The organism is Pantoea sp. MHSD4, assembly GCF_021043305.1.
Classification (GTDB): domain Bacteria; phylum Pseudomonadota; class Gammaproteobacteria; order Enterobacterales; family Enterobacteriaceae; genus Pantoea; species Pantoea eucalypti.
In genome coordinates this window covers 1-227,257 of record NZ_JAJNDH010000007.1, presented here as the reverse complement: position 1 = coordinate 227,257, position 227,257 = coordinate 1, and the positions used below count along the sequence as shown (strand labels likewise).

196 protein-coding genes, 5 tRNA genes, 4 other RNA genes and 4 pseudogenes are annotated in these 227,257 nt (G+C 55.5%); 63 read left to right on the top strand and 146 right to left on the bottom strand.

Annotation, left to right across the window (positions count from 1 at the left end; translation table 11 throughout):
* Nucleotides 1-76: 76 nt before the first annotated feature.
* Genes hemG through pepQ form a run of 4 tightly spaced genes read right to left on the bottom strand, consistent with a single transcriptional unit; the run spans nucleotide 77 to nucleotide 4,060 of the window.
* The gene (gene hemG, locus LQK91_RS19415) at nucleotides 77-610 is read right to left on the bottom strand and encodes a menaquinone-dependent protoporphyrinogen IX dehydrogenase (protein ID WP_039658599.1); all 534 of its coding nucleotides are present in this window, start codon (nucleotides 608-610) and stop codon (nucleotides 77-79) included.
* Nucleotides 611-627: 17 nt separating this feature from the next.
* A complete protein-coding gene (trkH, locus tag LQK91_RS19410; protein WP_004571219.1) occupies nucleotides 628-2,079 on the bottom strand; it encodes a Trk system potassium transporter TrkH in 1,452 nt (483 codons plus the stop codon).
* 32 nt (nucleotides 2,080-2,111) lie between these two features.
* Complete coding sequence (locus LQK91_RS19405; protein ID WP_008926464.1) at nucleotides 2,112-2,729, bottom strand: IMPACT family protein; 618 nt, start codon at nucleotides 2,727-2,729, stop codon at nucleotides 2,112-2,114.
* Nucleotides 2,729-4,060, bottom strand: coding sequence for a Xaa-Pro dipeptidase (gene pepQ / locus LQK91_RS19400; RefSeq protein ID WP_105100017.1), 1,332 nt, complete (start codon nucleotides 4,058-4,060; stop codon nucleotides 2,729-2,731). Before pepQ ends, LQK91_RS19405 begins: the two co-directional genes overlap by 1 nt.
* A 187-nt stretch (nucleotides 4,061-4,247) precedes the next feature.
* Between pepQ and fadB the strand changes: the two genes are divergently transcribed.
* Complete coding sequence (fadB, locus tag LQK91_RS19395) at nucleotides 4,248-6,431, top strand: fatty acid oxidation complex subunit alpha FadB (protein WP_008926463.1); 2,184 nt, start codon at nucleotides 4,248-4,250, stop codon at nucleotides 6,429-6,431.
* 10 nt (nucleotides 6,432-6,441) lie between these two features.
* Nucleotides 6,442-7,605, top strand: coding sequence for an acetyl-CoA C-acyltransferase FadA (gene fadA, locus LQK91_RS19390; protein WP_008926462.1), 1,164 nt, complete (start codon nucleotides 6,442-6,444; stop codon nucleotides 7,603-7,605).
* A gap of 80 nt (nucleotides 7,606-7,685) precedes the next feature.
* Here fadA and fre read toward each other — a convergent pair whose 3' ends face one another.
* The gene (gene fre / locus LQK91_RS19385) at nucleotides 7,686-8,387 is read right to left on the bottom strand and encodes an NAD(P)H-flavin reductase (RefSeq protein WP_008926461.1); all 702 of its coding nucleotides are present in this window, start codon (nucleotides 8,385-8,387) and stop codon (nucleotides 7,686-7,688) included.
* Between the two features lie 41 nt (nucleotides 8,388-8,428).
* Entirely contained in the window at nucleotides 8,429-9,913 is a 1,485-nt protein-coding gene (gene ubiD / locus LQK91_RS19380; protein ID WP_008926460.1) for a 4-hydroxy-3-polyprenylbenzoate decarboxylase, read from the bottom strand.
* 240 nt (nucleotides 9,914-10,153) lie between these two features.
* On the opposite strand from ubiD, the gene rfaH reads away from it, so the two are divergent.
* Nucleotides 10,154-10,642 carry a transcription/translation regulatory transformer protein RfaH gene (gene rfaH, locus LQK91_RS19375; protein WP_008926459.1) on the top strand — a complete coding sequence of 163 codons (489 nt, stop codon included), beginning with the start codon at nucleotides 10,154-10,156 and terminating at the stop codon, nucleotides 10,640-10,642.
* Here rfaH and tatD read toward each other — a convergent pair.
* From tatD to udp, 10 genes are all read right to left on the bottom strand, one after another.
* The gene (gene tatD, locus LQK91_RS19370; RefSeq protein WP_039658603.1) at nucleotides 10,639-11,421 is read right to left on the bottom strand and encodes a 3'-5' ssDNA/RNA exonuclease TatD; all 783 of its coding nucleotides are present in this window, start codon (nucleotides 11,419-11,421) and stop codon (nucleotides 10,639-10,641) included. The genes rfaH and tatD overlap by 4 nt on opposite strands.
* Nucleotides 11,422-11,515: 94 nt before the next feature.
* Nucleotides 11,516-12,274, bottom strand: a complete 759-nt coding sequence (tatC, locus tag LQK91_RS19365) for a Sec-independent protein translocase subunit TatC (protein WP_008926457.1) — start codon at nucleotides 12,272-12,274, stop codon at nucleotides 11,516-11,518.
* Entirely contained in the window at nucleotides 12,274-12,975 is a 702-nt protein-coding gene (gene tatB, locus LQK91_RS19360; RefSeq protein ID WP_078805033.1) for a Sec-independent protein translocase protein TatB, read from the bottom strand. The genes tatC and tatB overlap by 1 nt, the downstream gene beginning before the upstream one ends.
* Nucleotides 12,976-12,978: 3 nt before the next feature.
* Nucleotides 12,979-13,233 carry a twin-arginine translocase TatA/TatE family subunit gene (tatA, locus tag LQK91_RS19355; RefSeq protein ID WP_008926455.1) on the bottom strand — a complete coding sequence of 85 codons (255 nt, stop codon included), beginning with the start codon at nucleotides 13,231-13,233 and terminating at the stop codon, nucleotides 12,979-12,981.
* A gap of 109 nt (nucleotides 13,234-13,342) precedes the next feature.
* Complete coding sequence (gene ubiB, locus LQK91_RS19350; protein ID WP_008926454.1) at nucleotides 13,343-14,980, bottom strand: ubiquinone biosynthesis regulatory protein kinase UbiB; 1,638 nt, start codon at nucleotides 14,978-14,980, stop codon at nucleotides 13,343-13,345.
* Nucleotides 14,977-15,582 carry a ubiquinone biosynthesis protein UbiJ gene (ubiJ, locus tag LQK91_RS19345; RefSeq protein WP_008926453.1) on the bottom strand — a complete coding sequence of 202 codons (606 nt, stop codon included), beginning with the start codon at nucleotides 15,580-15,582 and terminating at the stop codon, nucleotides 14,977-14,979. Before ubiJ ends, ubiB begins: the two co-directional genes overlap by 4 nt.
* Nucleotides 15,583-15,593: 11 nt before the next feature.
* Entirely contained in the window at nucleotides 15,594-16,352 is a 759-nt protein-coding gene (ubiE, locus tag LQK91_RS19340; RefSeq protein WP_008926452.1) for a bifunctional demethylmenaquinone methyltransferase/2-methoxy-6-polyprenyl-1,4-benzoquinol methylase UbiE, read from the bottom strand.
* 75 nt (nucleotides 16,353-16,427) lie between these two features.
* Nucleotides 16,428-17,927 (bottom strand): DNA recombination protein RmuC, encoded by a 1,500-nt coding sequence (gene rmuC, locus LQK91_RS19335; RefSeq protein WP_105100016.1) that lies wholly within the window; start codon nucleotides 17,925-17,927, stop codon nucleotides 16,428-16,430.
* A gap of 85 nt (nucleotides 17,928-18,012) precedes the next feature.
* The gene (locus LQK91_RS19330) at nucleotides 18,013-19,281 is read right to left on the bottom strand and encodes a tetratricopeptide repeat protein (RefSeq protein WP_105100015.1); all 1,269 of its coding nucleotides are present in this window, start codon (nucleotides 19,279-19,281) and stop codon (nucleotides 18,013-18,015) included.
* An 89-nt stretch (nucleotides 19,282-19,370) separates the two neighbouring features.
* The gene (udp, locus tag LQK91_RS19325; protein WP_008926449.1) at nucleotides 19,371-20,132 is read right to left on the bottom strand and encodes a uridine phosphorylase; all 762 of its coding nucleotides are present in this window, start codon (nucleotides 20,130-20,132) and stop codon (nucleotides 19,371-19,373) included.
* A 304-nt stretch (nucleotides 20,133-20,436) separates the two neighbouring features.
* Here udp and LQK91_RS19320 point away from each other — a divergent pair, with 304 nt between their 5' ends.
* Entirely contained in the window at nucleotides 20,437-21,270 is an 834-nt protein-coding gene (locus tag LQK91_RS19320) for a dienelactone hydrolase family protein (protein ID WP_008926448.1), read from the top strand.
* 50 nt (nucleotides 21,271-21,320) lie between these two features.
* Here the strand turns inward: LQK91_RS19320 and metE are convergent, their stop codons facing one another.
* Nucleotides 21,321-23,591, bottom strand: coding sequence for a 5-methyltetrahydropteroyltriglutamate--homocysteine S-methyltransferase (gene metE / locus LQK91_RS19315; RefSeq protein WP_105100014.1), 2,271 nt, complete (start codon nucleotides 23,589-23,591; stop codon nucleotides 21,321-21,323).
* A gap of 144 nt (nucleotides 23,592-23,735) precedes the next feature.
* Here metE and metR point away from each other — a divergent pair, with 144 nt between their 5' ends.
* Nucleotides 23,736-24,662 carry an HTH-type transcriptional regulator MetR gene (metR, locus tag LQK91_RS19310; protein ID WP_003854400.1) on the top strand — a complete coding sequence of 309 codons (927 nt, stop codon included), beginning with the start codon at nucleotides 23,736-23,738 and terminating at the stop codon, nucleotides 24,660-24,662.
* 83 nt (nucleotides 24,663-24,745) lie between these two features.
* The gene (locus LQK91_RS19305; RefSeq protein WP_003854397.1) at nucleotides 24,746-25,225 is read left to right on the top strand and encodes a DUF1456 family protein; all 480 of its coding nucleotides are present in this window, start codon (nucleotides 24,746-24,748) and stop codon (nucleotides 25,223-25,225) included.
* A gap of 321 nt (nucleotides 25,226-25,546) precedes the next feature.
* Here LQK91_RS19305 and LQK91_RS19300 read toward each other — a convergent pair whose 3' ends face one another.
* On the bottom strand, nucleotides 25,547-26,407 hold the full coding sequence (locus LQK91_RS19300) for a carboxylate/amino acid/amine transporter (RefSeq protein ID WP_003854395.1): 861 nt from the start codon (nucleotides 26,405-26,407) through the stop codon (nucleotides 25,547-25,549).
* Between the two features lie 375 nt (nucleotides 26,408-26,782).
* Between LQK91_RS19300 and glpT the strand changes: the two genes are divergently transcribed.
* Nucleotides 26,783-28,123 (top strand): glycerol-3-phosphate transporter, encoded by a 1,341-nt coding sequence (glpT, locus tag LQK91_RS19295; RefSeq protein ID WP_003854394.1) that lies wholly within the window; start codon nucleotides 26,783-26,785, stop codon nucleotides 28,121-28,123.
* A gap of 49 nt (nucleotides 28,124-28,172) precedes the next feature.
* Here glpT and yigL read toward each other — a convergent pair whose 3' ends face one another.
* Nucleotides 28,173-28,973: a sugar/pyridoxal phosphate phosphatase YigL gene (gene yigL / locus LQK91_RS19290; RefSeq protein WP_003854392.1), complete on the bottom strand. Its 801-nt coding sequence runs from the start codon at nucleotides 28,971-28,973 to the stop codon at nucleotides 28,173-28,175.
* Nucleotides 28,974-29,024: 51 nt separating this feature from the next.
* Nucleotides 29,025-30,017 (bottom strand): lysophospholipase L2, encoded by a 993-nt coding sequence (gene pldB, locus LQK91_RS19285; RefSeq protein ID WP_105100013.1) that lies wholly within the window; start codon nucleotides 30,015-30,017, stop codon nucleotides 29,025-29,027.
* 112 nt (nucleotides 30,018-30,129) lie between these two features.
* On the opposite strand from pldB, the gene rhtB reads away from it, so the two are divergent.
* On the top strand, nucleotides 30,130-30,753 hold the full coding sequence (gene rhtB / locus LQK91_RS19280; RefSeq protein ID WP_003854387.1) for a homoserine/homoserine lactone efflux protein: 624 nt from the start codon (nucleotides 30,130-30,132) through the stop codon (nucleotides 30,751-30,753).
* Nucleotides 30,754-30,823: 70 nt separating this feature from the next.
* Here rhtB and LQK91_RS19275 read toward each other — a convergent pair whose 3' ends face one another.
* From LQK91_RS19275 to pldA, 4 genes are all read right to left on the bottom strand, one after another.
* Nucleotides 30,824-31,633, bottom strand: a complete 810-nt coding sequence (locus LQK91_RS19275; RefSeq protein WP_105100012.1) for a DUF1460 domain-containing protein — start codon at nucleotides 31,631-31,633, stop codon at nucleotides 30,824-30,826.
* 221 nt (nucleotides 31,634-31,854) lie between these two features.
* A complete protein-coding gene (rhtC, locus tag LQK91_RS19270) occupies nucleotides 31,855-32,478 on the bottom strand; it encodes a threonine export protein RhtC (RefSeq protein ID WP_008926442.1) in 624 nt (207 codons plus the stop codon).
* A gap of 12 nt (nucleotides 32,479-32,490) precedes the next feature.
* The gene (recQ, locus tag LQK91_RS19265) at nucleotides 32,491-34,320 is read right to left on the bottom strand and encodes an ATP-dependent DNA helicase RecQ (protein ID WP_003854379.1); all 1,830 of its coding nucleotides are present in this window, start codon (nucleotides 34,318-34,320) and stop codon (nucleotides 32,491-32,493) included.
* A gap of 24 nt (nucleotides 34,321-34,344) precedes the next feature.
* Complete coding sequence (gene pldA, locus LQK91_RS19260) at nucleotides 34,345-35,223, bottom strand: phospholipase A (RefSeq protein ID WP_105100011.1); 879 nt, start codon at nucleotides 35,221-35,223, stop codon at nucleotides 34,345-34,347.
* A gap of 194 nt (nucleotides 35,224-35,417) precedes the next feature.
* On the opposite strand from pldA, the gene LQK91_RS19255 reads away from it, so the two are divergent.
* Together LQK91_RS19255 and rarD are read left to right on the top strand one after the other, a co-directional pair.
* Complete coding sequence (locus LQK91_RS19255; RefSeq protein WP_008926441.1) at nucleotides 35,418-35,888, top strand: thioesterase family protein; 471 nt, start codon at nucleotides 35,418-35,420, stop codon at nucleotides 35,886-35,888.
* A gap of 23 nt (nucleotides 35,889-35,911) precedes the next feature.
* Nucleotides 35,912-36,817 (top strand): EamA family transporter RarD, encoded by a 906-nt coding sequence (gene rarD, locus LQK91_RS19250; RefSeq protein WP_003854374.1) that lies wholly within the window; start codon nucleotides 35,912-35,914, stop codon nucleotides 36,815-36,817.
* Here the strand turns inward: rarD and LQK91_RS19245 are convergent.
* From LQK91_RS19245 to LQK91_RS19205, 10 genes are all read right to left on the bottom strand, one after another.
* Nucleotides 36,782-37,840 carry an AbrB family transcriptional regulator gene (locus tag LQK91_RS19245; RefSeq protein WP_105100010.1) on the bottom strand — a complete coding sequence of 353 codons (1,059 nt, stop codon included), beginning with the start codon at nucleotides 37,838-37,840 and terminating at the stop codon, nucleotides 36,782-36,784. The two genes, rarD and LQK91_RS19245, sit on opposite strands and share 36 nt — an antisense overlap.
* 97 nt (nucleotides 37,841-37,937) lie before the next feature.
* A complete protein-coding gene (corA, locus tag LQK91_RS19240) occupies nucleotides 37,938-38,891 on the bottom strand; it encodes a magnesium/cobalt transporter CorA (RefSeq protein ID WP_003854370.1) in 954 nt (317 codons plus the stop codon).
* A 178-nt stretch (nucleotides 38,892-39,069) separates the two neighbouring features.
* Nucleotides 39,070-39,126, bottom strand: a complete 57-nt coding sequence (ysgD, locus tag LQK91_RS22125) for a YsgD/CorL family protein (RefSeq protein ID WP_370581311.1) — start codon at nucleotides 39,124-39,126, stop codon at nucleotides 39,070-39,072.
* A gap of 67 nt (nucleotides 39,127-39,193) precedes the next feature.
* A complete protein-coding gene (uvrD, locus tag LQK91_RS19235) occupies nucleotides 39,194-41,356 on the bottom strand; it encodes a DNA helicase II (protein WP_003854368.1) in 2,163 nt (720 codons plus the stop codon).
* 154 nt (nucleotides 41,357-41,510) lie between these two features.
* Entirely contained in the window at nucleotides 41,511-42,227 is a 717-nt protein-coding gene (gene yigB, locus LQK91_RS19230) for a 5-amino-6-(5-phospho-D-ribitylamino)uracil phosphatase YigB (RefSeq protein WP_008926440.1), read from the bottom strand.
* Nucleotides 42,224-43,129 (bottom strand): tyrosine recombinase XerC, encoded by a 906-nt coding sequence (gene xerC / locus LQK91_RS19225; protein ID WP_008926439.1) that lies wholly within the window; start codon nucleotides 43,127-43,129, stop codon nucleotides 42,224-42,226. The genes yigB and xerC overlap by 4 nt, the downstream gene beginning before the upstream one ends.
* Complete coding sequence (locus tag LQK91_RS19220) at nucleotides 43,126-43,830, bottom strand: DUF484 domain-containing protein (RefSeq protein WP_003854361.1); 705 nt, start codon at nucleotides 43,828-43,830, stop codon at nucleotides 43,126-43,128. Before LQK91_RS19220 ends, xerC begins: the two co-directional genes overlap by 4 nt.
* Nucleotides 43,827-44,651, bottom strand: a complete 825-nt coding sequence (gene dapF, locus LQK91_RS19215; protein WP_008926438.1) for a diaminopimelate epimerase — start codon at nucleotides 44,649-44,651, stop codon at nucleotides 43,827-43,829. The genes LQK91_RS19220 and dapF overlap by 4 nt, the downstream gene beginning before the upstream one ends.
* A gap of 28 nt (nucleotides 44,652-44,679) precedes the next feature.
* Nucleotides 44,680-44,880: an LPS translocon maturation chaperone LptM gene (gene lptM, locus LQK91_RS19210; protein ID WP_008926437.1), complete on the bottom strand. Its 201-nt coding sequence runs from the start codon at nucleotides 44,878-44,880 to the stop codon at nucleotides 44,680-44,682.
* A gap of 147 nt (nucleotides 44,881-45,027) precedes the next feature.
* Complete coding sequence (locus LQK91_RS19205) at nucleotides 45,028-47,586, bottom strand: class I adenylate cyclase (protein ID WP_105100009.1); 2,559 nt, start codon at nucleotides 47,584-47,586, stop codon at nucleotides 45,028-45,030.
* A 316-nt stretch (nucleotides 47,587-47,902) separates the two neighbouring features.
* Between LQK91_RS19205 and hemC the strand changes: the two genes are divergently transcribed.
* Genes hemC through hemY form a run of 4 tightly spaced genes read left to right on the top strand, consistent with a single transcriptional unit; the run spans nucleotide 47,903 to nucleotide 51,927 of the window.
* Nucleotides 47,903-48,844: a hydroxymethylbilane synthase gene (hemC, locus tag LQK91_RS19200; RefSeq protein WP_033743361.1), complete on the top strand. Its 942-nt coding sequence runs from the start codon at nucleotides 47,903-47,905 to the stop codon at nucleotides 48,842-48,844.
* On the top strand, nucleotides 48,841-49,569 hold the full coding sequence (gene hemD, locus LQK91_RS19195; RefSeq protein ID WP_003854352.1) for a uroporphyrinogen-III synthase: 729 nt from the start codon (nucleotides 48,841-48,843) through the stop codon (nucleotides 49,567-49,569). The genes hemC and hemD overlap by 4 nt, the downstream gene beginning before the upstream one ends.
* Before the next feature lie 25 nt (nucleotides 49,570-49,594).
* Entirely contained in the window at nucleotides 49,595-50,728 is a 1,134-nt protein-coding gene (gene hemX, locus LQK91_RS19190) for a uroporphyrinogen-III C-methyltransferase (RefSeq protein ID WP_003854351.1), read from the top strand.
* 2 nt (nucleotides 50,729-50,730) lie between these two features.
* Nucleotides 50,731-51,927 carry a protoheme IX biogenesis protein HemY gene (gene hemY / locus LQK91_RS19185; RefSeq protein WP_008926434.1) on the top strand — a complete coding sequence of 399 codons (1,197 nt, stop codon included), beginning with the start codon at nucleotides 50,731-50,733 and terminating at the stop codon, nucleotides 51,925-51,927.
* A gap of 1,102 nt (nucleotides 51,928-53,029) precedes the next feature.
* Here hemY and LQK91_RS19180 read toward each other — a convergent pair.
* The 19 genes and pseudogenes from LQK91_RS19180 to trxA all read right to left on the bottom strand — a co-directional run bounded on the left by LQK91_RS19180 (nucleotide 53,030) and on the right by trxA (nucleotide 67,168).
* Nucleotides 53,030-53,159, bottom strand: a non-coding RNA gene (locus LQK91_RS19180) — RtT sRNA.
* Nucleotides 53,160-53,191: 32 nt separating this feature from the next.
* Nucleotides 53,192-53,321, bottom strand: a non-coding RNA gene (locus LQK91_RS19175) — RtT sRNA.
* A gap of 32 nt (nucleotides 53,322-53,353) precedes the next feature.
* A tRNA-Pro gene (locus tag LQK91_RS19170) sits at nucleotides 53,354-53,430 on the bottom strand.
* Nucleotides 53,431-53,450: 20 nt separating this feature from the next.
* A tRNA-Leu gene (locus tag LQK91_RS19165) sits at nucleotides 53,451-53,537 on the bottom strand.
* Between the two features lie 16 nt (nucleotides 53,538-53,553).
* Nucleotides 53,554-53,629 (bottom strand) — tRNA-His (locus LQK91_RS19160).
* Between the two features lie 98 nt (nucleotides 53,630-53,727).
* Nucleotides 53,728-53,804, bottom strand: a tRNA-Arg gene (locus LQK91_RS19155).
* Between the two features lie 158 nt (nucleotides 53,805-53,962).
* Nucleotides 53,963-54,703 (bottom strand): lipopolysaccharide N-acetylmannosaminouronosyltransferase, encoded by a 741-nt coding sequence (wecG, locus tag LQK91_RS19150; RefSeq protein WP_008926433.1) that lies wholly within the window; start codon nucleotides 54,701-54,703, stop codon nucleotides 53,963-53,965.
* Nucleotides 54,704-54,728: 25 nt separating this feature from the next.
* The gene (gene wzyE / locus LQK91_RS19145; protein WP_078805041.1) at nucleotides 54,729-56,072 is read right to left on the bottom strand and encodes an ECA oligosaccharide polymerase; all 1,344 of its coding nucleotides are present in this window, start codon (nucleotides 56,070-56,072) and stop codon (nucleotides 54,729-54,731) included.
* Nucleotides 56,069-57,136, bottom strand: a complete 1,068-nt coding sequence (locus LQK91_RS19140; protein ID WP_105100008.1) for a TDP-N-acetylfucosamine:lipid II N-acetylfucosaminyltransferase — start codon at nucleotides 57,134-57,136, stop codon at nucleotides 56,069-56,071. Before LQK91_RS19140 ends, wzyE begins: the two co-directional genes overlap by 4 nt.
* Nucleotides 57,133-58,383, bottom strand: coding sequence for a lipid III flippase WzxE (gene wzxE / locus LQK91_RS19135; protein WP_105100007.1), 1,251 nt, complete (start codon nucleotides 58,381-58,383; stop codon nucleotides 57,133-57,135). Before wzxE ends, LQK91_RS19140 begins: the two co-directional genes overlap by 4 nt.
* Nucleotides 58,383-59,513 (bottom strand): dTDP-4-amino-4,6-dideoxygalactose transaminase, encoded by a 1,131-nt coding sequence (rffA, locus tag LQK91_RS19130; RefSeq protein WP_039658617.1) that lies wholly within the window; start codon nucleotides 59,511-59,513, stop codon nucleotides 58,383-58,385. The genes wzxE and rffA overlap by 1 nt, the downstream gene beginning before the upstream one ends.
* Nucleotides 59,500-60,207: a dTDP-4-amino-4,6-dideoxy-D-galactose acyltransferase gene (gene rffC, locus LQK91_RS19125; RefSeq protein WP_003851951.1), complete on the bottom strand. Its 708-nt coding sequence runs from the start codon at nucleotides 60,205-60,207 to the stop codon at nucleotides 59,500-59,502. The genes rffA and rffC overlap by 14 nt, the downstream gene beginning before the upstream one ends.
* Nucleotides 60,185-60,301 (bottom strand): annotated as a pseudogene (locus tag LQK91_RS19120) (glucose-1-phosphate thymidylyltransferase 2 RmlA2); the annotation flags it as partial. The gene rffC and the pseudogene LQK91_RS19120, both read right to left, overlap by 23 nt.
* An 86-nt stretch (nucleotides 60,302-60,387) precedes the next feature.
* Nucleotides 60,388-61,647, bottom strand: coding sequence for a UDP-N-acetyl-D-mannosamine dehydrogenase (gene wecC, locus LQK91_RS19115; RefSeq protein WP_105100006.1), 1,260 nt, complete (start codon nucleotides 61,645-61,647; stop codon nucleotides 60,388-60,390).
* Nucleotides 61,644-62,774, bottom strand: a complete 1,131-nt coding sequence (wecB, locus tag LQK91_RS19110; protein ID WP_008926425.1) for a non-hydrolyzing UDP-N-acetylglucosamine 2-epimerase — start codon at nucleotides 62,772-62,774, stop codon at nucleotides 61,644-61,646. The genes wecC and wecB overlap by 4 nt, the downstream gene beginning before the upstream one ends.
* A gap of 10 nt (nucleotides 62,775-62,784) precedes the next feature.
* Nucleotides 62,785-63,834: an ECA polysaccharide chain length modulation protein gene (gene wzzE, locus LQK91_RS19105; RefSeq protein ID WP_003851956.1), complete on the bottom strand. Its 1,050-nt coding sequence runs from the start codon at nucleotides 63,832-63,834 to the stop codon at nucleotides 62,785-62,787.
* Nucleotides 63,835-63,864: 30 nt separating this feature from the next.
* Nucleotides 63,865-64,944, bottom strand: coding sequence for a UDP-N-acetylglucosamine--undecaprenyl-phosphate N-acetylglucosaminephosphotransferase (gene wecA, locus LQK91_RS19100; RefSeq protein ID WP_003851958.1), 1,080 nt, complete (start codon nucleotides 64,942-64,944; stop codon nucleotides 63,865-63,867).
* A gap of 280 nt (nucleotides 64,945-65,224) precedes the next feature.
* Nucleotides 65,225-66,484 carry a transcription termination factor Rho gene (gene rho, locus LQK91_RS19095; protein ID WP_003851960.1) on the bottom strand — a complete coding sequence of 420 codons (1,260 nt, stop codon included), beginning with the start codon at nucleotides 66,482-66,484 and terminating at the stop codon, nucleotides 65,225-65,227.
* Nucleotides 66,485-66,835: 351 nt separating this feature from the next.
* A complete protein-coding gene (gene trxA, locus LQK91_RS19090) occupies nucleotides 66,836-67,168 on the bottom strand; it encodes a thioredoxin TrxA (protein ID WP_003851963.1) in 333 nt (110 codons plus the stop codon).
* Nucleotides 67,169-67,285: 117 nt separating this feature from the next.
* On the opposite strand from trxA, the gene rhlB reads away from it, so the two are divergent.
* Together rhlB and gppA are read left to right on the top strand one after the other, a co-directional pair.
* Nucleotides 67,286-68,578, top strand: a complete 1,293-nt coding sequence (rhlB, locus tag LQK91_RS19085; RefSeq protein ID WP_003851965.1) for an ATP-dependent RNA helicase RhlB — start codon at nucleotides 67,286-67,288, stop codon at nucleotides 68,576-68,578.
* 6 nt (nucleotides 68,579-68,584) lie between these two features.
* Nucleotides 68,585-70,069 (top strand): guanosine-5'-triphosphate,3'-diphosphate diphosphatase, encoded by a 1,485-nt coding sequence (gppA, locus tag LQK91_RS19080; RefSeq protein ID WP_003851967.1) that lies wholly within the window; start codon nucleotides 68,585-68,587, stop codon nucleotides 70,067-70,069.
* A gap of 43 nt (nucleotides 70,070-70,112) precedes the next feature.
* Here the strand turns inward: gppA and rep are convergent, their stop codons facing one another.
* Nucleotides 70,113-72,134, bottom strand: coding sequence for a DNA helicase Rep (gene rep, locus LQK91_RS19075; RefSeq protein WP_003851968.1), 2,022 nt, complete (start codon nucleotides 72,132-72,134; stop codon nucleotides 70,113-70,115).
* A gap of 75 nt (nucleotides 72,135-72,209) precedes the next feature.
* On the opposite strand from rep, the gene ppiC reads away from it, so the two are divergent.
* Nucleotides 72,210-72,491: a peptidylprolyl isomerase PpiC gene (ppiC, locus tag LQK91_RS19070; RefSeq protein ID WP_008926423.1), complete on the top strand. Its 282-nt coding sequence runs from the start codon at nucleotides 72,210-72,212 to the stop codon at nucleotides 72,489-72,491.
* Here the strand turns inward: ppiC and LQK91_RS19065 are convergent, their stop codons facing one another.
* On the bottom strand, nucleotides 72,492-74,552 hold the full coding sequence (locus LQK91_RS19065; RefSeq protein WP_003851971.1) for an AsmA family protein: 2,061 nt from the start codon (nucleotides 74,550-74,552) through the stop codon (nucleotides 72,492-72,494). It lies immediately after the preceding gene.
* 63 nt (nucleotides 74,553-74,615) lie between these two features.
* Nucleotides 74,616-75,389, bottom strand: coding sequence for a cyclic-guanylate-specific phosphodiesterase (pdeH, locus tag LQK91_RS19060; protein ID WP_003851972.1), 774 nt, complete (start codon nucleotides 75,387-75,389; stop codon nucleotides 74,616-74,618).
* 279 nt (nucleotides 75,390-75,668) lie between these two features.
* On the opposite strand from pdeH, the gene LQK91_RS19055 reads away from it, so the two are divergent.
* Nucleotides 75,669-76,601, top strand: coding sequence for a sugar kinase (locus LQK91_RS19055; RefSeq protein WP_003851975.1), 933 nt, complete (start codon nucleotides 75,669-75,671; stop codon nucleotides 76,599-76,601).
* Nucleotides 76,602-76,698: 97 nt separating this feature from the next.
* Here the strand turns inward: LQK91_RS19055 and msbA are convergent, their stop codons facing one another.
* Nucleotides 76,699-78,456, bottom strand: a complete 1,758-nt coding sequence (gene msbA, locus LQK91_RS19050) for a lipid A ABC transporter ATP-binding protein/permease MsbA (RefSeq protein ID WP_008926421.1) — start codon at nucleotides 78,454-78,456, stop codon at nucleotides 76,699-76,701.
* 482 nt (nucleotides 78,457-78,938) lie between these two features.
* Between msbA and LQK91_RS19045 the strand changes: the two genes are divergently transcribed.
* Nucleotides 78,939-79,811 (top strand): alpha/beta hydrolase, encoded by an 873-nt coding sequence (locus tag LQK91_RS19045; RefSeq protein WP_003851978.1) that lies wholly within the window; start codon nucleotides 78,939-78,941, stop codon nucleotides 79,809-79,811.
* A 2-nt stretch (nucleotides 79,812-79,813) separates the two neighbouring features.
* Here LQK91_RS19045 and LQK91_RS19040 read toward each other — a convergent pair whose 3' ends face one another.
* From LQK91_RS19040 to LQK91_RS18940, 21 genes are all read right to left on the bottom strand, one after another.
* On the bottom strand, nucleotides 79,814-81,304 hold the full coding sequence (locus LQK91_RS19040; protein WP_008926420.1) for a M16 family metallopeptidase: 1,491 nt from the start codon (nucleotides 81,302-81,304) through the stop codon (nucleotides 79,814-79,816).
* Between the two features lie 246 nt (nucleotides 81,305-81,550).
* Nucleotides 81,551-82,840: a dicarboxylate/amino acid:cation symporter gene (locus LQK91_RS19035; RefSeq protein WP_003851983.1), complete on the bottom strand. Its 1,290-nt coding sequence runs from the start codon at nucleotides 82,838-82,840 to the stop codon at nucleotides 81,551-81,553.
* A 225-nt stretch (nucleotides 82,841-83,065) separates the two neighbouring features.
* Nucleotides 83,066-85,072, bottom strand: a complete 2,007-nt coding sequence (gene hmsP / locus LQK91_RS19030) for a biofilm formation regulator HmsP (RefSeq protein ID WP_003851984.1) — start codon at nucleotides 85,070-85,072, stop codon at nucleotides 83,066-83,068.
* A gap of 219 nt (nucleotides 85,073-85,291) precedes the next feature.
* A complete protein-coding gene (locus LQK91_RS19025) occupies nucleotides 85,292-86,299 on the bottom strand; it encodes a glycosyl hydrolase family 8 (RefSeq protein ID WP_003851988.1) in 1,008 nt (335 codons plus the stop codon).
* 8 nt (nucleotides 86,300-86,307) lie between these two features.
* On the bottom strand, nucleotides 86,308-86,751 hold the full coding sequence (gene bcsD, locus LQK91_RS19020; protein WP_008926419.1) for a cellulose biosynthesis protein BcsD: 444 nt from the start codon (nucleotides 86,749-86,751) through the stop codon (nucleotides 86,308-86,310).
* Nucleotides 86,751-90,566, bottom strand: a complete 3,816-nt coding sequence (locus LQK91_RS19015; RefSeq protein WP_105100005.1) for a cellulose biosynthesis protein BcsC — start codon at nucleotides 90,564-90,566, stop codon at nucleotides 86,751-86,753. The genes bcsD and LQK91_RS19015 overlap by 1 nt, the downstream gene beginning before the upstream one ends.
* A gap of 8 nt (nucleotides 90,567-90,574) precedes the next feature.
* Entirely contained in the window at nucleotides 90,575-93,481 is a 2,907-nt protein-coding gene (bcsB, locus tag LQK91_RS19010) for a cellulose biosynthesis cyclic di-GMP-binding regulatory protein BcsB (protein ID WP_105100004.1), read from the bottom strand.
* A complete protein-coding gene (bcsA, locus tag LQK91_RS19005; RefSeq protein WP_003851993.1) occupies nucleotides 93,478-95,589 on the bottom strand; it encodes a UDP-forming cellulose synthase catalytic subunit in 2,112 nt (703 codons plus the stop codon). Before bcsA ends, bcsB begins: the two co-directional genes overlap by 4 nt.
* A gap of 48 nt (nucleotides 95,590-95,637) precedes the next feature.
* Nucleotides 95,638-96,441: a cellulose biosynthesis protein BcsQ gene (bcsQ, locus tag LQK91_RS19000; protein WP_008926417.1), complete on the bottom strand. Its 804-nt coding sequence runs from the start codon at nucleotides 96,439-96,441 to the stop codon at nucleotides 95,638-95,640.
* The gene (gene bcsO / locus LQK91_RS18995) at nucleotides 96,432-97,013 is read right to left on the bottom strand and encodes a cellulose biosynthesis protein BcsO (protein ID WP_008926416.1); all 582 of its coding nucleotides are present in this window, start codon (nucleotides 97,011-97,013) and stop codon (nucleotides 96,432-96,434) included. The genes bcsQ and bcsO overlap by 10 nt, the downstream gene beginning before the upstream one ends.
* Before the next feature lie 519 nt (nucleotides 97,014-97,532).
* Complete coding sequence (dppF, locus tag LQK91_RS18990; RefSeq protein ID WP_105100003.1) at nucleotides 97,533-98,555, bottom strand: dipeptide ABC transporter ATP-binding subunit DppF; 1,023 nt, start codon at nucleotides 98,553-98,555, stop codon at nucleotides 97,533-97,535.
* Nucleotides 98,545-99,531, bottom strand: coding sequence for a dipeptide ABC transporter ATP-binding protein (gene dppD / locus LQK91_RS18985; RefSeq protein ID WP_003851998.1), 987 nt, complete (start codon nucleotides 99,529-99,531; stop codon nucleotides 98,545-98,547). Before dppD ends, dppF begins: the two co-directional genes overlap by 11 nt.
* Before the next feature lie 12 nt (nucleotides 99,532-99,543).
* Nucleotides 99,544-100,446: a dipeptide ABC transporter permease DppC gene (gene dppC / locus LQK91_RS18980; RefSeq protein ID WP_003851999.1), complete on the bottom strand. Its 903-nt coding sequence runs from the start codon at nucleotides 100,444-100,446 to the stop codon at nucleotides 99,544-99,546.
* A gap of 9 nt (nucleotides 100,447-100,455) precedes the next feature.
* A complete protein-coding gene (gene dppB / locus LQK91_RS18975; RefSeq protein ID WP_003852000.1) occupies nucleotides 100,456-101,475 on the bottom strand; it encodes a dipeptide ABC transporter permease DppB in 1,020 nt (339 codons plus the stop codon).
* 171 nt (nucleotides 101,476-101,646) lie between these two features.
* Nucleotides 101,647-103,257 (bottom strand): dipeptide ABC transporter periplasmic-binding protein DppA, encoded by a 1,611-nt coding sequence (dppA, locus tag LQK91_RS18970; RefSeq protein ID WP_105100002.1) that lies wholly within the window; start codon nucleotides 103,255-103,257, stop codon nucleotides 101,647-101,649.
* Between the two features lie 1,002 nt (nucleotides 103,258-104,259).
* Nucleotides 104,260-104,389: non-coding RNA, RtT sRNA (locus tag LQK91_RS18965), on the bottom strand.
* A gap of 35 nt (nucleotides 104,390-104,424) precedes the next feature.
* A non-coding RNA gene (locus tag LQK91_RS18960) (RtT sRNA) lies at nucleotides 104,425-104,554 on the bottom strand.
* A gap of 35 nt (nucleotides 104,555-104,589) precedes the next feature.
* Nucleotides 104,590-104,666 (bottom strand) — tRNA-Pro (locus LQK91_RS18955).
* A 125-nt stretch (nucleotides 104,667-104,791) separates the two neighbouring features.
* Nucleotides 104,792-106,483 carry a kdo(2)-lipid A phosphoethanolamine 7''-transferase gene (eptB, locus tag LQK91_RS18950; RefSeq protein ID WP_008926413.1) on the bottom strand — a complete coding sequence of 564 codons (1,692 nt, stop codon included), beginning with the start codon at nucleotides 106,481-106,483 and terminating at the stop codon, nucleotides 104,792-104,794.
* Nucleotides 106,484-106,801: 318 nt separating this feature from the next.
* On the bottom strand, nucleotides 106,802-107,230 hold the full coding sequence (locus tag LQK91_RS18945; RefSeq protein WP_003848051.1) for an organic hydroperoxide resistance protein: 429 nt from the start codon (nucleotides 107,228-107,230) through the stop codon (nucleotides 106,802-106,804).
* A 95-nt stretch (nucleotides 107,231-107,325) separates the two neighbouring features.
* On the bottom strand, nucleotides 107,326-107,790 hold the full coding sequence (locus LQK91_RS18940; protein WP_003848049.1) for a MarR family winged helix-turn-helix transcriptional regulator: 465 nt from the start codon (nucleotides 107,788-107,790) through the stop codon (nucleotides 107,326-107,328).
* 62 nt (nucleotides 107,791-107,852) lie between these two features.
* Here LQK91_RS18940 and LQK91_RS18935 point away from each other — a divergent pair, with 62 nt between their 5' ends.
* Nucleotides 107,853-108,449 carry an HD domain-containing protein gene (locus tag LQK91_RS18935; RefSeq protein ID WP_008926412.1) on the top strand — a complete coding sequence of 199 codons (597 nt, stop codon included), beginning with the start codon at nucleotides 107,853-107,855 and terminating at the stop codon, nucleotides 108,447-108,449.
* A gap of 38 nt (nucleotides 108,450-108,487) precedes the next feature.
* Here the strand turns inward: LQK91_RS18935 and LQK91_RS18930 are convergent, their stop codons facing one another.
* A complete protein-coding gene (locus tag LQK91_RS18930) occupies nucleotides 108,488-108,784 on the bottom strand; it encodes an HTH-type transcriptional regulator (protein ID WP_003848045.1) in 297 nt (98 codons plus the stop codon).
* 736 nt (nucleotides 108,785-109,520) lie between these two features.
* Between LQK91_RS18930 and LQK91_RS18925 the strand changes: the two genes are divergently transcribed.
* From LQK91_RS18925 to LQK91_RS18900, 6 genes are all read left to right on the top strand, one after another.
* Nucleotides 109,521-111,119 (top strand): gamma-glutamyltransferase family protein, encoded by a 1,599-nt coding sequence (locus tag LQK91_RS18925; RefSeq protein WP_105100000.1) that lies wholly within the window; start codon nucleotides 109,521-109,523, stop codon nucleotides 111,117-111,119.
* A gap of 226 nt (nucleotides 111,120-111,345) precedes the next feature.
* Nucleotides 111,346-112,062, top strand: a complete 717-nt coding sequence (locus tag LQK91_RS18920) for a DUF3053 domain-containing protein (RefSeq protein ID WP_008926411.1) — start codon at nucleotides 111,346-111,348, stop codon at nucleotides 112,060-112,062.
* Nucleotides 112,063-112,494: 432 nt separating this feature from the next.
* Nucleotides 112,495-114,429 carry a PTS mannitol transporter subunit IICBA gene (locus tag LQK91_RS18915; RefSeq protein WP_003848039.1) on the top strand — a complete coding sequence of 645 codons (1,935 nt, stop codon included), beginning with the start codon at nucleotides 112,495-112,497 and terminating at the stop codon, nucleotides 114,427-114,429.
* 95 nt (nucleotides 114,430-114,524) lie between these two features.
* Nucleotides 114,525-115,673, top strand: a complete 1,149-nt coding sequence (mtlD, locus tag LQK91_RS18910; RefSeq protein WP_003848038.1) for a mannitol-1-phosphate 5-dehydrogenase — start codon at nucleotides 114,525-114,527, stop codon at nucleotides 115,671-115,673.
* A gap of 64 nt (nucleotides 115,674-115,737) precedes the next feature.
* On the top strand, nucleotides 115,738-116,283 hold the full coding sequence (gene mtlR, locus LQK91_RS18905) for a mannitol operon repressor MtlR (protein ID WP_181162247.1): 546 nt from the start codon (nucleotides 115,738-115,740) through the stop codon (nucleotides 116,281-116,283).
* A 103-nt stretch (nucleotides 116,284-116,386) separates the two neighbouring features.
* The gene (locus LQK91_RS18900) at nucleotides 116,387-116,749 is read left to right on the top strand and encodes a YibL family ribosome-associated protein (protein ID WP_003848030.1); all 363 of its coding nucleotides are present in this window, start codon (nucleotides 116,387-116,389) and stop codon (nucleotides 116,747-116,749) included.
* A gap of 9 nt (nucleotides 116,750-116,758) precedes the next feature.
* On the opposite strand, the gene LQK91_RS18895 is transcribed toward LQK91_RS18900, so the two are convergent.
* From LQK91_RS18895 to LQK91_RS18885, 3 genes are all read right to left on the bottom strand, one after another.
* Complete coding sequence (locus LQK91_RS18895; RefSeq protein WP_008926408.1) at nucleotides 116,759-117,727, bottom strand: VirK/YbjX family protein; 969 nt, start codon at nucleotides 117,725-117,727, stop codon at nucleotides 116,759-116,761.
* Between the two features lie 201 nt (nucleotides 117,728-117,928).
* The gene (gene sodA / locus LQK91_RS18890) at nucleotides 117,929-118,546 is read right to left on the bottom strand and encodes a superoxide dismutase [Mn] (protein WP_008926407.1); all 618 of its coding nucleotides are present in this window, start codon (nucleotides 118,544-118,546) and stop codon (nucleotides 117,929-117,931) included.
* Between the two features lie 282 nt (nucleotides 118,547-118,828).
* Entirely contained in the window at nucleotides 118,829-120,169 is a 1,341-nt protein-coding gene (locus LQK91_RS18885; RefSeq protein WP_003849706.1) for an aspartate aminotransferase family protein, read from the bottom strand.
* A gap of 207 nt (nucleotides 120,170-120,376) precedes the next feature.
* On the opposite strand from LQK91_RS18885, the gene LQK91_RS18880 reads away from it, so the two are divergent.
* A complete protein-coding gene (locus tag LQK91_RS18880; protein ID WP_003849703.1) occupies nucleotides 120,377-121,153 on the top strand; it encodes a DeoR/GlpR family DNA-binding transcription regulator in 777 nt (258 codons plus the stop codon).
* Here LQK91_RS18880 and fdhD read toward each other — a convergent pair.
* Nucleotides 121,150-121,974, bottom strand: a complete 825-nt coding sequence (gene fdhD / locus LQK91_RS18875) for a formate dehydrogenase accessory sulfurtransferase FdhD (RefSeq protein WP_039658642.1) — start codon at nucleotides 121,972-121,974, stop codon at nucleotides 121,150-121,152. The genes LQK91_RS18880 and fdhD overlap by 4 nt on opposite strands.
* A gap of 227 nt (nucleotides 121,975-122,201) precedes the next feature.
* Between fdhD and LQK91_RS18870 the strand changes: the two are divergent.
* The 3 genes and pseudogenes from LQK91_RS18870 to LQK91_RS18860 all read left to right on the top strand — a co-directional run bounded on the left by LQK91_RS18870 (nucleotide 122,202) and on the right by LQK91_RS18860 (nucleotide 124,192).
* Nucleotides 122,202-122,636: pseudogene (locus LQK91_RS18870) on the top strand (hypothetical protein).
* Complete coding sequence (fdhE, locus tag LQK91_RS18865; protein WP_003849696.1) at nucleotides 122,636-123,559, top strand: formate dehydrogenase accessory protein FdhE; 924 nt, start codon at nucleotides 122,636-122,638, stop codon at nucleotides 123,557-123,559. Before LQK91_RS18870 ends, fdhE begins: the two are co-directional and overlap by 1 nt.
* Before the next feature lie 21 nt (nucleotides 123,560-123,580).
* Entirely contained in the window at nucleotides 123,581-124,192 is a 612-nt protein-coding gene (locus tag LQK91_RS18860; RefSeq protein WP_003849694.1) for a glutathione S-transferase, read from the top strand.
* Nucleotides 124,193-124,328: 136 nt separating this feature from the next.
* Here the strand turns inward: LQK91_RS18860 and LQK91_RS18855 are convergent, their stop codons facing one another.
* Nucleotides 124,329-124,628 (bottom strand): type II toxin-antitoxin system RelE/ParE family toxin, encoded by a 300-nt coding sequence (locus tag LQK91_RS18855; RefSeq protein ID WP_003849691.1) that lies wholly within the window; start codon nucleotides 124,626-124,628, stop codon nucleotides 124,329-124,331.
* On the bottom strand, nucleotides 124,625-124,909 hold the full coding sequence (locus tag LQK91_RS18850) for a damage-inducible protein J (RefSeq protein WP_033743358.1): 285 nt from the start codon (nucleotides 124,907-124,909) through the stop codon (nucleotides 124,625-124,627). The genes LQK91_RS18855 and LQK91_RS18850 overlap by 4 nt, the downstream gene beginning before the upstream one ends.
* 384 nt (nucleotides 124,910-125,293) lie before the next feature.
* Between LQK91_RS18850 and LQK91_RS18845 the strand changes: the two genes are divergently transcribed.
* Nucleotides 125,294-125,503 carry a SymE family type I addiction module toxin gene (locus tag LQK91_RS18845; RefSeq protein ID WP_003849685.1) on the top strand — a complete coding sequence of 70 codons (210 nt, stop codon included), beginning with the start codon at nucleotides 125,294-125,296 and terminating at the stop codon, nucleotides 125,501-125,503.
* A gap of 585 nt (nucleotides 125,504-126,088) precedes the next feature.
* Here the strand turns inward: LQK91_RS18845 and LQK91_RS22120 are convergent.
* From LQK91_RS22120 to glyQ, 5 genes and pseudogenes are all read right to left on the bottom strand, one after another.
* A pseudogene (locus LQK91_RS22120) lies at nucleotides 126,089-126,210 on the bottom strand (VENN motif pre-toxin domain-containing protein); the annotation flags it as partial.
* A 28-nt stretch (nucleotides 126,211-126,238) separates the two neighbouring features.
* Complete coding sequence (locus LQK91_RS18840; protein ID WP_105099999.1) at nucleotides 126,239-126,700, bottom strand: hypothetical protein; 462 nt, start codon at nucleotides 126,698-126,700, stop codon at nucleotides 126,239-126,241.
* Nucleotides 126,687-127,395, bottom strand: a pseudogene (locus LQK91_RS18835) (polymorphic toxin type 25 domain-containing protein); the annotation flags it as partial. The pseudogene LQK91_RS18835 and the gene LQK91_RS18840, both read right to left, overlap by 14 nt.
* A 99-nt stretch (nucleotides 127,396-127,494) precedes the next feature.
* The gene (gene glyS / locus LQK91_RS18830) at nucleotides 127,495-129,564 is read right to left on the bottom strand and encodes a glycine--tRNA ligase subunit beta (protein WP_003849682.1); all 2,070 of its coding nucleotides are present in this window, start codon (nucleotides 129,562-129,564) and stop codon (nucleotides 127,495-127,497) included.
* A gap of 9 nt (nucleotides 129,565-129,573) precedes the next feature.
* Nucleotides 129,574-130,485, bottom strand: a complete 912-nt coding sequence (gene glyQ / locus LQK91_RS18825; protein ID WP_003849680.1) for a glycine--tRNA ligase subunit alpha — start codon at nucleotides 130,483-130,485, stop codon at nucleotides 129,574-129,576.
* A gap of 220 nt (nucleotides 130,486-130,705) precedes the next feature.
* Between glyQ and LQK91_RS18820 the strand changes: the two genes are divergently transcribed.
* Nucleotides 130,706-131,701: an acyltransferase gene (locus tag LQK91_RS18820; RefSeq protein WP_003849679.1), complete on the top strand. Its 996-nt coding sequence runs from the start codon at nucleotides 130,706-130,708 to the stop codon at nucleotides 131,699-131,701.
* Here LQK91_RS18820 and LQK91_RS18815 read toward each other — a convergent pair.
* Nucleotides 131,686-132,618 (bottom strand): GlxA family transcriptional regulator, encoded by a 933-nt coding sequence (locus LQK91_RS18815; RefSeq protein ID WP_105099998.1) that lies wholly within the window; start codon nucleotides 132,616-132,618, stop codon nucleotides 131,686-131,688. The two genes, LQK91_RS18820 and LQK91_RS18815, sit on opposite strands and share 16 nt — an antisense overlap.
* A 13-nt stretch (nucleotides 132,619-132,631) precedes the next feature.
* The gene (gene yieH / locus LQK91_RS18810; RefSeq protein WP_039658648.1) at nucleotides 132,632-133,291 is read right to left on the bottom strand and encodes a 6-phosphogluconate phosphatase; all 660 of its coding nucleotides are present in this window, start codon (nucleotides 133,289-133,291) and stop codon (nucleotides 132,632-132,634) included.
* 151 nt (nucleotides 133,292-133,442) lie between these two features.
* Here yieH and LQK91_RS18805 point away from each other — a divergent pair, with 151 nt between their 5' ends.
* Entirely contained in the window at nucleotides 133,443-134,756 is a 1,314-nt protein-coding gene (locus LQK91_RS18805; protein WP_008926398.1) for an NCS2 family permease, read from the top strand.
* A gap of 37 nt (nucleotides 134,757-134,793) precedes the next feature.
* On the opposite strand, the gene LQK91_RS18800 is transcribed toward LQK91_RS18805, so the two are convergent.
* Entirely contained in the window at nucleotides 134,794-135,543 is a 750-nt protein-coding gene (locus tag LQK91_RS18800) for a 4'-phosphopantetheinyl transferase family protein (RefSeq protein WP_003849671.1), read from the bottom strand.
* A gap of 332 nt (nucleotides 135,544-135,875) precedes the next feature.
* Here LQK91_RS18800 and LQK91_RS18795 point away from each other — a divergent pair, with 332 nt between their 5' ends.
* On the top strand, nucleotides 135,876-136,343 hold the full coding sequence (locus LQK91_RS18795) for a helix-turn-helix domain-containing protein (protein WP_039658651.1): 468 nt from the start codon (nucleotides 135,876-135,878) through the stop codon (nucleotides 136,341-136,343).
* 43 nt (nucleotides 136,344-136,386) lie between these two features.
* Here LQK91_RS18795 and LQK91_RS18790 read toward each other — a convergent pair whose 3' ends face one another.
* The 6 genes from LQK91_RS18790 to rpmH form a co-directional block, all read right to left on the bottom strand.
* Nucleotides 136,387-136,977: a malonic semialdehyde reductase gene (locus LQK91_RS18790; RefSeq protein ID WP_003849667.1), complete on the bottom strand. Its 591-nt coding sequence runs from the start codon at nucleotides 136,975-136,977 to the stop codon at nucleotides 136,387-136,389.
* Nucleotides 136,978-137,242: 265 nt separating this feature from the next.
* Nucleotides 137,243-138,607: a tRNA uridine-5-carboxymethylaminomethyl(34) synthesis GTPase MnmE gene (gene mnmE / locus LQK91_RS18785; RefSeq protein ID WP_039658654.1), complete on the bottom strand. Its 1,365-nt coding sequence runs from the start codon at nucleotides 138,605-138,607 to the stop codon at nucleotides 137,243-137,245.
* 92 nt (nucleotides 138,608-138,699) lie between these two features.
* The gene (gene yidC, locus LQK91_RS18780; RefSeq protein ID WP_003849663.1) at nucleotides 138,700-140,346 is read right to left on the bottom strand and encodes a membrane protein insertase YidC; all 1,647 of its coding nucleotides are present in this window, start codon (nucleotides 140,344-140,346) and stop codon (nucleotides 138,700-138,702) included.
* A 2-nt stretch (nucleotides 140,347-140,348) separates the two neighbouring features.
* Complete coding sequence (yidD, locus tag LQK91_RS18775) at nucleotides 140,349-140,606, bottom strand: membrane protein insertion efficiency factor YidD (RefSeq protein ID WP_008926397.1); 258 nt, start codon at nucleotides 140,604-140,606, stop codon at nucleotides 140,349-140,351.
* On the bottom strand, nucleotides 140,570-140,929 hold the full coding sequence (gene rnpA / locus LQK91_RS18770; protein ID WP_008926396.1) for a ribonuclease P protein component: 360 nt from the start codon (nucleotides 140,927-140,929) through the stop codon (nucleotides 140,570-140,572). The genes yidD and rnpA overlap by 37 nt, the downstream gene beginning before the upstream one ends.
* 14 nt (nucleotides 140,930-140,943) lie before the next feature.
* Nucleotides 140,944-141,084: a 50S ribosomal protein L34 gene (rpmH, locus tag LQK91_RS18765; RefSeq protein ID WP_003849659.1), complete on the bottom strand. Its 141-nt coding sequence runs from the start codon at nucleotides 141,082-141,084 to the stop codon at nucleotides 140,944-140,946.
* Between the two features lie 597 nt (nucleotides 141,085-141,681).
* Here rpmH and dnaA point away from each other — a divergent pair.
* The 11 genes from dnaA (at nucleotide 141,682) to LQK91_RS18710 (ending at nucleotide 155,462) form a co-directional block, all read left to right on the top strand.
* Entirely contained in the window at nucleotides 141,682-143,097 is a 1,416-nt protein-coding gene (gene dnaA / locus LQK91_RS18760; protein ID WP_003849649.1) for a chromosomal replication initiator protein DnaA, read from the top strand.
* Nucleotides 143,098-143,101: 4 nt separating this feature from the next.
* Nucleotides 143,102-144,202 carry a DNA polymerase III subunit beta gene (dnaN, locus tag LQK91_RS18755; protein ID WP_003849646.1) on the top strand — a complete coding sequence of 367 codons (1,101 nt, stop codon included), beginning with the start codon at nucleotides 143,102-143,104 and terminating at the stop codon, nucleotides 144,200-144,202.
* 220 nt (nucleotides 144,203-144,422) lie between these two features.
* The gene (gene recF, locus LQK91_RS18750; RefSeq protein ID WP_003849644.1) at nucleotides 144,423-145,508 is read left to right on the top strand and encodes a DNA replication/repair protein RecF; all 1,086 of its coding nucleotides are present in this window, start codon (nucleotides 144,423-144,425) and stop codon (nucleotides 145,506-145,508) included.
* 18 nt (nucleotides 145,509-145,526) lie between these two features.
* A complete protein-coding gene (gyrB, locus tag LQK91_RS18745; protein WP_039658656.1) occupies nucleotides 145,527-147,935 on the top strand; it encodes a DNA topoisomerase (ATP-hydrolyzing) subunit B in 2,409 nt (802 codons plus the stop codon).
* Nucleotides 147,936-148,193: 258 nt separating this feature from the next.
* Nucleotides 148,194-149,003 carry a sugar-phosphatase gene (yidA, locus tag LQK91_RS18740; RefSeq protein ID WP_078805069.1) on the top strand — a complete coding sequence of 270 codons (810 nt, stop codon included), beginning with the start codon at nucleotides 148,194-148,196 and terminating at the stop codon, nucleotides 149,001-149,003.
* A gap of 212 nt (nucleotides 149,004-149,215) precedes the next feature.
* Complete coding sequence (locus LQK91_RS18735; protein ID WP_105099997.1) at nucleotides 149,216-149,914, top strand: FadR/GntR family transcriptional regulator; 699 nt, start codon at nucleotides 149,216-149,218, stop codon at nucleotides 149,912-149,914.
* Nucleotides 149,911-150,792, top strand: coding sequence for a 2-dehydro-3-deoxygalactonokinase (locus LQK91_RS18730; RefSeq protein ID WP_008926393.1), 882 nt, complete (start codon nucleotides 149,911-149,913; stop codon nucleotides 150,790-150,792). The genes LQK91_RS18735 and LQK91_RS18730 overlap by 4 nt, the downstream gene beginning before the upstream one ends.
* Nucleotides 150,776-151,393: a 2-dehydro-3-deoxy-6-phosphogalactonate aldolase gene (locus tag LQK91_RS18725; RefSeq protein WP_003849633.1), complete on the top strand. Its 618-nt coding sequence runs from the start codon at nucleotides 150,776-150,778 to the stop codon at nucleotides 151,391-151,393. Before LQK91_RS18730 ends, LQK91_RS18725 begins: the two co-directional genes overlap by 17 nt.
* Complete coding sequence (gene dgoD, locus LQK91_RS18720; protein ID WP_003849631.1) at nucleotides 151,390-152,538, top strand: galactonate dehydratase; 1,149 nt, start codon at nucleotides 151,390-151,392, stop codon at nucleotides 152,536-152,538. Before LQK91_RS18725 ends, dgoD begins: the two co-directional genes overlap by 4 nt.
* A gap of 236 nt (nucleotides 152,539-152,774) precedes the next feature.
* A complete protein-coding gene (locus LQK91_RS18715) occupies nucleotides 152,775-154,067 on the top strand; it encodes an MFS transporter (RefSeq protein WP_105099996.1) in 1,293 nt (430 codons plus the stop codon).
* 126 nt (nucleotides 154,068-154,193) lie between these two features.
* A complete protein-coding gene (locus LQK91_RS18710) occupies nucleotides 154,194-155,462 on the top strand; it encodes a DUF3748 domain-containing protein (RefSeq protein ID WP_105100018.1) in 1,269 nt (422 codons plus the stop codon).
* Here the strand turns inward: LQK91_RS18710 and LQK91_RS18705 are convergent.
* Nucleotides 155,428-155,796, bottom strand: coding sequence for a YceK/YidQ family lipoprotein (locus LQK91_RS18705; RefSeq protein ID WP_283543753.1), 369 nt, complete (start codon nucleotides 155,794-155,796; stop codon nucleotides 155,428-155,430). The genes LQK91_RS18710 and LQK91_RS18705 overlap by 35 nt on opposite strands.
* A 287-nt stretch (nucleotides 155,797-156,083) precedes the next feature.
* Here LQK91_RS18705 and ibpA point away from each other — a divergent pair, with 287 nt between their 5' ends.
* Nucleotides 156,084-156,500 carry a small heat shock chaperone IbpA gene (gene ibpA / locus LQK91_RS18700; protein ID WP_003849623.1) on the top strand — a complete coding sequence of 139 codons (417 nt, stop codon included), beginning with the start codon at nucleotides 156,084-156,086 and terminating at the stop codon, nucleotides 156,498-156,500.
* A 431-nt stretch (nucleotides 156,501-156,931) separates the two neighbouring features.
* Here ibpA and LQK91_RS18695 read toward each other — a convergent pair whose 3' ends face one another.
* The 6 genes from LQK91_RS18695 to LQK91_RS18670 are packed head-to-tail and all read right to left on the bottom strand — an operon-like array spanning nucleotide 156,932 to nucleotide 162,667.
* Nucleotides 156,932-157,843 (bottom strand): O-acetylserine/cysteine exporter, encoded by a 912-nt coding sequence (locus tag LQK91_RS18695; protein ID WP_003849621.1) that lies wholly within the window; start codon nucleotides 157,841-157,843, stop codon nucleotides 156,932-156,934.
* Nucleotides 157,844-157,864: 21 nt separating this feature from the next.
* Nucleotides 157,865-158,365 (bottom strand): YbaK/EbsC family protein, encoded by a 501-nt coding sequence (locus tag LQK91_RS18690; protein ID WP_003849620.1) that lies wholly within the window; start codon nucleotides 158,363-158,365, stop codon nucleotides 157,865-157,867.
* A 42-nt stretch (nucleotides 158,366-158,407) separates the two neighbouring features.
* The gene (locus LQK91_RS18685) at nucleotides 158,408-159,208 is read right to left on the bottom strand and encodes a hypothetical protein (protein WP_008926390.1); all 801 of its coding nucleotides are present in this window, start codon (nucleotides 159,206-159,208) and stop codon (nucleotides 158,408-158,410) included.
* Nucleotides 159,209-159,213: 5 nt separating this feature from the next.
* On the bottom strand, nucleotides 159,214-159,921 hold the full coding sequence (locus LQK91_RS18680) for a class II glutamine amidotransferase (RefSeq protein WP_003849615.1): 708 nt from the start codon (nucleotides 159,919-159,921) through the stop codon (nucleotides 159,214-159,216).
* Nucleotides 159,909-161,183: an ATP-grasp domain-containing protein gene (locus LQK91_RS18675; RefSeq protein WP_039658662.1), complete on the bottom strand. Its 1,275-nt coding sequence runs from the start codon at nucleotides 161,181-161,183 to the stop codon at nucleotides 159,909-159,911. Before LQK91_RS18675 ends, LQK91_RS18680 begins: the two co-directional genes overlap by 13 nt.
* Nucleotides 161,184-161,200: 17 nt before the next feature.
* Nucleotides 161,201-162,667 carry a hypothetical protein gene (locus tag LQK91_RS18670; protein ID WP_105099995.1) on the bottom strand — a complete coding sequence of 489 codons (1,467 nt, stop codon included), beginning with the start codon at nucleotides 162,665-162,667 and terminating at the stop codon, nucleotides 161,201-161,203.
* Nucleotides 162,668-162,835: 168 nt separating this feature from the next.
* On the opposite strand from LQK91_RS18670, the gene LQK91_RS18665 reads away from it, so the two are divergent.
* Nucleotides 162,836-164,296, top strand: coding sequence for a PLP-dependent aminotransferase family protein (locus tag LQK91_RS18665; RefSeq protein WP_003849608.1), 1,461 nt, complete (start codon nucleotides 162,836-162,838; stop codon nucleotides 164,294-164,296).
* On the opposite strand, the gene LQK91_RS18660 is transcribed toward LQK91_RS18665, so the two are convergent.
* From LQK91_RS18660 to LQK91_RS18620, 9 genes are all read right to left on the bottom strand, one after another.
* Nucleotides 164,293-165,543 (bottom strand): valine--pyruvate transaminase, encoded by a 1,251-nt coding sequence (locus LQK91_RS18660; RefSeq protein ID WP_078805074.1) that lies wholly within the window; start codon nucleotides 165,541-165,543, stop codon nucleotides 164,293-164,295. The two genes, LQK91_RS18665 and LQK91_RS18660, sit on opposite strands and share 4 nt — an antisense overlap.
* A gap of 81 nt (nucleotides 165,544-165,624) precedes the next feature.
* Entirely contained in the window at nucleotides 165,625-166,599 is a 975-nt protein-coding gene (ghrB, locus tag LQK91_RS18655) for a glyoxylate/hydroxypyruvate reductase GhrB (RefSeq protein WP_105099994.1), read from the bottom strand.
* Nucleotides 166,600-166,673: 74 nt separating this feature from the next.
* On the bottom strand, nucleotides 166,674-167,954 hold the full coding sequence (locus LQK91_RS18650; RefSeq protein WP_003849602.1) for an MFS transporter: 1,281 nt from the start codon (nucleotides 167,952-167,954) through the stop codon (nucleotides 166,674-166,676).
* A 32-nt stretch (nucleotides 167,955-167,986) separates the two neighbouring features.
* Nucleotides 167,987-168,946, bottom strand: a complete 960-nt coding sequence (locus LQK91_RS18645) for a sugar kinase (RefSeq protein WP_003849600.1) — start codon at nucleotides 168,944-168,946, stop codon at nucleotides 167,987-167,989.
* Nucleotides 168,947-168,955: 9 nt separating this feature from the next.
* Nucleotides 168,956-169,705 (bottom strand): sugar phosphate isomerase/epimerase family protein, encoded by a 750-nt coding sequence (locus LQK91_RS18640; RefSeq protein WP_003849598.1) that lies wholly within the window; start codon nucleotides 169,703-169,705, stop codon nucleotides 168,956-168,958.
* Between the two features lie 139 nt (nucleotides 169,706-169,844).
* Nucleotides 169,845-170,870 (bottom strand): LacI family DNA-binding transcriptional regulator, encoded by a 1,026-nt coding sequence (locus tag LQK91_RS18635; RefSeq protein ID WP_105099993.1) that lies wholly within the window; start codon nucleotides 170,868-170,870, stop codon nucleotides 169,845-169,847.
* 65 nt (nucleotides 170,871-170,935) lie between these two features.
* Complete coding sequence (locus tag LQK91_RS18630) at nucleotides 170,936-171,916, bottom strand: LacI family DNA-binding transcriptional regulator (RefSeq protein ID WP_003849595.1); 981 nt, start codon at nucleotides 171,914-171,916, stop codon at nucleotides 170,936-170,938.
* A gap of 139 nt (nucleotides 171,917-172,055) precedes the next feature.
* Nucleotides 172,056-172,715, bottom strand: coding sequence for an OmpA family lipoprotein (locus LQK91_RS18625; RefSeq protein ID WP_003849594.1), 660 nt, complete (start codon nucleotides 172,713-172,715; stop codon nucleotides 172,056-172,058).
* Nucleotides 172,716-172,825: 110 nt separating this feature from the next.
* Nucleotides 172,826-173,392, bottom strand: coding sequence for a DNA-3-methyladenine glycosylase I (locus LQK91_RS18620; RefSeq protein ID WP_105099992.1), 567 nt, complete (start codon nucleotides 173,390-173,392; stop codon nucleotides 172,826-172,828).
* 158 nt (nucleotides 173,393-173,550) lie between these two features.
* Between LQK91_RS18620 and LQK91_RS18615 the strand changes: the two genes are divergently transcribed.
* From LQK91_RS18615 to LQK91_RS18595, 5 genes are all read left to right on the top strand, one after another.
* Nucleotides 173,551-174,234 (top strand): autotransporter, encoded by a 684-nt coding sequence (locus LQK91_RS18615; RefSeq protein WP_231001653.1) that lies wholly within the window; start codon nucleotides 173,551-173,553, stop codon nucleotides 174,232-174,234.
* A gap of 74 nt (nucleotides 174,235-174,308) precedes the next feature.
* Nucleotides 174,309-174,989 (top strand): hypothetical protein, encoded by a 681-nt coding sequence (locus LQK91_RS18610; protein WP_105099991.1) that lies wholly within the window; start codon nucleotides 174,309-174,311, stop codon nucleotides 174,987-174,989.
* A gap of 111 nt (nucleotides 174,990-175,100) precedes the next feature.
* On the top strand, nucleotides 175,101-175,637 hold the full coding sequence (gene dnaT / locus LQK91_RS18605) for a primosomal protein DnaT (protein ID WP_105099990.1): 537 nt from the start codon (nucleotides 175,101-175,103) through the stop codon (nucleotides 175,635-175,637).
* Nucleotides 175,637-176,377 carry a DNA replication protein DnaC gene (gene dnaC / locus LQK91_RS18600; protein ID WP_003849584.1) on the top strand — a complete coding sequence of 247 codons (741 nt, stop codon included), beginning with the start codon at nucleotides 175,637-175,639 and terminating at the stop codon, nucleotides 176,375-176,377. The genes dnaT and dnaC overlap by 1 nt, the downstream gene beginning before the upstream one ends.
* 298 nt (nucleotides 176,378-176,675) lie before the next feature.
* A complete protein-coding gene (locus LQK91_RS18595) occupies nucleotides 176,676-177,809 on the top strand; it encodes an ROK family protein (RefSeq protein ID WP_105099989.1) in 1,134 nt (377 codons plus the stop codon).
* Nucleotides 177,810-177,867: 58 nt separating this feature from the next.
* On the opposite strand, the gene xylR is transcribed toward LQK91_RS18595, so the two are convergent.
* From xylR to xylF, 4 genes are all read right to left on the bottom strand, one after another.
* The gene (xylR, locus tag LQK91_RS18590; protein WP_003849577.1) at nucleotides 177,868-179,046 is read right to left on the bottom strand and encodes a D-xylose utilization transcriptional activator XylR; all 1,179 of its coding nucleotides are present in this window, start codon (nucleotides 179,044-179,046) and stop codon (nucleotides 177,868-177,870) included.
* A gap of 93 nt (nucleotides 179,047-179,139) precedes the next feature.
* Nucleotides 179,140-180,324 carry a xylose ABC transporter permease XylH gene (xylH, locus tag LQK91_RS18585; protein ID WP_003849574.1) on the bottom strand — a complete coding sequence of 395 codons (1,185 nt, stop codon included), beginning with the start codon at nucleotides 180,322-180,324 and terminating at the stop codon, nucleotides 179,140-179,142.
* Nucleotides 180,317-181,837: a xylose ABC transporter ATP-binding protein gene (locus LQK91_RS18580; protein ID WP_105099988.1), complete on the bottom strand. Its 1,521-nt coding sequence runs from the start codon at nucleotides 181,835-181,837 to the stop codon at nucleotides 180,317-180,319. The genes xylH and LQK91_RS18580 overlap by 8 nt, the downstream gene beginning before the upstream one ends.
* A 28-nt stretch (nucleotides 181,838-181,865) precedes the next feature.
* The gene (gene xylF / locus LQK91_RS18575) at nucleotides 181,866-182,858 is read right to left on the bottom strand and encodes a D-xylose ABC transporter substrate-binding protein (protein ID WP_003849571.1); all 993 of its coding nucleotides are present in this window, start codon (nucleotides 182,856-182,858) and stop codon (nucleotides 181,866-181,868) included.
* Between the two features lie 344 nt (nucleotides 182,859-183,202).
* Between xylF and xylA the strand changes: the two genes are divergently transcribed.
* The 3 genes from xylA (at nucleotide 183,203) to LQK91_RS18560 (ending at nucleotide 187,010) form a co-directional block, all read left to right on the top strand.
* Nucleotides 183,203-184,525: a xylose isomerase gene (gene xylA, locus LQK91_RS18570; RefSeq protein WP_003849568.1), complete on the top strand. Its 1,323-nt coding sequence runs from the start codon at nucleotides 183,203-183,205 to the stop codon at nucleotides 184,523-184,525.
* Nucleotides 184,526-184,542: 17 nt separating this feature from the next.
* Complete coding sequence (gene xylB / locus LQK91_RS18565) at nucleotides 184,543-185,985, top strand: xylulokinase (RefSeq protein ID WP_003849566.1); 1,443 nt, start codon at nucleotides 184,543-184,545, stop codon at nucleotides 185,983-185,985.
* A gap of 539 nt (nucleotides 185,986-186,524) precedes the next feature.
* Nucleotides 186,525-187,010, top strand: coding sequence for a hypothetical protein (locus LQK91_RS18560; protein WP_008926378.1), 486 nt, complete (start codon nucleotides 186,525-186,527; stop codon nucleotides 187,008-187,010).
* A 1,216-nt stretch (nucleotides 187,011-188,226) separates the two neighbouring features.
* Here the strand turns inward: LQK91_RS18560 and LQK91_RS18555 are convergent.
* The 24 genes from LQK91_RS18555 to ravA form a co-directional block, all read right to left on the bottom strand.
* Entirely contained in the window at nucleotides 188,227-189,468 is a 1,242-nt protein-coding gene (locus LQK91_RS18555; protein WP_003849555.1) for an MFS transporter, read from the bottom strand.
* 104 nt (nucleotides 189,469-189,572) lie between these two features.
* The gene (phoU, locus tag LQK91_RS18550) at nucleotides 189,573-190,307 is read right to left on the bottom strand and encodes a phosphate signaling complex protein PhoU (protein ID WP_003849553.1); all 735 of its coding nucleotides are present in this window, start codon (nucleotides 190,305-190,307) and stop codon (nucleotides 189,573-189,575) included.
* Nucleotides 190,308-190,324: 17 nt separating this feature from the next.
* Complete coding sequence (pstB, locus tag LQK91_RS18545; protein ID WP_003849550.1) at nucleotides 190,325-191,098, bottom strand: phosphate ABC transporter ATP-binding protein PstB; 774 nt, start codon at nucleotides 191,096-191,098, stop codon at nucleotides 190,325-190,327.
* A 44-nt stretch (nucleotides 191,099-191,142) separates the two neighbouring features.
* Entirely contained in the window at nucleotides 191,143-192,033 is an 891-nt protein-coding gene (pstA, locus tag LQK91_RS18540; protein ID WP_003849548.1) for a phosphate ABC transporter permease PstA, read from the bottom strand.
* Nucleotides 192,030-192,992: a phosphate ABC transporter permease PstC gene (gene pstC / locus LQK91_RS18535; RefSeq protein ID WP_003849546.1), complete on the bottom strand. Its 963-nt coding sequence runs from the start codon at nucleotides 192,990-192,992 to the stop codon at nucleotides 192,030-192,032. Before pstC ends, pstA begins: the two co-directional genes overlap by 4 nt.
* A gap of 86 nt (nucleotides 192,993-193,078) precedes the next feature.
* Nucleotides 193,079-194,122 carry a phosphate ABC transporter substrate-binding protein PstS gene (pstS, locus tag LQK91_RS18530; protein ID WP_003849544.1) on the bottom strand — a complete coding sequence of 348 codons (1,044 nt, stop codon included), beginning with the start codon at nucleotides 194,120-194,122 and terminating at the stop codon, nucleotides 193,079-193,081.
* A gap of 165 nt (nucleotides 194,123-194,287) precedes the next feature.
* The gene (glmS, locus tag LQK91_RS18525) at nucleotides 194,288-196,117 is read right to left on the bottom strand and encodes a glutamine--fructose-6-phosphate transaminase (isomerizing) (protein ID WP_003849542.1); all 1,830 of its coding nucleotides are present in this window, start codon (nucleotides 196,115-196,117) and stop codon (nucleotides 194,288-194,290) included.
* Between the two features lie 154 nt (nucleotides 196,118-196,271).
* A complete protein-coding gene (glmU, locus tag LQK91_RS18520; RefSeq protein ID WP_039658676.1) occupies nucleotides 196,272-197,642 on the bottom strand; it encodes a bifunctional UDP-N-acetylglucosamine diphosphorylase/glucosamine-1-phosphate N-acetyltransferase GlmU in 1,371 nt (456 codons plus the stop codon).
* Between the two features lie 160 nt (nucleotides 197,643-197,802).
* Nucleotides 197,803-198,222, bottom strand: coding sequence for a F0F1 ATP synthase subunit epsilon (locus LQK91_RS18515; RefSeq protein WP_008926374.1), 420 nt, complete (start codon nucleotides 198,220-198,222; stop codon nucleotides 197,803-197,805).
* Between the two features lie 24 nt (nucleotides 198,223-198,246).
* A complete protein-coding gene (atpD, locus tag LQK91_RS18510; RefSeq protein ID WP_008926373.1) occupies nucleotides 198,247-199,644 on the bottom strand; it encodes a F0F1 ATP synthase subunit beta in 1,398 nt (465 codons plus the stop codon).
* Nucleotides 199,645-199,674: 30 nt separating this feature from the next.
* Nucleotides 199,675-200,541, bottom strand: coding sequence for a F0F1 ATP synthase subunit gamma (gene atpG / locus LQK91_RS18505; protein WP_003849534.1), 867 nt, complete (start codon nucleotides 200,539-200,541; stop codon nucleotides 199,675-199,677).
* Between the two features lie 52 nt (nucleotides 200,542-200,593).
* Nucleotides 200,594-202,135: a F0F1 ATP synthase subunit alpha gene (gene atpA, locus LQK91_RS18500; protein WP_003849532.1), complete on the bottom strand. Its 1,542-nt coding sequence runs from the start codon at nucleotides 202,133-202,135 to the stop codon at nucleotides 200,594-200,596.
* 14 nt (nucleotides 202,136-202,149) lie between these two features.
* A complete protein-coding gene (atpH, locus tag LQK91_RS18495) occupies nucleotides 202,150-202,683 on the bottom strand; it encodes a F0F1 ATP synthase subunit delta (RefSeq protein ID WP_003849530.1) in 534 nt (177 codons plus the stop codon).
* Between the two features lie 14 nt (nucleotides 202,684-202,697).
* Nucleotides 202,698-203,168, bottom strand: a complete 471-nt coding sequence (gene atpF, locus LQK91_RS18490) for a F0F1 ATP synthase subunit B (RefSeq protein ID WP_003849528.1) — start codon at nucleotides 203,166-203,168, stop codon at nucleotides 202,698-202,700.
* Between the two features lie 107 nt (nucleotides 203,169-203,275).
* On the bottom strand, nucleotides 203,276-203,515 hold the full coding sequence (gene atpE / locus LQK91_RS18485) for a F0F1 ATP synthase subunit C (protein ID WP_003849523.1): 240 nt from the start codon (nucleotides 203,513-203,515) through the stop codon (nucleotides 203,276-203,278).
* Between the two features lie 105 nt (nucleotides 203,516-203,620).
* Nucleotides 203,621-204,439: a F0F1 ATP synthase subunit A gene (gene atpB / locus LQK91_RS18480; protein WP_003849506.1), complete on the bottom strand. Its 819-nt coding sequence runs from the start codon at nucleotides 204,437-204,439 to the stop codon at nucleotides 203,621-203,623.
* A gap of 8 nt (nucleotides 204,440-204,447) precedes the next feature.
* Nucleotides 204,448-204,828 (bottom strand): F0F1 ATP synthase subunit I, encoded by a 381-nt coding sequence (atpI, locus tag LQK91_RS18475; protein ID WP_003849503.1) that lies wholly within the window; start codon nucleotides 204,826-204,828, stop codon nucleotides 204,448-204,450.
* A gap of 690 nt (nucleotides 204,829-205,518) precedes the next feature.
* Nucleotides 205,519-206,136 (bottom strand): 16S rRNA (guanine(527)-N(7))-methyltransferase RsmG, encoded by a 618-nt coding sequence (gene rsmG, locus LQK91_RS18470; protein WP_105099987.1) that lies wholly within the window; start codon nucleotides 206,134-206,136, stop codon nucleotides 205,519-205,521.
* A gap of 47 nt (nucleotides 206,137-206,183) precedes the next feature.
* A complete protein-coding gene (mnmG, locus tag LQK91_RS18465; protein ID WP_003849500.1) occupies nucleotides 206,184-208,073 on the bottom strand; it encodes a tRNA uridine-5-carboxymethylaminomethyl(34) synthesis enzyme MnmG in 1,890 nt (629 codons plus the stop codon).
* A 432-nt stretch (nucleotides 208,074-208,505) separates the two neighbouring features.
* Nucleotides 208,506-208,946, bottom strand: coding sequence for an FMN-binding protein MioC (mioC, locus tag LQK91_RS18460; RefSeq protein ID WP_078805083.1), 441 nt, complete (start codon nucleotides 208,944-208,946; stop codon nucleotides 208,506-208,508).
* A gap of 154 nt (nucleotides 208,947-209,100) precedes the next feature.
* On the bottom strand, nucleotides 209,101-209,562 hold the full coding sequence (gene asnC, locus LQK91_RS18455; protein WP_003849496.1) for a transcriptional regulator AsnC: 462 nt from the start codon (nucleotides 209,560-209,562) through the stop codon (nucleotides 209,101-209,103).
* A gap of 103 nt (nucleotides 209,563-209,665) precedes the next feature.
* On the bottom strand, nucleotides 209,666-211,804 hold the full coding sequence (gene ovoA / locus LQK91_RS18450) for a 5-histidylcysteine sulfoxide synthase (RefSeq protein WP_039658681.1): 2,139 nt from the start codon (nucleotides 211,802-211,804) through the stop codon (nucleotides 209,666-209,668).
* A gap of 71 nt (nucleotides 211,805-211,875) precedes the next feature.
* Nucleotides 211,876-213,336, bottom strand: coding sequence for an ATPase RavA stimulator ViaA (viaA, locus tag LQK91_RS18445; protein ID WP_003849492.1), 1,461 nt, complete (start codon nucleotides 213,334-213,336; stop codon nucleotides 211,876-211,878).
* On the bottom strand, nucleotides 213,333-214,829 hold the full coding sequence (ravA, locus tag LQK91_RS18440; RefSeq protein WP_033743354.1) for an ATPase RavA: 1,497 nt from the start codon (nucleotides 214,827-214,829) through the stop codon (nucleotides 213,333-213,335). Before ravA ends, viaA begins: the two co-directional genes overlap by 4 nt.
* A gap of 291 nt (nucleotides 214,830-215,120) precedes the next feature.
* On the opposite strand from ravA, the gene kup reads away from it, so the two are divergent.
* Complete coding sequence (gene kup, locus LQK91_RS18435; protein WP_003849489.1) at nucleotides 215,121-216,989, top strand: low affinity potassium transporter Kup; 1,869 nt, start codon at nucleotides 215,121-215,123, stop codon at nucleotides 216,987-216,989.
* A 15-nt stretch (nucleotides 216,990-217,004) separates the two neighbouring features.
* On the opposite strand, the gene qseC is transcribed toward kup, so the two are convergent.
* Both qseC and qseB read right to left on the bottom strand, forming a co-directional pair.
* Entirely contained in the window at nucleotides 217,005-218,360 is a 1,356-nt protein-coding gene (qseC, locus tag LQK91_RS18430) for a quorum sensing histidine kinase QseC (RefSeq protein WP_105099986.1), read from the bottom strand.
* Nucleotides 218,348-219,019, bottom strand: a complete 672-nt coding sequence (gene qseB, locus LQK91_RS18425) for a quorum sensing response regulator transcription factor QseB (RefSeq protein ID WP_003849485.1) — start codon at nucleotides 219,017-219,019, stop codon at nucleotides 218,348-218,350. The genes qseC and qseB overlap by 13 nt, the downstream gene beginning before the upstream one ends.
* Before the next feature lie 161 nt (nucleotides 219,020-219,180).
* On the opposite strand from qseB, the gene LQK91_RS18420 reads away from it, so the two are divergent.
* From LQK91_RS18420 to rbsR, 7 genes are all read left to right on the top strand, one after another.
* Nucleotides 219,181-219,588 carry a YgiW/YdeI family stress tolerance OB fold protein gene (locus LQK91_RS18420; RefSeq protein WP_003849484.1) on the top strand — a complete coding sequence of 136 codons (408 nt, stop codon included), beginning with the start codon at nucleotides 219,181-219,183 and terminating at the stop codon, nucleotides 219,586-219,588.
* Between the two features lie 182 nt (nucleotides 219,589-219,770).
* Nucleotides 219,771-220,190: a D-ribose pyranase gene (gene rbsD, locus LQK91_RS18415; RefSeq protein WP_003849483.1), complete on the top strand. Its 420-nt coding sequence runs from the start codon at nucleotides 219,771-219,773 to the stop codon at nucleotides 220,188-220,190.
* 7 nt (nucleotides 220,191-220,197) lie between these two features.
* A complete protein-coding gene (gene rbsA / locus LQK91_RS18410; RefSeq protein ID WP_105099985.1) occupies nucleotides 220,198-221,706 on the top strand; it encodes a ribose ABC transporter ATP-binding protein RbsA in 1,509 nt (502 codons plus the stop codon).
* Nucleotides 221,703-222,674 carry a ribose ABC transporter permease gene (gene rbsC, locus LQK91_RS18405; RefSeq protein ID WP_003849479.1) on the top strand — a complete coding sequence of 324 codons (972 nt, stop codon included), beginning with the start codon at nucleotides 221,703-221,705 and terminating at the stop codon, nucleotides 222,672-222,674. Before rbsA ends, rbsC begins: the two co-directional genes overlap by 4 nt.
* Nucleotides 222,675-222,699: 25 nt before the next feature.
* On the top strand, nucleotides 222,700-223,575 hold the full coding sequence (gene rbsB, locus LQK91_RS18400; RefSeq protein ID WP_105099984.1) for a ribose ABC transporter substrate-binding protein RbsB: 876 nt from the start codon (nucleotides 222,700-222,702) through the stop codon (nucleotides 223,573-223,575).
* 62 nt (nucleotides 223,576-223,637) lie between these two features.
* Nucleotides 223,638-224,567, top strand: a complete 930-nt coding sequence (gene rbsK / locus LQK91_RS18395; protein ID WP_008926365.1) for a ribokinase — start codon at nucleotides 223,638-223,640, stop codon at nucleotides 224,565-224,567.
* Nucleotides 224,568-224,580: 13 nt separating this feature from the next.
* Complete coding sequence (gene rbsR, locus LQK91_RS18390; RefSeq protein WP_105099983.1) at nucleotides 224,581-225,564, top strand: ribose operon transcriptional repressor RbsR; 984 nt, start codon at nucleotides 224,581-224,583, stop codon at nucleotides 225,562-225,564.
* On the opposite strand, the gene mdtD is transcribed toward rbsR, so the two are convergent.
* A complete protein-coding gene (mdtD, locus tag LQK91_RS18385; protein WP_003849472.1) occupies nucleotides 225,561-226,961 on the bottom strand; it encodes a multidrug transporter subunit MdtD in 1,401 nt (466 codons plus the stop codon). The two genes, rbsR and mdtD, sit on opposite strands and share 4 nt — an antisense overlap.
* Nucleotides 226,962-227,257 lie beyond the last annotated feature (296 nt).

Genomic DNA, 227,257 nt, shown 5'->3' with positions numbered 1-227,257 from the left:
GTTCGCGCGGACTGACAAGTGTTTATTGCGAAAAGATTACTGTTCGCAGTAATTTTCATCAAATCGCGCTATTTCGCTACGATTTGCCTGGTAACTGTGCAAAATCATTAGCAAAAGTGCGTACCTGCTGCCAGTCCGTGTACTCCACTTCTTTTGTGGAATCGGTCTCACCGCCAGTCATACGCATAATCAACTGAATCATGACGCGATCAAACCAGCGATAGCGCGGATAATAGAGCGCGCCCGCAAACACGGCACAGCAATCAGGTTGCCACGGCGAGCTGGCCAGGAACTTCTGCGTATAAGCATTCGTTTCAGGAGAACGCTTCTCAGGTTTGCGCGCCGTGAGGTTTACCGAAAAGAAACCACTGGTACGCTGCTGCAATGCAGGGAGGTGAAGCTTTACGAACTTATCGACGACCGGCTGGAAATGACCGTAGCGAATAGAGGCGCCAATCAGCACGCGATCATACTGCGCCCAGTCAGGCAGAGCGGCATCCTGAATATCCAGCACATCGCATGGCTGGTGCTGACGGATCATCTCGGCTATAGAAGAGGCAATCTTCTTTGTTTGTCCGTCGCGGGTGGAATAGAGAATCAGCGCTTTCATATCAGCATCCTTATTAATTATTCACGCCAGAAAGTAGGCGTGAACAGCACCAGCAAGGTAAATACCTCGAGACGCCCGAACAACATGGTGGAGATAAGAATCCATTTCGCCACGTCATTCATTGAAGTGAAGTTATCGGCCACAACCCCTAAACCGGGCCCGAGGTTATTCAGCGTCGCGGCAACGGCAGCAAATGCCGAGAAGTCATCGACACCGGTGGCAATGATCGCCAGCATGCTGACCAGGAACACCAGCGCATAAGCCGAGAAGAATCCCCATACGGCCTCAAGGATACGCTCAGGCAATGCCCGATTCCCCAGCTTAATGGTGTAGACCGCATTCGGGTGAACCAGACGCTTAAGCTCACGGTTACCCTGCTTGCATAATAGCAGGATGCGGATAACCTTCAGGCCACCGCCGGTTGAACCGGCACAGCCGCCGATAAAGGCGGAGCACAACAGCAGCACCGGCAGGAACAAGGGCCAGCGTGCGATGCTGTCGGTCGTGAATCCTGCCGTGGTGGCCATGGAAACGACCTGGAAGAAGGCCTGGTTCAGCGTTTGCCAGCCACTGTCGTAAACATTGTGGAACCAGAGCACCAGCGTGCAGATCAACACCAGCGTCAGCTGAACGCCTATAAACATGCGGAATTCAGGATCGCGCCAGTACACGCGCAGATTGCGCCCGCTTAACATGGCAAAGTGAAGGCCGTAGTTACAGCCTGAGATCAGCAAAAACACCGCCACGATAGTATTGATAGTGCCGCTGTGAAAATAGCCGATGCTGGCATCATGGGTTGAGAAGCCGCCAATCGCGATGGTCGAGAAGCTGTGACCAATAGCATCAAAGGCCGGCATGCCTGCCAGCCACAATGCCAGCGCACAGGCCACCGTCAGCAGAACATAGATCAGCCAGAGTGTTTTCGCTGTTTCGGCAATACGCGGCCGCATTTTATTATCTTTCAGCGGCCCCGGCATTTCAGCGCGATAGAGCTGCATACCTCCGACGCCCAGAATCGGCAATATCGCCACCGCTAACACGATGATTCCCATACCGCCCAGCCACTGCAGCATCTGTCGATAGAAGAGAATAGCCTTGGGCAGCGAGTCCAGCCCCACCAGCGTAGTGGCCCCGGTCGTTGTCAGGCCAGAGAAAGATTCAAAGAACGCATCCGTCACGGAAAGATGGGGCTGTTCGGCAAAGATAAAGGGCATGGCCCCTACGCTGCCCAGCACCGTCCAGAACAGCACGACAATCAGAAACCCTTCCCGCGGTTTGAGTTCGGTTTTCTTTTTGCGATTCGGCCACCACAGCAGCGAGCCGATCACCAGCGCCATCATAAAGGTCTGGCTAAACGCCCGCCCCGCGCCATCGCGATAAATCAATGCGACCAGGCCGGGCAAAATCATCGTCACTGAAAAGAGGATCACCAGCAGACCGACTATGCGGGTAATGGCGCGAAAGTGCATTCAGCCGTTCCTTTAAATAATAGAGATGAACATCAGGGTGTGAGCGGGATCAGCGATAATGCACCCCGACTAAAGTCTGACAGATTTTTTTTAAATCCGTCGATTTGTCCGTAAGGTACAGCCAGCGTCAGCGCAATGCGATCCTGAAACTGACTGTCGGTCACCTTACCGTCAAAACGCTGTACCAGCCGTTCAACATCACTGAGCTGTGGATAGTCACATTGCAGAGTGAACAGCTTCATCGGCACTTTGCGCTGTCGTGGCAGCAGCTTAAGCCCCTGCTGAACGCCACCACCATAGGCTTTCACTAAGCCGCCGGTTCCCAGCATGATGCCGCCGTAGTAACGCACCACCACGGCAGTAATCTCGCCAATATCCGCGCCCATCAGCTGCGCCAGCATCGGTTTCCCTGCTGTACCCGAAGGTTCACCATCATCAGAGAAGCCGAGCTGTTGAGAATCATTCGGCGCGCCCGCGACCCATGCCCAGCAGTGATGCCGGGCAGCCGGATGCTCGTTTTTGACCTGCTGGACAAAGGCGCGCGCCGCCTCTGCCCCCTCGGTGTGCGCCAGCAGCGTAATGAAGCGACTCTTTTTGATCGTCTCCTCACTGCTGCTCACGGGCACCGCGGGAATATCAAAGGCTTCCATCAGGCCAGATGCAGATCGCGGGTCATGTTCTCAACGCGATGCGCATGGATCACCACGTTATCCTCGATACGAATTCCGCCATAAGGCCGAAGTGCATCGATAGCCTGCCAGTTAAAGTGCTGACTGAAACGGCCTGCACGCAGTGGTGCCAGTAATGGGTCAATAATATAGAAGCCTGGCTCGATGGTTAATACCATGCCCGGTTGCAGCACGCGGGTACAGCGAAGATAAGGATATTGCGCAGGCGCGGCCAGATGCGTGCCCTGATCATCCTGCATAAAACCCGCTACGTCATGCACCTGCAGACCCAGTGGGTGCCCCAGCCCATGTGGCATAAACGGCCCGGTCAGATCTTCAGCCACCAGCGCTTCTTCGCTGATGCCCTGCACCAGCTCAAACTTCAGCAACATCTTCGCAATACGCTGATGCATCTGAAGATGATAATCGGTGTAGCGCACGCCCGCTTTCAGCGTGGCGATCAGCGCCAGCTCTTCCGCGTTCATCGCCTCAACCATTCTGGCATAGAGCGAACTGCTCTGCGCCGCATAGCTGCGGGTCAGGTCGGCGGCGTAGCCAAGATACTCAGCGCCCGCATCAATCAAAAAGCTGTGGCGTTTCGCCGGCGGCTGATGATCCAGCCGGGTGTAGTGCAGCACCGCAGCGTGTTCATTCAGCGCAATGATATTGCCGTACGGCACATCGGTATCGCGATGACCGGTCGCGGTCAGATACGCCTGGTTGATATCGAACTCGCTTAAGCCCGCCGAGAACGCCTCTTTCGCTGCGCGATGACCCGCCACTGCCAGCTTCTGCGCCTGGCGCAGACAGGCGAGTTCATAATCTGTTTTGATACTGCGATGGAAATGCAGGAAGTCGATCACCGCTTTAGGATTGATATTGCCGGAGGCGATACCAAGCTGTGCCGCCCGTGCGTTGATCGGGCCGATATAAGCGACATTATCACGCTGTGCAGGCAGCAACTGCGCAATCTCATCCGCATTTTTCAGGCCGATAACCTCGACATCTTCAGTCCAGAAGCTATCCGGCAGAGGTTCAACGTTATGCCAGTAATCCACCGGAGAGTAGAACCACAGTTTCGGTTTGTTCACGCCATCAATCCATAGCCAGCAGTTGGGAACCTGTGTCACCGGCACCCAGGCCTTGAACTGCGGATTCACCTTAAACGGATAAGTGTGGTCATCCAGAAACACCGTCAACAACTCACCGGAATGGATCAACATCGCATCCAGTTTATTGCGTGCCAGCACCTGCTGCGCCCGTTGTTGCAACGTGGCGATGTGCGCGTGATACAAGGTCTTCAGTGAATCCATTGACGTCTCTCCAGTGTCGCGAAATGGCCGCAAGTTTAGCATACCCCTTGCGCAGTTGCTGATGTCGACACGGCTGTGATCTTGTTAGCAAATAAGCAAAGAGCAGTTTGCAAATAATTAACATCCCTCCCACACTCACGATCATCTGGTATGACCAGATCACCTTTCGCGGTTTCAGGAGACGCACATGCTCTACCAAGGCGCTAACCTTACACTTCACTGGCTGGACGATGGTATCGCCGAGCTGGTTTTTGACGCTGCAGGCTCAGTCAACAAGCTTGATACGCAAACTGTCGCCAGTCTGGGCGAGGCAATTGCAGTGCTGGAGCAGCAGCCAGATCTTCGCGGCCTGCTGTTGAGCTCCGCTAAACCTGCTTTTATTGTGGGTGCGGATATCACCGAGTTCCTTTCACTGTTTAATGCACCCACCGAAAAGCTGAGCCAGTGGCTGAGCTATGCCAACAGCATCTTCAATCGTCTGGAAGATTTACCCGTGCCGACCCTGGCCGCCATTGACGGCTATGCGCTGGGTGGCGGATGTGAGTGTGTGCTGGCAACCGATCTGCGTATTGCTACTGCGGACGCCCGCATTGGCCTGCCGGAAACCAAACTTGGCATCATGCCTGGCTTTGGTGGCAGCGTGCGGTTGCCACGCCTGCTGGGTGCCGACAGTGCACTGGAAATTATTGCGGCGGGCAAAGATGTTGATGGCAATGCCGCCCTGAAACTCGGTCTGGTCGATGCCGTGGTCGCTCGCGAAAAACTGCGCGAGGCGGGGATCACCATGCTCAAAGCCGCCGCCACTGATGGCAGCTGGCGCGCGCGCCGGGCACCGAAACTGGCTCCGCTGAAACTCAGCCCGATTGAAGCAGCCATGAGCTTTTCTATTGCGAAAGCGATGGTGCTGCAGACTGCAGGTAAACACTATCCCGCCCCGCTGATGGCAGTGAAAACCATTGAAGCGGCGGCCAGCCTTGGCCGTGACGATGCATTGAAACTTGAAACCGCGGCGTTTGTGCCGCTGGCGCAGTCTGATGAAGCTCGCGCTCTGGTCGGCATCTTCCTTAACGACCAGTACGTCAAAGGCCTGGCGAAAAAGCGTGGCAGCGAAAGCGGCGCCCCCGCTCAGGCGGCAGTACTGGGCGCAGGCATTATGGGTGGCGGCATCAGCTACCAGTCTGCGTGGAAAGGCGTGCCGGTCAGAATGAAAGATATCAACCCACAGGCGCTAACCCTGGGGATGAACGAAGCCAGTAAGTTACTTAATAAGCTGTTAGAACGCGGCAAAATCGACGGCAACAAACTCGCCAGTGTGATCGCCACTATCCAGCCCACACTCGATTATGCCGGTTTTGATCAGGCCGATGTGGTGGTGGAGGCCGTGGTTGAGAACCCGCTGATCAAGGCCAAAGTGCTGGCTGAAACCGAACAGCATCTGCGTGAAGACGCGATTCTGGCCTCCAATACCTCGACCATTCCTATCAGCCAGCTGGCGCAGGCGCTGCAACGCCCGGAAAACTTCTGTGGCATGCACTTCTTCAATCCGGTGCCACGTATGCCGCTGGTTGAAGTGGTTCGTGGCGAGAAAACCAGTGAAGCCACGCTGAGTAAAGTGGTGGCCTGGGCCAGCAAAATGGGCAAAACCCCTATCGTGGTGAATGATTGTCCCGGCTTCTTTGTTAACCGGGTGCTGTTCCCCTACTTCGCCGCTTTCAGCCTGCTGCTCCGCGACGGCGCTGATTTCCGCCAGATTGATAAAGTAATGGAAAAACAGTTCGGCTGGCCGATGGGTCCCTCCTGGCTGCTGGATGTGGTAGGCATCGATACCGCACATCACGCGCAAAGCGTCATGGCGGACGGTTTCCCGGATCGTATGAAGCATGACTATCGTGATGCGATTGACCTGCTGTTTGATGCCGGTCGTTTTGGCCAGAAAAATGGCAAAGGTTTCTGGCGCTGGGAAGAGGATAAAAAAGGCAAGCTGAAGAAAGTGCCCGATGCAGAGGTGGACACACTGCTGCAACAGGTCTGTCAGCCCGCGCGGGTCTTCAGTGACGAAGAGATCCTGAACCGCATGATGCTGCCGATGCTGAATGAAGTGGTGCGCTGCCTTGAAGAGAAGATTATCGCCTCACCCGCTGAAGCAGATATGGCGCTGGTATACGGCCTTGGCTTCCCGCCGTTCCGTGGCGGCGCATTCCGCTATCTCGATACCCTTGGCAACAGTAATGTGGTCGATCAGGCACGCCGCTATAGCGCGCTCGGTGGGCTCTATGCCTTGCCTGCGCTGCTGGTGCAGAAAGCCCATCAGCATGAAAGCTGGTATCCCGCCGCTAAACCGATTGATGAAGCCGCGCTGAAAAGCGCCTGAGGGCAAAAAGATGGAAAATGTGGTGATTGTTGATGCGGTGCGCACGCCAATGGGACGTTCAAAAGGCGGAGCCTTTCGGAACGTGCGCGCTGAAGACCTCTCTGCGCACCTGATGCGCGAAATTCTGAGCCGCAACCCGGCAGTGGATCCGAGTTCGCTCGACGATATCGTCTGGGGCTGCGTACAGCAGACGCTGGAACAGGGATTTAATATCGCGCGTAACGCCGCGCTGCTGGCCGAAATCCCGCACTCTGTACCGGCCACTACCGTTAACCGGCTGTGCGGTTCGTCAATGCAGGCGCTGCACGATGCGGCCCGCACCATTATGGTGGGCGATGCACAGTGCTGCCTGATCGGTGGCGTGGAGCACATGGGGCACGTGCCGATGAATCACGGTGTGGATTTTCATCCCGGCCTGGGACGCACCGTCGCCAAAGCCGCAGGCATGATGGGCTTAACTGCCGAGATGCTGGCACGTATGCATCATATCAGCCGGGAGCAGCAGGATGCGTTTGCCCTGCGTTCGCACCAGCGCGCATGGCAGGCCACCCAGCGCGGCGACTTCGCCACTGAGATTGTCGCCACTTATGGACACGACAGCGACGGCATTCTTAAACGCTATGACTTTGATGAAGTGATCCGCGAGGAGACCAGCGCCGAAGGACTGGCGGCGCTCAAACCCGCCTTCGATCCGGTGAATGGCACCGTCACGGCGGGCACGTCGTCGGCGTTGTCAGATGGTGCAGCCGCCATGCTGGTCATGAGTGAATCACGCGCCCGTGAACTGGGGCTGACGCCACGCGCCCGCATCCGCAGCATGGCAGTGGTCGGCTGTGATCCGTCGATCATGGGCTATGGACCGGTTCCGGCCAGTAAACTGGCATTGAAACGGGCGGGGTTAAGCGTCAGTGATATCGACGTGTTTGAACTGAACGAAGCCTTTGCCGCGCAGACGTTGCCCTGCATCAAGGACTTAGGTTTGCTGGAGCTGATGGATGAAAAGGTGAATCTGAATGGCGGTGCGATTGCTTTAGGCCATCCGCTGGGCTGTTCCGGCGCGCGCATCAGCACCACACTGCTGAATATTATGGAACGACGCGATGCCCGTTTCGGACTCGCTACCATGTGCATCGGACTGGGTCAGGGGATTGCGACCGTATTCGAGCGTCTGTAATACGTTGAGTCTTACTTTGTCAGATTTACCCGCCGTTAACCGGCGGGTTTTTTCTGTCTGCTACAGCCTGCTACCGGGAATCAGATAAAGGCAAACGCATCGCCATACATCTGTGACTCTACGGCGCCACGCTCGGCACAGAAACGATCGCGGGCAATCTTCGCCATCTCAAACCGTCCGGCGATGTAGATCTCATGCTCGCTCAGCGTGCTGAAGTCCTGCATCACGGCTGTCAGGACCGTGCCTGACCGACCCTGCCAGCCCGCTTCGGGCTGCTCGACGACCGGGATCACCTTCAGGTTCGGGTGCTTGACTGCCAGCGCATCCAGCTCGTCCATATCGTACAGATGCTTGAGCTCACGTCCGCCCCAGTAAATGGCGATATCGCGCTCTGGCTGTTCCGCCAGCGCGGTAAGCAGAATTGAACGGGCATAGGAGAAACCGGTGCCGCCCGCAATCAGAATCAGCGGCTTAGTGCTCTCTTCGCGCAACCAGGCGTCGCCGTGCGGCATATCAACCGTGATCTGGCGATCGTTACGGATGCGATCCATAACGGCCATGGCATAGAGGTTCAGATCGGACGCGCCGATATGCAGCTCAATGATATCTTTTTCCATCGGCGTTGAAGCCAGTGAGAACGGACGCTTGTCGCGCTCATCCATCACTACCATCAGATACTGTCCCGCGCGAAAACTGAACTCCGCTTCAGGGATCAGGCGAACGCGATAGACCGTGTCGGTAATCGCCTCAACTGAAGTTACTTTACAGCTTAACGTTGTCATGCGTTCCCTCTGTCGGGTCGTCTTTATGGTTGTGCTCGCCATCAACGCTGTGGCGGCTGATCAAAAATACCTAGCTCATCCCAGATGGCATCAATGCGCGCGGTGACCGCAGGGTCTTTCACAATGGGTGTACCCCATTCGCGCTGCGTTTCACCCGGCCACTTGTTGGTCGCATCCATCCCCATCTTCGATCCCAGCCCGGACACAGGCGAGGCGAAATCGAGATAATCGATCGGGGTATTTTCCACTAATACCGTATCGCGAGCCGGATCCATACGCGTGGTGATCGCCCAGATCACATCGTTCCAGTCACGCGCATTAACGTCATCGTCACACACAATAACAAATTTGGTGTACATGAACTGCCGTAAAAACGACCAGACGCCAAACATGACACGTTTGGCATGCCCTGCGTACTGCTTTTTAATTGTCACAACCGCGAGGCGGTATGAGCAACCCTCTGGCGGCAGATAGAAGTCCACGATCTCCGGGAACTGCTTCACCAGAATCGGCACCAGCACTTCATTCAGCGCCACACCCAGTACCGCAGGTTCATCCGGTGGACGGCCAGTGTAGGTTGAGTGATAGATAGGCTTATGGCGCTGCGTAATATGCGTCACAGTAAACACCGGGAAGCTATCTACTTCATTGTAGTAGCCCGTGTGGTCACCGTAAGGGCCTTCCGGCGCCATATCGCCCGCTTCGATATATCCTTCCAGCACGATTTCAGCGCTGGCAGGCACCTCGAGATTGTTCGAGAGACACTTCACCACTTCTGTTTTATTGCCGCGCAGCAAACCGGCAAACGCATATTCTGACAGCGTATCAGGCACCGGCGTCACGGCACCAAGAATGGTGGCAGGATCGGCACCCAGCGCCACCGACACCGGAAAACGCTCACCCGGATGCGCTTTCGTCCACTCCAGATAATCAAGCGCACCGCCACGGTGCGACAGCCAGCGCATAATCAGACGATTTTTGCCGATCACCTGCTGCCGATAGATACCAAGATTCTGCCGCTCTTTATGGGGACCACGCGTCACAGTCAGGCCCCAGGTAATCAGCGGTGCCGCATCACCGGGCCAGCACTTCATCACCGGAATGCGCGTCAGATCAACGTCATCGCCACTGAACACCACCTCCTGACAGGGTGCATTACGCAGCCGTTTGGTCGGCATGTTCAGAACCTGCTTAAACTGCGGCATTTTATCGAACAGATCGCGGAAGCCTTTTGGCGGCTCCGGTTCTTTCAGGAAGGCCAGCAGTTTACCCACTTCACGCAGTGCGCTGACCTCCTCCTGGCCCATGCCCATTGCCACGCGCTTTGGCGTGCCGAACAGATTGCACAGTACCGGCATGTCGTACCCTTTCGGGTTTTCAAACAGCAAGGCGGGACCACCGGCGCGCAGTGTACGGTCGGCAATTTCGGTCATTTCCAGTTCGGGATCGATCGACTGGGTAATGCGCTTTAGCTCACCGCGCTGTTCGAGCAGCGCGAGAAAGTCTCTTAAATCGTGATATTTCATGCGGCTTTAGCTTTCCGGCCAGAGTGAATCGGCCATTATAGGTCTGATTAAGCGGATATGCTGAGGTTTATAGTGCAGCCTCTTAAGCAGACGTCAATTTTCAGTTACCTTTTCACCTGCCAGCCGGCCTGTTAAGAAAAGTCTCAGTTTATTTTCTTTGCAGGACGCTTTACCCTGCCCCTGCGCTATAACTCTGGCAGCAGGTTTGCTATTCTTAGCGTCCATTCAATGGGAGCAGTTATGGAATCCTGGTACTTACTCTATTGCAAACGTGGACAGCTATTGCGCGCGAAGGAGCATCTGGAGCGGCAGGAAGTGCATTGCCTGAGTCCGATGATCGCTCTGGAAAAGATCGTGCGCGGAAAACGTACCACGGTGAGTGAGCCACTGTTTCCAAATTATCTGTTTATTGAATTCGATCCGGAAGCGATTCACACCACGACCATCAGCAGCACGCGCGGTGTCAGCCACTTTGTGCGCTTCGGCACCACACCTGCGACCGTGCCATCGGCCGTGATTGAAGCGCTGGAGACTGATGTCCCGCAAATCCTGCTTGATCCGGAAACCCCTCAAAGCGGCGACGAAGTGGTTATCACTGAAGGGACCTTTGAGGGGCTGCGCGCCATCTTTGCCGAGCCGGATGGTGAAACACGCTCGATTCTGTTGCTTAATCTGCTGAACAAGCAGGTGATGCGCAGTGTGGATAACAAGCAGTTCCGCAAGCTTTAAGCCAGTCTGAACAACGTCCGCGCATTCTGATCAATGCGGACCGCCAGTTCCTCAGCATTCTCCCCACGCCATGTCGCCACCTGATGCACAATATGCGGTAAAAAGCAGGGTTCGTTCCGGCGTGAAGTCGGGCGCGGACGCATGTCGCGTGGCAGCAGATACGGCGCATCGGTTTCCAGCAGCAGACGATCGGCCGGAATCAGTGGCAGCAGCTCTCGCAGTTCCAGACCACGACGCTCATCGCACACCCAGCCCGTGATCCCCACGGATAATCCCATGGCCAGACAGCCTTCAAGTTCATCACGCGTGCCGGTAAAGCAGTGAATCACCGCACCCGGCAATTTTGGCAGCCAGGGTTCAAGCACCGCGGCGAAACGTGCATGGGCTTCACGGCAGTGAAGGAACACCGGCATGTTGAGTTCCGCCGCCAGTGCCAGCTGTGCATCAAACGCATACTCCTGCTGCTCATGCGCCGACAGGTTGCGATTAAAATCGAGCCCGCACTCACCGATAGCCACCACTTCCGGTTTTTCAGCCAGTCGACGCAGGGTACTGGCAATGTCCGTGGACCATTCGCTGGCATGATGAGGATGAACGCCTGCGGTAGACCAGCAGAAATCGGGTTGCGCTTCAGCCAGCCGCTGAGCCTGCTGGCTCTCCAGCGCATTAGTGCCGGTAATAAGCATGCCGGTGACGCCCGCATCACGCGCGCGTTTAACCACCTTTTGCCGGTCGGAGGCGAATTGCGTGCTGGTCAGGTTTACACCGATATCAAACATAATTTTTCCCACAGTTTATAAACAAAAACCGCCCATCAGGGCGGTTTGGATTGATCGCTTCCCGCCAGTGCGGGTAACGGTAACGCTGTCGGCATCAGGAGTCGATGTTCTCGTCCTCATCCTGTGACCGGCGGCCTTTACCCACGTAGTAACGGGAAAAGAATACGCCGACTTCAAACAGGCAGTACATCGGAATAGCGAGCAAAGTTTGGGAAAAAACATCCGGCGGTGTGAGCAACATCCCGACGACGAAGGCACCCACCAGAATATAAGGACGTTTCTTCTTCAGATCGTCCGGACTGGTGATGCCGGTCCAGCACAGCAACACAATCGCCACCGGCACTTCAAACGCCACGCCAAATGCCATAAACAGCGTCATGACAAAATCGAGGTATTTGGCAATATCTGTCGCAACGGTGACACCGATCGGCGCGGTTTTGGTGAAAAAACCAAATGCCAGCGGAAAGACCACAAAATAGGCAAACGCTACGCCGAAATAGAACAGGAAAGTGCTGGAAAAGAGCAGTGGCATAACCAGCCTGCGCTCATGCCGGTATAGCGCCGGAGCGACAAATGCCCAGACCTGATAGAGGATCACTGGCACCGCAAGAAACACCGACACAATGATAGTCAGCTTAATCGGGGTGAAAAACGGTGAGGCGACATCAGTCGCGATCATGCTCGATCCAACCGGCATCTGGCTAATCAGAGGTGCCGCGACCAGCTGGTAAATATCATTGGCGAAGAAAACCAGCACCAGAAAAATCGCTAATACTGCGATCATGCAATTCAGTAGTCGCTTACGCAGCTCAATCAGATGACTGATGAGCGGTTGAGTATCTTCAACGGCCATTATCGTTCATCACTTGCAGAAGAGGGTGGAGCGGAATGTCGCGCAGTATTGGCCGGTCTGGCGGCTTCAACCGCAGGCGCCTGTGCCGGTGCGCTGGCCACGGCGGCAGGTGCGGCAGAAGATTGCACAGCCGGCGCGGATGAAACGGCTGACGGAGCCTGTGCCGGGGCAGTGGCAACAGCGGAAGGTGCCGCAGCAGGTTGCACAGCCGTGACAGCGTCTGAAACCGGAGCAGGGGCCTGTGCTGGCGCGCTGGCCTGATGTTCTGCGGTAGCCGGTGTCGCCGAAAGTTCCGCCGTGCCAGACTCAGATGCGTCTCCTGCTTCTGAAGCAGGATGAGACACGGGCCTGTGCTGGGCCGAGTGAATGGTGTTTGCCTCGTCTTCCTCTTTTTCAATGTCGATGCTCTGACTGACCGAGCGTTTCATTGAATCCGCCGTTTTACGCAGCTCTTCCATCGACTCTTTCAGCTCAGGTGAGAGCGTGCCGCGGCTCGCTTCTTCCACCTTTTTCAGGCTGTCCTGCAGCTCCTGCAGCTTGAGCTCCTGCGCCAGTTCATGTTGCACATTGGCTGCCAGCGAACGAATCGCCCTGATCCAGCCGACTACGGTTTTCACCGCAACCGGTAAACGTTGCGGGCCGAGTACAATCAGCCCGATAACGAACACTAATACCAGTTCACTAAAACCAATATCGAACACGGTTTACACCTGCTTGTCGTTCTTGGTGTCTTCTTTGGTAGCCGAAGTGTGCTGTTTATCAGCCAGCGTTTTGGCCGCGAAGTCAGCATCCTGCTCTTTCGGTTGATCCTTTTTATCGTCCTCGTCACTCATGGCTTTTTTGAAGCCACGAATCGAAGAACCTAAATCCGAACCCAGATTACGTAATTTGTTGGTACCGAACAGAAGTACAACAATGACGGCAATGATTACCAATTGCCAGATACTGATACCGCCCATGAGATAGCCTCTAATATTCTGTGAAAACGATGAGGTAATGCACCACAGAGTGCCCTTTTCAACCGGGCCTGAGCCAGCGACATTACCTTTTTTTAGACGGACGTGACAATCAGTTTGTCTTACGCCAGCCGATTAACCAGGAGACGATTCCCGCCGCCATTAACACCGCCGGGAAGAAGTCCCAGTCCGGTCGGGTGAGCAGTACAGCCGTTCCGCTTAACAGCAACGTTGCCCCGACGCCAAACAGGTAGCGCGCCTGATGGTGACGAACGCGCTGTGCGTGCATATCACCCACCAATTTATCGACGCTATGCCGTAGCAACTTGTGCTGGCGCAGGCTGTCGTAAAACAGCTCGGGCAGCTCGGGTAACTTTTCAGCCCAGAATGGCGCTTTCTCTTTCACCGCACGGATAATGGCCGGCAGACCGACCTGATCCTTAATCCACTCTTCCAGGAACGGCTTGGCTGTCTTCCACAGATCGAGCTGAGGATAGAGCTGACGGCCAATCCCTTCCACATAAAGCAGCGTTTTTTGCAGCAGGACCAGCTGCGGCTGCACTTCCATGTTAAAGCGGCGTGCGGTGTTAAACAGGTTCAGGAGCACATGTCCGAAGGAGATCTCAGCCAGCGGCTTTTCAAAAATCGGTTCGCAGACCGTACGAATCGCAAACTCGAAATCTTCGACATTGGTATCGGGCGGCACCCAGCCGGAGTCTACGTGCAGTTCCGCGACCTTACGGTAATCACGGTTAAAGAACGCGATAAAGTTTTCCGCCAGATAACGCTTATCTTCTTTGTTCAGTGAACCCACGATACCGCAGTCAATGCCGATATATTGTGGATCTTCCGGATGGTCATAGCTGACAAAGATGTTGCCCGGATGCATATCCGCATGGAAGAAGCTGTCGCGAAAGACCTGGGTGAAAAAGACCTGCACGCCACGTTCAGCCAGCAGCTTCATATTCACGCCATGGCGTTCCAGCGTAGCAACGTCAGAAATCGGAATGCCGTAGATACGCTCCATCACCATCATGGTTTCGCTGCAGTAATCTGAATAGACTTCCGGTACGTAGAGCATGCGGCTGTCTTCAAAATTCCGGCGCAGCTGAATGGCGTTGGCTGCTTCACGTAACAGGTTCAGCTCATCAAGCAGGGTTTTCTCATAATCGCGCACCACCTCGACCGGACGCAGACGGCGGCCATCCGGCAGCAGACGCGGAACCCAGCGGGCCAGGCGATAGATCAGCTTCATGTCCGCTTTGATCACCGGCAAAATATCGGGGCGGATCACTTTGATCACCACTTTCTTGCCGGTCGATTTCAGCGTGGCGGTGTGCACCTGTGCAATGGATGCCGACGCCAGTGGCTTGATATCAAAATCATCAAACCAGGTTTCAATCGGCGCGCCCATTGAGGCTTCAATCTGCGCTTTCGCTTTGACGCCATCGAAGGGCGCTACGCGGTCCTGCAGGATCGCGAGTTGATCGGCGATCAGCGGCGGGAAGAGATCCCGACGGGTCGAGAGCATCTGCCCGAACTTGATCCAGACCGGACCCAGTTGCTCCATCGCCATGCGCATACGTGCGCCGATGGGTTCATGCTGATGCAGATTCGGGATCCAGAAAACAGAGCGACGCCACAGGCGAAACAGGAATGTGAGGCGTGTCTGAGGTATCAGTTCATCAAGGCCATAGGTCAGAAACACCTTCATGATCAGATATAAGCGGCGGATCTCTCCAAAACTCATTTTGCCTCCAGCTGCGCCAGACGCGCATCAAGCGCCTCAAGCGAACGTTCCATCGCGTCGACCTCCTCAGAAAACCAGGCTAATTCCAGCGAGCCAGGCGCAACACGCCACTCTTCGGTGATAGCCTGTCCGAGATAATCCTGGCGACGCTGCACTTCGCCTGTGAAAAAGCGGAATGCCTGTTGCGAGCGCTGACTGATGCCCTGTGCGGCGATATCGCCTACCCAGGGAGCCAGATATTCTGCCGGGTCCAGCTCAGCCAGATCCATCAGCGCGGAGAACTGCTGCACTACCTGCAGGTCGCCATCAACCTGCAGCTCACCGCTGCGAATCAGCGGCGTCAGCTGCTGGCGATCGCGCAGCTTCGTCAGCGTTTTCAGCGAGGTGATCACCGTGCAGTCACTGCTATCCTGCCAGTCCGATAACACGTCCAGTTGCTGTTCACTGAAAACCAGCACCAGCGGATAAGAGAACTCAGTCAGGCGCAGCGTCAGCACTTTGCCATTCAGACGTTGCCGCGCCGGTTTCAGGCCGCGATCGCGATAGAGAATACGGTTCAGCGCCGTTTCCAGGCCCGCGGTAATCAAGGGCATCAGGTTCATTACCATCTCACTCAGAACTTAAATCCACGATGCAGCGCGACAATGCCGCCGGTCATATTGGAGTAAGTGGTATTTTCAAAACCGACATCGTTCATCATCGCTTTCAGGGTCTCCTGATCGGGATGCATACGTATCGATTCGGCCAGATAGCGATAGCTCTCTGCATCCTGCGCCACCAGCTGTCCGATACGCGGCAGAATGTGGAATGAGTAAGCGTCATACGCCTTGCTCAGCGGATCCAGCACCGGCTTAGAGAACTCCAGAACCAGCAGACGTCCGCCCGGCTTAAGGACACGGAACATCGAGGCCAGCGCTTTCTCTTTTTCCGTGACGTTGCGCAGACCAAAGGAGATGGTGATGCAGTCGAAATAGTTATCGGGGAAAGGCAGAGCTTCTGCGTTGGCCTGTACGTAACTCACATTGCCAACCACACCCTGATTGCGCAGCTTTTCGCGGCCCATCTTCAGCATGGAGCTGTTGATATCGGCCAGGACAACCTGACCGGTTTCGCCCACCAGGCGAGAGAATTTTGCGGTCAAATCGCCCGTACCGCCGGCCAAATCTAACACGCGCTGACCGCGACGTACGCCGCTGCTGTCAATGGTAAAACGCTTCCAGATACGATGGACGCCAAACGACATCAAATCGTTCATCAGGTCATATTTTGCCGCTACGGAGTGAAACACGTCCGCGACTTTGTCAGCTTTTTCGCTTTTGGCGACCGTCTGAAAGCCAAAATGGGTGGTTTCCTGCTGTGATTCATCTGCCATCGGTTTTACCTGCTCCACAAACAATACTTCCCGAAGTGTATCAGAGTCACGGAAGTCAGGCACGCTGCGCCCATACTATTCGTGGAGGCGTCTCACACGCGGCTCACTCTCATCCGCATCCCTGTCGTCATCTGCATCCTCATCCGCCCGGTTTTCCGGCATGGCGCGTTCGGCCAGTTGCGGGTTGATGGGCCGTTTGATCTCCACGCCCAGCGCCCGAAATCCCTCTGTCTGCGCAATCAGGTTGCCGCGCCCCTCTGACAGCTTTTTCATCGCCTCGCGATAGCTGTTTTGCGCCTTATCAAGACTGTGACCAATGCCGGTCATGTCATCGACAAACAGCCGCATCTTGTCATAAAGCCGGGTTGCCCGATCGGCAATACGCTGTGCATTGCGGCTCTGATGCTCATAGCGCCAGAGATTATTAATGGTTCGCAACGCCACCAGCAGTGTGGTGGGGCTGACCAGCATGATGTTCTGCTGCAGTGCCTCGCCAATCAGCTCAGGCTGGCGATCAATGGCCAGCAAAAAGGCGGGCTCAACCGGGATAAACATCAACACATAATCCAGCGATCGTAAACCGGGCAACTGTTGATAATCTTTTCGGCCCAGCAGACGGATGTGCGCCCGCATGGCAGCGACATGCTCCTGAATCGCCTGCTCACGTTCAATTTCATCTTCTGCATTGAAGTAGCGCTCATAAGCCACCAGCGTCATCTTGGCATCCACGACGACATCTTTGCCCTGCGGCAGACGCACTATTACATCCGGCTGCATCCTGCCCTGTTGTTCTGACTGAATGCTCACCTGGGTTTCATATTCATAACCTTCACGCAGTCCGGAGGCTTCCAGCACGCGGCCCAATACAACTTCACCCCAGTTACCCTGAATTTTGTTGTCGCCCTTCAGCGCTTTGGTCAGGTTTAATGCCTCCTGCGCCATCTGCGCATTCAGCTGCTGTAACTGCCGGATTTCATGGGTCAGGGTGTGGCGTTCACGCGCCTCTGCGCCAAAGCTCTCATGAACCTGACGACGAAAGCCATCAAGCTGCTCACGCAGCGGGCCAATCAGCCCATCCAGACTCTGGCGGTTTTGTTCATCGACGCGACGGCCGCTGTTTTCGAAAATACGGTTGGCGAGGTTTTCAAACTGGGCGCTGAGGCGTTGTTCGCTGTTGGTCAGCAGGCGCTGTTTCTCTTCAGCTGCGAAGCGGGTCTCTTCCAGGCGGATGGTCACTTCACGCAGTTCTGCTTCCTGCGCGCTGTTAACCTCCAGCTGATTACGCAGTTCACGATTGAGCTGTTCGCTTTCATTGCGCCAGTAATCAAGCTGTTGCAGTCGCTCATTGGCACCGCTTAGTGCGCCGTGAAGCTGACGCAGTTCCTGCTCACGCTGCTGCGTCTGCTGCTGAAGCTGTTCGATTTGCTGCTGCTGGCGCTGTTGCGCCTCTTCCTGCAGACGGCGCTCGGTCTGGAAACTGGCGACCTGATGACCGGCACGTAACTGTGCCAGCATCCAGCCAATCCCTAACCCGGCAAGCGCCAGACAGGCGCTGATGATGATGTGCTGATCCATGATTTCCCCGCGACTCAGGCTGCTGAGGGAAAAGGTAGAGTCGCACTGTATGAATGTCCAGACAATTTTAGCCAGACTCAGCGGCTTACAGAGCCGCCACCGTCAGCTTTCCAGCCTGCCACGCATCAATCAGGAAAAACGGCATCGGCAGCAGCCATTCACCGTTTTTGACCTGCGCCAGATAGTGCCAGGTTGTCTCGCCGGAGGTGATCGCGACGCGCTGCCGGCTACCGTCAGCGGCGCTGGTTTTACCGGTCATACTGGCAAATCCCGCATTACTACCAACGTGAAAATGCGGCGTATTCCAGCGCACAGGCCTATGGTCAGGCCACGGCTGGGCCTGATGGAAATGAAACAACTCATCATGGCTCAGGAGGCTTTCGCGCACAGTTGGCCACAGCGCTACCTTGAGGAAATACTGGTCGGTGAAGCGTTCACTGCCCTGATACTGCGCGATGAAATCACGCATCGCCTGTTCCACACCCCGGAAGACGCCGTGACAGCCGCCCCACATCCCTGCCAGCAGCAGTTCGGTATGAGAGAAGTAGTCACGCATATGGTGGAACCAGTAAGGCGACGCCAGCCAGGCATTAACCGCCGCCGCTTCGCGCTCCGAGAGCAACGAGTCGGCATCGCGCACGATAAAGCGCTTCACCGCGGGATCGTCGAGCACCAGAAAACGCCACAGGGTTGGATACACGATTTTTTCGTGAGACATATCGACCAGCTGGACGTGCGACTGGTCAAGGCGCTGCCAGACATGCTGCGGTACGCTGTCATCAAGATAGATGCGACAGACCCAGCCGGGATAAAACTCAGGCGCGACTTCAACGTTTTTGATTAAGGTTTCGCAGTAACGTGGCTGATCGCCATACAGGCAGAAAGCAATGACATTCTGCTGCGGCTGACGGAGATCAACAGGCTCAGGTTGCGGAGCGGGAAAGGCCATGCGCTGCCCCTGACTGAAACGTGCATCAGAACGCATCAGCGACGCCAGACCGTAACGTGCGACTTCGTCCTTTTTATCCAGCCAGCCACACACTTCGGTCAGGCCATCCAGCCAGGTTTCAGAAGCTGTAGCCTGCACAGCGGGCGGTGACTGATAAATCTTCTGATAGATTTTGTACGCTTTATTGTACTGACCCAGACGCAGCAGACAAAGGGCGTAGTCGCTCAGCACCTGCATCTGGTTGGGCATTGAGCGCAGCACCTCTTCGCAGCACTGGGCTGCCAGCGCATAGTCGCCCTGTTGCATGGCGGCACGGAAACGTTCGGCACTGCGTTCCAGGCGGGCATTGAGTGCGGCAGGATTCGCGCCGGGGAGAGGACGTCGGACAGGAATGGTGTTGCGCATAAACACTCTCAGGTTTCACTGACGTTACGCGCCATTAACGACCGGCAGCAGGTTTTGAGTCTGGACAAAAACCTGCTGCCTGACGCGGCCTACAGCAAGCGACGCGCCGCTTCGACCACAATCTTCACTGCGTCACTTTCTGTCTGTTTCATGGTGACCGCATCCGGGATCTCTTTCTGCGTGCGGTTCACAATCACGCCCGCCACCATGCCGGCTCGCAGACCCTGGCTGGCGCACATGGTTAACAGTGTAGCGGATTCCATCTCATAGTTAAGTACACCCATCTCCTGCCACTCTTTCATCGAACCTTTAAAGCGGCTGACGACGCGGCCTGAAACAGTGTCGTAACGCTCCTGGCCCGGATAGAAGGTGTCAGATGAGGCGGTGATACCGATATGGGTCTTCGCGCCACAGGCTTCTGCGGCAGCAACCAGTGCGGTGGTACAGGCAAAATCTGCCACTGCCGGGAACTCCATCGGCGCAAAATGCAGGCTGGCCCCGTCCAGACGAACCGATGCGGTGGTCACCAGTACATCGCCAACATTGATATGTGGCTGGATCGCGCCAGTGGTCCCGACACGCAGGAAGGTGCGCACGCCGAGCTGTGCCAGCTCTTCCACCGCAATCGACGTTGAAGGACCGCCAATACCGGTTGAGCAGACCACAACGGGTTTACCATCAATTTTTGCCAGCCATGAAGTAAATTCACGGTGTGATGCGAGATGCGTGGCATCTTCCATCAGTCCGGCAATTTTCTTCACACGCTCCGGATCGCCCGGCACAATCGCCAGGGTGGCGCCCTGCAGATCGGCTTTAGTCAGGCCAAGATGGAAAACGTCAGACTGTGTCATTTTTCAGACTCCTGTTAAGGGAAGGTAGCGCGCCACTCTACGCCAGCACGCCCGATAAATATGTGACAGCATTCACTTAAGAAAATGAAAGTTACATTTCCAGCCAGATGAAATGTGATTGATATCACACAATAACATCTTCCTGGTCCCGATAGCTCTTCGCGAGGCTGTGTCCGGGTCAGCGCAATGTTAAAGAGGAGGATGATTTTATTCGCTGCTGATTCTGTTACCCGACACCTGGCGCATATGCTTTGTCGCCAGGCTATAGTTACGTGATTGCGCAAATGCTTGCACGGAGAGAATAATGAAACCCAGTGATAATATGGCACAAAAACCGGCGACGGGCGGCTTTGCCCCTGCCGTGCAGCCCACCGCCTCTACGACCATCATTACCGAAAGCCCGGCCATTCACGCAGGTGAAACCTCGGTTCCCAGCCAGGGCGAAAACATGCCGGCATTTTTTGCAAAGCCTCACTCAGCGGAAGGCCCGTTGCCTGTTGTCCTGGTGGTGCAGGAAATCTTTGGTGTGCATGAACACATCCGGGATATCTGCCGTCGTCTTGCGCTGGAAGGCTATCTGGCGATCGCGCCCGAGCTCTATTTCCGCGAGGGCGATCCTTCTGAATACAATGATATCCCGACGCTATTCAGCGAGCTGGTCAGTAAAGTCCCTGACACTCAGGTGCTGGCTGACCTCGATCATGCCGCTAACTGGGCGGCGCGTAATGGCGGCGATATCCGTCGCATGGGCATCACCGGTTTTTGCTGGGGTGGCCGCATCAGCTGGCTCTACGCCGCGCATAACCCACAGCTGCGCGCCGCGGTTGCCTGGTATGGGCGACTGACCGGTGAGCGCACGCTGAAGCAGCAGAAGCATCCTATTGATATTGCGGTCGACTTGAGTGCCCCGGTGTTAGGTTTGTATGGTGGTCAGGATGACGGCATTCCACTGGAGAGCGTCGAGCAGATGCGTCAGGCGTTGCATGCCGCTAATGCAACCGCCGAGATCATCGTCTATCCCGAAGCGGGACATGCGTTTAATGCTGATTACCGTCCGAGCTACCATGCTGAATCAGCGAATGATGGCTGGCAACGCATGCTGGCCTGGTTCAGGCAGTATGGCGTGGCATCAAAATAAATGAAAAAGGGGCGCTTCTGCGCCCCTGATTTTACCCACCGGCCCCATTCCTACGCCGTCTCACCACGCAGTTTCTTCGCCGCCGTCACCATATTCGCCAGCGCCTGACGCGTCTCCGTCCAGCCACGCGTCTTCAGACCGCAGTCCGGGTTGACCCAAAGACGTGTTTCCGGAATCCGTTTCGCCGCCTTCCGCAACAGTGCTTCTATCCACTCCACGCTGGGAACATTGGGGGAGTGAATATCATAGACGCCGGGCCCGATTTCATTCGGATACTCGAAATCTTCAAACGACTCCAGCAGGTCCATGTCTGAACGCGAAGTTTCGATCGTGATGACATCCGCATCCAGGGCTGCGATGGCGTCCATAATGTCGTTAAACTCGCAGTAACACATATGCGTGTGAATCTGGGTTTCATCCCGCGCCACCGCCGCATTCAGCCGGAACGCTTCAACGGCCCAGTTCAGATAGGTCGCCCACTCAGACTGATGCAGGGGCAGACCTTCACGCAGCGCAGGCTCATCAATCTGAATAATCCCGATGCCCGCCTTCTCCAGATCTTCCACTTCATCACGCAGCGCCAGCGCGATCTGCTTGGCGATGATTTCACGTGACACATCTTCACGCGGGAATGACCAGCAGAGAATCGTCACCGGACCGGTCAGCATCCCTTTTACCGGCTTGTCCGTCAGCGACTGGGCATAGCGGGCCCACTCCACAGTGATCGCCTCCGGGCGACTGATATCGCCAATAATGACAGGCGGTTTCACACAGCGAGAACCGTAGCTCTGCACCCAGCCGTTCTGGGTAAAGACAAAGCCGTCCAGATGCTCGCCGAAGTACTCAACCATATCGTTACGTTCTGCTTCACCATGCACCAGCACATCCAGCCCCAGCCGCTCCTGCTCGGTAATCGCCTGTTTAATGTGCTCCGCGATGCCGGTGCGGTAATGACTGCTGTCAAGACGGCCCTGTTTAAAGTCGAGACGCAGGCCGCGAATTTCAGTGGTCTGTGGAAAAGAGCCAATGGTGGTGGTGGGCCAGGCGGGCAGATTGAAACGCTGACGCTGCAGGACGGCGCGAACCGGGTAAGCACTCTGCCGCTCACTGTGCTGTGGCGTGATGGCCTCCAGACGCTGCCCCACCGCCGCATTATGCACCCGTCGGGAGTGAGCACGGGCCTGCACCGGCGCGCTCCAGGCGTCCAGCGACGCCGCATCATTGTTGTTCAGAGCCTGACTCAGCAGCGAGAGCTCAGCACATTTCTGCAGCGCAAAGGCGAACCAGCTTTTGACTTCGTCATCCAGGCGGGTCTCGACACTCAGGTCGATCGGGCTGTGCAGCAGTGAGCAGGAAGATCCAATCCACAGCTGCTCACGCTCTCTGGTCAGCGGTTGCAGGCGACTGAACCAGCGGCTCAGATCGGCGCGCCAGACGTTACGTCCGTTGATCACGCCCAGCGACAGCAGCCAGCTGGCGGGGAGTTGCTGATTCAGCTGCTTAATATCATCATTGCCATGGACCAGATCGACATGCAGGCCCTGCACCGGCAGCGCACGAATCACATCAATGTTCTGGCCGATGCTGTCAAAATAGGTGGTCAGCAGCAGCTTGCTGTGGCCCTGCAGAGCGTCATACGCCAGCTGAAAGGCGTCGCGCCAGGTCTGCGGCAGCTCCAGCGCCAGGGCGGGTTCATCAATCTGTACCCATTCGATGCCGCGCTTTGCCAGTTCCGCCAGCACCTGCTGATAGACCGGCAAAATCGCCGCCAGCAGCGACAGACGTTCAAAGGGTTCACCTTTGACTTTACCCAGCCACAGATACGTCACCGGCCCGAGCAGCACCGGCTTAATGTTATGGCCCAGCGCCAGCGCCTCATCAACCTCGTCCAGCAGCTGAGTCCAGCTCAGTTTAAATGTCTGGCCCTGAGTAAATTCCGGCACGATGTAGTGATAGTTGGTGTTAAACCATTTGGTCATTTCTGCCGCCGCCGCGGGTTCGCCGGTCGGCGCACGCCCGCGCCCCACGCGAAACAGCGTATCCAGATCAACGGTGCCCTCTGTGTTCTGATGACGTGCAGGCACATTGCCCAGCAGCAGGCTGGTGGTCAGCACATGATCATACCAGGCGAAATCGCCGACCGGCAGCAGATCGACGCCCGCCTCTTTCTGCTGTTGCCAGTGTCGCGCCCGCAGCTCGCGGCCCGTCGCCAGTAGTGCCTGCTGCGTGCTGTCGCCTGCCCAGTAACTCTCCAGTGCTTTTTTCAGTTCACGGCGCAGACCAATGCGGGGAAAGCCGAGGGTATGGTTGAGGATAGTCATGTGCTGTTCTCCAGATAATCTTTCACTTTGGCTAAAATGGGCAGCCAAAGATGTTTAGCCGTCCAGATGTTTACACTGCTATAATCTGCGGGTACTGTATGTCGCTCAAGCGCAATATGTTCATTTTCGATGTGAAGGACTCTCATGATCGAACTCAAGCACCTGCGGACGCTTCAGGCTCTGCGCAATACGGGATCGCTGGCGGCGGCGGCGGCCCAGCTTCATCAGACGCAATCGGCGTTATCTCATCAGTTCAGCGATCTGGAGCAGCGGCTGGGATTCCGCCTGTTCGTGCGTAAAAGTCAGCCGCTACGCTTTACGCCGCAGGGGGATATTCTGCTGCAGCTGGCTGAGCAGGTGCTGCCGCAGATTCAGCAGGCGTTGCAGGCCTGTCATGAGCCGCATCAGACCACGCTGCGGGTGGCGATTGAGTGTCACAGCTGCATTCAGTGGCTGACTCCCGCGCTGGACAAGTTCCGCCAGAGCTGGCCGCAGGTGGTGATGGATTTCAAATCAGGCGTGACCTTTGATCCGCAGCCCGCTCTGCAACAGGGTGAGCTGGATGTGGTGCTGACCTCCGACATTCTGGCGCGCTCGGGCCTGTTCTACTCGCCGATGTTTGATTATGAAGTGCGGCTGGTACTGGCGACGGACCACCCGCTGGCGCAGGTTGAGCAGATTTCGCCAGAAGATTTGGCCGATGAAGTGTTAATGATCTATCCGGTTCAGCGTCAGCGTCTGGATATCTGGCGTCACTTCCTGCAGCCAGCGGGCGTGAGTCCGGCTCTGAAAAGTGTGGATAACACCCTGCTGATGATTCAGATGGTGTCGGCGCGCATGGGGATTGCCGCACTGCCGCACTGGGTGGTGGAGAGTTTTGAGAAGCAGGGTCTGGTCGTTACCCGCACGCTGGGCGATGGCCTCTGGAGCCGTCTTTATGCCGCCGTGCGCGAAGGCGAGCAGCGTCAGCCTGTGCTGGAAGCCTTTATCCGCTTTGCCCGTCAGCACGCCTGCGAGCATCTGCCATTTGTGCGCGACGCCGCGCTGCCCGGTGCAGTATTACAGCGGTAATCCGGCGGGCACAAACCTGCGCGAACGCGGGCGAAATCCCCTATAATGCGCAGCCTGTCGACTGAACATGAGAAGATCTCACCATGACTAACAATGATATTCTGCGCAGCGTGCGCTACATGCTCAATCTGAGCGATGCCAAAATGGTGGAGATTTTTGCGCTGGCGCAATGTGACGTGCCGGTAGCGGATATTCAGGCGTGGCTGAAAAAAGATGACGATGCCGCGTTTCGTCCCTGCCCGGATGTGCTGATGGGTTATTTTCTGAATGGCCTGATCTTTTACCGTCGTGGCAAAAGTGAAGATGCGCCCGCGCCGTCCATAGAACGCAAGATGACTAACAATATCTTCATGAGAAAGCTGCGCATCGCTTTTGATCTGAAAACCACCGACATTCCTGATGTCCTGAAGCGCGTGAATTTTACTGTTTCACAGGCTGAGATTGGCGCGATTTTCCGCAAACCGGATCATAAGAACTATCGCGAGTGTGGCGACCAGATTCTGCGCAACTTCCTGAAAGGGCTGGCGATGATTCAGCGTCCTAAGAGTGAGAAGCCTGCCTGATATGGTGCCATCCAGTCGGAAATGGCGGGTTGCTGCGTAAAGACGGCGTAAATCCATCCCTGGAGCCTCGACCGCCGCATCCCTGCGGCGGACGCTTTACTTCTCAACCCGCCATCCCCTCCTTCATATTCGCTCTGAGTCCTTTGTTCAACTGCGATGATGCTGTTAAGTCTCCCGGGCTGGCGCGTCTGAAGAGCGAAGCGTCCGGGCCAGGGATGGCCCGGACGATCCACAGGGAGGTGAGATTCCTTCGCGATCGGACGCGCCAGCCCGGGAGGCCGCAGTCCGGCTACAGCAACGGTTTGTCCCAGCACCTAATGATTACCGGTCACTACGCCCCACCACCCACCGCTTATGCACCCACAGCGAGGCGAGGATCACCAGCGCGCCCGCAATAAAGCTCGGCCAGTGCGGCTTCTCCTGCCAGATAGCCAGATTTACCAGCAGCCCGGCGGGAACGTGCATGTTATTCATAATGCCCAGCGTACCGGCATCGACCTGCGTCGCACCGTAATTCCACATAAAATAGCCGAGACCGGAAGCTGCCACCCCCAGCCAGACCAGAATGCCCCACTGCAATGAAGTCGTCGGCAACTTCTGCGGGTTACCCCAGGCACACCAGGCGATCACCGCAATCAACACTGCCCCCAGATAGAACCAGGAGAAAGCGGTATGCTGCGGCATGGGTCGGGTCTCCTGCAGACGCTTATAACCTACCATTCCCGCCGCAAAGCAGATGTTTGCCAGCTGCACTAACAGCAGGCCAAACCAGAAATGATCGCTGACTTTGTCATAGCGAATAATGGCCGCGCCTGCCACCGCCAGCAACGCACTGAAGATATAGCCGATGCGCAACGGACGACGGCTGATCAGATCATAAATCAGCGTCACGTAGAGCGGGGTCATCACCGTAAACAGCAGGAACTCCGACACGCTCAGGTAGAGATAGGCTTCGAAGCTCAGCAGATACATCACGCCCAGCTGCAACATCCCCACCAGCATATAAAGCAGCAATGTCGAAGGGCGATGGCCGCGCCAGCGCAGGAAAGGGAGAAACACCAGCGCAGCAAGCGCCAGACGCATGAGCACAGAGAACCAGCTGTCTACCTGACCGGCAAGATACTCGCCAATCAGGCTGAACGAAAAGGCCCACAGAATGGTGGTAATAATCAATAAAAACACGGTGACGATCCCGAAATAAACAGGCCGTCAGTGTAAACAATGTGCAGCCCTCAGGCTGTTAAATCTGGTTGACATCTGATTACTAACCAGGCGATTAAAACGCCCGAAAAATGACTTGTTTACACTTACTGACATAAGCGGTGCCGGAATGGGTTTTATGCCAGATAAAATGCGCGAAATGATCCATCGGATGATCATATTCGCTCTCAAATGTAATAAAACTGTAACAAATGTGTCACTCATCACAGTAACGTTGCGCAACTAACACTATTCTTTGCGCGAAATGGAACATCCTGCGTCCATTTTTTTCTGCTCTTTTCCTGCCCCAACCTGCTGGGAATAAAAAACCATAATGTGCCCTGGAGGGCCTCACTGATGCTGAGCATTTTTAAACCTGCACCACGTCAGCCGCAGGTGGCGGAGGATCATGTCGATCCGCTCTACCGTCGCCTGCGCTGGCAAATTTTCATCGGGATCTTCTTTGGTTACGCGGCCTACTATCTGGTCAGGAAAAACTTCGCACTCGCCATGCCCTATCTGGTGGAGCAGGGTTTTTCACGTGGCGATCTCGGTTTTGCCTTATCCGGCATCTCCATTGCCTACGGCTTTTCAAAATTCATCATGGGCTCGGTCTCTGACCGATCAAACCCGCGCGTCTTCTTACCGGCTGGCCTGATTCTGGCAGCAGCAGTGATGCTGATTATGGGATTTGTCCCCTGGGCGACCTCCAGCATCATGGTGATGTTCGTGCTGCTGTTTGTCTGCGGCTGGTTCCAGGGCATGGGCTGGCCACCCTGTGGACGTACCATGGTTCACTGGTGGTCGCAGAAGGAGCGCGGCAGGATTGTCTCGGTCTGGAACTGTGCGCATAACGTAGGCGGCGGTATTCCGCCTCTGCTGTTCCTGCTCGGTATGGCGTGGTTCAACGACTGGAAAGCAGCACTCTACATGCCGGCGTTTGGCGCGATTGCTATTGCGATTCTGGCCTTTGCGCTGATGCGCGACACCCCACAATCCTGTGGTCTGCCGCCGATTGAAGAGTACAAAAACGACTATCCGCCTGATTACGATGCCAGCCACGAAGAGGAGCTGACGGCAAAACAGATCTTCATGAAGTATGTGCTGCCAAACAAGTTGCTGTGGTACATCGCACTGGCCAACGTCTTTGTTTATCTGCTGCGCTACGGCATTCTCGACTGGTCGCCGACCTATCTGCGCGAAGTAAAACACTTCACGCTGGATAAATCGTCGTGGGCCTACTTCCTGTATGAATATGCGGGGATTCCGGGCACGCTGCTGTGTGGCTGGATGTCGGACAAAGTGTTCCGCGGCAATCGCGGTGCAACCGGGGTGTTCTTTATGACGCTGGTGACCATTGCAACTGTGATCTACTGGCTCAACCCGGCGGGTAATCCTGGCGTCGACATGGCCTGCATGATCGTGATTGGCTTCCTGATCTACGGTCCGGTGATGCTGATTGGTCTGCACGCGCTGGAACTGGCACCGAAAAAAGCGGCGGGCACGGCAGCGGGCTTCACCGGCCTGTTCGGCTATCTGGGCGGATCGGTGGCGGCCAGCGCCATTGTCGGTTACACCGTCGATTATTTCGGCTGGGACGGCGGCTTCATGGTCATGATTGCGGGCTGTGTGCTGGCGGTTATTCTGCTGTTACTGACCATGGTCAGCGAACACAAACACAAAAAGACCCTCGCCTGACGGCCATAAAAACAGGGCCGGTTATCCGGCCCTGTTTTACGCTGACGGCTTAAGCCAGATAGAGCGTGCGAAGCATCTGCGGCACCGCATCATCGGCATTCGACCCAATCACATCCAGCGCTGGCAGCGTATCTTTCAACCGCTGATGGGCGTTCTGCATGATAAAGCCTTTACCCGCCATGCTCAGCATCTCCACATCATTCATGCCGTCGCCAAAAGCGATACAGCTTTTCAGCGTGTGGCCCAGCGTCTTCGCGACCGCCTCCAGCGCATGCCCTTTCGACACGCCACCCGCCATCACTTCCAGACAGGTTGGCAGCGAGAAACTGACATTAACCCGGTCGCCCCAGCGCGCTTCAATCGCCTGCTCCATCGGAATCAGATGCTCAGGATTTTCGCAGGTGAAGAAAACCTTGCTGATGTTATCAGTAGGCAACAGACCCGGCTCATAGACCTGATAGTTGAAGACCGACTCGCGGAAATAGTCCTGCTCCGCCGGGCTTGAACGGCTGACAAACCACTCATCGTCGCGGTAAACGTGCGTCAGAATATCGCTGTGATGATACTGCAGACCAAACAGATCGCTGGCGATGTCCTCATCCAGATTATGACTGAACACCAGTTCGCCCTGTGCGTTGTGCACGCGCGCGCCGTTTGAGGTGATCATATAGGCAGGAATGGCCAGGCTGTCGCGCATCTGTCCGACATCAATATGATGACGGCCAGTGGCGAACACAAAGTGAATATCTTTCGCGACCAGCTGCTGCAGTGTTTCACGCGCAAAAGGGGTCAGACGATGTTCGGGAGAAAGCAGCGTGCCATCCAGATCGGATGCAACGATGTGATACATGAAAACCTCGGGTATCTGGTTCTGCCGGTTTAACCGGTCGGATAAAAAACGTCAGTGGTGCGATGAAAAAAAGTCGACCACTGCATTGAGTGCTTCGGCGCGCATCTCATCCTTTTCAAACAGGATCTCATGACGCGCACCCTCGATCACCCGTGGCTTATTGCCCTCACACGGATGACCCGCCGCGGCCATTGCGGCACAAAACAGATCCTGTGAACGATTGTCGACCACCCGATCGTCGCTGGCCTGTAACAGCAGTAGCGGCGTGGTGATCTTATCGACCTGACTGATAATATTGCGACCGGCATGGATGCCTTCACGCACCCAGTGGTAGGTTGGCCCGCCGACGCGAATCGCCGGATCGTCCGCATAAAATCGCAGGTTTCGCCGGTAACGCTCGGTGCTGTGCGTCAGCCGGTTAATGCCAAACGGGTGCGCGCGCCAGCGTCCGGTGCCGAGCGCATAGCCATCGCGCATAGCCGGACGTTTCTCCGCCCAGTCAAGAAGCCGATGGGCCAGAAATGAGGGCAGCGGCAAGGCAATGCCAAACATCGGCGCCACTAACGCTGCCGCATGAAACGCCTGCGGCTGACGCGCCAGGAACAGCGTTAAGATTGCGCCACCCATCGAGTGAGCCAGCGCATAGCGCTGCTGATAGTGACCGCTGACAATCTCTTTAAGATAGAGCGTTTCAAGATCGTCGACATAATGGGTAAATTCCGCTACGTGACCACGGTGTGTATCTTCCAGCAGGCGATCGGAACGCCCCTGACCGCGATGGTCCAGAATCACCACATCAAATCCGCAGTGAAACAGATCGTACGCCAGCTCAGGATATTTTATGTAACTCTCAATGCGTCCTGGCACAATCAGGATCACACGCTTATGTTGCGGCGATGTGAAGCGGACATAGCGCAGCGTCAGATTTCCTACGCCGGTAAACTCCCGTTCTTCACGACTGTGCCAGAAATCGAGCAGCGGCCCGGTGGCGAAGGCAGCAAAGGCTTTTTCACGTCGCAGCCAACTGGCTTTGTGTTGATTCATTCGCCCTCCTGATGACCGGATACTGAGTCATGAATGCCATGCGCAGGCCGTAGCGTCGCGCTTATTTCTGGCGTATTGTGTCACAATTCCGTTACTAAAGAGAGCCTGACCCATGACCATCGAATGGTGGCTGACCTATCTGCTTACCACCACAATTCTCAGCCTGTCGCCTGGCTCCGGGGCAATCAACACCATGAGTACCGGTATCAGCCATGGCTACCGTGGCACGGTAGCGTCCATCTCCGGTTTGCAGGTCGGCCTGGCACTGCACATCGTGCTGGTCGGTATCGGTCTGGGCGCGTTGTTTTCTCAGTCGCTGCTGGCATTTGAAATTCTGAAATGGGCCGGTGCAGCCTATCTGGTCTGGCTGGGTATTCAGCAATGGCGCTCCGCAGGTGGCATCGATCTGGATGCGGTCGCCAAAGCGATGCCGCGTCGTCGCCTTTTCAAACGCGCCGTACTGGTTAACCTGACCAACCCGAAAAGTATCGTTTTTCTTGCTGCACTCTTTCCGCAATTTATCCAGCCACATCAGCCGCTGTTTATGCAGTATCTGGTGCTGGGTGTCACCACCGTGGTGGTCGATATCATCGTGATGATTGGTTACGCCACATTGGCAACGCGGATTGCTGGCTGGATTAAAGGACCAAAACAGATGAAGTTAATGAACCGCATTTTCGGTGGTCTGTTTATGGCGGTGGGCGCGCTGCTGGCCAGCGCCAGAAAGATCGCGTAAGGCCTTACGCGCCGACACGCTGAGGTCGGCGCGATCCTTCCCTGCATCACATCCCCTCTCCCTGGCGACGCTACGGCGCGGTCAATGGCACCGCACGCAACACAATAATTCCCGGTTTTGATCGCATATACTCCCTGAATGGCGTATCGACCACTTTGCGATGAGCGGCCAGCGAAGAGGCGTTCCTGAACCACAACCGTCCATCATGCCAGACGGCAATCCCAACGTGCGACACATCCAGCCCCTGAGCGTTGGTATAAACGCCAATGTAATCGCCGGTCTGAATCTGCTTCAGTACCTGCGATGTGATCGCGCGAGCTGGGATGTAAGTTATGCGTCGGGGAACCACACCCAGACCGGGCAGCCTTTCTTTTCCGCTGACCTCACGATTCAGTTGCTTCACCACCGTCACCGCATCCGGGCTGAGTGTGCGGGTTATGTCAGTGGCATTACGCGGGCTTTCAGCAAACCAGTCGGAAAAAAAGTGACGCCGTTTCAGGTAGCTGACCTCTCCGCCCGCGTAACGCGTCCGAACCAGGTTAGCCTCAAAGCTGGCGCGATCGTGGCTGCGGCTTAGCGCCTGAACGTAATCAAGCAGCGTGAAACAATCCACTCCGTTGAAATTGATCACCAGCGCTTCTGGTGTTTCGGGCGAGCCGATCAGCGTATCCGCCTGATAAGGCGTACCGAGAAACGCAGCGGAGATCTGGTTAATTCTTTCGCCCTGCTGCTGCTCAGACACCGGAGGCAACTGCGCCAGGATGGCCGATATCCTGTCTCCCTTCACCTGGTCAGGAACGCGATAATGGGCAGCCTCAGGCGCGGCGCAGGCGCTGATGCAGAACGCGATTAACAACACTAACAGGGGTTTTGTGTTCATTATCATCTCCATGAAAACAGAGTCCGTCGATACGACCATACCGGAGGTGAAGATTTCATTAATCAAAGAAGGGTGACGATTTATACGCGGTTGTAACAGTGGGGCGTTAACAGGTGCAGTTTGTGACAGTCGTCACGCACGTGAAGTTCAGAGAGATACCACAGGCAATGAAGTTTTGCCGGATGCGCAATGCGCTCTCCGGCATAAAGGGATTGCAGCGCTTAACGTGAAATAATCAGGTGGATACCAAAACCGGCAAACAGGACGCCTGCCATGCCATCGACCCACTTTGCCAGGCGCTGATATTTAGCGCGGATCCACGGTAGCGCAAAGATAGCCGCGACCAGGGCAAACCAGGCAAAGGTTTCACCAATGATCAACAGGAACAAGCCCCAGCGCTCTGCCGAACCCACATCATCACCGACGAACAGCGAGAAGACGCTACCGAAGTAAATAATCGCTTTAGGATTCGACAGGTTCGTCAGCAGGCCTTTGAGAAAGCTCATTCCGCGTTTCGGCAGCTCAACTACGGGCTCATCCTGCTGCGGCTGTTTGTGTCGCTGACGTGCCGAACACATCAGCTGCCAGCCCATCCACAACAGATAGAGTCCACCACCGACCATGATGATCTGATGCAGCCACGCCATTTTTTCCAGGATCAGGTGCAGTCCCATCAGCGCCACGCCCGCCCAGACAACGATACCCAGCGTAATACCCAGTACCCCCATCATCGCCTCTTTACGCGAGCGGCTGGCGGCGGTTTGCGATACGAAAAAGAAATCAGGGCCGGGGCTCATCAATGCCACCAGATGAACCAGCGCAACCGTTGCGAATAACATCAGCATAATCAGTGTCCTTTATTCTTCATCATCAAGATGCTCTTTGATCATCACCAGGAAAGGTTTGCCAAAGCGCTCCAGTTTGCGGTGGCCCACGCCGTTGACGCTGAGCATCTCCGACGCGCTGACCGGCATCTGTTCTGCCATCTCTATCAGTGTGGCGTCATTGAACACCACATAGGGGGGAATATTCTCTTCGTCGGCGATCGCTTTTCGCAGCTTACGCAGCTTGGCGAACAGCTTGCGGTCGTAATTGCCACCGAGAAACTTCGCCGGACTGCTGCTTTTTGTTTTCGCAGTAATCAATCGCGGCACTGCCAGCATCAAAGGCACTTCACCGCGCAGCACCGGGCGCGCTGCTTCGGTCAACTGTAACGCCGAATGCATAGCGATGTTCTGCGTCACCAGCCCCAGATGGATTAACTGACGTAACACACTGACCCAGTGTTCGTGGCTCTGGTCTTTGCCCAGTCCATAAACCGGCAGTTTGTCATGACCCTGTTCACGAATACGCTGATTATTAGACCCGCGCAGCACCTCAACGATATAGCCCATGCCAAAACGCTGACCAACACGATAGATACCGGAAAGCGCTTTTTGCGCTTCAACCAGACCGTCGTAGCGTTTAGGCGGATCGAGACAGATATCGCAGTTGCCGCATGGCTGCTGGCGACCCTCGCCAAAATAGTTCAGCAGCACCAGACGGCGGCAGGTCTGCGCTTCCGCAAACGCGCCCATCGCATTGAGCTTGTGGCGTTCAATATCCTGCAGCGGCCCTGGCACTTTCTCTTCGAGGCATTTACGCAACCAGGCCATATCGGCCGGATCGTAGAGCATCATCGCTTCGGCGGGCAGACCATCACGTCCGGCCCGGCCGGTTTCCTGATAATAGGACTCAATATTACGCGGAATATCGAAGTGGACGACAAAACGGACGTTGGGTTTGTTGATACCCATGCCAAAGGCCACCGTCGCCACCACGATTTGCAGATCGTCACGTTGAAACGCTTCCTGCACCCGGCCACGCTGTTCGCTGTCGATTCCGGCATGATAGGCGCCCACGCTGAATCCACGGCTTTGCAGACGCGCGGCGGTGTCTTCCACCTTCGCCCGGCTGTTGCAGTAGATAATGCCGCACTTACCGCGCTGATCCTGAACGTAGCGCAGCAGCTGATCGGTGGGTTTAAATTTCTCCACCAGCGTGTAACGGATATTAGGACGGTCAAAGCTGCTGATCTGGATCAGCGGATCCTGCATGTGCAGCAGGTTAACGATGTCATTGCGGGTGGTTTCATCCGCCGTCGCGGTCAGTGCCATCACCGGTAATTCCGGGAAGCGCTGACGCATCTTTCCGAGTGCGCCATATTCCGGACGGAAATCGTGGCCCCACTGGGAAATGCAGTGCGCTTCGTCCACGGCCAGCATCGCGGGCTGCCAGTGCGCCAGACTTTCCAGGAAGTTATCCATCATCAGGCGTTCGGGAGCGATATAAAGTAGCTTAACCCGACCGGTACGGCAGTCTGCCATCACCGTCTGCTGCTGATCGCGCGTCATGGTGGAGTTGAGATACGCCGCCGCCACGCCATTCGCCAGCAGCTGATCGACCTGATCTTTCATCAGAGAGATCAGCGGTGACACCACCAGCGTCAGTCCCTCGCGCACCAGCGCCGGAATCTGATAACAAAGCGATTTCCCTCCGCCAGTGGGCATCACCACCAGGCAATCGCGCCCGCTTAGCGCCTGATGAATGATCGTCTGCTGACCGGGACGAAAATGCTGATAGCCGAAGGTATCCTGCAATACCTGCTGCGCCAGCGCTTCCTGATTGAGAACTGCCGAGGTTGCCACGCGATTCCTGTCTTACGTTTGAGATTAGAACAAGTCGTTAAGCGTTACACCCACACCCAGACGCGTCTGGCGATGGTTGTAATCGATCAGTGATTCACCGTAACCGCTAAATACCTGAGTATAGAAGCGAACGTGTTCAGTGATAGGGTAGCTCCAGCCCATTGTCGCGCCGCCATAACCGCTGTTCCAGTTATAGTTGCCCTCAACGCTGAAAATACTGTCGCCTAGCCGGTAGCCCACTTTGGCACGGTAATAACCCATATATTTGGTGATATCAGGATTATCATCGCTGCTCTCCCCTTCCGGGATGCGATACCAGGGTTTGATTTCCGCCAGGAAGTTACCGTTCTCCGCCATCAGACGCGCATAAACACGGTTCCAGCTGCGTGAAGTCGGATCGCTTCGTCCATTGGACTGATGATTCAGACCCACTTCAACATCCCGTAAGGTCCAGCCCGCCAGTGAATAGTCGGTTGCCCAGCCGAGGAAGATCTGGGGTTCATAGTTGGTTTCGCGGAATGGCGAAGACTCCGCGCTATTCGACAGCTGCCACCAGGAACGCTGTGTATAAGAGGCCGCCAGGACGGAGTTGTCGCCCAGAATACCGCGCCATAACGGAAATGCCAGACTGAGCTGGAATTTCACTTCATCTTTACGGGCATTTTCTCCCCAGTTATAAGATGAGATCGCCTCTTTATTCAGATCGCTGGTATAGGTGTAGAGCAGATAGTTGTTCTCGTAAGGATAGAGAACAAACGGGTTGTCGTGCTTCTCCAGCAGGTTAGCAATAATGCTGCCCTGGACCTGTGGCGCGTCATGAACCTCTTTAATCTGGGCTTCATCCGCCTGCGCCAGCGCAGGAAATATCAACATTGCCGCCAGCAAGGCGCGATGCTTACGCATAGAATTCTCCGGTGAGCAACTGCGTATCAGAATAACTGAAAGGGTGTCGTAAAAAGCAGGCCATTCTACACACAAATGGCAGCGAGCATGAGTGCTGATTTCTTAAACTGGAAACACCCTCGCAGGCGTCATAGAATACACAACTCATTAACGTTCCGCGCCCCTCTGGCCCGATTTTTTCAGGACACATCATCATGTCATCACCCGTGCTGACACAGCAGGACGCTCGTAAGCTGGTCGGCGAAATTTTCGTTTATCACATGCCGTTTAATCAGGCGCTGGGCCTGGAGCTGCTGCGCCTTGACGCAGACTACGCAGAGATCAGTTTCAATAACAAAACCATGCTGGTAGGTAACCAGGCACAGCAGATTCTGCACGGCGGCGTTATCGCCTCGGTACTGGATGTGGCTGCGGGCATGGTGTGCGTCAGTAATGCGCTAACCCGTCAGGAGAGCATCACTGAGGAGGAGCTGCGCCAGCGTCTGTCGCGCATGGGCACCATTGATATGCGTGTCGACTATTTACGTCCCGGACGCGGTGAACGCTTCATCGCCACCAGCAGCCTGCTGCGTGCCGGTAACAAAGTCGGCGTGGCTCGGGTGGAGCTGCACAATCAACAGGGCGACTACATCGCTACGGCGACTGCCACCTATCTTATCGGCTAACCACGCCACTGAATGGATCGCATATGGATACGCAACAAACCCGGCAGGGCGTTGGCTTTGCACTGGGCGCTTACTTTATCTGGGGCATTGCGCCCGCCTATTTCAAGCTGGTGAAACAGGTTCCCGCGACAGAAATCATGACGCATCGCGTGATCTGGTCTGCGCTCTTTATGCTGTTGCTGATTACCCTGAGCCGCAGCTGGCCCGGTGTACGCAGCGTATTGCGCCAGCCCCGAAAAGTGCTGATGCTGGCGCTGACAGCAGTGACGATCGGCGGCAACTGGCTGCTGTTCATCTGGGCGGTCAACAATCAGCATATGCTGGAAGCCAGCCTCGGTTACTTTATTAACCCGCTGATTAACGTGGTGTTCGGCATGCTGTTTCTGCGCGAACGCTTTCGTCGCCTGCAGTGGCTGGCCGTACTGCTGGCAGCCGTCGGCGTGCTGGTGCAGCTGTGGCAGTTTGGATCGTTACCGATTATCGCGCTGGGCCTGGCGCTGAGCTTTGCCCTGTACGGTCTTTTGCGCAAAAAGATTCAGGTCGATGCGCAGAGCGGTATGCTGATTGAAACCCTGTGGCTGTTCCCGCTGGCGGCGATTTACCTGTTTGGCTTTGCCGACAGCGCCACCAGCCATTTATCGGCTAACCCGCTGAGCCTCAACCTGAAGCTGATTGCGGCCGGCATTGTTACCACCATTCCACTGATGCTGTTTGCGGCGGCCTGCAGCCGACTGCGACTCTCCACCGTGGGCTTCTTCCAGTACCTCGGCCCGACGCTGATGTTTGTCCTGGCGGTGGTGTTTTACGGTGAAACCATCACGCCAGACAAGCTGGTGACCTTTGCCTTCATCTGGCTGGCGCTGCTGGTGTTTGTCTGCGATGCGGTGGCGTTTTCATTCCGCTCCCGTTCCCGTGCGCGCGTAGCGTGAAATAAAGCGCGCTAAAGCCGGGCCGGTCAGCAGGATGGTAAAGAGACGCAACGTCTGCATCGCCATCACAAACGCCATATTGACCTGCGTGCCTGCAGCAATAATCGCCACCGTGTCCAGTCCGCCTGGACTGGTGGCGAGATAAGCCGTCATCAGATCGATATCCAGCATTCGGGTCAGCATCCACGCCAGCCCGCCACACAACAACATCAACCCGAAGATCGAGGCCAGCATTTGCGGCAGCGTGCGCAGTGCCAGCAGAAAAATCGGGCGGGTGAAACGCAGTCCCACGCTCCAGCCAATCAGCGCATAGGCCACGGCCAGCAACCATTCCGGCACCTGTAATATCGCGATATGACTGCTGTTCAGTGCCGCACCCGCCAGTGCGGGCAGCAGCAACGCGCCAGAAGGAATGCGCAGTCGTGTGCCCAGCCATGCACCCAGCAGCATGACGACCAGGGTAATGGCAAAACCGCGATTCAGCGCCGGAAACCAGAGCAGCGACACGCTGTGTGCTTCATCGCCCAGCCCGATGCGCGCCACCAGCGCGGCCGCCGAGGCGACAAACAGTACCCGCAGATACTGCATAAACGCCACCAGCCGGACGTCAGCGCCAAAGTCACCCGCCATCGCCACCATGGCCGATGCTCCCCCCGGCGACGATCCCCATGCGCCGGTCGGGCCAGGCAGATGACTGAAGCGCACCAGCAGAAAACCGGACAAGCCACTGGCCGCCAGCGTCAGCAACAGCACCGCCAGTACGATCGGCCAGTCCTGAATCAGCGGTGTCAGAATCGAAGGTGACAGGCTTTGCGCAATCATGCAGCCCAGAACGGCCTGAGCAACCAGGAAGAACCGTTTATCAATGCACAGCGTGGCACCTGATAGCCCCATCACCACGCCCACGATCATCGGTCCCAGTAACAGCGCGGCAGGCACATGAAAATAGTGCAGCACCGCACCCAGCAACACTGAGACCAGCAACAGCAGCGTCCACTGCGCGCGCAACGAAAAAGCGTCCATAAGAAGTTAATTATTTGTAAAAAAAGGAGGGTCAGAGTACGCAGAAACGGGGATGAGAGCCAGCAAAACGGGCCATCTGAGATGGCCCGTGGCTGTTTTAAAGCCAGTTTTTACGCTTGAAGTAGAGATAAGGTGCCAGTCCGGCAAGAATCATCAGGCCGATAGCCGCAGGATAACCAAAGCTCCACTTCAGTTCCGGCATAAACTCGAAGTTCATCCCGTAGCTGGAAGCCACCAGCGTTGGCGGCAGAAATACCACGGAGACCACGGAGAAGATCTTGATGATGCGGTTCTGCTCGATATTGATAAAGCCCATTGCCGCCTGCATCAGGAAGTTCACCTTCTGGAACAGCGATTCGTTATGCGGCAGGAGCGATTCGATATCGCGCAGAATTTCACGTGCCTGCTCCAGCTGATTGCCCGGCAGGCGCGCTTTACGCACCAGGAAGTTCAGCGCGCGCTGGGTATCCATCAGACAGAGGCGCACTTTCCAGCCGATATCTTCCAGTTCCGCTAACCGCGACAGCGCCTGATCGTACTCTTCGCCCTGCTGACCTTCCATGATCACCCGGCTGAGTTTCTCCAGCGCGCTGTAGATGTTCTCGATTTCATCGGCAAGCTGTTCGATTTTGGTTTCAAACAGGTCGAGCAGCAGCTCAAAGGCATTGCCGTCGATCAGCGTCTGGTTACGGGCGCGCATACGATAGAGGCGAAAAGCGGGCAGTTCGCGTTCGCGCAGTGTATAGAGGCGGCCTTCACGGATGGTGAACGCCACAGTAGAGTTACCGGCGTGATCGTCAGCATCTTCATAGAAGAAGAAGGAGTGAATATGCAGACCATCTTCATCTTCGAAGAAACGTGCTGAGGCCTCAATGTCTTCCAGCTCAGGCCGTGTTGCCAGGCTCTGACCCAGTTCTGACTGCACCCGATCACGTTCGCCCTCTTCCGGTTCAATAAGATCGACCCAGACGGAGGTGGTCAGTTTGTCGTTTTCGTCTTCCAGCTCCAGTCGCGTCAGGCGGCTGTGATCCAGTTTAAATGCGCTCAGCATAGCAATACTCCCCATTGCAGACTAAATGGGACAAGGCAGTCCGCCGTTCCTCAACATAGAACGTACGGCCTGAACACGGAAACAGAGTTTCAGAGATAAATCAGTGCTGACTCGTGCGACGGAATCAAAAAGGGAGGTCGCTGATAACCGCTAAGGCTACCCGCGTAAAGAGGTAGCCTTAGATGTTATTCCTGGTATCCAGGTCATCGAGCCAGCATCGACTGGGCGTGTCCAAGGCATTGTCCTCTCATGATAATAGTGGGCGCATGTTACGCTGAGACGAAAAAGCCGTCAACCGCACGCTAAAGCGTTTCCAGCTTCGCGTAAGCCGCCACCAGCCACTTGATTCCCTGCCCCTGAAACGCCACCTGCAGGCGGCTGTGTTCACCGCTGCCTTCCAGATTAATGATGGTGCCTTCGCCAAATTTCGCGTGATGAACACGCTGACCCAGCGCGAATCCGCTGTCATTTTTGGTCACCGGGGCACCCATCCGCTGATGGTTTACCGGACGGCTCACGCTGGCGCGCAGACGCACTTCTTCGATGCACGCTTCGGGCAGTTCGCCGATGAAACGGGAAGGCCGGTGATACACTTCCTTACCATAGAGTCGGCGGGTTTCAGCGTAGGTCAGCGTCAGCTTCATCATGGCACGGGTTACGCCGACATAAGCCAGACGACGCTCCTCTTCCAGACGTCCGCCTTCATCCAGCGACATCTGGCTCGGGAACATCCCCTCTTCCATGCCGACAATAAAGACCTGGCTGAACTCCAGCCCTTTCGCCGAGTGCAGCGTCATCAGCTGAACCGCATCCTGCCACTTGTCCGCCTGACCTTCACCCGCTTCAAGGGCGGCATGGGACAAGAAGGCCTGCAGCGGCATCAGATCTTCATCTTCGTCCTGATAGCTGAACTGGCGTGTTGCCGTCACCAGCTCCTCAAGGTTTTCGATACGCGCCTGGCCCTTCTCACCTTTTTCCTGCTCATACATCAGCCACAGGCCTGAGTCTTTAATGACCCGGTCGGTCTGAACATGCAGCGGTAAATCGGCGGTTTCCGTAGCCAGTGAATCGACCAGCTCACAGAAGCGTTGCAGCGCCGACGCGGCACGGCCAGCCAGCGCGCGGCTTTGCAGCAGTTCGCGCGTGGCCTGCCACAACGTCATCTGACGCTCACGGGCGGTCTGACGTACCACGTCGAGCGTGCGATCGCCCACGCCACGTGTCGGGGTATTTACGACGCGCTCAAAAGCCGCATCGTCATTGCGGTTCGCCATCAGACGCAGATAGGAGAGCGCATCTTTGATCTCCTGGCGTTCGAAGAAGCGCATGCCGCCATAAATACGGTACGGCATGCTGCTTTGCAGCAGCGCCTCTTCCAGCACACGCGACTGGGCGTTGCTGCGATAGAGAATGGCGCAGTCGTTGAGCGCGCCGCCGTTCTCCATCCAGACCTTGATGCGGTTAACCACAAAGCGTGCTTCATCCAGCTCATTAAAGGCGCAATAGATAGAGATTGGCTCACCATCGCTGCCTTCGGTCCAGAGCTCTTTACCCAGGCGGCCATTGTTGTTGGCGATCAGGGCGTTGGCGGCTTTCAGGATGTTATTGGTTGAGCGATAGTTCTGCTCCAGACGAATGGTTTCCGCGCCAGGGAAATCCTGCAGGAAGCGCTGGATATTCTCGACCTGCGCGCCGCGCCAGCCGTAGATAGACTGGTCATCATCGCCTACGATGATCACACGACCGCTGTCACCCGCCAGCATCCGAATCCAGGCGTACTGAATGTTGTTGGTATCCTGAAACTCATCCACCAGCACGTTGGTAAAACGTTCGCGGTAGTGATTAAGAATGTGCGGCTTGTTGAGCCACAGCTCATGGGCGCGCAGCAGCAGCTCAGCGAAATCGACTAGACCGGCGCGATCACAGGCTTCCTGATAGGCCTGATAAATGCGCAGCCAGGTCTGCTCAATCGGATTGCCGTAGCTTTCAATATGCTTTGGCCGCAGGCCTTCATCTTTTTTGCCGTTGATGTACCACATGCCCTGACGCGCAGGCCACTGCTTGTCATCAAGGTTCATGGATTTAATCAGGCGCTTAAGCAGACGCAGCTGATCTTCACTGTCGAGGATCTGAAAATCCTGCGGCAGACCGGCATCAAGATGGTGAGCGCGCAGTAAACGGTGCGCCAGGCCGTGGAAGGTGCCGATCCACATCCCGCCCTGACTGGTGCCGATCAGATGCTCGATACGGTGACGCATCTCCGCGGCCGCTTTGTTGGTAAAGGTCACCGCCATAATTGAATAGGGAGAGCAATTCTCCACCGACATCAGCCAGGCAATGCGATGCACCAGCACCCGCGTTTTACCACTGCCCGCGCCTGCCAGCACCAGCAGGTTACTGCGCGGAGCCGCAACGGCAGCGCGCTGATTGTCATTCAAACCATCGAGCAGTTCAGAAACGTCCATAAGCACCGTTTACCAGAGAAAAAGCGTTGTCGTCGCGCTGATTATTCCGCCTGCCGCAAGACAGTATCGCTGCCCGTCAGGCGGCGACACAGATGCCAGATTAGTGACGGCGGCAAAGCAGAAAAGAGGAGACGACTGGATAAATTTACAGCCATTATAGCAGTGAGGTGAGTGATGCCAACCGCGAAATTTCGACATGCGGCAACAGGCGCGCATCCGGGATATGCATCAGGTTGCCCTGCCGCAGGTTAATCCAGCAGGCCTGCAGTCCAGAGCGCAGTGAGCCCGCGACATCGGTTGTGAGGTCATCACCGACATGCAGAATATGATGTGGTGCGATATCAAGGCGTTGCGCGGCAAGCTGATACATATCCTGCCACGGCTTGGCGCGCCCATCCGGCCCGGCCCGCAGCGTAAACTGAAAGTAGTGCGCAATGCCCATTTTTTCCGGGCAGGCGTTACCGTTGGTGACCGCCACCAGCGGGATTTTTTCCGCCAGCGCTTTTAGCGTCTGATGCGTCTCATCCGGCATCTCGACCTGACTCCGCCACTGATGAAAGACCGCCATGACATCTGCCGCGCCCGCTGTCGCTTCAGCGGCCGAGAGGCCGACATTCAGCATCGCCAGCTCTACCGAACGGCGTCGCCACTCCGATACATCATGATAGATTTCAGGCTCACGCTGCAGCAGTTCGTCACGTAACTGCTGATAATCCTGCGGCGTGAAGTCACGCAGCGCCGGATGAAAAGCCTGCAACGCCGCATGGGACTCCAGCGTGGTACGACGAATCACCGGGTAGTTATCGTAGAGCGTGTCATCAAGGTCGAAGCTCATAGCTTTTATGGCCGACAGCGGACGATAAAACTTCATTCGTTCTTTCCTCGTTTGGCGCGGGGATGCGCAGCGTCATACACCGAAGCCAGATGCTGGAAGTCGAGATGGGTGTAGATCTGGGTCGTCGACAGATTCGCATGCCCCAGTAACTCCTGCACGGCGCGCAGGTCGCCGCTGGACTCCAGCAGATGCGTGGCAAAAGAGTGGCGCAACTTATGCGGATGGATATGGCTCGCCAGACCCTGTCTGATGCCCCATTCGGCAAAGCGCTTCTGTACGTTGCGGGGCGAAATGCGGTTGCCGCGCGTCGACAGAAACAGCGCATCATCCTGGGCACCGAACGTTTCACGCAGCGGCAGCCAGTGCTGGATCCAGGTGACGGCCGTGCGGCCAATCGGAACCCGGCGCTCTTTGCTGCCCTTACCCACGACCCACACTTCACCGGAATCGAGATCGACATGGCGGCAATCCATATTGACCAGTTCGGAGAGACGCAGACCGCCGCCATACATCACTTCCAGCATCGCCCGGTCGCGCACCGCCAGCGGATCGTCAAGGTCGATCTCCAGCAGCTGATTCACTTCATCAACATCAATATTTTTGGGCAGATGCCGTGCTTTACGTGGCGTCATTACCCCTTTGGCAGGATTAGCGGAGAGCAAACCCTGACTCACCTGCCAGTCGAGGAAACTGCGCAGCGCAGAGAGGCGCAGCGCCAGGCTGCTGGCAGAGAGTCCGGCACGACGGCTACGCGCCGCCATGCTGCGCACCTGCGCGGGTTCCAGCTGTGCCCAGCTGCTGAGCTTCATCTCGTCAGCAATCGCCACCAGCGCGGCAAGCTGTCGCGCATAGCTGCTCTGGGTTAACGGACTCAGCTGGCGCTCCACTTTCAGGTAGCGCAGGAATCCGTCGACAGCCTCCAGCAGCGTGCTGCTCATGCGCGCTCGACCCAGCGGGAAAGCAGATCAGGCATCATCTGCGACAGGTGCTGCAACAGCAGTGTCCCCATACCCGACTGGTAGTGCTGGCTATCGCGACTGCTGAACACCAGCACGCCGAGATCGCCCTCTTCGCCCATCAGCGACATGGCCACCGAACCGATCGCTTTTGCCTGCGGCAGCAGCAGCAGCAGTTCCGGGCCATTAATGTTGCCGAGATAGTGATGCTGGTTACCGAAGCGCTGAATACGCAGCGGTTCAAACGCCTGACGCGACAGGCTCAGCTGAAAGAAATCGGAAGGCGCGCCCAGCAGCCATTTATCACTAAACAGCCGCACATTGGCACCTGCCAGGCCCAATTCACGTGCCCAGCGGTGCAGTCGGTTGAGCATATCCTGCAGCGAATCAGCCGCTGCCAGATGACTTTCCAGCGACAGCAGACGGTCAAACAGTTCGTGGTTAGCGCTGGCCTGCTCCATCAGCAGCGTGATCTCTTCTTCCAGCCGCTGAATGTGGTTGCGTTGCCGCGCCATGTGCCACTCGACCAGCGACACGCTGCCGCGCACCGGATGCGGCACCGCCATCTGTTCAACTGCGCGTGCATTGCGGATAAAGAAATCGGGATTCTGCCGCAGATAATCACTGACGGCCTGATCGTCCAGCAGAACCGAACTGTCAGTCTGCTCTTCGATATTTTTCATAGATGAATAAACCCATCGTAGACGTGTGTCGCAGGCCCGGTCATATAGAGCGGCTGACCGGCACCTTTCCAGGAGATATGCAGCGTTCCACCAGGCAGATCGACACGGACGTTAGGTGCCAGAATGCCCTGCTGAATGCCGCATGCAACAGCAGCACAGGCGCCACTGCCGCACGCCTGTGTTTCACCCGCGCCGCGTTCATAGACGCGCAGGCGGATATGTTCGGGATTGATGATCTCCATAAAACCCACATTGACGCGATCCGGGAAACGCTCATGGCTCTCCAGAATCGGGCCCAGCAGTTCAACCTGCGCGGTTTTCACACTTTCAACCTGGATGACGCAGTGAGGATTACCCATCGACACCGCACCCAGCATTACCGTCTGTTCGGCAACGCGCAGCAGATAGAGGTTTTCGGCTTTGTTGGCGCGGAACGGCACCTGCTGAGGCTCAAAGTTGGGCTCGCCCATGTTCACGCGCACCTGGTCATCCGGCGTCACGGTCAGGACCATACGGCCATTTTGCGTACTGACCCGGATATCGGTCTTGTTGGTCAGCCCTTTGAGTTGAACAAAGCGGGCAAAACAGCGCGCACCGTTACCGCACTGAGCCACTTCACTGCCGTCGGCGTTGAAAATGCGATAGTGGAAATCGAGATCGGGATCGTAAGGGGGTTCAACAATCAGCAGCTGATCAAATCCGATCCCCAGATGACGATCGGCCAGCCGGCGGATCAACTCCGGCGAAAAAAAGACGTTTTGTGTCACTGCATCCACAACCATAAAATCGTTGCCGAGACCGTGCATTTTGGAGAACTGCATTTTTTGCTCCGCCGGATAAGCCATCAGATTAGTTCGCTTGTACGCCTGAGTTGCCGGTAACCAGTCCGCCCACATCGGCTTTTTTGGCATCCGCTTTCTGGCGTTCGGTCGGCGATTGTTGTTTCTTCGGCTGATCCTTCGGCGGGAAGTAAAGCGGTCCTTTCAGACCACAACCTGCAAGGCTGGTTACAGCCAGTGTCACGGCCAACAGGCTTATTACTTTCTTCATTCTTTATGCTCTTCATGTCCTTTACCTGGATGCTTATCATCGCAGTTGAAGGTGGAAAAGCAACAGGAAATCCCCGCTAATAGCGTGAACCGGGTGACAAGCCAGAAAGATAGCGGCCACCTGCAGAGCGCAGGCAGGCCGTCAGCATCAATGCACCTGATAGCGCGGTTGATAGTCGCTGTTGTCGTTGTCAGGCTGCGTCGTACACAGCTGCGTCAGCGTCTGACTACGGAACGGAATCACCTGGAATCGCTCACCCGTGTTCACAATCTGATAGAACTGCGGCAGGTTAAAGTTGATAAAGCTCGACCCATAGGTGAAGCGATCGTGCGATGAGGAGTAGAACCGACTGACGTCGCGCACCAGTTCCTCTTTGCTGCCTTCACAGTGGTGATAGACCTCAACCCGATTCGTCTCATCGAGAATGTAGATATTGAAGCCGCGCTCATCCGTGGTGTTTTCAAAGAAGAACTGAATGATGCCTTCGCTGGCATAGCCGTTAACGACGGGTGGCAGCGGTGTCTGATTCGTTTCGACTTTAATAGAGAGTCCATGCAGCTTGTTGTTGGAGATCGCGCCATAAAACTCAACGGCATTTTCCAGCTTCTGCACAGAAACACTCATACGTTCAAAGAACAGACCCCAGGTCTGGCCTGCCATGCGCAGCGCTTTAAAGCGGCCCGGCTCCTGACGTGTGCTGGAGAGGCGCAGCTCAATGCACTCTGAGACCAGCTGCTGCACGCGCGTGCGGATCAGACCGCGCAGATGCTGGCTGTAACAGAACACTTCCACCGTATCCGGCGGTGCGGCATCCTGATGCATCTTGCCAAGAATGGTTTTCAGTCCTTCGATCATCGCCTGTTCGCCGCTGAAATGCAGTGTACGCACCTCATTCCAGGAGTTGCGATAGAGCAGATCGATACTGCCAATCAGGCACTGCTGCTGCTGACCAAAGCTAAAAACATCCAGCTTGCGGAAGTCGAAGTGCACCACCTGGTTGCGGAAGGCCGCTGTCGGGTCATGCTCAAGGTTAACAATAATCGCCAGATGACGAATTTCGCACGGACTGTAGAGCGCTTTTGGTGTCGGCGAAGCCAGACGCAGCGGGAAGTGGCTGGAAACATCGTTGACCAGCTCCTGCAGACGCGCCAGATCGCAAATCTCATTGCCTTTAATATGCAGCCGGGTTTTGCGGGTCAGCAGACCATTAAACCACGCCCACGCCACCAGCTTGTTCAGGTAGCGGTTATATTCCAGCGGCTGATGGCTGATGATCGAATCCATATCCGGTGCCTGGTTATAGAGATACCAGCCGGAACGGTTGGCACGGCCAGGTGGGACATGAATAAAGGTCAGATTCGGTTCAGAGAGATCGGGCGAAATCTGCGGGTTCACCAGCGTCACTTTGCCCGGCAGCGCTTCAAACGCGGCATACAGTTTACGGGTTAATACACCGATATCCTGCGGGCTGGCGCTAACGCTTAAGTTATTGCGGCGGGCAAAGCGGATCAGGTTGCGATAGCTTTGCATCATCGCATCCAGTAATTCGTTATGGGCTTCGCGCACCCGCTCAATTTTCCACTCGGCGCGGTTGTCCAGAACGGCAATCTTCTCTTCGTTCCAGCCCCACTCTTTGACCAGCTGCGATAAAATCTCGCGACGCCAGCCGGTGCGATGATGATGATCTTCGGTGCTGAGCTTTTCACATACTTTGAGATAGAAGCAGCGACGAACCAGATCAAGACGCGGCTGATCGTCAACGCTGGTGAGATAGTGCGTTACGCGTTCCAGCATCATGCAGTAAGGATCGAGTCCGAAGCAGATGATTTCGCCGTCGTGCAGGCGCTGTTTGATATCCATCGCCAGCAGCTGCGTGTTCGGGTATTCCCAGCTATAGGCTTCCAGCAGCAACGTTTTCAGTACGGCTTTATAAGGCGAGTCGATGCTTTTATAGAGCTGCCACAGACTGGCACCAAAATACTCTTCAGCAGACAGCGTACCGAGGCCACCCAGATCGAGCCACTCATTGGGGGTCAGCACGCCTTTCGCGTACAGCGACATCACGTAATCGTCATAGTGATGCTCTTCTTCACCCGGTACCATATTCCACAGAAGACGTTTGCCCGCCATACGAACCGCGGTACGGTAAAACTCATCCAGTAGCAAAATGTGTTGGGTGGAGCCGCAATCTTCACCGCCCAGGCTGCCGCTTTCATTGTGACGGAAGCGGTTCTCATCAATCAGGAAGAAACTGACTTCCACACCCATTGAGACGCACCACTTCTGCAATAACGTACATTTGCGCTGCAGATTCAGGCGCTCTTCATTATCAAGCCAGGATTGATGGCAGACCCAGATATCGAGATCCGAGACGCTATTCTGGCCGACAGACGAGGTGCTGCCCATGGAGTAAATGGCGGTGATTGGCATCTCGCCTTTCGGCGCATCGGCATGGCGCAGATCGCTGTCGCCGGTGAGATCGGCCAGCAGCTGGCGCTGATTTTCATCAGGCGTGTAGAAGCTGATGCCATATGGAACGCTACCTTCAAGGTAACCCGGCATCTGAGGATGTTGATAATGTAATAAGGTTGGCAGCAGACTGTAGACGCGCTGAAAAGCGGGTCCCATAGCAGCCAGCGCACGATCAACGCGCAGCTGGTTGATTGCATCCAGTCTCTGTTTCAGTGTCTCAATGTAGAGGTACAAGACGTTTCGCCTGATTGTCCCAGTGTTTAAGCACCCTGTTTCCACGCTCTGCCGCTTATTAAAGTAAAAAGTGGGCAGATAATTGCTGGAAACGTGATCAATCTAACACTCGCCAGATTGACCGTAAAGAAAGTTGCGCTACTTAACAGTTTAGCACGTTCTTACCAGCTTCCCGCCTTTTCAGCGCTGGTTCCCACGTTATGGCTTGATAATCCGGGCCTGAAACCGTGCGCAGGCCCTTTTCAATCCGTTGAAACTGACAGTATTCATCCAGAGATGATAGGATATTCAGTGAACGATAAAAATGGTTAACAGCATGTTAGACAAAATTTTCAGAATTGCTACAAGACAAAGCCCGCTCGCATTATGGCAGGCACATTATGTACAGCAACGCCTCATGAGTGCCCATCCGGGACTGCGCGTTGAGCTGGTGCCTATGGTCACGAAAGGTGACATTATTCTTGATACGCCGCTGGCAAAAGTGGGTGGCAAAGGACTGTTTGTCAAAGAGCTTGAGCTGGCGATGCAGGATGGCCGTGCCGATATGGCTGTGCACTCCATGAAAGATGTGCCGGTCAGTTTCCCTGAAGGTCTGGGCCTGGTGACCATCTGCGAGCGCGACGATCCGCGCGATGCGTTCGTTTCCCATCATTATGACTCTATTGACGCGCTGCCACAGGGGGCCATTGTCGGCACCTCCAGCCTGCGTCGTCAGTGCCAGATTAGTGCGCGCCGTCCGGATCTGGTGATCCGTTCGCTGCGGGGTAATGTGGGCACCCGTCTCGGCAAGCTCGATGCCGGAGAGTATGACGCGATCATTCTGGCCGTTGCCGGGCTGAAACGCCTGGGACTGGAAGATCGCATTCGCCAGGCAATGCCTGCCGAAGTTTCCCTGCCCGCCGTGGGTCAGGGTGCGGTCGGCATTGAATGCCGTCTGGACGACAGCGTCTTAATTGACCTGTTACGGGCACTAAACCACGATGACACCGAAGTCTGCGTCAGAGCGGAACGCGCCATGAATACCCGCTTAGAGGGTGGCTGCCAGGTACCCATCGGCAGTTTCGCGGTGCTGGAAGGCAATGACCTCTGGCTGCGCGGGATGGTCGGCGCACCAGATGGCCGGGTGATGGTCAGCGGCGAACGCCGGGGTCCACGCGCGCAGGCAGAACAGATGGGCATTTCACTGGCCGATGAACTGCTGAATGGCGGCGCACGTGAAATCCTGAAAGAAGTTTACCAGGGGCAGCCGCCGGCATGACCATCCTGGTGACGCGCCCGGAACCCGCAGCGGCAGAGCTGGTATCGCGCCTGCATGCCCTTGGCAAACAGGCGTGGAGCCTGCCGCTGATCGAGTTCGCACCGGGCGCTGACCTCGCCTCTCTGCCCCAGAAGCTCGCCGGACTTCATGCTGGCGACCTCGTCTTTATCCTTTCTCAGCAGGTTATTCACTACGCGCAGCACGCGATCAAAGCATGGCCCACTGAGCTGGACTATTATGCAATTGGTCGCAGCACCGCACTGGCGTTTCACACCGTCAGTGGCCAGCAGGTGACCTGGCCACATGCACATGAAACCAGTGAGGAATTGATCCAGATAAACACACTTCAGCAGATTTCCGGTAAACGTGCGCTGATCCTGCGAGGCGATCCCGGACGCGAATTGCTGGCAGAGACCTTAACCCGGCGAGGTGCTGAGGTGACGTTTGCTGCCTGCTACCAGCGCTGCCAGAAGCATTATGATGGACCCGTTGAAGGCCGCCGCTGGCGCGATCGCGGCGTCTCGGTGCTGGTGGTGACCAGCGGTGAAATGTTACAACAGCTCTTTTCGCTGTTCCCCGCGGTTGATCGTGAGGAATGGCTGCTCCACTGCCGACTGATTGTCGTCAGTGAACGTTTGGCTACCCTGGCCGCTGGATTAGGTTGGCAGGATATTCAGGTAGCCGATGGTGCCGATAACGATGCGCTGCTGCGCGCGTTACGCTGAACTTTAACAATGGGATGTGCCACATATGACGGAACAAAAAGACTCCTCCGCCATGGTTGAAGAAACCACCCCAGCGGTTGACCGCTCCTCTTCCAGCAACAGCACACCACCGCGTAATGCGAAAAAGGGTGGCATGGTGTTGGGTGCCGTTGCGATTGTCATCGCGCTGGCGATGGGTGCGGGTTTATACCTTAACGGGAAACATCAGGCTGATTTACAGGCACAAACCAATCAAAAGCTGAGCGACCAGTTAAGCGCGTTGCAGCAGCAGGCCGGCAGCGATAAACAGCAGCTGACACAGCAATTAAGTAGCGCTGAAAAGGCGTTGCAGACTGCGCAACAGCAGCAAAATGCCTCAGCAAAAGAGCTGGAAACCCTGCGTGAAAAAGTAGCCGTGATCTCTGGCAACGACGTGCGCAGCTGGCTGCTGGCACAGGCGGACTATCTGGTGAAACTGGCGGGCCGCAAACTCTGGAGCGATCAGGATGTCACGACAGCCGCGGCACTGCTGAAAAGCGCCGATGCCAGCCTGGCCGACATGAACGATCCCAGCGTGATGAATGTGCGTCGTGCACTGACCCAGGATATCAGCAACCTCTCTTCCGTTACGCAGGTCGACTACGACGGGGTGATCCTCAAGCTGAATCAGTTGTCGAATAACGTTGATAATCTGCGCCTGGCCGATAACGACAGCGATGATGCGCCGATGGACAGCGATGGCGGCGAGCTCTCAGGTTCGGTGCGCGAATGGCGTCAGAATCTGGTGAAAAGCTGGCATAATTTTATGGATGATTTTATTACCATCCGTCGCCGCGATAACACCGCACAGCCGCTGCTGGCACCGAATCAGGATGTATATCTGCGTGAGAATATCCGCTCACGTCTGCTGATCGCTGCTCAGGCTGTTCCGCGTCATCAGGATGAGATTTATAAACAATCTATCGATACCGTGTCCGCCTGGGTTCGCGCCTGGTACGACACTAATGATGCCGCCACCAAAGCTTTCCTTGCTCAGCTGGATGAGCTGAGTCAGCAGAACATCAATATGGATCTGCCGGATAACCTGGAAAGTCAGCCGTTGCTGGAACAGCTGATGCAGACGCGGGTGCGTAACCTGTTAGCGCAACCTTCTGCCGCTGCTAATCAGCAGGGGGGCTAAGCATGCTTAAGGTATTTATCCTCTTTATCCTGCTGATTGCGGGCGTGGTGCTGGGACCGATGATTGCCGGTCATCAGGGCTACGTGCTGATTCAGACTGATAACTGGAATATCGAAACCAGCGTCACAGGCCTGGTCATTATCCTTATCCTCAGCCTGCTGGTGATTCTGGCCGTAGAGTGGCTGCTGCGCCGCGTGCTGCACACCGGCGCGCGAACCCGTGGCTGGTTTACCGGACGTAAACGCCGTCGCGCCCAGCGCCATACTCAGTCGGCGCTGATGAAGCTGGCAGAAGGCGACCACCGTCAGGTTGAGAAACTGCTCTCTAAAGATGCCGATCACGCTGATGTGCCTGTAGCCAACTATCTGCTGGCTGCAGAAGCTGCACAACAGCGTGGTGATGAAGCCCGTGCTAATCAGCATCTTGAGCGTGCTGCAGAGCTGTCGGAAAACAATACCATTCCGGTGGAAATCGCCCGCGCACGTATTCAGCTGGCACGTAACGAAGATCACGCTGCGCGTCATAGCATCGACCGCCTGCTGGAAGTGGCACCGCGTCACCCGGAAGTACTGCGCCTGGCCGAACAGGCGTATATCCGCACAGGAGCCTGGAGTGCGCTGCTGGATATTCTGCCGTCGATGCAGAAGTCACAGGTCGGCGATGAGCTGCATCGCGATGCCTTGCAGCAGCAGGCCTGGCTGGGTCTGATGAATCAGGCGATGGCTGATCAGGGCAGTGATGGGCTGAAGCGCTGGTGGAGCACACTGAGTCGCAAGACCCGTCAGGATACGACGTTGCAGGTCGCCATGGCGGATCATCTGATTGAGTGTGACGATCACGACACCGCACAGTCGATCGTGCTGGAAGGCCTGAAACGTCATTATGACGATCGTCTGGTACTGCTGATGCCACGTATCAAAAGCGGCAATCCCGAAGCACTGGAGAAAGCATTACGCCAGCAGATTAAACAGCATGGCGCAACGCCGTTGCTGCACAGTACGCTGGGGCAGTTGCTGATGCGTCATGGGGAATGGCAGCAGGCAGCTGACGCGCTGCAGCAGGCGCTGGCGCAGCGGCCGGATGCGTTCGATTATGCATGGCTGGCAGATGTTTATGACCGTCTGCATCGCCCGGAAGAGGCTGCAAAAATGCGCCGTGAAGGGTTGTTGCTGACGCTGAAGAATAACCCAAACGCCTGATGCGATTGTCAGACAGGATTAAGCCGGGCTCGCCCGGCTTTTTTGTGCCCAAAATCTGCCATCCGGTTCTCGCAGGCAAAAAAAACACCTGCCAGTGGCAGGTGTAAGATCAGGTCGGTAAGACAACCGGGAGGTACCTGACTCAACGTGGTGTCTGTTAACCCTGTAAGGCTTACGCGATACAGGCAGGCAGACAACAGGTACCGAAAATTGGCTCTGCATCATTCCCAGGTTTATGTAGCATAAGCAGACATAAGAGGTGGAATGAGCATCTACAGCAGAAGTATTGCACAAGCCGTGCCAGGTTAAGGTTTATATTTAAAGTAATTACAAATCAATAACTTAATCACAGTGCCAAATCTGTTCTTAGCCATGTCCGATGTTAAGTGTCGGTATCCGGCGACAGCTTGCATTTTCTCTGTCTCTTAATAGAGACAGCGAGGCCAATCTCTCTGTGAACTTAACAATAACAATGACTTATTTGTCGGCGATTCACGACGCTGCTACTCCTGCTTAAGCAACTTTAACTGACAACTGGCGAAATCAAAGCGGGAGAGCTGGCATCGAAGATTAGCAAACAGCAGCCCGTTCTCACCGCTGTGCCGGCTTCAGGGAGCATACGCCTTTCGCAAAGACGCAAAAGACGCCATCCCTGGCGGCCTCAGCGCGGGCCGTCCGTGGCCCGCGATGCTTTGCTACAGGCGTATGCTCCCTTCGCTTCACGTATGGCAGACGCATTAAGTACTTACATAAGCTTCAGAGAGTTTACAGCAATGAAGAAGCCCAATGCGTCGGGAACATGGTCAGAGGAGGAAAGCGTCCCACGCCTGGGACAAAAACGCCGGGAGCGTTTTTGAACAACGCAGAGCGTTGGCCCGGCTACGGGCGCACCTCAGGGATGAGGTGCGTAATCGCGTGGGCCGAGCGGCCATGGATGGCTTAAGCGACTTTCCGATCTGACCGTGTTCCCTTCGCAGACTCGAACTCACAGCAACATTGTTCCACAGCACCCAAGCCGGCCCGGCCCATATCTCCCGCAGACATTCGAATCCACTTTTCTACAGACGAAAAAAAACCTGTCTTTTCAGACAGGTTTCTAAAATGGTCGACGAGAGAGGATTACACTGCTCTATGAGCAGCGCCCTGCGGGCCGTTGCTGAAGCAACGTTGTCTCGCTTCGCTCGGCTCAAACCTCCTTCGGAGGTCCTCATCCTCTTTTATACAGACGAAAAAAAACCTGTCTTTTCAGACAGGTTTCTAAAAATGGTCGGCGAGAGAGGATTACCCTGCTCTGCGAGCAGCGCCCTGCGGGCCGTTGCTGAAGCAACGTTGTCTCGCTACGCTCGGCTCAAACCTCCTTCGGAGGTCCTCATCCTCTTTTATACAGACGAAAAAAAACCTGTCTTTTCAGACAGGTTTCTAAAAATGGTCGGCGAGAGAGGATTCGAACCTCCGACCCACTGGTCCCAAACCAGTTGCGCTACCAAGCTGCGCTACTCGCCGATTTTTTTAACTGTTTTGCCTGGTGCGAAGAGAGGGACTTGAACCCTCACGTCCGTTAAGACACTAACACCTGAAGCTAGCGCGTCTACCAATTCCGCCACCTTCGCGTTTCCCAGCAAAATCTGGGGTGGCTAATGGGACTCGAACCCACGACAACTGGAATCACAATCCAGGGCTCTACCAACTGAGCTATAGCCACCACAATTCTTAATGTCACAGATTTAAAACCTGCAGCATTTAAATCTCTACTGCCAACCGCGGTAAATCAACCACCGAAGCTCATGCGCACAAACGATATGGCGCGCCCGACAGGATTCGAACCTGAGACCTCTGCCTCCGGAGGGCAGCGCTCTATCCAGCTGAGCTACGGGCGCGTAGCGCCGTTGCGGATGTGCATACTAGAGATAAGCGCCCATCGTGTCTAGTGCTTTTTAAATAAAAAGACGCGTTTGATTACGCTTTGTGCACTTTCTCGACAAATAGTGCATTTCCTCTCTCACAATGCCTAAAAATGCGGCATTTATCAGCAATATCAGAGATCGCCGCGCCAGTGGTAGCGCAAATATTTAAGCAGTTTTAATTGCCTGCGCAGGCGGCTCGGTTGTCGAATCAGACGATAGAGCCACTCCAGCCCCAGTCGCTGCCAGATTTTAGGGGCGCGCTTTACATGACCGGTAAAAACATCGTAGGTTCCGCCTACGCCCATGTAGAGCGCATCAGGACAGTGCGCACGGCACGCCAGCATCAGCAGCTCCTGACGTGGCGATCCCAGCGCTACAGTGACGAGCTTCGCACCGCTAGCCGCAATCCGGGCAAACAGCGCATCCTGATCGGCTGGCGCAAAATAGCCATCCTGCGCGCCAACAATATTCACATTCCACTGGCGGCGTAACTTATCACAGGTTTCATCCAGCACCCGCTGGCGACCACCGATAAGAAACACCGGCGTCCCTTCACGCCCGGCGCGCTCCATCAACGCTTCCCATAAATCTGCTCCCGCAATGCGCTGCACCGACGCCTGCGGATATTTTTTACGAATCGACCGCACAATACTGATGCCATCGGCATACGCATATTCAGCCTGCGCTAACAGCGTGCGTAATCCCTCATCCCGCTCAGCGGTCAGAATCTTCTCTGCATTGATCGCTACTAAAATACCGCTGCGAACGCGCTGCGGCGGCATCAGAAAATTCACCGCCGACGGCATGTTTTCGAAGCCATACAAATCAACGCCGCGAATCCGGTACTGCGGCGTCTCAGTTAACGTTGTCATATCTTCCGTCAATCCCAGAGGTTAATCAGAGCGGGCTGTGCAACACCCGCCTGCTGCGGTCGCGAATCAAACCTGCGCGATCCAGTAACCAGAAAAGTAATTTAGCTATGCCCAGACAGGCAGCAAAAATGATGCAGAAAAACACCACGCGAGAACCGAACGCATCAAGACCTTCGCGGGCCAGCACAATCATGTTAAATACCGCGCCAAAACAGAAGCTTTGCAGGATGGCGCCGGTGTAGCGATTGGTCTCAAGGCAGCCACGCTGATAGATCGCATCAAAGGCTTTGATAATCATCCCTACCGCGACAGCACCAACTGGAATCGCCCAGACGCCGCCCATCACCACCAGCGATCCAATTAATGTGGGAGAAATCGCCAGGCCAGAATGGTTATTCAGCACTTCCCAGGTGAAGTAGTTCGCACTGTTTAACACCGCCAGCGGCCGATCCGGCCAGAGCCAGGTCGGAATGAAAACGTAGAAATCACGCCACAGCGGCGCCAGACCCTGGAACTCAATGCGGGCGTAGTTATCCAGCAGAAGAGCCAGATTCTCCCACGGTGAGAACGTATCACGCGTCAGATAGAGGAAGGTATAAAACGCTTCATCGCCCATTACGTCGAGGTTATAGCGGCGCAGCGCCAGCCAGAACATCCCCGCAATTGCCAGTACGCCCGCTGTTGCCAGCATCCACAGAGTGATCCAGCCACGGGTGATCCCGATGAACAGGAACAGGGCAAAAGCAATAATGATATTGGCGCGGGTGCCGCCCACCAGTGCGTAGGTCAGCAAACCAAAGGCCACTGTTACCACCAGGAACAGCAGCCAGTTGCGGCGCGTCGGGCTCAGAAAATAGGGGATCAACATCGCCGGAATAAAGAAGTAGAAGAAGCGCTTAAGCGCCACCCCCGAGACTTCACTGGAGAAGATCTGGTTATAGGCAGTCAGGCGGAACAGCAGAAAACCGTTGTGAATGAAAAACACAGTGACGGTTCCCAGCGCCACCAGCGCCAGAATCACGCAGGTCAGGTGCGTTTCAACCCGATTCATCTGCAGCCAGGGCTTCGCCGGTGGCGCACTGGCGGGCTTCAGCCGCACTTTATAACTGACGTAATAAATGGCGTAAAACGCCGTCGCTGACAGCAACGCCTCCAGCAGATTCTCGACCGGCACCACCTCAACATTAAAGCGAAACACCAGCACCGAGGTCAGTGGGAAGCCGAAGTAAAAGGTCAGTAAGAACAGCAGTGTGAAGAACAGATGGAAGTTAAAACGGACGCGCTTAAACTCCCGCCAGGTCAGGGTCAGAATAAAAACCAGCGACAGCATATAGACCACCAGCAGGCCGCCAAACTGCATAAGACTCATGACAACTCCCCTTCGCTGAGCTGTAACGCGGCCCGCCAGCCTGCGAGATACCCCGGCGCAAAAAAGGCGATCGCCTGTTTATCACAGCTCATCAGCTGGCGGCGTGCCTCGGCAATCACCGCAGGCGACAGCGTATCTTCGCTGAACAATACCGGAAGCTGCTGCTCAGCCACATCACGCCAGAACGGATTTTTGCGGGTCAGGATAAACGGCACGTTGGCCTGGATCAGCAGACAAAGTGTTCCCACTCCCTGCTGACGTTCAAACATAAAATAGCCGACATGACAGCGCGCCAGGAGCGCTAAATAATCATCAAACGCCAGATTTTCACGCATCAGATTCACCTGCCCGTCCGGGAACAGTGTCTCTGCTGCAGCCTGAATCTCACTGATGTACGCCTCGTTGCCTGGCGGATAGCCCAGCGGCACCTCGATACGCACCTGTGTGCCAAACTGCGCGCGAATCGCTTTTAAGCCTTCAATGTGCCGGTTACTCGGATCGCCGGAGTTGCCCAGCAGCAGCGTAAACGGCTCTGCGGGATCAGACTCAACAGCGGCGGCGGGCATTCGGGTCGGGAAATAGAGCAGTGAACCCGGCACCCTGCGATGACGCTGCTGGTAGTGATGCAGGTCGCCACGGGTCGCAAAAACCTGAGCAACGCGTCCCTGTGCTAGCCGGCGAACCAGATAGAACAGGCGAAACTTCAGGCTGCGTGAATCTTCATAGAGATCGGCACCCCAGACATGCCAGAAGATTTGGGAACGGCGCAACTTGCCACTGAGTAATGCCAGCCAGATCCACGGGTTAAACTGACCGTGGCAGAAAAAACGCTGCTGACGATGTCTGGCCCGCTGCAGCACCGCCTGCGCCAGTGCTTTTTTGCTGGTAAAGCACTCAATCTGCAATGCACTGAACGGTGCCAGGCTCTCTGGCTGCTGCGTTACTACCATAAAATGGCGTGGCGAAGCCACGGGCTGCTCAACGCTGAGTACATCGTTGAAAAAGCGCAGCACCGTAAGATTGTGGTGGGGAATGTCAGATCCCAAAACGTGAATTAAAGTCATTTTTTCCGGCAGTAAACAATAAAAGCGCCACAACACAGGGCAAAGTAAGCCACATAGGTAAACATATAGGCCTGCGCCGCACCCGTCGCGCCATGTAACGGGATCAACCAGCGTGAGAACAGCGTCAGCAACAGAAACTGGCTGATCTCAGTGAGAACATAAAAGCGCAGCGAGGCTTTGGCGATAACCAGATATCCGAAAACATAGGCACCGACTTTAAAAACATCACCGCACAGCTGCCAGACGAAAAGATCGCGCATCCCGCGAAAAGCCTCAGAGAACAACAGGCTGATGGCGAAATCGCGCAGCACCCAGACACTAAAACTGGCAACTGCCACGGCGGGCAGTACAAAACGCAGTGCACGGCCAATCTCGCGTGCAATGTCGCGTTTGCTCTCGAGCCGCGCCAGCGTCGGCAGCAGCCAGACGCTAAAGGTTGCGGTGATAAACTGCAGATAGGCATCCGAAATGCTGGTGACACCCTGCCACAGTCCGACCTGCGCCCACCCTTCCTGCTCTGCCAGCAGGTTACGCATCAACACCCAGGCGACCGGCAGGGTCACAGCCGTGATCAGCGCCATCAGGGTATATTTTGCCAGATTACGCGCCAGCTCAGGGTGCCATTGCGGACGCAGCCAGCTCAGCGGCAGCGGTGCGCGGCGTTTCAGCATCAGTAGCGCCGGCAGCAGCAGCAAGGCCGGCACCAGTGCCAGGCCAATCAGCGCCCCCTGATAGCCACCCAGCCACCAGCAGAGCAGATAGCCCGCCACGCCAGTCAGGCTGCCGAGAATCAGTGCCAGCGCATTACCGCGCGCATCGCGATAGCCCTTCAGCAGCGCCAGGGTAAAGTTGGCCCAGGCGATGCCGAGCTGAAGAAAGGCGACGGCGCGGATGACGCCCTGATAGCGATCATGACCAAACAGCGCGGTGCTGATGGGTGACGCCGCCAGCAGAAACAGCAGCGCCAGCACACCGGAAAAGCCCAGCACCATAGCGGATGCCGTGCCCACCATCGCGCGCAGTTGTCCGGGCTGCTGTTGATACTGCGCCACATAGGTGGTGACGCCATTGAAGATGCCCGCGCCCGCCAGCACACCCAGCACGGTGATCAGCTGACGAAAGTTCCCCGCCTGGCCGACACCCTCGGGTCCGAAACTTACCGCCAGCAGTTTGACTACCAGCAGACCAGCCACAATTTTTACCAGCGTGGACGATGCGGTCCACACTGAGGCTCTGGCCAATGACATCAGGAAAAGAAGCTCAGCAGTGAGCTGATAACCGTGCTCTGATTATTATCGGACAGGTTATAGAACAGCGGCAGGCGCAGCAGACGTTCGCTTTCCTGCGTGGTATAGCGATCGTCGCCGACAAACTGCGAGAAACGCTCACCGGCTGGCGAGCTGTGCAGCGGAATATAGTGGAACACCGTCAGTATCTCAGCTTCTTTCATCCAGTTGATCAGCGCCTGGCGATCGTCCTGATCGCGCAGTTTGATATAAAACATATGCGCATTGTGTTCACAGCTGGCGGGGATCACCGGCAGGCTGATACGTCCCTGGGCCGCCAGCGGCTGGAGTGCGTCGTAATAACGTTGCCAGATGCGTAACCGCTGCTGGTTGATGCGCTCAGCGGCTTCCAGCTGCGCCCAGAGATAGGCCGCCTGCAGATCGGCCATCAGGTAGCTCGACCCCATATCGCGCCAGGTATATTTATCGACCTGACCCCGGAAGAACTGGCTGCGGTTGGTGCCTTTTTCCCGCACGATCTCGGCGCGCTCGACCAGGCTGGCGTCGTTAATGAGTGTCGCGCCACCTTCGCCACCGGCGGTGTAGTTCTTGGTTTCGTGAAAACTGAAGCAGCCAATATGACCAATGGTGCCCAGGGCGCGCCCTTTGTAGCGTGACATCACGCCCTGCGCCGCATCTTCGATCACAAACAGCTTATGCTTTGCCGCCAGCGCCATAATGGTGTCCATTTCACAGGCCACGCCTGCGTAATGCACTGGCACAATGGCGCGGGTTTTTTCAGTGATAGCGGCTTCGATCAGCGTTTCATCGATGTTCATGGTGTCCGGGCGCACATCGACAAACACGATGCGCGCGCCGCGCAGCACAAAGGCATTAGCGGTCGAGACAAAGGTGTAGCTCGGCATGATCACTTCATCGCCGGGCTGCAGATCGATTAACAGCGCCGCCATCTCCAGCGAAGCGGTACAGGAGGGAGTGAGCAGCACTTTTTTGCTACCGAAACGCTGCTCCATCCACTGCTGACAGCGACGGGTAAATCCGCCGTCACCGCACAGCTTTCCGCTGTTCATTGCCGACTGCATATAATCAATTTCTGTGCCCACAATCGGGGGCGCATTAAATGGAATCATGACCTTTCCTGTAAAACCAGTAGGCGGTGCTGTCGAGCCGGGCACCGCTGCGTAAATAGAGGCGCATCGCCGTGAGATTACTCATCTGGGTGGCAACCCGAAGCTGAGCCAGCTGTCTTACCCGTGCCCAGTCCGCCGCCGCCAGCAGCAGTCGCTGACCCACGCCCTGGCCCTGCGCGTCAGGCAGCACGCCCAGCAGACCGATTCGCGCATCGCCGTCTGCCACGCGCAGCGAAACAAAACCCTGCAACTGACCGGTGGCGTCACTGGCTACCAGGCACTGGTCGTCAAATGTGCCGCGCACCGCATTTTCAATCCACTGCGCATAGAAGCGACCGCTGGCGTCCGGCGCATACCAGGGCGCGCGAAAACGGCTCTGGCTGAAGAGCTGAGATGCGGCATCGCGCAGTGGCGGAATTTGTGCGTCACGCGCAATGCGAATCCCCGCCTGACGTTCCGTCTCTTTAACCGCCAGCGTCAGGTCTGCTTCGCCTTCTGCCAGCTGAAACTGATGCTGCTGCAGCGTATCAATCAGTGCCGTCTCGCTGGCAGCGACTTTCATCTGTATCAGTGCACAGGGATGCCGCAGCGCCTGCTCCAGCGGCGTCTCGCCCTGCGGCTCCAGCCGCACGGTATCAACACCGAAGAATGTGCTCTCCCAGCTAAGGGGATTAATATTGACGTGGACGGGCATGTAATAAATCCAGCAGGTATTGGCCATAGCCAGTTTTTGTCAGCGCTTCACCCGCGGCGCGCAACTGGTCATCGCTGAGCCAGTTGTTACGCCAGGGACCAGTTTTACCAGCCGTCTACAGTATAAAGCGCACCAGAGCCGAACCGATAAAACCGGCACCGCCCGTGATCAAAAAGCGCTTCATCGCCACACGCCTTTGGTATCGACAATCCAGTTCTGCTGAACATCGGCGGCGTTAATCGCGCGGAAGGCACGGTGATCGACCAGCATCACCAGAATATCGGCCTGAGCCAGCGCCTGCTCGCAGGAGACCAGTTCGGCGTTATCAGCCAGCGAGTCCGCAAGCTGCTCGATGTGAGGTTCAACCACCCAGGTCTTGCCACTGTGCCACTCTGCGATTTTCTGAGTCACGCCCACGGCCGGGCTCTCGCGCAGGTCGTCAATGTCAGGTTTAAAGGCCAGACCAAAGCAGGCGATAGTGACCTCGCTGGCGCGCTTGCCGGTTTGGGTCAGGCAATCCGCCAGCGCGGTTTTCACCTGGTCCAGCACCCACTGCGGCTTGGCGTCATTCACCTCACGCGCGGTGCGGATCAGGCGTGCCAGTTCAGGATTCTGCGCCACGATAAACCAGGGATCGACGGCGATACAGTGACCACCCACGCCGGGACCGGGTTGCAGAATATTGACGCGCGGATGACGATTCGCCAGCGCAATCAGTTCCCAGACGTTAATTCCCTGATCGGCACAAATCAGCGACAGCTCATTGGCAAAGGCGATATTCACATCACGGAAGCTGTTTTCCGTCAGCTTGCACATCTCGGCGGTGCGGGCGTTGGTCTCAACGCATTCACCTTTTAAAAACAGCCGGTAGAGGTCGCTGGCGCGGGCGGAACAGGCAGGCGTCATACCGCCAATTACCCGGTCGTTGTTAATCAGCTCAACCATTACCTTGCCAGGCAGTACGCGCTCCGGGCAGTAGGCGACAAAAATATCGGGCGTCTCACCGTGCTGCGGAAAGCGCAGATCAGGACGCGCCGCAGCCAGCCACTCGGCCATCTGTTCTGTACTGCCCACCGGTGAGGTGGACTCCAGAATCACCAGATCGCCCTTCTTCAGAACCGGTGCGATCGACTCCGCTGCGGCTTTCACAAAGCGCAGATCGGGCTGATATTCATCTTTGAACGGCGTCGGTACGGCGATCAGAAAAGCGTCAGCGGGTTCAGGCTGCGTGGTGGCGCGCAGGTCGCCACGCGTAACCGCCGCATGCACCACTTCATCTAAATCGGGTTCTACGATATGGATCGCGCCACGATTGATGGTTTCAACGGCACGCGCGTTGATATCCACGCCCACCACTTTTTTTCCCTTTGAGGCAAAAACGGCTGCCGTCGGCAGCCCAATGTATCCCAGTCCAATCACGGAGATGGTTTCAAAACTCATAATTCAGCTCTGTTATCTTTTAAGGCTTGTAAAATTCGGCCACAGGCTTTGCCATCGCCATACGGATTATGGGCATGACTCATCGCCTGCCAGGCATCGTCGTCGCTCAGCAATTCACTGACACTGGCCACGATCCTGTCGATATCCGTCCCTACCAGTTTAACGGTACCCGCATCAACCGCTTCCGGACGCTCGGTCGTGTCACGCATCACCAGCACCGGTTTACCCAGTGAAGGCGCTTCCTCCTGAATGCCGCCGGAATCGGTCAGAATCAGCCAGGCACGGTTCATCAGCCAGACAAAAGGCAGATACTCCTGCGGTTCAATCAGAATGATATTCTCAATGCCGCTGAGAATCCGATTAACCGGCTCGCTGACATTCGGATTGAGGTGCACCGGATAGACGATCTGCGCCTCAGGGTGCTGGCGGGCAATCTGCGCCAGCGCGCTGCAGATACGCTCAAAACCGCCGCCAAAGCTTTCACGCCGGTGACCGGTAACCAGCACCAGTTTCTTATCCGGGTCGATAAAGGGATAGCGCGCCGCTAATTGTGCATTCAGATTGCAGTCATCCAGCACCCGATCGCGAACCCACAGCAGCGCATCAATGACCGTATTGCCGGTCACAATGATGCGCGAATCGGGCAGGTTTTCCTGCAACAGGTTCTGACGCGAGCGGGTGGTAGGGGTGAAGTGCAGACGGGCAAGATGGCCGGTGAGTTTGCGGTTGCCCTCTTCCGGCCACGGCGAGGCGAGATCGCCGGTACGCAGACCGGCTTCAACATGCCCGACCGGAATTTGCTGATAAAAGGCGGCCAGGCTCGCAGCCAGTGTTGTGGTGGTGTCACCATGCACCAGCACAATGTCTGGTTTGAAATCGAGCAGGACGGTTTTCATGCCCTCTAAAATGCGACAGGTAATCTCAGTCAGTCCCTGCTCAGGGCGCATTATATTAAGGTCATAATCCGGTTCGAGCTTAAACAGACGCAACACCTGATCGAGCATTTCGCGATGCTGTGCGGTGACGCACAGGCGCGATTCAAAAGCAGGATCCTGCGACAGCGCCTGAACCAGTGGCGCCATTTTAATCGCTTCGGGACGAGTACCAAATACGGTCAGAACTTTCACACTGTTTCTCTCACTCATGCGTGTCTGACATCAGACGCGGACGACGTGCCAGCGCCACTCCCGCGCCTGTTAATGCCCCAACGGCACCCCACATAATCATCATGAACAGACGTCGCGGACTGTCACGTGATACCGGCTCTTCCGGTGTGCGCAGATAACGGTAGGTCTGAAACTTGCTGTTCAGTTTTGGTCCGGCCTGCAGCGTGGTCAGCATTGCTCTGTTCTGATCATAGCTGATATCAAAGCTCGGCCCCGTTGCGCGCAGGGTATCCAGCTGGCCCTGTAAAACCGGCTGACCCAGCAGGAACAGATCGCTGTCTGCCAGATTCTCACCCACTTCGCGCGTCTGCTTCTCATTAATGCCCTGCTGGCTGGCGATCTTCAGCGCCTGCTCCAGCCGATGCTGCTGGCGCTGGAACACCGCGTTAGCCACATCTTCCTGACGTTTCACCTGCGCCTGCAGCTGATCGGTACGTACCCGCCAGGCACCTTTTAACTCATCGTTCAGATGACGCGCGGCGCGCTCACTGGCATAGGCAATGTACTGACGCAGTAAATTATTGGCGTCACCTGCCGTTTCCGCTTTGAGTTTGACGTTATCGGGCAGGTTATGGGCCGCGTCAGCAGGCGTAAACAGGATATTGCCGATCATATCGTCGAGCAGCGCAGCATCGTTATGCGCATTGCCGGTTTTGCGGCTCTTGAAGTAATCCGTCTGTTGCCAGAACTCACGACGCGTATCCCACGACGCGAGTTGCATGATGAACTCCTGATAAACCTGATCCATCACTGTCGGTGACGGTGCTGACAGGGTTAAGGTGTTGCTGCGCGCATCCAGATTGGTCAGGAATTGCTGCTGCGAATAGTATGAACCCAGCATGTTCACCGTGGGACGATCGGTGATCGCGGTGGTGCTCCAGACCTGTTTCAGCAGCAGCGTGACCAGCCAGGCGACCAGAGCAAACAGCAGTGCCAGCCCGATGATCCAGCGTTTGCCACGCCATAAACGGCCGCTCAGGCCGCGAATATCCAGTTCGTTGTCCACAACGTCAGAAGGCATGGAAGAAGTATCCTTTAATCAGCATCGGGTTCATTTATTTTTTGCTTCGCGGTAATGGCTCAGGCGGCGCTTAATGCGCCGGATACGTCGCGCCACGCGCCACGCATGTTTCAGGCAGTAGCCGTAAACCATGAAAGCGCCAAGGAACAACAGCAGCATCACCCACTCCGGAATGAACGCCAGATATTCGCCCAGCACACCGATCCCGGCAAGGATGGCCGCAGCAACAGTTATCAGCACAAAGGCCTGACGTGAGGTGAAACCGGCGCGCATGATCAGATGGTGGATGTGCTGACGGTCAGCCGAGAACGGGCTCATGCCTTTACGCAGACGACGATACATAATCGCCACCATATCCATCAGCGGAATGGCAATAAGCCAGAGTGCGGTGACGGGGGTAATGGGATGGCTCAGGCCCTGCGTTGTTTCCAGCAGAATCCAGATAATGGTGAAACCGATCATGGTACTGCCGGCATCACCCATAAAGACTTTGAAGCGGCGGCCAAGGAAGCCAAGATTAAGCAGAATATAGGGCAGCGTGGCGGCAATCATCGCAAAACACCACATCGCAAGGCTGGTCTGGCCATCGAAGTAGAGGATGATTCCCATGGCGGCAAAGGTGACGGAGGAGAGGCCGCCCAGCAGACCATCGATGCCATCCACCATATTAAAGGCGTTGATTGCAGCCCAGACGGCAAACAGTGTCAGCACATAGCCAAAGGGGCCAACGATAAGCTCGAACGGGCCGACGATAAAGCCCAGGCTGAGCAGATAAAGTTTTGCGCCAAACATCATCACCAGCGCGACAATGGCCTGCACGACCGCGCGGAATTTGACGCTGATATCGAAACGGTCATCCAGTGCGCCAACCAGCACCAGCACCCCTGCGCAGCCCAGATAGAGCATCGCATGAGGCAAGTAATAGTTGGTGATGGCAAACGTAAAGCAGATACCTGCGAACACAGAAATGCCGCCCACCAACGGAATCGCGCCATGATGGCGTTTACGTGAGTTAGGCTTATCAACTAAACCAATTTTTTTAGCTGCTTTTCGAGCAAAAAAGAGGAAAGCCAGGGAAAAGAGAAAAATTAATCCAAGCTCAGTACTCATAGTGAGTAAATTCACGTTAAACGCTCTCAGCTAACATCCCGCACAACAATACGCGAAAAAACGCGCCGGTCGCTGTGTCGGATTCCGAATTCTGCATTAAGAGACAGACGAACGGTCAAAAGTTCGCCATCACTACCACAGTCATTATAAATGCTCCTGCCAGTGTTCAATCCTATAGCTCACAAATGAAAAACGCCACGTTGAGACGTGGCGTAAGGTCGATTTTCTGCGCATCTGGACTAAAAAAGCCGAATCTGTGCTTCGGCCTGGCAATCCCGGATTAAGAACGCTTCATCATGTCGAAGAATTCATCATTGGTTTTGGTCATCGCCAGCTTGTTGATGAGGAACTCCATTGCGTCGATTTCGCCCATTGGGTGAATAATCTTACGCAGGATCCACATCTTCTGCAGCTCTTCCTGAGAGGTCAGCAGCTCTTCTTTACGCGTACCAGAGCGGTTGTAATCAATCGCCGGGAAGACGCGTTTTTCAGCAATTTTACGGGCGAGATGCAGTTCCATGTTACCGGTACCTTTAAACTCTTCGTAAATCACTTCGTCCATCTTAGAACCGGTATCAACCAGCGCGGTCGCGATGATGGTCAGGCTACCGCCCTCTTCCACGTTACGTGCAGCACCAAAGAAACGCTTTGGACGATGCAGGGCGTTGGCATCCACACCACCGGTCAGGACTTTACCTGAAGCAGGAACCACGGTGTTGTAGGCACGCGCCAGACGTGTGATTGAGTCGAGCAGGATGATGACATCTTTCTTGTGTTCAACCAGACGCTTGGCCTTTTCGATCACCATTTCAGCAACCTGAACGTGGCGTGAAGCTGGCTCATCGAAGGTTGAAGCGATAACTTCGCCTTTCACCAGACGCTGCATCTCGGTCACTTCTTCCGGACGCTCATCGATCAGCAGCACCATCAGCACGCAATCCGGGTAGTTATACGCCAGGCTCTGCGCGATATTCTGCAGCAGCATGGTTTTACCGGCTTTCGGCGGTGCCACAATCAGACCACGCTGACCACGACCGATTGGCGAGGCCAGATCGAGTACGCGTGCGGTTAAATCTTCCGTTGAGCCATTACCCCGCTCCATACGCAGACGTTTATTTGCGTGCAGCGGCGTGAGGTTTTCGAACAGAATCTTATTACGCGCGTTTTCCGGCTTGTCGTAGTTAACTTCGTTAACTTTCAGCAGCGCAAAATAACGTTCACCTTCTTTTGGTGGACGGATTTTGCCAGAGATGGTGTCACCCGTGCGGAGGTTGAAACGGCGGATTTGGCTGGGAGAAACGTAGATATCATCGGGGCCGGCGAGGTAGGAGCTGTCTCCGGAACGGAGGAATCCAAATCCATCCTGAAGGATCTCCAGCACGCCATCACCGAAGATGTCTTCGCCGCTTTTTGCGTGTTGCTTCAGGATTGAAAAGATAATGTCCTGCTTGCGCATACGAGCCTGGTTTTCCAGTCCCATATTTTCGCCGAGAGTAATCAGCTCAGCAACCGGCGTATTCTTTAATTCGGTAAGATTCATAGTGATGGGTTCTTAAACTCGGGGTAATACTCGGAATGTTTGTCGTGAGTGGTATGGCAATTAATCCATGCCGTTAATGGCTCTTTTCGGCTCTTCCCGACGATCATCGTATGAAATGGCGATCGGTATGCAAGAAGGTGTCCGAATGTGATGCCAGAGTTGGAGCTAACCGTAAGATTGCTGAACCGTTCTACCTTTATAAGGTACAGGGCGACAGGGTTCAACAAGGGAAAACTTTAGATGCTAACTACAAGGTAAGTTCGTAATGCAGTATTGGTAACTTAGCACGCCTGAAAGTGAACGTCCAGCAGCAGGAGATAAATTCACCACTGCCAGACATTCAGTCCTGCATTACGCCAGATTGGCGTTCAGGAACTCTTTCAGCTGGCCTTTAGACAACGCGCCCACTTTGGTCGCGGCGACTTCGCCATTTTTAAACAGCAGCAGCGTCGGGATACCACGAATGCCATACTTCGGTGCCGTGCCTGGGTTATCGTCAATATTCAGCTTAGCGATGGTCAGCTTGCCATCATACTCTTCTGCAACTTCATCAAGGATTGGCGCGATCATTTTGCAAGGACCACACCATTCAGCCCAGAAATCTACCAGTGTAACGCCGTCGGCTTTCAGCACGTCGGTGTCGAAACTGTCATCAGTCAGATGAACGATTTTATCGCTGCTCATGTTTTACTCCACAAGATTATGCCTGGCGAATTGGCGTAAAATATACCAATGTTGGTTGACTTTATTTCATCGGATACGCTTTCGTAAAGCGATAGTAAGCTGATATTCTACCACACTATGAGCAAAACACACTTAACTGAACAGAAGTTTTCCGACTTCGCCCTGCACCCAAAAGTGGTGGAAGCCCTTGATACTAAAGGCTTTCAATACTGCACGCCGATTCAGGCGTTAGCTCTGCCTTTTACGCTTTCAGGGCGTGATGTTGCAGGCCAGGCGCAAACCGGTACCGGCAAAACGATGGCGTTTCTGACGTCAACGTTTCATCATCTTCTCTCTCATCCTGCGGCGGAAGGCCGTCAGGTTAACCAGCCACGGGCATTAATTCTTGCGCCGACGCGTGAACTTGCTGTGCAGATTCATGCAGATGCCGAACCCCTTACCGCCTCAACCGGCCTGAAACTGGGTCTCGCCTATGGCGGAGACGGGTATGACAAACAGCTGAAAGTGCTTGAGCAGGGCGTTGATATTCTGGTGGCAACCACCGGTCGCCTGATCGACTACGCGAAACAGAATCACGTTAACCTCGGTGCTATTCAGGTTATGGTGCTGGACGAAGCCGATCGCATGTTCGATCTCGGCTTTATTAAAGATATTCGCTGGCTGTTCCGTCGCATGCCGCCGGCTACCCAGCGTCTGAGCATGCTGTTCTCGGCCACCCTTTCTTATCGCGTCCGTGAACTGGCATTTGAGCACATGAACAGTGCTGAATATGTGGAAGTGGAACCGGAACAAAAAACCGGCCATCGCATTCAGGAAGAGCTTTTCTATCCGTCTAACGAAGAGAAAATGCGCCTGCTGCAGACCCTGCTGGAAGAAGAGTGGCCCGATCGCGCCATTATTTTTGCCAACACCAAGCACCGCTGTGAAGATGTCTGGGGCCACCTGGCTGCTGATGGACACCGCGTCGGCCTGCTGACCGGCGACGTTGCTCAGAAGAAGCGTCTGCGTATTCTGGATGACTTCACCAAAGGCGATGTAGATATTCTGGTCGCAACTGATGTTGCAGCTCGCGGCCTGCACATCCCGGCGGTAACCCACGTCTTTAACTACGATCTGCCAGACGACTGTGAAGATTATGTTCACCGTATTGGCCGTACCGGTCGTGCGGGCGCCAGCGGACACTCTATCAGCCTGGCCTGTGAAGAGTACGCGCTGAACCTGCCTTCGATTGAAGAGTACATTGGCCATAGCATCCCGGTCAGCAAGTACAGCAGTGAAGCGTTGTTAACTGATTTACCGCCGCCTAAGCGTCTGCAACGCAGTCGTTCCGGCAACGGCCCGCGTCGCGGGGGAAATAACGCCAATCGTCGCGGCGCGCCTCGCAACAACAACCGTAAACGTTCAGGTTAGGGCACCATGCTAAGCGCATCGTCACTTTATGCAGCGATTGATTTAGGATCTAACAGCTTTCATATGTTGGTGGTGCGCGAGGTATCTGGCAGTATTCAGACCATCGCAAAAATAAAGCGCAAGGTTCGCCTTGCTGCCGGCCTGGATAAAAATAACCTGCTGTCAGCCGATGCGATGTCGCGTGGCTGGCAATGCCTCAGACTCTTCTCTGAACAACTGCAGGATATTCCCCCCGATCAGATTCGCGTGGTGGCGACCGCCACATTGCGTCTGGCTGCCAATGCGCAGACCTTTCTTGATACGGCTCAACAGATTCTCGGCTGTACTATCAACGTTATCAGCGGTGAAGAAGAGGCGCGCCTGATCTATCAGGGCGTGGCCCACACCACGGGCGGGTCCGACCAGCGTTTAGTGGTCGATATCGGCGGCGGCAGCACCGAGCTGGCCACCGGCGATGGCTCACATGCTTCGGTGTTGTTTAGTCTGTCGATGGGCTGTGTGACGTGGCTGGAGCGCTTCTTCAGCGATCGTCACCTGGCCAAAGAGAACTTTGATCAGGCCGAACTGGCGGCGCGTGAGATGATCCAGCCCGTGGCAGCGCAACTGCGTGAACAGGGCTGGCAGGCCTGTGTCGGGGCATCCGGCACGGTTCAGGCACTGCAGGAGATCATGGTGGCGCAGGGCATGGATGAGCGCATCACGCTGAATAAACTGCAGCAGTTGAAGCAGCGCGCTATTCAGTGCGGCAAACTGGAAGAGCTGGAAATCGAAGGGCTGACGCTGGAGCGGGCGCTGGTCTTCCCCAGTGGCCTGTCGATCCTGATCGCCATCTTCCAGGAACTCAGCATTGATAGCATGACACTGGCGGGCGGCGCACTGCGGGAAGGACTGGTCTACGGCATGCTGCATCTGCCTATTGACCGCGATATCCGCACCCGCACGCTGCACAACGTCCAGCGCCGTTTCAGCATCGATGTCGAACAGGCAGACCGCGTGCGTCAACTGGCAGAAAGTTTCTTCCGTCAGGTTTCTGCGCCGTGGAAGCTGGATCAGCGCTGCCGTGAGCTGTTACTCAGCGCCTGCGCGATCCACGAAATCGGCCTGAGCGTCGACTTCCGTCATGCGCCACAGCACGCGGCGTATCTGGTCCGTCACCTCGACCTTCCCGGCTTCACACCGGCGCAGAAGAAGCTGCTGGCCTGTTTGCTGCAAAACCAGAGCGGCAGCATCGACCTGGCGTTGCTGACCCAGCAAAACGCCCTGCCGCCGCGTCTGGCGGAAAGGATGTGCCGTCTGCTGCGACTGGCGATTATTTTCTCCACCCGCCGTCGCGACGACACCCTGCCTGCTGTGCGGCTACAGGCAGACGACGATGCCCTGCATCTGACCCTGCCCGCAGGCTGGCTGGAAGCGCATCCGCTGCGCAGCGAACTGCTGGAGCAGGAAAGCCACTATCAGTCTTACGTCCACTGGTTGTTAACCCTGTCGTAATGGTACCCGTGTGAGGCGAAGTGCCTTCGCCTCCTGCACCGGTTTAACTCTTTTTCGCCTTATCCAGCATCGCTCTCAGACCGGCGACACGGCTCTGTCCGGTTTTCATCCGCTCTTCCGCGCTGACCACTTTGCGCTCGGTCTCCCATTGCAAATCGTCCTGCGGCAGCTCCAGCAGAAAACGGCTGGGTTCAGGCCGGATTAACTCGCCATATTGCCGGCGTTCACGACACAGGGTAAAGGTCAGCTCTTTCTGCGCCCTGGTGATCCCGACGTAAGCCAGCCGTCGCTCCTCTTCGATATTGTTCTCATCAATGCTGCTCTGATGCGGCAACAGCCCCTCTTCCATGCCCACCAGGAACACATAGGGGAACTCCAGTCCTTTAGAGGCGTGCAACGTCATCAGCTGTACCTGATCCAGCTCTTCATCACTTTCACCGCGTTCCATCATGTCGCGCAGAGTAAAGCGCGTTACCACCTGCGCCAGCGTCATCGGCTCATCAATATCAGTGCCTTCCAGCATTTCTGTCATCCACTGAAACAGCGTGTTGACGTTCTTCATCCGCATTTCGGCGGCTTTCGGACTGCCGGAGGTTTCGAACAGCCAGCTTTCGTAGTCGATGCCGCGGATCAAATCGCGCACCGCATTCACGGGTTCACGTTCAGTGAGCTGGATAATCTCATTCAGCCAGTGGGTGAAGCGCTGCAGATGCTCCAGACCACGGCCACTTAGCGTCTGCCCCAGGCCGACATCAAAACTGGCATTAAACAGGCTCTTGCTGCGCAGATTGGCCCACTCACCGAGCTTCTGCAGCGTAGCCGGGCCAATCTCACGGCGCGGCGTATTGACGATACGCAGGAACGCGCTGTCATCTTCAGGATTGGTCAGCACGCGCAAATAGGCGAGCAGATCTTTGATCTCGGGTCGCGAGAAGAACGAAGTGCCACCAGAGATGCGATAAGGGATGCGGTTCTGCATCAGAAACTTTTCAAAGGTCCGTGACTGATGATTGCCGCGATAGAGGATCGCGTAATCTTTATACTGCGTCCGGTTGATAAAGTGATGTGCGATCAGTTCGCCGGTCACCCGTTCCGCCTCATGCTCTTCGCTGTTAGCGGTCAGCACTTTCAGCTCGCTGCCCTGCCCCAGTTCCGAAAACAATTTTTTTTCAAAGACGTGCGGGTTGTTAGCAATCAGGATATTCGCCGCCTTCAGGATGCGCTGCGAAGAGCGGTAGTTCTGCTCCAGCTTCACGACCTCCAGCGCAGGGAAGTCCTGATTCAGCAGCACCAGATTCTGCGGCCGCGCACCACGCCAGGAGTAGATGGACTGATCGTCATCGCCGACCACCGTGAAGCGCGCCCGTGCGCCAACCAGCAGTTTAACCAGCTCATACTGACTGGTGTTGGTGTCCTGATACTCATCCACCAGCAGATAGCGGATACGCTGCTGCCAGCGTTCACGCACCTCCTGATTACGCTGCAGCAGCAGCGTCGGCAGCAGAATCAGGTCATCGAAATCGAGCACGTTGCACGACTTAAGATGCTGGCTGTAAAGGGCATAGCAGTGAGCAAAAATATTATCCTGTTGCGAACGCGCCAGCGCGGCGGCCCCCTGCGGATCGATCAGATCATTCTTCCAGTTCGAGATGGTGGAAATGAGTTGCTGTAACAGCGTCTTATCCTCTTCCAGCCACTCTTTGGTCAGCTCTTTCAGCAGCGCAAGCTGATCCTGATCGTCGAACAGGGAGAAGTTGGACTTCATGCCCAGCGCCGCGGTTTCGCGTTTGATGATCTCCAGTCCCAGCGTATGGAAGGTCGAAATCAGCAGGCCGCGCGCCTCTTTGCGGCCCAGGGTTTGCGCCACTCGCTCTTTCATTTCGCGCGAGGCCTTATTGGTAAAAGTCACCGCAGCGATGTGGCGCGCCTGATAGCCGCATTCACGAATCAGATGGGCGATTTTATTGGTAATCACGCGGGTTTTGCCCGATCCCGCGCCCGCCAGCACCAGACAGGGACCGGTAACAAATTCGACGGCACGTTGTTGGCTGGGGTTTAAACGCATAGGAGAAATCGCCTGATTAGATCAAAAGAAAGGGGTTTATACTGGGCGGCAATTATACACAACCGAGATACCAACATGGCGAAAACCGCGGCGGCTTTACACATCCTGGTCAAAGAGGAAGCGCTGGCAAAAGAGATTCTGGCGAAACTGGCGAAAGGCGGCAATTTTCAGGAACTGGCAAAGAAGCACTCAACCTGTCCTTCCGGCCGGAAGGGTGGCGATCTGGGCGAATTCCGTCAGGGACAGATGGTACCGGCCTTTGATAAAGCGGTCTTTACCTGCCCGCTGCTGACGCCTTACGGGCCGGTAAAGACCGGCTTTGGTTATCACATTATCAAAGTGCTCTACCGCAACTAGTTACTTCTTCTGCTTCATCTGCTGCAGGACGGTGCTGCACTGGTTATCTTCGTTATCACTTGGAGAGATCAGTGCCAGCAGCGCCGCTGCAGGACCTACGACCGCGCCCAGCGCCACGGCAGCGGCACCACGCGCCAGCAGTGGCCCCGTTTTCACGCCCGCATCAGGATTTTTAAAGGTGCCGCGCACATAGAGCGGCGAGCGCAGCGTCACGATGCGAATGCCTTTACTCTCCGGATTCACCGACAAATCAAGCCGCTCGCTGGCGAAGTTTGCGTTGCCGGAGACATTGATAATCGCGTTCTCGGTGTCAAACACAAACAGGTTGGGCGTTGCCACACCATTCTGCAGTTTGAGATCGGTGGCGGCGCAGTTGATGCGCACCTGGTCATCGCCAAACAGTTTACCCACCACATAGTTACCGACATTGAGACCGGCAATTTCCATCAGGCTGCGGCTGATCAGACCGTCATTCATCAGCAGCTTAAGTTGCCCGTTACTGGTTCCCAGCAGGTCGGCCACTGAGTTACCGGTGCCGGTAAAGCTGGCATCGCCATTGAGCTGACCACGGCTGTTCTTCATCGCCTCCACCGTCGGGAAGAGCTGACGCAGTTGCAGCTTACGAACATGAAGGTCAACCCGACCGCGCATTGGCGAGTGATCACCCTCCAGCCGGATAGTGCTGTTGAGATTGCCGCCCGCTACACCAAAGCGCAGCGGGTCCAGCAGCAGATCGCCGTTTTTCATCTGTAAGTGGGTATAGAGATCGCTTAACGGCAGTGAATTACTGTGTTCGATCCGTTTGCCGCTGAACTTCACGTCGGCATCCATCACATCCCAGTTTTTGGTCTCGAATTTATCATGCGGCAGCACGCGATCAGCAGGCTGGTTCGATTTCTCACCGCGACGCGCTTTGGCCTGCGCGGTTTTTTCACTGCCTTTACCGGAGTCCACGCCAATGAGTGGACCCAGATCGGCCATACGCAGTTGCTCAGAGGTCATTTCGCCGCTGAGCGTCGGGCGAGGTTTGACCTGGCTGTAGATCAGCGAGCCATGAATATCGCTGTCACCAATGTGACCATTGAATTTCTCATAGCGGTAGACCGCGCCCTTTTTACCATTGAATTTCGCTATCAGATGGCCGTCAGTTTCATAAGGCGGTGTGTCAGGCAACAGAACACCGGTCAGGCCATAAAGATTAGCCAGCGTATCGCCCGAGAAGCGTAGTCGCACGTTAAGCCCGCCGAGGTTCATTGGATCCTGCAAACCGCCAGTCACCTGAACCCGCGTGGTGCCGTTGCGCACATCGGCCTGAATCGGGAAGGGGGTGTTCTGGCTTCGCAATGACAGCATGCCCCCAATCTTGCCGTCGCCAGTGAGTTTCTCGTTGTTGTAGGTGCCGCTGGCCTGCCAGCCAAAGACAAAGTCGCCTGCGCCTTTCTGCTGGTCATCGCCTCCGGCGATCTGCGTATACGGCACCGGTTTGCCCAGTGGATTGACCTGTACCGTGACATCGGCGCGGTTAATGGCGTCGCGATAACGAATCTGGCCCTGATCAAACAGAATATTATCCAGACGGAAGGACCAGGCCGATGGCGCGGCATTCTTCTCATCCTTGTCGCTGTCAGCAAGGGTAAAGGTCCAGTTGTTCTTTTTATCGGCGGTCTGAATCAGTCGCGCATCGGGTCGCTGCAGCTTAATCCATGGGATGAACAGCTCTTTATGCAGTAACGACAGAGGTGACAGCGTGGCGTCGACACGCTGCAGATGCACCATGGTGACGTCAGAAATGTCAGGCGGGTTGCCCAGCATAATATCTTCCGCATGGATCTGCGGCCACGGCACCCAGCGCCGCCAGCCGGCCTCGTCGCGATTTCGTGCCCAGTCGATGCCCAGATCCCCGCGTATCGCAAAGGGACGGTTTAATTCTGTTGAGACTTTCTGATTAATGGTGGGCTTCAGGCGGTTCCAGTCAAACGTAGCGATCACAACGATAATCACCACAATCAACAGCACCAGAATACCTGCTACCCAGCTGACGATTTTCCCGGTACGCGACATTACGCTTTCTCCTTGCACATTCACGGTCTGCGTTAAAGATAGTCGAGACCACGAGCAACGGCATCAGGGAAGCTGGAGAGTGAGGTGATTCAATTCAGAAAAGGGGACGGGACGCGAAAAGTAATAGCCCTGTGCAGCAATCGCAGGCGACGCTTTGACCTGCTGCCACTGCGCTTCCGTTTCCACCCCTTCAACAATGACACCGTTACAGTAACGATTAATCAGCGCAAGCAGCATCGAAAAGAGACTCCGCCCTTCATCCGTCGTGCCCAGCATAATAAACAGGTCGCGCGACAGCTTGATGTAATCATATTTCAGTTCAGTCAGCGCTGAGAAATTTGCCATACCTGAACCAAAATCATCCAGCCACAGCGGCCCCAGTTCCGGTATTTTCGCCACTTTCTCCTCCTGCGGCAGCGCCTGATGCTCGGTGAGCTCAAACCGTATCCAGGGCAGCTGGGCAATCAGGCGGCGAATGGCGGGTCGTTGCTGAATGGCGAGCAGTGAAGGACCGTCTATGTTGACCGAAGCGACCATATCACTGCGCTTAAAAAATTCGCTCCATTCTGCCAGCAGTTCAAGCTGCTCATGCACGACATCCAGGCGCCGGGCAATATCGAGTCCGGCAAACCAGGCTTCAGGCGAAAGATTCCGTTCCGGTTCAGAAGGATGCGACACGGCAGTCAGGAGTTCAATGGCAAGTAATTGACCGGTAACCCGGTAGATGGGCTGAAACCGATAGCGTCGATGACATTGTTGCCAGAAGAGCGGGGTTTCCGGGTGGAGTTTAAGGTCGTTTGAAGACGGCAGCCATTGGCTAATACTCTCCATCACCATGCTATTTCCCTGAGTGGTAACAAGTCCCCAAAATGGGTGACTGAGCGATTATCAAAAGTGCCTGTGATATTAAGATGAACGGCATGGCAATATAAAACGGCGAGTTTATCAGCCGTCTCGCTAACATAATCGACTAAACAAGCCGACGTTAGCCGCGTTTATCTGCCAGATCGAGGCTGTTTCATGCCTTAAGTTAAATTAAAACGGCGTTTTAAAATCATTGACGTCTGCCATACCAGACGCGAGACTAGGACGATATTTCACTACAGGTCTGAAACCATGACGCACAAGAAAATCGCCATTATTGGCGAATGCATGATTGAGCTGTCCGAAAAGGGTGAGAACATCAAACGGGGCTTTGGCGGCGATACGCTTAACACGGCAGTTTATCTCGCCCGCCAGGTCGATGAGCAGCAGTTGCGGGTCGATTATGTCACTGCGCTGGGAACGGATTCGTTCAGCGATCAGATGATCGCCGCCTGGCAGCAGGAGAAGGTGAATACGGACCTGATCCAGCGCCTCGATAATAAGATGCCGGGCCTGTATGTGATTGAAACGGATGCCGATGGCGAGCGTACTTTCTGGTACTGGCGCAGCGATGCTGCGGCGCGTTACTGGCTTGATAGCCCGCAATCTGAGGAGATAGCCGGGCAATTGTCGCACTACGATTATCTCTATCTCAGCGGCATCAGTCTGGCTATTCTGCCGCCGTCCAGCCGTGAGAAGCTAATGACGCTACTGGCCCGTTGCCGGGCAAATGGCGGCAAGGTGATTTTTGATAATAACTACCGCCCGCGTTTATGGGCCGATCGCGCCAGTGCGCAGGCTGCGTATCGCGCCATGCTGAACTGTACCGATATCGCCTTCCTGACACTGGATGATGAGCATCTGCTGTGGGGCGAAGCGCCGCTGGAAGAGGTTATCGCGCGAACCCGTCAGGCGGGCGCCAGCGAAATCGTGATTAAGCGCGGTGCCGATTCCTGTCTGGTGGTCACCGGCGATGCGCCGCTGATTGATGTGCCTGCGGTGCGTCTGGCGAAAGAGAAGGTGATCGATACGACTGCTGCCGGTGATTCATTCAGTGCCGGGTATCTGGCGCGCCGTCTGACCGGGGCTTCTGCGGAGGAAGCCGCGCAGCGTGGGCATCTGACAGCCAGTATAGTGATTCAGCATCGCGGCGCGATAATTCCGGCAGAGGCGATGCCTGAATGATGCTGTAGCCGTTAGCGTCGTGAAGATCGATCGGCGAATGCAGATGACGAAAAATGCGCCCGGAGGCGCATTTTTTAGCTTCTGGCATTCACACCTTTTACGCACACAGCGGCTGACTGAACTGCATCTTATAGAGCCGTGTATAAGCGCCGTTCTTCTGCAGGAGCTGCTGATGCGAGCCGCGCTCCACAATCCTCCCCTCTTCTACCAGCAGAATTTCATCGGCCTTTTCAATGGTTGAGAGCCGGTGAGCGATGATCAGCGTGGTCCGGTTCTGCTGCAGCGTCTCCAGCGCAGACTGAATGGCGCGTTCAGATTCGGTATCCAGCGCCGAGGTCGCCTCGTCGAGGATCAGAATTGGACTGTCGCGCAGCAGGGCGCGGGCAATCGCGATGCGCTGGCGCTGCCCACCCGACAACAGCACCCCGTTCTCCCCAATCACTGTATCCAGTCCGTTATCCATTTTATTAATGAATTCCATAGCATGGGCCATCTGTGCCGCCTTTTCGATTGCTTCACGGCTGAAGACGTCGGTACGGGCATAAGCGATGTTGTTGGCGACCGTGTCGTTGAAGAGGTGAACGTGCTGAGAGACCAGTGCCACCTGCTCACGCAGCGAGGCCAGGGTGTAGTCACGCAGCGCATGACCATCCAGCAAAATCTCTCCGCTGTCGATGTCGTAAAAGCGTGTCAGCAGGCTGGCGAGAGTCGATTTACCCGAACCGGAACGGCCCACCAGCGCCACAGTTTTACCGGCGGGAATGGTCAGGTTAATATGCTCCAGCGCGGGCGTTTCCGATCCCGGATAGGTAAAGGTGACATCGCGAAATTCTATATTGCCGGTCGCGCGTTCAACCACGTATGTTCCTTCATCTTTTTCCTGTTCAGTATCCAGGATGGCAAACAGTGTCTGACAGGCAGCCATACCGCGCTGGAACTGGGCGTTAACGTTAGTCAGTGACTTTAACGGACGCATCAGCATCAGCATGGCGGAAAACACCGCACTGATAGAACCCGCCGTCAGTGTGGCCATCACAGAGGGAAAACTCGCCGCATAGAGCACAAAGGCGAGCGCAGAGGAGGCGAGCAGCTGAATAATGGGATCGGAGAGCGAGGTCGCTGAGACCATTTTCATCCCCTGACGACGCATGTTGTTGCTGACCTGTTCGAAGCGGGTCGTCTCGACCTGCTGGCCGCCGAACATCAGTACCTCTTTATGACCTTTCAGCATCTGCTCTGCATGAGACGTTACCTGCCCCATGGTGTTCTGCATGTTCTTGCTAATACCGCGAAAGCGCCTGGAGACGATGCGAATCGCCAGCGACACAATGGGTGCCAGCACCAGCAGGATCAGGGAAAGCTGCCAGCTGTAGTAGAACATCATCACAAACAGGCCAAGAATAGAGGCTCCCTCACGGACCACCGTCACCAGCGAACCGGACGAAGAGGAGGCGACCTGTTCGCAGTCGTAGCTGATACGGGAGAGCAACGTGCCGGTTGATTGCTGATCAAAAAAAGCCACCGGCATGCCCATCATATGGCTGAACAGTCGACAACGCAGGGCCATGACCACTTTGCCTGACACCCAGGAGATACAGTAACTGGAGATATAGCCGCTCACACCGCGGACCAGGATCAGCCCGATAATCACCAGCGGCATCCAGATCAGAATGCCGTGGTTATTCCTGCCAATCACATCGTCAAGCAGCGTCTTCAGCAACGTCAGCATCAATGGATCGATTGCTGCGTTGACGATCAGGGCGACACCCGCAACCACCAGCCCCAGTCTGAAGGGAGAAATTGTCGGCCACAAACGAGAGAAGGTTTGCCGGGTAGAGAGATCGTTATCAAACATGGAATTCATCTTACCGTTGTGAATGAACGGCTGATGTTATGTTAAACCTCATCAACCAACAGGAAACTGCCCGACGCTGAACATTCCCAAATGAGACTGGCACTTAAGCCCCTGCAGCGAAGTGAACGTGATTCTGGCGGTAAAATCATTATGCTGTCTGAACAGCACACAGCGTGATATCCGGTAAATTTTGGCTAACAAAGCGAGCCATGCCAGCCATTTATCTTAAGCTGCAAATTCGTGGTTAATAGCGGACTTCAAGCGGCATCCCTCTTCAATCCGCCTTATAATTTATTGATTAAAATTAATCATTTATATAAATAGATCCACCACCAGGCATAGTCCGAATCTGGTCAGATTTGCCCTTTTCGGATGGACGACTGCCTGAAAAAAGACCATCTTTTAATCAAAAGACAGCAGGACGCTGTTCTCTCCGGCCGCGAACAAAACAATTAAAATATTCCCCGCATCAGGATCTATTTATGCACACAGAAATTATTAATATCTGGCCACACGGTGATGCGCCAGGCGCCAGCGATTCGCGCGCAGAGCCGCAGATCGTCGATATGGCAAAAGAGTATGAGCCTTACGATCGCGCAGCGACCGGCGTACGTTGCCCGGAGATGGCGATCTGGCATCCGGTCGAATCAAACGGGATTACCCTGCTGGTTGCACCGGGCGGTGGCTATCAGCGCGTGATGATCGATCGTGAAGGCAGCGCCCTGGCCACCTTCTTTACATCGATGGGTTACACCCTGGCGGTCATGACCTATCGCCTGCCCTATGATGGACATCATGAAGGTCCCGACGCGCCATTGGCCGATGCGCAGCGTGCGGTTCGCGTCCTGCGTGAACGGGCACAGCGTGGCCTGAACGGTAAATACATTGTGATGATGGGCTTTTCGGCGGGCGGCCACGTGGCAGCCAGTCTGGGAACGCGTTTCGCAGAGAAACTCTATCCGGTGCAGGATGGCGCAGAAAACTTCTCGCCGCGTCCCGATGCGATGGTGCTGGTTTATCCGCTGATCAGCATGCGTGATGGCATTGCCCATGAGGGTGCCAGAACCCGCCTGCTGGGTGCGTGGCCGGATCAGAAAACCATTGAAGCCTATTCAATGGAAACCCGTGTTCATCCGCTGGTGCCACCGACACTGTTGATCCACGCCGCCGACGATGATGATGTCTCGGTGAATCACAGCATGGCGTTTTTTGGCGCGCTGCGTGAGCATAAGGTGCCGGCAGAGGTGCATTTCTATCAGAAAGGCGGGCACGGATTTGGTATCCGTGGCGTGGCAGATTTGCCCCTCGCCAGCTGGCCAATGTTAGTGACCGAGTGGCTCAGGGCAAAAACCTGACGTTAAGCGGCGGGCGGAACGTCTTTGACGTTGCTATCCGGCGGGCTGGCTTCATTGCTGGTCGCCGGTGCCGTTGCCGGTGACATTACTTTGTCCCAGCTCTCCTGCAGGCTCTTCACGTTAGTTTCCGCTTCGCCTTCCGGCTGAATCAGAACCATCATCAGTTCCTGCGTCAGCTGCTGGCGCAGCTCCTGGTTCAACTGTTCACGGGTCAGGCCGGCCAGGAAAGTCTGACGCAGCTTCTGATACTGCTCAGGCGCAATATCGACCACGGCGTTCTGCTGAGATCGCAGGCGCTGGCTCATCAGCACATCGGTATCGGTGCGGGCATAGGTGGTAAAGAGCTTATTCAGCTCCAGCAGCTTCTGCGCCATCAGCGCATCAAACTCCTCCTGCGGAATGCCTTTATCACGCACGTTCGCCAGCTCGCGCGCCACCAGATTCATATTCTGCGCCAGGTTGTCGTTGCGACCGTCCATGTTGATCGAGCACTGCGCACGCTGATAGAGCACGCGGCAATCAAATCCCACCTGGATGCCCTGCGCCTTGCTGTCGCTGAGCGCACGCTGGACATGCCAGAACAGCGCTTCACGGGCCAGGTCGCCCTGCCAGTAACGTTGCAGATTCTGGGAGTCCCGAATCGGTTGCCACGGCGTATCCCACACCAGTGAGAGACGATCCTGCGTCATGTTGCTGCTCACCAGATTCACCGGCTCGTGCGGCAGCGGCGACAGGGTGGGCAGAGGTGCAGGCGTTTCACGTTTCCCGGTTAGCGCCGAGAAGGTTTTGTTGATCTGCTCAGAAAGGTTCCGGCTATCAACATTGCCAACAACGTAGAGCGTCATCGCATCAGGGGTGTACCACTGATGATAAAAATCGTTGAGCTGGGTTAAATCGACGGGTGCGCGCGGCTGCGCGGCGGGATCGTGCGCCAGCAGCGCAGAGCCCTTCAGGCGGTAGCGCCACCAGACATCCTGCGAATCTTTCGGCCAGGTCGCCACCGGATCGGAGGCGGCCAGCGCAGTGTTGACCACCTGTTCGGTGATAGCCATATTGCCCGCCGTGGCCGCCAGCCAGTTCAGTGCTTCTTTCAGCAGTTCGGGACGGTTATTCGGCAGACTCAGATTATATTGGGTGGAGTCATAGGAGGTAATGACAGGCGGCAGCGGACGCTGTGGATCCATCGCCTGTTGCCATAGCGCGCGTTGCTGGTTGTTATCAAGCGCGGTGTTATGCACCATCGCCAGGCGCGACAGCAGATGACTGAAGCCCGTCTGTTGCGCACTCTCTACCAGCGAACCGGTATTCACCACCAGCCGCAGTTCAATGCGGTCGCTGGGGCGTTGCGGTGTGGCCAGTAACTGCCAGTTAAATCCATTATCCAGCTTGCCTTCCTGCCAGGCCGGATCCGGTTGCAGCGTTTCTGCCTGGAGACCAAAGCTGCTTGCCAGCACTAATCCACCAACCAAAAGCCGAATTCTGGTGCCCTGCATGTGAACCCCTACTCAAATAATTCAAATATTGTTATCACTGGCGCATATTGCCGCTGTTATTAACGAATCGGCTGGCGCCGAATCGCGCTGTTATCCAACAACAAAGTGTTTGACCACAGGAAGCTCAGGATGTCGCGTAACGAAGTGAAAAACGTCAAAAAAAACAAGTGGGGTTTATTATGCAAATGCCCGCTGTCAGGGCAAGCGACAGCGGGCATTTGTGGGGATTTAAGTTAAATTCAATGATTAAATTGAAGATTCAGTCGCTTTATTCTCTTTATTTCGGCCTGCCAGCGTATCGGTCAGCTGTTTATGATCCAGCTGGTCGACCCATTTCGCCACCACCACGGTCGCTACACCGTTACCAATCAGGTTAGTCAGCGCACGGGCTTCGGACATAAAGCGGTCAATACCGAGAATCAACGCCAGACCCGCCACCGGCAGATGGCCCACCGCAGAGAGCGTCGCCGCCAGCACGATGAATCCACTTCCGGTTACCCCCGCCGCACCTTTGGAAGAGAGCAGCAGCACCACCAGCAGCGTAATCTGATGGAAGATATCCATGTGCGCATTGGTCGCCTGAGCAATAAATACCGCCGCCATGGTCAGGTAAATCGAGGTGCCGTCCAGGTTAAAGGAATAGCCGGTGGGAATCACCAGCCCGACCACCGATTTCTTGCAGCCCAGCTTCTCCATCTTATCCAGCATGCGCGGCAGCGCAGATTCGGAAGAGGAAGTCCCCAGCACAATCAGCAGCTCTTCTTTTATGTAGGCGATAAACTTGAAGATGCTGAACCCGGCAAACAGACGCGCAATCAGCCCCAGCACAATCACCACAAACAGAATACAGGTGATATAGAAACAGATAATCAGCTGGCCGAGTTGCACCAGTGAACCCACGCCGTATTTACCGATGGTGAACGCCATTGCGCCAAATGCCCCTATCGGTGCCAGACGCATGATCATATTGATAATGCCGAAAATCACTTTTGAGAAATTTTCAATCACGTTGAAAATCAGCGTGCCGGTGTTACCCAGACGATGCAGGGCAAAACCAAACAGAATGGCAAACAGCAGTACCTGCAGAATGTTGCCGCTGGCAAAGGCGCCAATCACGCTGTTGGGGATAATATCCAGCAGGAAAGCGACGACACCCTGTTGCTCTGCCTGCTGCGCGTACATCGCCACAGCTTTGGCATCCAGCGTGGCAGGATCAACGTTCATCCCGGCACCTGGCTGCACCACGTTCACCACGATCAGGCCGATAAGCAGCGCGATGGTGCTGACAATTTCAAAATAGAGCAGCGCAACCGCACCGGTCCGTCCTACCGCTTTCATGCTTTCCATGCCAGCGATGCCGGTCACCACGGTACAGAAAATGACCGGGGCGATAATCATCTTGATTAACTTAACAAAGGCATCTCCCAGCGGCTTCATCTGGGTCCCTAACTCCGGGTAAAAATGGCCTAACAAAACGCCGATGCCAATCGCCATCAGCACCTGGAAATAAAGGCTTTTAAAAAGTGAGGTTTTCATAAACAGGTGTCCACTAACGCCGTGAGGTGATGTTGTCGGATTCGTTATTGTGACTGTCAGGCAACAGAGGTAGCGCCTGACAGTAACCCGAAAATAACACTCTGTTTACGTGATTAATACAGGGTGACAAACGCCCAGGAAACCCTGGGATCGTAATTCTGAACTGAAACGCTTCAGCAAGGGGTTTTGTAACTAAAATTCTCGCAAAATCAATGAATCAGGCAATTATTGCGGCAGTGAGGAGTTTTCAATCCACGCCTGATTAAATCGGGTCAGAGGCAGGGCTTCAGCGTAGAGATAGCCCTGCCCGATAGCGATACCGCGCGCCAGAAGCCAGTCGCGCTGCTCGGCTGTTTCCACGCCTTCGGCAATCACTTCAAGGTGGATAATCTCGGCGATAGCCGCGACGATACGGACCATTGTGTCGTCATGCGGTAGCGCCGCCACGAAGCTGCGATCCATCTTCAGCTTGTTTACCGGCAACGCTTTCAGCTGATGCAGATAGTTCAGGTTGGAGTAGCCCATGCCAAAATCATCCAGGGCCACGGCGACGCCGGTCTGCTGCAACAGGCGCAGCATCGACATCGCCTGTTCTGCATCATCAAGCTGAGCGGTCTCTGTCACTTCCAGCACCAGCGTGTCGGGTGCGATGCGGTGGCGCGTCAGCAGGGCTTGCAGATGAGAGACCACGCCGGTGTCCCGCAGTTGCACAGCGGAAATATTCACACTCAGCGGCAGCATAATGCCCTGCCGCTGCCAGCCAGCCAGAATGCGGCACGCCTCTTCAAACACCCAGCGACCTATCGCGCTAATCACGCCAATCTCTTCGGCGCTGGCAATAAATTCTTCGGTAAGACCATAACTGCCGTCTGGCTGGCGCATGCGCAACAGGGCTTCGGCGCCGGTTAACGCGCCGGTCCGCATATCGACCTGCGGTTGCAGGTAAAGCGCGAACTGATCATCATGCAGACCCTGCAGGATGTCATGCTCCTGAGTCAGACGCTTCTGCGCGCGCTCGGTCAGTGCGGCATCAAAGAACAGGATCTGATTTTTGCCCTGATGACGGGCCGACATCATCGCCGACGTCGCGCGGTCAAGCAGCTCATTCGCGCTCAGCGGCTGATCCTCATGCAGCGCCAGACCGATGCTGAGATTAGGGCGCAGCTGGAGCTGATGGAGGTTAACCGGCTGATTAAGGCGAATCATCAGATTACGCGCCAGACGCAGCGCGCGGAACGGATTGCTTGCACGCTTCATTAGCAGGACAAAATCGCTGGTCCCGGTCTGCGCCAGCAAAGTATGGTCGTCCAGGGTATTACGGATCTTCTCCACCAGCGTCAGCATCAGTGTATCGCGCTGCTCATCGCTGAGTACGCCGTTAGCTTCCTGGAGGGTTTCAATGCGGATGACCATCAGACCCAGTGACTGTTCAGGCATGCGCATGCACTGATCGACCAGCGCCAGAAACAGAGTGCGGTTGGGCAGATCGGTGACGGGAAAATGGGTCGTCAGCCGGCTCATCTCATCATGGATTGACTCCAGCACCTGCTGATTGCGGTTGTAGCTACGGACCAGCATACCGATTTCATCATCGCGGTGGCTCTGCGGTAGCGACAGCTTGTGCGTCAGAATCGACTGGGGCGGCAGCTCCTGCAGTTCGCGAGAGAGATTGCGCAGCGGATGCACCACCAGCCGGTTAATGCACCAGCTGATCGCCACGGAAAGAATCAGCGCCAGCAACAGATAGGTGATAATCATGGTCGAGAGCGTGCTGAGGATAAACTGGTAGACGCGCGTCGAGTTAGCCTGCAACACCAGATAGGCCAGCGGCTTCGGCATCCCGGTATTTTCGACTGAATAGAGCGGCAGGGTAATCTGCACCGGCAGCTCAAACAGGCGGGCGACCAGACGCGGCACCGGTTTTTCCACCTCGAAATCTGCATGCAGAGCCTGGAACGCATTCGGCAGCACCACATCGGCGCGCGATAAAATACCGGCCGGTTTCAGGGAGTGAAGAATACGTTCGGCCTGAGGAATATCGGCGCGCAGCACCGCTTCCGACAGCGGCTGACGGACGGTGTGCGCGATATTCTCCATCTGCTGGGCGTAGTCAATCCTGCGCTGCTGCACAAAATGAAACAGTTGGATGACGATAAAGATACTGATGGTGATAATCGCAACCAGCGAAACTGTCGCCATCTGCTTTATCGTAAGTGACCGGCTTACGCGCAAAAATTCTCTCCTGACGATGAAAAAAGCCCAGATAGCAGACAGTACAATGCCCGCCAGTATATCCCATAAACTGACTTTTTTACCGTCTGAAAAGTCCGGCTTTTTCCCGATCGGGATTATTTAAAATCTGCGTAGGGAACCAGCGGCTGTGGCGGCCTGGCTGGATCCCCTCTCCGGCTTCCGGCAGAACAGCGGCCAGCGTCGCCATTCTGCCCGTTATCAGCGCTTCTCCTGAAACGCCTGCCAGGTCAACAGTTGCAGGCTGGCAGAAAAGTAGTTCTGATCCGCAGCCAGCTTATCGCTCAGATGGCCGGTCTCATTCAGCGTGAGGTCGCGCACCGCCAGCAGACCGCCCTCCAGATGATAAGGTGCAGGTGCATTCGCCAGCACATCGAACCAGGCGGGAGTCAGCATACGGCTATAACCCTGCCAGACGCGCTGAAACGGCACCAGCGCCAGACTGTGCGGGTCATACCACCAGATGTTCAGCGGTACGCGAATCGCGTCGTAACTGAAGCGGTTTGAGTAACCGACAGCCGGGGCAACCGAACCGTCGGCATTCAGCGCAACCCAGTCCAGCGGCAGACCGGTTTTGCCAAACCTCAGCTTACCCAGCAGCGTAAAACCATCATTAATCAGCTTATCCCAGACCTGCAGATGACTGCGCTCGCCAAACTCACGCCACGCCTGAAACAGGAAATAAGAGGGGTTAAGCACCACATAGCTGGTTTTATTGAAACCCTGCGCGCCCGGCAGCAGGACGGTATAGCCGCCAAAGTTCGTGACATCCAGCTTGATGATGGCGCGCTGAATACGGTCAGATGCCTGCTGGTAGCTCTCCACCTGCCATTTCTGAGCAGCGCGCTGCAGCGCCCAGGCCAGCAGCACATCACCATCCGAGGCGTTGTTCTTATCAGCAACCGGATTGTCACTGCCTGGCACATAGCGCCAGTAGAAGAGATCGGTCTGCGGATTACCTAACTGGGTGCGTGTCCACTGCCACAACCTGTCAAACGTGGCGCGATCATTGTTGGCTACCGCCAGCAACATGCCATAACCCTGACCTTCGGTGTGACTGACATTGTTATTGGCGGTGTCCGTGATCCGCCCTTCCGCCGTCAGAAAACGACCTTTAAACGTGTCCCAGCCGCTGGCACTCGCCTGCGCGCTGCAGGTCAGCAGTAAAACAGAGCAGATCCAGCCCATCCAGAATGGCTTACGTTTCATTTCCGATCCTATTGATATCGATAGTGCAGCGTGCTGCCATCGTTGAGTTCAAGCGTAACCGGCACAATCCTGCTGCCGCCCTGGCCCTGTAACCAGCCTGAAAACAGTCCGGCTATGACTGCGCCAAATACTGCCTGCCAGTCAGCCAGAGAATGGGTATTGTCGCCAGCCGGTAAGGCGTGATACGTCATCAGCAGCGCCGTCTCTTCCGGCTGAAGCTGCACAAAGCCCCAGTTAAATCGCGCCAGCTGTAAGTTGGCCTCGCGCTCCAGATCCTGCACGGTGCGTGACGCTGGCAAAGGATAGCGGGTCGCCAGTGATTCACCCATTTTATAAAGAAAGGCCTCCGCCTCCTGCTCACCCGCGTTGGCCACCATCCCGTCAATCATCACGCTGACCAGGTCAAACCAGCCCGGCTGATGAGGATGTGATACGCCAGAATGTTCACTCATTACTTCTCTCCAAACAGATAACGGACATAGAGCTGCGCGCTGCTTTCGTTGTAGTCACCAAAGGTGTCATAGCCCAGCTGGCCGCCAATCGTCACATCTTTGTTGAGTTTGTAGTCCGCCCCGGCGTGCAGGTTGTAGCCAATGCCGTTTTTGCTGCTACCAGAATAGTAAGCGTCTTTTACACTGCCTCTGGCGGCAAGGGCTTCCAGCTCAGATTGCAGGCTGGCATTTGCAGGGAAGTACGCGCTCTTATCCTGACTGTAGGTCTGATAACCAGCCGCACCGCCAATATTCACGTTGAGATCATCAAATTTACGTGAGAACTCTATCGGGAATGAGACCGACGCGTAGTTCTGCGGGCTGAAGTAGCCGCCCTGACCGTAACTGAAGTAGCTGAGGTTTTTCGAGAAATCCATCCACGACAGGCTCATGCCTACTTTCAGCTCGCGATCGTCACTGTGGAACGGACGGACATAAGCGCCAGCGGTTGCCTGCAGACTGTTATTGCTGGCGACATTCTCGCCAAGGTAGCTGTACGCGCCCGCGCCAGCATAGAAGCCTGCATCGCCATTGTCATAGCTTAACAGGGCGTTCGCGCCGTTCTTCGTGACGCGTCCCCAGCGTTTGCCGCTGGTTTTATCTTCTGCGCCGACGTAGGAGAGCAGGCTATCAGTAATCGCACGACGCTCACCGGTGAGGATCAGCGTCAGGAAGTCAGTGAGTTTCGGTGACCACTGCACGCCACCGACCAGTGTACTGAGATCCTGGCCCAGTGGCGTGCTGCCAATGTCCACTTTATAACTGTCGCCCTTCAGTGCCAGATTCAGCTCCACGCCAGAGGCGGTTTGCGAATCGGTAACGCCGTTCGGCAGATCATTCACCGTCGCACCGCCTGCGGCGACAACCCGGCCCTGACTCAGTGCATTGGTGCCGAAACGACGCCAGGCATCGGCTGCGCCACTACCCGCCGTGAGTGAGACCGGCGTGGCGGTAAAGTCGAGACGCGCCGTTTCAAACGGCACGGTTGAGAAGGTCAGCGGCGCTTTGGCTTCTGTCAGCTTACTGAGGCCTGACTCGCCATCACGCCCCCGCACCTGCACCATGCCCTGACTCCAGGTGCCGGTTTTCTCCTGAAGCGAATCCATCATGGTATCGACGTCGTGCAGAACCTGTGACTGATGAGAGACGGTTTCGCTGCCCGCGGCCAGATCGCCCTGCGCTGTGACGCCCGTTGCAATGCCCACAGGTGCCGCCTGCCAGGGCAGCACAGTGCCGTAGCTGGACGGCGAACGTCCCACTGGTGAGGTATTACGGTTGATAAACGGATTATCCGCCAGCGCCAGGCCGCCCACGCTCGGCACGCTGCCAGGCTGTGCACCCTGCAGGCCAATCAGCTGCCCGCGTGCTGAACGCAGATATGCCATCGCCTGCGAATGGTCGCCATTGGCTTCCGCGACTCGCGCCAGCAGCAGCAGTCGATCCGGCGTCTGCGTGGTGGTGTTGAGGCCGCGACTCAGCTCGTTAGCGCGTTGTAGATTGTTCTGCGCCAGCGCGACGTTGATGGCCCCGACGCGCGCATCCTGCGTCGGTGTATCCTGGGTCATCAGGTAGTCATAGACCACACCCGCATCCCGGTTCATCTTGCCGTCCTGGTAAAGACGGGCCATCGCAAACATCAGATCACGGTTCTGCGGATCCTGCTGTAGTGCGCCAATCAGCTTGTCATACGCCACCGCGTACTGGCGCTGCTGCCGCAGGCGATCCACTTCCTTAATGAGATAGCCGTTGCGAATACCCGCCAGCTGCGTCGGCGTACTGCGCGCCTGCAGTTCCGGGTTACTGAGGAAGCGCTGCGCCTCACTGCCGAGACCCGCCTGATTCAGCACTGCCATCTGTGCAGCATAATCGCCAGCATTGCCCTGCACGCCGCGCTGCAGGTTAGCCTGCACCACCGAAACGGCGCTGGTGAGATCGCCCGCCTGCGCCAGCTTCTGCGCCAGGTTTCCGGCATCAACCGGATTGGTCGGTGGCGTGACCGCGAGCGCTTTCAGGGTATTGGCTGCTGCTGCCGTCGCGCCCTGTGCCAGGTATTGATCGGCGGTGCTCATCTGCAGATTAAAATTCACCCGCTGCGCCAGTTCACGCATCGCCGCCGTTTTAGCATTAGCGGGAATGCGCGCCAGCAAGGCGCTGGCCTGCTGCCAGCCGCCGCTTTCGCTGGCATTGAGCGCACCAGCATACAGCTCGCTGGTGCTGGCCCCGTTGCGCATCACCGGTTGCATTACGTTGGCCGCCAGCAGCGTATCGCCCTGCTGACGATAAAGCCGCGCTAAATCGAGCCGCAGCCAGCCATCCGAGGGATAGCGCTGAACGCCCTGCTGCAACGTCGCGATGGCCGCGGCGTTGTTGCCAGCGGCAAGCTGACGCTTCGCCTGCTGACGCAACGCATCGGCTTCATTGGCCCGTGGCGTAACGCTCTGACGCACGCTGTCCGGCAGCGCGCCCAGCAGCGTACTGGCTTCGGCATTCCGATTCTGCTGACGCAGAACGTAGAAGAGTCCTTCTTTGGCGCTGCGGTTATTCGCATCGCTTTGCAGAATGCTGCGGTAAATTTGCTCTGCCTGCTGCGGTTGATTGGTGCGGCGCAGCACGTCGGCGCGGAACAGCCTGGCGGCCAGCCCTTTCTCACCGTCAGCCTGCACCAGCGGTTCACTTAAGGTCAGCGCCTGCGCAGTGTCCCCGCTTTTTAGCGCCTGCTGGGCGCTGGCCAGTTGTGCATAAAAGCGCGCATCGTCCGCCTGTTGCTGACGTGAAGCACCCTGATCGCCGCCGAGCTGTGCAGCGCGCTGCAGATAATCTGCCGCTTCCTGATAATGTCCGGCACGCTCGGCCACATAGCCCATACCCGCTAACGCATCAGCATCCTGCGGATTGGCGCCCAGCACTTTTTCAAAACTGGCCTGCGCTCCACCAACGTCACCGCTGTTCAGCGCGCTGAATCCGGCCCCTTTTTCTGCGCCACCGACATTTTTACGGTAGTAGTCGATTACCGCTGAGTCCTGCGGGTGACGCTGCTGCCAGGTCTGATAGAGCGCTGCATCTGACGGCTGAGGGCCGAGCCACAGCAGTGCCTGACGCAGTGAGCGATCGGCATCCTGATTACCACTCGCCAGCGCGCTCAGCATCTCAATACCTTCGCGACGGGTCTGTTCCTGATAAGTCAGCGCCTTACCCAGCGCCAGCTTCGCCCCCGTATCCTGCGGGTGCTGAGCCGCAAACTGGCGCAGCGCCTCAACCGCCTGCGGCAGCAGCGTCCGGTCACCCGCCATAGTGAGATAATATTCTGCCGCGACGCTGGGTGGTGGCTCATTGCCGCTAAAGGTATTGCGCCAGGTCTGTAACGCCGCCGGAATATTGCCGCTGCGCGCTTGCTGACGCGCCAACGAAAGCTGCGCCTGTGGAATGGTCTGCAGCTGGCGTGCACTGTCCAGTTCGCCGAGGTGCGGATCGTTGGGAGAGACCTGACTAAGCCGGGCGCGATACTGCGCCGCGGCGGCATTATCGCCGCCCTGCTGTGAATAAAGTGCCAGCAGATAAAGTGCCTGGGTATTGCCGGGTTCAACCATCAGCACCTTTTGCAGCGAGGCTTTCGCCAGATCATCATGCGCTTTCTGATGCCAGTAAGAGGCCTGATCGAACAGCGCCTGCAGCGCCGGATTGGTGCTTTCCGCCGCCAGAAGCGGCGGTGACAGAGCCAGCGCGCTGCCCAGCAGCAACGCCTTACGAATACCGGCACTCAACAGATTATTTTTCATTATTATCCTTACTTCCTGCCGGAATCACGATCTTGCTTTGGGTTCAGACGCCGCCACGCATGACGCTTCAGCATCACCCAGGCCGCACTGCCCACCAGCGCAGAGAGCAGCATCGCCGCCAGCGCCAGCAGCACCGAATGCTGGTTGGCATACCACACCACCATCATGTACCAGGGCATTTCGCCGCTGGGGAATTGCGCCCCGACGCGGAAACTGCGAATACCGTTTTCATCGGTAATAATCGCGGTATCGCCCCGAATTCCGGCGTTAATCTGCGCCGAACTCAAATCGTTATGCAGTCGCAGCAGCTGATCGTCGCTGGTTGCCACCGTCATCACCACCAGCCGATCGCGATTCCACGGCGATCGGTAGCTGAGGAAGCCTCGCCACGCCTCGTTGGAGGAGAAATAACGGTCGGCATCCAGCTGCTGGAGACTCCAGTCGCCCGTCAGCCAGCCGCGTAATTTTTCCAGCGTACCGGGCTCTTTTACACCAAAGGTGTTGCTTGTGGCGTCATACGGTGAGGCTGCCAGCATCGCCTGATTAAAGGCGCTGTTGCCGGTTGTACTGACTGCCAGCAGATCGCTCTGTTGTAAGCGCGCCATGTTGGTGCCGCCGTTGGGCAGACCAAACAGCACCTGATTCTGCGTCAGTGCCACCCCCGTAGCGTTACCGGCACGCGCCGCCAGATCCAGCAACGTCGATAGCTCGGCATTGCTGGGCGTTTCCGGCAGCAGGAGCGTGGTCTGGCCGAAATCGGCCAGACGCGAGAACGGGAACGAGGCACCCACAAAGTAAGAGAGATTTGGCAGCATGCTGAAGTGACGGGTATGGCTCAGGTCGATCCATGAGTCCTCTTCAATCCGGCTCTTAATGTTGTTGTTCAGGAGTACACCGCAGGGCGCATCGGCTCGCGGTTTGATATTGAAGTAGAGCGCAAGCTGGTTGTCGCCATAAATCAGATAGGGTTCGAGATTCAGCTGATACTGCTCCTGACGCGCGTCACCGCCTAAACGATGCCAGACGTTTTCCAGCAGCCCGACTTTATTCACCGTCAGGTTGCGCAGGAACGTACCGTTAAGCATGACGTTGAGAAACGAGTTGTCCTCATCAATCCAGCTTTCCGACGGGAAGCGATAATGCAGGTTGACCGGCACCGTTTTTCCATCCCACAGGAACAGGTCAGGTGCGGCGCGGAAGTTAACGCGTAGCGCATCATGCCAGATGCCACTGCTGGTGAGACTCTGATCCTTACGCAGCAGTTCGCTCAGACGTACCGGTCGGTCGGTGTTAATCCAGCGCGGTGCATCGTAAGGTTTGCGGTTGCCAATGGTCTGTACAGGGACCTGCAGCTGGCTCTCATCGGTCGCGAATGGCTGCGTCGTCAGCCGGTTCGCTGCCTGACGCAACTGCTCCTCATTGTTGCCACTCACCAGCAGCAATTTGTAAACCGGGTTGTTGGGATTATCCACCACCTGCAACATCGAGCCATTACTGGCCGGGAACGTCAGGGTACCGATCCGATCGCCAGGATGACCAAACAGGATACCGTTGTTTTCCGGCAGTTCGCCGCGTACTACCGGGAAGCGGATGCCACGATAATCACTCTGAATACCGAGCCAGGAAGCGACCAGTGCCGCAGCGCTGACCGCATCGGGTGAGAGGTTACTGGCAAAGCCCATCGTGATAGTGGACGCCGTCATCCGCTGAGGATCCAGGAAGGGACGCGGAAAATTGCGCAGACTGGTACCGATATTAAGCTGCTGCCCCTCAAGGTGCAGGGAGGTCTTCGGCATAATCGTGACCTGGTACTGCTGCGCGCTCTCTTTCTCACACAGCAATTTGTCCGCATCGTTAATTTTAAAACTCAGGTTGTTGCTCGACACCACCATCGCCGCGGGAACATCCAGCTCATAGTCACTGACGTCGCTGTCAGTGGCTCCCAGCGGCAGTGTGCCGAGTGGCTGACCATTCAGCATCAACTGCAGCGACGTATTGCGTGCGGCCAGGGCGGCAGAGACGCGCAGCGTCAGATTCAGTCGTGCATTGGTAATGACTTCATCGCTGGGCAGGGTAAAGGTGATGCCCGACTGTAACTGGCCGCCGGTCAACGTAATGCCACGTGACTGGCCCATCTGAGCCACTGAGATCGTGCTGCTGATGGGCTGATTGATGGCTGCGGTAATCGGCAGCTGCGGTTCTGCAACCGGCATCGTCGCCTGGCCTGGCGCGTAGGGCAGCGCACTGGCAGCCGCTTCCAGCGCCGGATCGGCGTTGCTCAGTCCCTGTGGCAGTGGCACCGCGGACAGCGCGCTGCTGTCCTGGGTCACGGCACCGGTGCTCGTCACGGGTGCGGCGGCCGGCGCAGAAGCCTCACCGGTCGCTGACGCCTGAGATGCTGATGTTGTATCACCAGCGGGTGCATAGGATGGGGTCGTGGCTGCTGGTGTCGCATCCGGTGCGGCATTCTGTGGTGCAGAAGCCGAAGCCGATTCTGTGGCCTGGGTAGCCGGGGCCGCTGATGGTACTGACTGCGTTGCAGACTCGCCACCGCTGGCCGGGGCCGTCACCTGGGCTGAACCGGCAGTCGGCGTGACACTATTATTCATCGGTGCCGCAGGCGCGGCATCACTGACCGGCACCTGATTTGTCGCTGGCGCACTGCCCGCTGCATTAGCTGGCTGCGAAGCAGAAACGGCATCAGGCGGTGTCGGCGCTGAACTGTTTACCGGCGCACTGGCTGCTGCATCGGCTGGCTGCATAGCAGAAACGGCACCATACGGCGTCGGCGCAGGACTGTTTAACGGGGCACTGCTGCTGTTATCAACAACTGCCGGCGTTTCCGCGCCAGCGGGCGTCAGCCATAACGCTGCGGTCAGTGAACTGGCCAGCAAAGTTTGCGTCAGGATCTTCATGCCACGCCATCCTCTTTCGCCGCCGCAGCCACCGGATCGACATTTTTACGTTTATCGTGGCGGCCCTTCCAGGTCAGCCAGAACAGCTCAAATACGGTACGGATAATGGTGCCCAGCGAAATCAGTGGGTTGTCCTGCTTATACTCCGGCTGAATCCAGGCATCCGCACGCGCCAGTACCACACGGACCAGTTCGCGGCGACGCGCCAGCGGCATCGCCTCAAAGCGCAGCCGGATACTCTCCTCATCACCGGAAATCTTACTGACCGGAATGGTGATGGCGCCGGATTTCAGCATCAGATCAATCTCTTCAATCTCATCCGTTTCATGGCGTCCATCTGGCGCGTCGAGTTGCGCACCGCCCATCGAAAGGTTGCTGGTCTGGGTGCGTGATGAAATGCCGCTGGCGTAATGAATAATCGCCGGGATTTGCACATCTACGCGGATAGTTTTACGCACCTGTTTGGTTTCGCGCGCCACGGCAATCGCCGCCATCAGAATGATCAGGCTGAAGATCGCCCAGCCAACGTTGAGTGCGATGACATAAGGATCGACGCCAAAGTAGTCATGCATCACGGCACGCACTACACCCGCCACAATTCCGATGCCCAGCAGCAGCGCCACAATCACGTGCGGACGCACGATATGGAAATCGAAGAACCCCTGATCCAGCACGCCGCCTTTATCGGTGACGTTAAACTTCCCATGTTTTGGCGACAGCAGGGTCAGGAGGGTCGGGATCACCAGATGGAAGCACATCACCGTTTCATAAATCTCACCCCAGAAGGTGTAACGGAAACGGCCATTCATGCGGGAGTTAACATAGAGCGACATGACCAGGTGCGGCAGCACGTAGGCGAAGATCAGCGACGCCGAGGAATGAATAATATTCAGGTTAAACAGCAGGTAGGCCAGCGGCGCAGTCAGGAAGGCAACGCGTGGCAGACCAAACTGGAAGTGCAGCATGGCATTAAGGTAGCAAAGACGCTGCTGCCATTTCAGGCCACGACCAAACAGCGGGTTATCAACGCGGAAAATCTGCGTCATGCCGCGCGCCCAGCGGGTACGCTGAATGATATGCAGGCCCAGACGCTCGGTTGCCAGACCGGCAGCCAGCGGAATGGCCAGAAAGGCGGAGCCCCAGCCCAGGCGCTGCATTTTCAGAGCGGTATGCGCATCTTCGGTGACAGTTTCAACAGCAAAGCCGCCAATCTCTTCCAGCGCTGAACGACGGATCACCGCACAGGAGCCACAGAAGAAGGTGGCGTTCCAGTTGTCGTTACCCTGCTGAACCGGGCCATAAAAGAGTGAGCCTTCGTTTGGAATGCTGCGCGCGGCGCGCAGGTTACGCTCAAAGGGATCGGGAGAATAGAAATAGTGTGGTGTCTGCAGCAGCGCCAGCTTCGGATCTTTCAGAAACGGTCCCACCGTTGCCTGCAGAAAGGTACGGGTCGCCACGTGGTCGCAGTCAAAGATGCAAATCAGCTCACCTTTGGTGATCTTCATCGCATGGTTGAGGTTACCCGCTTTAGCATGTTTGTTGTCGTCGCGGGTGATGTACCCTACCCCGACATCTGCCGCAAAGCGGGCAAATTCGCTGCGCTTACCATCATCCAGCAGATAAACTTTAAGTTTGTCACGCGGGTAGTCGATACATTGCGCGGCCAGTACAGTGTCGCGCACCACATCCAGACTTTCATTATAGGAAGGCACATAAATATCAACCGTCGGCCACAGACTGGTATCGTCTGGCAAAGGTTCAATCGTGCGTTTTAAGGGCCACGTGGTTTGCAGGAAGCCGAGAATTAAGATCAGCCAGACGTAAAGCTCCGCCAGATATAAGCCAATCCCTAAAATAGCCTCAACTTCGGAATTAAAGTGCAGCGTCTCAGTAGTGCGCCACCAGATATAGCGGCTGGACATCAAGGCAGAGAGAATCACCATCACCACAGTTATTTTGCGGCTCTTGCTGAAACCCAATAAAAACATCATGCCAATGCTGATCAGACCAAAAATATACTGTTTCTGGCTGTCCATTGGCGTAATGATGATCACCGCGGCAACGGGTGCAAGCACCAGCAGCAGCAGGTAAAACCCGATTTTACTCATGATTCACCCTGAGAAGAGCTGTGTTAGTTAGTCGCCTGCAGCAGCCGGCTAATAGTGGTTTGTGCGGATGGGAGCCTGAACTTCGCCATTACCCACGGTGATATTTAAAATACTGCTGACACGTTTCGCGATCAGTTCAATATCAAATGCCGCTGCCGAAGCCGGGCTGAAATCATAAACAGACTGTTGGGAAGCATTGGCTTCACCCACGCTTTCATCACGGTGAACCACGCCCAGTAAGTTATCGCCCAGACGCTGCTGCATAAATGCGGTGACATCGCGATTAATATTCCGGCGGTTGTCGCACTGGTTCAGGATAAAATAGTGACCCTGCTTATTATTCAGCGGTTTACCGGTCATCCGGTTTTCTTCAATCTGCGGTAATAACGACACTGACGCGGTATCTGCTAACATCACCACTAAATGCATATCGGCCAGCGCCGTCATTGCTTTAAGGGCAGGACCGGGACCAGGCGGAAAATCAGCCACAATAACCAGACCGGGATAGTTCAGCACCGTATCCAGACCGCGCTTAATAAAGTGAGGATCTTTCATCAGGTTCTCTTCGAACCGCTCGCGCTGTGTCTCCGTCACGTCGCCATAAGGCAGGACAAAGATATTGCCGCCGGTGGTGAGGATTGACTGGCTCCAGTCCGCCTGCTCTTCTGAGCGCGCCACAAATCCACGGCCATCATGAAGTGGCACACCAAAGTGCAGACGCAATGCATTCTGCACATCAAAATCAATCGCCAGAACTTTGCTACCGGAACGTGCCAGACTCCAGGCCAGATTCGCCGCCAGCGTCGTTTTTCCCACGCCTCCCTTCGGCGAGCACACACAAACTAACGGCATAACGCAATCTTCTCCAGTAACGGTTTGAGCAAGGTTTCTTTCGGCAGAGTCACATCGCGTGAGCGGAACAGCGGGCCAAACCGTCCCGGCTCAGCATGGGGTGCAGCGGGCGTAACAACAGGCTGACGCTCCGCCGCAGTAGCATGACGGGCTGGCTCAGCACGCAATACAGCCGCAGGCTCAGCCACTTTTAGTGGCGGCGGTGGCGGAAACAGTGACGAAGAGCCACGTTCAGCCATACTGGCTGCTGGCAGGTTGCTGCCTGTCAGACTATCGAGAATCGAACTGTGAACGGCCATTGTCGGTTGGGCACTTAGCGTGGCTGGTCGTGCCGGTGCCTCAGGCGGAGGAGCCGTGAACTCATCACCGCGCAGCGGCTGAGGCTGAGGCAGGTCGATACGCTGACCGCTACCCAATGGCGCCTGCTGTTCTTCTTTCGCCAGCTGACGAATCAATGCCCATTTACTGTGTTCCGCCGCTTCCTGCGTCTGGCCAGACATATCTTTAAAGTCGATGTCGAGCGTTTGCGTTTTCTCTTTAAAACGCTGCAAATCATCGTAATTATTCTTCATTGACCGTGGCCTGCAACAAGGTGAGAATTTTCCTGGAATATAACACATCCCTCGAATGTCAGTCAGAAAAAACTGATTACAAAAAGAGCAAATTCAATAAAATAGTTTAATCATAAAGATTAAACCCTGCCGACTAAAAGCCATTCTCAGCGCACAACCCCTGATTATTAATAAGCTAAATTTAAGTTAAATTGTCTGGCTTTTTTTTAAAATTTTTCGGAAATAGCCGCTGTGGCAACGAATGGCCCAGCCAGAAGGACTCATACCACACAGCGTATTTAACAGCGACAAGGCCATTTCAGGTGCAGCAAAAAGCCGCTCGCCACCATGAGGGATTGATGGCATTTATCTTTTTCCGCTGAAAATATCACCAGAAAAAAACAGGTTAAAAGTGGTAAAGAAAACAGGAGGGAAATAATCAGAATATGAGTGTGGAACCGCCAGCGGTGCGGCTTGCCACTGAATTGAGATAAAAAAAGGCTCCAGAAAGGAGCCTTCGGCTGGAGGCAAGGTGATTGCTCAGCTGACGTTTTCTGCCACCCCAACCGGCTGATTCTCATCCTGATCAACCGCGAAGCAGGCAATTTCCTGCCCGCCATAGTTTTTCAACTTTGGCTGCAGCTGTACACAGGTGCTGAAACGCCGATGGCAGCGTGCATTAAAGGCGCAGCCTGGTGGCGGATTCAGCGGGCTTGGCAGCTCGCCGGTCAGCTTAATACGCTCACGACGGTCGTCAGGATTAAGACGCGGCGTCGCTGACAGCAAAGCCTGAGTATAAGGATGGCGCGGATTGGCGAAAATCGCCTCTTTGCTGCCCTTTTCTACGCAACGGCCGAGGTACATCACCATTACCTCATCGGCTATGTGTTCTACCACGGATAAATCGTGCGAGATAAAGACGTATGAGAGGCCCATATCCTGCTGCAGATCCATCATCAGGTTCAGCACCTGAGCACGCACCGACACGTCGAGCGCCGAAACTGGCTCATCAGCAATCAGCACGTCCGGATCGAGCATCAGCCCGCGCGCAATCGCGATACGCTGGCGCTGTCCACCCGAGAACATGTGTGGATAGCGGTCATAATGTTCAGTTTTCAGGCCGACTTTCGCCATCATCTCCAGCGTCTTCTCGCGACGTTCCGCTTTGGTAAGCGAGGTATTGATCACCAATGGCTCTTCCAGAATCTGGCTCACTTTTTTACGCGGATTGAGTGAGCCATACGGGTTCTGGAACACGATCTGGATTTTCTGACGACGCAGCTTCTGCGCCTGAGGATCGTGTTTCAGCAGATCCTGACCGTGCCAGTAGAGCTGCCCTTCGGTCGGGGTTTCAATCATGGTCAGCAGTCGGCCCAGCGTGGATTTACCACAGCCTGACTCGCCAACCACTGCCAGCGTTTTACCGCGTTCCAGATCAAAAGAGACGCCATCAAGTGCCTTGACCAGACGCTCCTGACCAAACAGTCCCTTCTTCACCGGGTAGTGCTTCTTCAGATCAATCGCCTGTAACAGAAACTGATCTTTCTTAATTTCATGACTCATAAGTGGGTCTCCCGGCATCGTCCAGCGGATAGTGACACTTGGACTGGCGTCCTGGAATAGTGCGCAGTTCAGGTTCTTCCTGACGACATAGGTCAGTCGCATAAGGGCAGCGTGGATTCAGCAGACAGCCAACCGGGCGATCATATTTACCCGGCACGACGCCCGGCAGCGAGGCCAGACGCGCTTTATCAGCCGCAAACTCTGGCAACGCACGCAGCAGCGCCTGCGTATAGGGATGGCGCGGCGCTTTGAAAATATCGGTCGCTTTGCCGCTCTCCACCACCTGACCGGCATACATCACGATAATGTGGTGAGCCGCTTCTGCCACTAACGCCAGATCGTGCGTAATCAGAATCAGCGCCATGTTCTCCTGCCGCTGTAACTCCAGCAGCAGTTCGATGATCTGTGCCTGGATAGTCACGTCGAGCGCTGTGGTCGGCTCATCGGCGATGAGCAGCTTTGGCCGGCAGGCGATCGCCATCGCAATCATCACACGCTGGCTCATGCCGCCCGACAGCTGGTGCGGATAGACATCGAGACGTGACGCAGGATCGGGAATACCGACCTGATTCAGCAGGTCGATTGCCCGCTGACGCCGCGTGCGTTTATTGCCGCCCTGATGCACCTTGATCGCTTCCATAATCTGGAAACCCACGGTGTAGCAGGGATTCAGGCTGGTCATCGGGTCCTGAAAAATCATCGCCACTTCTGCACCCACCAGCTGGCGGCGCTCGCGTTCGGAGATGTGTTGCAGGTCGCGCTGGTTGAACTCCAGCTTCTCAGCCATCACTTTGCCGGGGAAATCGATCAGCCCCATGATCGCCAGCGAACTGACTGATTTACCGGAGCCAGACTCGCCCACGATACCCACAACCTGGCCCTGCTCTACCTGATAACTGATGCGGTCAACCGCACGGAACGGTGCTTTATCGTCGCCGAAATGCACCGATAGTTTGTCTACATTTAATAACGCCATCTCGGTGCCTCTTTACTGCTTGAGTTTCGGGTCGAGGGCATCACGCAAACCATCGCCCATCAGGTTAAATGCCAGTACGGTAAGCAGAATGACCAATCCAGGGAAGGTCACTACCCACCAGGCACTTTGCGCATACTGCAGAACGTCGGAGAGCATGGTGCCCCACTCCGGCGTTGGCGGTTGCGCACCCATACCGAGAAAGCCCAACGCCGCCATATCGAGAATGGCGTTGGAGAAACCTAATGACGCCTGCACGATAAGCGGTGCAAGGCAGTTAGGCAGAATATTCACGAACATCTGGCGCAGCATACCCGCACCGGCCACGCCGGAAGCGGTGACATAGTCGCGGTTCACTTCGACCAGCACCGCCGCGCGGGTCAGACGGATATAGTGCGGCAGTGCCACAAAGGTCAGCGCGATGGAGGCGTTGACGATTGAGGGGCCAAAGATGGCGACCAGCACCAGCGCCAGCAGCAGACTTGGCAGCGCCAGCATGATATCGACTACACGCATGATGATGGCATCGACCACGCCGCCGAGATAACCGGCCAGCAGGCCAAATATCACGCCGAAAATCAGTGACAGCACCACGACCAGACAGCCCACCAGCAGTGACAGGCGCGCACCGTACATTAGACGCGACAGCACATCGCGGCCCACGTCGTCGGTGCCCAGGATGTAGCTCCAGTTACCGCCTTCCTGCCAGACCGGCGGATGCAGCAGCGCATCGCGGAACTGCTCAGCAGGTGCATGCGGGGCCAGTACATCGGCAAAGATAGCGCAAAGCAATACAATGATGATGTAGACCAGGCCCACAACGGCGCCTTTGTTACGTTTAAAGTAGTGCCAGAATTCCTGGAACGGGGTCATCGGCGTGGGTGCAACGGTAACGCTGCCGGGATCAACAACAGACATGATGCCCCCTTATTTCTTGTGACGTATGCGCGGGTTAACCACGCCATACAGCAGATCAACCAGCAGGTTGACCACGATGATCAGTACTGCGGTCAGCAGCACGCCGCCCTGCACCACCGGATAGTCACGGCGCTGCAACGCTTCAATCAGCCAGCGACCCAGACCCGGCCATGAGAAGATGGTTTCGGTAAGAATCGCCCCGGCCAGCAGCGTGCCGACCTGCAGACCAATTACCGTGACCACCGGCAGCATGGCGTTTCGCAGCGCATGCACCACGATCACACGCATCCGCGTCAGGCCTTTAGCGCGCGCCGTACGGATGTAATCTTCACCCAGTACTTCAAGCATCGCCGACCGCGTCATACGCACTATCACCGCCAGCGGAATGGTGCCGAGCACGATGGCTGGCAGAATCATGTGCATGACCGCATCGTGGAAGTCGCCCGGCTCACCCCAGAAGAAGGTGTCGATGAGCATAAAGCCGGTTAATGGCATGCTGTCATCCAGGAAGACGGTGTCGCCGACCCGCCCGGAAACGGGTGTCAGGTTGAACTGAACCGAAACCAGCATGATCAACATGATGCCCCACCAGAAGATCGGCATGGAGTAGCCGGTCAGTGAGATTCCCACAGCGGTGTGATCGAAAATCGAACCGCGCTTCACCGCCGCCAGAACCCCTACCGGGATGCCAATGGCCACGGCAAATATCATGGCGCAGATACCGAGTTCCAGCGTCGCTTTGAAGCGCGGAACAAACTCATCCCAGACCGGGATGCGGCTTTTAAGTGAAATGCCCAGGTCGCCATGTAATACGCCGTTAATGTAGTGCAGGTACTGTTTCCACAGTGGCTGATCCAGCCCTAACAGTGCCATTAACTGTGCATGACGTTCAGGTGAAATACCGCGCTCGCCCGCCATGATCAGCACCGGATCGCCGGGGATCATGTGAACAAACGCGAAGGTGAGTAATGTAATGCCGATAAACGTTGGGATAACAAGGCCCAGACGTCGGAGTATGAACTGCAGCATAATCCGGGTTCTCTCTTGTCCGCGCGACCGTCGCCGCGAGGGTTGTTATTGCTTACATCTGACGATCGGGTAGGCCCGACCGCGACGCAGACTGGCTGCGCCTCTACCGTTTCCAGTAAAACAGGGAGATAAAGCCGGGGCGACGCGCAGCCGCCCCGGAAAAGGCGACAATTATTCTTTAATGTCTACCTGAGCAAAGTAGTGTCCGCCCAGCGGATCGACTTTGTACCCGGAGACTTTCTTGCTGACCGGTTCGTATACCGTTGAGTGCGCGATCATCAGCGCCGGTACCTGGTCATGCATCACAACCTGTGCCTGTTTGTAGTACTCGATGCGCTTCGCCTGATCGGCAGTCGCGCGAGCGGGCTGGATCTGGTCCTCGAAGGACTTATCGCACCAGCGCGAGTAGTTAGAGCCATCTTTAGCCGCTGAACAGCTGAACAGGGTGGCCAGGAAGTTATCCGGATCCCCATTGTCGCCGGTCCAGCCCATCATGACGGTCTGGTGCTCGCCCGCTTTGGCGCGCTTCAGATATTCGCCCCACTCGTAGGTGACGATTTTGGCTTTGACGCCAATCTTCGTCCAGTCACTCTGAATCATTTCAGCCATGCGGCGTGCGTTCGGGTTGTAAGGACGCTGAACCGGCATTGCCCACAGGTCGATTGAGAAACCGTCTGCCATGCCCGCTTCTTTCAGCAGCGCTTTGGCTTTCTCAGGATCGTATGCGTAGTCTTTCACCGCGTCGTTATAGCCCCACATTGTTGGTGGGATCAGGTTTTTAGCAGGCTGACCTGCACCCTGATAAACGGCGTCGATAATCGCCTTTTTGTTGACCGCCATGGTCAGTGCCTGACGTACTTTCAGGTTATCCAGCGGTTTTTTCTCAACGTTGTATGACAGATAGCCGACGTTCAGGCCCGCCTGCTCATACAGGTTGATGTTCTTGTCCTGCTTCATACGCGCAATGTCAGCCGGATTTGGATAAGGCATGACCTGGCATTCGCCCTTCTGCAGTTTGGCGTAACGCACTGAAGCATCCGGGGTAATGGAGAAGACTAAGCGATCGATTTTTGGCTTGGTGCCCCAGTAATTCGGGTTAGCTTTGTAAAGGATGCGCGAATCTTTCTGGTACTGCAGCAGCTGGAACGGACCGGTACCAACCGGGTTCAGGTCGACGTTTTGCGGGGTACCCGCTTTCAGCATGTTGTCTGCGTACTCTTTCGACAGAATCGAGGCGAAATCCATGCCGAGGTCGGCGAGGAACGGCGATTCAGGACGGGTCAGCACGAAGCGAACGGTGTTGTCGTCCACTTTCTCAATTTTGCTGATCAGCTTAGGCATATCCATGCCTTCGAAATATTCGTAGCTGCCGCCGGAGACGCCGTGATAGGCGTTGTTTTTATCCAGCTGACGCTCAAAGGTGAACACCACATCATCCGCGTTGAAGTCACGCGTCGGTTTGAAATCTTTAGTGGTCTGCCACTTCACGCCTTTGCGCAGGTGGAAGGTGTAAGTTTTACCGTCTTCGCTGACATCCCACTTCTCTGCCAGTGCAGCGTGCAGTTCGGTGGTGCCGATGGTGAACTCAACCAGTCGGTTGTAGATCTGACGTGAGCTGGCATCGTAGGTGGTGCCCGAAGTGAACAACTGCGGGTTAAAGCCTTCCGGAGAACCTTCAGAACAGTAAACGAGGGTTTTTGCCTGAACACCGGCGGCGACAGTCATAGCAATCAGGCTCAGACCGACCTTCAGCATCCCGGATTTAGCCAGGGAGTTGATCATGCGTTTGCTCCATTGTGATGTGATGTTGTGTGTATTGCCTGACCTCTGATTTTTTTATGCGGTTCAGGCGTACCACCGAACAGGTGGTTAACGCGCGCTACGATTTTTTGTTTTTTCAGATGCAGGTTATGCATTCAGAAAATTCCGTAACTGCGCATTTATTGACGCATCAATTTGTCAACAGTTGCAAAGAACGTCAATACAACGGTTACTTATTTACACAGAGTGTGAGGAATCGCATGCAACGGTAATAAAAACCGTTTCTGTCCAAATGCCATATAATGCACAGCAGAGCTGACCTGAATTCCGTGCATTGTGCTGGAAGCCTGCTCTATCGCTAGTGATTCTCACCGCTAAAAAACTTAAAACTTTTACCGGCAAATGTTGAATAACTGAACGATTCACCGTGCGTTATGACGTTCATCCAGCGGAATATGCTGGTAAAGAAGCATAAGAAATCAGCATGTTGCCGCTTTCGGTCATAAGAAGAATGTGTCGCGAATTATGATCGCATCGCTTATGGGATAAGGCCTGTCAGCGGGAAAGCAGGGATAATTATTGTCAGTAAGTGGAACGCGCGGAAGATGGGGTTTACTGGAACTTTCTGGAAGGTAACAAAAATGATTTGGATTTCTCAGGCGTTCTGAAACGCCCATGTAAGTACCTGATGCGTCTGCCAGACGTGAAGCGAAGGGAGCATACGCCTGTAGCAACGCAATGCGTTGGCCCGGCCACGGGCGCACCTCAGGGATGAGGTGCGCCCGTAGCCGGGCCAACGCGTTGCGTTGTTCAAAAACGCTCCCGGCGTTTTTGTCCATGGCGTGGGACGCTTTCCTCCTCTGCCCGTGTTCCCTCCGCCTTGAATTTATGCGCTGCTGTCAGATTCACTCGGGTTTAGATCTTTCAGCCGTCTGAACCCCGCACAGCGCTAATTCTTTGCCTGCAAATCACTTTTCTACAGACGAAAAAAAACCTGTCTTTTCAGACAGGTTTTCTTAAATATGGTCGGCGAGAGAGGATTACTCTGCTCTTCGAGCAGCGCCCTTCGGGCCGTTGCTGAAGCAACGTTGTCTCGCTACGCTCGGCTCAAACCTCCTTCGGAGGTCCTCATCCTCATTTGTTACAGACGAAAAAAAACCTGTCTTTTCAGACAGGTTTTCTTAAATATGGTCGGCGAGAGAGGATTACTCTGCTCTTCGAGCAGCGCCCTTCGGGCCGTTGCTGAAGCAACGTTGTCTCGCTACGCTCGGCTCAAACCTCCTTCGGAGGTTCTCATCCTCATTTATTACAGACGAAAAAAAACCTGTCTTTTCAGACAGGTTTTCTTAAATATGGTCGGCGAGAGAGGATTCGAACCTCCGACCCACTGGTCCCAAACCAGTTGCGCTACCAAGCTGCGCTACTCGCCGATGGGGGCGCATGTTACTGCTACCCCCGATCAGCGTCAACCGCTTTTTATGCTTTTGCCGCCAATCGCCTGGAAAGCACGCGGTTACCCGTAATTAACCACCTGCCCTGCCCTTTTCGCTCACTATTACAGCGCTTTAGCCTGACCTTTTGCCGGTGCCTGACACCAGTTGTTGGCGGGGTTAATACCGCCATCTGGCGAGGTATAACCCAGACAGCCCAGAATGGTGTCGAACAACTCAACATGGCGATGAGTGCGGCCTACGCGCTGCTGCGCCTGCAAACGCTCAAAATTGCTGCGGTTCTGGCTGTCTTCCAGATACTTATCGGAGGCCCAGACCATCATCGGTACGCGGAACTGCTCAGGTGGCGCCATCTCGCGCGGCGTGCCGTGCAAATGCATATTCTCGCTAATCGACTCACCGTGATCAGAGGCATAGAAAACGATCGCCTTCTTATCACGCAGCTGATCCAGCACGCTATCCAGCATACTATCGACATACAGCACCGAGTTGTCATAAGCGTTAATCAACTGCGCTTTGCTGCAGGTCTCATCCACGCCCATACATTCCGGCTGATATTTCGCGAAACTGCGCGGATAACGCTGTGAATAGAGGTAGTGCGACCCTTTAGTGTGCAACACGATCAGATGCTTACCTTTCGGGAAACGATCCAGTGACGCTTTCATCTCCGGCACCAGCAGCATGTCATCCACCGCTTTGCCCTGATTACGCTTCTCTGAACCAATCTGCTCACGGAAAGCAAAGTTGTTGGCATTGATGTTGTCGTAGAACCAGACTTCGCTCTGCATCGCAAACAACTCAGACGTGAAGCCCAGCTCTTTCATCACCGCAAACACGTTCTGCTCTTTCAGCGTACGACCTGGGTTATCCATGGTGCCGCCTTCGCGTACGAACATGCAGCGCAATGACAGCTTGGTCGCGGTATCACAGGATTCGCCCCGGAACGCCACAAGATTCTTCTCTTTCGACAACTTTGGCGTGGTGTCACGCTCGTAGCCCAGCATCCCCATGTGATCCCAGCGGGTGGTCTCACCAATCACAAACACCACATAGGTGTCGTCCAGTCCGGCAGGCGCGACGTAGGTAAACTTCTTCGCCGGATCCAGCAATTCCTCGCTATTCAGCGTCTCATCCACGCGGGTCCAGGCAAAGAGTCCTACAGCTGCAAGCCAGTTTGAAGGAAGATAAGAGTGTGCCACGACACCGCCGTAGCTCGGTAGATCGACGTTGGTAATCTCTTCGTTTTGCTTCTGCAGTTTGTCCAGAAAGCGAATCGGCAACCAGACCAGCGCCACGCAAAGCAGCATGATCACGGAGGGTTTAAGACGCTGTCCCGGCGTGCGCAGCTGCTCATTCAACGTCATGCTCAGCTTATTACGCCAGATCATCAGCAGCGGCAGCGCGCTGACCAGCACCATCCACAGAATGAAATGGTAGCCAACCACCTCTTTAGAAAGATCGGTATCAGTGGTCATCACCGAAGCCACAATGCCGTAGCCAATTACGACGTTAAAAAATGCCATGTAATAAGCAGCGGCAACGGAAATCAGCACTATCAGCGTGGCCAGCACGCGATAAAACCACTTTCCACCCAGCGACAGCAGCCGCATCAGGAAGAAAGTCAGCAGCACAATGGCCACCACTTCAGTGACGGCAGTCAGCCAGTTCGTTATCGTAGAGTGCGAAAGAAAACCATCAAAACGACGATAGAAAATTGGTAAATTCAGTAAGATACCGAGGTAGAGCGCCAGCAGTAACGATAACTTCTGCTGAGTCAGGGTTTTAATATAATTCATGAAAAAAGGTGTTTCTCCGGTGTGAAGCGCTTAACCAAATCTTTTATGTGACTGCCGAAACGCGGCAGAGTTCGCTGAATAAGCGGACCGGACAAGATGAAGGAAAATTCTGAACGGATTTATAGGCTATAACGCGAGGTGGCTCAGTAAAGCATGAGGGCGTTTCATAGACCAGATAATAATCGCTGTCGACCTGATTAGCACATTTTTTGTACACAGCGCGGAGGATTAACCGGACATGCTGACGCAGTGAGACGGAAGTGTGGGATTGAATAACAGGCAAAAGTGCGGGCCTGATAATTCAGGCCCGCAGCATGCTTAGCGAATGATGTTCAGCGTCACGTCGATGTTGTTGCGAGTGGCGTTTGAGTAAGGACACACGATGTGTGCCGCATCCACCAGCTTCTGCGCTTCTGCTTCATCCATTCCCGGCAGGTGAATATTCAGCGTCGCTTCGATGCCAAAGCCGTTGGGGATCGGGCCGATACCTACTTCACCTTCAATCCACGCATCTTTTGGCATCGCGATTTTGTCGCGACCCGCAACAAACTTCATCGCACCGATGAAGCAGGCAGAATAGCCCGCCGCAAACAGCTGCTCAGGGTTGGTCACTTCGCCGCCTGCACCGCCCATCTCTTTTGGCACGCCCAGTTTAACGTCCAGTACACCGTCAGAAGAGGTTGCACGACCATCACGACCACCGGTAGCTTTGGCTTTGGCGCGGTAAACCACTTGTTCTAAAGACATGACATTTCTCCGTTACACTATTTAATCGCCTGCTACTTATTTAACCGTAATCAGGCGGTGAGGTTCAACGGGTGCAATGCACCCGTCGGCAATATTTATCGTGACTGAATCAGGTTATCACGCAATCCATCAAGCTGTAATTTCAGCGCCAGCAGGGCATCATCGTCACAGGCAGTGGCACATTTAACCGCTTCAGGAATGGCTTCAGCCTTAACGCGCAGCGCACGGCCAGCCTCGGTCAGTGTTACTGCAACCTGCCGTTCATCCTGACGGGTACGCTGCCGGTTAATCAGACCCGCGCTTTCCAGTCGCTTCAGCAGTGGCGTTAATGTTGCCGAGTCTAAAAAAAGCTGCTCGCCAATCTCTGACACCGTAACATCATCTTTCTGCCACAACACCAGCATCACCAGATATTGTGGATAGGTAATGTCGAGCTGGCTCAGCAACTGGCGATACACTTTATTCATTGCCAGATTGGCAGAATAAAGCGCAAAGCAGAGTTGCTGATCGACCAACAGTGGCATCGTTTTCACTTTTTTGTCATCTTGATCACAGTTCATGGTGTTCAATATATATAGCGCGCTAGATAATTGCAAGCAAACTTTTAGTCAGGGGTAAAAGCATGCTGGATTCACTGGAAGAACAGGCGCGTCGATTCGCCACCGAGGCACATGCCAGTGCCGGTCAGCGCCGCAAATATACCGATGAGCCTTATATTGTTCATCCGGCCGCGGTGGTGGAACTGGTGCGCAGCGTCAGCCATGACGAGGCATTGTTAGCGGCAGCCTGGCTGCACGATACCGTAGAAGATACCTCCACGACCCAGAGCGATATCGAAGCCCACTTTGGCGCGCGCGTGGCCAGCCTGGTGGAGATGCTGACCGATAGCGCACCGGCTACGGCGAAAAATCGGGCGGCCCGGAAGCTTGCGCACTTTCGCCATACGGCCAGCGCCAGTCCTGAGGCCCAGACTATCAAGCTGGCGGACATCATCGACAATACCCGCGCGATTGTACGTTTTGATCCTGACTTTGCGCGGGTCTACCTGGTGGAAAAGCAGATACAGATTGCGTTGCTGAAGCAGGGCGATGCACAGTTGTGGCAGCAGGCTTCGACGATCATAGAAAGCGGGCTTGCCCGGTTGCGGGAGCCGCCCTACAGCGTGCCGGAGAGCTGGTTTGTCAAACAGGCCGCTAAATACAGCATAAAACACGCATAAAAAAACCCGCCAGCGGCGGGTGTTTTCATGATGCCTGATTATTCAAGCAACTGGCGTCCCAGATAGGGATTGGCCTGTAATAACTTCATCAGTTTCTGCGCCGTCGCGGATGGACGGGTACGCCGGGCTTCCCAGCTTTTCACGGAAGATACGCTCACGCCCATCACTTTAGCAAACTCATCAACCTGCATGCCGGTCATTTCGCGCAGACGCTGTGGCTCTGGCTGGGCGGGTTGCTGACGCTGAATAAGTAACTCGGCGGCGCGATCATCACGTGTCAAAACAATCTGCTCAAGGCTGCTGAGCAATTCAAACATCGGGTCTTTTAATTCCATAGAGAACTCCTTAAAAACTCACTATGAAGCACGTGAAAGTAGAGAGGTACGAGCCTGAAGTCAGGACTCTGAAACCGGGCCTGTTCAGGCTGGATCCCGCAAGGGTTTGTTTTTGTTATGAGAAAAACCATTACGGGACACAGCCTGCGGTGCACTGCTTATAAAGGTGTCAGAACAATGCAACAAATGCCGGGAGACTAAGTATGGATAGAGACCTGACTATTTGCCGCGCAATTTATAATTATTTTTTTAACTAACGTGTGCCGAAAACGCTCCAGCGCTTCTAACCTACTGAGGCGGTTGATTTTTGCGCCTGCACAGCGGGCAAAAAAATCAAATGGTGTTTGCTATTTATGTGGATGCCATCAAGCTTTTGGCGGGCACATTCTCATTTCTGTGAGGCATTACACCTCTTCAGGTAGTGATTGCAAAATATACGCCAATGGTTTACTTCATGAACACTTATATTCACAGTTCTGATTAATTTAAGAATAGTCCTGGTTTGCCGCTGAGCCCTGGCGCGCGGCGGCTCACAGCGACGTGCGGAGAAATATTTTATTCTGAACGCCGCCATATCGTCAGCGAAATCAACAGTCACTCTAACGAAACGGCAGATGCCTCATGCCGGTGCAGTCAGCCGTCCTTAATCGCGCTGATGCGCGCTAAAAGTGCAGCCTTGTGATTGCGCACTCATGACGGGTAAAAAGAGACCTGCCACCTGAAAGGATGAAGAGCGATGCGAGAAACAGATTTTGACGTCGGATACCCTTCTCATCGCGTACCGATGATGGGACGCAATGCCGTGGCGACCTCACAACCGCTGGCGGCGCAGGCGGGCTTACGGATGCTGCAGCAGGGCGGAAATGCTGTAGATGCCGCTGTCGCTACCGCCATCGCCTTAACTGTGCTGGAGCCAACCGGAAACGGCATCGGCAGCGATGCGTTTGCCATTGTCTGGGACGGCAGCGAGCTGCATGGATTAAACGCCTCAGGCCGTTCGCCCGCCGCGTGGCATCCTGAGCGCTTCGCCGGTTTGAGTGCAATGCCAGAAACCGGCTGGGAGTCCGTTACCGTCCCGGGTGCCGTCTCGGCGTGGGTCACGCTGGCGCAGCGCTTCGGGACCCTACCGCTGACCACACTGGCGCAACCCGCAATTGACTATGCGCGCAACGGTTTTCCGGTATCACCGCTGATTGGTCAGCTGTGGCAGCGAGGCTATGACAAGCTACGGGATCAGCCTGGCTTCATCGACTGCTTTGCGCCGCAGGGCCGTCCACCCCGTGCGGGCGAGTTATTCCGCAATCCGGCTCAGGCCCGGACCCTGCAGACGATCGCTGAGACACAGGGTGAAAGTTTTTATCGCGGTGCACTGGCGCAGAAGATGACAGCCTTTGCCCGTGAACATGGCGCGGCGCTGACGCTGGACGATTTGAAAAACCATCGCGCCGACTGGGTTACCCTGCTGTCACATCCGTTTGCCGGGGGATCGGTGCAGGAGTTGCCGCCTAACGGTCAGGGCATTGCGACATTGATTGCGCTCGGCATTCTGGAAGCGTGGGAGATCAACCGTTATGCGCCTGATTCGCCGCAGTGGCTGCATCTCTCCATTGAGGCGATGAAACTGGCACTGGTTGATCTGGAGCGTTATGTCACCGATGAAGATCATCTCGAGTTCCCGGCAGCGTTACTGCTGAGTAAAGAGTATATCCGCCAGCGGGCAGCGTTGATTGATCCTGACAAAGCGGGAGATTTCCGCTTTGGATCACCGCAGCAGAGCGGCACGGTGTATGTTGCGACGGCTGATGCCAGCGGTATGATGGTCTCATTCATTCAGTCTAACTACATGGGCTTTGGCTCCGGCGTGGTGGTGCCCAACACCGGCATCAGCCTGCAGAACCGTGGGGCGGGCTTTTCACTCGATCCAGACCATCCTAACGTGGTGGCAGGCGGTAAGCGCCCTTTTCACACCATCATCCCGGCCTTTGCGCTGGATGAGCAGGGTCAGCCGCTGATGGCGTTTGGTGTGATGGGTGGCCCGATGCAGGCGCAGGGTCATGTCCAGCTGGCGCTGCGAATTATGCTGCACCGCCAGAATCCGCAGGCTGCGATTGATGCGCCGCGCTGGCGGGTGGTACAGGGACGCGAGGTGGTGTTTGAATCGACACTCGATCGCAATACCCTGAGCACGCTGCGCCGCATGGGGCACAATGTGGTACTGGAAGATCCCCTGAGCAATTACAACTTTGGTGGCGCGCAGGCGATAGTGCGCGATCCGCAGGGTTTCTATATTGCAGCCAGCGAGAGTCGCAAAGATGGTCAGGCGGTGGTGTTTTAAGGCTGCAGCCGTGATCGCCATACCGCTAAACTGACGTTCAGGTTAACGCATGATGGCAGGAAACGTATCGCGCTCTGACGTGCGGGCGATCCCGTTGTATCACCGGCGTTTAAGAAAGCCTCTGCTTCACAGGCGGTTTCACATTGTGCCGTGACGGCGGTTTGTTCTATTCTTTAGGCCATTCCTACCTGGACATCAGACAGTACTACCGACAGGAGTTGACCCAATGGCTTCAGGACTTACACGCCTTATGGCACGCGGCGGCATTATGCTCGCTGGCGCGCTCATCGTGCTGCAACTCACCGCATGCGGTGACAAAGAAGGCGAGCAGCGTAAAGCATTTATTGATTTCCTCCAGAATACCGTGATGCGCAGTGGCGAGCATCTCCCTAGCCTCAGCGAAAACCAGAAGCAAAGCTTTGGCAACTTCGCCAGCGATTACGCCATCATGTACGGCTTTTCGCAGCAGGCGAACAAAGCCGTTGAACAGGGGATGCGTCCGGTGGTGGATGAACTGTCTGCCATTCGCGTTCCGCAGGATTATCTCAGCCGTCGTGATTCCCTGCGTCAGGCCACGAGCGCACTGGTCATTGTTACCCAGCAGATTGAGAGCGCAAAAATGCAGGCGGACAGCAGCAAAGCGGCCCTAAAGCAGACGGATGATCTGAAAAAAGTCTACGACACCGCCTATAACAAAGTGGTGACGGTACCCGCCAATCAGCTGATTCCGCTGCTGCCTAAACTTCAGGCGCTGAGCCAGGCTGCCGTGCAGACCGGCGAATTCCTGCAAACTCAGGGTACCCGCGTCAGCTTCAATGATGGCGGCGTGCAGTTCCCGACGCAGGATCAGGCTTCACAATACAACGCGATAATGAGCACGTTATCCGCGAATGCACAGGCGCTTCCTCAGGCACAAGCGGCCGTTCAGGGTGGCCTGCAGTAAATCTGCTTTATGGGCAGGCGTAGGTCGCCTGCCCGTCTCCACGCCTTTTCTAATCTCATCCGATAGCCTGTCGAATGAAGTGTGATCTGGCGCATTTTCGACCAAAAATAGTTTGTGATCTGAGTCACATTTATATAACAAACCCCCGCCCTTTTAGTGTGATCAAACTCACAGATAATCAGCTATCACGCGTAAAAACCAGGCAAAACAACACGTAACCGTTATAAAAATGTGATCAATGTCACGCTAATCACCCCTGCCACCACCCTTAATCAGTGATGTAGATCACACTTTTCCCGCGTGCTACGCAGTGCCAAATTCGCGTGATAGAGTCCGCGTGCATACAGTAATACCACCGGCTTCGAGTCGGGGTGGCTAAACAAAAACAAACGCGCTCTCCTATTGCAGCGCGTCTCAATAAGGGGTGGGTTTATGTCCTCATCAGTGAAGGTCAAAGTACAGAGCTTTGGTCGCTTTCTGAGTAATATGGTGATGCCAAACATCGGGGCGTTCATCGCCTGGGGTATCATCACCGCGCTGTTTATTCCAACTGGCTGGATCCCGAACGAAACGCTGGCCAAACTGGTTGGCCCAATGATCACCTACCTGCTGCCACTGCTGATCGGTTTTACCGGTGGGCGTCTGGTGGGCGGCGATCGTGGCGGTGTGGTCGGTGCAATTACGACAATGGGTGTGATTGTCGGTGCGGATATGCCGATGTTCCTCGGTGCAATGATTGCCGGTCCACTGGGCGGCTGGGCAATTAAGTCGTTTGACCGGGCGATTGACGGCAAAATCAAAAGCGGCTTCGAGATGCTGGTTAACAACTTCTCGGCCGGTATTATCGGGATGATTCTGGCACTGCTGGCGTTCCTGGCGATTGGTCCGCTGGTAGAAGGTCTGTCACACATTCTCGCCGCAGGCGTGAATCTGATGGTGCAGAACAACCTGCTGCCGCTGACCTCAATCTTCGTGGAACCGGCAAAAATCCTGTTCCTGAACAACGCCATCAACCACGGGATCTTCTCACCGCTGGGTATCCAGCAAGCCAGTGAGGCGGGCAAGTCGATCTTCTTCCTGATCGAAGCCAACCCGGGTCCGGGTATGGGCGTGCTGATGGCCTACATGTTCTTTGGTCGTGGTAGTGCTAAACAGTCTGCAGGCGGTGCGGCAATTATCCACTTCCTTGGCGGCATCCATGAGATCTACTTCCCGTATGTGCTGATGGCGCCTCGCCTGCTGCTGGCGGTCATCCTGGGAGGCATGACGGGTGTCTTCACACTGACCGTGCTGAACGGTGGCCTGGTCTCGCCTGCTTCACCGGGTTCAATCCTGGCGGTGCTGGCGATGACACCAAAGGGTGCCTACTTTGCGAACATCGCTGCCATTGCTGCCGCTTTCGCCGTCTCCTTCGTCGTTTCCGCTATCCTGCTGAAAACCAGCAAGGTTAAAGAAGATGACGATATCGAAGCCGCGACTCAGCGCATGCATGAGATGAAAGCGCAGTCGAAAGGCCAGAGCGTGGCGGGTGCACCCGTCGCCAGCGATGCGATGAGCGTCGAGCTGCATCACGTGCGCAAAATTATCGTCGCCTGTGATGCCGGTATGGGCTCAAGCGCCATGGGTGCAGGTGTTCTGCGTAAGAAAGTGCAGGATGCAGGTCTGAGCAATGTGTCGGTGACGAATACCGCGATCAATGCCCTGCCAGGCGATGTCGATCTGGTGATTACCCATCGTGATCTGACCGAGCGTGCTATTCGCCAGGCTCCGCATGCGCAGCACATCTCGCTGAATAACTTCCTCGACAGTGCGCTCTACAGCACGCTGACCGAACGTCTGGTTGCCGCTAATCGCAGCGACGTGCATCGTCAAACGGTCACCACTGCGCTCTCTGACAGTTACGATGAAGGCAACGCACACCTGTTTAAACTGGGTGCAGATAACGTCTTCCTCGGCCTGACCGCCAGCAACAAAGAACAGGCGATTCGTTTTGCTGGTGAACAGCTGGTGAAAGGCGGTTATGTAGAGCCAGAATATGTTGACGCGATGCTGGCGCGTGAAAAACTGACGCCGACCTACCTCGGTGAGTCGATTGCGGTGCCGCACGGGACCGTTGAAGCGAAAGATCGCGTGCTGAAAACTGGCGTGGTGTTCTGTCAGTATCCGGCAGGCGTCCTGTTTGGCGAAGAGCCAGATGACGTCGCGCGCCTGGTGATTGGTATTGCTGCCCGTAATAACGAGCACATTCAGGTGATTACCAGCCTGACCAATGCGCTGGATGATGACAGCGTGATTGAGAAGCTGGCGAACACCACCCGCGTGCAGGAAGTGCTGGATCTGCTGTCAGGCAAGCCTGCCGTCGCGTAATTCAGAGCAATTCTTTCCCTGGGGCGGTCATGCCCGTCCCGATTTCCTGGGGCGGGTTTGCCCGCCCCATCGTCATTTGATATGGGTCAAAAATTATGAAAGCGTTACATTTCGGAGCAGGAAACATTGGTCGCGGCTTTATCGGCAAATTACTGGCTGATGCAGGTATCGAACTGGTTTTTGCTGATGTGAATCAGACGGTGCTGGATGCACTGAACGCGCGTCATGAGTATCCCGTTCATGTGGTTGGCGAACAGGCCAAAGTGGAAACCGTTAAAGGCGTCAGTGCCGTAAACAGCACCAGCGATGAGATCATCACCCTGGTCTCTGACGTCGATCTTGTTACCACCGCCGTGGGTCCGCAGATTCTGGAGCGTATTGCCGCCAGTGTGGCAAAAGGTCTGGCAAAACGCAGCGACAACGGTAACACCCGTCCATTAAATATCATCGCCTGTGAGAATATGGTGCGCGGCACCAGCCAGCTAAAACAGCATGTGCTGAAGGCGCTGCCGGCGCAGTATCACGCCTGGCTGGAAGAGCATGTCGGCTTTGTGGATTCCGCTGTCGATCGCATCGTGCCCCCTTCTGAAGCAGGCAGCACCGATCCACTGGAAGTGACCGTTGAAACCTTTAGCGAATGGATCGTCGATCAAACCCAGTTTAAAGGTGACCTGCCAGCCATTCCTGGCATGGAACTGACCGACAATCTGATGGCCTTTGTTGAGCGTAAACTCTTCACCCTGAACACCGGTCACGCCATTACCGCCTACCTCGGCCAGCTGGCGGGTCACCAGACCATTCGTGACGCCATCCTTGATGAAAAAATCCGGGCCGTAGTGAAAGGCGCAATGGAAGAGAGTGGCGCGGTACTGATTAAACGTTACGGTTTTGACGCGGAAAAACATGCGGCCTATATCCAGAAAATACTGGGTCGTTTTGAAAATCCTTATCTGAAAGATGATGTTGAGCGCGTAGGCCGTCAGCCGCTGCGTAAACTCAGCGCGGGCGATCGCCTGATTAAGCCCACGCTGGGCACACTGGAGTATGGTTTACCGCACGCCAGCCTGGTGCAGGGTATTGCTGCTGCCATGCACTATCACAGCGATCAGGACCCGCAGGCACAGGAACTGGCCGCGCTGCTGGCAGAAAAAGGCCCGCAGGCTACGCTGGCTGAGATTTCAGGACTGGATGCCGACAGCGAAGTGGTGGCTTCTGTGGTGAGCGCCTGGCACGCTATGGCATAATGCGCACGTGTTAGTGACGCAAGCCGGGCGCAGTTCGCCTGCGCCCAACGGCGGTATTGAACCCATGCAGGCAATAATGGAAGAGAAGCAGGCTTTTGAGAACCGGGTGCTTGAGCGCCTGAACGCCGGTCGTTCGGTGAGAAGCTTCCTGATCGCCGCCGTTGAGCTATTGGCTGAAGCCGTCAATCTGCTGGTGCTGCAGGTGTTCCGCAAAGATGACTATGCGGTTAAATATGCCGTAGAACCGCTGCTGCTGGGTAATGGCCCTTTGGGCGAACTCTCGGTTCGCCTGAAGCTGATTTACGGACTTGGCGTCATCAGCCGGCACGAATATGAAGATGGTGAACTGCTGCTGGCACTGCGCGAAGAGCTGAATCACGACCACGGCGATTATCGTTTTACTGACGACGAGATTCTCGGCCCGTTTGGGGAACTGCACTGTGTCACGGCCTGGCCACCCGCGCCGGTGTTTAATACTGAAGATCCCGAGCTGCGCAGTATGCAGCAGCAGCGCTATCTGCAGATGGTGCGCTCCACCATGGTCCTGTCACTCACCGAGCTGATCGCGCGCATCAGTATGAAGCAGGCGTTTAAAAAGTCCGGTAGCTGATCCTGTCAGGCGCCATCACGGCGCCTTTTTCGTCTTAACCTGAACGGGAATATGCGCCAGATTTGGTGTATCCTTGCCCTGTTTTCCTCAACGAGTTGTTGTCATGAAAGAGCAAGAAAAGAACGAAATCAAACTTCTCAGCGATAAGCTGGACGCATTGAACCGCAAAGAACCGCAGCTACTTGAATCGGGTGATGTCGAGAAACTGGGCGCGTTGCTGAAAGAGAAAGAAGCGCTGGTCATTGAGATTGAGCGCCTGCGCGGTCAGCGGGTTGAAAAACTCAGTGCCGAAGCGCAGAAGCTGCAGAAAATGGGCTTCAGCCGCGAAATTACCAAGAAAGAGCAGGCAAATCTGGGCGCGCTGAAAAAAAGCGTGCGCGGCCTGGTGGTGGTGCATCCAATGACCGCGCTGGGACGTGAGATGGGTCTGACAGCGATGACCGGCTTCGCTAAAACCGCATTCTGACGGGGTCGATCAGGCAGCTGCCTGATCGACATCGGCTTTGCGTTCGCCAGCGGCGGCGTACACCTGCTCCGCCAGCGCATCCAGCAGTTCATAGCGACGGCGATACTCTGCCCGCTTCTTACTGGCGATCTCCTCCAGTGTCTTGCGCGGCAGGCTCAGCGGCAGAGTAAACATCCCATCTTTGCGCGCTTCACCGCTCAGCGACAGCCAGAATTCACTGTAGCTGGCAAAGAACTTATCCCCTTTGCTATGGCGATAACGCAGACTGCGGAAGACATGTGTCTCATCACCTACCGCCAGAATATTTTCCACACCGCACTGCTTCGCAACAATAAATACCGCTTCCATTAACAGACGCTTTGGAAAGAGACCGTGAGCCGCTTTGGTCGCCTCGCGGATCATCTCATTATTGATATGTTTCCGCGGCCCCTGTAGTCCACCAATTAACAGGGTGCGCTGGCTATTTTCGTTGAGAATAGAAAATGAGAGCGACGCAATAATTTCGTCGTTATAACGCAATACCAGTGTCACTTCCCCTTCCCGGTCGAAATAACCAGAGCTGCACGAGAGGATAAAGTTTTCGCCATTTTTACCGGTCAGTGTGGCCAGTGGATTATCCGTAGCGCTTTGCAACAGCTGGCGCAGCATAGGATTTTCCAGATTATTCATCAGGCTGTAATGATCAAGTATCGCCTGCGCACGTGCTGCAATGCTCAGTCCTGAACGCAGATAGGGCCGGTGCAGCTTAGCGGGCAACAATCCCTGCGTGCTCATCAGCAGCGGGAGTTGCGGTAAATGCGACAACGCGTCCAGATAATGCAGCGTCGTCAGTGGCGATATTAAGGTTCTTAACACAAATTTCAGGCGGAAACGTTTACTTTTCCAGAGTTTATCGGGAACATATTTCCCGCTAATTAACTGAAAAAAAAGAGAAGCAGAGGATTCGGTCGTATTTTCCTGAGTAGTTATAATTGACATAGTCAGCGACACACAATGAGTTAAACAAGAATGTCACTGAAAATAACATAGTCAATATCAACGGCAGGTTAATGCGGAATAACATTAAAACTCATATCTGATGACTTCGGGTCCGAATCTGGAATACACAAAATAGAGATAAAAAAAACCGGCGAAATAAATTTCACCGGTTTATCTTCATTGCGTTTACGCTTTGTTAACTTACTGAGCAGCAGCGAAGCGGGCTGCCGCTTCGTCCCAGTTAACCACGTTCCAGAACGCTTTGATGTAGTCAGGACGCTTGTTCTGATACTTCAGATAGTAAGCGTGTTCCCACACATCCAGACCGATGATCGGGAAGCCAGAAACGCCGGCAACCGCTTCACCCATCAGCGGGTTATCCTGGTTTGCGGTAGAAACCACAGCCAGTTTGTCGCCTTTCTTAACCAGCCATGCCCAGCCAGAACCGAAACGGGTCGCAGCGGCTTTCTCGAACTCTTCCTGGAATTTTTCCACGCTACCGAAATCTTTCTCGATAGCCGCTTTCAGGTCACCCTGCAGCGTGGTACCGGTTTTCAGGCCTTTCCAGAACAGGCTGTGGTTAGCGTGACCGCCTGCGTTGTTACGCAGTGGGCCTTTTTTGTCTGCTGGCAGCTGATCCAGTTTGGTGATCAGCTCTTCTACCGGCAGATTAGCAAATTCAGTACCTTCCAGCGCGGCGTTAGCGTTGTTCACATAGGTCTGGTGGTGTTTGGTGTGATGGATCTCCATCGTCTGCTTGTCGAAATGCGGTTCCAGTGCGTCGTATGCGTAAGGCAGGGATGGCAGTGAATAACTCATGTTCTTCCTCTCCATTTAGTTTGAGCAGCACGACGAATTCGGGACGTGCCGCGTAAGCAGTCGAATCATTATAGTTAAATTCATGTAGCGTAAAAGGGTAATCAATGCCCTATTAACCCTAAGGATTTGCGAAAGCCGGCATTAGCAACCCGTTGTTTTTACAGTGTGCTGATGCTGGCTCTGCCTTTTCAGACGTGCCAGGCAGGGAGAGCAGCACGCTGATGCCAGGCTATCAGCCAGCACGCCTCCCGCCTGAACGCCGCGTCGGCCCTGCTCTGCGCGTTACTGACCCAGCTCGCGCAGGGCGCTGTCGAGTGCGCCAACCAGCCAGTCGATATCGCTCTCCTGGAAAGCCAGTGGTGGACGCAGTTTCAGCACATTCCCATACGGACCGGCGACCGAGGTGAGCACACGATGTTCACGAAGCTTCTCAATCAAATCCAGCGCCAGCGTTTTGTCCGGCGTTTTGCTGTGACGATCGGTGACCAGTTCAAAGCCGATAAACAGTCCGGCACCGCGCACATCCCCCACACACTCATAGCGATCCATCAGGGTTCGCAGCTCAGCCAGAAGCTTCGCGCCGACCACGCGGCTGTGTTCCTGTAATCCCTCTTCGGTAATCACGTTCAGCACCGCCTGCGCCGCCGCCATCGCGACCGGATTCCCCCCAAAGGTATTGAAGTAGGGAATCGAATCGCTGAAGGCTGCCAGCACATCACTTTTTGCCAGCAGTCCGGAAACCGGAATGCCATTGCCCATCGGCTTGCCAGTGGTAATCACATCAGGCACCACATCGTGGCGACCAAAGCCCCAGAACGCGTCGCCAGTTCGGCCAAAGCCAGGCTGAACTTCGTCGGCAATAAAAATGCCGCCGTTGGCATGCACCACCTCAATCGCTTTTTTCAGGAAGCCGCGTGGATTGGGCAGAACGCCGTCCGAGGAGAAAATCGAGTCCGCCAGGAAACCGGCAAATTTAATGCCGTGCGCCGCCATGTCATCAATCTGCTGCTGAATCTGGTCTGCGAACCAGTCACCCAGGTCGGGCGCATCCACACGGTAGGCATCTGGCGGCATCACCAGCCGCGTGGTCGGTGCCAGTGGCTGTCCACTGCCCAGTGCCGGAGACGCGCCGGAGGTCAGCTCACTGGTGCCGTGATAGGCCTCTTTACTGACGATAATTCCGGTACCGCCGCTGAACGCGCGCGCCACGCGAATCGCCAGATCGTTGGCTTCCGATCCGGTGCACATGTACATCGCGCGATCGATCGCCGCAGGTGTCGTTGCCAGCAGCGCTTCACTGTAATCCAGAATCTTTTCATGCAGGTAACGCGTGTGGGTGTTCAGCATTTTCATCTGCTGCGTCACCGCCTCAATCACGGCCGGATGGCAATGACCAATGCTCGCCACGTTGTTGTAAACGTCGAGATATTTATCGCCCGCTGCGTCCCACAGATATTGCCCTTCACCCCGCACCAGATGAACCGGTTTGCGATAGAACAGGCGATAGGATTCGCCAAGCACTTTGCTGCGTTTATCGGTCAGTTTGCGTGTGTCACTGTCGAGCGCATCGGCATGTTCAGCACGAAAACTGTTGGTATCCATAATGGTGGAACGCGTGGCCATATTGACTCCCGTTACAAGGATGAAGGAAGAAGAGCGGACTCCTGTATCATGCCTGCCTGAATCTAAAATGCAACAAAATACACAAAAGCAATAAAATACACATGACGCCGTCAAGCCGCCGCGCTAAGCTTGCTCTCTGATCCAGACAGAATCTTTCGCGTCACTGGCGTATCATCCATGCTCTTCGCGCTTTATAAGGATTTCTCTATGCTGCAGGAAACGCGCCTTCATCGCATCCGTGCCTTACTGACCCGGCTAAACCAGGTCAGTACCGAGCGCATTATCAGGGAGCTGGGGGTATCACGCGAAACCGCGCGCCGCGACATCATTGAGATGGAAGCGCTGGGTCTGGCACGCCGCGTCCACGGTGGCCTGGTGGCCATTGAAACCCAGGCTGAACCGCCGCTCACGGAACGTCGCAGCACCCAGACCCGGGAGAAACGCGCAATCGCCCGCGCCGCTGCGCAATTGCTGCAGCCCGGACAGACGCTGTTTCTTGATGCGGGCAGCACCACCACGCTGCTGGCAGAGGAGTTACACGCCCTTTCCGGCCTGACGATAGTGACCAACAGCCTGCAGGCCGCGCTGGCACTGAGCGCTGGAGAAGAAAACCAGCCGTTGAATAATCAGATTATTTTGCTGGGTGGGACGATGTCGGCGGGTGCGCAACAGACGCGCGGCGAAATCACCGTTGGCGAGATTATCCGCTACCGAGCCGATGTCGCGCTGCTGTCGCCCGTGGGTATTGACGCAGAGTGCGGTGGCAGCAGTTTTCACCCGCACGAAGCGGCTATCGCCAGAGCAATGGTGCAGCAATCCGCTGCCTGCTATCTGCTGGCCGATCACACCAAACTCGGCGTGGTCAGCCGCACGGTTTACGCGCCGCCGCAGGCGATCTCCCTGCTGATTACTGACAGTGGCGGCGACAACGGTGCCGCACTTGAGGCGTTGCAGCAGACATTGCCAGCGGTAATGGTGGTTTAACGCAGACGCTGAGGATGGCTGTAGACTGTGGCGCGGCCAGGTTTACTGAATCCAACCAGCGTCAGGTTGCAGCGCTCAGCCACCTCAACCGCCAGGCGGGTCGCCGCCGAGACCGCAAACAGGATCTCCACGCCGCACATGGCAGACTTCTGCACCATTTCATAGCTGGCGCGGCTGGAGACCAGCACCGCGCCCGGTCCCCACGCAGCCTGACTGCGATAACCCAGCAACTTATCCAGTGCCACATGGCGCCCCACATCTTCACAGCCACCCGCCAGTTGACCATCAGGCTGGATCCACGCAGCAGCATGGGTGCAGCCCGTTTTCTGTCCGACCGGCTGATAATCTTTCAGCTGGCCCAGCGCCCGATCCAGGTGGTCCAGCGCGAAGGTCTGGGTAAACGGCAGCGGAGAGAGCGGCTTGCCAATCTGGTCCAGCTGTTCAACACCGCACACGCCGCAGCCGGTCCGGCCTGCCAGCGCGCGACGCTGTTCTTTCAGCGCCATAAAGCGGCGGCTGGACAGCTCAATCTGCACCTCAATACCGTGACAGCCCGGCACAATATCCATGCCGAAAATGTCGCCAGGTGCGTCGATAATGCCCTCTGATAGCGAAAAGCCCAGCGCAAAAGCCTCCAGGTCTTTGGGCGTGGTCATCATCACCACGTGTGATATACCGTTATAGACCAGCGCCACCGGAACTTCGTCTGCCAGCCAGTCATCCTGTGCATCGGTCAGACTGGCGCGCTGCCACACCTGCGTCCTGCTAACGCCGGTTTGAATTGTTAAATCTTCGCCTGAATCAGGCTGGATAGCTTTCAAAAATATAACCTGTTGTTAAGAGATGATCTCATTCGGTGCCCGGTAATGCAGAGCATAGACGCGCTCTGATTCTGCCTTTTAGCCCCCGAGAGCGCAAATAAACAGCGAGGCAATTGATGCGGTTTCTTCAGTGAAAATAACTGTCGTCATGCCTGCTGGCGGCCCCATGAGAAAGGGTCTTTTTCATGTGTTAACGCCGGGAAAATCTGCAAATCACTGGGGTGTTAATGCGGATGTTTTGGGGTACCCGAAACACACGCCGATCCGTCGCCTTACCCTTTAACGGGCCAGAGATTCATCAGATTACAGTGAATAAAGAGGCAGGAGGCACCCGTAAAGAGAACTTTGGTCAGAAGAGTCTGTTCTGGACTGCTATCATCAGCTTAGTACTGCCGCCTGCCAGCGGCATTGTGATCCGGGGACCGTACTTTTCAGATGCCTCTGTCATTCCGCTGAGTCGGCTGGCACTGATTGTGCATTCTGTTTCGGCAGTGACGCTGATCATCGTGATTATGGTGCCCGTTTATGCCGCATTATGGGTCAGAGGCACACTGGCCGCGAGGGTAGAAAGCTGAATATGCTCTTAATGAGCCAGACAGCATTATCCTTGTGGATATCGTGAGCGGCGTAATTCGCCAATAAAACAGGAAAAACGCCCCTGATGAGTATTCGTATAATCCCGCAGGATCCGCTGGAGAAAGGCGAAAAAACAACGGAGGAGATGATTCCGCCGTTACTTTTTCCACGGTTGAAAAATTTATACAGCCGTCGTGCCGCGCGACTGCGCGATCTTGCGGCGAAAAATCCACTCGGCGATTATCTGCGCTTTGCGGCGGTGATCGCTGAAGCGCAGGAAATTGTGCTGTATGACCATCCTCTGCATCTCGATCTGCATGCCCGACTGACGCAGAGCGCCAGCGAGGGCAAGCCACCGCTGAACATCCATACTCTGCCGCGCGATCCACACTGGCAACGGCTGCTGCACTCGCTGATTGCTGAGCTGAAGCCGGAGATGAGCGGTCAGGCGCTGGCGGTGCTGGAGAATCTGGAGAAGGCCTCAGCCACAGAGCTGGAGACACTGGCCGGTGCGCTGTTTACCGGCGAGTATGCACAGGTGAGCAACGATAAAGCGCCCTTTATCTGGGCAGCACTCTCGCTCTACTGGGCGCAGATGGCAGCCCTGATACCCGGTAAGGCACACGCTGAAATGGGGAATCAGCGTCAGTTCTGTCCGGTCTGCGCCAGTATGCCGGTCGCCAGCATCGTTCATATGGGCAGTCATGAAAGCGCGCGTTATCTGCACTGCAATCTGTGCGAAAGTGAATGGCATGTCGTGGGCAGCAAATGTACCCAGTGCGAACAGTCCCGTGACCTGCACTACTGGTCGCTCAGCAGCGAGAAAGCAGCCGTGAAGGCGGAAAGCTGTGGCGACTGCGGCACTTATCTGAAGATGCTCTATCAGGAGAACGATCCGGCCATTGAACCGGTGGCCGATGACCTGGCGTCGCTGATACTGGATGCAAAAATGGAGCAGGAAGGCTTCGCGCGCAGCAGTCTCAATCCTTTTATGTTTCCTGGCGAATAGTCACTGAATCCGGAGAACCTGATGAAACTGATTGGCAGCTATACCAGCCCGTTTGTGCGTAAGATTTCGATTATCCTGCTGGAAAAAGGCATCACGTTTGAATTCGTTAATGCATCGCCTTACAGCGATGACAGTCACGTGCCGCACTACAATCCGCTGGGCAAAGTTCCGGCGCTGGTCGCTGACGATAAGCAAATCTGGTTCGACTCCAGCATCATCGCGGAATTTCTGGAACTGCGCGGTGAGGAGCCGGCCCTGCTGCCTGCCGATCCGCTTAAGTCGCTCAACATCCGTCAGCTGGAGAAGCTGGCAGATGGCGTCAGCGATGCTGCGCTGGTGATTGTTCGCGAGCAGATGCGTCCGGGTAATTTGCAGTCCGAAGAGGTCCTGCTGCGTAATCGTGAAAAGATTAAGCGCAGCCTCGACATGCTGGAAGCCGTGGCCGCTGAAGGAAAATGGCTGAACAACGGCCAGCTCAGTCTGGCGGATATCGCCACCGGCTGCATGATCGGCTATCTCAATTTCCGCCGCGTGGTGCCAAACTGGTGTGTCGAACGACCGGCGCTGGTGAAGCTGGCGGAAACGCTGTTTCAGCGCGAGAGCTTTGCGCGGACAACGCCGCCTGCGGCGTGATGTGTGCTGTAGCTGGCAGGTGGCTGGATTCAAAGATGCGGTTTTGGGGCTAATTGTCTAATCCAGCTCTGAAGCGCGCCGTTCTTTCTGAGGACGTCCTTATATCTGACTTTCTGAGACACAAGTAACTGGCTGACTATCTTTGATAGCGGCCTGTTATTTTTCGGGATGTATGCAGTATACGCAGAATACGAACCCCATCTGTTTCAGCCACATAGAGAATGATAAAGGGAAAGCGTGGGACTGCCAGCTTACGCTGTTTTTCTGTGCTGACTTTCGTGCCCGCCAGGGGGTTTTCGCTAAGCAGACTGGCCATACGGATAAACTTAACGTCTGTTGCACTGGCTACCCGTACGCCAGCCTCACGATACAGATAACGAAATATCGTCTCCCTGTCCGCCTGCGCCTGTTTTTCCCATTGAACGGCTGATATCACAATGTTCCCCGCGCGGCCTGCGCTTTCAGCTCTTCCATGCGGGCATTCATTTCATCGTTACTGATGAACTCACTTTCACCGGCATCATAACGACTGAACGCCGCCGTTATTTGCTCTTCCAGCCATGCATCATGTTTACCCTCCTGATATTGCCGCTCTTCAGCAGCCAGCTCTTCCGCTCGCTGACGCATAACCTCAGTCAGCGTCTTCTTCTGGCGCTCGGCTGCCCGCATGGCGAGTCGTTTAACGTCGTCATCGATTCTGAAGTGGATAGTGCTCATGGCCGGACTCTCGTGTGGTGTCATTTGTGTTGTCATCATGCCTGTCATCCCTTTCTCTGTCATCCCCATTCCACTCTTATAGTGATGCCGACAATAGTGATGCCGAAAATCACCACGCTATTATGAATAAGCGGCTGATTGCAGTTGCTGAAAAGAATATTGAGAAGAAGATGTAAACGAAATGGCAAAGTGAAAAACAATTCGTTTGCCAGAGACGCCTCGCAATCTATTACTTAGCGTTCAGCAGACTTACGAAGCAGACGATATATATGTGAACAGAAGAAAACAGTAAAGGAAGAACGTAACGAGAGATTTTTAGCGCGGACTGAAGGTGGTGGAACACCAACAGCCCGCTGACCACAACTAACTGAATCGGAGTTAATTATGGCTGGAAGAGATTCTACGTCAGAACCCGCTGTACCCCAAGCACGTAAAAGCGTCGTCGGTTACCGCCCCAACGGCGGCAGACCGAATCCATTACCTCAACTGACCATCAAAGGACGATGGCTGGAGCAGTGGGGATTCGTCAAAGGCCAGCCAGTCAGCATTATCGCCGAACAGGGCCAACTGATTATCCGGCTGGCTAAGGAGTGATCGGCAGGTAAAAAAATCCCGGCATTTAAAGGCCGGGATTGAGTGTTTATTCAGGTGGGAATTTCTGCTTTTTTCTTTTCTTTAACCACATTTTTATACAGATTCTGATACCCAGGATAAGGCCACCGACCTATCCAGATTTAAAGAAAGATGCAAAAAAATCATTCCAACTTAACGCTGCTCACCTAATTGAATTGATTTATTAAAGAAATATTGAGCTTTAGAATCACTTAAATCCATTGGTGTTCTCAAGCCGCCTATAGCATCTTTAGGGCCAGGAACATATTTACTGTCTTCAAATAAATAAGCCAGATCAGCCGTATTCTGCTCCGCAATCGGTGTTTCCGTAATACTTCCATCCGTATTCAGCGCGCCTTCAATATTCTCCGTATGGCTTGCTACTTGCTCACCAGATCTAGCTGGCGTAACTAACGACGTCCCTTTATTTTCATCCTGAACTGGATTTACCAGTTTGCCAATGTTTTCTGTGCCTGCAAGTTGAGCACCACCAGTATTTAAATGGGCATACTAATCCTGCAACGAACTCAGATACTTCCCAATAATCTCATCGTTATCCATTATCTACAGGGTGACAAGACGCTCCAGTCATTGGAGGGCATTTTATCAGCTACATCTTTAATGGCCAGTCCGGCAGGCCCTGCTTTTACCCCGATTTCCAGCAACTGCTCTGCGACCTTTTTCCGGCAGCAATATAGTGTAATGCAAGATTACTTTTTAATTGCAAAGAACTACAATTAACCATGCTGTATAAGCCAGTCTTGATAGCCAGAGAAAAATCGAGCCAAAGGATAGATCTGTTTTTGTCAAAAAAACCTTTATGAAATAAAAGGGGCTTTTATCATCAGTAAATCCTTGGTGGAAATACTTCCCGTACAATGCAAAAAGAAAAAATGCAAGTCCTCCGGAAAAATTAGACATTAACAATAATTCATCCGCCCCCCTTCGATACTCCGCTATCGCTGCAGACATATATCCAAGAACAAGAAAAACCAATGCACAGTTTGATAAAGCATCCCGTTTAAAAAACATATAATTGAAATAAAGCATGGAGTCCTTACCTACCTTAGCGCCACCAAGATTTTTATAAACAAAAATAAAAAAACAACCACCCCATAACAATAAAAAACATAACAACATAAAGGATGAAACATTGAAAATAATATCATTCGAAATCATAGCGGTATATTTCCTTAGTGGAGTCACCGTTCATATCTATTTTTTTATCATAGGAATCAATAGCAGAACCTGTAAAACCAATTCCCAGTCCAGTAGAAAACGAAATACCAATGCCATCTTTCCCGCCAGACATTTCCTACAGAACCGGGACCAAAACCGACGCTAGTTGAATAATCACGATTTAAGTCTCCAAACAATCCCGGGAAATATGGACCAAAGTCAATACCGATTGAAGCTCCAGCCTTAATACCAAATTCTTTAGTGTATCCTGTAGAAATAGAGAAGTAATCATTATTAATCTCATATCCTCTTTTCAAAGCAAGTCCCACGCCACCTGAAACTTCAACTTTTCCATTAGGTTTAACCTTATATTCAGTCCCCCAGGAAGGCCCTTCACCAATAGCAATATGATTCATCCCTTCCTGAATTTTTTCTGGTGTCAGATTATTGTCCTTGCCATACTGACTCCACGAGCCTACGGTCAGTCCGTAATCATTTGTTCCTGATGACAACATGCTGTTCCAGCCATCATTGAGCGAGTTATTCTCAATCGCATTTTCCCCCGCCTGAGCACCCGCCACAACATCCGCCGTACTGTCACCCACGACTCCACCCGCAAGTCCCGCCGCCAGCGTCCCCAGAGCGCTGATCGTCTGCCGCTGCTCTTCGCTCAGGTCGTCACGCTTAACCCCCGGACTTACGAAAAAGCATACGTATACTCAGGCTATCCCGGCCCAAAAAATCCCATAAAAAAAGGGACGATTGCTCGTCCCTTTTTCGCACCGCTAATCACATTACTGCAGCAGCGAGATATCCGCGACCTGCAGGAACAGCTCACGCAGTTTTGACAGCAGCGTCAGGCGATTGACCCGCACCGCCTGATCGTCGGCGTTAACCATCACTTTATCGAAGAAGTTGTCTACTGCGGTACGCAGTTGAGCCAGTTCGACCAGCGCATCCTGATAACGACCTTCCGCGAAGTAAGGCTGCAGCTTGCTGCTCAGCGCGGTAACAAAGGTCGCCAGCTGGATCTCTTCGTTCTCTTTCAGCAGCGACGCCTGCACGCTCTCATTCAGCGTTTCGGTCGATTTCGCCAGAATGTTAGAAACGCGCTTGTTCGCCGCCGCCAGTGCTGAGGCTGCTTCCAGCGTACGGAAGTGCGACACCGCTTTCATGCGTGCATCAAAGTCAGCCGGACGGGTCGGACGACGCGCCAGAACGGCCTGCAGCGTGTCGATGCTGTGACCCTCTTCCTGATACCAGGTGCGGAAGCGACCCAGCATAAAGTCGATCACATCATCGACCACGCGGGTGTTGCTCAGCTTGCTGCCATACAGACGCACGGCTTCTTCAGTCAGGGTTTGCAGATCGAGCGGCAGGTTTTTCTCAACGATGATACGCAGCACGCCCAGCGCCGCACGACGCAGTGCGAACGGATCCTTGTCGCCTTTTGGATGCTGACCGATGCCAAAAATACCGGCCAGCGTATCCATTTTGTCAGCAATCGCCAGCGCACAGGCAACCGGGCTTGACGGCAGATCATCACCGGCAAAGCGCGGCTGATACTGCTCGTTCAGCGCGACCGCCACATCTTCTGCTTCGCCGTCGTGACGCGCATAGTGCATGCCCATCACGCCCTGCGTGTCGGTGAACTCAAAGACCATGTTGGTCATCAGGTCACACTTCGACAGCAGGCCTGCGCGGGTGGCGTGATTCACATCGGCGCCAATTTCACCGGCAATCCAGCCCGCCAGAGCCTGAATGCGGTCGGTTTTATCGCGCAGCGTGCCCAGCTCTTTCTGGAACAGGACGGTTTCCAGACGCGGCAGATGATCTTCCAGACGCTTTTTGCGGTCGGTGTTAAAGAAGAACTCCGCATCGGCCAGGCGTGGACGTACCACTTTTTCGTTGCCGGAGATGATCTGGCGTGGTTCGCTGGACTCGATGTTGGTGACGAAAATGAAGTTCGGCATCAGATTGCCGTCATTGTCATACACCGGGAAATATTTCTGATCGCCTTTCATGGTGTAGACCAGCGCTTCCGCAGGCACCTTGAGGAATTTCTCTTCAAAGGTCGCGGTCAGGACCACCGGCCACTCCACCAGCGAGGTCACCTCTTCCAGCAGGCTGTCGCTGATATCGGCGTTGCCGCCTAAGCGACGTGCGGCTGCTTCTGCATCGGCTTTAATCATCGCTTTGCGAACCTGATAGTCTGCAATGACCTGGCCGCGTTTTTCCAGCACATCAGGGTACTGATCGGCGTTGTCGAGCGTGATTTCGCTTTCACCCATAAAGCGGTGACCACGAATAACCCGGTCTGACTTAATGCCCAGAATGGTGCCAGGGATCAGTTCATCGCCCAGCAGCATCGTCACAGTGTGAACCGGACGAACGAATTGCACATCGCTGTCGCCCCAGCGCATCAGTTTGGGCACTGGCAGCTTGCTGAGTGCGGTCGCAATCATCGCAGGGAGCAGCGCCTGAGCGGCTTCGCCTTTGACCTGAGCGCGGTAAACCAGCCATTCGCCTTTATCTGTGGCGAGGCGTTCAGCCTGATCGACAGTAATGCCGTTACCACGCGCCCAGCCTTCGGCGGCTTTGGTGGCGTTGCCATCAGCGTCGAACGCTGCGGAAACAGCCGGACCGCGCTTCTCCACTTCCCGATCGGGTTGTGAGGCGCTCAGGTTTGCCACTTTCAGTGCCAGACGACGCGGTGCAGCAAACCAGCTGACCTCGCCGTGGCTTAGGTTGGCGGCATCCAGTTCAGCGGTGACCTGCGCGGCAAAGGCTTCTGCCAGGCTGCGCAGGGCTTTTGGTGGCAGCTCTTCGGTGCCGATCTCCACCAGGAAGGTTTGTTCAGTCATGGCTGCCTCTTACTTTTTGTTATTGCACATCGGGAAGCCCATTGCCTCGCGAGAGGCGTAGTAAGCTTCAGCCACGGCTTTGGTCAGGGTACGAATGCGCAGAATATAGCGCTGACGCTCTGTTACCGAGATCGCTTTGCGGGCATCCAGCAGGTTGAAGCTGTGTGCCGCTTTCAGAATGCGTTCGTAGGCGGGCAGTGGCAGCGGTTTTTCCAGCGCCAGCAGATGCTGCGCCTCTTTCTCGTACTGCTCGAAGCAGGTAAAGAGGAAATCGACGTCGGCGTATTCGAAGTTATAGGTGGATTGCTCCACTTCGTTCTGATGGAACACATCGCCGTAGGTGGTTTTGCCCAGCGGGCCGTCGCTCCAGACCAGATCGTAAACGCTGTCGACGCCCTGGATATACATCGCCAGACGCTCCAGGCCGTAGGTAATCTCGCCGGTCACCGGCTTACACTCCAGGCCGCCAACCTGCTGGAAGTAGGTGAACTGCGTCACTTCCATGCCGTTGAGCCACACTTCCCAGCCGAGTCCCCAGGCACCCAGCGTCGGGTTTTCCCAGTTATCTTCCACGAAGCGAATGTCATGCACCGTCGGATCCATACCCAGCTCTTTCAGCGAGCCGAGATAGAGCTCCTGAATGTTGTCCGGTGACGGTTTGATGATCACCTGGAACTGGTAATAGTGCTGCAGACGGTTCGGGTTTTCACCGTAGCGACCATCGGTAGGACGGCGTGATGGCTGCACGTAGGCGGCGGCGATCGGCTCCGGGCCGAGTGCGCGCAGGCAGGTCATCGGGTGTGAAGTGCCAGCGCCCACTTCCATGTCCAGCGGTTGGACAATGGTGCAGCCCTGACGCGCCCAGTAATCCTGCAAGGTCAGGATCAGCCCCTGAAAGGTTTTGGTATCAAACTTTTGCATGTTGAGTGTGCACGCGCTTCGGTTAGATTAAAAAAAGAGGCCGACAGTATACCCTTTGACCGCGCGATGTGCAGCCGTAAATCCCAGGCGCAACCGGCACGTTTTCGCGGTGATTCCGGGCGCTGGCATACAGATGCCTCTGAATCCTGTTGGCAGCAGTTGTTGCTCTGGTCGCATTTGACTACCCTTTGGCGCACGGAGCGATGCGCAAGAGGACGCCATGCCGCAGAAGATTTACTGGATAGACAATTTACGCGCGGTCGCCTGCCTGATGGTGATCGTGATTCACACCACCACCTGGTATATCACCGGGCCGATGGCGGTGACGGGCACCACCTGGGATGTGGCGAATCTGCTGAACTCGGCATCACGCGTCTGCGTTCCGCTGTTCTTTATGATCTCCGGCTATCTGTTTTTCGGCGAACGCAGCGCCCAGCCGCGCCACATGGTCAGGCTGGTGCTCTGTCTGCTGTTCTACAGCGCGGTCTCGCTGGCCTATATCACCTGGCTGACGCCGATCAGCGAAGGACGGTCGATCCTGAAGATGCTGCAGAAGCCGGTGTTCTATCACCTGTGGTTCTTCTTTGCGCTAATTGGCATCTATCTGATGTCGCCGCTGATTCAGGTAAAAAATGTGCAGGCGCGTTATGTGGCGCTACTGGTGCTGGTGCTGGCGGTGCTCGCCAACCCCAATACGGTCAGTCAGTCGCTGGGCCCGTTTCATTTCCTGCCGGTTAACCTCTATGTCAGCGGTGACAGCATTTACTACCTGCTCTATGCACTGCTGGGACGGGCGATTGGCACCATGGATACGACCCGGCGCGGCCTGACGCCGCTGGCTACCGGACTGTTTATCGCCTGTGTGATTGGTATTACGCTGGGGACGAAAAAGGCGCTGATCGTCAACGGCGCGTTTAACGATACCTGGTATCTTTACTGCGGACCGCTGGTGTTTATCGCCGCCATCAGCCTGCTGATCGTGTTTAAAAACAGCCTGAACCAGCGCACTCTTCCCGGTTTAACGCTGATTGCCCGTTATTCACTGCCAATCTACGGCTTTCACGCGCTCTTCATTCACTATCTGCGCACGCATCACTACGATGATATGTCGCGTCCCTGGCTCGACCTGCCCTGGGTGTTTGGGCTGACGCTGGGCGGCAGCCTGCTGCTGGGGATGGCACTGAAACGCGTCGATACCCGTCATTTCGTCAGCTGATCGGCTTCACGCTGGCGGGCGCGTCGTAGCTGGCGCGCCGATGAAAACCCCGCCGCCAGCGCCGCTTTTTCGGCAGACTCACCCTGCTGCTGACGCTGGCGGGCCACGCCAACCCGCAGCTGCTCATGGTATTCCCGCACGCTGATCCCCAGATGCTGACGAAACAGACGCGCCAGATGGCGGCTGCTGACGTGGGTGCGTCCGGCCAGTTCGGTCAGCGTCCAGCCATGCTCTGGATGGGCAATCATCAGATCCTGCGCGCGGTGAATGGCCGGATGCATGTGGTTGCGATAACGCAGCCAGGGTGAAAGCTGTGGGTCGTCACCAGCGCGGCGAAACCAGACCACCATTTCCCGCGCCACCGCCAGCGCGGTGGGGGTATCACAGAGCTGAGCGATCAGATGCAGTGCCAGGTCGATCCCGGCCGTGATGCCCGCGCTGGTCCAGATATTCTCATGCCCGACAAACACCCGATTCTCCTGCACCCGTGCACGTGGAGCCGCCGCTTTCAGCCGGGCAATCACATCATGATGAGTGGTGCAGAGTACGTCATCGAGCATGCCCGCCTGCGCCGCCAGCAGCGCACCCGAACAGACGCAGACCAGCATAAAGGTCTGCGCGCACAGCGCGGCGTTCTGGCGCCTCAGCCAGTCGCGTGCTTCTGCGGCCTGAGGTGTGGCATAACAGATTTGCGAATCATAGACGCCCGGCACCACCAGAAGGCTCCCTGCTGGCAACTGTTCCGGTAAGGATTCGATGCCGCCAATGGTCATGCCGGTGGAGCAGACCACCTCCGGCTGCGGACCAATATAGCGCAGCGAAAAGCGATCGCCCGCCAGCTGCAGCGTCTCAGCCGGGCCGGTCAGATCCAGCGCCATCACGCCAGGCAGGGTTAAAAACCAGACGGTACGAGTCATATTGTGGCCAGCGCTACGCCAGATCCCAGCCACGGGCGCGCCACAACGCAGGCAGTTGCGCCATATCGTCGAAGCGGGTCACCAGCGGGTGGTCCAGTTCAGGGTTGTGTGGGTCAGCGCAGTAGTAGTAGACAGGAATGCCAGCGGCGATACCGGCGCGGGCGCCCGCTTCGGAGTCATCCACCAGAATGCAGCGCTCAATCGGCACCTGCATCTGTTCTGCGGCGTGGTACATCAGTTCCGGATCGGGCTTCCAGTGCAGAATGTCATAGCCGCTGTAGAGGTGCTCCTCGAAAAGCGGCAGCATGCCGGTTAAGCCCAGCGAGTGCTGCATCTTTTTTACGGTTCCGTTTGAGACTACGCACATCGGCACTTTTATCTGCTCAACCAGCGCTTTCGCGCCTGGGATGGGCTGCAGTTGCAGATCAAACAGTCTTGCCACTTCCGCGCGATAAGCTGTTTCCACCTCTTCCATCGGCAGCGTTACCTGATGCGCATCGCCCACGTCACGAATGATGTCGTAGAGTTTGACGCCTTTATACTTTTCAAACATCTGCTGCAGCGACAGCGCCAGGCCGTAACGGGCAAAGGTGTTAACGTAGGCCTGGGTACAGAGCAACTCACTGTCGACCAGCGTGCCATCGCAATCAAAAAAGACGCATTCTACTGACATCAGACTCTATCCTTCGATTCGGGGTGTATTCCACACTCTACCGCACTCAGCGCAGATTGCGAGACTGGCAATCGGTTGCGAAAAATCATTGTATTGCCCCGGTAAAATCGCCAGGATACGCGCCGATGATTTTTTCTTCTGGATGGATGGCATGAGCAAGCAAGGCGTTTTGCAGCGCATCTTCAGGCTGCAGGAACATGGCACCACGGTGCGCACCGAAGTGATCGCGGGTATCACCACTTTTCTGACGATGGTCTATATCGTCTTCGTCAATCCGCAGATCCTCGGCGTCGCCGGCATGGATACCCAGGCGGTGTTTGTGACCACCTGTCTGATCGCCGCCTTCGGCAGCATTCTGATGGGACTGTTTGCTAATCTGCCGGTGGCGCTGGCACCCGCAATGGGGCTGAATGCCTTCTTCGCCTTTGTAGTGGTCGGGGCGATGGGCTATTCGTGGCAGGTCGGTATGGGCGCGATTTTCTGGGGCGCGGTTGGCCTGCTGATCCTGACGCTGCTGCGGGTGCGCTACTGGATGATTGCCAATATCCCGCTGAGCCTGCGCGTTGGCATCACCGCCGGTATCGGCCTGTTTATCGCGATGATGGGGCTGAAAAATGCCGGCATTATCGTACCAAATCCCGATACCCTCGTGGCGGTAGGGAATCTGACCTCGCACAGCGTCCTGCTGGGCGCACTCGGCTTCTTTATTATCGCCATTCTGGCATCACGCAATATCCACGCAGCGGTGTTGATCTCAATGGTGATCACCACCGGCATCGGCTGGATGCTGGGCGACGTGAAGTTTGTCGGCCTGTTTTCAGCACCCCCATCGATAACGTCTGTAGTCGGTCAGGTCGATATTAAAGGCGCATTCAACATTGGCATGGCGGGGGTGATCTTCTCCTTTATGCTGGTCAATCTGTTCGACTCCTCCGGCACACTGATCGGCGTTACCGATAAAGCGGGACTGACCGATGAAACCGGCACCTTCCCGCGCATGCAGCAGGCGCTTTATGTCGACAGCATTAGTTCGGTGAGTGGCGCGCTGGCGGGCACCTCATCCGTGACCGCCTATATCGAGAGCACGTCGGGCGTGGCGATTGGGGGCCGTACCGGGCTGATGGCCGTAGTGACCGGCCTGCTGTTCCTGCTGGTAACCTTCCTGTCACCGCTGGCCGCAATGGTGCCATCCTACGCTGCTGCGGGCGCGCTGATTTATGTAGGCGTGTTAATGACCGCCAGCCTGTCGCGCGTGCGCTGGGATGATCTGACCGAAGCCGTTCCGGCCTTTGTGACCGCTGCCATGATGCCCTTCAGCTTTTCCATCACCGAAGGCATTGCGCTGGGGTTTATCGCTTACTGCGTAATGAAGCTCGGCACCGGCCGCTGGCGTGAAATCAGCCCCTGCGTAGTGATTGTTGCGCTGCTGTTTGTTCTGAAGATTGTTTTTGTGGACGGGCACTAAGCACATTCAGGGCCGCAACCTTCGGGTTGCGGCTTTTTTACATTTCAGGATGCAGGCTGCGCTCGCTGGGCAGGCTGGTCAGCCGCAGGGCAAGAGGCCCGATGTTGGGCTTACCCATCTCGATTTCGCGTAATCCGCGCCACTGAAAGTCGCTATCCATCTCCCACAGGTGCAGACGCTGGGTCGCAGACGACAGCGCGCACGACCAGACCAGCACAGGCTCCGCATCGCACACCACCTGGATATCAGGATAAAGTGACGATCGCAGCCGACCCGCTCCCGGCAACAGCCGCAGCGAATCCAGTCCCCGATCACCCTCTCCCGTCAGCTTGAGAATGCTCTGCCGCAACGTCCAGATCTGCGTCACCGCTTCCATGGCATCCTGCTGGGCATTAATCCAGGCGATCTCGCCCGAGGTGAATCCCTGAATCAGCTGCTCCTGCGTCTGACGGCTCCGCGCATGAACGATCTCCATATCCAGACCGGCACGTCCTCCTTCTTCGGCCAACAGGACGCCCACCGTATTTCCCGCATAGGCGATACTGAAATCGGGCAGTTCGCTGTCAGCAAACACCGGACGTCCATTGCTCTGGATAATCAGGCGCGGCAGTGTCTGAATGCCATAAACCCGCAGCATAAGCTGTGCCAGCAGGGTTCGTGCGGCAAGAAATCGCCCACGGCGTTTGTCAGCAAACTGCTGTGCCGTGTCGGTAATCGCCTGGGGAATACACATATCTTTCGCCGGGAAGCCGGGGTCGCCCGTCCAGCGTACAAAATGACCAGCCATCTGTCGCTCCGTGAAAATGGTCAGATAATCATCAGAAGCATTGTAGGAATTTTCTTAACACATTGCATCCGTCAACGCGAACATTAGTTTAAATTCAGAATAGGATGAGCGGCGTCGTGAGGGTCAGAACTGGCGAATGGTGTTTCATCAGGGGACACCCTCAGCAGAACCGGGTTTGATGCGCGTGCCTGGTTAGCCATCCCGCGGGCAGCCAGCGTAGCTGCGACACTGCTGTCATGCGGGTGTCAGGCTGCTGTCGGGTCAGGATCGTGTTACTGCCGGACGTTCCGCCGCACACTTTTCCTTCCTGTCTGTTACTTCGGAGAATAAGAATGAGCAGCATCAACAGATTTAAAGAACATCGCCTGGCACGGGCGTGGTCACAGGAACAGCTGGCAGAAATGGCGGGACTGAGCACCCGCACCGTGCAGCGTATTGAAAATGGTGAGCGGCCGGGACTGGAAACCCTGAGTGCGCTGGCTGCCGTCTTTGAGGTGAACGTTGCTGATCTGACCGGTCCGCAGAACGGCGAGGATCTGGCGCTGGATCAGCGGATTACTGATGCGCGCAGCAGGATCGCCGGTGAAGCACGCTTTTACCGTTCACTGATTACTGCGGTGGTGGTTTGCGGACTGCTGTTCGTCCTGAATCATGTGACGGCGCCGGATGATCACTGGTCGCTCTGGGTTGCGGCAATCTGGGGAGCGCTGCTGATTGTCCGGGCGATGCGGACCTTTGTGTTTCATGGTCTGACGCAGCGCTGGCAGCAAAAGCGCCTGCAGAAAATGCTGCGCCGTTAATGCGGTGATCCGCGTCACGAACTGAATCGCGACGCGGAGAGCATCAGGCGAAGCGGCTCGCCTGATCAAAGCTCAGTCGCGGCAGACGCGGATGCAGTTTTGATGCGTCACCATATCCGAGGTTGATCAGCAGGTTAACCTGATACTGACCGTCCGGGAAAAACGCGTCATTGACTTTGGCCGGATCAAAACCGGACATCGGACCGGCATCCAGACCCAGCGAGCGAGCCGCCAGAATCAGATAACCTGCCTGCAGGCTGCTGTTACGGAAAGCCGTCTCTTTCGCCGCTTCCGGGCTGCCGGTAAACCAGCTACGCGCATCCGCATGCGGGAACAGCGCGGGCAGTTGTTCATAGAACTCGCGATCCCAGGCCACTATCACCGTGACCGGCGCGCTCATGGTTTTGTCCAGATTGCCGGAAGAGAGTGCCGGTTTCAGCTTCTCTTTGCCTTCCGCAGACGTTACGAAAACAAAACGCGCTGGCGAGCAGTTCGCCGAGGTCGGGCCCAGTGCCGTTAAGGCATAGAGCTGTTCCAGCAGGGCGTTATCGACAGGCTTATCCTGCCAGTAACTGTGAGTGCGGGCGTCATTAAACAGCGTGTCCAGTGCGGCAGTGTCGAGCGGTGTACTCATGTAACTCTCCTGTTACAGGCGAAAAGCTTCGCCCAAGGGTGTTCACGTTGTGGATTTGCGCCCGGCCCGACGCGGCTGGATGAGGCGGGGATCATTCACCGCAATCTGTAGCCGCCGTCAGATCGGCGCGTCTACCGTTATACGACAACGCGGTGCCGTCGCAAAATAACTTATCAGCAAGAATGAACGCAGAGGCGGGAATAGCAGAAGATAGCGCGAGGCGGGAAATCAGGCCTGACAGCGTATCGCCATCAGGCCAGTGAGGCTATTTACCAATACAGAAGCTGGAGAAGATACGACCCAGCAGATCGTCAGAGGTGAACTCGCCGGTGATTTCACTCAGCGCCTGCTGAGCAACACGCAGCTCTTCGGCCAGTAACTCACCCGCCCGGGCACCGAGCAGCTGTGCTCGGCCCTGCTGTAAGTGCATTGCCGCCAGCTCCAGCGCCTGGAGATGACGACGGCGTGCCAGGAAGCCGCCTTCCATGTTGCCTGCAAATCCCATGCTCTGCTTCAGGTGATCACGCAGTTCATCAACGCCTTCACTGGTACGTGCCGACAGACGAATCAGTGAATGACCGTTTATTTCTGTCAGACCGGGAGGCTCACCGGTGACGTCTGCTTTGTTGCGGACCACGGTAATCGGCAGTTCCGGCGGCAGACGGGAGACAAAATCGGGCCAGATAGCCGCTGCTTCGGTGGCATCGGTGGTGGTGCCATCGACCATAAACAGCACGCGGTCAGCCTGCTCGATCTCCTGCCAGGCACGCTCAATCCCGATACGTTCAACTTCATCGCTGGCCTCACGCAGACCGGCGGTGTCGATGATATGCAGCGGCATGCCATCGATATGAATATGCTCACGTAAGACGTCGCGGGTGGTGCCCGCAATGTCTGTAACGATGGCGGCATCACGGCCCGCCAGCGCATTCAGCAGGCTCGATTTACCCGCATTAGGCCGGCCCGCAATCACCACTTTCATCCCTTCACGCAGCAGGCTGCCCTGACGCGCTTCGGCGCGGACCGCATCCAGGTCGCCGATCACCGTATTCAGCTGTGCTTCGATTCTGCCGTCAGAAAGGAAATCGATCTCCTCATCCGGGAAGTCGATAGCCGCTTCGACATAAATCCGCAGATGAGTAAGGGCTTCCACAAGATGATTGATGCGGGTGGAGAACGCGCCCTGCAGCGAGTTGACCGCTGACCGTGCCGCCTGCTCAGAGCTGGCATCAATCAGGTCGGCAATCGCTTCGGCCTGCGCCAGATCGAGCTTGTCATTCAGAAACGCCCGCTCAGAAAACTCACCCGGCTGGGCAATACGCACGCCAGGCAGCGTCACGATGCGCTTCAGCAGCAGGTCAAGAATAACCGGACCGCCGTGCCCCTGCAGCTCCAGCACATCTTCGCCGGTAAAGGAGTTGGGGCCAGGAAACCACAGCGCAATGCCCTGATCCAGCACGCTGCCGTCACTATCGGTAAACGGCAGATAATCGGCGTAACGCGGCTTAGGCAGTTTACCCAGCAGCTGGCGGGCAACCTCTGCCGCCTGGGCGCCAGAGACGCGCAGAATGCCTACGCCGCCGCGTCCAGGCGGTGTTGCCTGGGCAACAATGGTATCGCTGTGGCTCATAAATTTTCTCTCGCTACAAAAAACACAGGCGGTCGCTTTGACCGCCTGAGAATAGACTATTTAAGGGCGGGATGACTCCCGCGCTGAATCGCTTACGCTTTCTTCTTGTCGCGGCTATGCAGACCACGTTTTTCCAGGCCGCGATAAATCAGCTGCTGCTGGAGAATGGTGACCAGGTTGCTGACGATGTAGTACAGCACCAGACCTGACGGGAACCACAGGAAGAACACGGTGAAAATCACCGGCATGTAAGTCATGATCTTCTGCTGCATCGGATCGGTCACGGTGGTCGGTGACATCTTCTGAATGAAGAACATGGTGATGCCCATCAGAATCGGCAGGATGTAGTACGGGTCCTGCGCTGACAGGTCATGGATCCACAGAACGAATGGGGCATGACGCAGTTCAACCGAGCCTGACAGCATATAGTAGAGCGCCAGGAAGATTGGCATCTGAATCACCAGCGGCAGACAGCCACCCAGCGGATTCACTTTCTCTGCTTTATACAGCGCCATCATTTCCTGGCTCTGCTTCTGCTTGTCATCACCCAGACGCTCACGCATCGCCTGAATTTTCGGCTGCAGCATGCGCATCTTGGCCATCGAGGTGTACTGCGCTTTAGTCAGCGGGTACATGATGCCGCGCACGATGAAGGTGATCACGATAATGGAGAAGCCCCAGTTACCGATGAAGCTGTGGATGAATTTCAGCAGTTTGAACAGCGGCTGAGAGATAAACCACAACCAGCCGTAATCCACGGTCAGATCAAGGTGCGGCGCAATCGCGGCCATCTTGTCCTGAATTTCCGGGCCGACCCACAGCGTTGCACCCAGATTCTGCTGTGCGCCTGCGGCAATGGTGACCGGTGCAGATTTATAGCCAATTGCCGCAACGCCGTTACCCAGGTTGCTGGTGTAAAGGGTGTTGGTGCCTTCGGTACGCGGAACCCATGCCGTCGCAAAGTACTGTTGCAGCATCGCCACCCAGCCATTGCTGGTGGTCGCGTTCAGGTTCTCGTTGTCCGCGATAGTGTCGAATTTATACTTCTCATATTTCGACTCGCTGGTGGAGTAGGCCGCACCACGGAAGGTGTGCAGCGCAAAGTTGTTGCTGCCGGTATCACGATGCTTTGGCAGATCAATCGTCTGCTTCAGCTGGCCAAACAACGACACTTCCAGCGGCTGCTGCGTGGTGTTGTTGACATGATAATCGACATTAACGGCATATTCGCCACGCTTGAAGATGAAGGTTTTGGTATAAACCACGCCATTTTCAGCGGTATAGGTCATCGGCACACGCAGTTCGGACTGGCCATCAGCCATCTCGAAGTGATTCTGTGCAGCGTTGAACAGCGGACGTGCACCGTTGTTCGGGTTATCCGGGCCATTACGACCGGTTAAACCGCTCTGAGCCTGATAAAGGAATGCTGGCGTTGTTTCAAGCAGCTGGAACGGCTGGTCTGAACCCAGTTTGTCCGGGAAAGTCAGCAGCTGTGCTTGTTCAACATCACCGCCTCGGGTGTTGATATTCAATGACAGGACATCAGTCTTAACGGTGATCGTCTGGCCCTGACCGCTGGCCGGTACACCCTGACTGGCGGCATCACCCGCTACGCTGTTGGTGCCCTGTGTGGTCTGCGTCTGCTGTGGCTGCGGAGCGTGGTCCGTCTGCCAGGCTTGCCAGATCATAAAGGTCACGAACAGAAAAGCGATGAGAAAGAGATTGCGTTGCGAATCCATCGTTAATGTTCTCTGGTATCAAAGGTTTTTGGCGGCACAGGATCGTCACCACCCGGGTTCAAGGGGTGGCATTTTAATACGCGTTTTAATGTCAACCAACTGCCTTTTATCAGGCCGAACCTGCGTAATGCCTCAATTCCGTAATGAGAGCAGGTCGGGTGAAACCGACAGTGTGGTCCCAGTAATGGACTGATACCGCGTTGATAGACGCGTATCAGGACGATCAGGAGCCGCGCGCCAGGCGACAGTGACGACGCCATAATTTCTCCAACGCTTCCGCCAGCATACGGTTATCCAGATCGGCAACCCCCTTCTTCGCGACCACCACGAAGTCCATCGACGGCAGTTCATGTTGACGCAGACGAAAGCTTTCGCGGGTCAATCGCTTGATCCGGTTGCGTTCATGAGCGCGTTTCACATGTTTTTTAGCGACGGTGAGACCGATGCGGGGATGCCCCAGCGCGTTAAGGCGGCCGAGAATAGTAATTTGCGGCGTGCCAGCCCGTTGTGGCTGCTGGAAGACGAAAGTGAAATGAGTGGGAGTTAACAAACGTAACTCCCTGGGAAATGCGAGCTTACCCATCAGGGCTTGCTTTATTACTTAGAAACGGTCAGACGAGAACGGCCTTTAGCACGACGACGTGCCAGAACCTGACGACCATTTTTTGTTGCCATACGAGCACGGAAACCGTGTGAACGGTTGCGCTTCAGTACGGACGGTTGAAAAGTGCGTTTCATGGCGGTTTCTACCTAAACTTGAAAATTTTCACTGGGTGACGCGTTTCGGGCCAGAAAATCGACCTACGCCTCAATGTGTCTTTAATAAAGAGGCGGGATTGTAATAATTGTACAGTCCCGAGTCAATTTACTTCGCGTGTCATAGTGCCTGAAAACCCGCATACAGCCCGCAGAGTCCCGACTTTGCGCCTGATGGCTCAATGTCGGGTGGAGAATTATACGGGCTCCGCACTAAAGCGCAAGGATCGCGCGGGATCTTATTGCGATCGGCTCACCGGATCCTGGGGATAAAATGAGATAACGTCCGAAATTTTCATCTATTGCGTCAGATCTCTGCTGGTTTTTCCCGCAACTGGCGTAAACTTCTTTGCGCGCCTCTGGCCTGTGGATAAAAAGGATCAAAACTGTGTAGAAAGGGGAGATCTCTGCCTCGCTTTGCGCTATGATCCGCCCTTCCGCTGACGATCCTCCGGTGATTGCAGGACGGAAAACCGCTGATAGCGGTCGCAGGCGCTTTCTTAGTGTCTGTGTCAAAAATGAACGTTTCTTAGAGTAACGCCTACTATTCTTTTCGAATTTGTACGAGTGGAGTCCGCCGTGTCACTTACGCTTTGGCAACAGTGTCTTGCCCGTTTGCAGGATGAGCTTCCTGCCACCGAATTCAGCATGTGGATCCGTCCACTCCAGGCTGAGTTAAACGACAATACGCTTGCCTTGTATGCTCCAAATCGCTTCGTACTCGACTGGGTTCGGGACAAATACCTTAATAGCATCAACGCACTGCTAAATGAATTTTGTGGTCCAAACGTGCCTGCACTGCGTTTTGAAGTAGGTACGCGCCCGGTTCAGCAGCAAGCGGCAGCGGTCAGCCAGCCCGTCATGGCCAGCGTCAGCGCGCCCGTGATGCCCGTACAGAGCCATATTCGTCCGGCCCCGGCGCAGATCATGCGTCCCAGCTGGGATAATGTCCCGGCTCCGGCCGACGTCACTTACCGCTCGAATGTGAATAACCGTCATAACTTCGATAACTTCGTTGAAGGTAAATCCAACCAGCTGGCGCGCGCGGCGGCACGTCAGGTGGCGGATAATCCAGGCGGCGCTTATAACCCACTTTTTCTGTATGGCGGCACGGGTCTCGGTAAAACGCACCTGTTGCATGCGGTGGGCAACGGCATTATTGCCCGCAAACCCAATGCAAAAGTGGTTTACATGCACTCCGAGCGTTTTGTACAGGATATGGTTAAAGCGCTGCAGAACAATGCAATTGAAGAGTTCAAACGCTACTACCGTTCTGTGGATGCGCTATTGATCGATGACATTCAGTTCTTTGCGAATAAAGAGCGCTCACAGGAAGAGTTCTTCCACACCTTTAATGCCTTATTAGAAGGCAATCAGCAGATCATCCTCACCTCGGATCGCTATCCCAAAGAGATCAACGGTGTAGAGGATCGTCTTAAATCGCGCTTCGGCTGGGGTTTAACGGTGGCGATCGAGCCGCCTGAGCTGGAAACGCGTGTGGCGATCCTGATGAAAAAAGCGGATGAGAACGACATCCGTCTGCCGGGTGAAGTTGCCTTCTTTATTGCCAAGCGTTTGCGCTCTAACGTGCGTGAACTGGAAGGTGCACTGAACCGCGTCATCGCCAATGCTAACTTTACCGGTCGGGCGATCACCATCGACTTCGTGCGTGAAGCGCTGCGCGATCTGCTGGCGCTGCAGGAAAAGCTGGTCACCATCGATAATATTCAGAAGACCGTGGCTGAGTACTACAAGATTAAGGTGGCAGATCTGCTTTCCAAACGCCGTTCGCGCTCGGTAGCGCGTCCGCGCCAGATGGCGATGGCGATGGCGAAAGAGTTGACGAACCACAGCTTGCCAGAAATTGGCGACGCTTTTGGGGGTCGCGACCACACAACGGTGCTTCATGCCTGCCGCAAGATTGAGCAGCTGCGTGAAGAGAGCCACGATATCAAAGAAGATTTCTCTAATCTCATCAGAACATTATCTTCCTGACGCTATGAAATTTATTGTTGAACGTGAGCAGCTGCTGAAGCCGCTGCAACAAGTTAGTGGCCCACTGGGTGGTCGTCCGACGCTGCCGATTCTCGGAAACCTGCTGCTGCAGGTTACAGAAGGTTCGCTGCTGCTGACCGGTACCGATCTGGAAATGGAGATGGTCGCACGTGTGGCGCTGACGCAGGCGCATGAGCCTGGCTCCACCACCGTTCCGGCGCGAAAATTTTTGGATATCTGTCGCGGATTGCCGGATGGTGCAGAAATCACGCTGGCGCTGGAAGGCGATCGTATGCTGGTTCGCTCTGGCCGCAGCCGTTTTTCGCTGTCGACCCTGCCCGCCAGTGACTTCCCGAATCTCGACGACTGGCAGAGTGAAGTTGAATTCACCCTGCCGCAGGCGACCCTGAAACGGCTGATCGAAGCGACTCAGTTCTCGATGGCCCATCAGGATGTGCGTTACTACCTCAACGGCATGATGTTTGAAACCGAAGGGGAAGAGCTGCGCACTGTAGCCACTGATGGTCACCGTCTGGCCGTTTGCTCCATGCCGATTGGTCAGGCACTGCCGAGTCATTCCGTGATTGTGCCACGTAAAGGCGTCATTGAGCTGCTGCGTCTGCTGGATGGCGGCGATACGCCTCTGCAGGTCCGGATTGGCGGCAGCAATATCCGCGCGCACGTCGGCGACTATATCTTTACCTCTAAGCTGGTTGATGGTCGCTTCCCTGACTATCGCCGCGTATTGCCGAAGAATCCCGATAAAGTGCTGGAAGCGGGCTGCGATCTGCTCAAACAGGCCTTTGCCCGTGCTGCCATCCTTTCTAACGAGAAGTTCCGCGGTGTTCGCCTCTATATCACCGAAAATCAGCTAAAAATTACCGCCAATAACCCTGAACAGGAAGAAGCGGAAGAGATGCTGGATGTCAGCTATAACGGCACGGAACTGGAGATCGGTTTTAACGTCAGTTACGTGCTGGATGTGCTGAACGCGCTGAAGTGCGAAAACGTCCGCCTGCTGCTGACGGATTCAGTGTCGAGCGTGCAGATCGAAGATGTGGCGAGTCCTGCAGCAGCTTACGTCGTCATGCCCATGCGCTTGTAAGTGTTATATATCGGCCTGGCTTACTTGCTATGTTGTGCCCCGGCAGTGCTCGCCATCCTCACGTACTTCAGTACGCTCCGGTGGCTGTGCGCTGGCGAGGCGCAACGTAGCGACGACGCCGACGGCCTCGTGACTGGGATGTCGGCCAAACCTGCTTTGCCGTTAACGCACTTGATCGCCAGGTCCAAAAACTTTATTGCCCTTCACGCTGGATTGATTCATGGCTTTAACCCGCCTTCTTATCAAAGATTTTCGTAATATCGAGCAGGCCGACCTGCAACTGGCCCCCGGATTTAATTTCCTGGTGGGTGCCAATGGCAGTGGGAAAACCAGCGTTTTAGAGGCGATTCATACGCTGGGGCATGGTCGATCGTTTCGCAGTTTGCAGGCGGGTCGCGTCATTCGTCACGACGAGGCGGCGTTCGTCTTGCACGGGCGTCTGGAAAACGCAGAGCGGGAAATTTCTGTCGGGCTGACCAAAAACCGGGCCGGTGACAGCAAAGTGCGTATTGATGGCAGCGATGGTCATAAAGTCGCAGAGCTGGCGCAGCTGCTGCCGATGCAGTTAATCACGCCTGAAGGTTTTAGTCTGCTGAATGGCGGTCCCAAATACCGCCGGGCCTATGTCGACTGGGGCTGTTTCCATAACACGCCCGGCTTTTTCAACGCATGGAACAACATGCGTCGCCTGCTTAAACAGCGGAATGCGGCGCTTCGCCAGGTCTCACGTTACAGCCAGATTCGTCCCTGGGATCAGGAGCTGGTTCCGCTGGCTGAACAGATTAGCCAGTGGCGGGCGGAATACAGTGCGGCAATATCTGCAGAGATCACCGCCACCTGTAGCCAGTTTCTGCCAGAGTTTGAACTGCGCTTCTCCTTCCAGCGTGGCTGGGACAAAGAGAGTGATTACGGCGAACTGCTGGAACGTAACTTCGAGCGCGATCGTGCGCTGACTTATACCGCCAGCGGCCCCCATAAAGCCGATTTTCGTATTCGGGCTGAAGGGACGCCGGTGGAAGATTTACTCTCACGCGGGCAGTTAAAACTGCTGATGTGTGCATTGCGTCTGGCACAGGGCGAGTTCCTGACAAGCCAGAGCGGACGCCGCTGTATTTACCTCATTGATGACTTTGCTTCTGAGCTGGATGAGAGCCGACGACGCCTGCTGGCGGACCGGTTAAAAGCCACTCAGGCGCAGGTGTTTGTCAGCGCTATTTCTGCCGGGCATGTAATCGACATGACTGACGAAAAGGGCAAGATGTTCCGCGTGGAACAGGGTAAAATAGCGGTTCAACCTGAAGATTAAAATGAGCGAGAAACGTTGATGTCGAATTCTTATGACTCCTCAAGTATTAAAGTCCTGAAAGGACTTGATGCGGTACGCAAACGCCCGGGCATGTATATCGGCGATACCGATGACGGTACCGGTCTGCATCACATGGTATTCGAGGTCGTGGATAACGCAATCGACGAAGCGCTCGCTGGTCACTGTAGTGACATTGTGGTCACCATCCACGCGGATAACTCCGTTTCGGTGCAGGATGATGGACGCGGCATTCCAACCGGTATTCACGAAGAAGAAGGCATCTCTGCCGCTGAAGTGATCATGACCGTGCTGCATGCTGGCGGTAAGTTCGATGATAACTCCTATAAAGTCTCCGGCGGCCTGCATGGCGTGGGCGTCTCCGTGGTTAACGCCCTGTCGCAGAAGCTGGAGCTGACCATTCGTCGCGAAGGCAAAGTGCATCAGCAGGTTTACGTCCATGGCGTACCGCAGGCACCGCTGGCGGTAACGGGTGAAACCGACATTACCGGGACCCGCGTGCGTTTCTGGCCGAGCCACGAAACCTTTACCAACGTGCGCGATTTTGAGTATGACATTCTGGCGAAACGCCTGCGTGAACTCTCATTCCTCAACTCGGGCGTGTCGATTCGTCTGGAAGATAAGCGCGATGGCAAAAACGATCACTTCCATTACGAAGGCGGCATCCGGGCGTTTGTTGAGTACCTGAACAAAAACAAAACCCCTATTCACCCTACCGTGTTCTATTTCTCTACTGAGAAAGATGGCATCGGTGTGGAAGTGGCACTGCAGTGGAACGACGGTTTCCAGGAAAACATCTACTGCTTTACCAACAACATCCCGCAGCGTGACGGTGGTACACACCTCGCCGGTTTCCGTGCGGCGATGACCCGTACCCTGAATGCCTACATGGACAAAGAGGGTTACAGCAAGAAAGCCAAAGTCAGCGCCACCGGTGATGATGCGCGTGAAGGTTTGATCGCCGTAGTGTCGGTGAAAGTGCCGGATCCAAAATTCTCCTCGCAGACCAAAGATAAACTGGTCTCCTCCGAGGTGAAATCGGCGGTTGAGCAGCAGATGAATGAGCTGCTGGCAGAATACCTGCTGGAAAACCCGTCAGACGCCAAAATCGTCGTGGGCAAAATTATCGACGCAGCCCGTGCCCGTGAAGCGGCCCGCCGCGCCCGTGAAATGACCCGCCGTAAAGGCGCGCTGGATCTGGCAGGTCTGCCAGGCAAACTGGCGGATTGCCAGGAGCGCGACCCGGCGTTGTCCGAAATCTACCTGGTGGAGGGTGACTCCGCAGGCGGCTCGGCTAAACAGGGCCGTAACCGTAAGAACCAGGCGATTCTGCCGCTGAAAGGTAAAATCCTTAACGTTGAGAAAGCGCGTTTCGACAAGATGCTTGCTTCCCAGGAAGTTGCCACGCTGATCACCGCGCTGGGCTGTGGTATTGGTCGCGATGAGTACAACCCGGACAAGCTGCGTTATCACAGCATCATCATCATGACCGATGCCGACGTCGATGGTTCACACATCCGCACCCTGCTGCTGACCTTCTTCTATCGTCAGATGCCTGAAATCATTGAGCGCGGCCATGTTTATATCGCCCAGCCGCCACTCTACAAAGTGAAGAAAGGTAAGCAGGAGCAGTACATCAAAGATGACGAGGCGATGGATCAATACCAGATCGCTATTGCACTTGATGGTGCGACGCTGCACACCAATGCCAGCGCACCCGCGCTGGGCGGTGAGCCGCTGGAAACACTGGTCTCTGATTTCAACAGCACCCAGAAGATGATCAAGCGTATGGAGCGCCGTTATCCGATGGCGATGCTGCGCGCGATGATTTATCACGACACGCTGAGCGATCTGAGCAACGAAGCAGAGGTCACGACCTGGCTGAACGGTCTGGTGAGCTATCTGACCGAACGCGAAGCGCACGGCAGCACCTATCTGGCACAGGTGCGTGAAAACCGCGAAACGAACCTGTTCGAGCCGGTGCTGCGCGTCCGTACCCACGGTGTGGATACCGACTATCCGCTGGACGCGGATTTCATTCAGGGGCCTGAGTATCGCAAAATCTGCGCGCTGGGTAGCCAGCTGCGTGGTCTGCTGGAAGAAGATGCTTACATTGAGCGTGGCGAACGTCGTCAGCCAGTGGCAAGTTTCGAACAGGCGATTGAGTGGCTGGTGAAAGAGTCGCGTCGCGGCCTCTCCGTCCAGCGCTACAAAGGTCTGGGTGAGATGAACCCGGATCAGCTGTGGGAAACCACCATGGATCCAGACAGCCGTCGTATGCTGCGCGTCACCATTAAAGATGCGATTGGCGCTGACCAGCTGTTCACTACGTTGATGGGCGATGCGGTGGAACCGCGTCGCGCCTTCATCGAAGAGAATGCGCTGAAAGCCGCCAATATCGATATCTAACCGGCAGCGGACGTAACAGGCCATCACTCAGGTGATGGCCTTTTTTTTGTACCGTACGGGCGGAAATCCATCAGGCCGCACCCCTGCTGTTCGCCAGGCGAACCCGCAACTATCCGAAAAGCCGTGATTTAAATCCACCGCGATCTCTTTGCCGCCTGCACCCAGCGGTTTGCTGCCCGTTCCTGCCTGCCATGAAGCTGGTCAATGTGCGCTGAATCGCGCTAGCATTGAATAAAACCCAGACGCTACGAGGATTGTATGGCTATTAAATTGATCGCTATCGACATGGATGGCACCCTGCTCAACCCGCAACATGAGATCACACCAGGGGTGAAATCTGCCCTGGATCGCGCCCGCCAGAAAGGTGTGTCGATTGTGCTGACCACCGGCCGGCCATTTGTGGGTATCCAGCGCTATCTGATGGAGCTGGATATGCAGACGCCCGGCCAGTATGCGATCAGCAACAACGGTGCGCTGGTTCATCAGGCCGAAGATGGTGAGTGCGTGGCGGAAGTGACGCTGACCTTTGACGACTACCTCTACATCGAGAATCTGGCGCGCGAGCTTGGTGTGCATTTCCAGGCGTTCGACAAATCCCATCTCTACACACCCAATAAAGACATCAGTGAATACACCATCCATGAAGCGAGCCTGACCGGCATTCCGGTGCGCTATCGCGCCGTGGAAGAGATGGATCGCGCCACGCGCTTCCCGAAACTGATGATGATTGACCGCCCGGACCTGCTCGACGCAGCGATTGCCCGTCTGCCCGAACATGCTCACCAGACTTACACCATCCTGAAGAGCGCGCCTTACTACCTGGAAATTCTCGATCGTCGGGTGAATAAAGGCCAGGGCGTCAAAATGCTGGCTGACAAGCTCGGTCTTAAGCAGGAAGAGGTGATGGCGATTGGCGACCAGGAGAATGACCTGGCGATGATTGAATACGCCGGAACCGGCGTCGCAATGGGTAATGCCATTGATTCTGTTAAGAAAATCGCGCAGTTCATCACCAAAACCAATATGGAAGATGGTGTGGCGCATGCCATTGAAGAGTTAGTGCTTTAATTGCCTTTCCCGGATGGCGTCCTGCCATCCGCCTTTCCCACTGATTTAACGCCAACCACCTGCCAGGGCGGATTGTTGTTTTTGTGATCTGGATTGTAGTACAGGATTAATATCAAGTACTACAATATGTGCAGAGGTTAAGACAATCTGTAGGCCTGAAAAGCGGAAGGCAGTAATCTGATAGCTCATGCTTTCTCACTGAATGGATCATCATGACGCAACTGCACATCAGCAAAACGGAGCGTATCATCCTGACGCTGGGCGAGGAGATTGTCGTCGGCCACTTTGCGCCAGGCGCCGCACTTCCGGCGGAATCCGACCTCTGCGATCGCTTCTCTACTTCACGCAATATCATTCGCGAAGTCTTTCGGGCGCTAATGGCAAAAAGGCTGATTGAGGTGAAACGCTACCGGGGGGCATTCGTCACCGCCCGCAACCAGTGGAATTATCTCGACAGTGACGTGCTGCAATGGGCGCTATCGCACGATCAGGATCCGCGTCTGATCGCTGCGATGAATGAAGTCCGTGTGCTGGTTGAACCGCAAATTGCCCGCTGGTCAGCCGAGCGCGCCACCTCCAACGATCTGGCGGCCATCGAACAGGCTTATAACGACATGGTGACACATCATGCCGATCGCGAACTGTTTAACGAGGCGGATATCCGCTATCACGAAGCGGTGCTGGCATCGGTGCACAACCCGGTGCTTCAGCAGCTTAACGTCGCGATCAGTCAGCTGCAAAAAGCGGTCTTCTCCCGCACCTATATGCCGGATCAGGAGAACATGCCGCGTACGCTGGCCGAGCATAAAGCATTATTTGACGCGATTCGCCATCAGAATGCTGATGCCGCCGGAGAGGCAGCGAAAGCGATGATCGCCAGTTCAACCGCACGACTCAAGGAGATTTTGTGAGCAGCTATATCGCCATCGACTGGGGATCCACCAACCTGCGTGCCTGGCACTACGATAAGGGTGAATGTGTCGACCAGCGTCGGTCTGAAGCGGGGGTGACGCGTCTGGCCGGACGTACTGCGGCTGAGGTATTTGACGATGTCACCGCTGGCTGGCCCGTTGACCGCGTGCCGGTAATCATGGCGGGCATGGTGGGCAGTAACGCGGGCTGGCAACCGGTGCCTTATCTTGGCTGTCCAATAGCGCTGGACCAGCTTGCCAGCCACCTCACACACGTCGCGGATAAAGCGTGGATCGTGCCGGGACTGAGCATCGAACGAGACGACAACGATAACGTTATGCGCGGCGAAGAGACACAGCTGTTAGGTGCCACCACGCTGCACGCAGCATCGCTTTATGTCATGCCGGGCACCCATGCAAAATGGGTCGATGTTGAGGGATTGGAGGTGCGCGATTTCCGAACCGTGATGACCGGCGAACTGCATCATCTGCTGCTGAATCATTCTCTGATTGGAGCCGGCCTGCCGGAGCAGCAGGAGAACAACGTGGCGTTTCAGGAAGGTATTGAACGCGGTGCTCAGGATGCTTCGATCCTGTCGCGCCTATTTGAAGTGCGCGCGGCCCATGTTCTGGGCACACGCGATCGCCGCCACGTTAGCGAGTTTCTCTCCGGACTCCTGATTGGACATGAGGTTGCGCTGATGACGAAACAGAGCACAACAGACACCCGTCAGCCCCTTGTTATCATTGCCGGTGATGCACTGGCCTGTCGATATCAGCAGGCGTTGCAGTTCATCGGTCTGGAATCTGTCACCCTGGAGGGCGATCGAGCCTTTCAGCATGGAATAAGGAGTATCGCCAATGTCCTGGCAAACTAACTTACCGCTGATCGCCATTCTGCGTGGCATTACCCCGGCGGAAGCCGAGGCGCACGTTGGTGCGTTGATCGAGGCCGGATTTGACGCTATCGAGATCCCGCTAAACTCACCAGACTGGGCCACCAGCATTGCCGCCATGGTAAAAACCTTTGGTGACCAGGCTCTGGTTGGCGCAGGTACTGTGCTGACACCTGAGCAGGTTGACCAGCTGGCAGAGCTCAACAGCAAACTGGTGGTCACGCCCAATACCGATCCGGCGGTTATCCGTCAGGCCGTCTCTCACGGCATGACGGTCGCGGCAGGTTGTGCTACCGCCAGCGAAGCCTTTACCGCCTTACAGGCGGGTGCGCAGGCGCTGAAAATTTTCCCCTCTTCGGCATTTGGTCCCGGTTACATCAAAGCGCTGAAAGCGGTGCTGCCACCCGACATTCCGGTGTTTGCCGTGGGCGGTGTGACACCTGAAAACCTGCAGGAATTTCTGGCTGCGGGCTGCGTCGGCGCAGGATTAGGCAGCGATCTCTATCGCGCCGGTCAGCCGCTGTCACGCACGATAGAAAAGGCTCAGGCTTTTGTTACTGCATATAAGGACGCTGTACGATGAAAATTACCAGACTGACCACTTACCGCTTACCGCCGCGCTGGATGTTCCTGAAGATAGAAACCGATGAAGGCATCGTTGGCTGGGGCGAGCCGGTTATTGAAGGCCGGGCGCGAAGCGTGGAAGCCGCCGTTCATGAACTATCAGAGTACCTGATTGGCCAGGATCCCTCGCGCATCAACGATTTATGGCAGGTAATGTATCGCGGCGGCTTCTACCGGGGTGGCCCGATTCTGATGAGCGCCATTGCCGGTATCGATCAGGCTCTGTGGGACATCAAAGGCAAAGCACTGGGGGTACCGGTTTATCAGTTACTGGGCGGTCTGGTGCGTGACCGTATTAAAGCCTACAGCTGGGTAGGCGGCGATCGTCCGGCTGATGTGATTGAAGGCATCACAAAACTGCGGACCATCGGTTTTGACACTTTCAAGCTTAATGGCTGCGAAGAGATGGGCATTATCGACAGCGCACTGAAAGTAGATGCCGCAGTCAATACCGTGGCGCAAATCCGCGAAGCTTTTGGGAAAGAGATCGAATTTGGCCTGGATTTCCACGGGCGCGTCAGCGCACCAATGGCAAAAGTCCTGATCAAAGAGCTGGAACCCTATCGCCCACTCTTCATCGAAGAGCCGGTACTGGCTGAGCAGGCGGAATATTATCCGCGCCTTGCCGCACAGACTCACATTCCGATTGCCGCGGGCGAGCGCATGTTCTCACGCTTTGAGTTCAAGCGTGTGCTGGAAGCGGGCGGGCTGGCGATTCTGCAACCTGACCTCTCTCATGCAGGCGGCATTACCGAATGCTACAAAATTGCCGCAATGGCGGAATCCTATGATGTGGCCCTGGCCCCGCACTGCCCACTGGGCCCGATTGCACTGGCCGCCTGTCTGCACATCGACTTTGTGTCACGTAATGCGGTGTTCCAGGAGCAGAGCATGGGCATTCACTACAATCAGGGCGCAGAGCTGCTCGATTATGTACTGAATAAAGATGATTTTAAAATGGATGATGGCCATTTCTATCCCCTGAATAAACCAGGACTGGGTGTGGAAATTAATGAAGAGTTAGTGATAGCACGCAGTAAAAATGCGCCTGACTGGCGTAATCCATTATGGCGATCAGCAGATGGTTCGGTCGCAGAATGGTAATTTATCTGACGGAATAAAATAAAAAAAATCTGTAAAGAATGTGCCGGTAAATAAGGCGCAGGGGTCAGCACATGCCTGCGTCAGCCGGAATATAAAAAAACTTATCTTCCGCCCCAGTGCGTCTTGCAGACGCCTGTGGTGTTCTGTGCGCCAGATTTGCCCAAAAAGTCAGTCTGGCGCCGGTCCGATACCCTACAAAGCACGTAATTTTCCTTACGTGAAGACGGAGAAGCACTATGGATCTCTCAGCAACACAGGAAAAACCGACTCGCCGCCGTTATTTAACCCTGGTAATGATCTTTATTACTGTGGTGATCTGTTATGTGGACCGCGCTAATTTAGCCGTGGCGTCTGCGCATATTCAGGAGGAATCTGGTATTACTAAAGCGCAAATGGGTTATGTCTTTTCTGCCTTTGCCTGGTTATATACGCTTTGCCAGATCCCCGGCGGTTGGTTTCTGGATCGGGTCGGTTCACGATTAACCTATTTTATTGCCATTTTCGGCTGGTCAGTGGCGACATTGCTGCAGGGCTTTGCCAGCGGATTACTCTCGCTGATCGGTCTGCGTGCCATTACCGGTATTTTTGAAGCCCCCGCTTTCCCGACCAATAACCGGCTGGTAACCAGCTGGTTCCCGGAGCAGGAGCGCGCCTCAGCCGTCGGCTTTTATACGTCGGGTCAGTTTGTCGGCCTTGCTTTTCTGACACCGCTGCTGATTTGGGTTCAGGAGCTACTCAGCTGGCACTGGGTCTTCATCATTACCGGCGCTGTCGGTATTGTCTGGTCATTCATCTGGATCAAAGTTTATCAGGCACCCAATAAAAGCAAAGGCATTAATCAGGCTGAGCTGAGCTATATCCGTGAAGGTGGTGCTATGGTGGAAGGCGATGCGCCGGTGGCCAAAAAAGATCGGATGCGTTTAACTGCCGCCGACTGGAAACTGGTGTTTCATCGCAAGCTGTGCGGCGTCTATCTCGGTCAGTTTGCCGTCACCTCCACTCTGTGGTTTTTCCTGACCTGGTTCCCTAACTATCTCACCCAGGAGAAGCACATTGCCGCGCTAACGGCAGGCTTTATGACCACGGTGCCCTTCCTGGCTGCCTTTGTTGGCGTCATCCTCTCTGGCATTGTGGCTGACCGTCTGGTACGCAGCGGCCGTTCGCTAGGGTTTGCCCGTAAAACGCCGATTATCTGTGGCCTGCTGATATCAACCTGCATCATGGGTGCCAACTACACGAATGATCCGGTGTGGATTATGGTGCTGATGGGGCTGGCGTTCTTTGGGAATGGATTTGCGTCGATCACCTGGTCACTGGTCTCTTCACTGGCACCGGTGCGCCTGATCGGGCTGACCGGTGGAGTGTTCAACTTTGTCGGTGGACTGGGCGGCATCACCGTGCCGTTGGTCGTGGGCTATCTGGCTCAGGATTACGGTTTTGCCCCGGCGCTGACCTATATTTCGGTTGTGGCCCTACTCGGTGCCCTCTCCTACATCCTGCTGGTCGGCGATGTGAAACGCGTCGGTTAATCGTCTGCTACGACTGTCATCTTCTCCGGGCCGCAGCGGCCCGGCTCCCTGCATCCGGCAAAAAAGCTGCACCGCAAAACAGAATCGCGTAATTTGTCGGGCAACGCTGTCTCCGTAGGTTTTATCATGTCAGAAAAACAGATCACCTTTGCTGCCCGTCAGCATCAGCTCACCAATATCAATATCTGGACTGCCGACAGTCAGTGGCTGGCGTTTGACGTCCGTCCCTCGGGCGCGTCGTTTACCAGCCAGACCATTGAGCGGGTCAATGTGATGACCGGAGAGGTAGAGGTGCTCTATCAGGCCCGACACGGAGCCCACGTCGGTGTCGTTACGGTCAGTCCCGACCTGCCGCCACGCTACGTCTGCATTCATGGCCCGGAACATCCCGATGCCAGCTGGCAGTATGATTTCCACCACCGGCGCGGTGTGATCGTTCAGAACGGCACGGCGGTGAATCTGGATGCCTGCGATATCACGCCGCCGTTCACCCCTGGCGCGTTGCGTGGCGGTTCGCATGTGCATGTCTTTAGTCCTGATGGTTCACGCCTGAGCTTTACCTACAATGACCACGTGATGCATGAGCTGGATAGCCGTCTGGATCTGCGCAACGTCGGCGTCGGCGTGCCGCTGTGTGCTGTCACGCCTGTAAAGCAGCATCCGCGTGAATATGACGGCACTTTTTTCTGCGTGCTGGTGAGCCAGACGCATGCGGAACCACAACCCGGCAGCGACCAGATCAATCGTGCCTATGAGGAGTGCTGGGTCGGTGAGCGCGGTTATCAGAAACCAGACGGCAGCTGGCAGCGCTGGGCTATCGCTTTTATTGGCGACACCGTGACGGCACAGGGCGAGAAACGGCCTGAAGTTTTTATTGTTGATCTGCCTGACGCGCTGGAGGATTACGCCCGCGCCGGAGAGAAGCCGCTGGAGGGCAGCAGCCAGCAGTTACCTGCGCCACCGGCTGGCGTGCAGCAGCGTCGCCTGACGCACAGCCGCGGCGTGGCGCTGCAACCGCGCCACTGGCTGCGTGCTGCACCGGATGGCAGCCAGATCGCGTTTCTGATGGCGGATGCAGGAGAGGTGATCCAGCTCTGGATGGTGTCGCCCAATGGCGGCGAACCGCGTCAGATCACCCATCTCAGCCACAGCATTCAGTCCACCTTTAGCTGGCATCCTGAGGGCCAGGCGATTGCCTTTATCTGTGATAACAGCGTGATGCGATGTGACATTGAGAGCGGCGCGTGTCAGCGGCTGACCGGCAGAACGGAAGAAGCACCGTCAGGTGACGCGGTGGTCTGGTCACCGGACGGTACACAGATTGCTTATATGCGTGAGGTGAATGGCTGGCGGCAACTCTTTACGGTTGCGGCTGCGACCGCACAGGAGGCATAGGCTGCGCCTGTGCCAGGCTTTCGTTGGTATGCGCGAGTCTTTCGCTCTGCAGGATGCGTTCACGTGGGGAGTCGAGAGTTTTGTCCTGGTCGCTACGGTAGTAGTCCCACGGCAGCAGCAACGTATCCAGCACGGCAGAGAAAGGAAGATCGATTAACGCCAGCGGCTTCAGCGCCCAGCTGGTATCACCATCGGCCAGCATGTCAGCGCTGGCACGGGTGCCGGGATAGTAGCCCTGACTCGCACCGGTGTGAGACATCACGCTGGAACAGCCGGTTGTCACCATTGCGCAGCACACTATTCCAGCCAGAGGTAAGGTCTTTAATTTCATCATCATCATCCCTTCAGTCATGGCATAAGCCTGGCTGAGTTTGCTTGCCAGACAACGTCAACACTCTGGGGCGAAGTCCGTTCTGGTCTGGCAAAAGTAGTCCTGAGTGTATGTCATTTCCTCAGATTGGCGAAAAAAATTGCATTTTACACTCTTGAAAATCCTCTTCTGACACCCATTTTTACTTTACGGACGCACTCACGGTTGCCGCAAGGGACAGTGAGGTGCCGTATCCAGCCTGTCCACTAGTGGAAGGTTGCCAAAACTTGCTGAACTTCAGGAGTCTTAATATGCGTAACTTTGATCTCACCCCACTTTATCGCTCTGCTATCGGTTTTGATCGCCTGTTTAACCTGCTCGAATCTAATCAGAATCAGAGCAATGGCGGCTATCCTCCTTATAACGTAGAACTGGTCGATGAAAATCACTATCGCATTACGATTGCGGTGGCCGGTTTTTCTCAGAGCGAACTGGATATTACAGCGCACGATAACGTGCTGATTGTGCGGGGAGCCCATCCTGAAGAGCAGGCCGAGCGTAAATACCTGTATCAGGGAATCGCCGAGCGCAACTTCGAGCGTAAATTCCAGCTCGCCGACCACATTGTGGTGCGCGATGCTCGTCTCGAAAATGGTCTGCTGAGCATCGACCTTGAACGTCTGGTGCCGGAAGAGGCGAAACCACGCCGTATTGAGATTCTGAAGTAAGATTGAGATTCTGTATTAACTATGACAAACGCCGCTAATGCGGCGTTTTTTGTTTTTGATGTCAGTGGGAGCGCAGGCTCAGGGAGCATACGCAGCGTCAGCGGCGTTTCAGACTGCTGGCATACCCAAATCAGGGTGAATCTGGCCGCAACGAGTAAACTCAACGCGCAGGAAACACGGGCAGAAGAGGAAAGCGTCCCGCGCCATGGACAAAAACGTCGGGAGCGTTTTTGAACAGCGCGAAGCGTTGGCCCGGCAACGGGCGTACCTCAGGGATGAGGTGCGTAATCGCGCGGGCCGAGCGTGCCATGGAGGGCGGTTTTTGCGTCTTTCCGATCTGACCGTGCTTCCTGCGCTTGCTCGGTCTCACAGCTAACCGGGTCAGATTTTATCAACAACCTCTAACGCCGTGGCAGCGGCGTTTTTTACCTTTACGGCTGCGTTCGCATCGCTAAACGCTGACCCAGCACGCCGCCAAATACATTCACCAGCAGCCCCAGAATAATCACTGCCGCGCCCAACATCTGCTGCCCGGAGAGATGCTCATCCAGCACCAGCGCAGCGGTAACAATCCCCACGACCGGCACCAGCAGCGACAGCGGCGCGACGCGCCAGGTTTCATAGCGACTCAGCAGATTCCCCCAGATGGCGTAGCCCACAATGGTGGCGACAAACGCCAGATAGAACAGCGCCAGCACGGTCTGCAGGCCGATATGCAGCAGGCTGTTAACGATGGCGGCCTCGCCATCAAACAGCAGAGAGCAGGCAAAGAAGGGAATGACCGGTACCAGTGCACTCCAGACCACCAGCGACATGATCGGCACACTGCGGTTCCGCATAATGATCTTATTAGTGATATTGCCCAGCCCCCATGACAGCGCCGCCGAGAGTGTCAGCATCATGGTGGTCAGCGTAATACCGGCGCTGGTTTGCCCTTCCATGCCTGCTGTGGCCAGCATAAACATTCCCAGCGTGGCGATGATAATCCCGACAATATGATTCCAGCGCAGCTTTTCCGCCAGCAGCAGCGCGCCCAGCAACAGGGTAAAGAAGGCCTGCGCCTGCAGCACCAGCGAGGCCAGACCGGCTGGCATACCAAGTTTGATCGCCAGGAACAGAAACGCGAACTGACCAAAACTGATGGTCATGCCGTAAACGACCAGCCAGCGCAGCGGGATCGGCGGGCGACGCACAAAGAAAATGGCGGGAAAGGCGACCAGAGAGAAACGCAGTCCGGCGAGCAAAAAGGGCGGCATGCCCTGCAGCCCCAGCTTAATCACCACAAAATTCACGCCCCACGCCACCACCACGCACAGTGCTAACAGCATATCTTTTACCGACATCAGAAACTCCTTGTGCCGCCGTCAGGCGGTGACCGCAATCGGGGTGGCGATATCAGCACAACACGCGTCCCCCACGATGCGAAAATAATCCTCTGCAGCCAGCGCGATCGACTTCTCCAGTTCGCCCGCGTTAAACCATAATGTGCCGACCTGTTGCAGCCGGGAATCCACCCGCAGCGCCAGCCGGTCATCAAAACTAAATGGCGGCACAGCGCCCATGACACAGTCGGTCAGTGCCTGTGCCAGCTCCGGCGCGGCGAAAGAGGATTTTTTGCCACCGATCGCGCGCGCCGCATTTTTAAAATTGATCCGGCAGTCGCCCGGCACAATGGCCAGCAGCTGTCGCGAGGGCGCACCATCCGGCATGCTCACCTCCAGCACCATCGCTTTGGCCGCCTGACCCAGTGCGTTGCCGCGTATCTGGCTGATCTGCTCGGTTTGCCCTACCGCCTCATGCTCCACCACACGGTAGCTGGCCTGATGCTGATCCAGCAGCGCAGTAATCTTTTCAAACGTCGTCATTCCCTTCTCCTTTTCTGGCACAACTTAATGGCACAACCTGGCTTAGCTCCAGGCGATAGCATGTTTCATCTTTTTATCGGTCAGCCCGAAAAAGAAGCCCATGGTGATACGGGTATCGCCTTCGACCCGATCAATCTCATGATAAAAAGCGGGATTAAACAGATAGACATCGCCACTGCGCGGTGAAAATTCGCAGATCTCGCTGTGATCAATGACCCCACTGCGATAGCCCAGCTCACCGGCGGTTTTGAACTGCTCATCCTCCGGCGACCACTTTTTGTTGTAAATGCGCAGCGCACCACCCGCGCTGCACTCCTGCAGGCAGACCACGCAGCTGAGCTGATGCAATATTTGTGTCACAACCAGGGAGGTTCCTGCAGCATCGCGCACGATATTGTCGTTATGTAGCGGGTTCGCGACGCCATCAGCATGAAAGCGCACGATAGAACCGGCGTAGTCACCACAACCCGGTTCGTGGGCGATGTTTAAGCTCTCCAGCCGCAGCGCGTGCTGCACCCAGCGGTAAATCTGTTCGCGCAGTGTGTTGAGTGATGCCGGCAGCGCCGGCTGGATATCGCGCAGCTCAGTGAAATAGTTATCAGGTGCCGCCGTATGGCGTGCCAGATAGGGACCCAGCGTGGTCAGCGCGCCATTGGGATAGTGAGAGACACGGATCTTTTCCCGGCAGCTCTGCAGGTCAGTCACCACCGCTTGCCGCACGTCTGGCGTCAGAAAGTTACGCAGCACCAGTAGCGGCACCCGTGCAGTGACGATGTCATCCAGCCAGGTCGATTCCACAAACATGTTGGGATTAATCACGCGGAACTGATTGAAAATTGCCATGTTTATCACTCCCTAAACGGTATTTCATAGAGTTCATGATTATTCATTCGCCGCCAGCTGCCGGCGCTGCCTGGTATTGCCACGGGTTCAGAGGCGATCAGCGTGCAACCGTCCTGTTGCCGAAAATGCATCGTAAAATAGTCCGGCCAGGGGGTGTCGTGCGGATACCACTGCCACGCCCAGGCTTTGTCGCGGGTGACGAAAATGGCATTGCCTGCGCTGCCGCCTGGCTCAACCTGCGCCATCTTTGCACGCAGATAGTCCCGGGTGAAATCAGCAGGGGTAGTCTGATCCACTAAATAGCGCAGATACTCTTCAGAATCGAAGCGTGATTCCGCCAGGCCAAGCTGACGGTAAATGGTCGGCAGAAAGCCGTTATGCATCATGTACCACTGATGTCCGGCGCTGTTGCGCCACAGCGGATGCGAAAACTCGATCCCCTGATTTTTACTCAATGTGGCGTGACGCACATGAACCGCCAGAAACCGACTGCGCAGACGATCCACGTCAATACCCGGCAGGGCGTCTGCGAACGGGCCGGTGCCATGCAGGGTGTGAATCTCGCCCTGTTCCAGCCACAGACAGCCCCAGCCATTGGGATGCGATTTGATCGGGCCATCGTGTTCGGCGCCTTCGCCGCAGCTCATGGCGCGTGCTGCCTCCAGGATCTGTGCGCTGTCAAACTGGCCATATGCCAGAATCATCCTGCACATACTTTGTCTCTCCCGGCGGTGACTGACTGCGCGGCAATCACCTGCTTAAACGTGGTCATAATTGGCTCACGTGCTGTATCTGTCAGACTGAAGGTGGCGAGGATACCCGCATGACGGGTCAGATCGGCATAGAGCGAGGAGCGTGGCGAAACCTGCAGTGCAGGCAATCTGAGGGGTGGCAACAGCGCACCCTGCTGATGCTGTTCGATCCAGCTTTCGGCAGCCTGCAGCTGCGCCGGTTGCCGTAACCGCAGCTGTCCAACCGCACCGGATCCGGTGAAAGCAAAAGCAGGCAGTGGATCGCCCGCCTCCAGCCGGAAGGTGACATCCGCCCAGTTGATGCCCGTTGCCTCCTGCACCAGCATTGCCACCCCCATGCCGGAAAGCCGGAATCCCATCTCAAGGAAATGCGGTACGCCATTAACCACAATAAAATCGATATGAAACGCGCCCTGACGATAGCCAAAGGTTTCACAACAGAAGGTCATCAGGCTACTGAACGATGCCGGCAAGGCCGCTGCCGCCATTGCTACATGCCCCGACTCATAAAAACTGACGCATCCCTGGCTATCCCGGTGCTGCTCAATCACCTTCTGGCAGCAGGTCAGTGCCTGGGGATGCCCCTGATGCACCACACCCTGCAACGAAAACTCAGTGCCTGTCAGCGCACTTTCCACAATAAAGCCGCTGAAGCCGCGACCGCCATAGTTCATGGTCTGCACCAGCTGTTTCACCACACTGCGCAGTTGATCGGCGCGTTCAATCAGAAAGATGCCCAGGCCGCCGCCGCCATCCACTGGTTTCACGACACACGGATAGATCAGCGCCTGTTCCGCATCCAGAATGCTGAGCGGTGACGCGAAAAAGCGGAACTCTGGCTGCGGGAAGCGCGGCCAGGCTTTTTTCAGCGCCATGCGCTGCGCATATTTATCCATGGGAATAAAGGCGGCAGGCGCGTCTGGCCCGGCCAGCATCTCACGCAGCCGTCCGGCGCTGGCGTTGTAAGCTTCAAAGCCTGCCAGCACCACCAGCGGATGCGCCAGTAAACCGGCATGCAGATAAGCCTGCATGAGCTCCCACGGATTCTCAGGACGGTCGAGGCGAATAATCAGATCAAACGGCAACGCCAGACTGAGCGACTGGTAATCGACAAAATCACCCATTTCCGCCAGCACGGTAAAATAGCCGTCGCGCTTCGCCACCGCGCAATAAGGATTTTGTCCGTCGCGGGTGGCGCCAATTTGCAGGAAAATCTTTTTCATCGCCTCGCCTTACCGGGTTAACGCCCGGAAATGATTTCTGTCACGATGTCATTGAGCACACCGTTATTGACCTGAATCACCGCTTTGTGAGGATCAAAACGCAGGACGCGCGACAGCGGATCGGTACTTTTGCCCTCCAGCAGCGAACTGACCGGCCTGCTCTGCCAGCAGTGGCGCATCTGCGTCAGCGTCAGGCCGGAGAGCTGTGTTAACTGCTGAGCCAGTTCGACGTCGTTATTGCGTTGTTCAATCAGATCGCGAATAGCGGCTTCCTCCAGCGCAATCTGCTGCTGCGACAGCCAGTGTCCCAGCTGCTCTCCGTGCGCCAGGAAGGGTGAGTAAATCATGCAGATCAGCTGATCTTCACTGAGGTTAAACGCCTGCATGGCGAAATCTGCCGCGCGCTGCCGCTGCTGCCGGATGGCGTCGTCGTCCTGATAGCGCGCCGCCATCTCATTAATGAGCGCGGACGGAAAATCTTTCTTCACCATCAGCCCCAGCGCGAAGCGCACATACTCGCGGATCCCTTCGGCATAGTGGCGCTGCAGCAGCGTTTCAGCCCGCAGTCCGCGCAGATGCGCCATCAGCGTTGGATTACCGCAGTCGGACTCGGAAAAGCTGAACATCAGTTCATCAAAACGGAAGCGCATAAATTCGCTGAGCAGCGCCCAGTGCGCGCCCGCTTCATAGGCGGTGTCCTGATAAATGTTGAAAAACAGCGGGTCACGTGCGAGCTGATGGGTGATGCGATGCGCGGCTGTCAGCTGATCGGCCCCGTAAACGTCAGAGAAGTAGCGCTCTGCCACACCGTCCAGCGTCTGGAGAAATCCGCTGAAGCCCCGGCTTTTGTCCGCTACCGGCGCATCAAACAGCCGGGAAAGGTGTCTCGCCCAGGCGACATAGGCGGCCTGCTCCTGCGGCGAGTCGCCGGTGATAATCATATCCACCCCGCCGTTATAGTCTGCCGCCAGGCCAAAGGAGTTCACCATGCTGAGATTACAGGCGTTGCAGAAGGTCGAGCGCGCATCGGCGCGAAAGCGGTGGCCATTCATCAGTACGTCATTACGGTTCTGCTGCCGCACGCTCTCCGGCATCGGCAATGCCCGGTCAAATGGCCGGATCAGCAGGCCATCCACCACCAGACACTCCGCCCGGTCATCGTCATGCATGGCCAGCGCCTGATAAACACCGTGGATATTCTCCATCACGCTCTGATTCATCGCTGCATGGCGGTTGGTGCTGACCCGCAGATGAAAGGTGCTGCCCTGTTGCTGCCAGATGAGGCCCTGAATGTAGCGCACGTAGGCCACCATGTAGCTGCTGTCTTTTCCGCCGCCATAAGCGAGCAGTACACGGTTATTCTCCAGTTGCTGCTGATCCGGCAACGCCGCCATCAGGCGGCCAGAGCAGCGCTGAGCTGACTCAATAATGGCGGGTGACAGATACGCTTCAATCTCCTTCATCATGGCGGGCAGATTATTCATTTTTCACGTTTCCCTCAGGTGAACAGAATCACTTTATGGCCTGAAGCCCGGCGGCTGACGAGGTAGCCGGGCCGTTTAGCGTCATGAATAATTAAGAGATGCAGCCTAAAGTACTTTGAATGTACTCTGTTGAATATGCACAGATCAGCGCGATATGGGGTGGAACAGATGGCCGATGTTATCGGGGAACAGGAGAGTCAGAACAGTCGTTACCGCCAGATCGCAGAACAGATTAAGCAGGCCATTCATGCCGGTTCACTGGCACCCGACAGTCGTCTGCCGTCGGTACGGACGCTGGCGACGCAGTACAATGTCAGCCTCACCACCGCCCTGAAAACCCTGCGCACGCTGGAAGATGAGCGCTACGCCGTCGCCCGCCCTAAATCGGGCTTTTTTGTTGCCCCGCAGCGGCCCGCTTCGCGTCAGTTGCCCGCCGTCAGCGAACAGCCGCGCGCCATCGCGCCGCTGGATGAGCAGACAGAACTGCATCTGGCGATGCTCGGCTCAGACTGCCGGGTGCGGCTCGATCTGGCCAACGGCGACAGCGCACTTTACCCGGTCAAACGCATCGGCCTGCTGATGCGCCAGATGGGCTACAGCAAACCGGCTCTGCTCGGCAATACGGTCAAAGGTACCGGCTATGCGCCGCTGAAAACTGAGATTGCCCGTCGCGCGGTCGATTACGGCTGCAATATCAGCGCCGACGACATTCTGATCACCAACGGCTGCATAGAGGCGATTTCGCTGTCCCTGCGCGCCACCACCCAGCCGGGCGATGTGGTGGCAGTCGAGTCACCCTGCTATTTCGTGCTGCTGCAGATGCTGCATAACCTCAATTTACGGGTGATTGAAGTGGAAGCCGGGCCGGAAGGGTATGTGAATGTGGCGAAGCTGACCGGATTATTTCAGCGCAAAGCGGTACGGGTTTTTCTCACCCTGTGCAACGTCAATAATCCGCTGGGCAAGAGCATTCCTAACGAGCATAAAGCCTATATTGCGCGGCAGGCGGATGAAAACGATGTGGTGATCATTGAGGATGATATTTTTGGCGATACCGCCTTTGGTGAGCGTCGCCCCTTCCCGATGCGCGCCTTCAGCCCCAACGCCATTCTCTGCAGCGGCTTTTCCAAAACCGTGGCACCTGGAATTCGCATTGGCTGGGTTCACAGCGTCAATTACATGCGCAAAATCGCCTCGCTGAAATATACCTCTACGATGGGCACCTCGGTGTTGTCACAGGCGGCGGTGGCGGAGTTGCTGCGCAGCGGGGGCTATGATGCGCATCTGCGCAAGCTGCGTCGCGAGCTGGCGCGGCAAATCCGTGAGATGCGTCAGTCGGTGCTGCGGGAATTTCCGGCGGGAACACGCGTGTCCGATCCGGAAGGAGGCTATGTGCTGTGGGTCGAGATGCCGGGAAAGGCGCTGAACGTGCGTGAGCTGTTTCTGAAAGCGCGTAATGCGGGCATCGGCATTGCGCCGGGCCACATTTTTGCCACCGACCAGCGCTACGATCACTGTTTCCGGCTGAATGCCGGTTTCGGCTGGAATGCTGAGGTGGAACAGGCCATTAAACAGCTGGCACAGTGGTGCCAGCTGTCGTTAACCGATCCACAGGAAGAGCAGGATTAGCTGTCGCGCCAGGCGATCTCAACCTCTTCCGCCAGAATCTGCACTGCCCGCTCGATGTTCTCTGCATCCGGCACGTAGTTCATCCGCATACACTGATGGGTGTGTGGCCACGCCTGTTCGAGGCCCGGGAAGAAGAAGTGGCCCGGCACCATCAGCACGCCGCGCGCTTTAAGCCGCTGATAAAGCAATTCAGTGGTGATCGGCAGATCGCGGAACCAGAGCCAGAGGAAAATCGCGCCTTCCGGCTTGTGGATCAGACAGCGATCTTCCGGCAGATAGCGCCGCAGGATCGCGATGGTCTGCTGCACCTTCTGCTGGTAGAACGGCTTGATCACCTCTTCGGAGAGCCGCAACAGATCGCCGCGACGAATCATCTCATTGGCGATGGCCGGACCGATACTGCCTGGTGCCAGACTGATAATGCCGTTCATGTTGCTCAGTGCAGTAATCGTCTTCTCGTCAGCAATAATAATGCCGCAACGCGCACCCGGCAGGCCGAGCTTCGACAGACTCATGCAGAGAATGATGTTGGGATTCCACAGCGGGCGCACCTCGCTGAAGATGATGCCGGGGAACGGCACACCATAGGCATTGTCGATCAGCAGCGGCACGTCATGCTGCTGTGCCAGCGCATCGAGCTGCATCAGCTCATCATCAGTGATCACATTACCGGTAGGATTTGTCGGGCGCGAGACGCAGATCAGCCCGACCTCATCGTTCATCGGCAGATGCTCGAAATCGACATGATATTTAAACTGGCCTTCCGGCAGCAGCTCAATGTTCGGCTTCGCCGAGACAAACAGCGCCTCTTCCAGACCGGCATCCGCATAGCCAAGATACTCAGGCGCCAGCGGGAACAGCACTCGCTTCTTGCTGCCATCGGCCCGGCGACCGGCATACAGGTTAAACAGATAGAAGAAAGCGCTCTGACTGCCGTTGGTCAGTGCGATATTCTCTGCGGTGATCGGCCAGCCAAGCTGTTCACGCAGCAATTCAGCCAGTGACGCCAGCAGCGTCGCTTTGCCACGCGGACCGTCATAATTGCACAGCGCTTCGCTGAGTTTGCCTTCCTCGTGCATCTGCTGCAGCAGTTGCTGAAAGTAGTCGTTCATGGCCGGAATTTGCGCCGGATTGCCGCCACCCAGCATGATGGTGCCGGGCGTGCGGAGGCCCGCGCCCATATCTTCCATCAGACGTGAGATGCCGGAATGTTGGGTAAATTTGTCGCCGAACTGAGAAAAGGACATAGCGGTTAAATATTTGTGATAACGAATCGGGGGTCCACCATAACGCCCGCCATCGGCGGGCGCAATGGGAAGGCGTGGGGATTACTTCAGTGCCTGCGGGTTAACGCAGTTCTTCTCGACGCTTCCGCCAAGTGCGGCGATGAGATTTTCTACCGCATCCTGCATCATGCCGTAACGGGTTTCGTGTGTCGCAGAACCGATGTGCGGCAGCGTCACCACATTGGGCAATGACAGCAGTGGGGAGTCGGCAGAGACCGGCTCCTGCTCAAACACATCCAGTCCGGCGGCATGCAGTTTGCCTGCCTGCAAGGCAGCGATCAGCGCCTTCTCATCCACCACCGGTCCGCGCCCGGCGTTGATCAGCACCGCATCCGGTTTCATCAGGTCCAGCTCGGCGGCCCCAATCAGATGGTGTGTCTCTTCAGTCAGCGGCAGGCTAATGCAGACGAAATCACTCTGCTTCAGCAGCGCTTCCCGTTCACAGCGCTGTGCGCCAAAGCGTGACTGTGCCTCCTCATGCTCACGGCGGGCGTTATAGAGGATTTTCATGCCGAAACCAAGGTGCGCCCGCTGCGCAAGCGCCATCCCGATACGTCCCATGCCGAGAATACCCAGCGTTTTATGGTGTACGTCGATGCCGAACTGCGCCGGTCCGATGCTCTTCTGCCAGTTACCCGCTTTAACCCAGGCATCCAGTTCCGGCACCCGGCGCGCCGTGCTCAGCACCAGCGCCATCATGGTGTCTGCCACGGTTTCGGTCAGCACGGTCGGCGTGTGCATCAGCACCACATTACGCTGATTCAGGGCGTCTACATCAAAATTGTCGTAGCCCACAGAGACGCTGGAGCAGACGCGAAGATTGGGCATTTTCGCCAGCAGCTCGCCATTCACTTTACCGCCCGATCCCAGCAGACCTTCTGCCTGCTGGAAATCCGCAGCATACTTCTGCTGGCTCTCTGGTGAGAGATCGCTGATTTCCGTCACGTCACACTGTTCAGCCAGGCGGGCATAAAGATCGTCAGGCAGTTTTTTATAAAGAATTACAGCGGGTTTCATTCGGTGGCTCCCGGTCAATAAGTTACGGGCGGCTTGCAGGCCGCCCGGAGAAATAGAGGCTAACGTTTACGCTTTCAGGCCGGTTTCGCCCCCTGCAGCGGTGGCGCTTTATTCTGCGCCGGCTTCACAATCAGCGTCAGCCACACCGAAACCAGCAGGGCCGATCCCATAAAGATGTAGGAGGCGGATGGGCTGCCGGTTGCTCCATTAAGATAGCCGACAATCCATGAACCGATAAACGATCCCAGCGCACCCATGCTGTTGATCAACGCCATTGCACCACCGGCAACATTACGCGGCAGCATTTCAGGGATGATGGCAAAGAACGGTCCGTAAGGCGCATACATCGCGGCACCGGCAATCACCAACAGGGTGTAGGACATCCAGAAGTGGTTAGATCCCACCAGGTACGAGCCGAGGAAAGCCAACGCACCGATCAGCAGCAGTGGCCAGACGAACAGCTTGCGGTTCTGGGTTTTGTCAGACGCCCAGGAGACAATAACCATCGCAATGGTTGCCGCCAGATAAGGCACCGCTGACAACCAGCCCGCTTCGACCATGCCCATCTGCGTGCCGTTACGCAGAATCGACGGCAGCCACAGCACAAAGCCATACACGCCGATGCTCCAGGCAAAATATTGCAGACAGAGAATGATCACGTTGCGGTTACGGAACGCTTCACCGTAGTTGCGCACCGCTTTGATATTTTCCTGCTCTTTCTGCAGTTCAGCCTGCAACGCCGCTTTCTCGGCATCGCTCATCCAGCGCGCCTGTGCGGGTTTATCCTGCACCAGGAACCACCAGGCGATCGCCCAGATCACCGCAGGAATCCCTTCGATGATAAACATCTCACGCCAGCCAAAGGATTCGATCAGATAGCCCGACACCACCGACATCCACAGCACCGTGACGGGATTCCCCAGGATCAGGAAGGTGTTGGCGCGTGAACGCTCCGATTTGGTAAACCAGTTGCTGATATAAATCAGCATCGCAGGCATTACCGCAGCTTCCACCACGCCCAGAACAAAGCGAATGGCTGCCAGCATCGGAATGTTGCTGACCACGCCGGTCAGCGAGGCGCAGCCGCCCCACAGAATCAGGCAAACGAAGATCAGTTTTTTGACGCTGCGGCGTTCGGCGTAAATCGCACCCGGGATCTGGAAGAAGAAGTAACCCAGGAAGAACAGCGCACCCAGCAGCGAGGACATGCCTTTGGTGATGCCGAGATCGTCATTAATCCCGGCAGCAGAAGCGAAGCTAAAATTTGCACGATCAAGATACGCCAGGCTGTAGGTAATAAACACGATGGGCATGATGAACCACCAGCGTTTTGGCGCGATTGTCTGCTTTTTCATCGGGAACTCCTGTGACTGTAGAGGGGCGCGAACTACACGTCGCCCAGTTGCTGACGCGTCGGCAGACCTTCGCTGTCACCAATGACCTGAATCGCCATCGAACCAATTTTGTTGCCGCGACGAATCGCCTGCGGCAGCGACTGACCTTCCAGCAGGGCGCTGATAACGCCAACGGCAAAGCCGTCACCGGCACCCACGGTATCCACCACGTTATCGACTTTTATCGCCTCAACCTGACCCTTTTCGCCCTGCGACGTTTTATACCAGGCACCGTCACAACCGGTTTTTATGACCACGGCTTTGACACCCTTGTCGAGATAGAAATCGGCGATCGCTTCCGGCTGACGATAACCGGTCAGAATCAGCCCCTCTTTTTCGCCCGGCAGCACCCAGTCGGCATACTCCGCCAGCAGATTGAGTTGCTTACGCATCTCCTCTTCGCTGCGCCACAACACCGGCCGCAGGTTAGGGTCAAACGAAATAGTTTTACCGCGTGCACGCATCTCTTTGGCGGTGTGCTTCAGCAGCGCCAGCGAGCTCTCTGACAGCGCCGCCGCCACACCGCTCAGGTGCAGATGACGCGCCGAGCCGAAATAGTCTGCATCAAAATCGTCAACCGACAGATGGCTGGCCGCCGAGCCTTTACGAAAATATTCCACCAGCGGATCAGAACCGTCATCGACTTTGGACTTGAGCTGAAAACCGGTGGGATAGCGTTTATCGACCGTCACACAGGCGTGGTCGATACCCTCTTTTTCCAGCTGCTGGCAGATAAACCGGCCGAAAGCGTCATCGCCGATACGGCTGACCCAGCCCACTTTCAGGCCAAGACGTGCCAGGCCGGTCGCCACATTGAGTTCAGCGCCCGCAGCACGTTTAACAAAGGTCTCTGCTGCGGCCAGATCGCCAGTCTCGCGGGCGATAAACATCGCCATCGCTTCACCGATGGTGACCACATCAAGCTGACCGTTGTGATGATTAATGTGCGTCATATCTGTTCCTTACACGTTACGCAGCAGCGACACGTAGTGGCGTGTCACCGCAGTCAGATCGTCGCCTTCCAGCGGAAATTCGATACCACGCGGTGCCTGTGCGGGCAGCTGTTGCAGCAGCGTGCGCCAGTGGTCATCCGCCTCATCCAGCGCAATCGCCCGGAAGCTATCCTGGTGCGGCACGGCCGCTTTGACGTGCACATAACCCACCTGTGCGGCCAGTTGTTGCGCTGCCTGGTCGGCATCTTCCCCGGTCCAGCACCAGTTACCCATATCAAAGGTCATGCTGATCGGCAGATCGGCTTCCCTGACCGCCGTAAAAAATGCGACGGACGGCGCCAGTCGACCATGCTCAGTCTGGTCATTTTCCACGGTCAGCTGAAACGGCAGATCCGCCAGCAGCGCCTGCAACGTTTCGCGAGGGAGTGCACCGGTAAAGTCTCCCAGCGCCACTTTCAGCCGCTGAGCGTTTAACTGGCGTGCTTCTTCAACGTAGTGGATCAGGCGTGGATTGATTTCGCCGCCGTCACAAAACAGCGTATCGGGCACCGAATAGCTGGCGTGCAGCTGATGCTGCGCCACCGCCCGGCCCAGCGCGGGCAGATCGGTAAGCGCCGTGTCATCAAGCAGTTCGCGGCGGATTTCAACGCCGTCAGCGCCCGCCTGCTGAATAATCGGCAGCAGCGCACGCTGACCCCCGAGTGCGGCGATCTGCGCGTGGCCATAAGCGGCGGTCACCACGATGATGTCAGGTTTCATGTTCTACTCCATGGCAGGGTTCTGCCCATAACGAATAGAAAAACCCTAAATGGAACCGGTTCCAAAGCAAAGGAGCAAACTGTGAAATTATGATCGTGCTCACGAAGCGAGCACGTAAACGGAAGGTTAAATCTGAAATTCAGCCCAGAGGCTGGCTTGAGCCGCGAACAATCAGTTCACCAGAGAAGACCTGCTCGCCAACCGGCATATCACTGCCCTCAATACGGGCAATCAGGCGTTCCAGTGCACTGAAGCCAATCTGCCAGGTGGGTTGTTTCAGCGTGGTGATACCGACACCGGCCAGCGCCGCCCACTCCAGTTCATCAAAACCGAGCAGGCCGATATCGCGACCCCAGTGCAGATTGAGTCGTTGTAACGATCGCGCCACCTGCAGCGTCAGCGCCCCGTTGGCGACCATCACCGCGCAGCGTTTGCCGGTATGACGCTGATGGAAGGCCAGCAACGCCTGGTCCAGCGCATCGGGCTGATGCAGCCCCACTTCAGTATTCTCATGCTCAACCTGAGGATGCGTTGCCAGCAGCTGGCGGAAAGCCTGCAGACGCTCGCGGCGAGTGTTGACGCTGCCCAGCGGCTCACTCAGAAACAGCAGTGCGTTATAGCCATTGTCGACCAGATGGCGCGTGGCTGTTTCAGCCGCTTCGGCGTTATTCAGTCCCACTACATCGCAGGGAAAATCGGGGATTTTTCGGTCAATCAGCACCATTGGCAGCAGGGATTGTTGCAGATGATTCAGCACCTCTTCACGCATACCGACCGCGTTAACCACGATGCCTTCTACCTGATAGCTGCTAAGCAGTTGCAGATAGTGCTGCTCCAGATCCACTTCATTATTGGTGTTACACATCAGCAGGGTAAAACCCTGCTCGCGGCAGGCGGCTTCAATACCGCTCATCACATCGACGGAATAGGGATTGGTGATATCGGCAATAATCAGCCCGATCAGGCGGGTACGTCCGCGCTTCAGGCCGCGCGCCATCTGGCTTGGACGATAGCTGAGATCGGCAATCGCCTGCTCAATCCGCGCTTTTAAACCGTCAGAAAGCAGATGCAGCTCGCCATTGAGATAGCGTGAAACGCTGGTTTTGCCCGTTCGTGCCGCGTGAGCAACATCGCTGATGGTGGCACGAGGCGGCCTGATTTTCATGAGATATCCTGCGAAATGAGAAACCAGGCAGAGACTAGCACAAGCAAAGCTCACCGCAAAAAGTGCTATACCGGTAATTGCAGCCAGGGTTGCCAAAGGGTCTGTAACGTTTCCGGTGGTGCGCCATTGATCAGCTGGATGACCATTTCAGCCACCTGCTCTCCGGCCTGGTGCGGTGTTGCCTGGCGAATAGCGACAATGGGATGATCGAGAATCGCATCACGCGGCAATCCCTCCCAGCCTGCCAGCAGAATGGCACGCTCACCTGCTGACCGTCCTGCCTGATGCAGTGCCAGAGCGGCGCCTTCAGCCAGCACAGCGCAGTCGGTGATAATCACTTCCGGTACCGCCGCCTCTGCCAGCCACTGCCTGGTTTGCTGATAGCCGGCACGGCGAGACGGCGACACAGCCGCCATCGCATAAGGTGCGACATCGCCCAGCGCGGTCAGATATCCCTGACGACGCTCACGCACCTGCGTGCTGTGTTCATTGCTGCCGAGCCAGGCTATCCGCTGCCGTCCCTGCGCCAGCGACCAGCTCACCGCCATCTGCGAACCCGCGAAGTGATCCACATCAAACCAGGCATAAGTGGGTGGCAGATCGCTGCGGCCCAGCGCCAGAAAGCGAAAATTAGCCTGAAGCAGCGCATGAAGTCGGCTGTCATCGGGCGTAGTGTGACCGACGATAAGGGCATCCACGGCCCCACTGCGCAACAGATGTGTCAGTGTCGACTGACTCTGCTGCTTATCCATCAGTAACAGCAGATTAATGTCATGACAGGCAAGGTGATGATCCAGCGACAGCAGCATGTCGCTAAAGTCGCTGCCACTCAGAGAAGATGCACTGATCGGGTAGATAAGACCCACCGCGTTAGCGCGACCGGTTTTCAGACGCCGCGCCGCTGCATTGGGTCGGTAGCCGCGCCGCTGCGCTTCCTCTTCGATACGCTTACGCGTTTCGTGAGCAACGTCCTGATAACCATTAAGGGCACGACTGACCGTCGTCACGGAAAGGCCTAAAACCGTAGCGATGGCTTTAAGAGACATGAGGAAATATTCTCTGATCAATTTTTGATCAGGCTACCATAAAGCGTCTGCTGGCTCTATTCGCCGAAACATTACTGGTTCTTTTAGCGGAAGGCTTTACAGAAAAAAGACGCCCCCAGGTCGGGGGCGCGCGCGATTATTACAGTGGGCTGAGCGTGATCTCAACACGACGGTTTTGTGCTTTACCTGCTTCGGTGCTGTTGGTAGCAACCGGATTATCCGGGCCTGCACCCTGCGTACGCAGGCGATCGCTGGCAACACCCTGCACGATCAACGCGCTGGCAACACTTTCAGCACGCTGTTGAGACAGGCGCATGTTCAGTGCACGGCTGCCAGTGCTGTCGGTGTAACCTACGACGTTTACCGCTGTTTTCGGATACTCTTTCAGCACCATTGAAACACCGGTCAGGGTATTTGCACCGGCCGGTTTCAGATTGCTGCTATTAGAGTCGAAGGTGACATTATTTGGCATATTCAGAACGATGTTATCGCCATTACGGGTCACGCTGACACCCGTGCCGCGCATTTTGTCGCGCAGTTTCGCTTCCTGTACATCCATGTAGTAGCCCACGCCACCGCCCAGTGCAGCACCGCCAGCGGCACCAATCAGTGCGCCTTTACGACGATCTTTTTTCGACGAGGAGAGCACGCCGACACCGGCACCCACGAGTGCGCCCAGGCCCGCGCCCACGCCTGACTTACCCGCCTGAGATTCGCCGGTGTAAGGATTGGTCGTACACCCTGGCAGGGCCAGGGTGCCGCTTAATAACAAAGTGATGGCGATTAATTTTTTCTGCATTTTTGTTCCCTTACATTCGACACACAGGGGAAAACCTTTCCCATAAGTGGCACGATTATGCCGCCTGATGCCAGGGAATGTAGTGCGGAAAAATCCTGATTTAACGGGAATCACGTCTTTTGATTGTCAGGATGACAAAAACAGTTGCTCTGATGATCATTTATCAGCCCACAGGCCTGCATAAAGGAGTAGCAAATTGTGGGGCCGATGAATTTAAAACCACGCTGCTTTAACGCCTTAGAGAGCGCAATGGCGTGCTCTGACGTCGTGGGTGCCTGGCTGTAATCAGAATAATCGTGAACGATTTGCACGTTATCGACAAATTGCCAGACGAACTGGCTGAAATCTTCGCCTTTCGTCTCCATTTCAAGATAAGCACGCGCGTTAGCGATAATGGCCGCGATTTTACCCGCGTGGCGGATAATGCCGCTGTTGAGCATCAGCGCGTCAATATCTGTGGAATCCATCAATGCTATGGCCTGCGGATCAAACTGGTGAAAGGCCGCCCGATAGTTTTCCCGCTTTTTTAGCACGGTGATCCAGGATAATCCCGCCTGCTGCCCTTCCAGACAAAGCATCTCAAACAGCGCGCGTTTGTCTCTTTGCACCACACCCCATTCACGGTCGTGATAGGCCAGATAGAGGGGATCCTGCGTTACCCAACCACATCGTTGCATCACTTTTTTCCTTTAATGACGTGAAAATTCTGGCGGTCCGCTTGATCTTAGAATTTATCGGTTGATAGTTAAACAACCACCGGTTAAATAACAGAGACGGGCCGAAAATTTAATTAAGACGCCGGATAATAACTTCAGTTTTGCCCGGAGAAGCGATTGTGCCGAGAAGCGGTTGGAAAGGTCTGCGGACCTGCTGTGCTGTATGCCTGTTACTCTTAACGCAACCGACTTTTGCCCGCGGTGGCACCTCTGCGCCTCAACATCCCGTCTTCTCTCCCGACTACGACACGATCCTGGCGGAGAAGATCGCCCTGAACCCACTCGCCTTCAGCGATGAAAGCCGCGCCCTGTTTGAAGCCGCCATTAACTCGCCTACCGCATCCCCCATTGCCCTGCACAGTGAAACCGGCAGCGTAGGCACTACGCCACTGGGAAAACGCTATCGGGCGGGCGTTGACCTGCCTATTGCCCCGTCACTCACCACCGGGCCGGTGGCGCAGTATGCGGTCGATCCGCAGCAGATGAACTGTCTGCAATGCGATTACAGCGATCAGCAGAGCCGTGAGCAGAGCGCCAGTGTCGGCTGGCGCATTGATTCGAAACAGGGATGGATATCGCCCTGGGCGCAGCTGAGTTATCACTATCTGATGGCCGATACATCGCAGAATCCCCGGCGCGAGGCAACCAACGGCTCTGATCAATCCGACGGCATTGATGTGAGCATCGGTGCACAAATGCCACTCAACGCGAATCTGGCGGCTTTTGCTGCGTTTTCACAAAGTGAGGCGCTGAATAATCAGGAGCAGCAACTTTATACCTTTGGATTCAGTGCCAGCTTCTAGCGGGGCATAAAATGAGAAAGGGAATCGGGCGTTTAAAATATAATGAGTCCGCTAATCATTATACCGGTAACCTTATGCGCAACGATTTGACAATTATTGGCCGCGAAATAGCGGTTTTCCTTCTGGCAGCTCTGGTTCTCGCGTTGACTATCGTCCCTGTCTACATTGATGTGGCCTGGATGAACGACGCGCTCCACGAAACCTCTTTTACTGAAACCACCCAGGAATGCATGCTGGCGATGATCGCCGCACTGTTCTTTATTGCGGCTCAACGCCGTCCCGCTCAGCGCGGGGCGCTGACCTTAGTGGCGGGCTTTTACAGCTGCATGCTCATCCGCGAACTCGACTTTGTTTTTGATACTTTTCAGCACGGCAGCTGGGTCTGGTTTGCACTGGCCGTTACGGCGGGTTCGCTGGCTGTCGCGCTGCGGACGCCGAAAAAAACCGTGCATGCGCTGGCGAATCTGCTGCTGCACCGCAGCTGGCCGGTGATGGCCTCTGGCTTCTTAGTGGTGCTGGTCTTCTCCCGCCTGTTTGGTGTGCATGCGCTGTGGCAGCATCTGATGCTGGGAGATTACAACCGCGTGGTGAAAAACATGGCCGAAGAGGGTACCGAGCTTCTGGGATACAGCCTCTGCTGGCTCGCCTCGGTGCGCTACTTATGGCAGACCCGTCCGGCTGCTGCGGGTGTCCGGGTACAAATCACCGAATCTGCAACGGCCCGCCACGCGACCTCCCCGGTCACCTCACACTGATCCGCAGCGTTGCTTTTTAAGCGATCCGCACCCTTAAAACAGGTACAATAAACACTTCTGCGTCGGCGATGGGTTCCCGACGCAAGGTGTTCGTTAACCTCAGGTCTTTTCATGTCAGCTAAAATCTTAACTTCAACGCTTATTGGCCTGGATGCCTTCCGACAGGATCCGCTGACTGCCCTGCAGCAGGCGGAAAAGGGCACGCTGGCGGTGTTAGATAACTATGCGCCGGTGATGTACGCCATCACACCGACGCGTCTGGCTGAGCTGCTGGCGCTGGAAACCGCCGTCCGGCAGCCGAATGATGTGGCACTGGATGACAGCCTGTATGACGACGCGCCCGCCGCGATTCATACGCCGGCAGGGAAGTTCGCCATGTATCAGGGCTGGCAGCCGGACGCCGACTTTACCCGTCAGGCCGCCATCTGGGGCGCGGCGCTGAGTGAACCGGTGACGCCCAGCGAGCTGGCGGCCTTTGTGGCCTACTGGCAGGCCGAAGGCCGGATGTTCCATCATGTGCAGTGGCAACAAAAGCTGGCGCGCAGCATTCAGATGAACCGCGCCGCAAACGGCGGGCAACCGAAGCGTGATATTACGCAGTTGCCTGATCCTGACCGTACCATTCCCGATGGTTTCCGAGGTGAATGATGAAAACGCCCAACGATCTCTTTAACCGTCTGAAAAGAATGATGCCTGAGGGCACCCGGCCGAAATTTGCCAATGGTGAAGAGCTGCTGGCGTGGAATCAGGAGCAGGGTCGCCTGCGTTCAGAGGCGATTGTGCGTGAAAACCGCGCAATGAAAATGCAGCGCGTGATGGGCCGATCCGGTATTCGTGAGCTGCACATGAACTGCTCATTTGATAATTACCGGGTAGAGAACGAGGGACAGCGCAAAGCGCTGGAGCTGGCACGTCAGTACGCTGCCGAATTTGATGGCAGCATCGCCAGCTTTGTCTTTTCAGGACGTCCCGGCACCGGTAAGAACCATCTGGCTGCCGCGATTGGCAATGACCTGATTCTGCGCGGTAAAAGCGTGCTGATCGTGACGGTGGCCGATCTGATGTCGAGTATGAAGGGCACCTTCAGCGGCAGTAGCGGCATTACCGAAGAACGGCTGATTCAGGATCTCAGCAGCGTTGATCTGCTGGTGATTGATGAAATTGGTATGCAGAGCGAATCGCGCTACGAAAAAGTGATCATCAACCAGATAGTTGATCGCCGTTCTTCGTCGAAACGACCGACCGGCATGTTATCTAACCTCGACCATGCAGGTATGAATGCACTGCTGGGTGAACGCGTCATGGATCGTATGCGGCTCGGTAACAGCCTGTGGGTGCGTTTCGACTGGGAAAGCTATCGCAGTCGGGTGCGCGGCGACGAATATTAATCAGTGACCCGGCTGTGCCGGGTCACTGCGTTAATCGGGCCTGATGTTCCGCATCCTTGCCATTCACCACCCTTGCTTTGTCTTTCTCCCCTACCCGGCGCAGACAACGGTGCTGCACCCGCAGTCTCGCCCGCTCCGCCGGTACCACAGAAAACCCGTGTTAATCCGGCAATCCGATCATCATCACGATCTCCGCCACCGTCGATTGGGTTGTGTGAAACAGCACGCAAAGTGTGGGATGAAGAATCCGCATGGGCTGATACACTCAATTGTTACTCCTCTGTTGAGTGAACCCGTGATGAAAACGAATGGCAAAGGCCCTGCACTACTGAGACTGAATAACCAGAAACGGGTGATGAGTCAGCTGCGTAAGCTGCGCGTGACGTCGCGTCAGGATCTGGCGGAGGTGCTGACACTCAGCAAAAATACCGTCTCATTAATCATTGATGACCTGCTTGAACAAGGCCTGATCGAAGAGCTGGGCCCGGTCAGCGTGGCGGCCGCCGGACGGCCTAAAATCGGGATTACCCTCAGGCCAGAAAAACTTAAGAGCGCAGGCATTATGGTGGAACGCAACGTGGTCCACTGGCGGGTCTGCGACTATTTTTCCCAGGTACTGGCTGAAGCGACACTACGTACTGATACCAGTAATCCGACCCGCCTGCTGGCTGAGCTGGCCATGCTGTGCCGTGAACTGACTGAGCACTATCCCGATTTGCTCGGCATTGGCCTGGGCTTTCCCGGCATCGTTGATCCGCGACGCGGCTGGATGCACATTTCATTGCCGCTTGAATGGCAGGATGTTGACCTGCTGAGCGCGCTACGCAAGCACGTTCGTCTGCCGATTCGCATTATGAACAATGTTAAAGCCGCCGCGCTGCTGGCTGTTGATCAGCGTGGATTATCGGTGGAGAGCAGCCATTTTTATCTGCGTATTTCAGAGGGGATTGGCGGCGCACTGGTACAGCATGGCGAAGTCTTTACCGGCCACAGCTGGACGGCGGGCGAGGCCGGCCATCTGGTTGTCCAGCCCGAAGGGCCGCGTTGCAGTTGTGGTCGTCGGGGTTGCCTTGAAGCGCTGGTCAGTCAGCCTGCGATTAAACAACAGCTGGCACAGCGTCAGCCTGGGCTGAGCTGGCAGAACCGCGACAGCGCGCCACGAGTGGTGGATGAGGTGATGGCGCTGGCAGGTGGCTATCTGGGTGCGGCACTGAGTCAGATTATGCTGCTGCTCAATCCCGCCACAATCATCATTGATTGTCCGTGGAACGCCAGTGAGCGCTTCTGTAAGGCGGTACGCGATACCGCACACGGTAACGCGCTGGCTTTTACCGCCGCGCATACTCAGCTGCACTTCCCGGAGAACCGGATTGACCCGGCTAACGGGCTGGCACTGGCGGTGCTGGAGGAGAGTGAGCAGCGGATGTTTTAGTGGCGTGGCCCGTGCTTTTTTACCCGATATCCATTCCCGCCAGACTCACCCTTTCCTGCTACAACACATTCTCCCCAAAATGCTGGCGATACTCTTTTGGGGTGGTGTCGTAGCTTTTACGGAATACCGAATAGAAATATTGCAGCGAAGGGTAACCGCACATCTGGGAGATCTCATTGATGTTAAGCGATGAAGAAGCCAGCAGTTCGCGCGCTTTTTCCAGTTTTTCGCGATGAATCATGGCATGAATGGTGTCGCCGGTCTCATCACGAAAGCGTTTTTCCAGATTAGATCGCGACAGCCCGACCGCATCCAGCACCTGTTCCACCTTAATGCCCTTACAGGCGTTAAAGCGGATGTAGTGCATTGCCTGAATCACCGCCGGATCGCGCAGTGAGCGGAAGTCGGTTGAGCGCCTTGCGATGACTTTCACCGGCGGCACCAGAATGCGCTGAAGGGGCAGAGGCTGATTATCCAGCAACCGGTGCAGCAGTTTGGCCGCCTGATAACCCATCTGCCGTGAACCCTGCGCCACGGACGAGAGCGCGACGCGTGACAGATAGCGGGTCAGCTCCTCATTATCAATCCCGATCACCGTTAACTTTTCCGGTACAGGTATTTTCAGGTGTTCACAGGCTTGCAGCAGATGTCGCGCCCGGGAGTCAGTCACGGCGATAATGCCGGTTTGCGGCGGCAGTGTCTGCAGCCAGTCGGCGAGCCGGTTCTGCGCGTGCTGCCAGTTTTCCGGCGCGGTCTCCATGCCCTGATAGACCACGCCCTGGTAACGCTCACGCCCTACCAGCTGACGAAATGCCTGTTCCCGCTCCTGCGCCCAGCGCTTGCCACTGGAGGCCGGTAAACCATAAAAGGCAAAGCGGTTGATGCCCTTCTCTTTCAGATGCAGAAAAGCTTTCTCCACCAGCGCGGCGTTGTCAGTGGCGATGTAATGCACCGGAGGATAATCTTCCTGGCGATGATAAGAGCCACCCACGCCGACAATGGGGACAGAGACATTCGACAGCAGAGCTTCGATAGAGCGATCGTCGTAATCGGCGATCACCCCATCACCCAGCCACTCACGGATGTTGTCGATGCGGCAGCGAAAATCTTCTTCGATGAAGATATCCCAGTCTGTCTGCGACGCCTGTAAATACTCACCGACGCCCTCAACCACCTGACGGTCATACACTTTATTGGCGTTAAACAACAGCGTAATGCGATAACGTTTATCATGCATGATGGCGCGTTCCCTTAAATCCTTAGCGCATTGCATAACACGGCTGAAAGGGGCAAAAAAATTGTTTGCGCCACAATGTGATCGCCCGCGCGATTACACCCGACGCCGCGTTGCGGTATCCATCCACACCGCCAGCAGCAGAATCGCGCCTTTGACGATGTACTGCCAGAAAGTCGGCACATCCATCATGCTCATGCCGTTATCCAGCGAGGCCATGATAAAGGCCCCCATGACCGCGCCCGCAACCGACCCCACGCCGCCCGCCAGGCTGGTGCCGCCAATGACGCAGGCGGCAATCGCGTCGAGTTCCGCAATATTACCCGCCGATGGTGAGCCTGCACCCAGCCGCGAGCTGAGGATCAGCCCGGCAATCGCCACCATCACACCGTTGATGGCAAACACCGCCAGCTTGGTGCGCGCCACGTTAATGCCAGAGAGGCGGGCTGCATCTATGTTGCCGCCGATAGCGTAGATACGACGGCCGAATGCGGTGCGGGTTGCCATAAACATGCCCGCCAGCAGCAGCACAGCCAGCAACAACACCGGCGTAGGTACGCCACGATAATCATTGAGTAACCAGATGGCACCCAGCACTAAGATAGCCGTGATCGCCTGACGCCCCACGGTGCCGCTTGCTGCGCCCTGTGGCAGGCCGAGTTGCTGACGACGCAGCCGCAGCCGCCATTGCCAGAGTGTAAACAGCGCCAGACCTGCAACACCAAAGCCGAAACCGACACCGCCCGGCAGATAACTCTGTCCAATCTGCGACATGCCCGGTGTAATCGGCGCAACGGTGGTGCCATCGGTAATGCCGACCAGAATACCGCGGAACGCCAGCATCCCCGCCAGTGTCACAATAAACGACGGCACTTTGCGATACGCCACCCACCAGCCATTCCAGGTGCCGAGCAGCAGTCCCATCACCAGTGTGACCACGATGGTCAGCGGCAGCGGCCAGCCGAGCCAGACGTCAAAGATTGCCGCCGCGCCGCCCAGCAGACCCATCATAGAACCCACTGACAGGTCGATCTCCGCCGAGATAATCACGAACACCATGCCGACCGCCAGAATGCCGGTGATAGCGGTCTGTCGCAGCAGGTTGGAGACGTTACGCGCACTGAGCCACGAGCCGTCGGTAGTCCAGGTAAAGAACAGCGCAATCAGCACAATCGCGCCCAGCATCACCAGAACCTGCAGGTTGGGCAGCGTGAACCTGCCCGGTGACGGTTTGCCCGGCGTACCTGAGAGGCGGCTTTGGGTACTTTCACTTTTAAGCATAATGTTCACTCCGCAGGGCAGCTTCCATCACCTGCTCCTGAGTCAGATTATCGTTAATCAAATCGGCTTTGATCTGCCCTTCATGCATCACCAGAACCCGATCGCTCAGGCCCAGTACTTCCGGCAGCTCAGAGGAAATCACAATCACCGCGATACCCTGCTGAACCAGCGCATTGATCAGCAGGTAGATCTCCTGACGGGCACCCACATCAATGCCGCGTGTCGGTTCATCCAGGATCAGGATTTTTGGATTGAGCAGCAGGCACTTCGCCAGAATCGCTTTCTGCTGGTTGCCGCCGCTTAAACGGCCAATCGGCAGTTCCGATGAGGAGGTTTTTACGCGCAGCCGACTGATCGCGTCGTTGATCGCTTGCTGCTCCTGCGCTTCATCCAGCGTCGAGAGTCGGTGACTGAACTGATCCAGTGCCGCCAGGGTAATATTTTTGCCCACCGCCATCAGCGGCACGATGCCATCCTTTTTGCGATCTTCCGGCACCATCGCAATGCCGTGCGCAATCGCGGCACGGCAATCAGTGATGTTGACCTGTTTGTCGTTGATCCAGATATCACCCTGCCAGCGCCCAGGCCAGACACCAAACAGGCACTGCACCGTTTCAGTCCTGCCTGCGCCGACCAGCCCGGCAATGCCAAGGATTTCACCGCGTCTGAGTGTGAACGAGACGTTGTTGACGCGGCGGATGTGGCGGTTAACCGGATGCCAGGCGGTGAGATTGTCCACTTTGAGTATCACATCGCCAATCTGATGCGGCGCATGGGGATAGAGCGCGGTCAGCTCGCGTCCGACCATCATGGTGATGATGTCATCTTCGCTCAGGCCTGCCGCAGGACGGGTGGCAATATGCTGGCCGTCACGGATTACGCAGATGGTGTCGGAGATCGCCTTGACCTCGTTCAGCTTGTGCGAGATGTAGATGCAGGCGATACCGTGTTCACGCAGATTACGAATGATGCTCAGCAGCACATCCGTCTCCTGCTCCGTCAGAGAAGAGGTCGGCTCATCCAGAATCAGCAGCCGGACCTGTTTGTTAAGGGCGCGGGCAATCTCCACCAGCTGCTGCTGACCCAGGCCTAACTCGCCCACGCGGGTTGCAGGCGAGACGTTCAGCCCGACCCGCGCCAGCAGTTGCTGGCAGCGCAGGGTCATGGTTTCATCATCCACCATGCCGAAACGACTCAGTTCGGCGCCGAGGAAGATGTTCTCCATCACCCTCAGTTGCCGCACCAGCGCCAGCTCCTGATGGATAATCACAATGCCTTTACGTTCGGTATCGCGAATGGTCTGTGCCTGAATGTCGTCGCCAGAGAAGTGAATCTGTCCATCAAAATCGCCGTGCGGATAGAGTCCGCACAGGATTTTCATCAGCGTCGATTTGCCCGATCCATTCTCACCGCACAACGACATCACTTCACCCGCCTCAAGTTGCAGGCTGACATCATTCAGCGCCTTAACAGCACCGAAACGTTTGGTGATGTTTTTCATTTCCAGCAGCATCGACTGTTCTCCCTCACGCTATGCGCGGTCAGAGTTCGCTCTGTTTGTGGAAACCGTCTTTCACCACGGTGCTTTCGATATTGTCTTTGTTAACCGGAATCGGCTTCAGCAGCCGTGACGGCACATCTTTCAGGCCATTGTTCAGCGTGCTGTTGCTGGCGGGTGTTTTGCCCTCACCCAGTTCGACGGCTATTTTCGCCGCTTCGGTGGCCAGCTCCGTGATCGGTTTGTAAACCGTCATGGTCTGCGTACCCGCTTTGATACGTTTAATCGCGGCCAGATCGGCATCCTGTCCGGAGATCGCCACTTTTCCGGCCAGCCCCTGCGCGCTAAGGGCCTGAATGGCACCGCCTGCGGTGGCATCATTTGAGGCAACGACCGCATCAATGTGGTTACTGTTGGCGGTCAGGGCATTTTCCATAATTTTCAGGGCGTTTTCCGGCAGCCAGGCATCGACCCACTGATCGCCGACAATTTTAATGCTGCCGTTATCAATATAAGGTTTTAACACTTTCATCTGTCCGGCACGGAACAGGCGGGCGTTATTATCCACTGGCGAACCGCCCATTAAAAAATAGTTGCCCTTAGGCACCTGTTTCACAATGCTTTCGGCCTGCAACTCGCCCACTTTTTCATTATCGAAAGAGATATAAAAATCGATATCGGCATTATTTATCATTCGGTCATAGGCCAGCACTTTAATGCCTTCCCGTTTCGCTTCAGCGACAACGTTACTCAATACCTGACCGTTGTAGGGAATAATCACCAGCACATCGACACCGCGATTGATCATATTTTCAATCTGCGACATCTGTGTCTCTTCGTTGCCGTTGGCTGACTGAACAAACACCTTAGCACCCAGTGTTTCCGCCTGTTTAACGAAAATATTGCGGTCTTTCTGCCAGCGCTCAAGGCGCAAATCGTCAATCGCCATGCCGATCTTCACTTCTTTTGCCACGCTGGTCTGGCTGAACAGCGCCAGCGCCGCGCAGGCGGCGAGCAGTGCATGTTTCATCTTCATTGTGATCATCCTGTAGGTTGAGGCTATTGTCGTTTCAGGCCTATAAACCAGGCGGATGAATTGTTGCCCTTCTTCTCCGGTTACAGCAATTACTGATTTTTATCCGGCTATTACGTTTTTTGGTTTATTTCATTTTTTATGAGCGCGATCGAGGTTTCATCTTTTTAAGACAAGAGAGTGAACAGGTTAAATCATCCCGTTAATAACATTATTTTGCGAGACAGCGCACAAATAATAATTATCTGATGCCCGTTATGAAATATCGTAATTGAGCTGAAGCCACAGCCCCTATTGAATATTGCTTCAACGCAGACCATTCGGGTACTGATGCTAAGGAGCACACCATGCACGCTTATTTCGATCAGATCGATCGGGTTCGTTATGAAGGCACCCAGTCGACGCATCCTCTTGCTTTCCGCCACTACAATCCCGATGAGGTCATCCTCGGCAAGACCATGGCGGAGCATCTGCGCTTTGCTGCCTGTTACTGGCACACCTTCTGCTGGAATGGTGCAGATATGTTTGGCGTGGGGGCTTTTGATCGCCCATGGCAGAAAAGCGGGGATGCGCTACAGCAGGCAAAACTAAAGGCGGATGTGGCCTTTGAGTTTTTCCATAAACTGAATGTGCCGTGGTACTGCTTCCATGACGTTGATGTCTCACCTGAAGGTGATTCGCTGCACAGCTACAAAGAAAACTTTGCCGCTATGACCGATAAACTGCTGGAGAAACAGCAAGAGACTGGCGTGAAACTGTTGTGGGGCACGGCCAACTGCTTTACCCATCCGCGATACGGGGCTGGCGCTGCCACTAATCCCGATCCGGAAGTCTTTGCCTGGGCCGCGACGCAGGTCTGCAGTGCTATGCAGGCGACCAAAACCCTGGGCGGCGAAAACTATGTGTTGTGGGGCGGACGGGAAGGCTATGAAACGCTGCTGAATACCGATCTGCGCCAGGAGCGCGAGCAGATTGGCCGCTTTATGCAAATGGTGGTCGAACACAAACATAAAATTGGCTTCCAGGGCACGCTGCTGATTGAACCGAAACCGCAGGAGCCGACTAAGCATCAGTATGATTATGATGTCGCGACGGTGTATGGCTTCCTGAAACAGTTCGGCCTGGAGAAAGAGATCAAGGTTAACGTGGAGGCCAACCACGCCACGCTGGCGGGCCACTCTTTCCATCATGAAATCGCTACCGCTATTGCGCTGGGTATTTTTGGTTCAGTCGATGCCAACCGCGGCGATCCGCAGTGCGGCTGGGATACCGATCAGTTCCCGGTCAGCGTGGAAGAGAATGCACTGGTGATGTATGAGATCCTTAAAGCGGGCGGCTTTACCACTGGCGGCTTAAACTTTGATGCCAAAGTGCGTCGTCAGAGCACCGATAAATATGATCTCTTCTACGGTCATATTGGCGCGATGGATACCATGGCGCTGGCGCTGAAAGTGGCGGCTCGCATGATCAGCGATGGTGAACTTGATAAGCGTGTGGCACAGCGCTACAGCGGCTGGAATGGTGAGTTCGGTCAGCAAATTTTGAAAGGTGAGTTTTCACTGGAGGCACTGGCGGCGCATGCTCAGCAGCAGCAACTCAATCCGCAGCATCAGAGCGGACGTCAGGAGCAGCTGGAAAATCTGGTGAATCACTACCTGTTTGATTTCTAACCCTTCAGGAGCAGAGCATGTTTATCGGGATCGATTTAGGCACCTCTGGCGTCAAAGTGGTGCTGATGGATGCACAGGGCAACGTGGTGGCGACAGAAACGTCGCCCCTGCAGGTTTCGCGTCCACAGCCCTTGTGGAGTGAACAGGATCCCGAAAGCTGGTGGCAGGCGCTGGAGCTGGCTATGCAGGCGCTGAGCGCGAAGCAGGACCTGCGTGCAGTGCAGGCCATCGGGCTGAGCGGACAGATGCATGGTGCCACGCTGCTCGACAGCGCTAACCAGGTATTACGTCCGGCCATGCTCTGGAATGACGGACGCAGCGAGGCGCAGTGTCGTGAGCTGGAACGGAAGGTGCCGGATTCACGGGCTATCACCGGCAACCTGATGATGCCCGGCTTCACAGCTCCCAAGCTGCTGTGGGTGCAGCAGCATGAACCGGCCATCTTCAGTCAGATTGCTCACGTGCTGTTGCCCAAAGATTATCTGCGCTGGCGATTAAGTGGCGACTTCGCCACTGATATGTCCGATGCCGCAGGGACAATGTGGCTGGATGTGGCGCAGCGTGACTGGAGCGATGTGATGCTGCACGCCTGCGATCTCTGCCGGGAGCAGATGCCGACGCTCTATGAAGGCAATGCCCTGACGGGCACTCTGCATGCTGAACTGGCAACACGGTGGAAGATGAACGCGGTGCCGCTGGCTGCGGGCGGTGGCGACAATGCTGCAGGTGCGATAGGTGTCGGCATGACCGAACCCGGTCAGGGAATGCTGTCGCTGGGGACATCGGGCGTCTACTTTGTGGTAAGCGACGGCTATCTCAGCAATCCGGCGCGCGCGGTACACAGCTTCTGCCATGCGTTACCGCAGCGCTGGCATCTGATGTCGGTGATGCTCAGCGCAGCCTCCTGTCTGGACTGGGCAGCAACGCTGACCGGATGCAAAGATGTTCCTGAGCTGCTGGCTGAAGCGGAGCGCGCACGCGATGACGTACCCGGGTTATGGTTTTTGCCCTATCTTTCCGGTGAGCGTACGCCGCATAACAACCCGAATGCACTGGGCGCCTTCTTTGGCTTTACCCACCAGCATGGCCGGCCTGAGCTGGCACGATCGGTGCTGGAAGGGGTGGGATTTGCTCTGGCGCAGGGCATGGATGTGCTGCATGAGTGTGGCGTGCAGCCAAAGAGTATTATGTTGATCGGCGGCGGCGCACGCAGCACCCTGTGGCGTCAGATGCTGGCGGATATCAGTGGCCAGACGCTGGACTATTGCCACGGAGGTGAAGTGGGTCCGGCTCTGGGCGCCGCAAGGCTGGCGCAGCAGGCGCTGAATCCGGAAGTCACCGTCCCGACGCCGACTCTGGTGCAGCGGCATCAACCGGATCCGGACAAAAGGGTACATTACCAGTCACGTCGGGAGACCTTTTCAATTCTGTATCAGCAACTTCTGCCGCTCATGAAGTAATCCGTCCAGGATGCCCGGTTTAGCAACCGTTTGGCCTGGCATCCTTCCTTATTGCTACTGCCTCTTACTGTTCAGCCGCTGCCGTATTAACGCGTCTCCTGGCGCAGTATCAATTAATGGCCCCCGTCGATAATAAGGTTTAATGCTGGCGTATGCCGATAAGCCAGGCTGGCGATGTTGTCTGCCGGTGTGCGAAGCAGGCGGATACTGTTTACCACCTTGCCCCACTATTCTTTGCACTGACGCTTAATCAGTCAACACCAGAAAAGTGTATCTCAGCTAACTGCCAGCTTATTTCGCTGCTACACTAAAATGCTTCTGTTTTACGTAACGTGAAATTCAGCGTTGATTCAGATTGCGCGGGTTAAACCGGTTAAATACCTTAACGCAAATTAAAACGATTTTTTGGGCGCGCGCATTTAGTTCCAGGCGAGTTATGCAATCATTATCTGCCCGACAATAGAAACTATAATAATAAGAATCAATATCATTATCTTTCACCTGATATATTCAGGTCCAGTAATGCTTAAGGAATTAGCATGTTAAAAGCAATGAAATACTACATCAGCAATCATTATGAGAGCGGAACGTTGTTACATCGGGAAGGGTGTAATTTAATTCCGAAGTCTCTCGACGATCGGACATTTATTGGCACCCTTTATACAGCGCTGCAGGCAATGACCGTAGCTTTACAGCATCACCACGAAGTTGGCCGATGTCTGGTATGCCTGAAACAACCCAATAATGGTCAGGCTGACGCAATAGAAGAAGGAAGTATCAAATCTTTCACGAAGCCAGCTACCACCCTGGTTCAAAGGACTGCGGCCAAAGCAAAGAAGAGGCCTGCGATAGCAGGCCATACGTGCCAGCTAGCTGAAAGATCTGGCATCACACATGCTAGGGTGATGCTGAATAAAAACCCTGAGCCCCAGCAGATATTGGGTCCACAACGGGTGGTGAAGATAAAGAATGGCCTGCAGGTTGTTGCGGTGCAACATTCCCCCTTTCACTGGCAGAGTGAGTAGCCCCTGACAACAGAATAAAGTACCTGAAGCAAGTCGCTGACTTATGCCGCAAGCAGATTACTCCGCCTGCGGCTTTTTTTTGGTATTACGCTGTGCGGTAACGGCGCATTACATCCACACCCTGCATGACGATATTACCCACGCTCATCTGACGATAAAAAAAAGACCTGGATAAAATTGTTTAATGATTTACTGCCACAGGTAATAATAACGCTTATCAATCATACCCTTAATGTAACATTTACAGGCTCAGGCAAAGTTATATTGATCAAATATTTTGATCTTATTTTCGATTTAAGATCACAATTATTGAATCAAACCTCAGTGCGTATAAAATAAGAACTCTTTTAACTCAGGTTCTTATGGCTTTTTTTCTATGCCCTTATTCTTACTCATCGTAATGTTTTATGAAACGGACTAGTGTTTACGAAACAATAAATCAGTAACTTAGCAGAACTATCCTTCTTAGATTCTAAAGCAAAAAAAGATTTATCTGTACAAGGTATTTATTTAGCCCAAATAAAAATGTTTTTTAACTTTAAAATTAAATGCTAAATTTATTTAACGCAAACGAGCTAATGTGAAAACCGCAATCATATTAATTTCACATGGATTCAGACGCTGCTTTTACAGGTTATGGCTAACCTTAAAAAGCGCATTTTTAAATTTTCGTTTGTTACACACAGCAAAAGGATATGGCATGTATAAGGCCATGAAATTCTACGTCAGCGATCATTCAACCGGAGGATTGCTGCTGCATCGGATGGATTGTCCGCAGCTGCCTTCAGAGACAAGGCGGGCGTTTATAGGAAGTTGCTATACTATCAATCAGGCACTTAGCGTAGCCAGGATAAGCTATACGGGTGTGATGGCATGTCCATTCTGTGCCAGTAAGTCTGATATAAAATCCGTTAAGTCAGAAGCAAATTTGGTGTTAAAAAAAGCGACAAGACCCAGAAAGAAATTAATCTGATCAAAAATTGATCTCATCGGAATCTGACAATTTTATTGCCAGTGAGATTAATTGAGTGTGTAAGCTCTCTGAATAAATCCCTCTGTATCCGCTTGATATATGTTATCAACCGCACTCTATCCTGAAATAGAGTGCGGATTTTTTTCTCATCTTGCTGATCATCTACTGAGATGACGATTGTGAATCCTGTTGCTGAACCCGAATAGCTGAGATGACAGTCACAGCTCCTGCTTCAGGTGAGCATCAGCCAATGGCCCCCAGCGTATCTTCCTGACTCTGTTTCTTCGGCAGCAGGAACAGCGTTGCCACAATATCCAGCAGATAAATCAGCGCCAGCAGGGTAATCGCCGCTGTGAACGAGAACTGGCTCGCCAGCAGGCCAATCACGACCGGACCAAAACCGCCTACGCCACGCCCAAGGTTGAACAGGACGTTCTGCGCGGTGGCACGTACCTGTGGCGGGAAGGTATCTGAAATCAGCGCCCCATAGCCGCCAATCATGCCGTTAACAAACATTCCCATGATGGCGCCGGTAAAGAGCATGATGTTCGGGTCACGCAGCTGCGCATAGACCACCACCATCACGACAGCGCCAAACTGATAGAGCAGGAAAATTTTCCAGCGTGCAAAGCGATCGGCCAGCACGCCAAACAGCCAGATGCCAAAGGTCATGCCGACGACGGTCACGGCGGTCCAGAGGCCCGATTTTGTCAGGCTGAAACCAAAGCTGGAGGAGAGGTAGCTCGGCATCCAGATCATCAGCCCGTAGTAGCCAAAATTCTGGACGGAGCAGAGGATAAAAATGCCCAGGCTGGCTTTAGCGGTAGCGCGATCGCGGACCAGCAGCTTCAGGCGTGCCGGAAACGAGAGTGACGGCACATGTTTAACCTGTCGCTGATACGCCTCAGGTTCTCCCATCCCGCGACGAATGGCGAACGAGACCAGCGCAGGCAACAAACCAACCAGGAACATGCCACGCCAGCCGATAATATTCAGTAGCGGTGGCGTGATAAAGGCCGCCATCAGCACGCCCAGCTGCCAGCCGATACCGACCCAGGCTGAGGCACGATTACGCTTCTCCGCAGGCCAGGCTTCGGCAATCAGCGCCATACCGATCCCAAACTCGCCGCCCAGCCCCACACCTGCCAGCGTTCGCCAGGCGAGCAGATCCCAGTAGCCCTGCGCCACCGCGCACAGGCCGGTAAAGATAGAGAAGACCAGAATCGTGACGGTCAGCATGCGGATGCGACCATAACGGTCGCTGAGATGACCAAAGACGATGCCACCGATGACCGCGCCGATCAGCGTCCAGGTCACCAGCGATCCTGCCTGTGATGGATTGAGCGCCAGCGAAACACTGATAGCCGGCAGCATAAACCCGAGTATCAGCAGGTCAAATCCATCCATGGCATAACCGCTGACCGCAGCCAGCATCGCTTTGCCCGGCGTTACGCCCGGTTTTGATTGGGGAGAAGGAGACATCATTGCGCACCTCAGAGAGTAAAGTGCCGCAATTATAAAGAGAGTTCAGGAGGTGACCAATCAGAAAGGCTTATCCCTGCGCCTGTCTGGCACAGGGATAAGGTGTATCAGGAAGGTTTGTTGCTGCCATCGTCACCCGACAGTAATTCATCGAGCCGATCCCCGCCCACATGACGAAAATCCTGACCTTTGACGAAATAGAAGATGATTTCGCAGATGTTCTGGCAACGATCACCGATGCGCTCAATGGCGCGGGCGCAGAACAGTGCCGTCAGCACGCTGGGAATCGTGCGCGGATCTTCCATCATGTAGGTCATCAGCTGACGAACAATGCCTTCATACTCTTTATCCACCTTCTTATCTTCGCGGTAGATGGTAATCGCTTCATTGAGATCCATACGTGCAAAGGCGTCGAGCACATCATGCAGCATCTGCACGGTGTGACGTCCCAGCGACTCAAGGCTCACCAGCAGCGGAAGATGCTGTTGACCAAACTTCTCCAGCGCCGTGCGGCTGATCTTCTCCGCCACATCGCCAATGCGCTCCAGCTCGGAGATCGTTTTGATGATCGCCATCACCAGACGCAAATCGATCGCGGTTGGCTGACGTTTGGCGATGATGCGCACGCAGGCTTCATCAATCTCCACTTCCATCATGTTGACCTTCTGGTCGCCGTCGATCACCCGCTGCGCCAGTTCGCCATCCAGATTATGCATCGCGGTAATAGCATCAGTCAGCTGCTGCTCGACCATGCCGCCCATGATCATCACCTGGGTACGGATATGCTCCAGTTCGGCATTGAACTGACCGGAGATGTGCTTATTCAGATTCAGATTATCCATGTCGTTCTCCTGTCAGATCAGCCGTAGCGGCCAGTAATGTAGTCTTCGGTTTGCTTCTGCGCGGGCTTGGTGAACAGCGTGTCGGTGTCGCTGAACTCAATCAGTTCGCCCAGGTACATGAAAGCGGTATGGTCAGAGCAGCGTGCTGCCTGCTGCATGTTGTGCGTCACGATCACCACAGTGTAATCCTGCTTCAGCTCGGTGATCAGCTCCTCGATACGGCCGGTGGAGATGGGGTCCAGCGCGGAGCAGGGTTCATCCAGTAGCAGGACTTCCGGACGAATCGCGATGCCGCGGGCAATACACAGACGCTGCTGCTGGCCGCCGGAAAGACTGTAACCGCTCTGATGCAGCTTGTCTTTGGTTTCATTCCACAGCGCCGCTTTGGTCAGCGCCCACTGTACGCGCTCATCCATATCGGCACGTGACAGCTTTTCAAACAGACGCACGCCGAAAGCGATGTTGTCATAGATCGACATCGGGAACGGTGTCGGCTTCTGAAACACCATGCCGACGCGGGCGCGCAGCAGCGCGATATCCTGCTGTGTCGCCAGAATATTTTCGCCATCCAGCAGAATGTCCCCTTCGGCCCGCTGCTCCGGATAGAGTGAGTACATCTTATTGAAGGTACGCAGCAGGGTAGACTTACCACAGCCCGAGGGCCCGATAAACGCGGTCACCTCATTCTTAGCGATATCCAGATTGATGTTCTTCAGCGCATGAAACTTGCCGTAATAGAAGTTCAGATTACGGACCTGAATTTTATCGGCTGATGCTGTCGCGATACTCATAATTCATCTCTCTTATACGGCGCCGCTCAGGGCCGCGCCGGAAGTTAACCGTGTTTACCTTTGGCGAAAATGACCCGCGCGACAATGTTCAGCAACAGCACGCAAAGGGTAATGATCAGCACACCCGCCCAGGCCAGGCTCTGCCATTCGGCAAACGGGCTCATGGCGAATTTAAAGATGGTGACCGGCAGGTTCGCCAGCGGCTGCATCATGTCGGTGCTCCAGAACTGGTTCGACAGTGCCGTAAACAGCAGCGGGGCTGTTTCACCTGCGATGCGGGCAATCGCCAGCAGCACGCCAGTAATGATGCCGGAGACCGAGGCTTTCAGGGTGATGGCCGAGATCATCTTCCACTTGGGCGTGCCGAGCGCATAAGCGGCTTCACGCATGCTGTCTGGCACCAGACGCAGCATGTTTTCAGTGGTACGAATCACAATGGGCACCTGCAGCAGAGCCAGTGCAATCACCCCGGCCCAGCCGGAGAAGTGCTGCATCTTCGCCACCACCAGGGTGTAGACGAACAGGCCGACCACAATGGAGGGTGCTGAAAGCAGAATGTCGTTAATAAAGCGAATCACTTCTGACAGCGCCGATTTGCGACCATATTCAGCCAGGTAAATACCCGCCATGATGCCCAGCGGCGTACCAAAAAATGTAGACCAGAAAATCAGCAATCCACTGCCCGCCAGGGCGTTCGCCAGACCGCCGCCCGCGGTATTCGGCGGTGGCGTTGATTCAGTGAAAAGGGACCAGGAAAGCCCATCTACGCCGCGCGTTACGGTGGTAAACAGGATCCACACCAGCCAGAACAGACCAAATGCCATGGTCAGCAGCGACAGCGTCAGCGCAATTTTATTTTTAGTACTGCGCCAGGACTGCATTTTACGGCGCGATGCGTCCAGTTCGGCACGCGCCTGAATTTCAATCGTGGTCATGAGCGCGCTCCTTCACTTTTCTGCAGTCGCATAATCATCAGCTTTGAAATCGCCAGCACGATAAAGGTAATCACAAACAGGATCAGTCCCAGCTCCATCAGCGCGGCAACATGCACGCCCGACTCCGCTTCTGCAAACTCGTTAGCCAGTGCTGAGGTAATGCTGTTACCCGGCATAAACAGCGACGGGCTGTCGAGCTGGTAGGTGTTGCCGATAATAAAGGTGACCGCCATGGTCTCGCCCAGCGCACGACCCAGTCCCAGCATCACACCACCAATCACGCCATTTTTGGTAAAGGGCAGTACGACGCGCCAGATCACTTCCCAGGTGGTGCAGCCGATACCGTAAGCAGACTCTTTCATCATCACCGGGGTCTGTTCAAACACGTCGCGCATCACCGAAGCGATGTAAGGGATGATCATGATTGCCAGAATCACCCCTGCCGCAAGAATACCGATACCAAAAGCGGGGCCGGAGAAGAGTTCGCCGACAATCGGAATGCCCGACATCACGTCATTAACCGGCGTCTGAAAATATTCGGCGAACAGCGGCGCGAAAACAAACAGGCCCCACATGCCGTAAACGATACTCGGGATAGCCGCCAGCAGCTCAATAGCCGTGCCCAGCGGGCGACGCAGCCAGGCGGGTGAGAGTTCAGTCAGGAACAGCGCGATACCGAAACTCACCGGCACGGCAATAATCAGGGCAATGATGGAGGTTACAAGGGTGCCGTAGATCGGTACCAGTGCACCAAATTGTTCGTTGGGCGCATCCCAGGTTTTGGTCCACAAAAAGGCGAAACCAAACTTCTGGATGCTGGGCCACGAGGAGATGATCAGGGAAACAATAATGCCGCCCATCAGTAACAGTACAATCAGCGCAGCCAGTCTGACCAGCGCGCCAAAAATCTTATCACCTTGTTTACCCGGGGCTTTGAATGCCGGCTTCGTTGCAGCCATAGAAGTCTCAGTCTTCAGAAGTTATCAGGGCGGCATGAGCCGCCCGTTGGGTCTGACCGGACCGCTGCCCGGTCAGGGTCGGTCAATTACTGATAAAGCGCTTTACCAGAACTGTCTTTGATGTTGGCTTTCCAGGCGGCGCGAATCTGCTCGGTCACGCTCTCTGGCAGCGCAGCATAATCCAGCGCAGTGGCGGTTTTGCTGCCTTTCTTGTAAGCCCAGTCGAAGAACTTCAGTACTTCAGCGCCTTTGGCCGCATTCGCCTGGTCTTTGTAGATCAGAATGAAGGTGGTTGAGGAGATTGGCCAGGCATCAGCGCCCTTCTGGAAGGTCAGATCCTGTGCGAACGATTTGCTCCAGTCTGCGCCTTTCGCGGCATTGCTGAAGCTGGTTTCGCTTGGTGCCACCGCTTTACCATCAGCATCCATCAGTTTGGTGTAGGTCAGGTTGTTCTGTTTAGCGTAGGCATATTCAACATAACCGATTGAACCCGGCAGACGCTGAACAAACGCGGCGACGCCGTCGTTGCCTTTACCGCCCAGACCCACTGGCCAGTTAACGGTGTTGCCTTTACCAATTTTGCTGTTCCAGTCCTGGTTCACTTTCGCCAGATAGCTGGTGAAGACGAATGAGGTGCCTGAACCATCAGCGCGACGCACCACGTTGATGTTGGTTTCCGGCAGTTTCACGCCCGGGTTAAGTTTGGCGATCGCCGGGTCGTTCCACTTTTTGATGGTGCCGAGATAAATATCGCCAACGGTCTTGCCATCCAGCGTCAGCTGGCCTGACTTGATACCGGGCAGGTTAACTGCCAGTACCACACCACCGATCACGGTAGGGAACTGGAACAGGCCATTTTTCTGCAGATCTTCATCTTTCATTGGCGCATCGGACGCACCGAAATCAACGGTTTTGGCGATGATCTGTTTAACGCCGCCAGATGAACCGATGCCCTGGTAGTTAATTTTGCTACCGGTGGCTTGCTGATATTCTGCTGCCCACTTGGCATAAACCGGCGCCGGGAACGTCCCGCCTGCGCCAGTGAGATCGGTGGCCGCAAAAGCAGATACCGCGCTTACGGCGAAGGTGGTGGCGAGGATTCGGGCTACGGTGCTACGCATCAGTGTCATGTTCCCTCCAGGGGAGAAAAGTCAGGCTTGGGGCCGTTTTAGTAAGAGTCTGTGATTGCTGCAGGAGGGAAAATAGGACAGTTTGATGACAGTGAAATGTACGAAATATGACAGTTATATGACAGAGAGCCGGAATGAAGTGGGCCCGCGACGGGGCCCACCAGGTTATTCCACGGTAACCGATTTTGCCAGGTTACGTGGCTGATCGACGTCGGTCCCTTTGATCAGGGCAACGTGATAGGAGAGTAACTGCAACGGCACGGTGTAGAAGATGGGGGCAATCACCTCTTCAACGTGCGGTAACGGAATAATCTTCATGCCTTCACTGTCGCTGAAGCCCGCATCCTGATCCGCAAACACATAGAGCAGGCCGCCGCGAGCGCGTACCTCTTCGATGTTGGATTTGAGCTTCTCCAGCAGTTCATTGTTAGGTGCCACCACGATCACCGGCATGTCCGCATCAATCAGCGCCAGCGGGCCATGTTTCAGCTCGCCTGCCGCGTAGGCTTCCGCATGAATGTAGGAGATCTCCTTGAGCTTCAGCGCCCCTTCCATGGCAATCGGGTATTGATCGCCACGCCCCAGGAACAGCGCGTGATGCTTGTCAGAGAAGCCTTCTGCCAGATTCTCAATCAGCTTATCCTGCGCCAGCATCTGCTCAATCCGGTTCGGCAATGCCTGCAGTGCATGAACGATCTCATGCTCAGTCTCGGCAGACATGCCTTTCAGACGGCCCAGTTTCGCCACCAGCATCAGCAGCACCGCTAACTGGGTAGTGAATGCTTTGGTGGAGGCGACGCCAATTTCGGTGCCCGCTTTGGTCATCAGCGCCAGGTCAGATTCCCGCACCAGTGACGAACCGGCTACGTTACAGACCGCCAGTGACCCCAGGTAGCCCAGCTCTTTAGAGAGACGCAGTGCTGCCAGGGTATCTGCCGTTTCACCCGACTGCGACAGGGTGATCAGCAGGCTGTTTTTGCGCACCGCTGACTTGCGATAGCGGAACTCAGAAGCGATCTCCACATCACAGGGCAGGTTAGCCAGCGACTCAAACCAGTAGCGTGACACCATGCCAGAGTTGTAGGAGGTGCCGCAGGCGATAATCTGGATATGCTCTACCTGGCTCAGCAGCGCTTCTGCGCCCGCGCCCAGTTCGCTGAGATCAACCTGACCCTGGCTGAACCGACCGCTCAGGGTGCTTTTCAGCGCCATCGGCTGTTCGTAGATCTCTTTCTGCATGTAGTGACGGTAAATACCTTTGTCACCGGCATCATATTGCAGATTAGATTCGATCTCGGCACGCGTCACGGTGTTGCCTTCGCGGTCAATAATCGTGACATCACGACGACTGATCTCGGCGATATCACCCTCTTCCAGATAGATAAAGCGGCGGGTCACTGGCAGCAGGGCCAGCTGATCTGAAGCGATAAAGTTTTCACCCATCCCACGGCCAATCACCAGCGGGCTGCCGGAGCGGGCCGCCACCAGCAGTGAGGGATCGCGGCTGTCCATGATCACCATGCCATAGGCACCGCGCAGCTGTGGAATCACACGCAGCACCACTTCGCGCAGTGAACCGCCCTGCTTCTGCTCCCAGTGAACCAGATGCGCCACCACTTCGGTGTCGGTTTCAGAGGCAAAGACGTAGCCGCGCGCGATCAGCTCAGCGCGCAGCGGCTCATGGTTTTCAATGATGCCGTTGTGCACAATGATAATGTGCTCTGAGATGTGCGGATGCGCATTCGCTTCCGACGGCTCGCCATGGGTTGCCCAGCGCGTGTGCGCGATGCCGGTGCCACCAATCAGCGGTTGCTGTTCAGCGGCTTCTGCCAGCTTCTGCACTTTCCCTAAACGTCTCAGGCGCGTGACGTGCCCCTGACGATCGACCACGGCCAGACCGGCCGAATCATATCCGCGATATTCAAGACGACGCAGACCTTCCAGCAGAATTTCTGCGATATCGCGTTGTGCTACTGCACCAACAATTCCACACATAATGATGTTTTCCTGACTACATGGCTTTTCGCCACTTCTGTTGTCATGCGACCTGATATCCGGCTTTGCCGGTTCCCCGAGCCTTGTAGAGAGTGGGGATTATAGTTTTGGCACTGCACTGCATCGGCCCGCATAAAGCGGGCCGTTAAAAAATTTATTTTTTCTTCACCGGACGCTGCCAGTCCGCTTTGTGATTCTGCTCTTTGCGGTTGTAAACCAGACCAGCCTGAGGCACATCCCTCATAACGGTAGTACCTGCCGCGATGGTGGTGCCTGGCGCGACATTGACTGGTGCCACCAGCTGCGTATCCGAGCCGACAAACACGTCATCGCCAATCACAGTTTTAAATTTATTCGCGCCATCGTAGTTACAGGTGATCGTGCCTGCACCGATATTCACGTTGTCGCCAATCTCTGCATCACCCAGGTAGGAGAGGTGACCCGCTTTCGAACCCTTACCCAGACGCGCTTTCTTCATTTCGACGAAGTTACCCACGTGGGCGGCCTGCGCCAGCTCGCTGCCAGGACGCAGACGGGCAAAAGGCCCAACGGTACAGGCGGTGGCGAGATTAGCATCCTCGATCACCGTATAGGGGCTGATTTCACAGTCATCGCCAATCACGCTGTTTTTGATAATGCAGCCCGCGCCAATTTTGACGCGCGAGCCCAGCGTGACCTGGCCTTCAATAATGACGTTGGTGTCGATTTCAACATCCCGTCCATGGGTCAGCGTTCCACGCAGATCAAAACGGGCCGGATCGCGCAGCATTACGCCGGCCAGCAGCAGTTTTTCCGCCTGTTCAGCCTGGTAAGTGCGTTCTAATGTCGCCAGCTGCAGCCGGTTATTGACACCATCCGTTTCACTGATGCGTGCCGGATGGACCGCGTTGATCACCCGGCCTTCCTGATGCGCCAGCGCGATAATATCGGTGATGTAATACTCACCCTGCGCATTGTTGTTGGTCAGCTGCGCCAGCCAGCGTTTTAAGTCGCCCCCATTGGCGATCAGAATGCCGGTGTTGATCTCTTTAATAGTGAGCTGCGCCGGGCTGGCATCTTTCTGTTCGATAATGCCAGTGATGGTGTCGTTTTCACGCACAATGCGGCCATAGCCGGTAGGGTCATCCAGTACCACGGTGAGTAAGCCGATGCCGCCCTGCGGTTTTGCTTCGCGAAGACGCTGCAATGTCGCCTGCGTGATCAGCGGCACGTCGCCATAGAGCATCATGATATCTTCATCATCTGCAAAAGCAGGGGCAGCCTGCTGCATGGCATGGCCGGTGCCGAGCTGCTCGGCCTGCAGCACCCAGTTAAGCGTGCTGTCAGTGAGGGTCGCTTTCAGGCGATCGCCGCCATGACCATAAACCAGATGCACATGCTGTGCGCCCAGCCCTTTGGCGGCATCAATGACGTGCTGAACCATCGGTTTGCCTGCCAGCGTATGCAGAACTTTAGGCAGATCGGAATACATACGGGTGCCCTTGCCAGCTGCAAGGATCACCACACTCATCGCACTGTTAGACATAACTATCCTGAGTGAATTTTTACGGGTGAAAGTAAAACGGTTTGAGGTTGAGATTACTACATTTTTCTCAGGCCGAAATTAGGCGGACAGGCAGATCGGGCGCCGCAGGCAAAAAAAATGCCAGCCCGAGGGCTGGCATTTCGTGACGCATAAAGCTGGATTACATCGCTTTTTTGGTCAGTTCGATCACGCGCAGTTTAGCAATGGCTTTCGCCAGCTCGGCAGAGGCCTGAGCATAGTCCACGTCACCATGGCTGCTGTTCATGTGCTCTTCTGCTTTGCGTTTTGCTTCCAGCGCGCGCGCTTCGTCCAGATCGGTACCGCGAATCGCGGTATCGGCCAGAACGGTGCTGCTGCCTGGTTGCACTTCCAGCACGCCGCCAGAGAGGTAGATATACTCCTCTTCGCCGTGCTGTTTCACGATACGGATCATTCCAGGCTTAATGGCAGTCAGCAGCGGCGCATGGCCAGGGAAAATCCCCAGTTCACCTTCGCTACCTGACACCTGAATCTTCTGTACCAGACCAGAGAACAACTGCTCCTCTGCGCTGACCACATCCAGGTGATAAGTCATAGCCATAATCTTCCTCCCGGGAAACCGTTATTACAGTTTCTTCGCTTTTTCCACGGCTTCTTCGATGGCGCCAACCATGTAGAAGGCCTGCTCTGGCAGGTGGTCAAACTCACCTTCCATGATGCCTTTAAAGCCACGGATAGTGTCTTTCAGCGTAACGTATTTACCCGGTGAACCGGTGAATACTTCCGCAACGAAGAACGGCTGAGACAGGAAGCGCTGAATCTTACGCGCACGTGCCACCAGCAGTTTGTCTTCTTCAGACAGCTCATCCATACCGAGGATGGCGATGATGTCTTTCAGTTCCTGATAACGCTGCAGCAGTGACTGAACGCCACGCGCAACATCATAGTGTTCCTGACCAACAACCAGCGGATCCAGCTGACGGCTGGTAGAGTCCAGTGGGTCAACGGCCGGGTAGATACCCAGAGATGCGATCTGACGGCTCAGCGTTACCGTTGAGTCTAAGTGCGCAAAGGTGGTTGCTGGTGACGGGTCAGTCAGGTCATCCGCAGGGACGTAAACGGCCTGTACGGAAGTGATTGAACCGGTCTTGGTGGAGGTAATACGCTCCTGCAACACACCCATCTCTTCTGCCAGCGTTGGCTGGTAACCTACCGCAGATGGCATACGACCCAGCAGTGCAGAGACTTCTGTACCGGCCAGGGTATAACGGTAGATGTTATCGATGAACAGCAGAACGTCGCGGCCTTCATCACGGAATTTTTCCGCCATGGTCAGACCGGTCAGGGCTACGCGCAGACGGTTACCCGGCGGCTCGTTCATCTGGCCATAGACCAGAGCAACTTTGTCGATAACGTTTGAGTCAGTCATTTCGTGGTAGAAGTCGTTACCCTCACGAGTACGCTCACCCACACCAGCAAACACTGAGTAACCTGAGTGTTCAGCTGCGATGTTACGGATCAGTTCCATCATGTTGACGGTTTTACCTACACCCGCACCACCGAACAGACCCACTTTACCGCCTTTGGCAAACGGACACATCAGGTCGATAACCTTGATGCCGGTTTCCAGCAGTTCCTGCGAGTTAGACTGATCTTCATAAGAAGGCGCTGCGCGGTGAATAGAGGCGATCTCTACTGCGCTGCCATCTTCTTCTTTCAGCTCGCCTTTCATATCGATTGGCTCGCCGAGAACGTTCATGATACGGCCCAGAGTCGCTTTACCGACCGGTACCTGAATCGGTTTCTGCAGGTCGTTGACGTTCAGACCACGCTTCAGGCCGTCAGACGTACCCATTGCGATGGTACGTACTACGCCGCCGCCCAGCTGCTGCTGTACTTCCAGCACCAGACGCGCATCACCATTCATAACCTCGAGGGCGCTGTACACTTGCGGTACCGCGTCCTGAGGGAATTCGACGTCAACAACGGCGCCGATAATCTGGACAATCTTTCCAGTTGCCATCTTGAATCCTCTACCTAATTCCAAACCTGGTTAAACCGCGGAGGCCCCCGAGACGATCTCGGTAAGTTCCTGGGTGATGCTGGCCTGACGAGCTTTGTTGTAAACCAACTGCAGCTCTTTGATCAGATTTCCGCCGTTATCGGTTGCGGCTTTCATCGCTACCATACGTGCGGCCTGCTCACTGGCCAGATTTTCCACCACACCCTGATAAACCTGCGATTCGACATAACGACGCAGCAGGGTATCCAGCAGCGCTTTCGGATCGGGTTCGTACAGGTAATCCCAGGTCTTCGCCTTCATCTCTTCTTCACCTTCCGCTGGCGCTAACGGCAGCAGTTGGGTGATGGTCGGAGTCTGAGACATGGTGTTATTGAACTTGTTACTGACGATCATCAGTTTGTCGATGCGGCCTTCATCATACGCCTGCAACATCACTTTTACCGGGCCAATCAGATCAGACAGGGCAGGTTTATCGCCCATGCCGCTGACTTGCGCCACGATGTTGCCACCTACTGCACTGAAGAATGACGCCCCTTTTGAACCGATAATCGACAGATCGCTCTGCACGCCTTTATCGGACCAGGACTTCATATCCGCCAGTAATTTTTTGAACAGGTTAATGTTCAAACCACCACAAAGCCCGCGGTCTGTAGAAACGACCAGGTAGCCGACGCGCTTCACGTCGCGCTGTTCCAGGTAAGGGTGCTTGTATTCCAGATTACCCAACGCAAGGTGACCAATCACTTTGCGCATGGTGTCTGCATACGGACGGCTGGCCGCCATGCGTTCCTGCGTTTTACGCATCTTGGAGGCGGCGACCATTTCCATCGCTTTGGTGATCTTCTGCGTGTTTTTCACGCTTCCAATCTTGCTTCGTATCTCTTTTGCGCCGGCCATTAGCTTCTCCTCAAAGCCTTGCGGCCTGCCTTTTCAGACAAGCCGCCAGACATTACCAGGACTGGGTTGCTTTAAACGTATCGATCAGGCCTTTCAGCTTCGCTTCGATATCGTTGTTAAAGTTACCCGACTGGTTGATTTCAGCCATCAGCTCAGCGTGGTCGCGATCGGCGAAGGCTAGCAGCGCAGCTTCGAAGCTGCCAATTTTTGCCAGTTCAACGTCGTTCAGGTAGCCACGCTCTGCAGCGAACAGAACCAGACCCTGCTGCGCGACAGACATCGGCGCATACTGTTTCTGCTTCAGCAGCTCGGTCACTTTCTGACCATGGCTCAGCTGTTTGCGGGTTGCATCGTCCAGATCAGAGGCGAACTGCGAGAACGCCGCCAGTTCACGATACTGTGCCAGCGCGGTACGGATACCACCGGACAGTTTCTTGATGATCTTGGTCTGTGCAGCACCACCTACGCGGGATACCGAAATACCTGGGTTAACAGCCGGACGAATACCGGAGTTGAACAGGTTCGATTCCAGGAAGATCTGACCATCAGTAATCGAGATTACGTTGGTCGGAACGAACGCAGAAACGTCGCCCGCCTGGGTTTCGATGATCGGCAGCGCGGTCAGTGAACCGGTTTTACCTGTCACTGCGCCATTGGTGAAACGCTCAACATAATCAGCGCTTACGCGTGATGCACGTTCCAGCAGACGAGAGTGGAGATAGAACACGTCGCCAGGGAATGCTTCACGGCCTGGTGGACGGCGCAGCAGCAGAGAGATTTGACGGTAAGCGATAGCCTGCTTGGAGAGGTCATCGTATACGATCAGCGCATCTTCACCACGGTCACGGAAGTATTCGCCCATCGCACAACCTGCGTACGGAGAGAGATACTGCAGTGCAGCAGATTCAGAAGCAGACGCCACAACAACGATGGTGTTCTGCAGTGCGCCATGCTCTTCCAGCTTACGAACCACGTTAGAGATGGTTGAGGCTTTCTGACCAATCGCAACGTAGACACACTTGATGCCTGAGTCACGCTGGTTGATGATCGCATCGATCGCCATCGCGGTTTTACCGGTCTGACGGTCACCGATGATCAGCTCACGCTGGCCACGGCCGATTGGAATCATCGCATCGACCGACTTATAACCGGTCTGAACCGGCTGGTCGACTGACTGACGATCGATAACGCCAGGTGCAATCACTTCGACCGGTGAGAAACCGTCGTTGTCGATTGCGCCTTTACCGTCGATAGGTGCACCCAGGGTGTTCACGACGCGGCCCAGCAGGCCACGGCCTACCGGTACTTCAAGAATACGGCCAGTACACTTAACCTTCATGCCTTCGGCGAGGTCAGCGTACGGACCCATCACCACTGCACCAACCGAGTCACGCTCGAGGTTCAGGGCGATAGCGTAACGGTTACCCGGCAGGGCAATCATCTCACCCTGCATGACATCGGCCAGGCCGTGTACGCGGATGATACCGTCACTTACAGAAACAATCGTACCTTCGTTGTGAGCTTCACTCACGACATTGAACTGAGCAATGCGCTGCTTGATCAGTTCGCTGATTTCGGTGGAATTCAGTTGCATATGCTCCAGTCCCCTTAAGACTGCAAGACGTCAGCCAGACGGTCAAGACGGCCGCGTACGCTGCCGTCAATAACCAGATCACCCGAACGGATGATCACGCCTGCCATCACAGACTTATCAATTTTGCAATTCAGCTTAACTTTGCGTGACAGACGTTTTTCCATCGCGGCGCTGATTTTATTCAGCTGGTCGTCACTCAGCGTACTGGCGGAAATAACATCGACTTCAGCGGTGGCTTCATGAGCGTCACGCAGTTCGATATACTGAGCCAGTACAGCCGGAAGCGCTGTCAAACGTCCGTTTTCCGCCATCACCTTAATCAGGTTCTGTGCGGGTTCATCCAGTTGATCACCACAGACTGCGTTAAACGACGCTGCCAGCGCTTCAGGGGCTAATGCACCTGAGAGAAGATCAGCCATCTGTTCATTGCGAGCCACTTCTGCGGCAAACGCCAGCATCTGTTGCCAGCGTTCTATACTTTGATGCTCAACAGCAAAGTCAAAAGCTGCTTTGGCGTAGGGGCGAGCTACAGTAATCAGATCAGACATCAGCCCCTCCCTCCTTACAGTTCAGCGACCAGTTTATCAACGATGTCGCTGTTAGCAGCTTCATCCACGGAGCGTTCGATGATCTTCTCGGCGCCAGCCATAGCCAGCAACGCAACCTGCTTACGCAGTTCTTCACGTGCACGTTTACGCTCGGCGTCAATTTCAGCCTGCGCTTGTGTCACGATGCGATTACGTTCGTTTTCAGCTTCGGTTTTGGCTTCATCCAGAATCTGCGCGCGACGCTTGTTCGCTTGCTCGATAATGACCTGAGCGTCTTCTTTGGCTTTTTTCAGCTGGTCGGTCGCATTAGCCTGCGCGAGATCCAAATCTTTCTTGGCACGTTCAGCAGAAGCAAGGCCTTCAGCAATTTCTTTCTGGCGCTTTTCGATAGCAGCCATCAGCGGCGGCCATACGTACTTCATGCAGAACGCGACAAACAGGATGAACGCGATAGCCTGGCCGAGGATTGTTGCATTAATGTTCACAGCACAATGCCTCTAGATTGAGTATTTAACTTTTCTGCCGTTATCAACGTGATAAGCGGCAGAATCCGTTCACCCTTGCACATTGTGCGCTGAGTGAACACAGGGCTTTAGGCGACAGCAAACATCACGTACAGACCCAGACCAACAGCGATCATCGGGATTGCATCCACCAGACCCATTACAACAAAGAACTGCGTACGCAGCAGAGGAATCAGGTCAGGCTGACGAGCAGCGCCTTCCAGGAATTTTCCTCCGAGGATGCCGATACCGATCGCAGCACCGATTGCCGCCAGGCCCATCATCACAGCGGCAGCCATGTACAGCAGATCCATATTCAGGTTTTCCATGACAGTCTCCAGTTTGTTTCAGTTAAATGCTCCCTTAATCTTCCGGGCCTCAGCGTGGTGCGCTGCCACCCGGAATCAAGCGGGAAAGTAGTGTTGAGAAAAAAATCAATGCTCTTCAGATGCCATCGACAGATAGACGATCGTGAGGACCATGAAAATGAAAGCCTGTAGCGAAATGATCAGGATGTGGAAAATGGCCCACGGCACATTCAGCACCCACTGCGACCACCACGGCAACAGACCGGCAATAAGGATAAAGATCAGTTCACCCGCATACATGTTACCGAACAGTCGTAAACCCAGTGATACAGGTTTAGACAGAAGGCTCACACCTTCCAGAATCAGGTTGATCGGGATGAAGATCGGGTGGTTAAAAGGCTGCAGCGTCAGCTCTTTCGTGAAGCCGCCAATGCCTTTCATTTTGATGCTGTAGAACAGAATCAAAATAAATACGCCCAACGCCATAGATAGCGTGATGTTCACGTCTGCAGACGGTACGACGCGCAGCGCCGGTAACCCCAACACATGCTCACCAATATATGGCAGCAGGTCGATTGGCAGCAGATCCATGAAGTTCATCAGGAAGACCCAGACAAAAATTGTCAGAGCCAGCGGGGCGATAAGTTTGCTCTTACCGTGATACATGTCGCGCACGTTACTATCAACGAAACCGACAACCAGTTCGATAGCCGCCTGCATTTTCCCTGGCACACCGCTGGTGGCAGACTTCGCCACGCTACGGAACAACACCAGGAAGATGATTCCCAGCACCATAGAGAAAAACATGGAATCGATATTTAATACCCAGAACGTCGCGGGAGCGTCGTGCGGATTCACTAACTCGAAGGTACGCAGGTCCAACTGAAGATGTGTCAGGTGGTGACCAATGTACTCTTGCGGAGTAGAGATTTCTCCTGCAGCCATGATGCCTCTTACCCTTTGTTGTTAATTACCGCCGGTGCCAGAATATGTACCACCAGCACCGATAACCAGGTTATTCCGACCGGCCAGAAAACCGCGCCGAACAGACCCAACGCCACAATGAGCAAAATGATGGTCGCAAACACTTTAGCTATTTCACCTAAAGCGAAGCTCCACGCGACTCGCCCCGAAGTGGGGGATTGCCCCTGCAGGCGCCAGGCTAAAAACAAAAACATTACGTTTGGCAGCCAGGCTGCCGCTCCACCCGCAAGAGCAGAGACACCCCAGGTGACATCTTTAACAGTAAAGAGTGCGCCGATGATGACTATCGTCACCAGCTGAATCATCAGCACCGTTCGGGCGAATTTTAAACTGTAAAGAGACACTGACATGACGCTGATACTCTCCTGCCCCGTTAGGGGTATGTCGCGTGTCGTATAAGACTGCCTTTGCGCAGTTGAGTCAAGCAGCAAAAGCCGTGCAAATTATACGGGCCGCACCTGCGATTTCAATCGGTAAGTAGCGAAAAGGTGAACAATTATTTAAATTTCTTTCCGGAGGGCTATTTTTCCAAAGATTACCCTGCGGAGATTCGCACTAATCTGACTGAAATTTCACGCGCAACTTGCTTTTAAAGCGTGCTTTAGATCACATAATAAGCACTCACACTACACTGAGTTTTATCTTCAACCTATTTAAGAACAATCTGTAAAACAGATTAATCCTTAAAAATCATTGTCTTGAAAATATAAAATTGCGTGTGCAAGTCTATTTTCATCAAAAACACGCTATTGACATCGAAGTATGCTTAAGAAACGTGAAATTGATATTACGCACGCAAAGTTATTACCGCGATATATTTTCTGGCGTGACTACTTTTATTCCGCGGCCCACCTATACAAGTGATATTTCTGATAATTAAATGTGAACCAATCGTTAAATGTAACAGAGCTTTTCGGATAATTTCCGTCGCTGTTTTTAACCTTCATTCCGCCAGGGCTTAAACAAAATCTTTTATCGATAGCGCATTATCTGCACTTTTTTCATCAGAACCCTGATAAAAGCCCCTGCTAACTGAAGGGCTACTGATGACGAATGATGACCAGATGACGGTCACCTTCCAGCTGCGGCACCTGCAGCTTAATGACGTCATCAGAAACATAGCCAGCCGGTAATTCCGCAATTTCATCGTCCGGACGCACGCCTTTAAGCGCGAAGAAGCGCCCTTCCCTTCCTGGCAGGTGATGACACCAGTTCACCATATCGGTCAGTGACGCAAATGCACGGCTGATAACGCCATCAAAAGGCGGCTCAGCCAGGAACGCTTCAACCCGACTCTGGACCGGAGTAATGTTAGTGAGTCCTAACTCATGCTGAACCTGACGCAGAAAGCGCACCCGTTTGCCCAGACTGTCGAGCAGCGTAAAGTGCGCATCAGGCATTACGATAGCCAGCGGAATACCCGGCAGTCCGGGACCGGTTCCCACATCAATAAAACGTGAGCCTTTCAGATGCGGTGCCACCACGATGCTATCGAGGATATGACGGACCAGCATCTGCTCAGGATCGCGCACAGATGTCAGATTGTAGGCTTTGTTCCACTTATCCAGCAGGCCGACATAGGCAACCAGCTGCTGTTTTTGTTGATCGGAGAGGGAAATACTGGCTGCCTTTAGCAGCGATGTGAGTGTGTTGATCACAACATAATTCCATTCAGCGGGGGCGTGTCGCCACGCCCCGTTTCAGATCAGGCGCTTTTACGCAGCAGACCCTGTTTTTTCAGATAAATAAGCAGAATTGAGATCGCCGCCGGTGTTATGCCGGAGATACGTGTCGCCTGACCAATTGACACGGGTTTGTGATCGTTCAGTTTGGCGATCACCTCATTCGACAGCCCGTTCACATGGCGGTAGTCGAGCTCCACTGGCAACAGTGTGTTCTCATTACGCAGCTGGCGATCAATCTCTTCCTGCTGACGCGCAATATAACCTTCATATTTGACCTGAATCTCAACCTGCTCAGCGGCCTGCTCATCAGCCAGAGCCGGACCAAAGGCATCCAGTGTCATCAGCTTCAGATAGGTCAGCTCAGGACGGCGCAGCAGATCTTCACCGCTGGCTTCTTTGGTCAGCGGCGCGCTGAGAACCGTGTTCACTTCGGTCACGTGCTCAGACTTTGGATGAACCCAGATATCCCGCAGACGCTGACGCTCCTGTTCAATCGCTTCCAGCTTCTCGTTGAAACGCGCCCAGCGCGCATCATCCACCAGACCCAGTTCACGGCCGGTTTCGGTCAGACGCAGATCGGCGTTGTCTTCGCGCAGCATCAGACGGTATTCAGCACGGGAGGTAAACATCCGGTACGGCTCTTTAGTGCCAAGCGTGCAGAGATCGTCAACCAGTACGCCCAGATAAGCCTGATCGCGACGCGGTGCCCAGCCCTCTTTGTCAGCAGACTGACGAGCCGCGTTCAGACCCGCCAGCATCCCCTGCGCTGCCGCTTCTTCGTAACCGGTCGTGCCGTTGATCTGTCCGGCAAAGAACAGGCCATGAATAAACTTGCTCTCCAGCGTCGGTTTTAGATCGCGCGGATCGAAGAAGTCATACTCAATGGCATACCCCGGACGCACGATCTTTGCATTCTCCATGCCCTGCATCGATCGGACGATCTGAATTTGTACATCAAACGGCAGACTGGTTGAGATACCGTTCGGGTAGATCTCATTACTGGTCAGCCCTTCCGGCTCCAGGAAGATCTGATGCGAGTTACGATCGGCAAAACGCATAACTTTGTCTTCGATCGACGGGCAGTAGCGTGGGCCGATCCCCTCGATGATCCCGGCATACATCGGGCTGCGATCCAGGTTATTGCGGATCACTTCATGGGTTTTCTCATTGGTGTGCGTGATCCAGCAAGGCACCTGCTGTGGATGCTGAGACGCATTGCCCATGAACGAGAACACCGGCATGGGGTCATCGCCATGCTGCGGGCTAAGCACTGAAAAATCGATGGTGCGCGCATCGATACGCGGTGGCGTACCGGTCTTGAGGCGGTTTACCCGCAGCGGCAGCGCACGCAGTCGTTTTGCCAGCGGAATGGACGGGGGATCGCCAGCGCGACCGCCACTGTAATTGTCCAGACCGATATGAATTTTGCCATCAAGGAAAGTACCGACGGTGAGGACCACCGTTTTGGCACGGAACTTCAGTCCCATTTGCGTGACGGCACCGACCACACGATCGTTTTCCACGATGAGATCGTCAACCGCCTGCTGGAAGATCATCAGATTAGGCTGGTTCTCCAGTGCCGTTCGCACCGCCTGCCGATAGAGCACGCGGTCAGCCTGAGCACGGGTCGCCCGTACCGCCGGGCCTTTGCTGGCGTTTAGTATCCTAAACTGGATACCGGCCTGGTCAATTGCGCTGGCCATCAGACCACCCAGGGCATCCACTTCCTTCACCAGATGTCCTTTGCCAATACCACCAATCGCCGGGTTACAGGACATTTGTCCAAGCGTATCAATGTTATGGGTGAGTAACAGGGTTTGCTGACCCATTCGGGCTGCCGCCATTGCGGCTTCGGTGCCCGCATGACCACCACCAATTACGATGACGTCAAAAGGATCCTGATAAAACATGAAGTGGTACCTCGGTTGATGAACTTGCAGGATCGTCGTCCTGGGGCGTGGATTCTACTCAAATTCCGTCTGGGGTGAAAGCCGCGGGATCGTCCGGTTTTAAAAGAAAGGATCTTAGATCTGTATATGATCTTTCTGTTAGATCTCTTATTAGGATCCCGCTTTTCTGTGGATATGTGCCAGAAGCACCTCAGAAACAACAGGATAGAGAGGATCACTACCTGTGAGTGATCGGTGATCCTGATCCGTATAAGCTGGGATCAAAATGGACTGTTATCCACAGCTCAAAAATCGTTCTCCCGTTGTTATCTGGATAACTACCGGTTATACGCAACAAAACAGGGTAGTTATCCACAAAATAAAAGGAGGGAAAAGGATAAAATCAGCATCTTCCACTGGGGATCGTGACTATTTCGCGATCCCCAGCCCCCTTCAGATCGCGTTTTTCCAGCTTTCCAGCCAGGCTTCTGCGGGATCTTCAGGAATCTCATGCTCCAGCACGTCAATCTCAAGGCGATCGCCGATCTGACGGGCACCCTGAGCAATTAACAGCGCTGTAATCTGGCGGATCGCGCCACAAAAGAGATCATATTCATGATTGCCGAGTCCGATAGCACCAAACCGCACCTGCGAGAGATCGGGTTTGCTTTCCGTGATGGCCTCGAACAGGGGCAGAAGGTTGTCAGGAATATCGCCAGCACCGTGGGTTGAGCAGACCACCAGCCAGATACCCTCGTGCGGCACCTCATCCAGCGCCGGACCATGCAGCATCTGGGTTGAGAAGCCCGCTTCCTGTAATTTTTCTTCGAGATGTTCAGCCACATACTCTGCGCTACCCAGAGTACTGCCACTGATTAAGGTAATATCGGCCATCTTGCTCTCCCGGACATTAAGGCGAGCATTGTACGCTGTGATCAAGCGGTGATCCACCTGTGGACAACAGGGTTAATAGATCAGAAGAAGCGAATGCAGCTGTTGTCAGCCGCCACATTCGTCAGGGATAAGATTATGCACAAGGAATAGAGGATCAGGGCTTGATGGTGCGCATGATCGGGTTTTGCAGTGAGATCAGCGTTTCTGTGGACTGAATTTCATCGATGGTCTGGATCTTATTGATCAGGACCTGCTGCAGGGCGTCAATTGAGCGGCACATCACTTTAATAAAAATGCTGTAGTGGCCGGTGGTGTACCAGGCTTCAACCACTTCATCCAGCGCATCCAGCTTGCTCAGCGCCGCCGGATAGTCACGCGCGCTCTTAAGGATAATGCCAATAAAGCAGCAGACATCAAACCCCAGCTGGCGCGGATCGATATCAACCCGTGTTCCCAGGATGATGCCCGCCTGCTTCATTTTTTCCACGCGCACATGAATGGTGCCCGGGCTGACATTAAACTGTTTTGCCAGCTCGGCGTAAGCGGTGCGCGCATTATCCAGCAGGGCATTCAGAATGCCGCGATCCAGGTTATCGAGCTGCAGATGTTCGGCCATGGCCATCCTCGTTATGGGTCTGCTTAAGTAAACAACGGTGAATGTGCAGCAAAATAACGGTTCAGGCAACTCCCGGCAGCGACGGGCGCCGCTGCCGGTTCACTTAGCGTTTGCGCCAGACGGTGACCTGCGCCAGCGTATGCTGGAACTTGCGGGCCGTTTCGCGGATCACAAACGGTTTATCCTGCGGTTCATCGACCAGGTCGAAGTCGGCCGCCAGCAGACGTTGCAGTGCCTGCAGCGTCGTCAGTGCCTCACCGTTCTCACGTACACCGCCCAGCCAGTTCTCTTTCGGTGTGAAATCTTCCAGCCAGGTATAAGGGGATGAGAGCAGCAGAATACCGCCCTGACGCAGCATCGGCGTGACATCACGCAGGAAGCGCGCAGGCTGGCGCAGACGATCAATCAGGTTGGAGGCAAGTACCAGGTCGTAACGGCCAGGCTGAGGTTTGAGGTTACAGGCATCCCCCTGAACAAACTGAATCCGCTGCGCCAGTTCGCTCTCCAGTGCGAAATCTTTCAGGCGAACCTGACGATACTCCACCAGGTCGCCTTCCTGTGGCAGCAGATAACGGAAGTCTTCGCCGCTGGCCAGCTGCAGCGCCACATCAATGAAGCGCGCCGAGTAGTCCATCCCGGTGACGCGTTCAAAGTGGCGAGCCAGCTCAAAACTGGCGCGTCCGGTGGCACAGCCGATATCAAGGGCTTCGCCACGTGCTGTTGTGTAGTCCAGCGCCAGCTTCACCAGACTTTCGGCATAGTTGTCCACACCGAAATAGCGCGGGCCATACTGGAAGTCGAGGTACTGCGACACCATCGCGTCAGATTCATACGGGTTCGGCGCCATCGTCTCCTGATGGCTGGAAACCACGTAGCGGAAACCGGCATGCTGGAAGAAGTGGCGGCGGAACGCATAGCGGGCTGATTTCAGCGCTTCGTTGCCGGTTGAGATCCAGCTGCCGCCTTTGATCAGCGAATGTTTGCCATCAAAGGTCGGAGTGGAGAAATCATCGTACAGCGGGTGAACGTTGAAGCCTTCAAAGCCATTGGTCGGCGTAGTCGTCCACTGCCAGACGTTACCGACGATATCGAAGAACTCGCCCTGGGCGAAGAGGTCGACCGGCGAGGAGGAAGCCCAGTACGCCAGGTTGATGTTGCCCGGCGCCCGATCCCAGTCTGGCTGATCGCCCGCGACCTGTTCGCGTAACTGAGCCCACTCCGCTTCACAGGGGAGCTGAACACTCATGCCGGTCTGATTCGCTTTCCAGCGGCAGAAGGCCGCCGCTTCCAGCTGATTGACCTCGGCAGGCCAGTCCCATGGCATCGCGACCTCTTCACACATCAGACGCAGTTTAAGCTGATCGGGCATCGCAGGCGTGCCGACCCAGAAGGTGGGCATTTCTGCTTTGGCAAACTGACACCAGCCCCAGCCTTCGTCATCCCACCAGCGGGCATCCTGATAACCGCCTGCCTCAATGAACGCCAGAAATTCCGCGTTGCTGACCAGCATTTTGCTCGCCTGGAACGGCTGCAGCGTAACCTGCTGGCGGCCATACTCGACATCCCAGCCGTAGGTGTCGTCGGTTTTCCCCAGCGTAATTGTGCCACCAGGCATCGGCAGCAGGGTATTGGCCGGAACAGCCTCGCGCTGGTGGCGTGCCATCGGACATACCGGCCACGCGGCCTGTGGTCTGACCCACTCAACGGGTAGCTGGCGGATAAGCACGCTGGAGGTTTCCAGATGAATACGCTCATGCTCAATCCCCATCAGGATCACCCATGCCGGGCTCTCCCAGCTGAGTGGCAGCGTGATCGGCATGGTCTGGATCAGATCGCTGACCAGCGCTTTAACGCGCCCGCGGTATGCACGGACTTCTTCGATAGTGGGCCAGTCGTAGTGACTATCGTTGAGGTCATCCCAGCTCATCTCATCCACACCAATCGCCATCATTGCTTCGATGCGATCGTCCAGACGCGCGTCGATAAGGCGTCCGGCCATCAGCTTATTAATGTAAAAGGTAGCGGTGTGGCCAAAATAGAAGATCAACGGATGGCGCAGCGGAATGGCTTTCGTAAACCAGGCCTTTGAATCGGCCAGACAGGTGAACAGACTTTCATACTGTTCCCAGGTCTGATGAAAATAGGCCAGCAACTCGGCACGTTTTTGTTCTATGTTCTGGCCGGAGAGCAATAACGTCCGCGTCGGGGCAGGCAAATCGCGGTGAGGTTGAGCAAGCGTCACAGGAAGCTCCAGATTGCTGAGTAAGTGAAACGGTAATTTACTATAGCAAAGAAGCTTTTCTGTCAGATGACTTAACGGCGCCAGTGGCGTAGCAGGCGGCTTTTCATGCCGGTATCGAAGCGCCAGATATGGTCAAAGATGCGCAGAATACCTGGTTTCCCGTGGGTCGACATCGCCACGGCATGAAAACGTTGCTGATTGTGTCGCTGACGCTTTTTAATCGCCCCGATCACCTCTTCCGGCAGACGCTGGGCAATAAAATCGGAGACGATCACCGCATCGGCTTCCTGCCACAGTGCGCCTTCCATGCGGGTGACAACAGAGGATAGACAGGCAGCCAGATCGGTGCCGCCGCGAAAACGTTGACTGAGAAAACGAATCGCCTGTTCCAGCCCGTCATCACCGGTCAGCTCATAGCCAATCACCTCATGGGCAAAGAGCATGATGTAGCAGCGACGACGGTCGGCCAGCGCGACCTTCAGTAGCGCCAGACAAAACGCTTTGGCACAGCGCTCATTGAAGCCACCCATCGAACCGGAGGTATCAACGCAGACGATAAATGGCCCGCGTGGCTGCTCTTCATGTTGCTGGTGGCTGGCCGGACGCATCGTCACCTTTTCATGCCAGGCATCGCCCTGCAGCTTGTAGGTCAGTAGCCGTTTCTCGACCAGCCGCCGGTAAAATTCCAGCTCCAGTTCGCTGATGCTCAGCGCGGCTAACTCCGGCGGCAGCAGACGCAGCACGTCATCGCTCTGATGAATGCCGCTGACCTCTTCCGGCACGGACGCAGGCTCCTGCACCAGATGGTGAAAAGCTTCCATTGGCGCATCCTGCGACGGCACCGATTTTGCCTCGCGGCTGCGACCCAGCTGCTGGGCCAGTTTCAGCAGCTCCGGCTGCTGAGCCAGAAAGTCACCATATTGCAGCATCAACTGATAGTCGCCAGGCTGCAGTGACGCTTTACTCATGTCCCACAACCGACCCGCGGCAGCTTCATCATCGTCGCCCAGAATCGGTGCCAGCTGGCCGCTCAGTGCCATGCGCTGCTGCAGTTCCGCCAGCAGACGTTCGCGCTGCTGTTCCAGCAACTGCTGATTCAGCGTCAGCGTCTGTAAGGTCAGGCTCAGCCGCCAGCGCTGCAGAAAAAGTTGGTGCTGCGCGCTGCTGAGATGAGCGATATCGGTATGTTGCAGCAGCCGGTTAGCTTCATCCAGAAAGGGGGACGGCAGGCTTTCAAGTGCCTGAAGTGTGGCATTCAGCTGGTGGCTGAAGTCACGATCGCTGAGAAGTTGTACCCGCTGGAACAGCTGAAACTCTTCGGCCAGCGTGGCCGGAACCGGTGTGGCTTTGAGATCGGCTGTGATTTCGGCTCGCCAGCGCGGTATATCGCGCAGCAGCGCTTTCTTCAGCCCGGGAAACTTTTCAAAAAACAGCGCAAGCTGGGGCGACGCCAGCAGAGCAATGATCAGCTCTTCAATCAGTTCGGTTTCCCCCACTGAGAGCAGTGTGCTGAGCGTCTCCACTGAGATCATTTACGCGCCTGTTTCAGCTGTTCCGCCACATCCTGCAGACTGGTTTCAACCCGCGCCAGCCAGTCATCACTGATAAACAGGCAGCGCTGATGCTGACTGAACTGATGTCGCTGCGACCGCAGTTCACTCTCCAGTGCATCCAGCGCGTCGGTGATTTCACCGGGCAGCGGCTCGCTGCTGCTGACGCCTGGCAGTGTCAGGCGCGACGATTGCAGGCTGACATCACGGATAGCCAGACAATGCTGTGCATCCACGTGTAAATCCAGGCTCTGCGCAAAGCCAATCCCATTGAGCCTGCCGCGAACCTCGCCGCCTTTTTGCAGCCACTGATTCAGGGCATCACGCGCGATCACCAGATGACTTACCTGCATATCATGCAGCATCAGCGGTTTTTGCAGCATCAGCGTCAGTTGCTCATCGGTAAAGCTTTCTGGCAGATCGTAATGGGGTTTGCGGCTGAACATGCCGCTGTGTTTTTCCAGGGTGATTGCCTGCGCGATGCTCTGCTGTTGCTGGAGGGCCATGCGGCGAGCTTTGATCTGCTGCAGTTTCATCAGCATCGGTTGCTGCTGCCAGGCGTGCTGCGTCATTAACAGGTCGATTTCGCGCTCCAGCAGTTGCATGGACGCAACGTCATGCCAGAGACAATCTTTCAGCAGGATCAGGTCTATCGGTGCAATGGTGTTGCGACCGCTATAGAAGGCGCTGGCCTGCAACAGATGAATCGCTTTTTTCCAGCGACGATCGGAAATGTAAGGCGCGGCGGGCTGGCTCTCCAGCTGCTGACGCAGCTGATAAATCAGCTCAAACACCGCATCGGGCAGACTGACCTGGCTGATGCCGAGCTGCCACTGTGCATACTCTTCATCACTGATGCGCAGGGACTCCGCGACCGGATTGGTGTGCTCATCCTGCTGGTGCGTCAGCATGCTGCGGAAGTTCTGTTTCTCATGCACATTATCCAGCCACAGGCGGATCAGCATCCGATCATAGAGCGCTTCAAGACCGCTATCCGCTTCCGGCAGTTCATTGGAGGCGGTGACCAGCAGCCGCATCGGGATGGTCTCTTCGCTGTCGCCATTGCGGAAGCGGCGCTCATTAATAGCTGTCAGCAGCGTATTGAGAATCGCCGGCCCCGCTTTCCAGATCTCATCCAGAAAAACAATCTCGGCGTCGGGCAGATACCCTTTGGTCAGACGCTGATAGCGCCCTTCATCTTTCAGCGCCTGAATGGAGAGCGGACCAAACACCTCTTCCGGTGTGGAGAAACGGGTCATCAGATATTCAAAAGCGCGGGCGTGCTGAAAGGCATATTTGAGGCGACGGGCAATCAGGCTCTTGGCGATGCCTGGCGGTCCCAGCAGGAACACACTTTCACCACTCAGCGCCGCGAGCAGGCAAAGGCGTATGGCATGATGCCGCTCATACAATCCTTTTTCTAACGCATTGCTGAGGCGAGAAATTCTTTCTGCCAAAAGATGGGGTTGAGCCATAATCACTTCACTGTCCTTACGATCGTCGGGCCGCCGCGCTTAAGCAAGCGCTTTACTCTATAGATCATCATGCGTGAAAGCGTTGATAGCTGTCAGCTTTTTTGTTTCAGAAGGTTTGCCTGGATTAAAAGCAACGCTAATTAACGCTTTATCGCCAGAAGTGACCCCGTTACCCTGCCAGCGAGGCGAAGCGGGTATAGGAATTTTCGCTAAACCGTGCATACTGTGCGCTTTTTGATGGCCTGAGCGAGGGGTTTTCGCGCCTCTTAGACTCCAACAAAAGATAACTCTATGAGCTCGGATAATAAGCAGTCACTTCGCGGATTAACGCTGGCCGCCATTGGTGTTGTTTACGGGGATATCGGCACCAGTCCGCTGTATACCTTGCGTGAATGTCTCTCCGGACAGTTTGGCTTCGGCGTTGAGCGGGAAGCGGTGTTTGGCTTTCTGTCGCTGATTTTCTGGCTGCTGGTGCTGGTGGTCTCACTGAAATACATCAGCTATGTGATGCGTGCCGACAACGCCGGTGAAGGCGGGATACTGACACTGATGTCGCTGGCTGGACGCCATACCGGTGCGCGGGCCACGGCAGTACTGGTGATCATGGGCCTGATTGGGGGCAGCTTCTTCTATGGGGAAGTGGTGATCACGCCAGCCATTTCGGTGATGTCCGCTATTGAAGGCCTGGAGATTGCCGCGCCGTCGCTGGATCCTTTTATCGTGCCGATGTCGATTGCGGTGCTGACGCTGCTGTTTGCGATTCAGAAACATGGCACCGGCATGGTGGGCAAACTCTTCGCGCCGGTGATGCTGGTCTGGTTCCTTGTGCTGGCGATCCTTGGGGTCAGCGGCATCATGAAAAATCCGGAAGTGCTGCATGCGCTGAATCCCGCTTATGCGGTCGAATTCTTCGTGCACTATAAATCTGTCTCATTCTTCGCGCTTGGCGCGGTGGTGCTGGCGATTACCGGGGTTGAAGCGCTCTATGCCGATATGGGGCACTTCGGTAAAGTGCCGATTCGACTGGCCTGGTTCTCGGTGGTACTGCCGTCGCTGGCACTGAACTATTTTGGTCAGGGTGCGCTGTTACTCAGCGACCCTAAAGCGATTAAAAACCCCTTCTTCCTGCTGGCGCCGGAATGGGCGCTGATCCCAATGCTGATTCTGGCGACCCTGGCCACCGTTATCGCCTCGCAGGCGGTGATCTCTGGTGTCTTCTCGCTGACGCGTCAGGCGGTGCGACTGGGCTATCTACCAGGTATGCGCATCATCCACACCTCTGAGCGTGAATCGGGTCAGATTTATATTCCGGTAATCAACTGGGTGCTCTATTTCGCGGTGCTGATTGTGATTATCAGCTTTGAGCATTCAAGTAATCTGGCTGCCGCCTACGGTATTGCGGTGACTGGCACCATGGTGCTGACGGCGATGCTCTCCTGCACCGTGGCGGTTAAAAACTGGCACTGGAACAAGCTGGCGGTTGCCGTCATCCTGGTATTAATGCTCTGCATTGACGTGCCGCTGTTTACCGCCAACCTGGTGAAAATCTTCTCCGGTGGCTGGTTGCCGCTCTGTCTCGGCCTGGTGATGTTTATCATTATGACGACGTGGAAAAGCGAGCGTTTCCGCCTGCTGCGCCGTATGCACGAACATGGCAACTCCCTGGAGGCAATGATCGCGTCACTGGAGAAATCGCCGCCGGTTCGCGTACCGGGCACGGCGGTCTATATGTCACGTGCACTGAATGTGATTCCATTTGCCATGCTGCATAACCTCAAGCATAACAAAGTGTTGCATGAGCGGGTGGTGCTGCTGACGTTGCGAACTGAAGATGCGCCTTACGTGCACAACGTGCGTCGCGTCACTATTGAGCAGCTGTCGCCGACTTTCTGGCGCGTGGTGGCGAGCTACGGCTGGCGCGAAACGCCAAACGTCGAGGAGATTTTCCACCGCTGCGGTCTGGAAGGTCTTAACTGCCGCATGATGGAGACGTCGTTCTTCATGTCACATGAATCGCTGATTATCGGCAAACGTCCGTGGTATCTGCGCCTGCGCGGCAAACTCTTCCTGGCGCTGCAGCGCAATGCGCTCCGTGCGCCAGACCAGTTTGAGATCCCCCCAAACCGGGTGATCGAGCTGGGCACTCAGGTCGAGATTTGATCTGCAGCGTCCGCCTTACGGGGCGGGCGCTGACCAGCGCAGCGTGACGCATAATCCGCCGCCGGATCGCTGGCTGAAGGTGACCTGCATTCCGTGCAACTGGGCAATGTTGCGGACTATCGACAATCCCAGCCCGCTACCACTCTTCTCCTGGCCCGGCGGTCGCCAGAAACGTTCTCCGAGCCGTTGCAGATCCGCTGCACTCAGACCCTCGCCATTATCCTCCACCGACAGGCTGTTTGCCTGCAACCGCACATCAACCTCACTGCCCGCAGGCGTGTAGCGAATGGCGTTATCCAGCAGATTCCGCACCAGCAGTGACAGTAACAGCGGATGCCCCTGAATCAGCGGATCGGCCTCTGCGAGAAGGCGCAGCGTCACACCGTTTTTGTCCGCCAGAGGCAGCTGTGCGGCGAGCGTCTCCTGCACCGTGCGTTTCAGCGACACAGGTTCGAAGGCGCTGCGCACATCATCGGCTTCAACCCGCGAGAGCGTCAGCAGCTGATCCACCAGCCGCGTTGCGCGGACAATCCCGGCATCCAGCTGCTGCAGCGCATGGGTTCGCATGACTTCGTCATCTGCAGTCAGCTGGATCACTTCGCTTTGCACCTGCAGCGCGGCCAGCGGACTGCGCAGTTCATGCGCGGCATCGGAGGTAAAGCGGCGTTCACGCTGCATCATGGCGCTAATGCGGCTGAACAGACCATTGAGCGCGACCATCAGCGGTTGCACCTCTTTTGGCACGCGGTCTGGCTGTAGCGGCGTATCATCATCGGCCGAACGCTGCGCCAGTTGTTTTGCCAGCGTCTTCAGCGGCCGCAGTTCAGACCAGACCAGACCGATAAGCAGAAGCAACATTAAAGGCAGCGCGATTAGCCAGGGCAACATGCTGGCCTTCATCAGATCCCGCGTCATGTCATCGCGGTATTCCGACTCCTGGCCCACCACCACCCGGAACTGCTTATCAGGCGTGGTCAGCCAGACAAATCGCCAGCTATCGTCGTCATTGGTGAGCTGCCCTTCATGAAATCCCTGATGCTCCGCCTCAAACGGCAGATAACGGCCGTTGTCGCCATCATTCATCACCTGCCTGCCGTCACGCGTGAAGACAGCAAAGGCCAGTGCATCATCATCCTGTTCGCCACGATGGTGGCGCAGCATCTCTTTGGTTCTGGGCAGTGTGGTATTGTCCAGCGAGGAGAAATCCAGCGTCAGCAGACGCTTAGCCAGCAGCATCTGCTGGGTATCAAAGAGCTCATCCAGGGTTTCACGCGTCTGATGCCAGGCACTCAGGCTGGCACTGGCCCAGCAGAGGCCGAGCAGCAGCACAAAACCGATGCCCAGCCGCAGAAACAGACTCATTGATCGCATTCGGCGGCCCCCAGCGTATAACCGACGCCATGCAACGTGCGGATAAATGTGCTGCCCAGCTTTTTACGCAGATGATGGATATGCACTTCCACCGCATTGCTGGAGACGTCGGCGTCCCAGCTGTAGAGCTTCTCTTCCAGCTGGCTACGCGTCAGCACCCGGCCTGGATTGCGCATAAAGAGTTCCAGCAGCGCCAGTTCACGACTTTTCAACGCAATCGTCTCACCCTCGCGCATCACACTGTGGCTGCCGGGGATCAGCACCACGTTACCGTGACGGAGTTCGGGCTGCAGCTGGCCGTGACGGCGGCGGATCAGCGCCTGTAAGCGAGCGGCCACTTCGGTTAAGGCAAAAGGCTTGCATAGATAGTCATCAGCGCCCAGCTGCAGGCCTTTGACCCGCTGATCGAGCGCATCGCGGGCGGTCAGTATCAGTACCGGCACATCGTTGCCCTGCTGTCGCCACTCCCGCAGGATATCGAGTCCATCCCGCTCGGGCAGTGAAAGATCCAGAATCACCGCATCCCAGGGGGCGGCCTCCAGCGCGTTAAAGCCGGACTCACCAGACATAAACCAGTCAACGCTAAAGCCCAGCTTACTTAGCCCCGCTTTGATACCGTCGCCAATTAAGCGATCGTCTTCAATCAGTAAAATACGCATCACGTCTCCCTGTTCCGATAGCGCTTTATACGAAGCAACTTCCCTGGTGTACAGCTGATTTCGGCGAAAATCGCTTATTTTTAACGCTTAAGAAGCTGTTAAGAACTCTGTGGTCAACTGGGCGTATTCAAACCGAAAACACCACTGAAAAGAGGTACACCATGAAAAAGCATGCTGCAATTCTGGCCGTCGTTATGCTGGCTTCCGCCCCGGTTTTCGCTGCGCAGCAGGGCGGATTTGTTGATCCCAGCGCGCCAGCCACGCAGACACAGTCAGCAGCCGGACAGGGTGGCTTTAGTGCAGACCACACCAGTGTGGTGACCGTGAAGCAGGCTGAAGAAATGAAAGATGACAGCTGGATCACCGTGCGCGGCAAACTGGAGAAACAGACCGGCAAAGAAGATTATCTGTTCCGCGACCAGACCGGCACCATGAAAGTCGAAATCGACCACAAGCACTGGAACGGCCAGACAATCACGCCCAAAGATAACGTAGAGCTCACGGGCGAACTGGATAAAGATTTCAACAGCATTGAGATGGACGTTAAGCAGGTTAAAAAGCTGCCTTAATCTTTTGCTTCAGGGTCGCATTTGCGGCCCTTTTTTCTGCCCGTTCCCCGCCTTAATGCAAATTTCCCCTCGCGTGAGCGAAACGTTTCGATGGCGATCACAGATTTCTTCTTTGCCCGTTGAGTTGATGGCGCCTTTTCATACACTCCCATCAGCGAAACGTTTCGCTGTGGAGTGAAAAGATGAAAAAAGGTCGCTTGTTAAACGCTGAACTCTCTCATGTGATTGCCCGCCTGGGACACACGGATACGCTGACGATTGCCGATGCAGGCTTGCCGATTCCGGCAGGACCGCAGCGTATCGACTTAGCGCTCACGCCGGGTACGCCCGATTTTATGCAGGTGGTGAATGCTGTCGCACTGGAGATGCAGGTAGAGAGCGCCCTGATCGCGGAAGAGATTAAGCAGCATAATCCGCAACTTCATAGTGCGCTTGTCGCTGTGCTCGAAGCCTTGCAACAGCACCAGGGGAATATCATCACCATCAGCTACACCAGTCATGAACAATTCAAACAACAAACGCAGCGTAGTCAGGCGGTCATTCGCAGCGGAGAGTGTTCTCCGTTTGCGAATGTCATCCTCAGCGCCGGTGTGACCTTCTGAGGCCGCTATGCAACCTTTACTGCAACTCGACGGCATTGAAAAATCCTTTCCGGGTGTGAAAGCCCTCAAGGGTGCATCGCTGAATGTTCGGGCAGGACGCGTGATGGCGCTGGTGGGCGAGAATGGCGCAGGCAAGTCCACCATGATGAAAGTGCTGACCGGGATCTATCAATATGATGCCGGTACGCTGCGCTGGCTCGGCAAAGAGACCCGTTTCAGTGGACCGAAAGCGTCTCAGGAAGCGGGCATTGGCATCATCCATCAGGAACTGAACCTGATCCCTCAGTTAACCGTGGCGGAGAATATCTTTCTCGGTCGCGAATATGTAGGTCGTTTTGGCCGTATTCAGTGGCCGCGTATGTATGCCGAAGCGGATGCGCTGCTTAAACGTCTTAGTCTGCGCTTTAACAGCCACAAGCTGGTCGGGGATCTGTCGATTGGCGATCAGCAAATGGTCGAAATCGCCAAAGTCCTGAGCTTCGAATCACAGGTCATCATTATGGATGAACCGACCGATGCGCTGACCGATACCGAGACGCTGTCTCTATTCCGCGTGATCAACGAACTGAAAGCGCAGGGCTGCGGCATCGTCTATATCTCGCATCGCATGAAAGAGATCTTTGAGATCTGCGATGACGTCACGGTGTTCCGCGACGGCCAGTTTATTGCTGAACGTCCGGTCAGCGAGCTGACCGAAGAGAGCCTCATCGAGATGATGGTCGGACGTAAGCTGGAAGATCAATATCCTCATATCGATCAGGCGCCAGGCGATGTGCGACTGAAAGTGAAGAACGTGAGCGGACCAGGTGTAGAGAACGTCAGCTTCAGCCTGCGCAAAGGTGAAATCCTCGGCGTTTCCGGCCTGATGGGTGCGGGGCGTACCGAACTGATGAAGGTGCTGTACGGCGCATTGCCGCGTCGCGAAGGCAATCTGTGGCTCAATGGCCGGGAAGTCGTGACGCGTTCTCCGCAGGATGGACTGGCGAATGGCATCGTCTATATCTCCGAAGATCGTAAGCGTGATGGCCTGGTGTTGGGCATGTCAGTAAAAGAGAACATGTCTCTGACGGCCTTGCGCTATTTCAGTCACGGCAGCGGCACGCTGAAACATGCAGCAGAGCAGCTGGCGGTGGGCGATTTTATCCGTCTGTTCAATGTTAAAACGCCGTCTATGGAGCAGCCGATTGGCCTGCTTTCGGGCGGCAACCAGCAGAAAGTGGCGATTGCCCGCGGTCTGATGACCCGGCCCAACGTGCTGATTCTGGATGAACCGACACGCGGTGTGGATGTCGGTGCGAAGAAAGAGATCTACCAACTGATTAACCAGTTTAAAGCCGAAGGGCTGAGCATCATCCTGGTCTCCTCGGAAATGCCGGAAGTGCTGGGCATGAGCGATCGGATTCTGGTGATGCATGAAGGCCGTATCAGCGGCGAATTTACCCGAGAAGAGGCCACTCAGGAAAGCCTGATGGCAGCCGCCGTAGGCAAGCAACACAGCGAGGATTTAGTGGTATGACGACCCAAACTTTACCGGCCAGCCGTCGCTGGTTTAGCAAAAGCTGGCTGCTGGAACAGAAGTCACTGATTGCGCTGATGGTGCTGATCGCCGTGGTGGCCAGCCAGAGTCCGAACTTCTTTACCGTGGCGAACCTGTTCAACATTCTGCAGCAGACCTCGGTTAACGCCATTATGGCCGTCGGGATGACGCTGGTGATCCTGACCTCAGGCATTGACCTCTCTGTGGGTTCTTTGCTGGCCCTGACGGGCGCAGTGGGTGCATCGCTGGTGGGCATGGAAGTCAATGCGCTGGTCGCGGTGGCGGCTTCGCTGGCACTGGGCGCGGCAATCGGTGGCCTGACCGGCACCATTGTGGCACGCGGCAAGGTACAGGCCTTTATCGCCACGCTGGTCATGATGTTATTGCTGCGCGGTGTGACCATGGTCTACACCGACGGCAGCCCGATTAACACCGGCTTCAGTGCCAATGCCGATCTGCTGGGCTGGTTTGGTATTGGTCGCCCACTGGGTATCCCTGCGCCGGTCTGGCTGATGGCGCTGGTCTTTATTGCCGCATGGTACATGCTGCAACACACCCGCCTGGGCCGCTATATCTATGCACTGGGTGGTAATGAAGCGGCAACGCGTCTCTCTGGCATCAATGTGAATCGCGTCAAAATTATCGTCTATTCACTGAGTGGCATGCTGGCTGCGCTGGCGGGCACCATTGAAGTGGCGCGTCTCTCTTCGGCACAGCCGACAGCGGGCACCGGCTATGAACTGGATGCAATTGCTGCGGTCGTGCTGGGTGGAACCAGCCTGGCCGGCGGTAAAGGCCGTATTTTCGGCACCCTGATTGGCGCGCTGATTCTCGGCTTCCTGAACAACGGCCTGAACCTGATGGGCGTCTCTTCCTACTACCAGATGATCGTTAAAGCGGTAGTCATCCTGCTGGCGGTGCTGGTGGATAATAAAAGCAGTAAATAACTCTGACCTTACACAGGATAACAAGATGAAAAAGTTAACCGCACTGGCCATGATCCTCGGCGCCACACTCAGTACCAGCGCCATGGCAAAAGATACCATCGCGCTGGTGGTCTCAACCCTGAACAACCCGTTCTTTGTTTCGCTGAAAGAGGGTGCACAGAAAGAAGCCGATAAACTGGGCTACAACCTGGTGGTGCTGGATTCACAGAATAACCCGGCGAAAGAGCTGGCGAATGTGCAGGATCTGACCGTTCGCGGCACGAAGCTGCTGCTGATCAACCCGACCGACTCTGATGCCGTGGGTAACGCCGTGAAGATGGCTAACCAGGCGAAGATTCCGGTTATCACCCTGGATCGTGTTGCAGCTCAGGGCGCCGTTGTCAGCCATGTCGCTTCTGACAACCGCTTCGGCGGCAAAATGGCCGGTGACTTTATCGCCAAAAAAGTGGGCGAAAACGCCAAAATTATCGAACTGCAGGGCATTGCCGGCACATCTGCTGCCCGTGAACGTGGCGAAGGCTTCAAACAGGCCGCTGATGCGCATAAATTCCAGATCCTCGCCAGCCAGCCTGCTGACTTTGACCGTACTAAAGGTCTGAACGTGATGCAGAATCTGCTGCAGGCACACCCGGATGTTCAGGCGGTATTCGCGCAGAACGACGAAATGGCACTGGGTGCACTGCGTGCACTGCAGACCGCCGGAAAAACTGGTGTGATCGTGGTGGGCTTTGACGGCACGGCTGATGGCGTTAAAGCGGTAGAAGCTGGCAAACTGTCTGCGACTGTGGCACAGATGCCAGAAAAAATTGGCATGATCGGCGTGGATACCGCTGATAAAGTGCTGAAGGGTGAAAAAGTGCAGGCGGTCAATCCGGTCGACCTGAAGCTGGTCACTCAATAACTCAAAGAAAAGCAGGGCACCGCGCCACCCTCCCGGTGGCGCACTTATTCCGGACTCCCCTAATGAGCAAAAACGCAAAACTGGCCGTTCTTGGCAGCATCAACGCTGACCACATCCTTAATCTGGCGCACTTTCCTCGTCCCGGTGAAACGGTGATCGGGCAGAATTATCAGATTGCGTTTGGCGGTAAAGGTGCAAATCAGGCGGTAGCCGCTGGTCGTGCCGGTGCCGATATCGCATTTATCGCCTGTGTGGGCGCTGACGACATGGGTAAACGTATTCGTGAGCAGCTTACGCAGGACAATATTGATACCACGCCAGTCGAGGTGGTCGAGGGCGAGTCGACCGGTGTGGCAATGATTTTCGTCAACGGTGACGGTGAGAACAACATTGGCATTTACTCTGGTGCCAATGCGGCGTTAACACCCGATTGCGTGGCGCGTCATCAGCATGTCATCGCCGATGCTGATGCACTATTAATGCAGCTGGAATCACCACTGGAAAGCGTACTGGCCGCTGCGACGCTTGCCCGGCAGCATCATACGCAGGTTATCCTCAATCCGGCTCCCGCTACCTCTCTTTCAGATGAACTGCTGGCATTAATCGATATTATTACGCCGAATGAGACCGAAGCCGAGAGCCTGACCGGCATTGCAGTCAACAGCGATGAAGATGCGGCACGCGCTGCGGAAGTGCTGCATGCCAAAGGCATCGGCACGGTACTGATTACGCTTGGTCGCCGCGGCGTCTGGCTGAGCGAGCGGGGAGAAGGTCAGCGTATTGCAGGCTTCAGTGTTAAAGCTATCGACACCATCGCGGCGGGTGACACCTTTAACGGTGCCTTTATTACCGCGCGACTGGAGCAGAAGCCAATGTACGACGCGGTGCGATTTGCCCATGCCGCCGCCGCTATTGCCGTTACGCGACCGGGTGCACAGCCCTCCGTGCCGTGGCGCACGGAGATCGATGATTTTTTGCAGCAGCAGGGCTAAGCATTTGAGCACCATGAAAGATGTTGCTCGCCTGGCGGGCGTCTCTACCTCAACTGTCTCGCACGTGATCAATAACAATCGCTTTGTCAGTGATGGCGTGCGCGAAAAAGTTGAGCAGGCGATACGTCATCTCAACTATGCCCCTTCTGCGCTGGCACGCAGTCTGAAAATTAATCAGACCCACACCATCGGTATGCTGCTGACCACCAGTAGTAACCCCTTTTATGCCGAAGTGGTGCGCGGTGTGGAGGAGAGCTGCTATCAGCGTGGCTATAGCCTGATTCTCTGTAACACGGCGGGTGACGAGGAGCGAATGAATCGCAGCCTGGAAACGTTGATGCAGAAGCGTGTCGATGGTTTGCTGATGATGTGCACTGAAAGTCACCTGCCTTCGGCAGATATTCTGAACCGTTATCCTTCTATACCTACGGTGATGATGGACTGGGCACCCTTTGAAGGCCGCGGTGACATTATTCAGGATAACGCGCTGCTGGGCGGCGAACTGGCTACTCAGCATCTCATCGACTGCGGTTATACCCGTATAGCCTGTATCGCCGGTCCACAGGATAAAACCCCTGCGCGTATGCGCCTGGAAGGTTATCGCAACGCCATGACAAAGAGTGGCCTGGAGATTCTGCCCGGCTATGTGGTGAATGGTGATTTTGAATTTCAGGGGGGCTACAACGGGATGGTCGAACTGCTGGCGCTGGAAACGCCGCCAGAAGCCGTCTTCACCAGTAACGATGCAATGGCGGTCGGCGTTTATCACGCGCTCTATCAGGCCGGGATGGGGATTCCGCAGCAGATGGCGGTGATGGGATATGACGATATTGAACTGGCGCGTTATCTCACTCCACCACTGAGTACCATCCATCAGCCGAAAGATGCGCTGGGTGAACTGGCGATAGACACCTTAATTCATCGTCTCAGCGATCCCGACGCCAGTCAGCAAACGCTGGTGCTGACGCCGGAACTGGTGGTGCGGGGGTCGGTTTAGCGCTTTTTCTTCTTGTCACGATTGCTGATCAGATTACGTCCATCCCCGTTTTTCAGCAGCATAAAGGTCAGCGCCGAAAGTACGGTAACGATACCCATAGTCAGAAACGTGGCATGGAACTGTGAAATGGTGCTGGTTTCAAACTCCTGATAAAAGCGCAGCACCGCAGCGCTGACGGCCACACCAAAACTGATCGCTAATTGCTGCGTTACTGCCAGCACGCTATTTCCGCCGCTGGCGTTATCATCATTCAGGTCGGCCAGCGTAATGGTGTTCATGGCGGTGAATTGCGTAGACATCGCCATGCCGAGAATAAACAGTGGAAGCAATAGTACGAAGATACTTTCAGCGGGTGACTGCAGGGAGAAGCTGGCGATCAGGATGCCAATAATGGCGGTAATGCCGACCAGCAGACGGCGGTAGCCCAGCCAGCGCAGGAGTTGTGTCACCGTCGACTTCGCCAGAATCGAACCCAGGGCGGTTGGCGCCATCATGCAGCCTGCAATGATCGCGGAAAAGCCAAATCCAACCTGTAACATAAGCGGCATCAGAAAGGGCACACAGCCGGTGCCGAGACGAGAGGCAATGTTGCCGACGATGCCGACTGAGAAGGTCCGGGTTTTAAACATCGGCAGGTTGATCAGCGGTGAAGGGTGATTTCGGGCATGCACTATATAGAGGAGTAAAAGCACGATCCCGCTGAGTAATATCCCGCCGGCCAGCCAGGCAGAAACAATCCGCTCACCGAACAGCTCAATCCCAATCGAGATCATCACGAGTCCAGCCCCGAATAATATGAAGCCGAAAAAGTCGAAGCGGCGCTTAGGTGTGGTGAAGTCCGGCATATATTTGCGTGCGTAGATAATGCCGAGAATGCCAATCGGGATATTAATCAGGAAGATCCAGTGCCAGGTGGCGTAAGTGACGAGTACGCCACCCAGCATCGGGCCCAGTATCGGCCCGACTAAACCTGGCATGGTCACAAAGTTGAGTACCGGCAGCAGTTCACTGCGTGGATAGGCACGTAACAGTGCCAGTCGCGCGACCGGCATCATCATTGCGCCACCGACGCCCTGTACGATGCGCGACATGACCAGCACCGAAAGCGTCGGTGAGAGTGCACAAGCCAGTGAGCCAAGGGTGAACAGCGATACCGCCACAATAAACACTTTGCGCGTGCCGAAGCGATCGGCGAGCCAGCCGCTGACCGGAATCAGCATAGCGACAGTCAGGGTGTAACTGATGACGGCGGATTGCATGGCAAGGGGAGAACGGTCGAGGCTGGTGGCGATAGCGGGCAGGGCAGTGTTCAGTATGGTGGCGTCGAGTGACTGCATGAAAAAGGCCATAGCAGCTATCCATGGCAAACCAGCCATGCTGCGCGCGGATTTTATCATTGAGTGTCCTTCCTGGGGTTATCCTGCGAGAAGAAGCAAAATAATAGCACCCGCAATCGGCAACGGCAGGTCTCTTTACAACGTTTCGTTGCCACTTTTGTGCGTTATTCGGCCATGAAACGTCTCTTTTTAAGCCGTTCGTTTAAAAAAGAGGCGCTCAGTAAATTAATTCGAAGAAACACTTGTCAGCCTGAGGAAACTCCCTATAATGCGCCTCCATCGACACGGAACACCGGCAACGGGAAGCGGGTTGAGAGGCACAGGGGACTGCGCCGCCGGAGAAAAACTTCTGAAAT

Coding starts and splice junctions, on each gene's coding strand:
- hemG (WP_039658599.1), bottom strand. CDS start 610: ATGAAAGCGCTGATTCTCTATTCCACCCGCGACGGACAAACAAAGAAG.
- trkH (WP_004571219.1), bottom strand. CDS start 2,079: ATGCACTTTCGCGCCATTACCCGCATAGTCGGTCTGCTGGTGATCCTC.
- LQK91_RS19405 (WP_008926464.1), bottom strand. CDS start 2,729: ATGGAAGCCTTTGATATTCCCGCGGTGCCCGTGAGCAGCAGTGAGGAG.
- pepQ (WP_105100017.1), bottom strand. CDS start 4,060: ATGGATTCACTGAAGACCTTGTATCACGCGCACATCGCCACGTTGCAA.
- fadB (WP_008926463.1), top strand. CDS start 4,248: ATGCTCTACCAAGGCGCTAACCTTACACTTCACTGGCTGGACGATGGT.
- fadA (WP_008926462.1), top strand. CDS start 6,442: ATGGAAAATGTGGTGATTGTTGATGCGGTGCGCACGCCAATGGGACGT.
- fre (WP_008926461.1), bottom strand. CDS start 8,387: ATGACAACGTTAAGCTGTAAAGTAACTTCAGTTGAGGCGATTACCGAC.
- ubiD (WP_008926460.1), bottom strand. CDS start 9,913: ATGAAATATCACGATTTAAGAGACTTTCTCGCGCTGCTCGAACAGCGC.
- rfaH (WP_008926459.1), top strand. CDS start 10,154: ATGGAATCCTGGTACTTACTCTATTGCAAACGTGGACAGCTATTGCGC.
- tatD (WP_039658603.1), bottom strand. CDS start 11,421: ATGTTTGATATCGGTGTAAACCTGACCAGCACGCAATTCGCCTCCGAC.
- tatC (WP_008926457.1), bottom strand. CDS start 12,274: ATGGCCGTTGAAGATACTCAACCGCTCATCAGTCATCTGATTGAGCTG.
- tatA (WP_008926455.1), bottom strand. CDS start 13,233: ATGGGCGGTATCAGTATCTGGCAATTGGTAATCATTGCCGTCATTGTT.
- ubiB (WP_008926454.1), bottom strand. CDS start 14,980: ATGAGTTTTGGAGAGATCCGCCGCTTATATCTGATCATGAAGGTGTTT.
- ubiJ (WP_008926453.1), bottom strand. CDS start 15,582: ATGAACCTGATGCCCTTGATTACCGCGGGCCTGGAAACGGCGCTGAAC.
- ubiE (WP_008926452.1), bottom strand. CDS start 16,352: ATGGCAGATGAATCACAGCAGGAAACCACCCATTTTGGCTTTCAGACG.
- rmuC (WP_105100016.1), bottom strand. CDS start 17,927: ATGGATCAGCACATCATCATCAGCGCCTGTCTGGCGCTTGCCGGGTTA.
- LQK91_RS19330 (WP_105100015.1), bottom strand. CDS start 19,281: ATGCGCAACACCATTCCTGTCCGACGTCCTCTCCCCGGCGCGAATCCT.
- udp (WP_008926449.1), bottom strand. CDS start 20,132: ATGACACAGTCTGACGTTTTCCATCTTGGCCTGACTAAAGCCGATCTG.
- LQK91_RS19320 (WP_008926448.1), top strand. CDS start 20,437: ATGAAACCCAGTGATAATATGGCACAAAAACCGGCGACGGGCGGCTTT.
- metE (WP_105100014.1), bottom strand. CDS start 23,591: ATGACTATCCTCAACCATACCCTCGGCTTTCCCCGCATTGGTCTGCGC.
- metR (WP_003854400.1), top strand. CDS start 23,736: ATGATCGAACTCAAGCACCTGCGGACGCTTCAGGCTCTGCGCAATACG.
- LQK91_RS19305 (WP_003854397.1), top strand. CDS start 24,746: ATGACTAACAATGATATTCTGCGCAGCGTGCGCTACATGCTCAATCTG.
- glpT (WP_003854394.1), top strand. CDS start 26,783: ATGCTGAGCATTTTTAAACCTGCACCACGTCAGCCGCAGGTGGCGGAG.
- yigL (WP_003854392.1), bottom strand. CDS start 28,973: ATGTATCACATCGTTGCATCCGATCTGGATGGCACGCTGCTTTCTCCC.
- pldB (WP_105100013.1), bottom strand. CDS start 30,017: ATGAATCAACACAAAGCCAGTTGGCTGCGACGTGAAAAAGCCTTTGCT.
- rhtB (WP_003854387.1), top strand. CDS start 30,130: ATGACCATCGAATGGTGGCTGACCTATCTGCTTACCACCACAATTCTC.
- LQK91_RS19275 (WP_105100012.1), bottom strand. CDS start 31,633: ATGAACACAAAACCCCTGTTAGTGTTGTTAATCGCGTTCTGCATCAGC.
- rhtC (WP_008926442.1), bottom strand. CDS start 32,478: ATGCTGATGTTATTCGCAACGGTTGCGCTGGTTCATCTGGTGGCATTG.
- pldA (WP_105100011.1), bottom strand. CDS start 35,223: ATGCGTAAGCATCGCGCCTTGCTGGCGGCAATGTTGATATTTCCTGCG.
- LQK91_RS19255 (WP_008926441.1), top strand. CDS start 35,418: ATGTCATCACCCGTGCTGACACAGCAGGACGCTCGTAAGCTGGTCGGC.
- rarD (WP_003854374.1), top strand. CDS start 35,912: ATGGATACGCAACAAACCCGGCAGGGCGTTGGCTTTGCACTGGGCGCT.
- LQK91_RS19245 (WP_105100010.1), bottom strand. CDS start 37,840: ATGGACGCTTTTTCGTTGCGCGCGCAGTGGACGCTGCTGTTGCTGGTC.
- corA (WP_003854370.1), bottom strand. CDS start 38,891: ATGCTGAGCGCATTTAAACTGGATCACAGCCGCCTGACGCGACTGGAG.
- uvrD (WP_003854368.1), bottom strand. CDS start 41,356: ATGGACGTTTCTGAACTGCTCGATGGTTTGAATGACAATCAGCGCGCT.
- yigB (WP_008926440.1), bottom strand. CDS start 42,227: ATGAAGTTTTATCGTCCGCTGTCGGCCATAAAAGCTATGAGCTTCGAC.
- xerC (WP_008926439.1), bottom strand. CDS start 43,129: ATGAGCAGCACGCTGCTGGAGGCTGTCGACGGATTCCTGCGCTACCTG.
- LQK91_RS19220 (WP_003854361.1), bottom strand. CDS start 43,830: ATGAAAAATATCGAAGAGCAGACTGACAGTTCGGTTCTGCTGGACGAT.
- dapF (WP_008926438.1), bottom strand. CDS start 44,651: ATGCAGTTCTCCAAAATGCACGGTCTCGGCAACGATTTTATGGTTGTG.
- lptM (WP_008926437.1), bottom strand. CDS start 44,880: ATGAAGAAAGTAATAAGCCTGTTGGCCGTGACACTGGCTGTAACCAGC.
- hemC (WP_033743361.1), top strand. CDS start 47,903: ATGTTAGACAAAATTTTCAGAATTGCTACAAGACAAAGCCCGCTCGCA.
- hemD (WP_003854352.1), top strand. CDS start 48,841: ATGACCATCCTGGTGACGCGCCCGGAACCCGCAGCGGCAGAGCTGGTA.
- hemX (WP_003854351.1), top strand. CDS start 49,595: ATGACGGAACAAAAAGACTCCTCCGCCATGGTTGAAGAAACCACCCCA.
- hemY (WP_008926434.1), top strand. CDS start 50,731: ATGCTTAAGGTATTTATCCTCTTTATCCTGCTGATTGCGGGCGTGGTG.
- wecG (WP_008926433.1), bottom strand. CDS start 54,703: ATGACAACGTTAACTGAGACGCCGCAGTACCGGATTCGCGGCGTTGAT.
- wzyE (WP_078805041.1), bottom strand. CDS start 56,072: ATGAGTCTTATGCAGTTTGGCGGCCTGCTGGTGGTCTATATGCTGTCG.
- LQK91_RS19140 (WP_105100008.1), bottom strand. CDS start 57,136: ATGACTTTAATTCACGTTTTGGGATCTGACATTCCCCACCACAATCTT.
- wzxE (WP_105100007.1), bottom strand. CDS start 58,383: ATGTCATTGGCCAGAGCCTCAGTGTGGACCGCATCGTCCACGCTGGTA.
- rffA (WP_039658617.1), bottom strand. CDS start 59,513: ATGATTCCATTTAATGCGCCCCCGATTGTGGGCACAGAAATTGATTAT.
- rffC (WP_003851951.1), bottom strand. CDS start 60,207: ATGCCCGTCCACGTCAATATTAATCCCCTTAGCTGGGAGAGCACATTC.
- wecC (WP_105100006.1), bottom strand. CDS start 61,647: ATGAGTTTTGAAACCATCTCCGTGATTGGACTGGGATACATTGGGCTG.
- wzzE (WP_003851956.1), bottom strand. CDS start 63,834: ATGCCTTCTGACGTTGTGGACAACGAACTGGATATTCGCGGCCTGAGC.
- wecA (WP_003851958.1), bottom strand. CDS start 64,944: ATGAGTACTGAGCTTGGATTAATTTTTCTCTTTTCCCTGGCTTTCCTC.
- rho (WP_003851960.1), bottom strand. CDS start 66,484: ATGAATCTTACCGAATTAAAGAATACGCCGGTTGCTGAGCTGATTACT.
- trxA (WP_003851963.1), bottom strand. CDS start 67,168: ATGAGCAGCGATAAAATCGTTCATCTGACTGATGACAGTTTCGACACC.
- rhlB (WP_003851965.1), top strand. CDS start 67,286: ATGAGCAAAACACACTTAACTGAACAGAAGTTTTCCGACTTCGCCCTG.
- gppA (WP_003851967.1), top strand. CDS start 68,585: ATGCTAAGCGCATCGTCACTTTATGCAGCGATTGATTTAGGATCTAAC.
- rep (WP_003851968.1), bottom strand. CDS start 72,134: ATGCGTTTAAACCCCAGCCAACAACGTGCCGTCGAATTTGTTACCGGT.
- ppiC (WP_008926423.1), top strand. CDS start 72,210: ATGGCGAAAACCGCGGCGGCTTTACACATCCTGGTCAAAGAGGAAGCG.
- LQK91_RS19065 (WP_003851971.1), bottom strand. CDS start 74,552: ATGTCGCGTACCGGGAAAATCGTCAGCTGGGTAGCAGGTATTCTGGTG.
- pdeH (WP_003851972.1), bottom strand. CDS start 75,389: ATGGTGATGGAGAGTATTAGCCAATGGCTGCCGTCTTCAAACGACCTT.
- LQK91_RS19055 (WP_003851975.1), top strand. CDS start 75,669: ATGACGCACAAGAAAATCGCCATTATTGGCGAATGCATGATTGAGCTG.
- msbA (WP_008926421.1), bottom strand. CDS start 78,456: ATGTTTGATAACGATCTCTCTACCCGGCAAACCTTCTCTCGTTTGTGG.
- LQK91_RS19045 (WP_003851978.1), top strand. CDS start 78,939: ATGCACACAGAAATTATTAATATCTGGCCACACGGTGATGCGCCAGGC.
- LQK91_RS19040 (WP_008926420.1), bottom strand. CDS start 81,304: ATGCAGGGCACCAGAATTCGGCTTTTGGTTGGTGGATTAGTGCTGGCA.
- LQK91_RS19035 (WP_003851983.1), bottom strand. CDS start 82,840: ATGAAAACCTCACTTTTTAAAAGCCTTTATTTCCAGGTGCTGATGGCG.
- LQK91_RS19025 (WP_003851988.1), bottom strand. CDS start 86,299: ATGAAACGTAAGCCATTCTGGATGGGCTGGATCTGCTCTGTTTTACTG.
- bcsD (WP_008926419.1), bottom strand. CDS start 86,751: ATGAGTGAACATTCTGGCGTATCACATCCTCATCAGCCGGGCTGGTTT.
- LQK91_RS19015 (WP_105100005.1), bottom strand. CDS start 90,566: ATGAAAAATAATCTGTTGAGTGCCGGTATTCGTAAGGCGTTGCTGCTG.
- bcsB (WP_105100004.1), bottom strand. CDS start 93,481: ATGAAGATCCTGACGCAAACTTTGCTGGCCAGTTCACTGACCGCAGCG.
- bcsA (WP_003851993.1), bottom strand. CDS start 95,589: ATGAGTAAAATCGGGTTTTACCTGCTGCTGCTGGTGCTTGCACCCGTT.
- bcsQ (WP_008926417.1), bottom strand. CDS start 96,441: ATGCCGTTAGTTTGTGTGTGCTCGCCGAAGGGAGGCGTGGGAAAAACG.
- bcsO (WP_008926416.1), bottom strand. CDS start 97,013: ATGAAGAATAATTACGATGATTTGCAGCGTTTTAAAGAGAAAACGCAA.
- dppF (WP_105100003.1), bottom strand. CDS start 98,555: ATGAGTCATGAAATTAAGAAAGATCAGTTTCTGTTACAGGCGATTGAT.
- dppD (WP_003851998.1), bottom strand. CDS start 99,531: ATGGCGTTATTAAATGTAGACAAACTATCGGTGCATTTCGGCGACGAT.
- dppC (WP_003851999.1), bottom strand. CDS start 100,446: ATGTCTGTTGTTGATCCCGGCAGCGTTACCGTTGCACCCACGCCGATG.
- dppB (WP_003852000.1), bottom strand. CDS start 101,475: ATGCTGCAGTTCATACTCCGACGTCTGGGCCTTGTTATCCCAACGTTT.
- dppA (WP_105100002.1), bottom strand. CDS start 103,257: ATGATCAACTCCCTGGCTAAATCCGGGATGCTGAAGGTCGGTCTGAGC.
- eptB (WP_008926413.1), bottom strand. CDS start 106,483: ATGAATTATATTAAAACCCTGACTCAGCAGAAGTTATCGTTACTGCTG.
- LQK91_RS18945 (WP_003848051.1), bottom strand. CDS start 107,230: ATGTCTTTAGAACAAGTGGTTTACCGCGCCAAAGCCAAAGCTACCGGT.
- LQK91_RS18940 (WP_003848049.1), bottom strand. CDS start 107,790: ATGAACTGTGATCAAGATGACAAAAAAGTGAAAACGATGCCACTGTTG.
- LQK91_RS18935 (WP_008926412.1), top strand. CDS start 107,853: ATGCTGGATTCACTGGAAGAACAGGCGCGTCGATTCGCCACCGAGGCA.
- LQK91_RS18930 (WP_003848045.1), bottom strand. CDS start 108,784: ATGGAATTAAAAGACCCGATGTTTGAATTGCTCAGCAGCCTTGAGCAG.
- LQK91_RS18925 (WP_105100000.1), top strand. CDS start 109,521: ATGCGAGAAACAGATTTTGACGTCGGATACCCTTCTCATCGCGTACCG.
- LQK91_RS18920 (WP_008926411.1), top strand. CDS start 111,346: ATGGCTTCAGGACTTACACGCCTTATGGCACGCGGCGGCATTATGCTC.
- LQK91_RS18915 (WP_003848039.1), top strand. CDS start 112,495: ATGTCCTCATCAGTGAAGGTCAAAGTACAGAGCTTTGGTCGCTTTCTG.
- mtlD (WP_003848038.1), top strand. CDS start 114,525: ATGAAAGCGTTACATTTCGGAGCAGGAAACATTGGTCGCGGCTTTATC.
- mtlR (WP_181162247.1), top strand. CDS start 115,738: ATGCAGGCAATAATGGAAGAGAAGCAGGCTTTTGAGAACCGGGTGCTT.
- LQK91_RS18900 (WP_003848030.1), top strand. CDS start 116,387: ATGAAAGAGCAAGAAAAGAACGAAATCAAACTTCTCAGCGATAAGCTG.
- LQK91_RS18895 (WP_008926408.1), bottom strand. CDS start 117,727: ATGTCAATTATAACTACTCAGGAAAATACGACCGAATCCTCTGCTTCT.
- sodA (WP_008926407.1), bottom strand. CDS start 118,546: ATGAGTTATTCACTGCCATCCCTGCCTTACGCATACGACGCACTGGAA.
- LQK91_RS18885 (WP_003849706.1), bottom strand. CDS start 120,169: ATGGCCACGCGTTCCACCATTATGGATACCAACAGTTTTCGTGCTGAA.
- LQK91_RS18880 (WP_003849703.1), top strand. CDS start 120,377: ATGCTGCAGGAAACGCGCCTTCATCGCATCCGTGCCTTACTGACCCGG.
- fdhE (WP_003849696.1), top strand. CDS start 122,636: ATGAGTATTCGTATAATCCCGCAGGATCCGCTGGAGAAAGGCGAAAAA.
- LQK91_RS18860 (WP_003849694.1), top strand. CDS start 123,581: ATGAAACTGATTGGCAGCTATACCAGCCCGTTTGTGCGTAAGATTTCG.
- LQK91_RS18850 (WP_033743358.1), bottom strand. CDS start 124,909: ATGAGCACTATCCACTTCAGAATCGATGACGACGTTAAACGACTCGCC.
- LQK91_RS18845 (WP_003849685.1), top strand. CDS start 125,294: ATGGCTGGAAGAGATTCTACGTCAGAACCCGCTGTACCCCAAGCACGT.
- LQK91_RS18840 (WP_105099999.1), bottom strand. CDS start 126,700: ATGATTTCGAATGATATTATTTTCAATGTTTCATCCTTTATGTTGTTA.
- glyS (WP_003849682.1), bottom strand. CDS start 129,564: ATGACTGAACAAACCTTCCTGGTGGAGATCGGCACCGAAGAGCTGCCA.
- glyQ (WP_003849680.1), bottom strand. CDS start 130,485: ATGCAAAAGTTTGATACCAAAACCTTTCAGGGGCTGATCCTGACCTTG.
- LQK91_RS18820 (WP_003849679.1), top strand. CDS start 130,706: ATGCCGCAGAAGATTTACTGGATAGACAATTTACGCGCGGTCGCCTGC.
- LQK91_RS18815 (WP_105099998.1), bottom strand. CDS start 132,618: ATGACTCGTACCGTCTGGTTTTTAACCCTGCCTGGCGTGATGGCGCTG.
- yieH (WP_039658648.1), bottom strand. CDS start 133,291: ATGTCAGTAGAATGCGTCTTTTTTGATTGCGATGGCACGCTGGTCGAC.
- LQK91_RS18805 (WP_008926398.1), top strand. CDS start 133,443: ATGAGCAAGCAAGGCGTTTTGCAGCGCATCTTCAGGCTGCAGGAACAT.
- LQK91_RS18800 (WP_003849671.1), bottom strand. CDS start 135,543: ATGGCTGGTCATTTTGTACGCTGGACGGGCGACCCCGGCTTCCCGGCG.
- LQK91_RS18795 (WP_039658651.1), top strand. CDS start 135,876: ATGAGCAGCATCAACAGATTTAAAGAACATCGCCTGGCACGGGCGTGG.
- LQK91_RS18790 (WP_003849667.1), bottom strand. CDS start 136,977: ATGAGTACACCGCTCGACACTGCCGCACTGGACACGCTGTTTAATGAC.
- mnmE (WP_039658654.1), bottom strand. CDS start 138,607: ATGAGCCACAGCGATACCATTGTTGCCCAGGCAACACCGCCTGGACGC.
- yidC (WP_003849663.1), bottom strand. CDS start 140,346: ATGGATTCGCAACGCAATCTCTTTCTCATCGCTTTTCTGTTCGTGACC.
- yidD (WP_008926397.1), bottom strand. CDS start 140,606: ATGGCGTCGTCACTGTCGCCTGGCGCGCGGCTCCTGATCGTCCTGATA.
- rnpA (WP_008926396.1), bottom strand. CDS start 140,929: ATGGGTAAGCTCGCATTTCCCAGGGAGTTACGTTTGTTAACTCCCACT.
- rpmH (WP_003849659.1), bottom strand. CDS start 141,084: ATGAAACGCACTTTTCAACCGTCCGTACTGAAGCGCAACCGTTCACAC.
- dnaN (WP_003849646.1), top strand. CDS start 143,102: ATGAAATTTATTGTTGAACGTGAGCAGCTGCTGAAGCCGCTGCAACAA.
- recF (WP_003849644.1), top strand. CDS start 144,423: ATGGCTTTAACCCGCCTTCTTATCAAAGATTTTCGTAATATCGAGCAG.
- gyrB (WP_039658656.1), top strand. CDS start 145,527: ATGTCGAATTCTTATGACTCCTCAAGTATTAAAGTCCTGAAAGGACTT.
- yidA (WP_078805069.1), top strand. CDS start 148,194: ATGGCTATTAAATTGATCGCTATCGACATGGATGGCACCCTGCTCAAC.
- LQK91_RS18735 (WP_105099997.1), top strand. CDS start 149,216: ATGACGCAACTGCACATCAGCAAAACGGAGCGTATCATCCTGACGCTG.
- LQK91_RS18725 (WP_003849633.1), top strand. CDS start 150,776: ATGTCCTGGCAAACTAACTTACCGCTGATCGCCATTCTGCGTGGCATT.
- dgoD (WP_003849631.1), top strand. CDS start 151,390: ATGAAAATTACCAGACTGACCACTTACCGCTTACCGCCGCGCTGGATG.
- LQK91_RS18715 (WP_105099996.1), top strand. CDS start 152,775: ATGGATCTCTCAGCAACACAGGAAAAACCGACTCGCCGCCGTTATTTA.
- LQK91_RS18710 (WP_105100018.1), top strand. CDS start 154,194: ATGTCAGAAAAACAGATCACCTTTGCTGCCCGTCAGCATCAGCTCACC.
- LQK91_RS18705 (WP_283543753.1), bottom strand. CDS start 155,796: ATGATGAAATTAAAGACCTTACCTCTGGCTGGAATAGTGTGCTGCGCA.
- ibpA (WP_003849623.1), top strand. CDS start 156,084: ATGCGTAACTTTGATCTCACCCCACTTTATCGCTCTGCTATCGGTTTT.
- LQK91_RS18695 (WP_003849621.1), bottom strand. CDS start 157,843: ATGTCGGTAAAAGATATGCTGTTAGCACTGTGCGTGGTGGTGGCGTGG.
- LQK91_RS18690 (WP_003849620.1), bottom strand. CDS start 158,365: ATGACGACGTTTGAAAAGATTACTGCGCTGCTGGATCAGCATCAGGCC.
- LQK91_RS18685 (WP_008926390.1), bottom strand. CDS start 159,208: ATGGCAATTTTCAATCAGTTCCGCGTGATTAATCCCAACATGTTTGTG.
- LQK91_RS18680 (WP_003849615.1), bottom strand. CDS start 159,921: ATGTGCAGGATGATTCTGGCATATGGCCAGTTTGACAGCGCACAGATC.
- LQK91_RS18675 (WP_039658662.1), bottom strand. CDS start 161,183: ATGAAAAAGATTTTCCTGCAAATTGGCGCCACCCGCGACGGACAAAAT.
- LQK91_RS18670 (WP_105099995.1), bottom strand. CDS start 162,667: ATGAATAATCTGCCCGCCATGATGAAGGAGATTGAAGCGTATCTGTCA.
- LQK91_RS18665 (WP_003849608.1), top strand. CDS start 162,836: ATGGCCGATGTTATCGGGGAACAGGAGAGTCAGAACAGTCGTTACCGC.
- LQK91_RS18660 (WP_078805074.1), bottom strand. CDS start 165,543: ATGTCCTTTTCTCAGTTCGGCGACAAATTTACCCAACATTCCGGCATC.
- ghrB (WP_105099994.1), bottom strand. CDS start 166,599: ATGAAACCCGCTGTAATTCTTTATAAAAAACTGCCTGACGATCTTTAT.
- LQK91_RS18650 (WP_003849602.1), bottom strand. CDS start 167,954: ATGAAAAAGCAGACAATCGCGCCAAAACGCTGGTGGTTCATCATGCCC.
- LQK91_RS18645 (WP_003849600.1), bottom strand. CDS start 168,946: ATGACGCACATTAATCATCACAACGGTCAGCTTGATGTGGTCACCATC.
- LQK91_RS18640 (WP_003849598.1), bottom strand. CDS start 169,705: ATGAAACCTGACATCATCGTGGTGACCGCCGCTTATGGCCACGCGCAG.
- LQK91_RS18635 (WP_105099993.1), bottom strand. CDS start 170,870: ATGAAAATCAGGCCGCCTCGTGCCACCATCAGCGATGTTGCTCACGCG.
- LQK91_RS18630 (WP_003849595.1), bottom strand. CDS start 171,916: ATGTCTCTTAAAGCCATCGCTACGGTTTTAGGCCTTTCCGTGACGACG.
- LQK91_RS18625 (WP_003849594.1), bottom strand. CDS start 172,715: ATGCAGAAAAAATTAATCGCCATCACTTTGTTATTAAGCGGCACCCTG.
- LQK91_RS18620 (WP_105099992.1), bottom strand. CDS start 173,392: ATGCAACGATGTGGTTGGGTAACGCAGGATCCCCTCTATCTGGCCTAT.
- LQK91_RS18610 (WP_105099991.1), top strand. CDS start 174,309: ATGCGCAACGATTTGACAATTATTGGCCGCGAAATAGCGGTTTTCCTT.
- dnaT (WP_105099990.1), top strand. CDS start 175,101: ATGTCAGCTAAAATCTTAACTTCAACGCTTATTGGCCTGGATGCCTTC.
- dnaC (WP_003849584.1), top strand. CDS start 175,637: ATGAAAACGCCCAACGATCTCTTTAACCGTCTGAAAAGAATGATGCCT.
- LQK91_RS18595 (WP_105099989.1), top strand. CDS start 176,676: ATGAAAACGAATGGCAAAGGCCCTGCACTACTGAGACTGAATAACCAG.
- xylR (WP_003849577.1), bottom strand. CDS start 179,046: ATGCATGATAAACGTTATCGCATTACGCTGTTGTTTAACGCCAATAAA.
- xylH (WP_003849574.1), bottom strand. CDS start 180,324: ATGCTTAAAAGTGAAAGTACCCAAAGCCGCCTCTCAGGTACGCCGGGC.
- LQK91_RS18580 (WP_105099988.1), bottom strand. CDS start 181,837: ATGCTGCTGGAAATGAAAAACATCACCAAACGTTTCGGTGCTGTTAAG.
- xylF (WP_003849571.1), bottom strand. CDS start 182,858: ATGAAGATGAAACATGCACTGCTCGCCGCCTGCGCGGCGCTGGCGCTG.
- xylA (WP_003849568.1), top strand. CDS start 183,203: ATGCACGCTTATTTCGATCAGATCGATCGGGTTCGTTATGAAGGCACC.
- xylB (WP_003849566.1), top strand. CDS start 184,543: ATGTTTATCGGGATCGATTTAGGCACCTCTGGCGTCAAAGTGGTGCTG.
- LQK91_RS18560 (WP_008926378.1), top strand. CDS start 186,525: ATGTTAAAAGCAATGAAATACTACATCAGCAATCATTATGAGAGCGGA.
- LQK91_RS18555 (WP_003849555.1), bottom strand. CDS start 189,468: ATGATGTCTCCTTCTCCCCAATCAAAACCGGGCGTAACGCCGGGCAAA.
- phoU (WP_003849553.1), bottom strand. CDS start 190,307: ATGGATAATCTGAATCTGAATAAGCACATCTCCGGTCAGTTCAATGCC.
- pstB (WP_003849550.1), bottom strand. CDS start 191,098: ATGAGTATCGCGACAGCATCAGCCGATAAAATTCAGGTCCGTAATCTG.
- pstA (WP_003849548.1), bottom strand. CDS start 192,033: ATGACCACGATTGAAATTCAGGCGCGTGCCGAACTGGACGCATCGCGC.
- pstC (WP_003849546.1), bottom strand. CDS start 192,992: ATGGCTGCAACGAAGCCGGCATTCAAAGCCCCGGGTAAACAAGGTGAT.
- pstS (WP_003849544.1), bottom strand. CDS start 194,122: ATGACACTGATGCGTAGCACCGTAGCCCGAATCCTCGCCACCACCTTC.
- glmS (WP_003849542.1), bottom strand. CDS start 196,117: ATGTGTGGAATTGTTGGTGCAGTAGCACAACGCGATATCGCAGAAATT.
- glmU (WP_039658676.1), bottom strand. CDS start 197,642: ATGTCTAACAGTGCGATGAGTGTGGTGATCCTTGCAGCTGGCAAGGGC.
- LQK91_RS18515 (WP_008926374.1), bottom strand. CDS start 198,222: ATGGCTATGACTTATCACCTGGATGTGGTCAGCGCAGAGGAGCAGTTG.
- atpD (WP_008926373.1), bottom strand. CDS start 199,644: ATGGCAACTGGAAAGATTGTCCAGATTATCGGCGCCGTTGTTGACGTC.
- atpG (WP_003849534.1), bottom strand. CDS start 200,541: ATGGCCGGCGCAAAAGAGATACGAAGCAAGATTGGAAGCGTGAAAAAC.
- atpA (WP_003849532.1), bottom strand. CDS start 202,135: ATGCAACTGAATTCCACCGAAATCAGCGAACTGATCAAGCAGCGCATT.
- atpH (WP_003849530.1), bottom strand. CDS start 202,683: ATGTCTGATCTGATTACTGTAGCTCGCCCCTACGCCAAAGCAGCTTTT.
- atpE (WP_003849523.1), bottom strand. CDS start 203,515: ATGGAAAACCTGAATATGGATCTGCTGTACATGGCTGCCGCTGTGATG.
- atpB (WP_003849506.1), bottom strand. CDS start 204,439: ATGGCTGCAGGAGAAATCTCTACTCCGCAAGAGTACATTGGTCACCAC.
- atpI (WP_003849503.1), bottom strand. CDS start 204,828: ATGTCAGTGTCTCTTTACAGTTTAAAATTCGCCCGAACGGTGCTGATG.
- mnmG (WP_003849500.1), bottom strand. CDS start 208,073: ATGTTTTATCAGGATCCTTTTGACGTCATCGTAATTGGTGGTGGTCAT.
- mioC (WP_078805083.1), bottom strand. CDS start 208,946: ATGGCCGATATTACCTTAATCAGTGGCAGTACTCTGGGTAGCGCAGAG.
- asnC (WP_003849496.1), bottom strand. CDS start 209,562: ATGGCCGAACATCTGCAGCTCGATAACCTGGATCGCGGCATTCTGAAT.
- viaA (WP_003849492.1), bottom strand. CDS start 213,336: ATGATCTCAGTGGAGACGCTCAGCACACTGCTCTCAGTGGGGGAAACC.
- ravA (WP_033743354.1), bottom strand. CDS start 214,829: ATGGCTCAACCCCATCTTTTGGCAGAAAGAATTTCTCGCCTCAGCAAT.
- kup (WP_003849489.1), top strand. CDS start 215,121: ATGAGCTCGGATAATAAGCAGTCACTTCGCGGATTAACGCTGGCCGCC.
- qseC (WP_105099986.1), bottom strand. CDS start 218,360: ATGCGATCAATGAGTCTGTTTCTGCGGCTGGGCATCGGTTTTGTGCTG.
- qseB (WP_003849485.1), bottom strand. CDS start 219,019: ATGCGTATTTTACTGATTGAAGACGATCGCTTAATTGGCGACGGTATC.
- LQK91_RS18420 (WP_003849484.1), top strand. CDS start 219,181: ATGAAAAAGCATGCTGCAATTCTGGCCGTCGTTATGCTGGCTTCCGCC.
- rbsD (WP_003849483.1), top strand. CDS start 219,771: ATGAAAAAAGGTCGCTTGTTAAACGCTGAACTCTCTCATGTGATTGCC.
- rbsA (WP_105099985.1), top strand. CDS start 220,198: ATGCAACCTTTACTGCAACTCGACGGCATTGAAAAATCCTTTCCGGGT.
- rbsC (WP_003849479.1), top strand. CDS start 221,703: ATGACGACCCAAACTTTACCGGCCAGCCGTCGCTGGTTTAGCAAAAGC.
- rbsB (WP_105099984.1), top strand. CDS start 222,700: ATGAAAAAGTTAACCGCACTGGCCATGATCCTCGGCGCCACACTCAGT.
- rbsK (WP_008926365.1), top strand. CDS start 223,638: ATGAGCAAAAACGCAAAACTGGCCGTTCTTGGCAGCATCAACGCTGAC.
- rbsR (WP_105099983.1), top strand. CDS start 224,581: ATGAAAGATGTTGCTCGCCTGGCGGGCGTCTCTACCTCAACTGTCTCG.
- mdtD (WP_003849472.1), bottom strand. CDS start 226,961: ATGATAAAATCCGCGCGCAGCATGGCTGGTTTGCCATGGATAGCTGCT.